General features: G+C 58.7%; 184 protein-coding genes and 1 pseudogene. 62 read left to right on the forward strand and 123 right to left on the reverse strand.

The features are described 5' to 3' along the window. Positions 1 to 70: 70 nt before the first annotated feature. The 7 genes from hyi (at position 71) to KUF73_RS11955 (ending at position 7815) form a co-directional block, all read left to right on the forward strand. Entirely contained in the window at positions 71 to 853 is a 783-nt protein-coding gene (hyi, locus tag KUF73_RS11925) for a hydroxypyruvate isomerase (RefSeq protein WP_218438248.1), read from the forward strand. A gap of 155 nt (positions 854 to 1008) precedes the next feature. Beyond that, positions 1009 to 1899: a 2-hydroxy-3-oxopropionate reductase gene (locus KUF73_RS11930; RefSeq protein ID WP_218438249.1), complete on the forward strand. Its 891-nt coding sequence runs from the start codon at positions 1009 to 1011 to the stop codon at positions 1897 to 1899. 148 nt (positions 1900 to 2047) lie between these two features. Then, positions 2048 to 3328, forward strand: coding sequence for a glycerate kinase (locus KUF73_RS11935; protein WP_218438250.1), 1281 nt, complete (start codon positions 2048 to 2050; stop codon positions 3326 to 3328). Continuing rightward, complete coding sequence (gene pyk, locus KUF73_RS11940; protein ID WP_218438251.1) at positions 3318 to 4733, forward strand: pyruvate kinase; 1416 nt, start codon at positions 3318 to 3320, stop codon at positions 4731 to 4733. Before KUF73_RS11935 ends, pyk begins: the two co-directional genes overlap by 11 nt. Positions 4734 to 4884: 151 nt before the next feature. Then, on the forward strand, positions 4885 to 5799 hold the full coding sequence (locus tag KUF73_RS11945) for an urea transporter (RefSeq protein ID WP_218438252.1): 915 nt from the start codon (positions 4885 to 4887) through the stop codon (positions 5797 to 5799). A 21-nt stretch (positions 5800 to 5820) separates the two neighbouring features. After that, on the forward strand, positions 5821 to 6645 hold the full coding sequence (locus KUF73_RS11950; protein WP_218438253.1) for an ion transporter: 825 nt from the start codon (positions 5821 to 5823) through the stop codon (positions 6643 to 6645). 174 nt (positions 6646 to 6819) lie between these two features. Continuing rightward, a complete protein-coding gene (locus tag KUF73_RS11955; protein ID WP_218438254.1) occupies positions 6820 to 7815 on the forward strand; it encodes a sulfate ABC transporter substrate-binding protein in 996 nt (331 codons plus the stop codon). A gap of 144 nt (positions 7816 to 7959) precedes the next feature. Here KUF73_RS11955 and KUF73_RS11960 read toward each other — a convergent pair whose 3' ends face one another. Beyond that, positions 7960 to 8403: a hypothetical protein gene (locus KUF73_RS11960; protein WP_218438255.1), complete on the reverse strand. Its 444-nt coding sequence runs from the start codon at positions 8401 to 8403 to the stop codon at positions 7960 to 7962. A gap of 252 nt (positions 8404 to 8655) precedes the next feature. Here KUF73_RS11960 and KUF73_RS11965 point away from each other — a divergent pair, with 252 nt between their 5' ends. After that, complete coding sequence (locus tag KUF73_RS11965) at positions 8656 to 9543, forward strand: LysR family transcriptional regulator (protein WP_218438256.1); 888 nt, start codon at positions 8656 to 8658, stop codon at positions 9541 to 9543. 7 nt (positions 9544 to 9550) lie between these two features. Here KUF73_RS11965 and KUF73_RS11970 read toward each other — a convergent pair whose 3' ends face one another. Continuing rightward, entirely contained in the window at positions 9551 to 10180 is a 630-nt protein-coding gene (locus KUF73_RS11970; protein WP_218438257.1) for a DUF5666 domain-containing protein, read from the reverse strand. A gap of 244 nt (positions 10181 to 10424) precedes the next feature. Here KUF73_RS11970 and KUF73_RS11975 point away from each other — a divergent pair, with 244 nt between their 5' ends. Then, a complete protein-coding gene (locus KUF73_RS11975; protein ID WP_218438258.1) occupies positions 10425 to 11630 on the forward strand; it encodes an MFS transporter in 1206 nt (401 codons plus the stop codon). Between the two features lie 63 nt (positions 11631 to 11693). Here KUF73_RS11975 and KUF73_RS11980 read toward each other — a convergent pair whose 3' ends face one another. Next, positions 11694 to 12080, reverse strand: coding sequence for a type II toxin-antitoxin system HicB family antitoxin (locus tag KUF73_RS11980; RefSeq protein ID WP_218438544.1), 387 nt, complete (start codon positions 12078 to 12080; stop codon positions 11694 to 11696). A gap of 94 nt (positions 12081 to 12174) precedes the next feature. Here KUF73_RS11980 and KUF73_RS11985 point away from each other — a divergent pair, with 94 nt between their 5' ends. Both KUF73_RS11985 and KUF73_RS11990 read left to right on the forward strand, forming a co-directional pair. Continuing rightward, positions 12175 to 12642, forward strand: a complete 468-nt coding sequence (locus tag KUF73_RS11985; protein WP_218438545.1) for a helix-turn-helix domain-containing protein — start codon at positions 12175 to 12177, stop codon at positions 12640 to 12642. Then, entirely contained in the window at positions 12639 to 13214 is a 576-nt protein-coding gene (locus KUF73_RS11990) for a PIN domain-containing protein (protein ID WP_218438259.1), read from the forward strand. The genes KUF73_RS11985 and KUF73_RS11990 overlap by 4 nt, the downstream gene beginning before the upstream one ends. 18 nt (positions 13215 to 13232) lie before the next feature. On the opposite strand, the gene phnP is transcribed toward KUF73_RS11990, so the two are convergent. The 14 genes from phnP to KUF73_RS12060 form a co-directional block, all read right to left on the reverse strand. Further along, positions 13233 to 13982, reverse strand: a complete 750-nt coding sequence (gene phnP / locus KUF73_RS11995; protein WP_218438260.1) for a phosphonate metabolism protein PhnP — start codon at positions 13980 to 13982, stop codon at positions 13233 to 13235. Continuing rightward, positions 13973 to 14542, reverse strand: a complete 570-nt coding sequence (phnN, locus tag KUF73_RS12000; protein ID WP_218438261.1) for a phosphonate metabolism protein/1,5-bisphosphokinase (PRPP-forming) PhnN — start codon at positions 14540 to 14542, stop codon at positions 13973 to 13975. Before phnN ends, phnP begins: the two co-directional genes overlap by 10 nt. After that, the gene (locus KUF73_RS12005) at positions 14542 to 15687 is read right to left on the reverse strand and encodes an alpha-D-ribose 1-methylphosphonate 5-triphosphate diphosphatase (protein WP_218438262.1); all 1146 of its coding nucleotides are present in this window, start codon (positions 15685 to 15687) and stop codon (positions 14542 to 14544) included. The genes phnN and KUF73_RS12005 overlap by 1 nt, the downstream gene beginning before the upstream one ends. Then, positions 15677 to 16396: a phosphonate C-P lyase system protein PhnL gene (gene phnL, locus KUF73_RS12010; RefSeq protein ID WP_218438546.1), complete on the reverse strand. Its 720-nt coding sequence runs from the start codon at positions 16394 to 16396 to the stop codon at positions 15677 to 15679. The genes KUF73_RS12005 and phnL overlap by 11 nt, the downstream gene beginning before the upstream one ends. Before the next feature lie 29 nt (positions 16397 to 16425). Continuing rightward, positions 16426 to 17232, reverse strand: a complete 807-nt coding sequence (phnK, locus tag KUF73_RS12015) for a phosphonate C-P lyase system protein PhnK (protein ID WP_218438263.1) — start codon at positions 17230 to 17232, stop codon at positions 16426 to 16428. After that, on the reverse strand, positions 17229 to 18095 hold the full coding sequence (locus KUF73_RS12020) for an alpha-D-ribose 1-methylphosphonate 5-phosphate C-P-lyase PhnJ (protein ID WP_218438547.1): 867 nt from the start codon (positions 18093 to 18095) through the stop codon (positions 17229 to 17231). The genes phnK and KUF73_RS12020 overlap by 4 nt, the downstream gene beginning before the upstream one ends. A 13-nt stretch (positions 18096 to 18108) precedes the next feature. Beyond that, a complete protein-coding gene (locus KUF73_RS12025) occupies positions 18109 to 19185 on the reverse strand; it encodes a carbon-phosphorus lyase complex subunit PhnI (protein ID WP_218438264.1) in 1077 nt (358 codons plus the stop codon). Then, positions 19185 to 19775, reverse strand: coding sequence for a phosphonate C-P lyase system protein PhnH (gene phnH, locus KUF73_RS12030; protein ID WP_218438265.1), 591 nt, complete (start codon positions 19773 to 19775; stop codon positions 19185 to 19187). The genes KUF73_RS12025 and phnH overlap by 1 nt, the downstream gene beginning before the upstream one ends. Further along, the gene (gene phnG, locus KUF73_RS12035) at positions 19775 to 20221 is read right to left on the reverse strand and encodes a phosphonate C-P lyase system protein PhnG (protein ID WP_218438266.1); all 447 of its coding nucleotides are present in this window, start codon (positions 20219 to 20221) and stop codon (positions 19775 to 19777) included. Before phnG ends, phnH begins: the two co-directional genes overlap by 1 nt. A gap of 14 nt (positions 20222 to 20235) precedes the next feature. Continuing rightward, a complete protein-coding gene (gene phnF / locus KUF73_RS12040) occupies positions 20236 to 20940 on the reverse strand; it encodes a phosphonate metabolism transcriptional regulator PhnF (protein WP_218438267.1) in 705 nt (234 codons plus the stop codon). A 37-nt stretch (positions 20941 to 20977) separates the two neighbouring features. Continuing rightward, entirely contained in the window at positions 20978 to 21760 is a 783-nt protein-coding gene (phnE, locus tag KUF73_RS12045) for a phosphonate ABC transporter, permease protein PhnE (protein WP_218438268.1), read from the reverse strand. 132 nt (positions 21761 to 21892) lie between these two features. Continuing rightward, the gene (gene phnD / locus KUF73_RS12050; protein ID WP_218438269.1) at positions 21893 to 22903 is read right to left on the reverse strand and encodes a phosphonate ABC transporter substrate-binding protein; all 1011 of its coding nucleotides are present in this window, start codon (positions 22901 to 22903) and stop codon (positions 21893 to 21895) included. 44 nt (positions 22904 to 22947) lie between these two features. After that, on the reverse strand, positions 22948 to 23781 hold the full coding sequence (gene phnC, locus KUF73_RS12055) for a phosphonate ABC transporter ATP-binding protein (protein ID WP_218438270.1): 834 nt from the start codon (positions 23779 to 23781) through the stop codon (positions 22948 to 22950). A gap of 263 nt (positions 23782 to 24044) precedes the next feature. Continuing rightward, positions 24045 to 24929 (reverse strand): LysR family transcriptional regulator, encoded by an 885-nt coding sequence (locus tag KUF73_RS12060; protein ID WP_256345608.1) that lies wholly within the window; start codon positions 24927 to 24929, stop codon positions 24045 to 24047. A gap of 161 nt (positions 24930 to 25090) precedes the next feature. Between KUF73_RS12060 and KUF73_RS12065 the strand changes: the two genes are divergently transcribed. Beyond that, a complete protein-coding gene (locus KUF73_RS12065; RefSeq protein ID WP_256345609.1) occupies positions 25091 to 26299 on the forward strand; it encodes an MFS transporter in 1209 nt (402 codons plus the stop codon). Positions 26300 to 26341: 42 nt separating this feature from the next. Here KUF73_RS12065 and KUF73_RS12070 read toward each other — a convergent pair whose 3' ends face one another. From KUF73_RS12070 to ccmA, 10 genes are all read right to left on the reverse strand, one after another. Continuing rightward, positions 26342 to 26749: a hypothetical protein gene (locus KUF73_RS12070; protein WP_218438273.1), complete on the reverse strand. Its 408-nt coding sequence runs from the start codon at positions 26747 to 26749 to the stop codon at positions 26342 to 26344. Between the two features lie 13 nt (positions 26750 to 26762). After that, positions 26763 to 27965: a c-type cytochrome biogenesis protein CcmI gene (ccmI, locus tag KUF73_RS12075; protein WP_218438274.1), complete on the reverse strand. Its 1203-nt coding sequence runs from the start codon at positions 27963 to 27965 to the stop codon at positions 26763 to 26765. Then, on the reverse strand, positions 27962 to 28432 hold the full coding sequence (locus KUF73_RS12080) for a cytochrome c-type biogenesis protein (RefSeq protein WP_218438275.1): 471 nt from the start codon (positions 28430 to 28432) through the stop codon (positions 27962 to 27964). The genes ccmI and KUF73_RS12080 overlap by 4 nt, the downstream gene beginning before the upstream one ends. Then, complete coding sequence (locus KUF73_RS12085) at positions 28429 to 28965, reverse strand: DsbE family thiol:disulfide interchange protein (RefSeq protein WP_218438276.1); 537 nt, start codon at positions 28963 to 28965, stop codon at positions 28429 to 28431. Before KUF73_RS12085 ends, KUF73_RS12080 begins: the two co-directional genes overlap by 4 nt. Then, positions 28962 to 30950 carry a heme lyase CcmF/NrfE family subunit gene (locus tag KUF73_RS12090; protein WP_218438277.1) on the reverse strand — a complete coding sequence of 663 codons (1989 nt, stop codon included), beginning with the start codon at positions 30948 to 30950 and terminating at the stop codon, positions 28962 to 28964. Before KUF73_RS12090 ends, KUF73_RS12085 begins: the two co-directional genes overlap by 4 nt. A gap of 3 nt (positions 30951 to 30953) precedes the next feature. After that, on the reverse strand, positions 30954 to 31409 hold the full coding sequence (gene ccmE / locus KUF73_RS12095; protein ID WP_218438278.1) for a cytochrome c maturation protein CcmE: 456 nt from the start codon (positions 31407 to 31409) through the stop codon (positions 30954 to 30956). Continuing rightward, positions 31406 to 31582 carry a heme exporter protein CcmD gene (gene ccmD / locus KUF73_RS12100; protein ID WP_007980758.1) on the reverse strand — a complete coding sequence of 59 codons (177 nt, stop codon included), beginning with the start codon at positions 31580 to 31582 and terminating at the stop codon, positions 31406 to 31408. Before ccmD ends, ccmE begins: the two co-directional genes overlap by 4 nt. Beyond that, a complete protein-coding gene (locus tag KUF73_RS12105; RefSeq protein ID WP_218438279.1) occupies positions 31579 to 32334 on the reverse strand; it encodes a heme ABC transporter permease in 756 nt (251 codons plus the stop codon). The genes ccmD and KUF73_RS12105 overlap by 4 nt, the downstream gene beginning before the upstream one ends. A gap of 95 nt (positions 32335 to 32429) precedes the next feature. After that, positions 32430 to 33098, reverse strand: coding sequence for a heme exporter protein CcmB (ccmB, locus tag KUF73_RS12110; protein WP_218438280.1), 669 nt, complete (start codon positions 33096 to 33098; stop codon positions 32430 to 32432). After that, positions 33095 to 33730, reverse strand: a complete 636-nt coding sequence (gene ccmA / locus KUF73_RS12115) for a cytochrome c biogenesis heme-transporting ATPase CcmA (RefSeq protein ID WP_218438281.1) — start codon at positions 33728 to 33730, stop codon at positions 33095 to 33097. The genes ccmB and ccmA overlap by 4 nt, the downstream gene beginning before the upstream one ends. Positions 33731 to 33930: 200 nt before the next feature. On the opposite strand from ccmA, the gene KUF73_RS12120 reads away from it, so the two are divergent. Beyond that, positions 33931 to 35505 carry a flagellar hook-length control protein FliK gene (locus tag KUF73_RS12120; protein WP_218438282.1) on the forward strand — a complete coding sequence of 525 codons (1575 nt, stop codon included), beginning with the start codon at positions 33931 to 33933 and terminating at the stop codon, positions 35503 to 35505. After that, the gene (locus KUF73_RS12125; RefSeq protein WP_218438283.1) at positions 35502 to 35831 is read left to right on the forward strand and encodes an EscU/YscU/HrcU family type III secretion system export apparatus switch protein; all 330 of its coding nucleotides are present in this window, start codon (positions 35502 to 35504) and stop codon (positions 35829 to 35831) included. Before KUF73_RS12120 ends, KUF73_RS12125 begins: the two co-directional genes overlap by 4 nt. Positions 35832 to 35963: 132 nt before the next feature. Here KUF73_RS12125 and KUF73_RS12130 read toward each other — a convergent pair whose 3' ends face one another. The 59 genes from KUF73_RS12130 to KUF73_RS12420 form a co-directional block, all read right to left on the reverse strand. After that, positions 35964 to 36458: a DUF6622 family protein gene (locus KUF73_RS12130; RefSeq protein ID WP_218438284.1), complete on the reverse strand. Its 495-nt coding sequence runs from the start codon at positions 36456 to 36458 to the stop codon at positions 35964 to 35966. A 236-nt stretch (positions 36459 to 36694) separates the two neighbouring features. After that, complete coding sequence (locus tag KUF73_RS12135) at positions 36695 to 37090, reverse strand: DUF2802 domain-containing protein (RefSeq protein WP_218438285.1); 396 nt, start codon at positions 37088 to 37090, stop codon at positions 36695 to 36697. Continuing rightward, entirely contained in the window at positions 37091 to 37576 is a 486-nt protein-coding gene (locus KUF73_RS12140; RefSeq protein WP_007980742.1) for a chemotaxis protein CheW, read from the reverse strand. It lies immediately after the preceding gene. A gap of 71 nt (positions 37577 to 37647) precedes the next feature. Beyond that, entirely contained in the window at positions 37648 to 38601 is a 954-nt protein-coding gene (locus KUF73_RS12145) for a CheW domain-containing protein (RefSeq protein WP_218438286.1), read from the reverse strand. A 123-nt stretch (positions 38602 to 38724) separates the two neighbouring features. Then, entirely contained in the window at positions 38725 to 39513 is a 789-nt protein-coding gene (locus KUF73_RS12150; protein ID WP_218438287.1) for a ParA family protein, read from the reverse strand. Between the two features lie 43 nt (positions 39514 to 39556). After that, a complete protein-coding gene (motD, locus tag KUF73_RS12155; RefSeq protein ID WP_218438288.1) occupies positions 39557 to 40447 on the reverse strand; it encodes a flagellar motor protein MotD in 891 nt (296 codons plus the stop codon). Between the two features lie 12 nt (positions 40448 to 40459). Beyond that, positions 40460 to 41200, reverse strand: a complete 741-nt coding sequence (locus tag KUF73_RS12160; RefSeq protein ID WP_218438289.1) for a flagellar motor protein — start codon at positions 41198 to 41200, stop codon at positions 40460 to 40462. After that, positions 41200 to 42330: a chemotaxis response regulator protein-glutamate methylesterase gene (locus KUF73_RS12165; RefSeq protein ID WP_218438290.1), complete on the reverse strand. Its 1131-nt coding sequence runs from the start codon at positions 42328 to 42330 to the stop codon at positions 41200 to 41202. Before KUF73_RS12165 ends, KUF73_RS12160 begins: the two co-directional genes overlap by 1 nt. 49 nt (positions 42331 to 42379) lie before the next feature. Next, positions 42380 to 44632 (reverse strand): chemotaxis protein CheA, encoded by a 2253-nt coding sequence (locus KUF73_RS12170; RefSeq protein ID WP_218438291.1) that lies wholly within the window; start codon positions 44630 to 44632, stop codon positions 42380 to 42382. 54 nt (positions 44633 to 44686) lie between these two features. Next, positions 44687 to 45475 carry a protein phosphatase CheZ gene (locus KUF73_RS12175; RefSeq protein ID WP_218438292.1) on the reverse strand — a complete coding sequence of 263 codons (789 nt, stop codon included), beginning with the start codon at positions 45473 to 45475 and terminating at the stop codon, positions 44687 to 44689. A gap of 19 nt (positions 45476 to 45494) precedes the next feature. Then, positions 45495 to 45866: a chemotaxis response regulator CheY gene (locus KUF73_RS12180; RefSeq protein WP_003183998.1), complete on the reverse strand. Its 372-nt coding sequence runs from the start codon at positions 45864 to 45866 to the stop codon at positions 45495 to 45497. Positions 45867 to 46032: 166 nt separating this feature from the next. Next, complete coding sequence (gene fliA, locus KUF73_RS12185; protein ID WP_095059035.1) at positions 46033 to 46773, reverse strand: RNA polymerase sigma factor FliA; 741 nt, start codon at positions 46771 to 46773, stop codon at positions 46033 to 46035. Beyond that, positions 46770 to 47600, reverse strand: a complete 831-nt coding sequence (gene fleN, locus KUF73_RS12190) for a flagellar synthesis regulator FleN (protein ID WP_008001746.1) — start codon at positions 47598 to 47600, stop codon at positions 46770 to 46772. Before fleN ends, fliA begins: the two co-directional genes overlap by 4 nt. A 116-nt stretch (positions 47601 to 47716) precedes the next feature. Continuing rightward, positions 47717 to 49051, reverse strand: coding sequence for a flagellar biosynthesis protein FlhF (gene flhF / locus KUF73_RS12195; RefSeq protein WP_218438293.1), 1335 nt, complete (start codon positions 49049 to 49051; stop codon positions 47717 to 47719). A gap of 11 nt (positions 49052 to 49062) precedes the next feature. Further along, the gene (flhA, locus tag KUF73_RS12200) at positions 49063 to 51192 is read right to left on the reverse strand and encodes a flagellar biosynthesis protein FlhA (RefSeq protein ID WP_218438294.1); all 2130 of its coding nucleotides are present in this window, start codon (positions 51190 to 51192) and stop codon (positions 49063 to 49065) included. Between the two features lie 207 nt (positions 51193 to 51399). Next, positions 51400 to 52539, reverse strand: coding sequence for a flagellar biosynthesis protein FlhB (flhB, locus tag KUF73_RS12205; RefSeq protein ID WP_218438295.1), 1140 nt, complete (start codon positions 52537 to 52539; stop codon positions 51400 to 51402). Positions 52540 to 52542: 3 nt separating this feature from the next. Further along, complete coding sequence (fliR, locus tag KUF73_RS12210) at positions 52543 to 53325, reverse strand: flagellar biosynthetic protein FliR (RefSeq protein ID WP_218438296.1); 783 nt, start codon at positions 53323 to 53325, stop codon at positions 52543 to 52545. 3 nt (positions 53326 to 53328) lie between these two features. Further along, positions 53329 to 53598, reverse strand: coding sequence for a flagellar biosynthesis protein FliQ (gene fliQ / locus KUF73_RS12215; protein WP_218438297.1), 270 nt, complete (start codon positions 53596 to 53598; stop codon positions 53329 to 53331). Continuing rightward, entirely contained in the window at positions 53595 to 54353 is a 759-nt protein-coding gene (fliP, locus tag KUF73_RS12220) for a flagellar type III secretion system pore protein FliP (protein WP_090324267.1), read from the reverse strand. Before fliP ends, fliQ begins: the two co-directional genes overlap by 4 nt. Beyond that, a complete protein-coding gene (fliO, locus tag KUF73_RS12225) occupies positions 54353 to 54814 on the reverse strand; it encodes a flagellar biosynthetic protein FliO (protein WP_218438298.1) in 462 nt (153 codons plus the stop codon). Before fliO ends, fliP begins: the two co-directional genes overlap by 1 nt. Further along, the gene (fliN, locus tag KUF73_RS12230; protein ID WP_218438299.1) at positions 54815 to 55273 is read right to left on the reverse strand and encodes a flagellar motor switch protein FliN; all 459 of its coding nucleotides are present in this window, start codon (positions 55271 to 55273) and stop codon (positions 54815 to 54817) included. Positions 55274 to 55337: 64 nt separating this feature from the next. After that, entirely contained in the window at positions 55338 to 56306 is a 969-nt protein-coding gene (gene fliM, locus KUF73_RS12235; RefSeq protein WP_218438300.1) for a flagellar motor switch protein FliM, read from the reverse strand. A gap of 9 nt (positions 56307 to 56315) precedes the next feature. After that, on the reverse strand, positions 56316 to 56819 hold the full coding sequence (gene fliL / locus KUF73_RS12240) for a flagellar basal body-associated protein FliL (RefSeq protein WP_218438301.1): 504 nt from the start codon (positions 56817 to 56819) through the stop codon (positions 56316 to 56318). A 179-nt stretch (positions 56820 to 56998) separates the two neighbouring features. After that, positions 56999 to 58357, reverse strand: coding sequence for a flagellar hook-length control protein FliK (locus KUF73_RS12245; protein WP_218438302.1), 1359 nt, complete (start codon positions 58355 to 58357; stop codon positions 56999 to 57001). A gap of 83 nt (positions 58358 to 58440) precedes the next feature. Then, positions 58441 to 58800: an Hpt domain-containing protein gene (locus tag KUF73_RS12250; protein WP_218438303.1), complete on the reverse strand. Its 360-nt coding sequence runs from the start codon at positions 58798 to 58800 to the stop codon at positions 58441 to 58443. Between the two features lie 30 nt (positions 58801 to 58830). After that, the gene (locus tag KUF73_RS12255; RefSeq protein WP_218438304.1) at positions 58831 to 60537 is read right to left on the reverse strand and encodes a fused response regulator/phosphatase; all 1707 of its coding nucleotides are present in this window, start codon (positions 60535 to 60537) and stop codon (positions 58831 to 58833) included. 5 nt (positions 60538 to 60542) lie between these two features. Further along, complete coding sequence (locus KUF73_RS12260) at positions 60543 to 60842, reverse strand: STAS domain-containing protein (RefSeq protein WP_218438305.1); 300 nt, start codon at positions 60840 to 60842, stop codon at positions 60543 to 60545. Between the two features lie 160 nt (positions 60843 to 61002). Then, a complete protein-coding gene (gene fliJ, locus KUF73_RS12265) occupies positions 61003 to 61452 on the reverse strand; it encodes a flagellar export protein FliJ (RefSeq protein ID WP_218438306.1) in 450 nt (149 codons plus the stop codon). A gap of 6 nt (positions 61453 to 61458) precedes the next feature. Then, the gene (gene fliI, locus KUF73_RS12270; RefSeq protein WP_218438307.1) at positions 61459 to 62817 is read right to left on the reverse strand and encodes a flagellar protein export ATPase FliI; all 1359 of its coding nucleotides are present in this window, start codon (positions 62815 to 62817) and stop codon (positions 61459 to 61461) included. Continuing rightward, positions 62807 to 63604, reverse strand: a complete 798-nt coding sequence (gene fliH, locus KUF73_RS12275; protein ID WP_218438308.1) for a flagellar assembly protein FliH — start codon at positions 63602 to 63604, stop codon at positions 62807 to 62809. The genes fliI and fliH overlap by 11 nt, the downstream gene beginning before the upstream one ends. Before the next feature lie 4 nt (positions 63605 to 63608). Beyond that, positions 63609 to 64628 (reverse strand): flagellar motor switch protein FliG, encoded by a 1020-nt coding sequence (fliG, locus tag KUF73_RS12280; protein WP_007983391.1) that lies wholly within the window; start codon positions 64626 to 64628, stop codon positions 63609 to 63611. Beyond that, positions 64621 to 66408 (reverse strand): flagellar basal-body MS-ring/collar protein FliF, encoded by a 1788-nt coding sequence (fliF, locus tag KUF73_RS12285; RefSeq protein WP_218438309.1) that lies wholly within the window; start codon positions 66406 to 66408, stop codon positions 64621 to 64623. The genes fliG and fliF overlap by 8 nt, the downstream gene beginning before the upstream one ends. Positions 66409 to 66423: 15 nt before the next feature. Then, entirely contained in the window at positions 66424 to 66753 is a 330-nt protein-coding gene (gene fliE / locus KUF73_RS12290; protein WP_218438310.1) for a flagellar hook-basal body complex protein FliE, read from the reverse strand. Between the two features lie 236 nt (positions 66754 to 66989). Next, a complete protein-coding gene (locus KUF73_RS12295) occupies positions 66990 to 68381 on the reverse strand; it encodes a sigma-54 dependent transcriptional regulator (RefSeq protein WP_218438311.1) in 1392 nt (463 codons plus the stop codon). Between the two features lie 5 nt (positions 68382 to 68386). Next, a complete protein-coding gene (locus tag KUF73_RS12300) occupies positions 68387 to 69580 on the reverse strand; it encodes a PAS domain-containing sensor histidine kinase (protein ID WP_218438548.1) in 1194 nt (397 codons plus the stop codon). 128 nt (positions 69581 to 69708) lie between these two features. Beyond that, positions 69709 to 71184 carry a sigma-54 dependent transcriptional regulator gene (locus tag KUF73_RS12305; protein ID WP_218438312.1) on the reverse strand — a complete coding sequence of 492 codons (1476 nt, stop codon included), beginning with the start codon at positions 71182 to 71184 and terminating at the stop codon, positions 69709 to 69711. A gap of 172 nt (positions 71185 to 71356) precedes the next feature. After that, positions 71357 to 71653 (reverse strand): flagellar protein FliT, encoded by a 297-nt coding sequence (locus KUF73_RS12310; protein ID WP_218438313.1) that lies wholly within the window; start codon positions 71651 to 71653, stop codon positions 71357 to 71359. Positions 71654 to 71663: 10 nt separating this feature from the next. Further along, positions 71664 to 72059 (reverse strand): flagellar export chaperone FliS, encoded by a 396-nt coding sequence (gene fliS, locus KUF73_RS12315; protein ID WP_218438314.1) that lies wholly within the window; start codon positions 72057 to 72059, stop codon positions 71664 to 71666. A gap of 129 nt (positions 72060 to 72188) precedes the next feature. Continuing rightward, positions 72189 to 73625 (reverse strand): flagellar filament capping protein FliD, encoded by a 1437-nt coding sequence (fliD, locus tag KUF73_RS12320; RefSeq protein ID WP_218438315.1) that lies wholly within the window; start codon positions 73623 to 73625, stop codon positions 72189 to 72191. Positions 73626 to 73708: 83 nt separating this feature from the next. Next, positions 73709 to 74062: a flagellar protein FlaG gene (locus KUF73_RS12325; protein WP_218438316.1), complete on the reverse strand. Its 354-nt coding sequence runs from the start codon at positions 74060 to 74062 to the stop codon at positions 73709 to 73711. A 72-nt stretch (positions 74063 to 74134) separates the two neighbouring features. Further along, a complete protein-coding gene (locus tag KUF73_RS12330; RefSeq protein WP_218438317.1) occupies positions 74135 to 74995 on the reverse strand; it encodes a flagellin domain-containing protein in 861 nt (286 codons plus the stop codon). 242 nt (positions 74996 to 75237) lie between these two features. Beyond that, positions 75238 to 75504 carry a hypothetical protein gene (locus KUF73_RS12335; RefSeq protein WP_218438318.1) on the reverse strand — a complete coding sequence of 89 codons (267 nt, stop codon included), beginning with the start codon at positions 75502 to 75504 and terminating at the stop codon, positions 75238 to 75240. Then, positions 75501 to 76790, reverse strand: a complete 1290-nt coding sequence (locus tag KUF73_RS12340) for a motility associated factor glycosyltransferase family protein (RefSeq protein ID WP_218438319.1) — start codon at positions 76788 to 76790, stop codon at positions 75501 to 75503. Before KUF73_RS12340 ends, KUF73_RS12335 begins: the two co-directional genes overlap by 4 nt. Positions 76791 to 76882: 92 nt before the next feature. Then, positions 76883 to 77809 (reverse strand): ketoacyl-ACP synthase III, encoded by a 927-nt coding sequence (locus tag KUF73_RS12345; protein WP_218438320.1) that lies wholly within the window; start codon positions 77807 to 77809, stop codon positions 76883 to 76885. A gap of 229 nt (positions 77810 to 78038) precedes the next feature. Continuing rightward, entirely contained in the window at positions 78039 to 79091 is a 1053-nt protein-coding gene (pseI, locus tag KUF73_RS12350; RefSeq protein ID WP_218438321.1) for a pseudaminic acid synthase, read from the reverse strand. After that, the gene (pseG, locus tag KUF73_RS12355; protein WP_218438322.1) at positions 79084 to 80589 is read right to left on the reverse strand and encodes a UDP-2,4-diacetamido-2,4,6-trideoxy-beta-L-altropyranose hydrolase; all 1506 of its coding nucleotides are present in this window, start codon (positions 80587 to 80589) and stop codon (positions 79084 to 79086) included. Before pseG ends, pseI begins: the two co-directional genes overlap by 8 nt. Next, a complete protein-coding gene (pseF, locus tag KUF73_RS12360; protein WP_218438323.1) occupies positions 80586 to 81296 on the reverse strand; it encodes a pseudaminic acid cytidylyltransferase in 711 nt (236 codons plus the stop codon). Before pseF ends, pseG begins: the two co-directional genes overlap by 4 nt. Next, positions 81293 to 81913: a pseudaminic acid biosynthesis-associated methylase gene (locus KUF73_RS12365; RefSeq protein ID WP_218438324.1), complete on the reverse strand. Its 621-nt coding sequence runs from the start codon at positions 81911 to 81913 to the stop codon at positions 81293 to 81295. Before KUF73_RS12365 ends, pseF begins: the two co-directional genes overlap by 4 nt. Further along, positions 81906 to 83111 (reverse strand): UDP-4-amino-4,6-dideoxy-N-acetyl-beta-L-altrosamine transaminase, encoded by a 1206-nt coding sequence (pseC, locus tag KUF73_RS12370; RefSeq protein WP_218438325.1) that lies wholly within the window; start codon positions 83109 to 83111, stop codon positions 81906 to 81908. Before pseC ends, KUF73_RS12365 begins: the two co-directional genes overlap by 8 nt. A 92-nt stretch (positions 83112 to 83203) precedes the next feature. Further along, on the reverse strand, positions 83204 to 86128 hold the full coding sequence (locus KUF73_RS12375; RefSeq protein ID WP_218438326.1) for a TIGR00180 family glycosyltransferase: 2925 nt from the start codon (positions 86126 to 86128) through the stop codon (positions 83204 to 83206). A 393-nt stretch (positions 86129 to 86521) separates the two neighbouring features. Further along, positions 86522 to 90115 (reverse strand): glycosyltransferase, encoded by a 3594-nt coding sequence (locus KUF73_RS12380; protein ID WP_218438327.1) that lies wholly within the window; start codon positions 90113 to 90115, stop codon positions 86522 to 86524. 114 nt (positions 90116 to 90229) lie between these two features. Next, a complete protein-coding gene (locus KUF73_RS12385) occupies positions 90230 to 91801 on the reverse strand; it encodes a flagellar hook-associated protein 3 (protein WP_218438328.1) in 1572 nt (523 codons plus the stop codon). A gap of 13 nt (positions 91802 to 91814) precedes the next feature. Further along, on the reverse strand, positions 91815 to 93860 hold the full coding sequence (gene flgK, locus KUF73_RS12390) for a flagellar hook-associated protein FlgK (RefSeq protein WP_218438329.1): 2046 nt from the start codon (positions 93858 to 93860) through the stop codon (positions 91815 to 91817). Positions 93861 to 93883: 23 nt separating this feature from the next. Further along, positions 93884 to 95176 (reverse strand): flagellar assembly peptidoglycan hydrolase FlgJ, encoded by a 1293-nt coding sequence (flgJ, locus tag KUF73_RS12395; RefSeq protein ID WP_218438330.1) that lies wholly within the window; start codon positions 95174 to 95176, stop codon positions 93884 to 93886. Positions 95177 to 95187: 11 nt separating this feature from the next. Further along, positions 95188 to 96297: a flagellar basal body P-ring protein FlgI gene (locus KUF73_RS12400; RefSeq protein ID WP_218438549.1), complete on the reverse strand. Its 1110-nt coding sequence runs from the start codon at positions 96295 to 96297 to the stop codon at positions 95188 to 95190. 18 nt (positions 96298 to 96315) lie between these two features. After that, entirely contained in the window at positions 96316 to 97011 is a 696-nt protein-coding gene (gene flgH / locus KUF73_RS12405) for a flagellar basal body L-ring protein FlgH (protein ID WP_218438331.1), read from the reverse strand. A 52-nt stretch (positions 97012 to 97063) separates the two neighbouring features. Then, entirely contained in the window at positions 97064 to 97849 is a 786-nt protein-coding gene (gene flgG, locus KUF73_RS12410) for a flagellar basal-body rod protein FlgG (RefSeq protein ID WP_007920118.1), read from the reverse strand. A 45-nt stretch (positions 97850 to 97894) separates the two neighbouring features. Further along, positions 97895 to 98635 carry a flagellar basal body rod protein FlgF gene (locus tag KUF73_RS12415; protein ID WP_218438332.1) on the reverse strand — a complete coding sequence of 247 codons (741 nt, stop codon included), beginning with the start codon at positions 98633 to 98635 and terminating at the stop codon, positions 97895 to 97897. Positions 98636 to 98899: 264 nt separating this feature from the next. After that, on the reverse strand, positions 98900 to 100459 hold the full coding sequence (locus KUF73_RS12420; RefSeq protein WP_218438333.1) for a sigma-54-dependent transcriptional regulator: 1560 nt from the start codon (positions 100457 to 100459) through the stop codon (positions 98900 to 98902). 368 nt (positions 100460 to 100827) lie between these two features. On the opposite strand from KUF73_RS12420, the gene phhA reads away from it, so the two are divergent. From phhA to KUF73_RS12445, 6 genes are all read left to right on the forward strand, one after another. Then, positions 100828 to 101619: a phenylalanine 4-monooxygenase gene (gene phhA, locus KUF73_RS12425; protein ID WP_218438334.1), complete on the forward strand. Its 792-nt coding sequence runs from the start codon at positions 100828 to 100830 to the stop codon at positions 101617 to 101619. A 104-nt stretch (positions 101620 to 101723) separates the two neighbouring features. Next, on the forward strand, positions 101724 to 102080 hold the full coding sequence (locus tag KUF73_RS12430) for a 4a-hydroxytetrahydrobiopterin dehydratase (protein WP_218438335.1): 357 nt from the start codon (positions 101724 to 101726) through the stop codon (positions 102078 to 102080). Then, entirely contained in the window at positions 102080 to 103273 is a 1194-nt protein-coding gene (locus KUF73_RS12435; protein WP_371135459.1) for an amino acid aminotransferase, read from the forward strand. Before KUF73_RS12430 ends, KUF73_RS12435 begins: the two co-directional genes overlap by 1 nt. Before the next feature lie 268 nt (positions 103274 to 103541). Further along, the gene (locus KUF73_RS31385; protein WP_256345623.1) at positions 103542 to 103673 is read left to right on the forward strand and encodes a hypothetical protein; all 132 of its coding nucleotides are present in this window, start codon (positions 103542 to 103544) and stop codon (positions 103671 to 103673) included. A 74-nt stretch (positions 103674 to 103747) separates the two neighbouring features. After that, positions 103748 to 103933 carry a hypothetical protein gene (locus KUF73_RS12440; RefSeq protein WP_218438336.1) on the forward strand — a complete coding sequence of 62 codons (186 nt, stop codon included), beginning with the start codon at positions 103748 to 103750 and terminating at the stop codon, positions 103931 to 103933. A 99-nt stretch (positions 103934 to 104032) separates the two neighbouring features. Next, positions 104033 to 105232, forward strand: coding sequence for an MFS transporter (locus KUF73_RS12445; RefSeq protein ID WP_218438337.1), 1200 nt, complete (start codon positions 104033 to 104035; stop codon positions 105230 to 105232). Here KUF73_RS12445 and arfB read toward each other — a convergent pair. The 9 genes from arfB to KUF73_RS12490 form a co-directional block, all read right to left on the reverse strand. Continuing rightward, positions 105229 to 105642 carry an alternative ribosome rescue aminoacyl-tRNA hydrolase ArfB gene (arfB, locus tag KUF73_RS12450; RefSeq protein WP_060541360.1) on the reverse strand — a complete coding sequence of 138 codons (414 nt, stop codon included), beginning with the start codon at positions 105640 to 105642 and terminating at the stop codon, positions 105229 to 105231. The genes KUF73_RS12445 and arfB overlap by 4 nt on opposite strands. 426 nt (positions 105643 to 106068) lie before the next feature. Further along, a complete protein-coding gene (locus tag KUF73_RS12455; RefSeq protein ID WP_256345625.1) occupies positions 106069 to 106764 on the reverse strand; it encodes a DUF4225 domain-containing protein in 696 nt (231 codons plus the stop codon). After that, positions 106757 to 107257 (reverse strand): Hcp family type VI secretion system effector, encoded by a 501-nt coding sequence (locus KUF73_RS12460; RefSeq protein WP_218438339.1) that lies wholly within the window; start codon positions 107255 to 107257, stop codon positions 106757 to 106759. Before KUF73_RS12460 ends, KUF73_RS12455 begins: the two co-directional genes overlap by 8 nt. Positions 107258 to 107492: 235 nt before the next feature. Then, positions 107493 to 108908 (reverse strand): amino acid permease, encoded by a 1416-nt coding sequence (locus KUF73_RS12465; protein ID WP_218438340.1) that lies wholly within the window; start codon positions 108906 to 108908, stop codon positions 107493 to 107495. 874 nt (positions 108909 to 109782) lie between these two features. Further along, positions 109783 to 111003, reverse strand: a complete 1221-nt coding sequence (gene rluB, locus KUF73_RS12470; RefSeq protein WP_218438341.1) for a 23S rRNA pseudouridine(2605) synthase RluB — start codon at positions 111001 to 111003, stop codon at positions 109783 to 109785. 264 nt (positions 111004 to 111267) lie between these two features. Beyond that, positions 111268 to 112245, reverse strand: coding sequence for an SMC-Scp complex subunit ScpB (scpB, locus tag KUF73_RS12475; RefSeq protein ID WP_218438342.1), 978 nt, complete (start codon positions 112243 to 112245; stop codon positions 111268 to 111270). An 11-nt stretch (positions 112246 to 112256) separates the two neighbouring features. Next, positions 112257 to 113015: a ScpA family protein gene (locus KUF73_RS12480; protein WP_218438551.1), complete on the reverse strand. Its 759-nt coding sequence runs from the start codon at positions 113013 to 113015 to the stop codon at positions 112257 to 112259. A gap of 60 nt (positions 113016 to 113075) precedes the next feature. Then, positions 113076 to 113705 (reverse strand): L-threonylcarbamoyladenylate synthase, encoded by a 630-nt coding sequence (locus tag KUF73_RS12485; protein WP_218438343.1) that lies wholly within the window; start codon positions 113703 to 113705, stop codon positions 113076 to 113078. Positions 113706 to 113718: 13 nt separating this feature from the next. Then, positions 113719 to 114582 carry a PHP domain-containing protein gene (locus tag KUF73_RS12490; RefSeq protein ID WP_218438344.1) on the reverse strand — a complete coding sequence of 288 codons (864 nt, stop codon included), beginning with the start codon at positions 114580 to 114582 and terminating at the stop codon, positions 113719 to 113721. 87 nt (positions 114583 to 114669) lie between these two features. Between KUF73_RS12490 and KUF73_RS12495 the strand changes: the two genes are divergently transcribed. The 6 genes from KUF73_RS12495 to KUF73_RS12520 all read left to right on the forward strand — a co-directional run bounded on the left by KUF73_RS12495 (position 114670) and on the right by KUF73_RS12520 (position 119015). Continuing rightward, positions 114670 to 115266 (forward strand): septation protein A, encoded by a 597-nt coding sequence (locus KUF73_RS12495; RefSeq protein WP_218438345.1) that lies wholly within the window; start codon positions 114670 to 114672, stop codon positions 115264 to 115266. A gap of 1 nt (position 115267) precedes the next feature. Further along, positions 115268 to 115567 (forward strand): YciI family protein, encoded by a 300-nt coding sequence (locus tag KUF73_RS12500; RefSeq protein WP_218438346.1) that lies wholly within the window; start codon positions 115268 to 115270, stop codon positions 115565 to 115567. Between the two features lie 121 nt (positions 115568 to 115688). Next, entirely contained in the window at positions 115689 to 116084 is a 396-nt protein-coding gene (locus KUF73_RS12505) for a translation initiation factor 2 (protein WP_218438347.1), read from the forward strand. Positions 116085 to 116091: 7 nt separating this feature from the next. Then, a complete protein-coding gene (locus KUF73_RS12510; protein WP_218438348.1) occupies positions 116092 to 116769 on the forward strand; it encodes a response regulator transcription factor in 678 nt (225 codons plus the stop codon). Positions 116770 to 117019: 250 nt separating this feature from the next. Next, positions 117020 to 117469, forward strand: a complete 450-nt coding sequence (locus KUF73_RS12515; protein ID WP_218438349.1) for a Spy/CpxP family protein refolding chaperone — start codon at positions 117020 to 117022, stop codon at positions 117467 to 117469. Positions 117470 to 117671: 202 nt separating this feature from the next. Continuing rightward, positions 117672 to 119015 carry a HAMP domain-containing sensor histidine kinase gene (locus tag KUF73_RS12520; RefSeq protein WP_218438350.1) on the forward strand — a complete coding sequence of 448 codons (1344 nt, stop codon included), beginning with the start codon at positions 117672 to 117674 and terminating at the stop codon, positions 119013 to 119015. A 106-nt stretch (positions 119016 to 119121) separates the two neighbouring features. Here the strand turns inward: KUF73_RS12520 and KUF73_RS12525 are convergent, their stop codons facing one another. After that, on the reverse strand, positions 119122 to 119682 hold the full coding sequence (locus KUF73_RS12525; protein ID WP_218438351.1) for an NAD(P)H nitroreductase: 561 nt from the start codon (positions 119680 to 119682) through the stop codon (positions 119122 to 119124). Positions 119683 to 119803: 121 nt separating this feature from the next. On the opposite strand from KUF73_RS12525, the gene KUF73_RS12530 reads away from it, so the two are divergent. Beyond that, complete coding sequence (locus KUF73_RS12530; RefSeq protein ID WP_218438352.1) at positions 119804 to 121258, forward strand: TrkH family potassium uptake protein; 1455 nt, start codon at positions 119804 to 119806, stop codon at positions 121256 to 121258. Here KUF73_RS12530 and KUF73_RS12535 read toward each other — a convergent pair. Continuing rightward, a complete protein-coding gene (locus KUF73_RS12535; RefSeq protein ID WP_218438353.1) occupies positions 121215 to 122276 on the reverse strand; it encodes an AraC family transcriptional regulator in 1062 nt (353 codons plus the stop codon). The two genes, KUF73_RS12530 and KUF73_RS12535, sit on opposite strands and share 44 nt — an antisense overlap. A gap of 160 nt (positions 122277 to 122436) precedes the next feature. Here KUF73_RS12535 and KUF73_RS12540 point away from each other — a divergent pair, with 160 nt between their 5' ends. Both KUF73_RS12540 and KUF73_RS12545 read left to right on the forward strand, forming a co-directional pair. Continuing rightward, on the forward strand, positions 122437 to 122748 hold the full coding sequence (locus tag KUF73_RS12540) for a DUF962 domain-containing protein (protein ID WP_218438354.1): 312 nt from the start codon (positions 122437 to 122439) through the stop codon (positions 122746 to 122748). A 27-nt stretch (positions 122749 to 122775) separates the two neighbouring features. Continuing rightward, a complete protein-coding gene (locus KUF73_RS12545) occupies positions 122776 to 123366 on the forward strand; it encodes an HD domain-containing protein (protein ID WP_218438355.1) in 591 nt (196 codons plus the stop codon). Between the two features lie 87 nt (positions 123367 to 123453). Here the strand turns inward: KUF73_RS12545 and KUF73_RS12550 are convergent, their stop codons facing one another. Further along, complete coding sequence (locus KUF73_RS12550) at positions 123454 to 124257, reverse strand: UDP-2,3-diacylglucosamine diphosphatase (protein ID WP_218438356.1); 804 nt, start codon at positions 124255 to 124257, stop codon at positions 123454 to 123456. 147 nt (positions 124258 to 124404) lie between these two features. Between KUF73_RS12550 and KUF73_RS12555 the strand changes: the two genes are divergently transcribed. Then, entirely contained in the window at positions 124405 to 125169 is a 765-nt protein-coding gene (locus KUF73_RS12555; RefSeq protein WP_218438357.1) for an AraC family transcriptional regulator, read from the forward strand. 150 nt (positions 125170 to 125319) lie between these two features. Further along, positions 125320 to 126213, forward strand: coding sequence for a DMT family transporter (locus tag KUF73_RS12560; RefSeq protein ID WP_218438358.1), 894 nt, complete (start codon positions 125320 to 125322; stop codon positions 126211 to 126213). On the opposite strand, the gene KUF73_RS12565 is transcribed toward KUF73_RS12560, so the two are convergent. From KUF73_RS12565 to recQ, 4 genes are all read right to left on the reverse strand, one after another. Then, a complete protein-coding gene (locus tag KUF73_RS12565) occupies positions 126207 to 126494 on the reverse strand; it encodes a SelT/SelW/SelH family protein (RefSeq protein ID WP_218438359.1) in 288 nt (95 codons plus the stop codon). The two genes, KUF73_RS12560 and KUF73_RS12565, sit on opposite strands and share 7 nt — an antisense overlap. 114 nt (positions 126495 to 126608) lie before the next feature. Beyond that, the gene (locus KUF73_RS12570; RefSeq protein ID WP_218438360.1) at positions 126609 to 128234 is read right to left on the reverse strand and encodes a FimV/HubP family polar landmark protein; all 1626 of its coding nucleotides are present in this window, start codon (positions 128232 to 128234) and stop codon (positions 126609 to 126611) included. A 127-nt stretch (positions 128235 to 128361) separates the two neighbouring features. Then, entirely contained in the window at positions 128362 to 128796 is a 435-nt protein-coding gene (locus KUF73_RS12575; RefSeq protein ID WP_218438361.1) for a MarR family transcriptional regulator, read from the reverse strand. 120 nt (positions 128797 to 128916) lie between these two features. Next, entirely contained in the window at positions 128917 to 131043 is a 2127-nt protein-coding gene (recQ, locus tag KUF73_RS12580; protein ID WP_218438362.1) for a DNA helicase RecQ, read from the reverse strand. Between the two features lie 399 nt (positions 131044 to 131442). Here recQ and KUF73_RS12585 point away from each other — a divergent pair, with 399 nt between their 5' ends. From KUF73_RS12585 to KUF73_RS12610, 6 genes are all read left to right on the forward strand, one after another. Next, positions 131443 to 132030 carry a YecA family protein gene (locus KUF73_RS12585; RefSeq protein ID WP_218438363.1) on the forward strand — a complete coding sequence of 196 codons (588 nt, stop codon included), beginning with the start codon at positions 131443 to 131445 and terminating at the stop codon, positions 132028 to 132030. A 10-nt stretch (positions 132031 to 132040) separates the two neighbouring features. Continuing rightward, entirely contained in the window at positions 132041 to 132436 is a 396-nt protein-coding gene (locus KUF73_RS12590) for a YbaN family protein (protein ID WP_218438364.1), read from the forward strand. A 159-nt stretch (positions 132437 to 132595) separates the two neighbouring features. After that, complete coding sequence (gene lapG / locus KUF73_RS12595; RefSeq protein WP_218438365.1) at positions 132596 to 133303, forward strand: cysteine protease LapG; 708 nt, start codon at positions 132596 to 132598, stop codon at positions 133301 to 133303. Between the two features lie 22 nt (positions 133304 to 133325). Next, positions 133326 to 135266 carry a cyclic di-GMP receptor LapD gene (lapD, locus tag KUF73_RS12600; RefSeq protein ID WP_218438366.1) on the forward strand — a complete coding sequence of 647 codons (1941 nt, stop codon included), beginning with the start codon at positions 133326 to 133328 and terminating at the stop codon, positions 135264 to 135266. Between the two features lie 156 nt (positions 135267 to 135422). Beyond that, complete coding sequence (locus KUF73_RS12605) at positions 135423 to 137066, forward strand: hypothetical protein (protein ID WP_218438367.1); 1644 nt, start codon at positions 135423 to 135425, stop codon at positions 137064 to 137066. A 139-nt stretch (positions 137067 to 137205) separates the two neighbouring features. Continuing rightward, positions 137206 to 138813 carry a hypothetical protein gene (locus KUF73_RS12610; protein ID WP_218438368.1) on the forward strand — a complete coding sequence of 536 codons (1608 nt, stop codon included), beginning with the start codon at positions 137206 to 137208 and terminating at the stop codon, positions 138811 to 138813. Positions 138814 to 138890: 77 nt separating this feature from the next. On the opposite strand, the gene KUF73_RS12615 is transcribed toward KUF73_RS12610, so the two are convergent. From KUF73_RS12615 to KUF73_RS12630, 4 genes are all read right to left on the reverse strand, one after another. Further along, on the reverse strand, positions 138891 to 140369 hold the full coding sequence (locus tag KUF73_RS12615; protein ID WP_218438369.1) for a hypothetical protein: 1479 nt from the start codon (positions 140367 to 140369) through the stop codon (positions 138891 to 138893). Between the two features lie 208 nt (positions 140370 to 140577). Then, a complete protein-coding gene (locus KUF73_RS12620) occupies positions 140578 to 142797 on the reverse strand; it encodes an autotransporter outer membrane beta-barrel domain-containing protein (protein ID WP_218438370.1) in 2220 nt (739 codons plus the stop codon). A gap of 231 nt (positions 142798 to 143028) precedes the next feature. Then, a complete protein-coding gene (locus tag KUF73_RS12625) occupies positions 143029 to 145059 on the reverse strand; it encodes a hypothetical protein (protein ID WP_218438371.1) in 2031 nt (676 codons plus the stop codon). A 441-nt stretch (positions 145060 to 145500) separates the two neighbouring features. After that, positions 145501 to 151185: a retention module-containing protein gene (locus KUF73_RS12630; RefSeq protein ID WP_218438372.1), complete on the reverse strand. Its 5685-nt coding sequence runs from the start codon at positions 151183 to 151185 to the stop codon at positions 145501 to 145503. Between the two features lie 591 nt (positions 151186 to 151776). Here KUF73_RS12630 and KUF73_RS12635 point away from each other — a divergent pair. The 3 genes from KUF73_RS12635 to KUF73_RS12645 all read left to right on the forward strand — a co-directional run bounded on the left by KUF73_RS12635 (position 151777) and on the right by KUF73_RS12645 (position 156807). Then, positions 151777 to 153141 (forward strand): TolC family outer membrane protein, encoded by a 1365-nt coding sequence (locus KUF73_RS12635; protein WP_218438373.1) that lies wholly within the window; start codon positions 151777 to 151779, stop codon positions 153139 to 153141. Positions 153142 to 153270: 129 nt separating this feature from the next. Then, the gene (locus KUF73_RS12640) at positions 153271 to 155430 is read left to right on the forward strand and encodes a type I secretion system permease/ATPase (protein WP_218438374.1); all 2160 of its coding nucleotides are present in this window, start codon (positions 153271 to 153273) and stop codon (positions 155428 to 155430) included. 9 nt (positions 155431 to 155439) lie between these two features. Next, a complete protein-coding gene (locus KUF73_RS12645; protein ID WP_218438375.1) occupies positions 155440 to 156807 on the forward strand; it encodes an HlyD family type I secretion periplasmic adaptor subunit in 1368 nt (455 codons plus the stop codon). 86 nt (positions 156808 to 156893) lie between these two features. On the opposite strand, the gene KUF73_RS12650 is transcribed toward KUF73_RS12645, so the two are convergent. Then, on the reverse strand, positions 156894 to 157487 hold the full coding sequence (locus KUF73_RS12650; protein ID WP_218438376.1) for a tRNA-uridine aminocarboxypropyltransferase: 594 nt from the start codon (positions 157485 to 157487) through the stop codon (positions 156894 to 156896). A 14-nt stretch (positions 157488 to 157501) separates the two neighbouring features. Further along, entirely contained in the window at positions 157502 to 158398 is an 897-nt protein-coding gene (locus KUF73_RS12655; protein ID WP_090324399.1) for a LysR family transcriptional regulator, read from the reverse strand. A gap of 340 nt (positions 158399 to 158738) precedes the next feature. Here KUF73_RS12655 and speB point away from each other — a divergent pair, with 340 nt between their 5' ends. The 6 genes from speB to KUF73_RS12685 all read left to right on the forward strand — a co-directional run bounded on the left by speB (position 158739) and on the right by KUF73_RS12685 (position 164400). Continuing rightward, positions 158739 to 159689, forward strand: a complete 951-nt coding sequence (speB, locus tag KUF73_RS12660; protein WP_218438377.1) for an agmatinase — start codon at positions 158739 to 158741, stop codon at positions 159687 to 159689. 9 nt (positions 159690 to 159698) lie between these two features. After that, positions 159699 to 160121, forward strand: a complete 423-nt coding sequence (locus KUF73_RS12665; RefSeq protein WP_218438378.1) for a nuclear transport factor 2 family protein — start codon at positions 159699 to 159701, stop codon at positions 160119 to 160121. 55 nt (positions 160122 to 160176) lie between these two features. Further along, positions 160177 to 161688 (forward strand): cytosine permease, encoded by a 1512-nt coding sequence (locus KUF73_RS12670; protein ID WP_218438379.1) that lies wholly within the window; start codon positions 160177 to 160179, stop codon positions 161686 to 161688. A gap of 201 nt (positions 161689 to 161889) precedes the next feature. Then, on the forward strand, positions 161890 to 163269 hold the full coding sequence (locus tag KUF73_RS12675) for a sodium:solute symporter (protein WP_218438380.1): 1380 nt from the start codon (positions 161890 to 161892) through the stop codon (positions 163267 to 163269). A gap of 84 nt (positions 163270 to 163353) precedes the next feature. Beyond that, complete coding sequence (locus KUF73_RS12680; RefSeq protein ID WP_218438381.1) at positions 163354 to 164079, forward strand: MBL fold metallo-hydrolase; 726 nt, start codon at positions 163354 to 163356, stop codon at positions 164077 to 164079. A gap of 69 nt (positions 164080 to 164148) precedes the next feature. Then, on the forward strand, positions 164149 to 164400 hold the full coding sequence (locus KUF73_RS12685; RefSeq protein ID WP_218438382.1) for an acyl carrier protein: 252 nt from the start codon (positions 164149 to 164151) through the stop codon (positions 164398 to 164400). Between the two features lie 144 nt (positions 164401 to 164544). Here KUF73_RS12685 and KUF73_RS31390 read toward each other — a convergent pair whose 3' ends face one another. Beyond that, the gene (locus tag KUF73_RS31390) at positions 164545 to 164673 is read right to left on the reverse strand and encodes a PA1414 family protein (RefSeq protein ID WP_007914492.1); all 129 of its coding nucleotides are present in this window, start codon (positions 164671 to 164673) and stop codon (positions 164545 to 164547) included. 139 nt (positions 164674 to 164812) lie between these two features. Continuing rightward, the gene (locus tag KUF73_RS12690; RefSeq protein WP_218438383.1) at positions 164813 to 165706 is read right to left on the reverse strand and encodes a LysR family transcriptional regulator; all 894 of its coding nucleotides are present in this window, start codon (positions 165704 to 165706) and stop codon (positions 164813 to 164815) included. A 103-nt stretch (positions 165707 to 165809) separates the two neighbouring features. Between KUF73_RS12690 and KUF73_RS12695 the strand changes: the two genes are divergently transcribed. After that, complete coding sequence (locus KUF73_RS12695; protein WP_218438384.1) at positions 165810 to 166991, forward strand: MFS transporter; 1182 nt, start codon at positions 165810 to 165812, stop codon at positions 166989 to 166991. Here KUF73_RS12695 and KUF73_RS12700 read toward each other — a convergent pair. After that, on the reverse strand, positions 166936 to 167868 hold the full coding sequence (locus KUF73_RS12700; RefSeq protein ID WP_218438385.1) for a DMT family transporter: 933 nt from the start codon (positions 167866 to 167868) through the stop codon (positions 166936 to 166938). The genes KUF73_RS12695 and KUF73_RS12700 overlap by 56 nt on opposite strands. 164 nt (positions 167869 to 168032) lie before the next feature. After that, a complete protein-coding gene (locus KUF73_RS12705) occupies positions 168033 to 168869 on the reverse strand; it encodes a S1 RNA-binding domain-containing protein (protein ID WP_218438386.1) in 837 nt (278 codons plus the stop codon). 345 nt (positions 168870 to 169214) lie between these two features. Between KUF73_RS12705 and KUF73_RS12710 the strand changes: the two genes are divergently transcribed. From KUF73_RS12710 to KUF73_RS12720, 3 genes are all read left to right on the forward strand, one after another. After that, positions 169215 to 169403: a hypothetical protein gene (locus tag KUF73_RS12710; protein ID WP_015096330.1), complete on the forward strand. Its 189-nt coding sequence runs from the start codon at positions 169215 to 169217 to the stop codon at positions 169401 to 169403. Positions 169404 to 169597: 194 nt separating this feature from the next. Beyond that, positions 169598 to 170320: a TorF family putative porin gene (locus KUF73_RS12715; protein ID WP_218438387.1), complete on the forward strand. Its 723-nt coding sequence runs from the start codon at positions 169598 to 169600 to the stop codon at positions 170318 to 170320. 77 nt (positions 170321 to 170397) lie between these two features. Next, entirely contained in the window at positions 170398 to 171264 is an 867-nt protein-coding gene (locus KUF73_RS12720; RefSeq protein ID WP_218438388.1) for a DUF6279 family lipoprotein, read from the forward strand. 77 nt (positions 171265 to 171341) lie between these two features. Here KUF73_RS12720 and KUF73_RS12725 read toward each other — a convergent pair whose 3' ends face one another. Next, positions 171342 to 171731 carry a transcriptional regulator gene (locus KUF73_RS12725; protein ID WP_218438389.1) on the reverse strand — a complete coding sequence of 130 codons (390 nt, stop codon included), beginning with the start codon at positions 171729 to 171731 and terminating at the stop codon, positions 171342 to 171344. Between the two features lie 201 nt (positions 171732 to 171932). Here KUF73_RS12725 and KUF73_RS12730 point away from each other — a divergent pair, with 201 nt between their 5' ends. Together KUF73_RS12730 and KUF73_RS12735 are read left to right on the forward strand one after the other, a co-directional pair. Then, positions 171933 to 172667 carry a thioredoxin family protein gene (locus KUF73_RS12730; RefSeq protein WP_218438390.1) on the forward strand — a complete coding sequence of 245 codons (735 nt, stop codon included), beginning with the start codon at positions 171933 to 171935 and terminating at the stop codon, positions 172665 to 172667. A 200-nt stretch (positions 172668 to 172867) separates the two neighbouring features. Further along, positions 172868 to 173143: a hypothetical protein gene (locus KUF73_RS12735; RefSeq protein ID WP_218438391.1), complete on the forward strand. Its 276-nt coding sequence runs from the start codon at positions 172868 to 172870 to the stop codon at positions 173141 to 173143. Between the two features lie 124 nt (positions 173144 to 173267). On the opposite strand, the gene KUF73_RS12740 is transcribed toward KUF73_RS12735, so the two are convergent. Continuing rightward, positions 173268 to 174608, reverse strand: a complete 1341-nt coding sequence (locus KUF73_RS12740) for a DEAD/DEAH box helicase (RefSeq protein ID WP_218438392.1) — start codon at positions 174606 to 174608, stop codon at positions 173268 to 173270. Positions 174609 to 174800: 192 nt separating this feature from the next. Between KUF73_RS12740 and KUF73_RS12745 the strand changes: the two genes are divergently transcribed. Then, complete coding sequence (locus tag KUF73_RS12745; RefSeq protein WP_218438393.1) at positions 174801 to 176099, forward strand: mechanosensitive ion channel family protein; 1299 nt, start codon at positions 174801 to 174803, stop codon at positions 176097 to 176099. Between the two features lie 70 nt (positions 176100 to 176169). Here the strand turns inward: KUF73_RS12745 and KUF73_RS12750 are convergent, their stop codons facing one another. The 3 genes and pseudogenes from KUF73_RS12750 to KUF73_RS12760 form a co-directional block, all read right to left on the reverse strand. Then, on the reverse strand, positions 176170 to 177036 hold the full coding sequence (locus KUF73_RS12750) for a carboxylate/amino acid/amine transporter (protein WP_218438394.1): 867 nt from the start codon (positions 177034 to 177036) through the stop codon (positions 176170 to 176172). A 110-nt stretch (positions 177037 to 177146) separates the two neighbouring features. Continuing rightward, the gene (locus KUF73_RS12755) at positions 177147 to 177317 is read right to left on the reverse strand and encodes a hypothetical protein (protein ID WP_218438395.1); all 171 of its coding nucleotides are present in this window, start codon (positions 177315 to 177317) and stop codon (positions 177147 to 177149) included. Continuing rightward, a pseudogene (locus KUF73_RS12760) lies at positions 177317 to 177532 on the reverse strand (transposase); the annotation flags it as partial. The gene KUF73_RS12755 and the pseudogene KUF73_RS12760, both read right to left, overlap by 1 nt. Positions 177533 to 177745: 213 nt before the next feature. Between KUF73_RS12760 and KUF73_RS12765 the strand changes: the two are divergent. Both KUF73_RS12765 and sfsA read left to right on the forward strand, forming a co-directional pair. Continuing rightward, positions 177746 to 178918, forward strand: a complete 1173-nt coding sequence (locus tag KUF73_RS12765; RefSeq protein WP_218438396.1) for a pyridoxal phosphate-dependent aminotransferase — start codon at positions 177746 to 177748, stop codon at positions 178916 to 178918. Beyond that, positions 178918 to 179631 carry a DNA/RNA nuclease SfsA gene (gene sfsA, locus KUF73_RS12770; RefSeq protein WP_218438397.1) on the forward strand — a complete coding sequence of 238 codons (714 nt, stop codon included), beginning with the start codon at positions 178918 to 178920 and terminating at the stop codon, positions 179629 to 179631. The genes KUF73_RS12765 and sfsA overlap by 1 nt, the downstream gene beginning before the upstream one ends. On the opposite strand, the gene KUF73_RS12775 is transcribed toward sfsA, so the two are convergent. From KUF73_RS12775 to KUF73_RS12795, 5 genes are all read right to left on the reverse strand, one after another. Continuing rightward, the gene (locus tag KUF73_RS12775) at positions 179628 to 179945 is read right to left on the reverse strand and encodes a Rieske 2Fe-2S domain-containing protein (protein WP_218438398.1); all 318 of its coding nucleotides are present in this window, start codon (positions 179943 to 179945) and stop codon (positions 179628 to 179630) included. The genes sfsA and KUF73_RS12775 overlap by 4 nt on opposite strands. Positions 179946 to 180308: 363 nt before the next feature. Further along, positions 180309 to 181118: a Crp/Fnr family transcriptional regulator gene (locus KUF73_RS12780; protein WP_218438399.1), complete on the reverse strand. Its 810-nt coding sequence runs from the start codon at positions 181116 to 181118 to the stop codon at positions 180309 to 180311. A gap of 16 nt (positions 181119 to 181134) precedes the next feature. Continuing rightward, positions 181135 to 181407, reverse strand: a complete 273-nt coding sequence (locus tag KUF73_RS12785) for a TfoX/Sxy family protein (RefSeq protein WP_007971093.1) — start codon at positions 181405 to 181407, stop codon at positions 181135 to 181137. A 296-nt stretch (positions 181408 to 181703) separates the two neighbouring features. Next, complete coding sequence (locus tag KUF73_RS12790; RefSeq protein WP_218438400.1) at positions 181704 to 182048, reverse strand: pentapeptide repeat-containing protein; 345 nt, start codon at positions 182046 to 182048, stop codon at positions 181704 to 181706. Between the two features lie 90 nt (positions 182049 to 182138). Further along, positions 182139 to 183695, reverse strand: a complete 1557-nt coding sequence (locus tag KUF73_RS12795; RefSeq protein WP_218438401.1) for a bifunctional aminoglycoside phosphotransferase/ATP-binding protein — start codon at positions 183693 to 183695, stop codon at positions 182139 to 182141. A 115-nt stretch (positions 183696 to 183810) separates the two neighbouring features. Here KUF73_RS12795 and mrcB point away from each other — a divergent pair, with 115 nt between their 5' ends. Genes mrcB through KUF73_RS12810 form a run of 3 tightly spaced genes read left to right on the forward strand, consistent with a single transcriptional unit; the run spans position 183811 to position 187221 of the window. Then, positions 183811 to 186135, forward strand: a complete 2325-nt coding sequence (mrcB, locus tag KUF73_RS12800; RefSeq protein WP_218438402.1) for a penicillin-binding protein 1B — start codon at positions 183811 to 183813, stop codon at positions 186133 to 186135. A 16-nt stretch (positions 186136 to 186151) separates the two neighbouring features. Beyond that, positions 186152 to 186886: a M48 family metallopeptidase gene (locus KUF73_RS12805; RefSeq protein WP_218438403.1), complete on the forward strand. Its 735-nt coding sequence runs from the start codon at positions 186152 to 186154 to the stop codon at positions 186884 to 186886. Next, positions 186886 to 187221 carry a YqcC family protein gene (locus KUF73_RS12810; protein ID WP_218438404.1) on the forward strand — a complete coding sequence of 112 codons (336 nt, stop codon included), beginning with the start codon at positions 186886 to 186888 and terminating at the stop codon, positions 187219 to 187221. Before KUF73_RS12805 ends, KUF73_RS12810 begins: the two co-directional genes overlap by 1 nt. Positions 187222 to 187339: 118 nt before the next feature. On the opposite strand, the gene KUF73_RS12815 is transcribed toward KUF73_RS12810, so the two are convergent. Continuing rightward, on the reverse strand, positions 187340 to 187759 hold the full coding sequence (locus KUF73_RS12815; RefSeq protein ID WP_218438405.1) for a DUF4124 domain-containing protein: 420 nt from the start codon (positions 187757 to 187759) through the stop codon (positions 187340 to 187342). Between the two features lie 400 nt (positions 187760 to 188159). On the opposite strand from KUF73_RS12815, the gene KUF73_RS12820 reads away from it, so the two are divergent. The 4 genes from KUF73_RS12820 to pssA all read left to right on the forward strand — a co-directional run bounded on the left by KUF73_RS12820 (position 188160) and on the right by pssA (position 192446). Next, positions 188160 to 189884, forward strand: a complete 1725-nt coding sequence (locus tag KUF73_RS12820) for an acetolactate synthase 3 large subunit (protein WP_218438406.1) — start codon at positions 188160 to 188162, stop codon at positions 189882 to 189884. Between the two features lie 2 nt (positions 189885 to 189886). Then, positions 189887 to 190378 (forward strand): acetolactate synthase small subunit, encoded by a 492-nt coding sequence (gene ilvN, locus KUF73_RS12825; RefSeq protein ID WP_003176102.1) that lies wholly within the window; start codon positions 189887 to 189889, stop codon positions 190376 to 190378. Between the two features lie 48 nt (positions 190379 to 190426). After that, on the forward strand, positions 190427 to 191443 hold the full coding sequence (gene ilvC, locus KUF73_RS12830) for a ketol-acid reductoisomerase (protein WP_007948647.1): 1017 nt from the start codon (positions 190427 to 190429) through the stop codon (positions 191441 to 191443). Positions 191444 to 191588: 145 nt separating this feature from the next. Further along, positions 191589 to 192446, forward strand: a complete 858-nt coding sequence (pssA, locus tag KUF73_RS12835; protein ID WP_218438407.1) for a CDP-diacylglycerol--serine O-phosphatidyltransferase — start codon at positions 191589 to 191591, stop codon at positions 192444 to 192446. Positions 192447 to 192500 lie beyond the last annotated feature (54 nt).

Consider the following 192500-nt stretch of genomic DNA (forward strand, 5'->3'; position numbering starts at 1 on the left):
GATCAAAAGATCGCAGCCTCCGGCAGCTCCTACAAAGGGCCATCATTTAAATTTGCAACGGGAGACCACCATGCCGCGTTTCGCAGCCAACCTGTCCATGCTGTTCACCGAACAGGACTTTCTCGCCCGTTTCGAAGCGGCCGCCAAGGCCGGCTTCAGTGGTGTCGAATACCTGTTCCCGTACGACTTCAGCTCGGCCGAAATCAAGGCCAAGCTCGATGCCAACGGTCTGACCCAAGTGCTGTTCAACCTGCCGGCCGGTGACTGGGCCAAGGGCGAGCGCGGTATCGCGTGCCTGCCGGACCGGGTTGAAGAGTTCCGCGCCGGGGTCGATCTGGCGATCGCTTACGCGCAAGTGCTGGGCAACACCCAGGTCAACTGCCTGGCTGGCATCCGCCCACAAGGCGTTGACGATGCCACCGTGGAAAAAACCTTCGTTGCCAACCTCAAGTACGCGGCCGACAAGCTGCAAGCGGCGGGCATCAAACTGGTGATGGAAGCGATCAACACCCGCGACATCCCGGGTTTCTACCTGAACAACACGGCGCAAGCCCTGTCGATTCGCGAACAGGTCGGCAGCGCCAACCTGTTCCTGCAATACGACATCTATCACATGCAAATCATGGAGGGCGACCTGGCCCGCACCATGACCGCGCACCTGGGCGAGATCAACCATATCCAGTTGGCCGACAACCCAGGGCGCAACGAACCAGGCACCGGTGAAATCAACTACCGCTTCCTGTTCGAACACCTGGACCGCATCGGTTATCAGGGTTGGGTCGGTTGCGAATACAAGCCGCTGACCACCACGGAAGCGGGCCTGGGCTGGTTGAAAACCCATAACGCGATCTAAACGAACACGGTCATCACTGCTCTGATCGAACACGATCATCAATGTAGGAGCTGCCGCAGGCTGCGATCTTTTGATCTTCGGCTTTTTTCAAGGTCAAAAGATCGCAGCTTGCGGCAGCTCCTACATGAGTCGTACAAATACAAGAGGATTTTCTCATGGCTAAAATCGGATTTATCGGCACCGGCATCATGGGCCACCCAATGGCGGCGAACCTGCAGAAAGCCGGTCACAGCCTGTTCCTGTCGGCGCACCACGACGCCGCGCCTGCCGATCTGGTCGCCGCTGGTGCCATTGCCCTGGCGAGCCCGAAAGAAGTCGCGCAAGAAGCCGAATTCATCATCGTCATGGTTCCGGATACCCCGCAGGTCGATGACGTACTGTTCCGCGCCGACGGTGTTGCCGCCGGTGTTGGCAAAGGCAAAGTGGTGATCGACATGAGCTCGATCTCGCCAACCGCCACCAAGGCCTTCGCCGCCAAAATCAATGAAAAAGGCGCGCAATACCTCGACGCACCGGTTTCCGGTGGTGAAGTCGGCGCCAAGGCAGCGACCCTGAGCATCATGGTCGGCGGCGATGCCGATGCCTTCGAACGTGCCCTGCCGCTGTTCCAGGCCATGGGCAAGAACATCACCCTGGTGGGTGGCAATGGCGACGGTCAAACCGCGAAAGTGGCGAACCAGATCATCGTGGCCCTGAATATCCAGGCCGTGGCCGAAGCCCTGTTGTTCGCTTCGAAAAACGGTGCCGATCCAGCCAAGGTCCGTGAAGCGCTGATGGGCGGTTTCGCGTCGTCGAAAATCCTCGAAGTGCACGGCGAGCGCATGATCAAAGGCACCTTCGATCCGGGCTTCCGTATCAGCCTGCACCAGAAGGACCTGAACCTGGCCCTGCAAGGCGCCAAGGAGCTGAACATCAACCTGCCGAACACCGCCAACACCCAGCAAGTGTTCAGCACCTGCGCGGCCATCGGTGGCAGCAACTGGGACCACTCGGCGCTGATCAAGGGCCTGGAACACATGGCGAACTTCTCGATTCGCGATAAATAACATTCGCCACAAAACCTGTAGGAGCGAGCCTGCTCGCGATGAAATCACCGCGGTGAACCTGATACACCGCGGTGCCTGAATCGCGAGCAGGCTCACTCCTACAGAGATCAGAATTGCCCTCCAATAACAAGAATTCCGGGAGCCCGCCATGTCGGTCGATCCGCAACAATTCCTGCGCGAGCTGTTCGCTACAGCCATCGACGCGGCCCATCCGCAGCAAGTCCTCGAAGCCCATTTGCCCAAAGACCGCAGCGGTCGGGTGATCGTCATTGGTGCCGGCAAAGCCGCAGCCGCCATGGCGCAAGTCGTCGAGCGTTGCTGGCAGGGTGAAGTGTCTGGTCTGGTGGTGACCCGCTACGGTCACGGCGCTCCGTGCGAAAAAATCGAAGTGGTCGAAGCCGCGCACCCGGTGCCCGATGCGGCCGGTCTGGCCGTGGCCAAACGCGTGCTGGAGCTGGTCAGCGACCTCAACGAAAGCGACCGCGTGATCTTCCTGCTCTCGGGCGGTGGTTCGGCGTTGCTCGCCCTGCCCGCTGCCGGCATCACCCTGGCCGACAAGCAGTCGATCAACAAAGCGCTGCTCAAATCCGGCGCCACCATCGGCGAGATGAACTGCGTGCGCAAGCACCTCTCGGCGATCAAGGGCGGCCGTCTCGGCAAAGCCTGCTGGCCCGCCACTGTTTATACCTACGCGATTTCAGATGTGCCGGGCGACCTTGCCACGGTGATCGCTTCCGGCCCCACCGTGGCCGACCCGAGCACCTCGGCCGAAGCGCTGGCGATCCTCAAGCGCTACAACATCGAGGTGCCGGCCTCCGTGCGCACCTGGCTGCAAAGCCCGGAATCGGAGACGGTCAAACCTGGCGATCCAAGCCTGGCCCGCAGTCATTTCCAGCTGATTGCCCGCCCGCAGCAATCGCTTGAAGCGGCCGCGGTGAAATGCCGTCAGGCCGGTTTCAGCCCGCTGATCCTCGGTGACCTGGAGGGCGAGTCCCGCGAGGTGGCCAAGGTTCACGCCGGCATCGCTCGTCAGGTCGTGCTGCACGGGCAACCGCTACCGTTGCCCTGCGTGATTCTCTCCGGCGGTGAAACCACCGTGACCGTACGCGGCAATGGTCGCGGCGGACGCAACGCCGAGTTCCTGCTAAGCCTGACCGACAGCCTCAAAGGCCTGCCCGGTATCTACGCGCTGGCCGGTGATACCGATGGCATCGACGGTTCCGAAGACAACGCCGGCGCGATCATGACCCCGGACAGCTACGCCCGCGCCGCCGCCCTCGGTTTAAGCGCGAGTGACGAACTGGACAACAACAATGGCTACGGCTATTTCGAGGCACTGGACGCACTGATCGTCACCGAGCCGACCCGCACCAACGTCAACGACTTCCGCGCCATTCTGATTCTCGAGAGCCCTAAACATGACGCCTGATAAAAAGGTCAAAATCCTCGCCACCCTCGGCCCGGCCACTGACGGGATCGACGACATCCGTGAGCTGGTGCAGGCCGGGGTCAATATCTTCCGCCTCAACTTCAGTCACGGCGATCACGCCGACCACGCCCAGCGCTATCAGTGGATCCGTGAAGTCGAGCGTCAGCTGAATTATCCGCTGGGTATTCTGATGGACCTGCAAGGTCCGAAACTGCGGGTCGGCAAGTTCGCCGAAGGCAAGGTGCAACTGGTGCGTGGGCAAGCCCTGCGCCTGGACCTCGACGCCACGCCAGGCGATGAACGCCGGGTCAACCTGCCCCACCCGGAAATCATCGCCGCGCTGGAGCCAGGCATGGACCTGCTGCTGGACGACGGCAAGCTGCGCCTGCGGGTGGTGACCAAATACGCCGACGCCATCGACACCACCGTGCTCAACGGCGGCGAACTGTCGGACCGAAAAGGCGTGAACGTGCCACAAGCGGTACTCGACCTGAGCCCGCTGACGGCCAAGGATCGCCGCGACCTGAGCTTCGGTCTGGAGCTGGGTGTGGACTGGGTGGCGCTGTCGTTTGTGCAGCGTCCGGATGACATCCGCGAAGCTCGCGCACTGATTGGCGACAAAGCCTTTCTGATGGCGAAAATCGAGAAGCCATCAGCGGTCACTCAACTGCGGGAAATCGCCGAATTGAGTGACGCGATCATGGTCGCCCGTGGCGATCTCGGCGTAGAAGTACCGGCCGAGAGCGTGCCGCAGATTCAGAAAAACATCATCAGCACCTGCCGCCAACTCGGTAAGCCGGTGGTGGTGGCGACGCAGATGCTGGAGTCGATGCGGTTCTCACCGGCCCCGACCCGCGCCGAAGTCACTGACGTCGCCAACGCCGTTGCCGAAGGTGCGGACGCGGTGATGCTGTCGGCTGAAACCGCGTCCGGTGAATACCCGCTGGAAGCCGTGCAGATGATGAGCAAGATCATCCGTCAGGTGGAAAACGGCCCGGATTACCAGACTCAACTCGACGTCAGCCGACCGAAAGCCGAAGCGACCGTGTCCGATGCGATCAGCTGCGCGATCCGTCGCATCAGCAACGTGCTGCCGGTGGCCGTGCTGGTGAACTACAGCGAATCAGGTACGTCGAGTCTGCGTGCGGCGCGGGAGCGACCAACAGTGCCGATCCTCAACCTGACGCCGAACCTGCAAACCGCCCGCCGCCTGACCGTGGCGTGGGGCGTGCATTCGGTGGTCAATGATCGGCTGCGTCAGGTTGATGAAGTGTGTTCGACGGCGCTGGAAATTGCCCAGGCCCAGGGCATGGCGCAGCGCGGCGATACGTTGTTGATCACGGCGGGTGTGCCGTTTGGGCAACCGGGGTCGACTAACTCTTTGCGTATCGAGACGTTGATCTAGAGCGCACATACCGGCCTCTTCGCCAGCAGGCTGGCTGGCTCCCACATTGGTTTTGTGTCGTTCACGGAATCAAGACTGAACAGAGATTCAGTGTGGGAGCCAGCCTGCTGGCGATGCAGGTGACTCGGTCCCACTGACTTTCAGAACTGCCATGCCTGCCAATCATTTCAACACCCACTGCCCCGATTGGGCTGAAGCCATGCTCAACGGCTTCAGTCAGATTTTCCTCCAGCGCAATCCGCTGTGCGGCTTGCTGTGCCTGTCCGCCATTTTATTCACCGCACCCGCCCTGCTCGGCGGTGCATTGCTCGGTGGCGTCGCCGGATTGCTCACCGCACAACGTCGCGGCTATGCCAAGGCCGATCGTCAGGCCGGGCTGTTCAGCTACAACGGAGTTTTGCTGGGTCTACTGCTGAGCCTTTACTTCCCTTGGTCGGCGATGCTGCCACCGCTGATTCTGGCCGCTGGCGGTCTGAGCGCGATGATCACTCAACAGTGGCTCAGACGCGTCCGCGTCAGCCAATACCTGCCTGCCTACACTGCGCCATTCGTGGTGCTGAGCTGGTTATTGCTGTGCTTCGCCACGCCTTCGACAAAGGCGCATTTGATCGAAATCAATACGCTGAACATGCTCGTCGCACCACTCAAAGGGATTGGTCAGGTGATGTTCCTCGGTCATCCGCTGGCCGGTGCGATGATTGCCGCAGGCTTGCTGATCGCTGATCGCCGCGCATTTTGCTGGGCGTTGTTGGCGTCTGTCGCGGGCATGGGCTGGAGTCTGCTCAACCACGACTTCTACACCGCACTGCTCGGCCTCGGTGGTTACAACGCCGTGCTCGCGGCCCTTGCCTTCAGCTCACAGCGCCAACAACCGTGGCGGCCCCTGGCAGGAATTGCATTGGCGCTGTTGCTCACGCCGATGTTTGCCGCTATGGGCCTGCCAACTCTGACCGCGCCGTTCATCCTCGCCTGTTGGCTGATCCACACGGCTGTTCAAGTGATCTTCAAAACCACAGGCGCCCATGCGCCTTGCGCTCCTGGGGAGAATCAACCTAGGCTGCGCTGATCATTGGTTCAGGCGTTTTCCATGGACAGCAGCAAAAACTGGCGTGAAGACCTTTACGTCATGGTTTTCCAGAGCGACACCAAGGCCGGACGTCGTTTCGACGGCATCTTGCTGTTGATCATCCTTGCCAGCATCGTGATTGTGATGCTCGATAGCATCGATGCCGTTCACCAGAACTATGCCAATGTGCTGGCGTACATCGAGTGGGGTTTCACGCTCATCTTCGCCATCGAATACGGCCTGCGCCTGTACTGTTCGCCCAAGCCACTACGCTACGCCGTCAGTTTTTACGGGCTGGTGGATTTACTGGCTATAGTGCCCGGCATCCTCGCGCTGTATTACGCCGATGCGCAGTACCTGCTGATTATCCGGATCATCCGGATGCTGCGGATTTTCCGCGTGCTCAAGCTCAGCCCTTACCTGAAACAAGCCAATTACCTGATGTCGGCGCTGCGTGGCAGCAAGCAAAAGATCGTCGTGTTCCTGGTCAGCGTCTGTACCCTGGTGACGGTGTTCGGCACGCTGATGTATGTAATCGAAGGTCCGGAACATGGCTTTACCAGCATTCCGAAAGGCATCTACTGGGCTATCGTGACCCTGACCACCGTAGGCTTCGGTGACATCGTGCCAAAGACGCCGCTGGGTCAGGTGATTTCGTCGCTGGTGATGATTACCGGTTACTCGATCATCGCCGTGCCGACCGGTATTTTCACCGCCGAACTGGCCAACGCCATGCGCGGCGAACAGCTGCAACATGACTGCCCGGTGTGCCGGAAAAACAGCCACGAACATGGCGCTGCATTCTGCTCCCGATGCGGCAATGCGCTGTTCAAGAAACTGGAATAAGCAAAGTACTTTTTAATCTTTAAAGGACTATGCAACCCCGGCTATAGTCGCTGGCTAACTAACAAATAACCCCTGTAGGAGCTGCCGCAGGCTGCGATCTTTTGATCTTGCTGTTAACAATCCAGATCAAAAGATCGCAGCCTGCGGCAGCTCCTACATTAAAAGGACTTCGCAGTGAAAAAACTCTTTGGCGCCTCACTTCTGGCCGCTGGCCTGGCACTGACCAGCATGGCTCAGGCCGCACCGACCCTGCTCAACGTTTCCTACGACGTGATGCGCGATTTCTACAAGGACTACAACACTGCGTTCCAGAAACACTGGCAAGCCGAGCACAACGAAAACATCACCCTGCAAATGTCCTTCGGCGGCTCCAGCAAACAGGCGCGCTCCGTCATCGATGGCCTGCCGGCTGACGTGATCACCATGAACATGGCCACCGACATCAACGCCCTGGCGGACAACGGCAAACTGGTCCCGGACAACTGGGTCACGCGCCTGCCGAACAACAGCGCGCCGTTCACTTCGGCCACCGTATTCATCGTTCGCAAAGGCAACCCGAAAGCCCTGAAAGACTGGCCGGACTTGCTCAAGGACGGCGTGCAAGTGATCGTGCCTAACCCGAAAACCTCGGGCAACGGCCGCTACACCTACCTGTCGGCCTGGGGCTATGTACTGAAAAACGGCGGCGACGAGAACAAAGCCAAAGCGTTCGTCGGCAAGCTGTTCAAGCAAGCGCCCGTGCTCGATACCGGTGGCCGTGCTGCCACCACCACTTTCATGACCAACCAGATCGGCGACGTGTTGGTGACCTTCGAAAACGAAGCGGAAATGATCGCCCGCGAGTTCGGCCGTGACCAGTTCGAAGTGATCTACCCAAGTGTCTCCGCCGAAGCTGAGCCGCCTGTATCGGTCGTCGACAAAACCGTCGACAAGAAAGGCACCCGCGCCGCCGCCGAGGAGTACTTGAAGTACCTTTGGTCACCGGAAGGCCAGGAAATTGCTGCCGCCAACTACCTGCGTCCACGTGACCCGGCCGTGCTGGCCAAGTACACCGATCGCTTCCCGAAAGTCGACTTCCTGTCGGTCGAGAAAACCTTCGGCGACTGGCGCACCGTGCAGAAAACCCACTTCAATGATGGCGGGATTTTCGACCAGATCTACGCCCAGTAAGATTTGAGCTTCAAATGAAAAGGCGACCTGCGAAGGTCGCCTTTTTTGTGGGCTATGTAGGAGCTGCCGAAGGCTGCGATCTTTTGATGTTGTTTTTAAGATCAAAGTCAAAGGATCGCAGCCTGCGGCCGCTCATACAGGGTTTTAGCTCAGGTTCCCGCAGAAGATAGCCTGGTGACCATCCGCCGGGCTTTCACGCACGACCAGCGCATAGCCGCCCGCTCGAAGCGTCTCGACGGCCACGGGTGCGCTTTTCCAGAAGTACTGGTGCGATGCTTGCGAGTAAAACCGTGCATTCGGGCCGTCGTTCATGTCATAGGCCGGCTTCGAACCCAGGTTCGCGCAGCTGCCCGGATAGATGTAGGCCATCAAACGACCCGGCAATGCGCTGCCCATGCTCTCGCCGCTGACCGCAAACCAGAACACTGTTGCATGACCATCGGGCATCATGATTGGCCGGGCGATATTCCCGGCATTGATGGAAGTAGCGTTCAAGGGAACGTGGGTGACCTGATTATCAGGCACTGTCGAACACCCGGAGATGCACCCGACCGCTACCACCAACGCTAGCGAAGATACGATTTTCATCGTGATACTCCCGCTTTGTAAGGACGCGTTGAAGTGATCCCCCTTGTAGATTCTAGTTGTCAGGGGAATGTGGGTATTTCTTCGGATGGTCGGTCAGCAAACGCAGCCTTGACACCAATCCCTGTGGGAGCGAGCTTGCTCGCGATGAGGCAATGACAGGCAACATCAATGTTGAATGTCAGGCCTCCATCGCGAGCAAGCTCGCTCCCACAGGGATTTCCAACAGTAATCAAAGCAATACAAGGATTTGGAATGGACCGCCTCGCCGCAATGGAAACCTTCGTCTATGTCGTGGAAACCGGTTCGTTTTCCGCTGCGGCCCGGCGCCTGAATGTCGGCCAGCCCGCCGTGTCGAAAACCATCGCTCAACTCGAAGCCCGGCTCGCGGTGCGCCTGTTGTTGCGCTCGACCCGCGGCCTCACCCCCACCGAAGCCGGACTGGCCTATTTCGAGCGAGCCAAGCGCACCCTCGAAGAAGCGGATGAAGCCGACAATGCCGCCCGTGGTGCCGCCAGCGGCCTGACCGGCAACCTGCGCATTTGCGCCGCCGTGACCTTCGGTCGACTGCACATCGTTCCGCACCTGGGGCCGTTTCTTGAACAGAACCCGGAGCTGAACATTGACCTGATGCTCGATGATCGCAACGTCAACCTGGTGGAGGAAGGCGTTGACGTCGCGCTGCGCTTGGGCATCTTGAGCGATTCCGGCCTGACTGCGCGCAAGATCGCCGAATGTCGACGCAAGGTGCTGGGCACGCCTGCGTACTTCGAAAAACACGGCGAACCCACTTGCCCCGCAGATCTGACGCACCACCAGGCAATCGTCTACAGCTTGAGCGGCGGCGCCCATTGGCAACTCAGCAACGCCGGCGAAGAACAGTCGGTCACCCTCAGTGGCCGCATTCGCGTCAATGCTGCCGAAGCGCTGCGCGAAGCGGTTCTGGCTCATCAGGGCCTGAGCATTGCATCGCAGTGGATGTTTGCACCTGAACTGGCCAGCGGTGCCGTCAGGGAAGTGATGGGCGATTGGACCTTGCCGAACCAGGGCCTGTGGGCGGTGTTTCCCACAGGCCGGATGGCCAGTGCCAAGGCACGGGCGTTTGTGACGTATGTTCAAGGGTTGTTCGACAAGGAACCCTGAACGCCTGTCACATCGGCGGTGTGACGCCATCCTTGCCCGCTGAGATCGATTGCGCCGTCAGCGTGCCGTCCGCACTTTGGGTGACGAAGGTCACGATCTTCACGCCGGCCTTGAGCAAACCGCGATCCCCCGGCATCAGGTTGACGATAGGCACGTCTTCCGGCACCAGAATCTTTTGCTGGCCGCCCTTGTAGTTGACGGTCAAGACCCGGCCATTGCTGACCACCAGATCGCCAACACTGCCGTTGGTCATGCTGCTGCCCTTGACCAGATCAAAGGGCCGATGACCGTCGCCGCTGCCAGCCAACTCCGGTGGAAAGACGTGGACTTCCAGCGCCTTCAGGCTGCCATCCTCTTGAGGAATAGCTGCCGAGCCGATGTAGCTCCCGGGTTTGATGTCTTCGATATTGGCCAAGGTGACGGCGCGGACCTTGGTGTCGTTGGTCAGTTTGATAACCACGTTGTCGCCGCCGTTGGTATGCACCTTCAGCTCGTCCGCATTGACCTCAGTGATCTCGCCACGCACGCCGATGCGCGTGCCCGGCGCATCTGCTGCCTGAACCAAACCTGTCGTAAACGAAGCAATCAAGGCGGCCGTGGAGACGCCGCGAATCAGGTGACGAAACATCGCATTCATGGAAGTGGCTTCCGTTAATGAACGTTAAGAAGATGGAGAGGCAAACATAAGCATGCTATCGAACAAGATGTAAGTGAATGTATCATCAGCCCTTCAAGTTTTGACGCCAGGTTCACGGGCCAGCGGCACATGACCACGTCACTCATTCCGCAACGGAATGATTGCTATCACTCCAATCTCACTTCCGCCGTTCCAGCCAGACCATTAGCCTGCGCGCATTCCCATTTGTTCAGCGAGACACGTTATGAACCCAGCGACCCAAGTGCCTCACGGCACCGCGACAATGACCAAAGGCATGGTGCTGCTGTTCGCCTTCTGCTGCGGTGCGATTGTGGCCAACATCTACTACGCGCAACCGATCATTGGCCTGATCGCGCCGGACATCGGCCTGACCAACACCATGGCCAGCCTGATCGTTTCGCTGACCCAGATCGGTTACGCGCTGGGCCTGTTCTTCCTGGTGCCGCTGGGTGATTTGCTGGAGAACCGCCGGTTGATGATCATCACCACCGTGGTGGCGATTGTCAGTCTCCTGGGCGCCGCGCTCACCGATCAGCCGAATGTGTTTTTGCTGATTTCGCTACTGGTGGGCTTCAGTTCGGTGTCGGTACAAATTCTGATTCCGCTGGCGGCGCACCTGGCGCCGGAAGAATCTCGCGGTCGGGTGGTCGGCGGGATCATGGGCGGTCTGTTGTTGGGGATTCTGCTGGCGCGGCCGGTGTCCAGCGTCGTTGCGGACCACTTCGGCTGGCGGGCAATGTTTGTCATCGCGGCGGTATTGATGGCGGCCATCAGCATCGTGTTGGCCCTGACCATTCCCAAGCGCCAGCCTGATCACAGTGCTTCGTATGGTCAACTGCTGGGCTCGCTGTGGACGTTGTTGCGCAAACAACCGGTATTGCGTCAGCGCGCGTTTTATCAGGGCTGCATGTTCGCCACGTTCAGCTTGTTCTGGACTGCGGTGCCGCTGGAACTGGCGCGCAATCATGGCTTGTCGCAATCGCAAATCGCGATTTTCGCACTGGTCGGGGCCATCGGTGCCATCGCTGCACCGATCGCCGGTCGACTGGCCGATGCGGGCCACACACGCATTGCTTCCTTGCTGGCCCTGCTGTTCGCCAGCCTGAGCTTTTTGCCGGCCTTCATCCATCCGGTCTACAGCGTCATCGGCCTTGCCGTAACCGGCGTGCTGCTCGACTTCTGCGTGCAGATGAACATGGTCCTTGGTCAACGCGCGGTCTACGCCCTCGACGCCAAAAGCCGCAGTCGCCTGAATGCGCTGTACATGACCAGCATCTTTATCGGTGGTGCGTTTGGTTCTTCGGTGGCCAGCCCGGTTTATGAACACGGCGGCTGGTTGTGGATCGTGGTGGTCGGCAGTGCGTTTCCGTTGTTGGCGTTACTGCGGTTTTTGAGTGTTTCGAAAGAACCGTCCCTGGCAACGGCTTAAGTCGCTGAAAGCTTCGCGGGCAAGCCTCACTCCTGCAAGAGCGTGGCTTGCTCACGGTACAACTCAATATCGAACCAGTTTTTCCATCGCCGCATCCGCCAGAAATGACGAGCGACTTTTTACATTGTGTTCTCGAACATAACGGTCGATTCGCTGGATCACATAGCCCGGTAGCGTCACGTTGACCTTTTCGGTCTTGTCCAGGTATGGCGAGATATCCAGCTCCAGCATCCCCCATCCCATGTCGGCAAACTCCGGGTTGCCACGATGCTCGGCTGCCGACGTCGGCATCGGAATCGGTGCCCCGTCCGCTGCAACTTCCTGAAGCAGGATGTGAGCAATCTCGACTGCCGCGTTATAGGCGTCTTCAAAAGTATCCCCGGCCGTTACAGCACCAGGAATATCGGGGATCTGAATACCGATGGCGGTGTAAATAACAAGTACCGCGATCTGGGGCTTGAATCGTCAATTTTTCGTTTATTGCGATTTTCGATTAATTCGAATAGCCTGCCGACATCGATTATTCCGAATATTGGGGTCCATCATGTCGACAGTCATTCATCCGCCGTTCAACCTGCCCGTGGAGCGCGAAGTAAAGGCTGCAATCGAGGGCCAGCGCGCCTTGGTTGCCTGGCTCGCTACCCAACTCGAAACTCAGCGCATCCAGATTTTCGACGATCAGAATGAAGCTCACAGTGTCGAACTGCCCACTTCGGCGCTGCGATTGCTCGTCGATATCCTCGCGGAGCTTGCTGCGGGCAACGCCGTGAAAGTGGTTCCGGTTCACGCTGAATTGACCACCCAGGAAGCAGCAGATCTGCTCAACGTCTCACGCCCGCATCTGATCAAACTGCTCGAAATTGGCGAGTTGTCCTACCACAAAACCGGCAAGCACCGACGTGTGCGTTTTGCCGATTTGATGGACTATAAAAACCGGCGCGACGCTGCCAGCGAGCAGGCAATGAGGCTTCTCGCCGAGCAGGCACAAGCGTTAAGGACAGGATACGAGTGAGGCACTCTTCTTTTACCGCTGTATATGACGCTTGCGTGCTTTACCCGGCGCCTTTGAGAGATTTTCTGATGTGGCTCGCACTCTCCGGTTGCTTTAGAGCGCGATGGACCCTGGAGATACACAACGAATGGAAACGTAATCTGCTGAAAAATCGCCCGGACCTGACCGCAGTACAGCTGGATCGCACATCCGATTTAATGGATCAGGCCATACCCGACGCATGTGTCACCGGCTACGAAGGCCTGATTCAAGGACTGAAACTGCCCGACCTTGATGACCGACATGTACTTGCTGCTGCGATCCGATGTAATGCCAGCGTCATCGTGACTTTCAATCAGAAGGACTTCCCCGATGCAGCATTGAACCCTTTCGGTATCGAGGTTCAGCACCCTGACGAATTCGTCGAAAATCTCTTTGGCCTGGATCAGGCGGCCGTAATCGCTGCAGCCCACCGTCAACGCAAACAGTTGAAGACACCCCCATTGGATGTCAGCACCTATCTCGATCTTTTGTTGCGCCTGGGATTGGTTCAGTCAGTTAGAGCACTGAACGGTTACCGAGCGATGCTTTAAATACAAACGGCGATGCCGCTACAACACACACCCATCAAAGCCGACACTGACATTGCCTGGTAACTCACCGCGATGCTCAATCAACCACGCATCGAACGTATGCCCGACATGGGTCAATACCGCCGATTCAGGCTGCAGCTCATCTATGCACTGCAAAGCCAGATTCAAGTCATTGTGGTTACGCGGCGCTTGAGGCTGCGGGGGGATTGAACAGTCGAGCACCAGCACGTCCAGCCGTTCACGCTGCAGCCACGCGGTGGTCGCCGGTGGCAGGCCGACGGTGTCGGTCAGATAGGCAATGCGCCGACCTTCGCCTTCAAGCAAGTAGCCGAGGGTTGGTTTGGAATGCAGCAATGGCAGCGCCGTCACGCTCAGCGTACCGAAGGACCGGGTTTCGAATGCTTCGAACGGTTGGCTGAAATCGAGAATGCCTGGATGCTTGTAAAGGTCGGCCAGGCCTTCCGGGTCCTCCGGGCCATGCACCGGAATCACCAGTCCCTGGCCCCAGCGCAGATGCAGCAAACCTTGAGCATGATCGGCGTGGTAATGGGTCTGGAAAATACCGTTGAAGCTGCGCGGCGGGAAGCGTTCGGTGAGGTCAGGCAGGCCGCTGTCGATCAACCAGCGCTGATCGCCACACTCGATCAGCGCACAGCACGGTTGTCGTCGCCAGCGTTCATCGATGCGTGCCCGGGTGCAGGCCGGGCATTCGCAGCCATAGACTGGCACCTGTCGCGCATCCCCCGTGCCCAGTAGCGTCAGGCGCATGCGGCAGACTCATCGATGCAGGCCAACAGGCGTTCGACCGTGCGTTCCAGCGGCCCGGAATTATCGAGCAAATGCACCGCCGGGTCGTTGTCGGCCAGCAAACCTTCACTGAAGCGCGCATTGCGCGCCAACCGCTGGTCGATCTCGGCCACCGATTCACGCCCACGCGCCAACAAGCGCTGGCGCAACACGGCTTGATCCACGGTCAGCAACAACACCAGCACGTCGGGATAGCGCTCGCGAGTGTCCTGCAGATGCCCACGAGAGCCGTTGACCAATACGTCGTCCCCCGCCGCTAGCCAATCATCAATCTCCCTTGGAATGCCATAGGCCAGGCCGTTGGCGTGCCAGCTCAGGGCAAACGCGCCCTGCGCCTCCATCTCGGCGAACTGCTCCGGGCTGACGCCTTGCGCCGCCTCCCCCACGGCTTCCGCCGAGCGGGTGATGACCCGCCGCACGATACGGCAGCCGCGTTCGGCCAACCGCGTTCGTGCAGCATCCAGCAGGCTGTCCTTGCCCGAACCTGAAGGTCCGATGAGATAGATCAACCTGCCCGTCATCAAAACACCCTCTTCGCTTGTCGCCAGACTTGTTGGACCACCGGCAGCCCGTCTTGACTGCGCGCTTGCACCAGATCCGCCCGCAGGCCCAGTGCAATTTCGCCGCGATCGGTCAACCCGGCTGCACTGGCCGGCGCCAGGCTGACCATACGCACCGCCTGAGCCAAATCGACCCGATCACTCTGCGTCGCCAGGGCAAACGCCGCTTGCAGCAGGCTCGCTGGATAGTAGTCGCTGGACAAGATATCCAGCAGCCCTTCTGCCGCCAGGTCAGCGGCCGCCACGTTACCCGAGTGCGAACCGCCGCGCACGATGTTCGGTGCCCCCATCAATACCTTCATGCCCTCTTGCCGGCAACCACGCGCCGCTTCGGCGGTGGTCGGGAACTCGGCGATGGTCATGCCGTAGCGCGCCGACTCCTCGACGTGGGCCAGGGTCGCGTCGTCATGGCTGGCCACTGACAGGCCACGGGCCAGGCAATGCTCGACAATCGCCGCGCGATAACGGTCGCTGTACTCGCGGGAGTTGGCCATCTGCAAGGTGATGAATTCGTCCATCTGCGTGGTGGTCAGGTGGTATTTGCCCATGTAGTACTCACGGTACTTGGACTCCAGCACGAATTGGCGCTGACCCGGCGAATGGTCCATCACCGACACCAGCTGCACCAGCGGATGCTCCACCAGATCACGAAACACGCTCAGGGTGTCCGGGTGGCACAACTCGCAGCGCAAGTGCAGGCGGTGCTCGGCGCGGGTCAGGCCCGCATCGGAGGCGCTGGAAATCGCTTCAAGCATCGCCGGCAACTTCTGCATGCGCTTGCCCTTGGGGTTCACATCGCCGATGGACACCGCGTCAAACACCGTGGTGATGCCGGCCGCGATGATCTGCGCATCGTGGCTGAGCACCGCCGAGCGCGACGGCCAGTCCACGCCGGGGCGCGGCGTCATGTGCTTTTCCAGGTTGTCGGTGTGCAATTCCACTAGGCCGGGCAGCAGATAATCGCCGTTGAGGTCCTGGGCCTGGGGCAAGCGGCTCGGGCCTTCGGCGACGTCGACGATCAAGCCGTCACGCAATACCACGGTGCCGTAGAACACCCGGTCAGCGGTGACCAATTGCGCATTGCTGAGGATCTGTTCAACGGACATTGGCGTATTCCTTGTCGTTCACGGCAGTCGGAGTCATGTCGAGATGACGATCGGCGATCGCCTCGCGGGCGACGCGGTCGTGAAAAATGCCGATCAATGCGGCACCGGCTTGCTTGGCTTCGTTCATCAGTTCCAGCACCACTTGGCGATTGTTTTCGTCCAGGGACGCCGTGGGCTCATCGAGTAACATCACCGGCCACGCCACCATGAAACCGCGAGCGATGTTGACTCGTTGCTGCTCGCCGCCAGAGAAGGTGCCGGGTGCCAGTTGCCACAGGCGTTGCGGAATATTCAGGCGGCTGAGCAACAACTCGGCACGGGATTGCGCCAGTTGTTTCGACCAGCCGCGGGCCAGTGCCGGCTCCATCACGACGTCCAGGCACGCCACGCGCGGGATCACCCGCAGAAACTGACTGACATAACCCAGGGTGCGCTGGCGCACCTGAAGAATGTCCCGTGGCTCGGCGCCCACCAGCTCCAGCCAATGCCCATCGTGCTGCACGCGGATGCTGCCGCCGGCCGGCAGATAGTTGCCATACAGCGTGCGCAACAAGGTGCTTTTACCGGCGCCGGACTGGCCATGCAGCACCAGGCATTCACCACTTGCCACCGTGAAATCCACCCCGCGCAGCACATTCAGGACCACGCCATGTTGTTGGTGCAGGGTGAAGGTTTTCGAGAGGTCACGGACCTCGATCAAGGTATTCATCGCCGGAATTTCCACAGTTGGACGGGCCGTCATGGCTGCAACACCGAAGACACCAGCAGTTGCGAATAAGGGTGCTGCGGGTCGTCGAGGATCTGATCGGTCAGGCCGGTTTCCACCACCCGCGAGCGGCGCATCACCATCAACCGATCCGCCAGCAAACGCGCCACCGCCAGGTCGTGGGTGACGATCACCACCGCCAGATCCAGCTCACGCACCAGACCGCGCAACAGGTCGAGCAAACGCGCCTGCACCGACACGTCGAGGCCGCCAGTGGGTTCGTCCATGAACACCAGGCGCGGGCTCGACACCAGATTGCGGGCGATTTGCAGGCGTTGCTGCATGCCGCCGGAGAACGTGCGTGGCAAGTCGTCGATGCGCTGCGGGTCGATTTCCACCTGGCTCAGCCAGTCGATGCCGGCACCGCGCAGTTGCTGATAATTGCGAACCCCTTGAGCCATCAGGCGCTCGCCGATGTTGGCGCCCGCCGACACGCCCATGCGCAAACCGTCACGCGGGTTCTGTTCGACGAAGCCCCATTCGGTGCGCAACAAGGTGCGGCGCTCGGCTTCGCTGGCGCTGTACAGGTCCAGCCATTGGCCCTGTTTGTCGCGGTAACCGATGCGTCCGTTTTGCGGCGGCAGGCGTCCGCTGAGCAGCGAGAGCAACGTGGATTTGCCCGAGCCGGATTCGCCGACGATCCCCAACACTTCGCCCGGGTACAGGTCGAAGCTGACGTCCTGGCAACCTTTTTCCGGGCCGTACAACAGCGAAAGATTGCGCACTTTCAGCAAGGGCTCAGTGGACACGGACAGTTGGTTTTTCAGCGCCTGGTTCATTGGCCCTGCTCCTGCTGGCTGACGCGCTGGGCGCAGTAATAGGTATCGGAACAGACGAAGCTCTGAGTGCCTGCGTCGTCGAGAATCAGCTCGTCGAGGAACGAATCATGGCTGCCGCAGATGGCACAGTTTTCGTCCCATTTCTGCGCTTCGAAGGGGTGATCCTCGAAGTCGAGGCTGGTGACTCGGGTGTACGGCGGCACCGCGTACAGGCGCTTTTCGCGACCGGCCCCGAACAACATCAGCGCCGGGCTCATGTCGAGTTTCGGGTTGTCGAATTTGGGGATCGGCGACGGGTCCATCACGTAGCGCTCGTCGACCATCACCGGGTAGGCGTAAGCCGTGGCGATGTGGCCGAAGGTGGCGATGTCCTCGTAGAGTTTCACGTGCATCACCCCGTAATCGTTGAGAGCGTGCATGGTCCGGGTCTCGGTTTCCGACGGCTCGATAAAACGCAGCGGCTCTGGAATCGGCACCTGATAGACCATGATCTGATCGGCGTGCAGCGGGGTTTCCGGGATGCGGTGGCGGGTCTGGATCACTGTCGCGTCCGGGGTGATTTCGGTGGTGGCGACGCCGGCGGTGCGGGCGAAAAAGCGGCGGATCGACACGGCGTTGGTGGTGTCGTCGGCGCCTTGGTCGATGACCTTGAGCACGTCGTCTTCGCCAAGAATCGCGGCGGTCAATTGCATGCCGCCGGTGCCCCAACCATATGGCAACGGCATCTCGCGGCCACCGAACGGCACTTGGTAACCAGGGATCGCCACGGCCTTGAGCAAGGCGCGGCGAATCATGCGTTTGGTCTGTTCGTCGAGGTAGGCAAAGTTGTATGCCTCATCGCGAACGGGCGCCCCGCCTTTCATGGGGTTGCTCAGGTCATTCATGGCTTTTCCCCTCGGCAGGCTTGCGCAGTTTGCGGATCAGTTCCAGTTCGGCCTGGAAGTCCACGTAGTGAGGTAACTTGAGGTGCGAGACAAAACCTGCGGCCTCGACGTTGTCGCAGTGCATCAGCACGAATTCTTCCTGCTGCGCCGGCGACTCGATCTCTTCGTTGAACTCCTTGGCGCGCAGTGCGCGGTCGACCAGCGCCATGCCCATCGCCTTGCGTTCGGCATGCCCGAAGGCCAGGCCGTAGCCGCGAGTGAACTGCGCCAATTCGGTGGCCGAGCCGACGAATTGGTTGACCATCTCGCACTCGGTGACTTCGATACTGCCCAGATTGATCGGGAAACCCAGCTCTTGAGGATCGATCCACACCTCGACTTCACCGATGCGTATTTCCCCGGCGAACGGGTGGTTACGGCCGTAACCGCGTTGGGTCGAATAACCCAGCGCCAGCAGAAAACCTTCATCGCCACGGGCCAAAGCCTGCAAACGTTCAGCGCGGCTGGCAGGCAATTCCAGCGGGTCGCGGGTGATGTCGGCCACGGTTTCGCTGTTGTCGGATTCGTTCTTGATCAAGCCTTCCTTGGCCAGTAGACCGAGGACTCGCGGGCAGGCTTCAAGGCTGGCGTTCGGCGTCGTTTTTGGCCCCGGATACTCGCCTTCGGCAAGCAGTGCAAAGTCGAGCAGACGGTGGGTGTAATCGAAGGTCGGCCCCAGCAGCTGCCCGCCGGGCACGTCCTTGAACGTCGCGGACAAGCGCCGGCTGAGCTGCATGTTCGACGTGTCGATCGGCAGGCTCGGGCTGAAGCGTGGCAACGTGGTGCGATAGGCGCGCAGCAGGAAGATCGCTTCCACCAGATCGCCCGCCGCTTGCTTGATCGCCAGTGCAGCGAGTTCTTCGTCGTACAGCGAGCCTTCGCTCATCACCCGCGCCACGGCGAGCGGCAGTTGCTGACGGATTTGCTCGACGCTCAACTCAGTGACAGAGGTATCGCCCCGGCGCTTTTTCGCCAGCAGACGGTGGGCATTGTCGATGGCCTGTTCGCCACCCTTGACGGCTACGTACATCAGGCACGCTCCTGTGTGATGCGAGTGCTGCGCGGCAGGCCGATCAGGTCATCACCGGCGGTAAAAAACATATCCAGGCCACGGGGAAATTCGTTGCGACGTTCGCGTTCAATCCAGAAGCCCTCCGCCAGTGGCAGGCGGACCCCGTGTTCGATTTCGATTCCCGGTCCACGCCAGGCCAGCCCTTCTCCGCCGTCCAGCAATGGCAGTTGTACGAGCAAGGTGCAGGACTGATCGGGATAGCGGTCATTGCCCACATCGAAGCCGCTCAGGTCGAGCAGATCCTCGGCGGCGAGCAAGGCGAAACGCGCGGCCTCTCGGTTTGCGGTAAGAGGGCAACCGCAATGGAACGCAAGGTTGGCGCGGATCAGCGGCGTGTCGAAGGACGGCGCCAACCACAGCGGCGTGTCGACATCCAGCAACGCCAGGCACAGCGCGTAAGTGGCCGGGGCCAACCCTTCGAGTCTCGGCGCGGCGTGCAGGGTCTGGATCAAACCTGGGCCGGCGAGTGCCTTGAGCGCCGCGCGAAAACCGCGCTGGGCATCCAGCACCGGGTCGGCGAAGGCCGGTTGCAACAACTGTGCGCTCATCAATTTTCTCCTCGTACGAGGGTGAAGAATTCAACTTTGGTGGCGGCCGTTTCCGCCTCTTTTTGCGCCCGGCGTTCGGCCTGCGCTGACGCCAGCGGCGTGATCATTTGCGCCAGCCAGTGCCGCTGTTGCGAGCCCTGCAAATGCGCATCGGCCAGAGCGGCCAGTTCGGCGTGAACCTTGTCGCGCCCCGCCAGGTAGCTGTAGCCGGTGCGACCATCGGCCAGGCGCACCACGCAGCGGGTCACGCTCATTTCGCCGACGTTGAACGGCGCGCCGTTGCCGCCCATGCGGCCACGGACCAGGGTCATGCCGATTTCCGGGGCGCGAATCAGTTGGTATTCGATGTCGCGCAGTGCGGCTTCATGGGGTTGAAGTTCGCTGCGACGGGCGAGGGCCAGCACGCCAATCCAGTGCTGCCGCGCGGTCTGAGAAGCAAGGTTCATCGGTGGGTTCTCCATCAGGTGACGATCTGGTACTGGAAGCGATCCGAACGGCTGGTGGACTGGGCCAGCTCCACCGCACGTCCGTCGCGATCGCGGGAAAGGGTGAACACACTCAGCGCCGGCAAATGCCGGGGCATCATCAGCAACGCGGCTTCTTCACGGTTGGGCAACCGGGCGCCGATCAGACTCAAGGTGCGGGTCAGCGGCAGGTCGCGTTCGCTCAGGTACTGGCGCAGGGAGCCGCCGTTGTAGTCCGCCAGCAACGGCGCGTGGCTGGCGCAGTAGCGATGGCGAATCAGGCTGACGGGTTGGTGATCGAGCTTGCGCAGGGTTTGCAATTCGATCATCGCCGCCATCTCGGCAATGCCAAGGTGCTGCGCTTCTCCGCGGCTGGCGTAGCAATAGCGGCGCTTGAGCAAGACGGCCTCGACACCCAACCCTTGCGCCGACAACGACTGGCTATAGGCGCTGTCTGCGGCCATCGGGTAGATCAGCGGCCGTTCCAGCACTTGGGTGCCTTTGCCCTGACGCCGCAGCAGGCTGCCTTCGAACACCAGCTCATCGATGGCGCGGCGCAAGGTATGGCGGTTGACGCCGAAGCGTTCGGCCAACTGCACCTCGCCTGGCAGAAAATCGCCGGCGCTGTAGTCGCTCAGCTCACGGCGCAGGATGTCGGCCAGCTCGCGGTACACCGGTTCATCTTGTCTAGACAACTGCATGCTTAAAAAAAAGCGCCCAAGGGCACCCCTCCGAAGATCAGATGAACTGCTTGCGCAGGCGTTGCGACAGGATGTCGATCAGGCTTACCACGACGATGATGACCAGCAGCACCGCGCAGGTTTGTACGAACTGAAAGGCGCGGATGTTCTCCCAGAGGATCACGCCGATGCCGCCAGCGCCGACCATGCCCACCACCGTCGCCGAGCGCACATTGGCCTCGAAGCGATACAGCGCGTACGACACCCACAGCGGCATCACTTGCGGGATCACGCCGTAGATCACTTCTTGCAAGGCACTGGCACCGGTGGCGCGAACGCCTTCAACCGGGCCCGGATCGATGGCCTCGACCGCTTCGGCGAACAGCTTGGCTAGCACACCGGTGGTGCTGATCCACAGCGCCAATACCCCGGCAAACGGACCCAACCCGACCGCCACCACGAACAACATGGCGAAGACCATTTCGTTGATCGAACGGAAGGCATCCATCACCCGGCGCAGCGGTTGGTGAATCCACCAGGGCGTGATGTTTTCCGAGCAGAGAATGCCCAGTGGCACCGAGCAGACAATCGCCAGCACCGTGCCCCAGAGGGCGATTTGTACGGTGACGATCATTTCCTTGAGGTACGCGCGCCATTCATGAAAGTCCGGCGGAAAGAAATCCGCGGCGAAGGTCGCCATGTTTCCCGAGTCGCGATACAACGCCATCGGGTTCATTTCGGCACCGTGCCAGGCCCAGGCCAGCAGGACCAGGAACAGGCCCCAACCGGCGTATCGCGGCCAGGTTTGTTTGCCGACGGCTTCAGCGTGAAGAGTGGTCATGAGTCTCCCTCAATGTAGGAGCGAGCTTGCTCGCGATGGTCGTTAACGATGACGCGGGCAACCTGGAGAAACGCGGTGCTCTTGAGTGCATCGCGAGCAAGCTCGCTCCTACAAAAAGCACCGCGCGGTGGATCAGCCGGCGTTGGCGGCTGTCTTGTTGGTTTTCTCAAGCAAAGTGATGCGCTCTTGCAGCTTGGCCAGTTCGGCATCGATCTCGGCCAGGCGCTTGGCTTTGCCTGCCGCTTCAAGCTGGATGTCGGCGTTGACGGTGGTGCGCTGCTTGAACAGCTCAAGCTGACGGATCGGCAGTAACTGGTCGTCGCTGGACTTCAAGAACTTGCCCAGTTGCATGCCCGCGAGCACGGCTTTCTCGGAGTCGGTGTCGCCATAGCTGAAGATGAAGTCGCGAATTTTTTGCTTCTCGCTGTCGCTCAGCGCCTTGCTCCATACCAGCGGGTCGGCGGGGATCAGCGGCGACTTCCAGATCACCTTGAGCATTGCAGCCTTGTCAGGCTGGGTGACTTCGAGGCGATCCCAGCTTTCGGTGTTGAAGGTCGCGACATCCAGTTGCCCCTTGGCCACGCTCAAGGCATTGACCTCGTGGCTGGAGTTGAGGGTGCGCTTGAACGCGGTGGCGGCGTCGACGTGGTTCTTGGCGAACACGTAGTAGCCCGGCACCAGATAACCCGAAGTGGAGTTCGGATCACCGTTGCCAAAGGTCAGGTTCTTGGCGTTTTTCAGCATGTCGTCGACGGAGTTGATCGGGCTGTCCTTGCGCACGATCAATACGCTCCAGTAGCCGGCAGCACCGCTGGCGGCAGCAGTCTGGGCAAAGATCTCGCCGTTGGAACGGTCCACGGCTTCGATGGCGGCCTTGTTGCCGAGCCAGGCAACGTCAACCTTGTTGAAGCGCATGCCCTGGATCAAACCGGCATAGTCAGAAGCGAAGGTGGCGTTGATCTTCAGGCCGGTTTTCTTCTGCATGTCATTCAGAAACGGCTGCCAGATGCTCTTGAGGTTCTGCGAGGACTCGGTGGACATGATGCCGAAGTTGATGGCTTTTTCTTCAGCCTGGGCGGTGCCCAGCACACAGCTGGCGAGCAGTGCTGCGCCAGCAAAAACGCGACCGATACGGTTCAACATGGAAAGGTTTCCTGAGGGTGAACGGTTGGGAAAACGGGAAGTGTTCACGCGCGCGCCAGTACCAGGCGGGGTGCGGGTTCGGCGGCGCGAATGTGGTCGGAACACATCAGGCTGGTGTCGATATCGGCACCGTACAAATCATTGAGAAATTGCCCGCTGAGTTCAGCGGCGCGGCCATCGAAATGGATGCGTCCGCCCTTGAGTGCCACGGCACGCGGGCAATAACGGGTGGCGTAATCCACTTGATGCAGGGTGACCACCACAGTCTTGCCATCGCGACGGTTGATGTCGGCGAGGATTTCCATGACCTTGCGCGCCGACTCCGGGTCGAGCGAGGCGATGGGCTCATCCGCCAGAATCACCTCGGCACGCTGGGTCAATGCCCGGGCGATCGCCACGCGCTGCTGCTGGCCGCCGGACAGGGTCGAGGCTCGTTGCGCTGCCAGATCGGCCAGGCCAACGCGGTCCAGGGACTCCATGGCGAACTGTTTTTCTTCGGCATTAAACAGGTTCAAGTTGCCACGCCAGCGCGGCATGCGCCCCAGGCAACCGAGCAGTACGTTGTCGAGTACGCTCAGGCGGTTGACCAGATTGAACTGCTGAAAGATGTAGCCGATGTCGGCACGCAGGCGCCGCACCTTGCCATTGAGCCGCCCGCTCGCCTGCACCTCTCGACCCAGCACTTTGACGCTGCCACCGTTGTTGCGATCGCAACAGGCCAGGCCCGCGAGGTGGCGCAGCAAGGTGGACTTACCGGAGCCGGAAGCGCCAATCAGCGCGACCATCTCACCGGCCGCGATGGTCAGCTCGAGGTCGACCAGTGCGGTTTTACGCGAAAAGGTCTTGTTCAGATGATCGACATGGATAGCTGCGTTCATGGGCTTCTCTGTCTGGTTGAACAGCCATCCATGGCCGTATTTGAGTTCAACCGACTTTAGGCACGGGCTGTGTCAGCCCTATGACTCGCACAAGTCGCTGCAATAACGATTTGATGAAGGATTTGTGAAAGGTTGGGAGCGTGTGAGGAGCAACAAGATCAAGATCAAAAGATCGCAGCCTGCGGCAGCTCCTACATGGATACGTATATCTCCTGTAGGAGCTGCCGCAGGCTGCGATCTTATGGATTTGAACGCTTGCGACGTTAAGTAGCCCGGGTTGCGCGAGCGCGCAGGCGCGGAGTTACGAAGTCGAAGAATGCACGAAGCTTCAAGGGCAGCGGTGTTTGCCCCTTGTGCACGAGGTTGATGGGCAATGGAGATGACTCAAAGGGTTCGAGCACTACCTGCAACGCATCGTCACGCAGGGCATCAGCGACCTGATAAGACAGGACGCGTATCACCCCGACGCCAAGCACCGCGGCACCGATAGCCGCCTCCGCTGTATTGACGGCAAGTCGTGAATGAACAGGCACCGACAGCTCTGATTTGCCCGCCCCGAAAACCCAGGCGCCCACGGAGGCAAGGACTTCGAAAGTGATGCAATTATGCTCGGCGAGATCCCGTGGCGTGGCCGGCACGCCACGGGTTGCCAGGTAGTCCGGGCTTGCACACACCACCCGACGCACTGTCCCGACTTGTGTAGCCATGAGTGAGCTATCGGGCAATTTGCCGATCCGCACCGCGACGTCACAGTGCTCCTCCATCAGATGCACCACACGATCAGTCAGCATCAGGTTGACTTCAATTTCGGGGTACTGCGCGAGAAATTCTGCAATGACCGGCACCAGGTGCAAGCGCCCGAAAACCACCGGCGCCGTGACCACCAGCTCGCCCTTGGGCGAGGCGTATTCACCGGTCGCCGCGCGCTCGGCCTCACCGATCTCTTCAAGAATGCGTCTGCACGCCGCCACATAAGAACTGCCAGCTTCCGTCAAAGACAGTTGGCGCGTGGTGCGGTGAAGCAGGCGCGTCTTCAGGTGCGATTCGAGCTCCGCAACTTTTCGGCTGACGGTGGCAAGCGGCATGCCGAGGCGACGCGCGGCGCCCGACAGACTGCCCGAATCAACCACCGCTACGAGGACAGACATGGATTCAAGACGGTTCATGGAACCCTATCAAATTATGGAAGGATGATTCCCAATCCTAGGGGATTATCCATATTTAAGCGATTGCGTAAGGTTGGGCACTCATCTCCCGCGCGCGATATCCCGTCGCACAGGCGGGAAAGGCAACCTTGATGGAGAGTGCCGTGAGCGCCCTGCCCTTAACTTCCGAAAGTACGACAGCACCCGCGTTAGCGTCTCGCGGCAAGATCATCATGATGGCGATCATCGCCGGCGCGGTGATCACCAACATCTACTGCACACAGCCCATCCTGCCCTTGATTGCGTCAGACCTGGGGCTCGACCTGACGACAGTCGATCTGGTGGCGGGCTCGGCATTGCTCGGTTTCGCCACCGGGCTGGCGCTGCTGCTGCCAATGGGCGACCGTTTTGATCGGCGCAAACTGGTGCTGGGTCAGATTGCCATGGCGCTGTGCTTCGCACTTGCGGCCGCTATCTCACCCGGCGTCGGCACGCTCATCGCCGCGTCCTTCGGCCTCGGGATCGTGAGCTGCGTGCCTCAACAACTGGTGCCATTCGCCGCCGTCATGTCCAAGCCCAGCGAACGTGGGCGAAACGTCGGCACGGTGGTCAGCGGCATCATGGTCGGCATCCTGCTCGGGCGCACGATTGCCGGTGTGGTCGGTGAAGCCTGGGGCTGGCGTGCGGTGTATGGGTTGGAAGCGGCATTTATGATTCCGGTGTGGATTGCGGCGGCTGCATTGCTGCCCAAAGGCGTGCCCAGCACCAACCTTTCCTACCCGCGCCTGCTTGCTTCACTGTGGCCGCTGATGCGGGACAATTCGGCGATTCGCCAGTCAATGATTGTCCAGGCGCTGTTGTGGGCCTGCTTCAACGCCTTTTGGGTCAACCTGGCGGCACTGCTGGCTAACGGTCCGTTTCAACTTGGCAGCGCCTGGGCGGGGGGCTTCGGCATCATCGGCGCGGCGGGTGCTCTGGCCGCGTCACTCGGCGGCCGAGCCACTGACCGGCTGGGCTCGCGCAGCGTGATTGGCGCCAGTATCGGTATCGTGACGCTGGCCTATCTGCTGCTTTCTGGCGCGCAGACCTCGCTGACGTTGCTGGTACTCGGCGTGATCGTGCTCGATATCGGCGTGCAGTCGGGCCTGGTGTCGAACCAGACTCGCGCCTTCGCCGTAGACCCCAAGGCACAGGGCCGCATCAACAGCCTCTACATGACGGCCACGTTCTTTGGTGGTGCGGTGGGCGCAGCGATCAGCGGCTGGCTGATGACCCGTTATGGCTGGTCCGGCATCGTGATCTTCGGCATTGCCCTGGGGCTGCTTGCTCTGGCAATCCACTGGATCGGGGCACCGCGCCGGGCGACGCGCTAATTACAGACAAGAAAAAGGCGACCTCGAAGGTCGCCTTTTTCATTACTGCCCGAATTGCCGCCCAAGACCGCCAGGCACGCCGTGGATATCTGTCTCTTCCCACGGCCCTTTCGGGCTGATCGAGCGGCTCCAGCCGTTGTCCCAGCGGTAGTAAGTGCGCTGGCGGTAGAAGGTGTTCGGTTGATCATCGAGCACATAGACACCCAGTTTCGGGTCCCAATGACTGTTGCCCCCCGGCGGCGGCGCGAAGCTGGCGGAAGTACGCGGCAACGGCTTGGCGGGTTTGGCGGGAATGGCAGGTTTGCCCGGTGCAGGCGACGTCGATGGCGTGGGGCTGGGCTGCGACGGCGGGATCGGTGGTGGCGTCTGCGGCTCGGGTGGCCGATGGACCGCACAAGCGCTCAGCCCTAAAACAACGCTGAGCAGGGTAATACGAGCGATGGCGGTCATGGTGCGTGTCCTGTTATTTGTCCGGGCTGTCGATGGTCAGTGTTTGCGGCGCGGTGGTGCTGCTGGCCAGAGGCTGGCTGCGACCGACCCACTCGCCCGCCGTCGGTTGACCGGCACGGGAGATGCGCGCAACCAGTTGGACTTCAGGGAAGTTCGACAGTTTCAACTGCGGCATCATTGCGTCGGCATCACCCAGTTCAACGGTCGCCGGCAAGTCTGCGACAGTCAGGCGTTTGGCCGCCAGCGGCGCAGGCGGGCCAGAGGTAGCACGGGCAAAAATGAACACGCTGTCGCCCGGCTGGACTTTGCCTTTCAGTTCGGCCGCCAGATCCACCTGGACCTTGAGCAGCGCCGCTGTCTTGGCCACCGGCGCCGGTGCGACTTTGCCGCCGCTGGCCACCAGTTTTTCGGTGGCGCGGGTAATGCCGCCCTGCAATGCGATACGGGATTTATCGTCCGGCGGCAGTTGCTCCAGCAGGCGATTCCAGTAATCGATGGCTTGTTGATAATGCTCGCTTTCGAAGGCCGCGATGCCCAGCAGGCCGAGGCTGGTGACTTCTTTCGGATCAGCCTTCAACGCTTCGTCAGTCAGCGCCTGAATCTTGTCCGACCACGTCTTGCCATCGGCGAAGTACTGGGCCTGGGCCCATTGGCCCAACAATTCAGGTTGACGACCGGCGAGGTTGACAGTGCGCTCGAAGATCTTCGCCGCATCGGCGGGACGATCCTGAGTCATGTAAGTGCGACCGAGGAAGTACAAGGCTTCAGCCGAATCCGGCTGCGCCGCGACTGCGCGCTCCAGGCGTCGGGTCATTTCCTCCATCGACTGCGGTGCCTGGGAGAATTCCCGGGCCAACTCGACTTTATCGCTGGCACCGAAATGCAGGTACAAGCCCAGGCCCAAAACCGGCACCAGAATCGCCGCCAGCAAAGGCGCCGGTTTGCCCAATCGAGACACCCGTGGTGCGGCAACGCCTTCGGTATCCGCGAGCAATTCACGGGCAGCTTCAGCGCGGCCGGCGTCCATTTGCGCGGCATCGAGAATGCCCTCTTCCTGCTGAACGTGCAGTTCAGCCACGCGCTCCTGATACAGCGCTACGTTCAGGGCAGTACGATCCTCTTCGAGCTGGGCGCGACGACTACGCAGAACGGGGATCAGCAGAAAACTCAGGGCCACCAGAAGCAGCAGACCTGCAGCGAGCCAGAAATCAATCATTCTTGGTTTTTATCCAACAGATGGTCGAGGCGCTCACGCTCCTCGGCAGAAAGCGAGTCCGGAGTTTCAGCGCGTTGCACGCGACGACGGCGGACAATCACCGCGATGATCACAAAACCGCCCAGCAGCAGGCCGGCGGGGCCGAACCAGAGCAGTGCAGTCTTGGCGTTCAGGGCCGGTTTGTAGCGGACGAAATCACCGTAGCGATCAACCATGAAGTCGATGATTTGCTGGTTGTCCTTGCCCTCGCCCAACATGCGAAAAATCTCTCTGCGCAGGTCGGCCGCAATCGGTGCGTTGGAGTCGGCGATATCCTGGTTCTGGCACTTGGGGCAGCGCAGCTCCTTGGTCAGCTCGCGGAAACGCTCACGGTCGCCTTCTTTGGCAAACTCATAGGTGTCGATTGCGGCGTGAGCCACACCCGCCATGCTCAGGCCCAAAACGACGGCAGCGATCCAGCGCTTCATGGCTTGGCCTCATCGACCAGCGCCTGATACTTGGCCGCCAGTTTTTCGTGCCAGACCTGCTCGTCGATCACGCCAACGAACTTGTCGCGGATGATGCCCTTGGCGTCGATGAAGAAGGTTTCCGGCGCGCCATACACGCCGAGGTTCAGGCCCAGGGTGCCGGCGTCGTCGCGGATGTCGAGTTGATAAGGGTTATGGAATTCCGTCAGCCACTTCAAGGCATCGGCGTTGATGTCCTTGTAGTTGATGCCGTAGATCAGCACGCCCTTCTCGGCCAGTTTGTTCAACACCGGGTGCTCGACCCGGCAGGAAATGCACCAGGTGCCCCAGACGTTGACCAGTGCCGGTTTGCCGAGAATGTCAGCACGGCTCAAGGTCTTTTCGCCCTGCACCGCAGGGAGTGAAAATTCCGGGAAAGGTTTGCCGATCATCGCCGACGGCAACTCGGCCGGGTCCAGGTACAGACCGCGATAAAGGAAAACAGCGACCACCAGAAAAATCGCCAGTGGCAGCAGCATCAACCAACGTCTCATGCAGTGGCTCCCGTCATGCCCAGTGCTTCACGCACGCGGCTTTTCACCTTGACCCGATAGCGACGATCCAGCGCCGCCAGCAACCCGCCGAGACCAGTAAGCAACCCACCGAACCAGATCCAGCGCACGAATGGTTTAACGTGAACGCGCACGGCCCAGGCGCCATCGCCCAGCGGTTCGCCCAGTGCGACGTAGAGATCACGGGTGAAACCGGCGTCGATCCCGGCTTCGGTCATCACCGAGTTTTGCACGGTATACAGACGTTTTTCAGGATGCAGCACGCTGACTTCTTTGCCATCGCGGATCACCCGGATGGTGCCCTTGTCGGACGTGAAGTTCGGGCCTTCGAAGTGCTTGGCACCTTCGAACACAAAGTGATAACCGGCCAGGTCCATGGACTCGCCCGGTGCCAGACGCAGGTCGCGCTCGGCACTGTTCTGGCTCGACAACACCACGCCGAGGGCACAGACCGCGATACCCAGGTGAGCAAGCTGCATGCCCCAATAGCTGCGAGTCAGGGCCGGCAGGCCTTTGATCAGGCCTTTGTGGCGAGTCTTGTCGCGGATATCCCTCACGCCGGCCAGCAATACCCAGGCCGCGAGCATGAAGGTTGCAATCACCGCCCAGTTGAAATCGCCGTAAGCGACGCCGGCCACAACGGCCAGCGCGGCGCTGCCGAGCAATACCGGGGTCAGCATGTTGAACAGCCATTTAACCGGCGTGTCTTTCCAGCGCACCAGCATGCCGACCGCCATCACCACCATCAGCAACGCCATCAACGGAATGAACAGCGCGTTGAAGTACGGTGGGCCGACCGACAGTTTGGCGCCGGTCATCGCGTCCAGAATCAGCGGGTACAAGGTGCCCAGCAGGATCATCGACGCCGCCACCACCAGCACCAGGTTGTTGCCCAGCAGCAAGGTTTCCCGGGACCAGAGGTTGAAGCCAACCTGGCTCTTCACCACCGGTGCGCGCAGGGCGAACAGCGTCAGTGAACCACCGACCACGAACAGCAGGAAAATCAGGATGAACACACCGCGTTCAGGGTCGGAGGCAAAGGCGTGCACCGACGTCAGCACGCCGGAACGCACGAGGAAAGTCCCGAGCAGGCTCAGCGAGAACGCGGCGATGGCCAGCAACACGGTCCAGCTCTTGAATACGCCACGTTTTTCCGTGACCGCCAACGAATGAATCAGCGCGGTACCCACCAGCCAAGGCATGAAGGAAGCGTTTTCCACCGGGTCCCAGAACCACCAGCCGCCCCAGCCGAGTTCGTAATAGGCCCACCACGAACCGAGGGTGATGCCGATACCGAGGAAAGCCCAGGCGACGATGGTCCATGGACGCGACCAGCGAGCCCACGCCGCGTCCAGGCGACCGCCCATCAACGCCGCGATGGCGAAGGCGAATGCCACCGAGAAGCCTACGTAACCCATGTACAGCATCGGTGGGTGAACGATCAGGCCAATGTCTTGCAGCAATGGATTGAGGTCAGCACCGTCGCTCGGGATCTGCGGCAGAATGCGCTTGAACGGGTTCGAGGTAAGGATCAGGAACAGCAGGAAACCGGTGCTGATCATGCCCATCACCGCCAGCACCCGCGCCAGCATCACTTGCGGCAACTGCCGGGAGAACACCGACACGGCGAAAGTCCAGCCACCGAGGATCAACGCCCACAGCAGCAACGAACCTTCGTGCGCGCCCCACACGGCGCTGAATTTGTAGTACCACGGCAAGGCGCTGTTGGAGTTGCTGGCGACATAGCCGACGGAAAAGTCATCCGTCATGAACGCATAGGTCAGGCAACCGAAAGCGAACACCAGGAAAGTGAATTGACCCCACGCGGCGGGCTGGGCCAGGCTCATCCATAAACGGTCGCCGCGCCAGGCACCGAGCAACGGCACCACGGCCTGAACCAGCGCGAAGCACAGCGCCAGGATCATGGCCAAATGGCCCAATTCAGGAATGAAAATGGTGGCAGTCATGGATCAACCCTCCTTCGCAGGTGTTGGAGCGGTTTGGCCACTGTCTTTGAGGGCCTTGGTCACTTCAGGCGGCATGTACTTTTCATCGTGCTTGGCCAGCACTTCATCGGCGACAACCACGCCCTCGGCGTTGATTTTGCCCAAGGCGACGATGCCCTGCCCTTCGCGGAACAAGTCCGGCAGGATGCCGCGGTAGGTGATGGTCACGGATTTGTTGAAGTCGGTGACCACGAATTTCACGTCCAGGGAATCGTTGGAACGTTGCAGCGATCCCTTCTCGACCATGCCACCCGCTCGAATGCGCGTGTCTTGCGGGGCTTCGCCATTGGCGATCTGGGTCGGGGTGTAAAACAGATTGATGTTTTGCTGCAGGGCGCTCAGGGCCAGGCCAACGGCAGCGCCGACCCCGACCAAAATCGCAAAAATGATGATAAGACGCTTTTTACGCAGCGGATTCACTTGCCGTTCTCCCGGCGCAAACGACGCGCCTCTTGTTGCAGATACCGCTTGCGGGCCAGAATCGGCGCCGCCACGTTGAGGGCCAGGACCGCCAGGCAAATGCCATAGGCTGACCAGACATACAGACCATGATGGCCCATGGCGATGAAGTCGCCGAATGAAGCAAAACTCATCGAACGGCCTCCAGGCTGTTTTCCACTTCGGCCTTGACCCAACTGGCCCGCGCCTCACGCTTGAGCACTTCAAGGCGCATGCGCAGCAGCAGCACCGCGCCGAAGAAACAATAGAAGCCCAGCGCCGTCAGCAGCAGTGGCAGCCACATCTCGGCGGGCATCGCCGGTTTTTCGGTGAGGGTGAAGGTCGCGCCCTGGTGCAAGGTGTTCCACCACTCCACCGAGTACTTGATGATCGGGATGTTGATCACGCCAACAATCGCCAGCACCGCGCAGGCCTTGGCCGCGCTGTCGCGATTGCTGATGGCGTTGCCCAGCGCAATGAGACCGAAGTACAGGAAAAGCAGGATCAACATAGACGTGAGTCGTGCGTCCCAGACCCACCACGAGCCCCAGGTCGGTTTACCCCAGATCGCGCCGGTGACCAGCGCAACCGCTGTCATCCAGGCACCAATGGGCGCCGCGCACTGCAGGGCGACGTCGGCCAGTTTCATCTTCCACACCAGACCCACCACGCCGCACACGGCCAGCATCACGTAGATGGACTGCGCCAGCATGGCGGCCGGAACATGGATATAAATGATGCGAAAGCTGTTGCCTTGCTGGTAATCCGGCGGCGCAAAGGCCAGGCCCCAAACTACGCCAACGCCGATCAGCAGCAACGCCGCGACGCTCAGCCATGGCAGTAGTTTGCCGCTGATGCCATAAAACCATTTGGGTGAGCCGAGCTTATGAAACCAGGTCCAGTTCATTACTGTTTCCATCACGGTTGCCACTCGTTGTCACGAGTAGCCAGGGTCTGCTTTTCTTTCAAAAAGAGTGGTTAAAATTTAACCAGACCTCATTATTATTCGCCGACGCTGATCTTCAGGCCAGCAGCTATTGCAAAAGGTGTCAGGGTTATCGCCAGGGCGGTCAGGCTACCAAGCCACAGCAGATACCCGGTCGCTGGCATGCCTTGTAATGCTGCCTGCAAGGCGCCACTGCCAAGAATCAACACCGGGATGTACAACGGCAGAATCAGCAATGCCAGTAACAGGCCACCGCGCTTCAAGCCGACAGTCAGGGCCGCGCCCACCGCACCGAGCAGGCTCAGCACCGGTGTACCCAGCAATAAAGAAAGCAGCAACACTGGCAGACAAGCGGCAGGCAAACCGAGCATCAACGCCAGCAAGGGTGCGAGCAAAACCAGTGCCAGGCCAGAGAACGCCCAGTGTGCCAGCACCTTGGCCAAAACCAGAAGAGCCAGGGGGTGCGACGAAAGGACCCACTGTTCCAGCGATCCGTCCTCGAAATCACTGCGGAAAAGCCCGTCCAGCGAGAGCAAAACCGATAAAAGGGCTGCCACCCAGACCAGTCCCGGAGACAAGGTTTGCAACAATTGAGACTCGGGGCCGACCGCCAACGGGAACAGTGAAACGACGATGGCAAAAAATACCAGCGGATTGGCCAGTTCCGCAGGACGGCGGAACAGCAGGCGGGCCTCGCGGGCGACCAACAGGCCGAAAACACTCATACGGCCCAGTTCCCCAGATCAATATTGCGATAACCGGCCGGCATCCGGCTCAGTGTGTGGTGAGTGGTTAGCACCACCATGCCGCCACGTTCACAGTGGGCGGCCAGATGTTCTTCCAGCTGCGCCACGCCTTGTTTGTCGAGAGCGGTGAACGGCTCATCGAGAATCCACAGCGGCGGGCTGTCCAGAAACAACCGCGCCAGTGCGACTCGCCGTTGCTGGCCAGCGGACAGGGTGTGACAGGGAACATCTTCGAAACCACGCAGTCCGACGGCTGCCAGTGCCTGCCAGATCGCCTCGTGCGTGGCCGGCTGATGCAGGGCGCAGAGCCAGCTCAAATTCTCTTCCGGCGTCAACAGGTCCTTGATGCCGGCGGCATGGCCGATCCACAGCAGGTTGCGCGCCAGCTCCGTACGCTGCTCGTTCAACGGTTGCCCATTGAGCAGAACCTGACCGGCGGTCGGCTGCATGAGCCCCGACAGCAGGCGTAACAAGCTGGTTTTGCCACTGCCATTGGGGCCGCTGATCTGTACCATTTCGCCACTGGCCAGTCTCAAATCGAGATTTTCGAAGAGCAGCCGGAGGTCTCGCTCACAAGCAAGGGCAACGGTTTGCAGGACAGGACTGGTCAAGGATTCGCGGGCCTTATACGGTTCAAGTCGGCTCTGGAGCGGCCGTTAAATAGAGATGCAGAATAGATGTATTGGCAGACTCAACGAGAGAGCTGCGTCAAATAATTGCAATGTTTCCGCCACTCTGTATACAACGCGGCGGCATTATACATGCCATCTCCTACTCTCAAGAGTGCATTTTCCCAAGGTTGTGACCGCGTATGACAGGCGAAATGAACATCCCCCCAGTGCCGCAGATCACGCCAGCGACATCGCGTCCGCTGGCGATCAGTGGTGAGCTGATCAAGCTGTTGACGCCGATGGAGGGCCTGATCACCGCTGGTCAGTCCGCAAAGGCTGAAGTGCTGTCGCTCAAGCAGGCGGATCAGACTTTTCAACTGTTGCTCAAAGTCACCCTCGACAGCGGCCGCCAGACCACCGTCCAGGCCACCAGCAATCAACCGTTGGCCCAAGGCACCAGCCTGCTGGTCACCCAGCCCTCGGCGAGCAACCTGGCAGTCACCGTGCAACAGGCCATTGCCTCCAGCGTCGCCACCCTCACCCGCCTCGACACCGCGCAATTGCCGATCGGCACCCTGTTGCAGGGCAAAGTGCTGACCTCCCAGGTGCTGCCGCAGGTGCCGGGCCAGCCAACGGTGTTCCGCTCGCTGGTGAGCCTGCTTAACACCGCCCTCAGCGGCAGCACCCTGAGCATCGACAGCCCGCAACCATTGCGCATCGGCACCTTGCTGAGCGCGCAAGTACAGGACACCCAGACGCTGAAGTTCGTGCCGCTGAGCAACCGTCAGGAACAGTTGGCCGTGACTCAACAACTGGCCGGCCAACAAAGCCGCCAGGGCTCGCTGGACGGTCTGCTGAAACTCCTGCAAGACCTGCCGGCTTCGGATCAGACTTCCGCCGATCTGCGTTCCATCGCCGACAAATTGCTCGCGGGCCTGCCCGACGTTCAACAACTGAGCACGGCAAAAGGCCTGGCCTTGGCGCTGGCCGGAAGCGGTGTTTTCCTCGAAACGAAACTGCTGACCGGACAGAACCCGACACTGACGCCTGATCTGAAAGGCAACCTGTTGAAGCTGATCGCGCAATTGACGCCGGGATTGCCAGCCAACACCAATCTCGGCGCAATCATCGCGGCCAATACCCTGGCCCAAGTGATGCCAAATTTCGTGCGTAATGCCCTTGGCATGCTCGGGCAAGTCAGTGCCAAATCGCCGCCAAGCAGCTTTCCGCTGCCCGAACGTCTGTTGCAAAGCGCAGAAGGTGAAGACGATCTCGAACACCTGCTGCGCCTGGCGGCGGCGGCGGTGTCACGTCTGCAAAGCCATCAGCTGTCGAGCCTGGAACAGACTGGTGTCACCAGCGACGGACGCCTGATGAGCACCTGGCAACTGGAAATCCCGATGCGCAACCTGCAGGACATCGTGCCGCTACAGGTCAAGTTCCAGCGCGAAGAAGCCCCTGAAAAAGAATCCCCACAGGAACGCCGCGATGAGCGCGAGCCCAAGCAACAATTATGGCGCGTCGAACTGGCGTTCGACATGGAGCCTTTAGGGCCGCTGCAAATCCAGGCGCAGTTGATCAAGAGCAGCCTGTCCAGTCAGCTGTGGGCCGAACGGCCGTACACCGCCAGCCTGATCGAAAGCAATCTGGCGGCATTACGCGAACGCTTGTTGGCATCCGGCCTGAACGTCAGCGATCTCGACTGCCACCTCGGCACGCCACCCCAAGGCACGCAAACCCGCCTCGAACAACGCTGGGTCGACGAAACCGCATGAAAAACCCCAATGCCCCGCGCCAGGCCATCGCCCTCAAATACGACGGCACCCACGCCCCAACCCTCACGGCCAAGGGCGACGAAGAACTGGCGGAAGAAATCCTGAGGATTGCCCGCGATTACGAAGTGCCGATCTACGAAAACGCCGAACTGGTGAAACTGCTGGCGCGGATGGAGCTGGGAGACAGCATTCCGGAAGAGTTGTACCGGACGATTGCCGAGATCATTGCGTTTGCGTGGAATTTGAAGGGCAAGTTTCCGGCGGGGCAGGATCCGAATGCGCCGCGGGTGGAGAAGGATGTGACTGAGCGTGGGGATGATTACTGAGGTTTTAAGGACGCCTTCGCGAGCAGGCTCGCTCCCACACTAGATTGGCGACGCGCCACCGATCCCTTGTAGGAGCGAGCCTGCTCGCGATTGCCGATTTCAGCCAAATCGCAAAAACCAGTTCTTGCGCAATTAGGCCAGCGTCTCGTAATCAGCCTTGAAAAAACGCAAAAGCCTGAGGCTGCGGCCGACAATCAAACCATTGATCAGACCCGCTCCCAATGCTGACCATGCCACCGCCAAAACTTCATCCGCCAGTTCCGGATGCATGGCCGCCTGGTACCCACTGTAGTAACGCCATGCAAAGAACCCCCAGTACACAACCAGCACCTTGACCGTGCCACCCAGCACCAGACGCTCACCATCACGCTCCACGCTTTGATACGAGTAAAAGCGCAACGCCAATATCCAACCCGCCAGCAACCCCAATGCATACACCGAAAGCGGAATTGCGGCACCTTGGGAGAAATTCAGAGAGACAAGGGAAATGGCGACAAAAATCAGCGGCGTGATTTGCAACGACCTCTTCGACTCATGACTCTTGAAGCAGGCACTGACGCCGTAATAAGTCAGGATAAAAAAGACCGCATAAACCCACAGCGGGGTACCACGCAAAATGTCGAACATAGGCCTCCTTGGCAGTGCATGTAGCCTAAACAGTCATTGTTGATCAGCGGCGATGAAGTTACCGAGGGCAGGATGATTACTGAAGTCTGGAGGACGCCTTCACGGGCAGCCCGCTCCCAGCCTGAAATCACTGTAGGAGCGAGCGTGCTCGCGATGAAGGCATGAGCAACGCGTTTATTCAGAAAGCCCGCGTTATCGTTGACGTCCATCGCGAGCAGGATCGCTCCTGCAAGTAACTAGCTGCTTTTATGCAATTTGCTCATCAACTCCGCCTCAGCCTGGGTCAAGCCACAGGACTGGGTCAGTTCGTCGACGCTCGCGCCCATGCCGACCAATCGTGCCGCCTGGGCGAACGACAGGCTGGAAGGATCGCGCTGTTCCACCTGAGCCAGTTTGTCAGGCAGAGGGGCGACGATCGCGCGCAGTTCGTGCAGGTCTTCACCCATGCGCACGTTGCCGTTCTGATAGTTGTCGACGCGCTTGGCCAGGTCCTTGATGCGCTGATCGCGCAGCGCATCACCCTGGGCCTGTTGCGCGGCGATAAGCTTTTGACCGCGAATGTACGCCAGAAACATTGCCAGCGTGCCTGCCCAAAACAGGAACAGGACAATGACCGCCACCTCAAGAATCAATCAGATACTCTCCAGTTCCGACCATTCTTCTTCGCTCATCATCTTGTCGAGTTCGACCAGGATCAGCAGTTCGTTGTTCTTGTTGCACACGCCTTGAATGAACTTGGCGGATTCTTCGTTACCGACGTTTGGCGCGGTTTCGATTTCCGACTGACGCAGGTAAACCACTTCGGCCACGCTGTCGACCATGATCCCGACCACTTGCTTGTCGGCTTCGATGATGACGATACGGGTGTTGTCGCTGATTTCGGCGTTCATCAGGCCGAAGCGCTGACGGGTGTCGATCACGGTGACCACGTTACCGCGCAGGTTGATGATGCCCAGCACGTAGCTCGGGGCACCCGGAACCGGGGCGATCTCGGTGTAACGCAGGACTTCCTGAACGCGCATCACGTTGATGCCGTAGGTTTCGTTGTCCAGCTTGAAGGTTACCCATTGCAGGATCGGATCTTCGGAACCCTTTGCCGCCGTCGCCTTATCATTCATACCCTGACCCCTCGAAAAACCGCCCTAGCGGTGTGTTCAGTGCGGCGGCAGTGACTGCCGTCACGTGTTTTTTATGTCTGTTTGTGGATCGGCTTGACGCTGCTCATGTGCTTTGCCCCACCGCTGGCGATCAACTCGGCCAACGCGGAAACGTCAAGCAACGCACACATATGTTCAATCACGGTGCCCGCCAGCCATGGCCGTTGACCACGGTGGCTGCGCCATTTGATTTCGTTCGGGTCCAGGCGCAGCGAGCGGCTGACCTGATGCACCGCCAGCCCCCACTCGTAGCCCTGAACGGAAATGACGTATTGCAGGCCTTGGCGGAAGTCATCGCGATAACGGTCGGGCATGACCCATCGCGCAGTGTCCAGCACCTTCAAGTTGCCGGCCTGGCTCGGCAGGATACCGAGGAACCATTCGGGCTGACCGAACAACGGCGTCAACTCGTGACCGGCCAACGGATAAATCGACCCCAGGCACACCAGTGGCACCGCCAGGGTCAACCCGGCGACATCGAACAACAGGCATTCGAACGGTTCGGCGGCCCATGTCGGACGCCCGTCGGTTTCCACCGGAGGTGGCGTGTTCGAGGGTGGCAGATGAACTTCGACGACCGGCGGTATCAGCGCTTGATGTACTTCGACAGTCGACGGCACCACGGCGTGTTGCAGTTCAACGGCGGGTGGCACCAACGCTTGAAGCAAGGGCGCGATGGTCGATACCGGCGCCAGAATCGGTGCAGGCGCTTCCATCACGGCGACCGGTGTTTTCTCAACGACAGGCGCTACCACAGGCGCGGCGATGGCGGCAGGTTGCTGCGCATCCCGGGCCTGCTCTTCGAGCACTGCTGCCTGGAACTCGTCCAGCGCGGCTTCTACTTCAATGATTTCGACAACTTCGACGACTTCAGCAAGCACTTGAACTTCAACCGGCAGTTCATCGGTCGCTTCCTGTAGCAGGTTGTCCAGATACGACTGAAGCGCCAATTGCGGACGCGAGGTGATCTTCAGCGGCCGGTTCATGTGCGCACCTCTGTAGGAGCTGCCGAAGGCTGCGATCTTTTGATCTTGATCTTTTCAAGTTCGCCACAAAGCAAGATCAAAAGATCGCGGCCTGCGGCAGCTCCTACAGGGATTGGGCTCATTTCACGCCACCTGCGGAACAAGTTGTGCCGCCAAAAGATGCTTGAGCAACGCGCGGTACGCAAGAACGCCACGGCTCTTGCCGTCGAATTGCGAAGGCGTCAGCCCTGCCCGGCTGGCATCGCGCAGACGCGTGTCCACCGGAATGTAGCCTTGCCAGATTTCTTCCGGAAATTTGTCGCGCAAGACGCGCAACGTGCCGAGGGATGCTTGCGTACGGCGGTCGAACAGGGTCGGCACGATGGTGAATGGCAAGGCCTGCTTGCGTGAGCGGTTGATCATCGCCAGGGTGTTGACCATGCGCTCCAGGCCTTTGACCGCCAGGTGTTCAGTCTGCACCGGGATCACCAGTTGTTGGCTCGCCGCCAAGGCATTGACCATCAGCACGCCGAGCAACGGCGGGCTGTCGATCACCGCGTAATCGAAGTCCTGCCACAGTTGCGCGAGGCTCTTGGCGATCACCAGGCCCAAACCACTCTGGCCCGGCGACTGGCGCTCAAGGGTCGCCAGCGCGGTACTCGACGGCAACAAGGAAATATGTTCGTGGCTGGTGGACAGCAGCAACTGACCGGGCAAGCCCTGAGGCACGCTGCCCTTGTGCAGGAACAGGTCGTAGTTGCTGTGTTCCAGGGTGTCCGGGTCGTAACCGAAATAGCTGGTCATGGAGCCGTGAGGGTCGAGATCGACCACGACCACGCGCTTGCCCGCCTCGGCCAGCAACCCGGCTAAAGCGATAGAGGAAGTGGTTTTACCGACACCACCCTTTTGATTGGCGACTGCCCAGACTCTCATTCGGATTGTTCCTCCCGACCGAATGGATCGGCCGAGAAATAGCTCAACGTGTTAATGCGGGTGACGGAGAATTGACGGCGCTCTCTCGTCCCGGCGACTTGACCGGGGTCGGTGCAGTTTGTGTGCCAGCACGCTTCAACGCGGCATCCGGTTTTGCATTGGCGGTGCCGGTTCCGGTAAGGCTGCGACGTACATCGAGATTGCGCGACACCACCAGCACCACGCGACGGTTACGCGCCCGGCCCTCGGCCGTGGCATTGTTGGCCACCGGCTGGAATTCGCCATAGCCCACCGACGCCAGACGACCGGGGTTCACACCCTGCATCGCCAGCATGCGCACGATGCTCGCCGAACGAGCCGAGGACAGCTCCCAATTGGTCGGATACTGCGAGGTGCGAATCGGCTGATCGTCGGTAAAACCTTCAACGTGAATCGGGTTGTCGAACGGCTTCAGAATCGTCGCGACCTTGTCGATGATGTTGAATGCGATGTCACTGGGCATAGCGTCGCCGCTGCCAAACAGCAGGCTGGAATTGAGTTCGATCTCGACCCACAACTCGTTGCCGCGCACGGTCATCTGATTGGAGCTGATCAGGTCGCCGAATGCCGCACTGATGTCATCGGCGATGCTTTTCAGCGGATCGCTCGTACCGGCAACACCGGCATCGACCTGGTCGCTGTCCTTGACCAGTGGCTTGGCCGGGGTCACGGTCTTCGGTCGCTCGTCGCCGATCGGAATCGGTTTCAGGGCACGATCGGTGTCGGTGAAAACCCCGATCAATGCCTCGGAAATGATCTTGTACTTGCCTTCGTTGATCGACGAGATCGAGTACATCACCACGAAAAAGGCGAACAGCAAGGTGATGAAGTCGGCATAGGAAACGAGCCAACGTTCATGGTTTACATGTTCTTCATGCTGCCGACGACGAGCCATGAGGTTATTCCCTTAATCCATGAAGCCCTGAAGCTTCAACTCAATGGAGCGAGGGTTTTCACCTTCGGCGATCGACAGAATGCCTTCCAACAACATTTCGCGATAACGCGACTGGCGCAATGCGACGGATTTGAGTTTGGCCGCAATCGGCAGCAGCACCAGGTTGGCACTGGCCACACCGTAGATGGTTGCAACGAACGCCACGGCGATGCCGCTACCCAGTTGAGATGGATCGCCCAGGTTGCCCATGACGTGAATCAGGCCCATCACCGCACCGATGATGCCGATGGTCGGCGCGTAACCACCCATGCTTTCGAAGACTTTGGCAGCTTCAATGTCGCGGCTTTCCTGCGTGTAAAAATCCACTTCCAGAATGCTGCGAATGGCTTCGGGTTCAGCACCGTCCACCAACAGTTGCAGGCCCTTGCGCGAGTAGCTGTCGGGCTCGGTGTCGGCCACCCCTTCCAGACCGAGCAAACCTTCCTTGCGTGCGGTCAGGCTCCAGTTCACGACGCGATCGATGCCGCCGGCCAGGTCGATGCGTGGCGGGAACAGGATCCACGCCAGAATCTGCATCGCGCGCTTGAACGCGCTCATCGGCGATTGCAGCAACGCCGCGCCGATGGTCCCGCCGAGCACGATCAATGCCGCCGGGCCGTTGGCCAGGGCACCGAGGTGACCACCTTCGAGGAAGTTGCCGCCGATGATGGCGACGAACGCCATGATGATCCCGATAAGGCTTAGAACGTCCATCAGATACACGCCTCGACCAGGTGCCGGCCAATATCGTCAAGCCCGTAGACCGCATCGGCGAGTTCGGCTTTGACGATGGCCATCGGCATGCCGTAGATCACGCAGCTCGCTTCATCCTGAGCCCAGATCGAACTGCCGCCCTGTTTGAGCAGGCGCGCGCCTTCGCGACCGTCCGCGCCCATGCCGGTCAATACAACCGCCAGAACTTTGTCACCGTAAGTCTTGGCCGCCGAACCGAACGTAATGTCCACGCACGGCTTGTAGTTCAAACGTTCGTCGCCCGGCAGGATTTTCACCGCGCCACGGCCGTCGATCATCATTTGCTTGCCACCCGGTGCCAGCAACGCCAGGCCTGGACGCAGGATGTCGCCATCCTCGGCTTCCTTGACGCTGATGCGGCAGAGTTTGTCCAGACGTTCGGCGAATGCCTTGGTAAAGGCTGCCGGCATGTGCTGAACCAGCACGATCGGCGCCGGGAAGTTGGCCGGCAACTGGGTCAGGACCCGCTGCAGGGCAACCGGGCCGCCAGTGGACGTGCCGATGGCCACCAATTTGTAGGCTTTGCGTTTCGGTGCCGGCGACGACGGTGCCGCCGCATGCGTACGCGTCGGCAGCGGAGCGGGTGCCGGACGCACAGGCGCGTTGCTTCCGTAACTGCCGAGGCTCGAAGGCGCTGGCGTCGGGGCAGGTGCAGCGACAGGGGTCGGGGCAGCATAGGTACTGACGCGACGATTACTGCGCGAGATGCTGAGAATCTTCTCGCACAGCAGTTGCTTGACCTTCTCGGGGTTGCGCGAGATGTCTTCGAAATTCTTCGGCAGGAAGTCCACCGCGCCGGCGTCCAGCGCATCCAGGGTTACCCGGGCGCCTTCGTGGGTCAGCGAGGAAAACATCAAGACCGGGGTCGGGCAGCGCTGCATGATGTGCCGCACCGCTGTGATGCCGTCCATCATTGGCATCTCGTAGTCCATGGTGATCACGTCTGGCTTGAGCGCCAGCGCCTGATCAATCGCCTCTTTTCCGTTGGTCGCCGTACCGACGACCTGGATATTCGAATCCGCTGAAAGAATTTCCGAGACGCGGCGGCGGAAAAACCCCGAATCGTCCACCACCAGGACTTTGACTGCCATAAACACTCCGTTAGACGGAGCGAGGCTCAGTCGCCCCGCTCCACCAGAATCAAATACGCCGCGTGGCGTAACGCTTGAGCATGCTCGGAACATCGAGAATCAGCGCGATGCGGCCGTCACCGGTAATGGTGGCGCCCGACATGCCCGGGGTTCCCTGAAGCATTTTGCCCAATGGCTTGATGACCACCTCTTCCTGGCCCACCAGTTGATCGACGACGAAGCCGATCCGCTGAGTGCCCACCGAAAGGATCACCACATGGCCTTCGCGCTGCTCTTCGTGAGCGGCGGAGCTGACCAGCCAGCGCTTGAGGTAGAACAATGGCAGCGCCTTGTCCCGCACGATCACCACTTCCTGGCCGTCTACCACGTTGGTGGTCGACAGATCGAGGTGGAAGATCTCGTTGACGTTCACCAGCGGGAACGCGAATGCCTGGTTGCCGAGCATGACCATCAGTGTCGGCATGATCGCCAGGGTCAACGGCACCTTGATGACGATCTTCGAACCCTGGCCTTTGGCCGAGTAGATGTTGATCGAACCGTTGAGCTGGGAAATCTTGGTTTTCACCACGTCCATGCCCACGCCACGACCCGATACGTCGGAGATCTCGGTCTTGGTCGAGAAGCCCGGAGCGAAAATCAGGTTGTAGCACTCGGTATCGCTCAGGCGATCGGCCGCGTCCTTGTCCATCACACCGCGTTTTACCGCGATGGAACGCAGGACGTTCGGGTCCATGCCTTTGCCGTCATCGGAGATCGACAGCAGGATGTGGTCGCCTTCCTGTTCCGCAGCCAGGATCACCTTGCCGCCGCGGGCCTTGCCCGACGCTTCGCGTTCTTCCGGCGACTCGATGCCGTGGTCGACCGCGTTGCGCACCAAGTGGACCAGCGGGTCGGCCAGGGCCTCGACGAGGTTCTTGTCGAGGTCGGTTTCTTCGCCGACCAGTTCCAGGTTGATCTCTTTCTTGAGCTGGCGAGCCAGGTCGCGAACCAGACGCGGGAAGCGCCCGAAGACTTTCTTGATCGGTTGCATCCGGGTCTTCATGACCGCGGTTTGCAGGTCGGCCGTGACCACGTCGAGGTTCGACACGGCTTTGGACATCGCCTCATCGGCGCTGTTGGCACCCAGGCGCACCAGACGGTTACGTACCAGAACCAACTCGCCGACCATGTTCATGATTTCGTCGAGGCGCGCGGTATCGACCCGCACGGTGGTTTCGGCTTCGCTGGCCGGTTTTTCCGCTGGTGGCGCAGCCGGTGCACGGGCGGGTGCCGGTGCAGCTGCGGCAGCTGGGGCCGGTGTTTGGGCTTTTGGTTCGGGTGCCTTGGCCACCGGTTTCGGTGCCGCAGCCTTGGCGACAGGCGCTGCAACCGAAGCGCTGGCACCGGTAGCGACGCCGACTTCAGTGAACTTGCCTTTGCCGTGCAATTCGTCGAGCAGCGATTCGAACTCGTGATCGCTGATCAGATCGCCACCGACCGCAGCAGCGGTTGGCGCCGCAGGCGTCGGCACCGAAGCAATGGCCGATTCCAGCGCATCGACAGCAAAGTTGCCCTTGCCGTGCAGCTGATCGAGCAAGGCTTCGAATTCGTCGTCGGTGATGTCGGAGCTGTCGCCTGCCGCTTTCGGGGCTGACGGCGCAGCGGGTGCAGCAGCTGCATCGACGGCGAACTGGCCTTTACCGTGCAATTGATCGAGCAACGACTCGAACTCGGCATCGGTGATTTCGTCACTGGCCGCGACATCGCTGGCCGGTGCCGGAGCAGCTGATGGCGCTTCGGCCTGAGCCTTCACGGCGTTCAGTGAGTCCAGCAGTTGTTCGAATTCGTTGTCGGTGATGTCGCCCGATTCGCTTTGCGTAACAGGCTCTTCGACGGCTTCAGCCACAGGCGCAGGAGCGGCCTCGTCAGCCGTTTGCGGCTCCGCCAGACGGGCCAGGGCAGCAAGTAATTCGGGTGTGGCAGCCGTGATTGGGCTGCGCTCGCGGACTTCGCTGAACATGCTGTTCACCGCGTCCAGTGCTTCGAGAACCACGTCCATCAGTTCCGAGTCAACGCGACGTTCGCCCTTGCGCAGGATGTCGAACACGTTCTCGGCGATGTGACAGCACTCCACCAGCTCGTTGAGCTGGAGGAAGCCGGCGCCCCCTTTTACAGTGTGAAAACCGCGAAAAATTGCATTGAGCAAATCCGCATCATCCGGTCGGCTTTCCAGCTCGACCAGTTGCTCGGACAGTTGCTCTAGAATCTCGCCGGCCTCAACCAGGAAATCCTGAAGGATCTCTTCATCGGCGCCGAAGCTCATTAATGGTGTGCTCCTACAGGTCTAAAAACCCAAAAAACCTAAAATTCAAAAACTCTAAAATCCCAGGCTGGATAACAAATCGTCCACATCGTCCTGACCGGACACAACGTCTTCTCTTTTATCGGCATGAATCTGCGGACCTTCACCCTGAGAGAGATGTTTTTGTGGATCTTTTTCTGCAAGCATCGCTTCACGGTCATGTTCGATGCCCGCAAAGCGGTCCACCTGACTGGCCATCAGCACAAGCTTGAGCAGGTTGCTTTCAACTTCGGTGACCAGTTGGGTCACGCGCTTGATCACTTGACCTGTGAGGTCCTGATAATCCTGGGCGAGCAGGATGTCGTTGAGGTTGCTCGACACGGCGCGCCCGTCTTCAGCACTGCGTGACAAGAACCCGTCGACTCGCCGCGCCAGCTCGCGGAACTCTTCAGCCCCGACTTCGCGGCGCATGAAACGTCCCCAGTCCGTGCTCAAGGCCTGGGCTTCATCGCTCAGGCGGTTGACCAGCGGCGTGGCGTTTTCCACCAGGTCCATGGTGCGGTTGGCCGCGGCCTCGGTCAGCTTGACCACATACCCCAGACGCTCGGTGGCATCGGTGATCTGTGACACTTCCTCGGCTTGCGGCATGTGCGGGTCAATCTGGAAATTGACGATCGCGCTGTGCAACTCGCGGGTGAGCTTGCCCACTTCCTGATACAGGCCGCGATCACGGGTCTGATTGAGCTCATGGATCAATTGCACAGCATCGCCAAACCTGCCTTTTTCAAGGCTTGCGACCAGTTCGACGGCGTGTTTCTTCAGGGTCGATTCAAAATCGCCCTGTGATGATTCGTTATGCCCCATAGCTCCCCCGTGGCGCAGTTCAACCGATGCGTTCGAAAATCTTCTCGATTTTTTCTTTCAACGCCTGGGCCGTGAAGGGTTTGACCACATAGCCGTTAACACCGGCCTGGGCCGCTTCGATGATCTGCTCGCGCTTGGCTTCAGCGGTCACCATCAGCACCGGCAGGTGCTTGAGTTTTTCATCGGCACGCACGTGGCGCAGCAGATCGATACCGGTCATGCCAGGCATGTTCCAGTCCGTTACCAGAAAGTCGATGCTCCCGCTGTTGAGAACCGGAATGGCTGTAGTGCCATCGTCGGCCTCGACCGTGTTGGTGAACCCAAGGTCACGCAACAGGTTTTTTATGATCCGCCGCATCGTTGAGAAGTCATCAACGATGAGGATTTTCATGTTCTTGTCCAATTCGACCTCCAAGCAGACTAAAACGCGCCCAGCACCTGGACGCGCCATTTCAATCAATCTGGCAAAGCACTCAATGACTGTCTGGAGTACAACGGATCGAAACCGGCGCGGTTCAACACCCCACCAGCCACGTCGCAGTGCCCCCACACTGCCTTCAACGCGCTCGCCACTCTCCCAAACGCCCCCGCAAACGGGCCGCGCACTGGCTGTGTAACTGGCTGACCCGAGATTCGCTAACCCCCAGGACCTCACCGATTTCCTTGAGATTCAACTCTTCGTCGTAGTACAGCGCCAACACCAGTCGCTCGCGCTCCGGCAAATTGGCAATCGCGTCCGCCAGCGCCGCCTGGAAGCGTTCATCTTCCAGATCGCGTGACGGCTCGAGATGAGCACTCGCGCCATCCTCGTGCAGCCCTTCATGTTCGCCGTCCTGCAACAGATCGTCGAAACTGAATAACCGGCTGCCCAGGGTGTCGTTCAAAATCCCGTAGTAATCGTCGAGACTCAATTGGAGTTCGGCCGCAACCTCGTGATCTTTAGCGTCACGGCCGGTTTTAGCTTCAATCGAGCGAATTGCGTCGCTGACCATCCGCGTATTGCGGTGGACCGAACGTGGTGCCCAGTCGCCCTTGCGGACTTCATCGAGCATGGCGCCACGGATACGGATGCCCGCGTACGTCTCGAAACTGGCGCCTTTGCTGGCGTCGTATTTGGTCGATACTTCCAGCAGGCCGATCATCCCGGCCTGGATCAGGTCTTCGACCTGGACACTGGCCGGCAGACGCGCCAGCAAGTGGTAGGCAATGCGCTTGACCAGTGGCGCGTAACGCTCGATCAACTCGTACTGCGCGTCACGTGCCGACTTCTTGTAAAGGTTGTAACCGCTTGCGCTCATAGCACAGGCCCTGCGGTTTGTTGCACGAGGCGCTCGACGAAAAACTCCAGGTGCCCACGCGGGTTGGCCGGCAACGGCCAGGTATCGACCTTTTGCGCGATGGCCTTGAACGCCAGCGAGCACTTGGAACGCGGGAACGCTTCGTAAACGGCACGCTGCTTCTGCACAGCCTTGCGCACGCTTTCGTCGTAAGGCACGGCGCCAACGTATTGCAAGGCGACATCGAGGAAGCGATCCGTAACCTTGGTCAGTTTGGCGAACAGGTTGCGGCCTTCTTGCGGGCTCTGCGCCATGTTGGCCAGGACGCGAAAACGGTTCATGCCGTAATCGCGGTTCAGCAGTTTGATCAATGCGTAGGCGTCGGTAATTGACGTCGGTTCATCGCAGACCACCAGCAACACTTCCTGGGCGGCGCGGACAAAACTGACTACCGAGTCACCGATACCCGCAGCGGTGTCGATCACCAGTACGTCGAGGTTGTCGCCGATGTCACTGAAGGCCTGGATCAAGCCGGCGTGTTGCGCCGGGCTCAAGTGAACCATGCTCTGGGTGCCGGATGCGGCCGGAACGATGCGGATGCCGCCAGGGCCTTGCAACAGCACGTCGCGCAACTCGCAGCGGCCTTCGATCACATCGGCCAGGGTACGTTTGGGTGTCAGACCCAGCAGAACGTCGACGTTCGCCAGTCCCAGATCGGCGTCAAGCAGCATGACGCGCCGGCCGAGCTCAGCCAAAGCCAGGGACAAGTTCACTGACACGTTAGTTTTCCCGACGCCACCTTTGCCGCCGGTCACCGCGATCACCTGTACGGGATGCATGCTGCCCATGTTATTTCTTTACCTTGTCTTGCATAGACGGAGGCCACATTACTGGCTGCGCGTTCACTAACGGAACAATGCATGGCAGACCATCGATGTAGGTACAAAAACTATTCATTGTTACCTCAGCCAACCTGCTTGGTCGGGCTGTGGTAGATGTCAGCGAACATGTCAGCCATGGCTTCTTCGCTGGGTTCTTCCTGCATTTGCACGCTAACGGCGCGACTGACCAATTGGTGACGACGCGGCAGATGCAAATCATCCGGAATCCGCGGGCCGTCGGTCAGATACGCCACCGGCAATTCATGACTGATCGCCAGGCTCAACACCTCGCCCAGACTTGCCGATTCATCCAGTTTAGTCAGGATGCAGCCAGCGAGCCCGCAGCGCTTGTAACTGTGATAAGCGGCCGTTAGAACCTGTTTCTGGCTGGTGGTTGCCAGGACCAGGTAATTTTTTGATTTGATGCCGCGACCGGCCAGGCTTTCAAGCTGCATGCGCAGCGCTGGATCGCTGGCCTGCAGGCCTGCGGTATCGATCAACACCACGCGTTTGCGCAGCAATGGATCCAGTGCCTGCACCAGCGATTGCCCCGGATCGACGTGGGTCACCGACACGTTGAGAATCCGACCGAGGGTCTTGAGTTGTTCCTGAGCCCCGATTCGAAAGCTGTCCATGCTCACCAACGCAATGTTCTGCGCGCCGTACTTGAGCACATAACGGGCAGCCAGTTTGGCCAGGGTGGTGGTCTTGCCCATGCCTGCAGGGCCGACCATGGCAATCACCCCGCCCTCTTCGAGCGGTTCAATTTCCGGTGTCGAGATCATCCGCGCCAGGTGCGCCAGCAACATGCGCCAGGCCTGACGAGGCTCTTCAATATCGGTAATCATTGCCAGCAGGTCGCGGGACAACGGGCCGGACAAGCCGATACGTTGCAGGCGCCGCCACAGGTTGGCCTGGGCCGGGCGGCTGCCTTGCAGCTGATTCCAGGCCAGGGAGCCGAGTTGTACTTCCATCAGCTCGCGCAGGCTGTTGAGCTCGAAACGCATCGAATCGAAAGCACGCGGATCAACGCCGCCAGAGGCGGGCGAAGGAGCCGGCGCGGCGCGGCGAGGCTCGGCATACGTCGGCTCGATCAGCGGCTCGGCGGCGGTCAGTGGCAGGCCGGCGAACAACTGGCGATTGGTCGACTTGTCGCCGTCGGTCTCGCCTTCGCCACGCAGGCTCAGTTCCGCCTGGGCGGTGACGATCCGCGACTGAGTCTTGCGCAGCTCGTCTTCAAGTTCCATGTTCGGAACCCGAGGGGCCAGCGCCGACAGCTTGTAATCCAGGGCAGCCGTCAGCTCGACACCACCGGCGATCCGGCGGTTGCCAATGATGGCGGCATCAGCGCCCAGCTCATCACGAACCAGTTTCATGGCCTGACGCATATCGGCGGCGAAAAAACGCTTAACTTGCATAAACCACTACCTCAGCCGTTGGGCCCTACTGTCGCAACGATGGTCACTTGCTTGTTGTCAGGGATTTCCTGGTAAGCCAACACATGCAAACCCGGGACTGCCAGTCGGCCAAATCGCGAAAGCATCGCGCGAACCGGACCGGCCACCAGCAGAATCACCGGTTGACCTTGCATCTCTTGACGCTGCGCCGCATCAATCAACGAGCGCTGCAGCTTCTCAGCCATGCTTGGCTCCAGCAGAACGCCCTCTTCCGAGCCTTGTCCTGCCTTCTGCAGACTATTGAGCAATATTTGTTCCAACCTTGGCTCCAGAGTGATAACTGGTAGCTCCGACTCAGTGCCTACAATGCTTTGCACGATTGCGCGGGATACGCCGACGCGCACAGCGGCCACCAAGGCGGCAGTATCTTGACTCTTGGCGGCATTGTTCGCGATGGCTTCGGCAATGCTGCGGATATCGCGCACCGGCACTTGCTCGGCCAACAGCGCCTGCAATACCTTGAGCAATTGCGACAGCGAAACCACGCCCGGCACCAGCTCTTCTGCCAGTTTTGGCGAGCTTTTGGCCAGCAACTGCATGAGCTGCTGCACTTCTTCGTGACCGATCAGCTCGCTCGAATGCTTATACAAAATCTGGTTCAAGTGCGTTGCCACTACTGTACTGGCATCGACCACAGTGTAACCAAGGGATTGCGCCTGGGCACGCTGGCTGATTTCAATCCAGACCGCCTCCAGGCCGAAAGCCGGATCTTTGGCGGTGATGCCGTTGAGCGAGCCGTAGACCTGCCCCGGGTTGATCGCCAGTTCGCGCTCCGGGTAAATCTCGGCTTCGGCCAGAATCACCCCCATCAGGGTCAAACGATAAGCACTTGGCGCCAAATCGAGGTTGTCACGAATGTGCACGGTCGGCATCAGGAAGCCGAGGTCCTGGGAGAGCTTCTTGCGCACACCCTTGATTCGAGCAAGCAGCTGACCACCCTGATTGCGGTCCACCAGCGGAATCAGGCGATAGCCCACTTCCAGGCCGATCATGTCGATGGGCGTCACGTCGTCCCAGCCAAGCTCCTTGGTTTCCTGCGCGCGGGCCGGCGAAGGCAGCAACTCTTGCTGCCGCTTGACCTCTTGCAGCGCGTGCACCTTGGCCACGCTCTGCTTCTTCCAGAACAGATAGGCACCGCCAGCCGCCAGGGCCGCCATGCTCAGAAAAGAGAAATGCGGCATGCGGGGCACCAGGCCCATGACCGCCATCAAGCCCGCAGCCACCGCCAACGCTTTGGGCGAGGCGAACATCTGGCGACTGATCTGTTTGCCCATGTCTTCCGAACCGGAAGCACGGGTCACCATGATCGCGGCCGCGGTGGACAGCAGCAGTGATGGCAATTGCGCCACCAAACCGTCACCAATGGTCAACAGCGCGTAAACCTTGCCGGCGTCGCCGAAGGTCATGCCGTGCTGGAAGATACCGACCGCCATGCCGCCGATCAGGTTGATAAACAAAATCAGCAGACCGGCGATGGCGTCACCGCGAACGAATTTGCTGGCACCGTCCATGGAGCCGTAGAACTCGGCCTCCTGCGCAACCTCCAGCCGGCGCAGCTTGGCCTGGTTCTGGTCGATCAGGCCGGCGTTGAGGTCGGCGTCGATGGCCATTTGTTTGCCAGGCATCGCATCGAGGGTGAAACGCGCACTCACCTCGGAAATCCGCCCGGCACCCTTGGTCACCACGACGAAGTTGATGATCATCAAAATCGCGAAAACCACGATACCGACCACGTAGTTACCGCCGATCACCACCTCACCGAAGGCCTGGATCACCTTGCCTGCGGCGGCGTGGCCGTCCTGACCGTGGAGCATAACCACTCGCGTGGAGGCCACGTTCAAGGCCAGTCGCAGCAACGTCGCCACCAGCAGAATGGTCGGGAATACCGCGAAATCCAGCGGCCGCAAGGCGTACACGCACACCAGCAACACGACAATCGACAGGGCGATGTTGAAGGTAAAAAACACGTCGAGCAGGAACGGCGGCACCGGCAACATCATCATCGCCAGCATGACCAGCAGCAACAGCGGCACGCCCAGATTGCCTCGACTGAGGTCTGCGATGTTGCTGCGGGCACTGTTGATTAACTGAGAGCGATCCACCGGTTTTCCCCGTTCCTTTAAAGCAAACTTTTGACGCCTGAAGCGGGCGCAGGGCGGCTACTGCAAGAAGCTTTCCAACTTTTGCCGAGGTAGGAAATAGACGGTTTTCAGAGGCCAAATCAAAAGATCGCAGCCTTCGGCAGCTCCTACAGGGAAACGCATTCCCAGGTAGGAGCTGCCGAAGGCTGCGATCTTTTGATTTTCAGATCAGGAATCGCGCCGCAGATCTGGCGGAATCGGCAAGTCATCCTTGAGCGGATCCGGGCGTTTGCCCTTGCCGGCGCGATATTGCCGGATCTGGTAGACGTAGGCCAATACCTGCGCCACCGCCAGATACAACCCACCCGGAATTTCCTGCTCAAGCTCGGTGGAATAGTAGATCGACCGCGCCAGCCCCGGAGATTCCAGCAGCAGAATCTCGTTGGCCGTGGCGATTTCGCGAATTTTCAGGGCCAGGAAGTCAGTGCCCTTGGCCAGCAGTACCGGCGCACTGCCTTTTTCCGGATCGTATTTGAGGGCCACGGCGTAGTGCGTCGGGTTGGTGATGACCACGTCGGCTTCGGGAATCGCCGCCATCATCCTCCGCTGGGACATTTCACGCTGCAACTGGCGAATCCGCTGTTTGACCTCTGGCCGTCCTTCCTGGTCTTTATGCTCGTCGCGCACTTCCTGCTTGGTCATCAGCATTTTCTTGTGGCTTTCCCACAGCTGCACCGGGACGTCCACCGCGGCGATGATGATCAGCCCGCACGCCATCCACAACGTGCTCCAGCCGACCACTTGCAGGCTGTGAATGATCGCCCGATCCAACGGCTCATGGGCGATACGCAGCAGGTCATCAATGTCCGAGGACAACACTGCCAGCGCCACGAACAGAATAATGATGAACTTGGCCAGAGCCTTGAGCAGCTCCACCAGCGCCTTGGTGGAAAACATGCGCTTGATGCCCGGAGCAGGATTCATGCGGCTGAATTTGGGCGCCATGGACCCGGCAGCAAACAGCCAGCCACCCAGTGAAATCGGGCCGATAATGGCGGCCAGCACCATTGCGACCATGAAGGGCTGGATCGACCACAGCGCTATTAGCCCTGAGTGCATCAGATAGGTGGCCATGGAGCGTTGATCCAGGATCACTTCCCGAGGCAACGAGAAGTTCAGGCGCATCAACTCCATCATGTCCCGGGCCATTGCTCCACCAAAGCTCAGTAGCGCGACGGAACCGACGAGCATGATTGCCAGGGTATTGAGTTCCTTGGAGCGGGTAATTTCACCCTTTTCACGGGCGTCACTTTTCTTCTTTGCCGTGGGGTCTTCTGTTTTGTCCTGACCGCTTTCACTCTCAGCCATGACTCAACGCGCCTGTACCAGTTCGCGTAAAAACTGCAGGGCCTCGGTGGCCAGCGGTTGATACTGATTGAGAATGTCCGCCAGCCCGACCCAGACGGTAAACAGCCCGAGCACGAGGATCAGCGGGAAACCGACAGAGAAGATGTTGAGCTGCGGTGCCGCCCGAGTCATTACGCCAAAGGCGATGTTAATCACCAGCAACGCCGTGATCGCCGGCAACACCAGCAATAACGCCGCGCCAAGCACCCAGCCCAGCTTGCCGGCCAGCTCCCAGAAATGATTGACCATGAACCCGCTACCCACCGGCAGCGTGGTGAAACTTTCGGTGAGCACTTCGAACACCACCAGATGGCCATTCATCGACAGGAACAACAGCGTCACCAACATGGTGAAAAACTGCCCGATCACGGCAACCGACACGCCGTTGGTGGGGTCGACCATGGAGGCGAAGCCCATGCCCATCTGAATGGCTACGATCTGCCCCGCTACGACGAACGCCTGGAAGAACAACTGCAACGAGAAGCCCATCACCGCGCCGACGAGGATCTGCTCGGCAATCAGCAGCAACCCGCTCAAATCCAGCGGGTTTACCGGCGGCATGGGCGGCAGGCCAGGGGCAATGACCACGGTAATCGCCAGAGCGAAATACAGCCGTATACGCTTGGGCACGAGGGTCGTGCCGAACACCGGCATGACCATCAACAGGGAGCCCACGCGAAACAGGGGCAACATGAATGTCGCCACCCAGGTGCTGATCTGCGTGTCGGTCAGCGCAAGCAGAGACATGGTTTAGCCGATGACCTGCGGAATGCTGCCGTACAACTGCAGGATGTAGTCCATGAAGGTCTGCACCAGCCATGGCCCGCCGACGATCAGCGTAACCAGCATCACCAACAGACGCGGCAAAAAGCTCAGGGTCTGTTCGTTGATCTGGGTGGCGGCCTGGAACATCGCTACCAGCAGGCCCACCAGCAGGCTCGGAATCACCAGCACGGAGACCATCATCGTGGTCAGCCATAGCGCTTCACGGAAGATGTCGACCGCTACTTCAGGCGTCATGGCGATACACCGCCGAAGCTGCTGGCCAGAGTGCCGATAATCAACGCCCAACCATCCACCAGCACGAACAGCATGATCTTGAATGGCAAGGAAATGATCAGAGGCGACAGCATCATCATCCCCATGGCCATCAGCACACTGGCCACGACCAGGTCGATGATCAGGAATGGAATGAAGATCATGAAACCGATCTGGAATGCGGTTTTAAGCTCCGAGGTCACGAACGCCGGCACCAGAATGGTTAAAGGCGCCTGATCCGGCGTGGCAATGTCGGTGCGCTTGGACAGGCGCATGAACAGCTCCAGATCACTGGTACGCGTCTGGGCGAGCATGAAGTCCTTGATCGGCACCTGCGCCTTGGCCACCGCATCCTGTGCGGTCAGCTTTTCCGCCAGATAGGGTTGCAAGGCATCCTGGTTAACCCGATCGAATACCGGTGCCATGATGAACAGGGTCAGAAACAGCGCCATACCCGTGAGAATCTGGTTCGACGGCGTCTGTTGCAGGCCCAGCGCCTGACGCAGGATCGAGAAGACGATGATGATCCGGGTAAAACTGGTCATCAGCATGACGAACGCCGGGATAAAACTCAGCGCAGTCATGATCAGCAGGATCTGCAGACTGACCGAGTATTCCTGGGCTCCCTGCGCATTGGTGCCCAAGGTGATCGCCGGGATCGACAACGGATCGGCGGCGAACGCCAGTGGCGCAGCCAGCATCAGGGCCAGCGTCAAGACGATGCGTAACGCACCCATTACTTCTTATCCTTCTGATCCTTGCCCATCAGCTCCATCAGGCGCCGGGCGAACTCGGGGGTCGCTTGCACAGCTGTGCTCGGCACTTGCACGGGCTCCTTGAGCACATGCAACGCCGTGATGCTGCCCGGGCTAAGACCGAGCAGAATCTGCTCGCTACCCACTTGCACAAGCATCAAGCGGTCACGTGGACCCAGCGCGCGGGAACCGATCAATTCGATCACTTGCCCCTTGCCGGCCGGCCCGGCCTGCTGGACCCGGCGCAACAGCCAGGCGAGGAAGAAAATCAGCCCCAGCACCAGCAGCAAGCCGAACACCAGTTGCGTCAATTGCCCGCCCACACCACTGCTGACCGCAGGCGCAGCGACGGCACCCGCAGCCGCCGCAACCGGCTCAGCGGCCAACACACTGAACGGCAACGCCAGCGCCAACCCAAGCAAAGAACCCGGAACCTTTTTCACTCAGCGCAGCTTCTTGATGCGTTCGCTTGGGCTGATCACGTCAGTCAGGCGGATGCCGAACTTCTCGTTGACCACTACCACTTCGCCGTGGGCGATGAGCGTGCCGTTGACCAGTACGTCCAGCGGCTCGCCGGCCAGGCGATCGAGCTCGATGACCGAACCCTGGTTGAGTTGCAGCAGGTTGCGGATGTTGATGTCGGTGCTGCCGACTTCCATGGAGATCGACACCGGGATATCGAGGATCACGTCCAGGTTCGGACCGTCAAGGCTCACCGGCTCGTTGTTTTTCGGCACGCTGCCGAACTCTTCCATTGGCATGCGGTTGGACGAAGAACTGGCTGAGTCGGCGGCCAGCAAGGCATCGATGTCGTCCTGCCCGGCGTCACCGGTTTCTTCCAGGGCCGCGGCCCATTCGTCAGCCAGCGCCTGGTCGTCCTGGGTATTCATGTCGTTAGCCATCATTTGTCCTCGGCGGGCAACTGTTCAATCAGAAGCAGTCAGTTAAATAGGGTTGGGGCACCGCTTAGCGGCGCTCGATCGGCTCGATCACCTGCAACGCGAGGTTGCCTTTGTGCGAACCCATCTTGACCTTGAAGGCCGGCACGCCGTTGGCGCGCATGATCATTTCTTCCGGCATGTCCACCGGGATCACATCCCCCGGCTGCATGTGCAGGATGTCGCGCAAGCGCAACTGGCGACGGGCAACCGTGGCACCGATTGGCACGTCCACATCGAGCACGTCCTGGCGCAGGGCGTTGACCCAGCGCTCGTCCTGATCGTCGAGGTCGGACTGGAAGCCGGCGTCGAGCATTTCGCGTACCGGCTCGATCATCGAGTACGGCATGGTCACGTGCAGGTCACCGCCACCGCCATCAAGTTCGATGTGGAACGTCGACACCACAATGGCTTCGCTCGGGCCGACAATGTTGGCCATGGCCGGGTTCACTTCCGAGTTGATGTACTCGAAGTTCACTTCCATGATCGCCTGCCAGGCTTCCTTCAGGTCGACGAAGGCCTGCTCCAGCACCATGCGCACCACACGCAGTTCGGTCGGGGTGAATTCACGCCCTTCGATCTTCGCGTGACGGCCATCGCCGCCGAAGAAGTTGTCCACCAGCTTGAACACCAGCTTTGCATCAAGGATGAACAGTGCTGTGCCGCGCAGCGGTTTGATCTTGACCAGGTTGAGGCTGGTCGGCACATACAGCGAGTGCACGTATTCGCCGAACTTCATCACCTGTACGCCACCGACCGCCACGTCTGCCGAGCGACGCAGCATGTTGAACATGCTGATGCGCGTGTAGCGGGCGAAACGCTCGTTGATCATCTCCAGGGTCGGCATGCGTCCACGGACGATGCGATCCTGGCTGGTCAGGTCGTAGCTTTTGACCGTGCCGGGTTCGGCAGCGGTATCGGTCTGTACCAGACCGTCGTCGACGCCATGCAACAGCGCATCGATCTCATCCTGGGACAGCAGGTCCTGCACGGCCATGTCGTGTTCCTACTGCAGTACGAAATTAGTGAAAAGCAACTGTTCGATCACCACTTTGCCGAGCTCTTTCTGCGCCACTTCCTGGACGCTGGCCGTGGCTTTCTGCCGCAACATTTCCTGGCCGACCGGCGACGCAAGCGTGGCGAAGTCCTGGCCGGAGAACAGCATGACCAGATTATTGCGAATGACCGGCATGTGAACCTTGAGCGCGTCCAGATCAGCCTGGTTACGACCGAGCATGGTGATGCTCACTTGCATGTAGCGCTGACGGCCGTTCTGGTTGTAGTTGGCTACAAACGCTGGCGCCATCGACTCGAAAATCGCCGGCTGCTTGCCGACCGGGGCGGTCTCGGCCGCAACAACCGGCTTGCTCTGGGCACTGTGCATGAAGTACCAGGTCGCCCCCACGGACAAACCGATTGCCAGCAGCGCAGCCAACACGATCACGATGATCAGCTTGAGTTTGCCTTTTGTTGCGGGGTCTTTTACTGATGCTGCTTCGCTCTTCGCCATGCCAATAATCCGTCACTATTCGAGTTTTCACAGTCGCACGGCAAGGCAAGAGCAAGTGTTATGCCATGTAGGAGCGAGCTTGCTCGCGAAAAACCGGAGAACGCTGCCGAGTACCAGGTTTGGCGCGTTATCGTTGGCGACCTTCGCGAGCAAGCTCGCTCCTACAAGGGGGGGCTGGATCAGGCGTAATAGTCGACGGCGCTGGAGCCAATCACGCTGGTAGCCGTTGCAGCTACTTCAGCAACGCTCGGGGCCACCTCGTCATTCATGGAATCAAGGCGACCGCCACTGGCATTGGTACGTCCGCCCTGCCCCTGCTGAGCCTGTTCCTGACCCTGCTGCGAGCCACGGGACTGGTCGGACACGTTGACATCAACCTGACCCATGCCCTGCTGCGCGAACATGTCGCGCAGGCGATGAACCTGCCCATCCAGCGCTTCACGAACAGCCGGGTGAGCACTCATGAACGTCACCTGGGTCTGCTGATCCGGCACCATGTTCACCCGAATATCGAGGCGCCCAAGTTCAGCCGGTTGCAACTGAATGTCGGCCGCCTTGAGATTGGCGCTGGACAGGTACATCACCCGATTCACCACTTCATCGGTCCAGCCACTCTGATGCATGGCGATTGGTTGATTAACCGGTAACGCATTCGCGGTTTTTGGTGTGGCCGCCTGCGTCAGTGCCGCCAGACGGCTGGCAAAATCGTCGACCCGGGTATCACTGCTGGCTGACTTGATGTCCTTGAGACCGTCGTCGATCAGACCACTGAACGCCTTGTCGCCATCCTTGCTGGTGCTGTCCTTGTCGGCCTGCACATCAAGCATGCTCGCCATGCCGGCGGCAAAGTTCTGCGCCGAGGTTGGCTCGCCATCAGTCTGATCCTGTGCGGAGGTCGGCGCGGCTTTTGGCTGTGCCTGGCTGGATGCGGAAACGTGCCCGCTCTGCTCCATGGCCATGCGTACAGCCGGCAGCGCGTCGAGCGGATCGGCTTCCGGATCAAAATCGGTATCGGTGCCGGAAGCCGCTGTGGTTGCCGCCGTAACCGCGGCAGCGACCGGCGCCTCAACCGATGGCTGCTCAGTTTCGGCCACCGGCGGCGTTACCGGAACTGGCGCAGTCACCACAGGCTGCACCACCTGCATCAACGCAGGATCGAGTGCCGGGTCAACAGGCACGGCATCGGCGACCGGAGGCTGCGCGGTATCCGACGCGTCGTCACTGGCAGCCTTGTCGTCGGTCTGCGCCGGTTTATCGGCGGGCAAGGTTTTGCCGCTATCGGCAACGACTGGTTCCGCGGCGGCAGATTTGTCGTCAGCCACCTCTTTTTTGTTGGTGCTGTCCGGGGTTTTATCACGTGCAGGCTTGACCACTCCGTCAGCAGCCGCACTGGGCTTGTTCTGGGCTTGCCTGGCGTAGACCTGAGCGAAGCTGGACGCCTTGTCCCCGGGCTCAGTAGCCGGCGCCGTGGAGTTGGCGGCAGCTTGAGTCTTGGCCTGCGCGGCGGCCTGAAGAAGTAAATTGGGGGTAACGGGCATGAAACGCTCTCCGCTGCACTGGGATCGTAGGTACAGTTGAGGGAGTTCACTGCAAGGGGCGCGCCAGTTTTTTCAGACCGGACTCAAAAACGCCGGGCGGTCGCCAGAGAACGCTCACGCTCTGTTTCATAGAGCGGCCGGACAAAGGCGAATTCTTCAGCAATTTTCCCGACGAGCACTTCAATGCCCTGAAGCTTTTTGTCGTTGGCTCGCTGTTCCAGTTCATGGCACAACTCGGCCAGGCGAACCGCGCCCATATTGCTGCTGCTGCCCTTGAAACTATGCGCAGCCTCAAGAATCTGTGCGGCGTCTGTTGCCCCGGTCAAGCGTTGCAACCGCTCTTCGGAATCGGCGAGGAAGGTATCCACCAATGTCGGATACTCGTCCTCCATGACCTCTTGCAACGCGCTCAGCACGTCAGGGTCCAAATGTATCTCAGCCACTTGCTCACTCCTTGATCAAGAATGCGTGGATTATGCCAGAGCCTCCCAGAAAAACTCCACGCAGGCACTTCGACCATCGTCGGACCAACTGGCATTACGCCCCAACTGACGGATCAGACTCACACCGCGTCCCGACAAACGGACAGGATCAACGGGACGTTCCATCACCCGCTCGACATCAAATCCCATGCCGCTGTCCTCGACGCGAATCGACAGACAGCCACCCTCGCCTTTCGGCGTGACCTGTAAATGCACCCGCACATAGCCGTCTTGCAGCTCGTCCAGGCGCGCATTGCGCTGTTGATAATAGCGAGTGAAACCCGAGGCATCGCGCTTGAGGCTTGAATCCAGACCGAGCACGCCATGCTCCAGCGCATTGGAGTACAGCTCGGCCAGCACACTGTATAGCGCCCCGCTCTGAGCCCGCAGCCCGTGAACTTCAAGCAGCAATTGCAACAGATACGGCAGCGGATTAAAGCGCTTGAGCGTAGCGGCGCGGAATTCGAAACTCACAGACCAGTCCAGCGGGCAGGACTGACCGCTGTCGGAATAGACCAGGGCTGGCGGACTCAGTTGCGCAGGCTCCAGCAGCGTGATTTCAACCATGCTGACGTCGTCACGCGCTTCACCGCGAAAATCGCGCAGTGCCTGCTCGATATCCTCGAACAACGCATCAGGCTCACGATTGGCCGCAAACACCTGCTGCAACCGCTGCACGCCAAACAACTGCTCGTTGGCATCGCAGGTATCAATGACCCCGTCGGACAGCAGAAAGACCCGATCACCGACGGCCATCGGAAACACTTCAGTGCGATCATCGAATGTTTGCGGGCTCAACACGCCAAGCGGCAAATGCCGGGCGGTCAGCGGCGTACGCTCACCACTGGCAATGCTGTGCAAGTAACCGTCCGGCATACCGCCGTTCCAGACCTCCACCGAGCGTCGCTGGAAACTCAGGCTAAGCAGCGTTGCACAGCAGAACATGTCCACCGGCAGGATGCGCTTGAGCTTGGCATTCATCTCGCGCAGGGTTTCTGCCAGACCATAGCCCTTGGCGGTCATGCCGTAAAAAACTTCGGCCAGGGGCATCGCGCCAACAGCGGCCGGCAGGCCGTGACCGGTGAAATCCCCGAGCAACACATGCATGTCACCGGCCGGGGTGAACGCGGCCAGCAATAAATCACCGTTGAACAGCGCGTAAGGCGATTGCAGGTAGCGAATATTGGGGGCATTCAGGCAGCCAGCGTGGGCCACCTTGTCGAACACCGCCTTCGCCACCCGCTGCTCATTGAGCAAATACTCGTGATGCCGGGCGATCTGGTCACGCTGCTGCAATACGGTCGCTTGCAACCGCCGCAAGCGGTCCATCGCCTTGATCTTGGCGGCAAGAATCACTTGGTTGTAGGGCTTCGCCAGAAAATCGTCGCCGCCAACTTCAAGGCATCGGGCCAGGGCTTCGCTTTCGGACAACGAGGTGAGGAAGATGATCGGCACCAGGGTTTCCCCAGCCAATTCCTTGATCTGCCGGGCCGCCTCGAAGCCGTCCATCACTGGCATCATCGCGTCCATCAACACTAACTGCGGCCGTTGCTGGCGAAACGCTTCGACCGCTTCAGCCCCATTGGCCGCCGTCAGCACTTCATGCCCCTGGCGACGGACAATACTCGACAACAGCATGCGATCGGCCGCGCTGTCTTCAGCGATCAGGATCGTCAGGGATTCGAGTGCAGGCTGCACGGCAATCAACTGATGTCGAACAGCTTGTCGAAGTTGGAGATGGCGAGGATTTTCCTCACGTCAGAGCTGCTGTTGACCACGCGGATATAGGCGTCTTCGCCGCCTGCGTGATCTCGCAACAGCAACAACATACCCAGAGCAGAGCTGTCGAGGTAGGTGGCTTCTCTGAGGTCGACCACGACCTCAGAGAGGTCCTTGTCTTCGTAAGATTCGCGAAATTCCTGATGCTTGGCGAAATCGAATCGTCCTTTGACCGATATCGTCAGCTTTTGCCCATCCGGGGAGACTTCTGTAATAACTGACATTTCATGGCTTCCTTGTCATAGGTGGACATGCTGGTACAAGGTTTAGCATTTGGTAGAGGTTGCGGCAAGATCAAAAGATCGCAGCCTGCGGCAGCGCCTGCAAGGGATCGCATTCTATGTAGGAGCTGCCGCAGGCTGCGATCTTTTATGCAAACAATGCTTAATACGCATCCTGACGCGGCAACCGTTGGGACAGTTCGTCCAGCAGCTTTTGCTCGCGCTTGTCTTCCAGCGCCCTCGCCTCATCGGCGTAGCGTTGAACCAGTTTGCGCAAACCTTCGACCCGGGCGAATGCCTGTTGCCAGGTTTCCCGGGCCTTGTTCAGATTGTTCTGGTGCCAGGCCAGGCTTTGCCGCTGCTGGTCGATGGCCGTGCCCAGTTGCGCAAGGAATCCCTGATAGCCCAACAGCCATTGGCCCGACACGCCGCTGCTGCCGCGCACGATCCATTGTTCCTGATAATCGAGACGGAAGGCCTCAAGGTCGGCGAGTTTGCTTTCCGCCAAACGTACCTGACCCTGGAAATGCCCCAGACGCTGGACCGCGGTTTTCTCGGCCTTCTCGGCCATTTCCACCACGGGGGCCAGGCGCCCTGCACGACTCTGGGCCATGGCCGGTTAGCCGCCCGCCGCGGGCGCGAAGATCGAGGCGAGATACGCTTCGCTTTCGCCCAGGCTGATACTGTCGTTGAGGCCCTGGCGCAGGTATTTGACCAGCTGCGGTTGCAGCGAAATGGCCAGGTCGGTCTCGCGATCACCGCCGGCGACGTAAGCGCCAACGCTGATCAAGTCGCGACTTTGTTGATAGCGCGACCACAACTGCTTGAAATACTGCGCGCGGACCATGTGCTCCGGCGACACCACCGCCGGCATGACCCGACTGATCGATGCCTCGATGTCGATGGCCGGGTAATGACCTTCTTCGGCCAACCGCCGCGACAGCACAATGTGCCCGTCGAGCACGCCCCGCGCCGCGTCGGCAATCGGATCTTGCTGGTCATCGCCTTCAGACAGCACAGTGTAGAAAGCGGTGATCGAACCGCCGCCCTTCTCGGCATTACCAGCGCGCTCCACCAGCTTCGGCAACTTGGCGAACACCGATGGCGGATAACCCTTGGTCGCCGGCGGCTCGCCGATGGCCAAGGCGATTTCCCGCTGGGCCTGGGCGAATCGGGTCAGGGAGTCCATCAACAGCAGGACGTTCTTGCCCTTGTCGCGAAAATATTCAGCAATGCGCGTGCAGTACATGGCCGCGCGAAGACGCATCAGCGGCGCATCGTCCGCAGGGGACGCCACCACCACTGAACGCTTGAGCCCTTCTTCACCGAGAATGTGCTCGATGAATTCCTTAACCTCGCGACCCCGCTCGCCGATCAGCCCGACGACGATGATGTCGGCCTCGGTGAAACGGGTCATCATGCCCAGCAGCACCGACTTACCCACACCGGTACCGGCGAACAGGCCGAGCCGCTGGCCGCGACCGACCGTCAACAGACCGTTGATGCTGCGAATGCCCACGTCCAGCGGTTCGCTGATCGGCTCACGCTTGAGTGGGTTTATGGTCGGGCCGTCCATCGGCACCCAGTCCTCGGCCTTCATCCCACCCTTGCCATCCAGCGCACGACCAGCACCGTCAAGCACCCGTCCGAGCATGCTCATGCCCATCGGCAACCGGCCGGTGTCCGCCAGGGGAACGACGCGAGCGCCTGGCGCAATGCCGGCAACGCTGCCAACTGGCATCAGAAAGACTTTGCTACCAGAGAAACCCATGACTTCAGCTTCGACCTGCACCGGGTGATAGCTGTCGTCGTTGATGACCATGCAACGACTGCCCATGGCGGCGCGCAACCCTTCGGCTTCAAGCGTCAGGCCGACCATGCGCAGCAAACGGCCCTCGAGAATCGGCGCGCCCTCCAGTTCCGTGGCCTCGGCGTAACTGCCCAGGCGCTTGGCGAAACTGGTGCGATCAAGGCGCATCGAGAGCGTCCGGTTCTGGCGCAATCGAAGGTTTGGCTTCGATCGGCAACTCAAGGCTCAGGTCCGGCGCGGACGGGTGCAAAGCCTGCTCGTGCAACTGATCGAACAACTTGTCCATCACTCGCGCGACACGGGTTTCGACGGTGGCGTCGATCCGGCTGTGTTCGGTTTCGACCCGGCAACCGCCAGGCAATAATGCCTCGTCCTCGACGATTCGCCAGGTTTCCTCATGGCGCTCGCGCAGGGCTTTGACCTGCTCGAAATCCTGCGGATTGATGTACAGCCGCACATTGCCCACGCCCAGCGGCAAAAGCTTGAGGGCTTCGCGCATGACGTGTTCGATCTGCGTCGAGTCGATGGCCAGTTCGCGCTGAATCACCTGCTTGGTGATGTGCTGAACCAGGTCGACCAAGGACTTTTCAATCTGCGTGTCCTGCTCGGCGATGGGCTCGAACAGGTGCGTCATCAACTGTTCCAGACCGGCGATCTTGGCCGTCAGCGCCACGTCGGCTTCCTGACGAACCTTGAGCGTGGTGCTATGGAAGCCTTCTCGCTCACCGGTGGCGAAGCCTTCGTTGTAGGCTTCCTGGCGAATGCTTTCCAGCTCTTCGAGGGTCAGCGGCTGGACTTCGTCCAGCGGCACTTCTTCCATTTCCGGCGGTTCGGGTTCCGGCTCCGGTTCTGGCTCGGGTGCAGGCGGATCGAAGCTGGGCAGCGCCCAGATATCGAAACCACTGACATCCCTGGCCCGGATCAGGTCAGTGGGCGACTCATCATTCTTGGCCATGGTGTTAAATCATTTCCTCGCCGCCCTTGCCGCCGAGAACGATTTCTCCGGCTTCGGCCATACGGCGCGCGATGGTGAGGATTTCTTTCTGCGCGGTTTCCACGTCGCTGACGCGTACCGGGCCTTTGGCTTCGAGGTCGTCGCGCAGCAGTTCGGCCGCACGCTTGGACATGTTCTTGAAGATTTTCTCTTTGACGCCTTCGTCCGAGCCTTTGAGGGCCAACACCAATACGTCGGAAGACACTTCGCGCAGCAGCGCCTGGATGCCGCGATCGTCGACATCGGCCAGGTTGTTGAACACGAACATGAGGTCTTCGATCTGACCGGACAGGTCTTCGTCGACTTCGCGGATCGAGTCCATGAGCTGACCTTCGATGGAGCTATCGAGGAAGTTCATGATGTCGGCGGCGCGCTTGATACCACCCAAGGTGGTGCGCGAAGCATTCGAGTTGCCGGAGAACTGCTTCTCGAGAATCTGGTTGAGTTCTTTCAGGGCCGCTGGCTGCACAGTGTTCAGCGAGGAAACCCGCAGGATGATGTCCAGTCGTACCTTGTGGTCAAAGTTACCGAGCACTTCACCGGCCTGGTCCGGATCGAGATACGCCACTACGATCGCCTGGATCTGCGGGTGCTCGTAACGGATCACGTCGGCGACGGCGCGCGGTTCCATCCACTTCAGGCTGTCGAGGCCACTGGTGTTGCCGCCCAGCAGGATGCGGTCGATCAGGCCGTTGGCCTTGTCTTCGCCCAGGGCCTGGGTGAGCATTTTGCGCACGTAGTCGTCGGAGCCGACGCCCAGGCTGGTCTGGTCGCCGACGATATCGACGAACTCACTCATCACCTGCTCGACCTGCTCGCGATGCACGTTACCCATTTGCGCCATGGCCACACCCACACGCTGGACCTCTTTGGGCCCCATGTGGCGCAGCACTTGTGCGGCGTCGGTAGACCCCAGGGACAGCAGCAGGATTGCAGCTTTGTCAACCTTGGACAGTTTGGCGGCAACGGCTCTGTTATCACTCATCTGCGTTAATCCACTCTTTCACGACCTGAGCCACACGACCCGGGTCTTCTGCCACCAGACTCTTGATTGCATTCAACTGAGCGTCATAGCCTTCGCTCGGGCTCGGCAGCAGGATGCTTTGGGGACCGCCGAGGCTCACGCGGTCGTTGGCCAGTTCGCCATCCAGGCCGCCCATGCCACCCAACTCGACGTCGCTGCCGATGCCGGCCAGCTGCTTGCCTTTGCCGCCACCGGTGATGTTGTTGAGCACCGGACGCAGCACACCGAACACCAGCACCAGGATGAACAAGACGCCCAGCACTTGCTTGACGATGTCCCAGAACCAAGGCTGGGAGTAGAACGGAATATCGGCGATCACTTCACCGCGCTCGGCGGAGAACGGCATGTTGATCACGCTGACGCTGTCACCGCGGCTGGCATCGAAACCGACCGCGTCCTGTACCAGACGAGTGAAGCGCGCCAATTCATCGGCGCTCCATGGCGCGCGGGTCATTTCACCGTTGGCCGCGTTGATCTTGACCTGGTCATCCACCACGACCGACACCGACAGGCGATTCAATCGGCCCTGCTGTTGCTTGGTGTGGCTGATGGAACGATCGAGTTCGAAGTTCTTGGTGGATTGTTGACGCTTGTCCGCCGGGTACGGCGCCAGCATCGGCTGACCGGTGGCCGGGTCCATGATTTGCTGACCGTTGGCGTCCAGCAATGGCTGGCCCGGCTGCACCATGCCGGCCGACGCAGTGGCGCCACCCGTGGTTTGCGGCGCGGACGCCGGCGAAGGTGGCTGGTTGCTCAGGGCACCCGGCACACCTTGCGGGCCATTGCTGGCGGTACGCTGTTCGTTGACTGACTGCTCGCTGCGCAACGCCGGTTGATCCGGGTTGAACTGCTCGGAGGTCGATTCGACGGCGCTGAAATCGACATCGGCCGAGACTTCGGCTTTGTAGCGATCGTTGCCCAGCACCGGTTGCAAAATGTTGTGCACGCGCTGGGTGAGCATGCTTTCCATGCGGCGGCTGTAATCGAATTGCTTGCCGGCCATGGTCAGTTCGGAGTTTTCCGCCTGATCGGAGAGCAGGTTGCCCTTCTGGTCGACGACGGTGATCTGCGATTTGCTGAGTTCAGGAACACTGGTGGCGACCAGGTTGATGATTGCCACGACCTGACCCGGCTCCAGCGAGCGACCGGAATAAAGCTCTACCAGAACCGATGCACTTGGTTTGCGCTCGTCGCGCACGAACACCGAACTCTTCGGAATCGCCAGGTGCACGCGGGCGCCCTTGACGTTGTTCAGCGCGGAGATGGTCCGAGCCAGTTCGCCTTCAAGGCCACGACGGTAGCGGGTTGCTTCCATGAACTGGCTGGTGCCCAGGCCTTGCTCTTTATCAAGGATTTCAAAACCGATGTTGCCATCGCTGGGAGTGACACCAGCAGCCGCGAGCTTCAGTCGCGCACGGGAAAGGTCATCGGCCTTGACCAGCAAGGCTCCGGAATTGGGTTCAACGGTATAAGGGATATCGGCGGAAGCCAGGGTATCCATCACCTGTTTGGCGTCCATACCGGCAAGGCTGCCGTACAGAGGCCGGTAGTCCGGCTGCTGGGACCACAACACCACGGCAAAACCAATCGCCACGCTCGCAGCCAGGCCGACCAGCAGGCCCACCTGACGCAACATGGTCATCTCGGAAAGGTTTTCCAGGAAGGACAAGCCGAACAGCGGCGGTTTGCCGTCTATCGGTGTGGCCTTGGCCGGAACATTATCGGCGACTGCTTCTGCCATGACTCAATCTCGTCCTTAAACCGGCATCTGCATGATGTCTTGGTAAGCCTGAACCAGCTTGTTACGCACTTGGGTCAATGCTTGAAAAGACACACTGGCCTTTTGCGAAGAAACCATCACGTCCGTCAGGTCGACGCCGCTCTTGCCAATCTCGAAGGCATTGGCCAACTGACTGGAAGCCTGCTGGGTGTCGTTCACTTTATTGACGGCCTGACCGAGCATGTCGGAAAAGCTGCTGCCACTCATTTCAGGGACTGCGGCAGTCGACTTCGACGCAGACATGGCATCCATTTGCATGGAGCGCATGTCCAGCATCAACCGATTGAATTCAATACCTTGGCTCATGATCTGCTCTCATTGACGACCCGCAATTTTTTGACACTCACTCGGCGGGTAGTGAGGTGTTAGCAACAAGGGTGCCAGCTCCGTGGCCAGCCCCGAACAAAAGCCCATCCATAGCGCTCATTTCAATCTGCAGGAGCGAGCTTGCTCGCGATGGTCAGTAACGATGACGCAGGTCTTCCGGTTAAGCACGGCGCGCCCAAGCCCATCGCGAGCAAGCTCGCTACTACAAACTGGCATCAGGTGGCGAACAGATAAGCTTCCACGTCCATTCCGGCATCACGCATCTGTGCCAGCTTGTAACGCAAGGTGCGCGGACTGATGCCCAGACGCTCGGCAGCCTCTTTGCGACGACCGCGTTCGGTGCGCAAAGTGTCGATGATCAACTGGAACTCGCGGCGACGCAGGTCATCACCCAGCGCCCCGCCAGACTCTGTTTCAACGTCTACCGCCCGGACAAACGTCGGCACTGGCGCCAGGGTCGGCAATGGTGCGCAGGCGACCGGCCCGGCCAGACAGAAATCCTGAGGCTGAATCAAGCCACCCTGCTGCAGGATCAGCGCGCGCTGAATGGCGTTGTCCAGCTCACGCACATTGCCGGGCCACGAGTAACCGATCAGGCAGGCCTGCGCCTCGGGCGACATGCGCGCGGCGGCGTGTTTCATTTTATTGACGTGCTTGGTCAGCAGACGCTCAGCCAGCGGCAAAATGTCGGCGGTGCGTTCGCGCAACGGACGCCAGGCCAGCGGAAACACCGACAGGCGATAGTAAAGGTCTTCGCGAAACCGCCCTGCCGCCACTTCCCCGGCCAAGTCACGGTTAGTAGTCGCGACGACGCGAATATCCAGCGTGATCGGCTTGCGCGCACCTACGCGCTCCACCTCGCGCTCTTGCAGCACACGCAGCAATTTGGCTTGAAGACCGAGGGGCATTTCGGAAATTTCGTCGAGCAAGATAGTGCCGCCATCGGCCTGTTCGAACTTGCCCGCCTGCGCCGCAATGGCACCGGTGAACGAGCCTTTTTCGTGGCCGAACAACGTCGCCTCCAGCATGTTGTCCGGGATCGCCGCGCAGTTGATCGCAATGAACGGCTGGCTGGCACGATGGGAGTGCCGGTGAATGTAGCGTGCCAATACTTCCTTGCCCGTCCCGGACTCACCGGAGATCAGCACGGTGGAGTCACTGCGGGCGACCCGCGCCGCCAGTTCGAGCAGTTGCGCGCTGGCCGGCTCGAACGCGACCGGTCCTTCACTCTCGGATGCGCCAAGTGTGCCCAGGGCATGGCGAGCGACCAGATCGAGCAAAGCCTTGGGCTCGAACGGCTTGACCAGATAATCCGCCGCCCCCTGACGCATCGCATCGACCGCCCGCTCCACCGCACCGTGCGCCGTCATCAGCAACACCGGCAATTGCGGTTGACGCGCCCGCAGCAGGCCAAGCAATTGATGACCGTCCATGCCCGGCATGTTGACGTCACTGAGCACCAGATTGAATGCCTCGGCGCTGACGACAGCCAGCGCCTCTTCTGCCGAAGCAACGGCCTTGTAATCGTGCCCGGCGAGCAACAGCGTGTCAGCCAGCGCTTCACGCAATGCGCGGTCATCCTCGACCAGTAAAACCTTGATGCTCATGACCTTCACTCCGCTCCCTGAGCGCTGCTGAACAACGGCAAAATCACCTGCGCGCACGTTCCGCGACCAAGCCGCGAGCGCAACTGCAGTTCACCCTGATGGGCTCGCGCAACCGCCTTGACCACGGTCAGCCCGAGTCCGGTTCCAGTGGATTTGGTGGTAAAAAAAGGCTCGCCCAAACGCGCCAGCACGGCACTCTCGATGCCACTGCCGCTGTCGCTTACACACAGGTGCAAGCTGTTTTCACGCGTATACAGATGGACCTTCAAGCGAACGTTCGCGCCGCTGGCCTGAACAGCGTTTTCGATAAGATTGAGAATGGCCCCGACCAGTGTGTCGCGACTGCACAGCAATTCGCCGGCATGACTGTCGCACTGCCAACGGATCGGCAAGTCCTGCACGTGGGTCAGCGCGGCCGCTTGCAATGACTGCATCAGTTGCTTGGGAGTTACGCGATCGGTCAACGGCAACTCGCCGCGCGCAAACACCAGCATGTCGCGCACCTGATGCTCCAGCTCATGCAGGCGCTCCTTGAGGCGCCCGGCGAAACGTTGCTGAGTTTCGACCGGCAACGCTTGCTCGGTCAAATGACTGGCGTAGAGCAACGCGGCAGACAGCGGCGTACGAATCTGATGAGCCAGGGACGCGACCATCCGGCCCAGGGACGACAGACGTTCATGACGGGCCAATTGATCTTGCAGATGACGGGTTTCAGTCAGGTCGGTGAGCAGCACCAGTTGCCCGGGCTCAGCGTCCAGCGATCGCGTGGCAATCGACAGACGCCGACCGTCCTTGAGGGAAACTTCATGACCGTCATCATCGCGAGGTGCAAAGCAGCGGGCAATGACCTGTCGCCACAGCTCGCCTTCAAGGGGCAGACCGAGCAACTCGCACGCCGCCGGGTTGGCTTCGCGCACGATGCCCTGGGCGTCGATAACGATGACGCCACCGGGCAACAGGTCGAGAAGATTTTGCAGACGGTTGGCCAGACGTTCTTTTTCCGCCAGTTCCTGCATGCGCTGGGCGCTGACGACCGCCAACTCGCCCTTAAGCTCGGTGACCCGGGCTTCGAGCATGCTGTACGAGTCGGTCAACTGGCTCGACATCTGGTTGAACAGGGCAAACGCCTGCTCCAGGCCAAGCCGGCTCGCCTGCTCTACGGACGACGGTTGCCCCAGGGAGTCAGGGACAGGAGACATCTGGGCGGCTTGGGGCATCGTGCTCTCTCGCTTGGCTGACCGTCAGTGAAACGGAACGTTGCGAGGGACTTAGCAATACCCGTGCCTAAAAAAAACTACCTATAAATGAAGGACTTGAAAAACAGGCGTCAATCATCCGCCTGTTCATCACCATCACGACGACTCATGCCGTACTTGCGCATCTTTTCCACCAGTGTGGTGCGACGGATACGCAGCCGCTCAGCAGCTCGCGCAACAATGCCATTGGCATCATCCAGCGCCTGCTGAATCAGCCCTTGCTCCAGACCACCGAGGTAGTCCTTCAGGTCCAGGCCTTCCGGCGGCAACATGGCATTGGCCGTGAAATCCGGGGTATGACCGTTAATGGCCACCCGCTCTTCAAGGTCACTGCGCAGGCTGTCGACCAATTGCTCGTCTTCGTCGTCGACGTAGCGGAATTTCTTCGGCAACTCGACCACGCCGATTACACCGTACGGGTGCATGATCGCCATGCGCTCGACCAGATTCGCCAGCTCGCGAACATTGCCCGGCCAGCCATGACGGCACAGCGACATAATGGCTGCGGAATTGAAACGGATCGAGCCACGCTTCTCGTGCTCCATGCGCGAGATCAACTCGTTCATCAGCAGCGGAATGTCTTCGACACGCTCGCGCAGCGGCGCCATCTCGATCGGGAACACATTCAGGCGGTAGTACAGGTCTTCGCGGAAGGTGCCGATCTCGATCATGCTCTCGAGATTTTTGTGGGTCGCGGCAATGATGCGCACATCAACGCTCTGGGTCTTGTTGCTGCCCACGCGCTCGAAGGTACGCTCCTGCAATACCCGCAACAGCTTGACCTGCATCGGCAACGGCATGTCGCCGATTTCGTCGAGGAACAGGGTGCCGCCATTGGCCAGTTCGAAACGGCCGGCACGGCTGGTGATAGCGCCGGTAAAGGCACCCTTCTCGTGGCCGAACAGTTCGCTTTCCAGCAGCTCTGCGGGAATCGCCCCGCAGTTGACTGGCACGAACGGCGCTTCACGGCGCTTGGAGTGGTAATGCAGGTTGCGCGCAACCACTTCCTTGCCGGTCCCGGACTCACCGAGGATCAGCACGCTGGCATCGGTGTCCGCGACTTGCTGCATCATCTGGCGGACGTGCTGAATCGCCCGGCTGGTGCCGACAAGACTGCGGAAAAGATTGGGTTCGCGATGACGGCCGCGCTCGCGGGCCTGGTCGTACATCTCGCGATAGACCTGGGCACGGTGCAGGGAGTCGAGCAGTTTGCTGTAGCTGGGCGGCATCTCGAGGGTCGAAAGCACTCGGCGACGCTGGTCTTCCGGCAGGTCAATGGAAGAATTATCGCCCATTAGCAAAACCGGAAGGAACTCATCCCAGGTGGAGAGTGTCTTTAACAGGCCCAAAAGTGCGCCAGGAGCATTGACCGTCCCGATGAGGACACAGATTACTTCACGACTAGATGCCAATGAACCGACAGCCTGCTGCCAGTCGTGGCTACCGCAGGGTAAATTTTCTTCACCGAGAAAATTTAAAATCACCGCCAAATCGCGGCGACGGACGCTATCGTCATCTATCAGCAGAATTTTGGTTTCACGCCACATGCAATAGCAACTTCCCTAGTCAACTCAATGCCCAAAATGCTGGGGCAAGCTAGACGCTTGCAGGCACGTTATGCCTGAAGACGACTGAAATCTGGAACCAGCCACTAGTTAAGTCAAAAAACCGTGCACAGTCAAATTTATGGCGCACATGTCTGGATTAACCGGGGATTAATTAACCAAACAGATGGTAAACCTTTGCCGCGTTTTGTGCTTGATGGATCTGCGACATCTCGTCGACTATCGCTTGTCTCTCACCCATCGCCACCTCAAGTAGCTGCTTGTAGACATACAGCAACTCCTCAAGATTGGTGCGAAGAACCGCCTCGTCCAGCGAAGCCTCACTCAAGACGTCTTCCATGCAGGAACGGCAATCCAGGTCCAATTGACCGATAGCCTCCCAGTTGCGCTCGGCCAGGGCATCGACCAGCGCTTCGCGAGTTTGTTCTATTCGCTGCAATACAAGACTCATGGTGATCTCCTTAGAACTGCGGACCTGGCGTAGCAATACCGTCCCAGCCTTCTTTCACCGTGCGCAGCAAGCCGGCAACCTCGTCGAGAATCTTCGGGTCGCTGCTGATGTTCGCTTCAGCGAGACGTTTCATCATGTAAATGTAAAGACGGTCGAGTTCGCCAACTGCATCGGCGCAGTTTTCAAGATCCAGGCCTTCACGCAAGCCACCGACGATGCCGATGGCCTTGCTGATTGAAACGCACTTGCCAGGAATATCCTTGCGCTGCATGGCACCTTTAGCCTGGGCAATACGATCCAGACCACCCTCCATGAGCATTTGCACCAAACGATGCGGACTCGCTTCGGACGTCTGGGCGTGTGCGCCCACTTTCTGATATTGCCGAAGGGCTAACATTGGATTCATGTTCTACCTCATTACCACAATGACTCGTATAACCAGTGTATCGTCTGCGAGCCAGGAAACTTTAGATCAAAAGACAAAAACCCGGCGCACGCCAGAATGCGTAGCCGGGTTTTTGTCGTTAGCCCATGACTAGCTGTTTGCTTTCTGCGCGTTCAGGGAAGTGAAGAACGAGGTGATGCTGCTCGCCGTCGCTTTCATTTGCCCGACCAGCAGGTCCATGGCGTTGTATTTAGCGGTCAATGTCGCAGTCATGTTAGTGACACGCAAGTTCAATGCGGTCTGCTGATCCGAGAGGTTCTTGCTCAAGTTCTGCAGATTGGAGTTGCGCTGATCAAGCAAACCGCCCGTCTGCACATAAGGCGTAATCGCCTTGCCCATGCGCGCCAGCAAACCATTGGTTGCATCAGTGCCATTGAACAACTGCTGCACCTGCCCACTCGTACCGCCGCTGGCCATCGTCTTGCCGAACGCAACGGTGTCAAACGCCAGATTGCCAGTGTTCCGGTCGGTCATCACACCCAGTTGGGACAGCACGGCTAATGGACCACCCGCTCCAGGAGCGGTCAGCACGCCCCGAATATCGGAAATCAACGCGCGTGGCATCGAGTCACCGGTAAACGCCGCTGAAACCGTGAGCTTGCCATCGGCATCCTGTGTCGCCTTTGACAGGGAATTGATGGTTTTCATGAGGGTGTTGTAGGAATCAACGAAGGACTGGATCGACGTTTGCAAACCGGTGGTATTGGTCGCAACGGTGACTGTGGCCGCAGCCGGCGGAGTACCAGGGCTCACAGAAACCAGGTTCAGGGTCAAACCACTCACTGCACCGGTAACCGTGTTGCTCTTGCTGGTGACTGCAAGACCATCAATCGTCAGTTTTGCATCCGTGGCAACCCCATTGACAGCCCCTGAACTGGAAGCCGAGGGGTTAGCACCCATCGGTTGAGTACCGTCGATTGCAAGGCCGGCAATGCCGCTGACCTTAAGGTCTGAACCCGAACCAGTATTTGTAGAGCTGATCACCAGACGCGACGCACCGCTGCTGTCGGTCACGATGTTGGCGGAAATACCGTTGCTCGCCTGCGCGGAGTTGATCGCATCCCGAGTGCTTTGCAAGGTCGCATTGGCTGGAATCGTGACATTGTAATCAGTGCCATTCTGACTGATTTTCAGAGTACCACTCGGAATGGCACTGGCAGCACCGCCGGCAAAAGAAGCACTGGCTACTTTCGAGCTTGTGGCCAGATTCTGCACGACAACACTGTAGGTACCGGCAACTGCGGTGTTATCCGAAGTCACACCGAGGATCGACGGAGTACCCGACGTTGCCGTAAAACCCGCAAACGCAGGATTAGTCTTGCTGCCCAGGTTGGTCAACGCCGTTTGAAAGGCCGTCAGCGCACTCTTCAATGAACCGACACCGGAAATCTTCAGCGTGTTGGTTTTAGTCTGGGTATCGATCTGCGTCTGTTTGGCCGACTTGTCGGCGTTGACCAGCGCCGTGACGATTGCACCGATGTCCAGGCCAGAACCCAGGCCAGAACCCGGTAAAATTGGACTTGCCATGTTGCGTCTCCCTTCAGGTTACTGCCAGTCTTTTGGCCTTTACCAGCTTCCAAAGAACGTACAAACACTATTCATGCCAGCTATCAGACTTTGGCATCGAACAATACGTGGCTCGCATTGCTCAGACTCTCTGCCAGCTTAAGAGCCTCTGCGGAGGGGATCTGTCGCACGACTTCGCCCGTTTCACTCGCAATCACCTTGACGATGACTTTTCCGGATTGCTCGTCTATCGAGAACTCCAGATTGCGCTTGATCGATTGCACAAACTTCTCGATCTGCTGCACTGCCTGCTTGAGCCTGGTGTCATCCGAGTCCCGGCTTTTTTCCGCCACCGCAGTCACACTGGCAGCTTTAGGCGCCTCTACCGGCTTATCCGAAACGACACTCGCCGGCTGGGAAGCCGGATAAGACACGCCAAGCTTTACGCTCATATCCATGCCCGTCACCTCTTAACGTAAAAAGCGAGAGAGCGTGACCAGCACACTCCCCCGCTTAAACTCATTCCGAAATTACTGAAGCAGTTTCAGTACAGCGGAAGGCAGTTGGTTGGCCTGAGCCAGAACCGAGGTAGAAGCCTGTTGCAGGGTTTGCTGCTTGGTCAGGTTAGCGGTTTCTGCGGCGAAGTCGGTGTCTTGTACACGACCTTGTGCTGCAGTGGTGTTTTCCACGATGTTCTGCAGGTTGGAGATGGTGCTGGTCAGACGGTTTTGCGAAGCACCCAGGTTTGCGCGGGTGGCGTTGATGCTCGCAATTGCAGCGTCGATCGCGGTGATCGCGTTGTCGATGTTCGCGGACAGAGTGGCGGAGGTAGCACCAGTCAGAACGATAGCACCTGCGCCACCGCTAGCTACCGACAGGCTGACGGCGTCGAACTTGGAGCTCAGTACCAGGTCGATGCGGTTGGCCGAGCCAGTGTTGGCGCCGACTTGCAGTTGCACGGTGCCAGCCGAACCATCCAGCAGGTTTTTGCCGTTCAGGTTGGTGGAAGCAGCGATACGGGTCAATTCGTCAGACATCTGACCGAATTCGGAGTTGGTAGCGGTCTGGTCAGCAGTACCGTTGGTGCCGTTACGTGCTTTAACAGCCAGTTCACGCATACGTTGCAGAATGTCGGTCGATGCTTGCAGAGCGCCTTCAGCGGTCTGGGCAACGGAGATACCGTCGTTGGCGTTCTGGATTGCCTGAGTACCACCACGGATCTGCGAAGTCATGCGAGTTGCGATCTGCAGGCCAGCGGCGTCGTCTTTGGCGCTGTTAATTTTCAGGCCGGAAGACAGGCGCTGCATCGAGGTCGAAAGCGCATCGGAAGCACGGTTCAGGTTTTTCTGAACGTTCAGCGACGTGGTGTTGGTGTTTACTGTTAAAGCCATGACGAATTCCTCGTTGGTTGGGTACTGCGGCTTCCGGCCCTGGCAACCGCCGGGTATGGCCTAGAGAACCTTCGTAATAGTTATCGTCGGGTTGGCAGGTTGCTTGAGGGTTTTTTAAAAAAAAATTGCCATCACCCTGCCACCCCCGAGAAAACAGGGGCTTAGCGCCCCTCAACCGCAAAAAAATGACGCCATAAAACCATCCACGACGCAAACCCGCGCGCCAGTGCGGCCGACCGACCTCAGGCCGGAACACTTTCCAGCAGTTCTACCAACTCGTACTCCAGGAAATCGGCAAGCCCCAACCAATCCTGGCGCTCCTGACAGGCCAGCATTTTGGTCAACACGCATGTCCACGCCTGTTGAACATCCTGAGAGGCGGACAACACCAACGTCTGCGCCTCATCGAACACATCGACCATGGTCAACGCAGCCTCGACATCACGCCCCAGTCGGAACAATCCGGCGCACTGACGGCATCCATTGATACATTTCAACCTGGCATTCATTGCACGAACTCCGTGTTGAACTGTGTCCCGGCAATCATCGCCCCCGCACGGCTGCTGTTTAAGAAACTCACTTGCGGGTGCCTGGCGATAAAACGTTCAAGTACACACAGGTAGCCGCGAAAATTCAGCTGTGTCCTGACTCGCTCACCCTGCCCATCCAATACCCAGTACCGTGCCTGGCTGACCGCTGGCCCAAGGTCGCCGTCATTCCAGCCGGTATGGGTCTTGTTCATCGGAAAGGCAAAATCAGCGCCGAACAACGTAATGCGCGCAGCACCCATTTTCACCGCCAGGTCCACCGCCGGGTGGATCACGCTGCCTCCCACATGCAATTGAGCCCTTGCGTGCTGCTGGCGCAATTGCGCGTAAATCGGGCTGGCGGAATAACTGCCATAACGCTTGCCCCTCCAGGCCCTCAACATCTGCGGATCGCTCAGGGGCATGTACACCAGCGGGATGTCGTCGGATTCTTCGAACGGTAAATGCAGAACACTGATGCGCTGGTCGATGCTCACCACCAGATCCGGTTTGATCCCGTTCTCGCGCAAGGGTCGATACGCCGTGTCGACGCAAATGAACAGGGGCCGTACGGCCTGCCCGCGTATCGCTGCCAACCGCTTGAAATGCCCTTCGAGACTCGGCCCGGTGCCGATCACGTAGATTTCCCGATCGGCACAGGTGCCAAACAATTGCGCCACATCGTCGTCGGCGAGTAACACCTCAAGGCAATCCTTCAAGCGTTGCTGAATGACCGGTGACTGCGGATCGAACTCGCGGTTGTTGAAGCTCAAATGCACTTCGCTGACCAGCCGATCACGAATTTTCGCATTGAAGTCATCCGCCAGCAGCAGCTCGGCCGGCAACGCAAAAAATGGCGTGAAAATGTCTGGCAGATCGCCGGCAAACAGAAGTTCCACACGCGCCGATTCAAGCCAATCCCGATGATCAAGCAGCTGCAGCACCAGCTTGAACAGCGCGCTATTGAGGACGTGTACATACAACGTCTCAAGCCCGGGGCGCTCCATTAAAACCCGAGGCAGATCCCCAAGGCCTGTGCCGTAGACGTGCAGCCGTGGTTTGTCGAGCGGCAGACTGGCCGCCTGCACCCTGGCTTCGCGAAGGCGATCATGTCGGCTGGTGAGCTGAATGCCGTCCACACTTAACGTCGAGTCTCGACCTTTCAGCAGCTCGACCTGGACCGCACCGTCTTGCGTCAACAATCGCGCATACAACGCCGGCCAGCGCCGCTGTATGACCTGAGCATTGTCTTCAAACCATTCGCTCATGCAGCCTCGCATTCCCTTCCAAGCAAAAAAGCGCTCAAGGTTAACCCTTGAGCGCTTTTTTTGTATCAGCCTTTTTATGAAAAGTCTTTCACTCAGGGACGATAAATAATTGCCGAGCCCCAGGATAGTCCTACACCGAAACCGCTTAGCGCAACGCGTTTCCAGCTGGAGTCGAGGGCGTGTTTTTCCAGCAGTAACGGAATGCTCGAAGACACGGTGTTGCCTGTCTCGACCATGTCCTTGATGAACTTCTCCGGCTCGCCTTCGAAGCGTCGTGCCACCGCATCGACAATCGCCGCACTGCCCTGGTGAATGCAGAAGGCATCGATGTCGTCGGATTTCAGTCCTGACTCGCCCAGCAGTTCGTGCAGATGCGCAGGAACCTTGAGCAAGGCAAAGTTGAATACCTGACGACCGTTCATGAAGAACACCCCGTCAGTCACCTTCAGGTGCGGTGCACCGGAACCATCGGTACCAAACTTGGCCTTGCCCAGCTCCCAGATCGGGTTTTCACCCATCCAGGTAGCGGTCGCCGCATCACCAAACAGCATGGTGGTGTTGCGATCTTCCGGGTCGACAATCTTCGAGTACGGATCGGCCGTGATCAACAGACCGTTCTTCAAACCGGCGGCTTCCATGAAGCCCTTGATCGCGTAAATGCCATAGACGTAGCCGGAACAGCCCAGGGAAATATCGAATGCCGCCACGGTAGTTGGCAGGCCCAGCTTGTCCTGAACGATTGCAGACGTGTGTGGCAGGCCTTCTTCGTCACCGTTCTGGGTGACGACGATCAGCGCATCGATGGATTCGCGTTTCAGATCAGGGTTACTGGCAAACAGCGCATTGGCCGCTTCAACGCACAGATCGGAAGTTTCCTGCTCGGCGTCTTTGCGCGGCAAGAAGGCCGAACCGATTTTGCCCAGGATGAATTCTTCATCCTTTTCGAATTTTGCACCTTGTGCGTAATTGTCCACGCCGGCTACAGGAACGTAGCTCGCAATGCTTTTTATGCCAATCATTACGGCTTCCCAATAATAAACAGCCCAATACCACCGCTCGCAAGGATTCGAGGGGCGCCGACAAACAGAGAAAAACGTCACCCCCGAGACGGCGACAACGGGAAGAATTAAGGGCTATCACTGAGTCAGACCGACCTCAGGCGCCACCTTCCCGGTTAATACAATACAGTGAAGATGCGCGTAATGACTCGCAGGTCACGCTATTTTGCCGAATCAGCCCCACGACCGGTTATTCGACCAATGACCAATCCATCGGCGTTCCACGCTTGATGGCCTGACGGGCGCGCCGACCGACAACGGCTTCTGCGTGTTTGGGGGCCAGTCCCAGGCCAGGACGAATAGCCCGCAGATTGGTGGCAGTGAACGCTTCGCCGGCAGCCATGTCCTGCGTGACATAGAGCGAGCGGCGGTACACCACAGACTTGCGCTCGGCCTCGGTTACGCCGTAATGCACCTGACCCATGGACTGCCAGGCCCGCTCCGTTTCGATTACCAGGCTGGCCATTTCCGCTGGTTCCAAAGAGAAACTGGCATCCACGCCGCCCGCTGAACGGTCGAGGGTGAAATGCTTTTCCACCACCGTGGCCCCCATTGCCACCGCCGCAACGGAAACCCCAACGCCCATGGAGTGATCGGACAGCCCAACTTCACAGCCGAACATTTCGCGCAAGTGTGGAATCGTCCGCACGTTGCTGTTGGCCGGCGTCGCCGGGTATGTGCTGGTGCACTTGAGCAACACCAGATCCTTGCAACCGGCCTCTCGGGCGGCGCGTACGGTTTCATCGAGTTCGGCGAGGCTGGCCATGCCAGTGGAGATGATCAGCGGTTTGCCCGTGGCGGCAACCCGGCGGATCAGCGGCAGGTCAGTGTTTTCGAAACTGGCGATCTTGTAGGCCGGCACATCGAGGCTTTCGAGGAAGTCCACCGCGGTCTCATCAAATGGCGTGGAAAACGCCAGCATCCCCAATTCTTTGGCACGGGCAAAAATCGGCGCGTGCCACTCCCAAGGCGTATGAGCCTTCTCATACAGCGCATACAACGAGGAGCCTGCCCAGAGGCTGTCCGGATCCTTGATGAAGAATTCACCTTCGGACAAATCCAGAGTCATTGTCTCGGCGGTATAGGTTTGCAGCTTCAAGGCATGAGCGCCGGCCTTGGCTGCGGCGTCGACGATCTGCAGCGCCACTTGCAGGGACTGATTATGGTTGCCACTCATCTCGGCAATGATGAACGGCGGCGCATCCGGCCCGATCCACCGATTGCCGATCTTGAAACTAGTCATGGAGCTGATCCTTCAATACACGTTCGAAATGGCAACTCGATTGAACATAGCCTGAGTCGCGGAACAATTTGAGCGACGCCTGATTGCCGGGCAGCACCCGCGCCTCGACAGCCGTCAGCTCAGGCCAGTAGCCGATTACGGCGTCCTCGCCACGGGCCAGCAGCGCCCTGCCCCAGCCCAGGCCGAAACGCCCCTCGAACAAATAGACCGATACTTCGGCCCGTGCTCCGTCGAGATCGTAGCGCAGCATCCCGACCGGGCCATCGACGAACTCGGCGATCAAGAGTAAACGCCGGGGATTGGTCAGGCTCGCGGCCAGCCAGGCCTGATGCGTTTCCCAGTCGATGCGTTCAGCGTTCGCCGACCAACGCCGCACCGTTTCGGCGTTACGCCCGTCGAACAACAAGCGTGAATCCTCGATCGTCGCCCGCCGCACCCTCAAACTCGACCCGGCCAGGGCCGCCGCAAATCGACGGGCTCCCAGACCATCCACCAGGCACCGCGACTGCTTGGCCAGGCTTCGACGCAAACTGACATTGCTCAGCAAAAAACCAGCGGCCTGGCGTAGACACTCAACATCCACCTCGTCGCTGGTCCCCAGGTACACATGCCCCCCGGCGGCGGCCAGGCGTTCGGCATTGGCTTGCTGATTCCCCGCCACCGCAATGCAGATCGTCGGCAACCCCAGCACGGCGCGCTCCCAGCTGGTTCCACCGCCAGCACCGATGAACAGGTCGGCCTGGGCCATCAAGGACGCGAAGTCGCTGACATAGGTTTGCAATCGCCACTGGGGACGTTGCGCCGCCATGACCTGCATCTGCGCCAGGGCCGGGTTGGCGGTGCCGGCGATAAAATCCACTTCCAGCTCGCTGAAATCCGCCAGCGCACGCATGGCCTTCCAGGTTTCGCCGGCGCTATCGAAGCCGCCGAAATTCACCAGCACCCGGCTCGGGCGAGTCCTTTGTGGCAAAGGAGCACGGCGAAACTCATCACGAATCAACGCATAGCGTGGACCGAACAACTGACGGCAGGGGTTCAAAGAGCGCTGTGCGTAGGCCGGATCGCCGGCGGTGAGATTCTGGTCGAACAGCACGTCCACCGCGTGTTTGCGATTGTTCAGGTCATCGATCGCGGCAATGTGCCGCGCCCATTGCCGGGCTGCAGTCTGCCAGCGGTGATCGAGACCGTAGTGGTCGACCACGATCCAGTCGAAGAGCGGCTCCAGCGCCAGGCCAACGTTCAGGGCTTCGATATCCGCCTGCCAAGGCAATAGCGCTTCGATCCCCAGTTGCGGATTTTCCCCGGCGTATTGGGCAGGTAGAACAACCGCACGAAAACCTTCGCCCTCCAGCCGCGCCAAGGAATTGCCAGGCAGCGCCCGACAGGCGAATACCACCTCGGCACCACTGTCGCGCAGCGCGTGGGCTAGCGTCAGGCAGCGCGCCACATGTCCGCTGCCAATGGCCGGCGACGCATCAGCACGAATCAATACCCTCATGAATCAAACTCTCCACCCGCTTTCAGCGCACTGTAGAGGTATTCGGCACGCCGCCAATCTTCTTCCGTATCGATGTCCTGAACCAGATGCCTGGGCAAGATCACCGGCAGGCTTTTTTCCGAATACAAGACGTCCCCCCGTTGCCACGCCGCGCTGCGCCCCCAGTAAAACTGCCCGGCGTCCTGAAAGGCTGGGGGCAGGTCCTGGGAGCGAGTCTGTCGATGCTCTGGATAGATGGGCAACAGCGCACCCTGTCCATCCAGCATCAAGGCACGCTGGATGGGAAAGCCGAACTCACAGACCGAAAAAGCAAAGGACTTCTCAGGGTTCTGCTCCAGCAACTCAAGACCCTGACACAAATACCGGGCTTGCAACAAAGGCGCAGTGGCATAGATACAACAGGCAAAATCGAACGACCGGCCCTGTCCCTTCAATGTTTCAACCGCATGGGCGATCACCGCCGCCGTCCCGGCGAAATCATCGGCCAGTGCCACCGGACGCATAAAAGGCACCTGCGCCCCATGGGCCAGGGCCAGCGTCGCGATCTCCTCATCATCGGTACTGACCACCACCTGCTGGAACAGCCCGGAGGCCAGGGCAACCCGTATTGAATGGACAATCATCGGCTCGCCATGGAACGGCTTGAGATTCTTGCGCGGGATCCGCTTGCTACCGCCCCGGGCCGGGATGATTGCGATCGTACTCAAGGACGTTTTTCCAACAGGAACCAGTTGATATCGTCAGTAGGGAACTGCGGATCGCGGTGATAGCTGAAGCCATAGTCCAGCAGTTGCAAATCGCTGTAACGGTCGAGCATTTCACCGGCGAAATCACGCTTGAACAGCTTGCCGCCGTTACCGCGATAGAGCACCTCGACCGGCACCGGGTTGTAATATTCGCAGATCAGGATATAGCGTCGACTCAGCTCATACAGTTGCGCGTAGGCCGCCGGCAGTAACTGCGGATCCAGGTGAATCAATACACCCTTGCTCAGAGTCAGCTGATAGGTGCGCTCTCGCGGATAGTCGAACAGGGAGCCGTGCCAGACATCAGCGATTTCCAGGGCCTGGGCTTGTGCTTGAGCACTGGCATTGATCTCGACACCCTGCAGGACACAATCGGGCAACAGTTGATGCAAGGCCTGCAGGTTGTTGCCGGTGTTGGTGCCCAACTCCAGCAGGCTCTCGATCCGCCCGGTACGGGCCAGGGCCTTGGCAAACAGCGCCAGGTTGGCCGCGATCAATGGCAGGCCCTGATTGCGGGCGACATACTGGTCGCCGAAGTCGCCACGCCAGAAGCGTTCTTGTTCGCTCAATTCACGCATGTCTTACCCTTGAGTCTTCCGAAGGCACCTGGCCGACAATCCGTCGTAACTGCGCCACCACATAGTCTTGCTGCTCTTCGCTCAGCCCCGGAAACAACGGCAAGCTGATCGCTTCGTGGAAGTAGCGCTCAGCCTCGGGAAAATCTCCGTCAGTGAACCCCTGCTCGCGATAATAAGGCTGAAGATGCACAGGGATGTAATGCAGGTTCACACCAATCCCCGCAGCTCTCAGCGCATCAAAAACCTCTCGCTGAGTCGCCTCGATCAGATCGAACTTAAAGCGCACCACGTAAAGGTGCCAGGCCGATTCTGCTCCCGGCTGGCCGAAAGGCACTGTCAGTGGCAACCCCGCCAGCAGGTGGTCGTAGCGTGCCGCCAGTTCACGTCGTCGGGCGATGAACTCATCGATCCGGGTCATCTGCGAAAGCCCGAGCGCCGCATGCAGATCGGTCATTCGATAATTAAACCCCAGCTCCAGTTGCTGGTAATACCAGAGCCCCTGGGCAGGCGCCGTCATTTGCGCCGGGTCGCCGGTGATGCCATGGCTGCGCAGGCGCCGCAGCCGCGCGGCGAGCTCCGGATCATTGGTCAGGACCATCCCGCCCTCGGCCGAGGTCACGATCTTGACCGGGTGGAAACTGAAGATCGTCATCGCCGCATAAGCGCCACAACCCACCGGCCGCCCCCGATAAGAGGCGCCTATCGCGTGGGCAGCGTCCTCGATCAAGGTGAAGCCGTACCGCTCGGAGAGCGCGGCAATGGCGTGCATATCGCAACTCTGGCCTGAAAAAGCCACCGCGATGACCACCTTCGGCAATTGCCCCACTCGCTCGGCGGCCTCCAGCTTTTGTGCCAGCAGCCCCGCGTCGAGGTTCAGGGTCATTGGATCGATGTCGACGAAATCCACTTCGGCGCCGCAGTAACGCCCGCAGTTAGCGGACGCCACGAAGGTATTGGGACTGGTCCAGAGACGATCACCCGCCCCCAGGCCCGCCGCCAGACAGGCAATGTGCAAGGCCGCCGTGGCATTGCAAACGGCGACCGCAAAGTCAGCCTGACAATGTTCGGCCACTGCGGTTTCAAAGCGCTCGATGGTCGGTCCCTGGGTCAACCAGGGAGACTTGAGCACCGTCACCACCGCGTCGATGTCCGCCTGATCGATGCTCTGGCAGCCATAGGGGATCTGATAAGGAATCATAAATGCGGCTCCGCGCGTGGACCCGCAAGCTGATCCACAGGCCTGGAGACAAGATTGAACATGCCGTGACTCCTTTTAGCGATCACCCAGACCTAAACCAGTAACTGCGCCCAATCCACACCGGACACCTCACCGAGCGTAAAAGCCTTGCCGGTCGATACAAGGTTCTTGTTGTACGCCTGGTCACTCTCGAACGCAGCGGCCCACTTCTCACGAAGCGCAGCAAGCGCTTGCGGCGCTTGCGACATTTCACCTGGATGAATGACCTGAACCAGCGGCGTCCATACAGTCAGGTAACCCGCCTGGCCGGCCTTGAGGCATAGATCGACGTCGCTCATCCCGTCGGCGAAGGACACGCCGTCCAGGCCGCCCAAGGCGTCGAACAACGCTTTACGCACCATCAGACACGCCTTCGATACAGCCGAATAGTTCTGCTCCAAAGCCAACCGGTGCATGTAGCCATTGGTGTCGTGTTTCTCGCCGACAAAGGCTGAGCCCACGACACCATTCATGCCAAGAATCAGGCCGGCCTGGGTGACCTTGCCATCACGGTCGATCAACTTGGGACCGACCACGCCGACTTCCGGGCGCTGTGCGTGATTGAGCAGCGACTCAAGCCAGTTTGGGTTGACCACTTCACTGTCGGCGGCCAACAACACCAGGTATTCGCCTCGCGCCTGCTGACTGGCAGCGTTGAACAACGCCGGAACACTCATCTGCTGATCGGTTCGCAGAATGCTGACTTTCGGATGCTGATAAATACCCAGCCAGTCGTTGACCTCGGCCGACTGATTCTGGTTAACCGCAATCACGACTTCGTACTGGGTGTAGCGGGAACGCAACAGGACACCTTGCAAGCACTGTTGCAAGGCGGACAGATCGTCCCCGGCCGGCACGATGATCGAAACCAGCGGACGCTCGCTATGGCGGTAATCGATCTGATAAGTGCCTGGCACCGTCGAAGTAATCTTGGCCTTGTAGCCACGATTGCCCAGGTGGCGCAGCAACGTCAGGCGCTCATCGGCGTTTTCTTCCAGCGTCGGCGCCTGGGTAATCAGCAGCGGTTCGTCCAGGTGCGCCAGCCCGTTGAGGCCGCCCTGCTCGATGATGCGCAGCAACAAGTCGAATTCCAGGGCCTTGCTGAAGTCCGCAGAATAACCGCCAGCTTCTACCAGCACCTCACGGCGTATCAGCCAATGGCGTGACATCATCGCCGGGAAACTTTGCAGCAGGTCAAGATTGAAGCCCGGTCGGAACACATCCACCAGCGAACCATTGGCCTGACGCTGGATTTCATCTGTCGCCACCGCACGACATTGCGGCGCCTCCAACAGTTCCAGGCTCGCACGCAGCAAGCCACCGGCGGTGAACTCGTCACCCGCTTCGGCCAGCAGCAGCCAATCGCAAGACGACTGACGAGTACTCTGATTCAGTTTGTCGACGTAATTCCCCTGGGTGACCCGGACAAAGTGCAGAGTGTTTTGCGCCGTCGTCGCCGCCAACGGTTCGCCGGTGGTGAAGACCACGATCTTGAACGCCTTGCAATGCCCCTCCAGAAGACTGTCGAGGGTCACCTGCAATTTGCCGACATCGTTCTCCAGGTCGAGGATCAGGATGCCGAACTGCGGGCCGCCGTGCTGGACCGCCAGATGCCGGGCGATGGCCTCTCGCTGCCCGGCGTCCGGCTCTCGCGCCTCCAGCCACTTGAGTAAACGCCCGGATAGCGTGGAATCGAATGTCTGGCGGATGAGCTGAGGCGGGAGCGTATCCAGGCGCTCGGCCCAGGCGACCATCTTTTGCGCCTCTTCTTCCTCACCAAGACCTTGCAACTGGCCCACCAGGCACTTGATCACGTGCCGGTTGAACATATTGAAATCGTGGGCACTCCACAGACGGTCGACGACACTCTCAGGCGTATCGTTGTTGCGTGCACGCATCAAGTCGTACTGATGGGTCCACACCCCTTCAAGCTGCTGTAGCTGAACACGTCCCGCTGGCATCGCATGGAGCAGAAACTCAATGTGGGTCAACTGATCGAAAAAGGTCTGGTTATAAAAGGGCATTTCGACGTACTGCTTGGGCGCGAAACGTCGCTCTGGCACTTTCAAGGCTCTGTTCCAGTGGGACTCGAAAATGATTTCGGCCGTCAGCGCCTTCCCCGTTCTCAGGCTGTCGGCCATCGCTTCGAAACACTGAAGCGCGAATTGTTTGCCCTGCTCCGGCTCCAGCTCAGCAATCTCGGTGGGCAGCGCCGCCAGGAACTCGGCAAAAGCCTCACGCTCAGCCACTGACTTGGCATCGGTGAAGGTGAGCGAGTGATACACATCGGTCTTGTGCTCCGACTGCATGTAGTTGATCTCACGCACCACGTACGGCATCGGCAGAATCCGTGCCTTGGCCCGGGCCAGCATGTAGTACGAGTGGCCGATTTCCTGCCACTCGAACTTCGCGTCATGGGGCATGGCCGCATACCAGTCGCGAAACAGCGAGGTACGGTGAACGGCATAGAAGGGCGGAATGAACTGGCCCATGAAGTCCAGCACACGGTCCTGGGCCCGCTCGGACGAATAGTCTTCGCAGACTTTCTTGTCGCGGCGGTAGTAGGTCACGCTACCCGCCAGCGCCAGGTACATCAGGCAGTAGCCATGGCACATGCCGTAGTCCTGGTTCGCCTCCAGAAACGCCACCGACTCTTTCAGTGACTCATGCACGAGGAAATCATCGTCCGCGGCAAACACGATATACGGTGTAGTGACCTGATCGATGCCGTAGACGACCTTGGCCTGGGCATCCCAGTAGCCAAACTGTGGCAGGTGCAGATAATCGACGTTCGGAAAAGCGTCGGCAACCCCCTCGCTTGCCTGGGTCGAGGAGTCCAACACAATGATCCGGCAAGGCAAGGGACTGTAGAACTGCAACGCCCTGCGCAAGAATGCGGGCCTGTTATGGGTGATCAACACCACCGTCAACTGCTCGTTCAGTGGTAAAGCGTGTTCAGAACCGTACTTGCCTTGCATAACGTGTCCCCAGAATCGGCGAATCGCCCGATGAACTTAACAATGATGTTTTTGCCACAACGGCGGCGTGGTGAAACTTGTCCCACCCAGTGACCATTGATGTGCCAGAGAATTGGCTCGGACCTGAAGTACAACGCTTCAAGCCAGGCGGGCAGCCTTCTGGCCGCGCCGAAAATGCACGATTTATGGCGATATTGGGGAGACCTGCAGGAAGCGCGCCACCTCGGATTGCCCGAAACGGTAAAGTCTGTCGTAGCTGCCGCCTGGCTGCTTAAGGCCGCCAGACGGTCACGGATAGCACGAACATACCTCGTTGAACGGTTGCGATGACGAACGCTTCGTCCGAGCCAGGTCCGGACCGATAGCAGCCTGGCGGCTAAAGGCGGTTTATTGTCAGTCCGCCAACCAGCCTTGCTCCCAGTACCGCAGGTTATCCCCGCGCAGCATGTAGTCGCGCAATACCGCCTCTCGCAACTCATCGCCCATGCGATAGCTGGCGTCTGGATCAGCCAGATGCATACGAATGGCTTGCAGCCACTCATCCGTGGAATTGGTTTTGACGCGAGTGCACGGCAAGTAGCCGCTATAAGCCTCCGTGTCGGTGCAGATCACCGGGTAGCCGCAAGCGCCGTATTCCAGCAAGCGCAGGTTGCTCTTGCAGTCGTTGAAGATATGGAACTCCAGTGGAGCCAGCGCCAGATCCAGATTCAGACTGGCCAGTTTGGCCGGGTACGCATCCAGCCCGATCACCCCATGGAACTCATGCATGTAGGGACGCAAATCATCCGGGCACATGCCGAAGAACACCCAGTCGACTTCATTGGCCAGCTCGCGAACCACGTCGGCGATCACCGCCAGATCGCCATGGTGACTGGTGCCGCCTCCCCAACCGACCCGAGGTTTTTTCGAAGTGCGGCGCTGACTGCGAAGGTTGGGCCACAGGTGCGCCGCCAACATATTCGGCACGACTCGAATATCGTGATGCATGTCCGACAACGCGTTGCCCAGCGGCGCGGTGGAAACCACCACGCGATCGCACATGCCGATTGCACGACGGACCAGTTTCTCCATCTCGTCTTTGCCCGGCATGTTGCGGATATGGGCATTGCGATGAGGCACCTTGATCACGTAGTCATCCAGTTCATAGATGCGTCGCGCGTTGGAGTATTTTTGCAGGCCAGGAATTTCGTTGATCGCCCCTTCGGAATACCGTCCCTGCAAGATGATCACGTCAGGTGAATGGCGCTCGACTTCAATGATGGTCGGCAGGTTGTAGTGAATGCGCCCGTGCGCCCTGCCTGCCGCCTCCAGCTCAATCAGCGGTTGAGTCACTCGATAATGACCAATAGCGGACGCATTGACCGGCAACGCGAGAACCTTCGGCAACTGAGCCTTGGAAAACGGGCTCCAACCGGATCGCAGACCCGGCTCAAGACTGAAGCTTGCCCCCCCCAGCCCGTGCAGCGCCAGGTTGGGATTGTAGGCTGGATCACGGGCAACGACCGGCAGCCAGCGCTTATAGAAAACCTCCTGTTCCTGATCGCTCCGGGCTTGATCACCTTCTTGCGTAGCCAAGACCGGTTGCGCCCCCAAAGCCAGTTGAGCGTATGGCGTCCAAACCACCAGGTAACCTTCCTCGCGGATGCGCAGGCACAGATCAATCTCGTTGAGGGAATGCGCCAGACCCTGCTCATCCAGACCGCCGACCGCATCAAAAACCGCCTTGCGCACCATCAGGCAATCACCGCCAACGGCACTGAAATCGTGAGCGACCTGCAACCGGTACATGTAACCCGCTGATTGCAGTGTCTCACCATAAAACGGCACCCCTGCCGGCCCTTGCAAACCCAGTATCAGGCCGGCATGCAGCACTCGACCATCCGGGTTAAAAAGCTTGGCCCCGACCACGCCGACTTCCGGACGCTGCGCGTGATTGAGCAACTCGCCAAGCCAGTCACCCTGTGTGATAACCGCGTAAGGATTGAGCATCAGGACATAGTCGCCAGCAGCCTGATTAACAGCGAAGTTGCGCACGGCCGCCGCAGCACCCTGCTGCCCGTAGCTCAGAACGCGAATCCGCTGGCTGTCCAATTGCGCCATGCCATCGAACCAGGTGCGCGCCTCGGCACCTTCACTGCCATTGTCCACCAGCAGCAACTCGTACTCGCCGTAGGCAGTCTTCTCCATCAGGCTCTCGACGCAACGCTGCAAGGCGCTGGTCTGGTCTTTACTGACAATGACTATCGACACCAGTGGGCGATCACCATGCAGGTAGTCAACACGATTGAGCAGGGTCGAGCTGCCAGGGCGAATCTCATGGGCGATACCCAGGCGTTGCAGATGCGCCTCGAGCAAAAGGGGGTTGGTGTCTTGCACTTGCGGCTGCGACAACCATTTGGCCAGATCCAGTGCCGACTCCAGCAGCACTTCGGCAATATGACCGACCACCTCAGTACCGTCATTTTCGACCATACGCCACAGCACATCGTGAGGTGCCAGTTCTGCGAACGCCGAATTGAAACCGCCCAGGGCCAGGAAACGTTCACGTTCAAACGCCAGTGCCCGCCCGACATAGGGGTAGCTGCGCATCAGATCCAGGTTGAAATCGGGCTTGAACACAGGTTCTGAGGATTCACCCTGACGCAGCCCACCTTCGTCGCTGTACAAGCAAGTAAGCGTGTGCGTGAGGGCAATTCGCTCCGCCATTACCAATAAGGCCGGCACCACCAAACGATCACCAGCCCGCAACAGATAGAACCAGTCGGCACCTCCCAGTTGCGGTAGCAACTCGTTGAGCTGCTGCTGCCAATCGTCTTGCAGCGGCAATCGGAAAACCCGTTCATCCAGCTCGGCTTGCGTGCAGGAACTCGACAGAACCAGTGTCAGCTCCGGCGCGTAATCCTGCGCAGCGAGCGACTGCAGAGTGACCTCCAGCGCCGAACGACTGCCGTTCTCATCGATGATCACCGGAACAATTTTCGGCACTTTTGGCCAAGCGGTCAGTGTGTCCGGCAGCAAGTCCCTCTGACCATCAGTCAGAACGCGGCATTTGAGCCACTCGGCGTAGAGATCGCTGAAGCTGACACTGGCAATACCCACATGCCAACCCTGGGTGGTCTGCTTTGTGCCCAGCGTCCGGCTCAACGGCAACTCTTCCCACACCCGAGGCGATTCCGCGACCCTGGTCAGCGGCAGATAGCGAACCCAGCCCTGAGCTGGCGCAGACTCGCCACTACGCGCCTTGAGCATCTGCGACAGCCATTCCCGCTCGGTTTGCGCCGCATCGATCATCGCCTGCTGACTGCTCAAGCGCTCCGGGTACAGGCGTTCGACGCCGAGCACATGATTGGACACCGCCAGATTTCCACGGCGCATCAGGCATACGTACAAGGCAAAATCGAGCGTCGCTACAAAGCAATGACCGGGCTGGGTCAATGCCGGGAACAGTTCGAGCAGATCCGCCCGGCGGAACAGGGCGTTGCTGAAGCCACCGAGGATATTGACCGGAAAGTTTTCGAAAATCGCCAGCAGGTCGTCGCCCTTGAACACTCCCCCTACCGGGGAAAGCGGGGTGTTTTCAAGGCGCGAAGGCAGCACCAGATCGTCGGCATCCCAGAACAGCCGCTGCGCCACCACCAGGTTGACGTCTGCACAATCAATAAGCACCTGTGCCTGGCGCTCGATGCAGGCGGAGAACAATTGATCATCATCACAAAGAAACTTGATGAACTCGCCTTGCGCCTGCTCCAGACAAGCTTGCAGATTGCCCACCAACCCCAGGGTTTGTGCATTGCGTACATAACGCACGCTGGCGCCCTGCTCGACCACAGAAGCGACGATGTCTTCGATCTCATGGCCGCGACTGTCATCGCAAACAATGATCTCCAGATTGCCATAGCTCTGACTGACAGCCGTGAATAGAGCACGACCAAAAAAGCGTGGATTGAAGGCGGGAATGACCAGGCTGACAAGCGGGAGTGAATTCACGGCGGGCTCACAGGCGGCGAGAGCCCGCCCCGAAAAACGAGCCCTCTGAAACCGCAAAAAAGACGATAAATACTGAGGGGCAAGGCAATCGGGCGCCTCAGCGCCCGATCACCGTCAGATCTTGTTGAACAGACCCAACTGACTAATTTTGCTGAACGCCAGTTGCGCAGCCTGCAACATCGTCTGCTGCAAGGTCAGGCGAGTCATGACTTCCGCTGGATCCGAATCGCGAATTGACGACTGGGAACTGGTGTTCGCCAGACTCAGGCTCTCGTTGGTCGCGCTCTGTTCATCCAGCGACTGACCGCGAGCACCAATCGAGGCGATGGCCGAGCCAATCTGGTTGGCAGCGCTGTCGATGTTACCCAGGCCAGCCTCCATGGCCCCCAGAAAATTCTGCTTGGCCACCGGATCGCCGTCGATCGGCGTATTCAGTGCGGTCACCATCTGGCCCAGGGTGTCGAGCACGTTCTGGGTTTGATGATTGTTCGACTGGATCACGAACTGGTCACCGGGTGCCGGGGCTCCACCGCCCAAGGCAAAGGTCACGCCCGCCGCGGTGGCGTTGCCAGCTGCCACGGTGCCCGACGATACCGGTTTACTGTCGGCGGTGATCGGAGCTGCGTACAGGTCGAAGTTGGTGGCGCTTGTGAACTTGAGGATTGCGCCGCCCGCCGGGAAGGCGTTGTTGTACGCCGTCTGGTTGGTCACGCTGGAGCCAGTGATGACCGCGGTCGACGTATTACCGGCGCTGCGCGAGGTATTGAAACTGTCCGGCGTGGCCGACAGCTGGAAGCTGTGACCGGCGATGACCGCATCCGGGTTGGTATCAGTGGATTTGAGGTTGATGTTCAGCTTCAGATCAACGCCGCGGAAACTCACCGTCTGGTTGGCACCGTTGGCGTTGCTGATGACACCGTTCTGGCTGGCTTCGGCCGTCACGTCGTTACCCAGTGCATCGGTAATCTTCAACTGGGTACTGCTCAGAAAGCTGACGGTGTATGGCTGGCCACCGGAGAACTTCGCGTTGTAGGTGGAGCTGGCACCCACCGTACCGTCAGACAGCACTACGCGACCATCATCCACCGCAGGAGCGGTCATGGCGGTCTGGGTGCGACTGGTATTGATGGTCTGCTGGAAAGCATCCCAACCGGTGGTGTTGGTAGCCACCGAGTTGGCGTCGCCGATGCCAAGGTTGATGCTGGTCTGGTCACCAATGTAGCTGAAGGTGCCGTCCGAGTTTTGCGAGTACGGCGCTGTATCGGTTTTCGAACCGGAGAACAGATAGTTGCCGTTCGAGTCCTTGGAGTTCATCAGGCCCAGTACTTGTTGCTGGATCTGGCCCAACTCCGACGCAAAGGCTTTGCGGTCTGCATCAGTAGCCGTGCCATTGCTGGCAGCCAGGGCGAGTTCCTTGGCGCGCTGCAGAGCCGTCCCGATGGAAGTCAGAGTCGTTTCCTGCAGGCTCAACGCACTCTTGGTGTTATCAATGTTGGTGCTGTACTGATCCAGCGCCGAACTTTGCTGACCCAGTTTAAGCAAACGCCCTGCACCGATCGGATCATCGGCGGCGGTGTTGATGCGCGTCAGGCTGCTGGCTTCGTTGCTGGTCGCGATTGCGTTGCTGTAGTTGCGCTGGTAGTTGGCAGCGGTGATTTCGTAATACTGGGCGGTGGAAATGCGCATGAATTACGACTCCTTAAAGACTGTTGATCAGCGTGCTGAAAATTTCCTGCGCAGCTTTGATGATCTGCGAAGAGGCGGTGTAGTACTGCTGGTACTTGACCAGGTTGCCGGTTTCTTCATCCAGGTCGACCCCGGAGACCGAATCACGGGCGCCTTTGGCGTTGGCCAGAATCGCCGTGGTGGCGTCGCTGTCTGACTTGCCCTGAGCGGCCTTGGTACCGACGTTGGTCACCAGCTTGCTGTAAGCATCGGTCAAACTGATGCCCTTGCTCGCACTGCCGGTGTCAACGGTCTGCTTGGTCTGCAGCGCCACAAGCGATTGAGCATTGCGGTTGTCCGAGGATGCAGCGCCGGTCAGGTTGATCGTGAAGCTTTCGCCGGTTGTCGGTGTGCCGCCGACCGTGGTCTGCACGGTGAACGTCTTCTGCACCGCCGGAGTCACGGTGGTGTCCATGATCGGAGCGCCAGTGCCGTCGACCATGCCTACCTTCAGGTTCAAGGTGTTGCTCTGGCCAGGAACAATGGTTCCCGTCCCGATCGAATTGCCTTTGGCATCGACCATGTTGTAGCTCTGGCTACCACCACTCGCGGCACCGAACACCAGTTTGACGGGTGTCGAATACTTGAGCGCAGTCTGCATTTCTGCCTGAGCCGCAGGATTGTAAATATCCAGGGTGCTGCTCAGCGTTGGCTGTGTGTAGGTGCCGGTGTTATTGGCACTGGTCACGCCGGTCAATGGTGCGGCGGCGGCGACTTTTTTCGGGTCGGTAAGGACAGCCTGGATGCTGCTCGCCGCGCCGCGCGTCGGGGTCACCTTGAACGAGTCACCGGCGCTCAGCGCACCGCCGTTGAGCGACAGACTGAAGCCGTCGATTACCGGAGGCGGCGTAGTCGTGGTGCTGAAAGCCCCCATGTCGGTGCCGTCGGAGCGCTTGACGGTGTAGTTGGTCGCGCTGGTGAACGTCACCTGGTAGTCACTGGTGGTCAGCTTGCCGGTGTCTTTGATGGTGACATCCAGGTTGCCGGAACCGGTGCTGTTGCCGGACTGGCCAATGCTGCGCTGACTGATCAGCGCGGCGCTGTTGATGTTGTTGAAAATCGCCGCACCGAAGTCACCGTTCTTGTCGATGCCTTGCGCCTGCTGACTGTTGATCTGGTCAGCGACTACCAGCGCCACACGCCCCAGCTCATTGAGCGACGGGTCGAGTACTTCCTTGCGGTAAGAGAGCAGGCCACCGATCGAGCCGCCGCTGACCACCGACGTGATGTCGATGGTGCTGGAGCCACGATTCATCTGCAGCGCCATGCGCGAAGGATCATCCTTGCTTGGCACGGTTTCCAGGGTGTTGGTGGTGTTGCCGATCACCAACGGTTGGCCGCTACCGACGTAGATGTCGTAGCTGTTGTCACGCTCGACAACCTGCGCACCGACCAGTTGGGAGAGTTGACGCACCGCTTCGTTGCGGCTGTCGAGCAAGTCGTTCGGCTGGCTGCTGCCGGTGGAGAGTTCGGAAATTTTCTGGTTGAGGCTGGCAATCGAAGTGGCGAGTTTGTTCACCTGCGACGCCATGTCCGACAGGCTGCCGTTGAGGTCGGTGTTCTGGTCGTTCAACTGCTTGGCAATGGTGTTGAAGCGACTGGCCAGGGCCTGCGCACCGGTCAGCACCGACTGGCGAGACGTGTCGTCGGTCGCTGATGTGGCGACACCTTGCATCGACGTGAAAAACTTCTGCAGCACGCCGGTCAAACCGGTATTGGTGTCAGAAAGCGTGGCGTCCAGCGGTGTGGCCTGAGCCTGATAGGCGGTTGCCTCGCTGTTGAGCGAAGTCGCCGTGCGCAATTGCGAATCGAGATAGGAGTTGTACACCCGACGCACATCGGCCAGCGTCGTGCCGGTACCGATGAACACATTGCCGTACTGAATAGAGCTTTTGGTGCCCTGCACGGTTTGCTGGCGCGAGTATCCAGCGGTGTCGACGTTGGCAATGTTGTTGCCGGTTGTCACCAACGAGGAATGGTTAGCAGCCAGACCCGACATCCCGATATTGAGCAAACTCATGGTTCAGACCTTATAGCTTGTGCCTATAAAGGCGTAGTGGAGGCGCCCGCCGCAGCGTAGTTCTGGTAACTCGTCATCTGCCTGGCTATCTGCGAAATCTTGCTTGCGTAGTCTGGGTCGGTTGCGTAACCGGCCTTTTGCAACTCGCGTACAAACTGTTCTGGGTTATCGGCCGACTTCACGACATCTTGATAGCGATTGTTGGTTTGCAGCAAAGTCACAAGGTCATGGAAGCTGTCCTTGTAGGAATCGTAGGAACGGAACTGCGCCGTCTCCCGGACCATCTCGCCATTCTTGAATTCGCTGGTGATCGCCCGCGCCGAATCGCCCTGCCAACTGCCGCCGGCCTTGATGCCGAACAGGTTGTGACTGCTGCTTCCGTCCTGTGCGCGCATGACCGATTTACCCCAGCCGGTTTCCAGTGCGGCCTGGGCCACCAGGTAACGCGGATCGACACCGATGCGCGCGGCGGCTTCCTTGGCCATCGGCAGCATGGTGTTGACGAACTCGTCGGCGGAACTGAACGCCTTTTTCGCCGGCGCCAACGGGATCTGCGCCATGGCACGGCCATAAATCTGCATGCCGGCGCCGGACGTCGTGTCCGTTTGCGCAGCGAGCCAGTCGCCGTTGTACAACGGCCCGGAACCGCTGCGGGTGCTCGGCGGCATCTGGATTTTGTTTTGCGCGGTAGTTGCGGTCGTCGCCGTGGTCGAGGCCGATGGCACCAGACCTGCCAGCAAACGGTCAGCCAGTTTGGGTGGCAACGCCAGGCGCCGCTGATTGATCAGCGCCATGTCATTGCGATGGGTGCCCTCGCCTGTCGGTGCCTTGACCGAACGCGAAGCCCACAACGGACGCTCGCCATTGACCCGCGACAGCGGCCCGTTGAGCGCAACCGTCCCGGCAGCCACCGGGGTTTGCACCGCCGCTTTCGCCGCTTCCTGCTTGGCCGCCGACGCAGCCGCTGCCTCACCCGGCGCCATCGGCTTGTTTTTTGACATCTGTCGCATCAGCACGTCGGCCAAACCGATACCACCACCTTCGCGGGACATGGAAACGGCCAACTGCTGGTCGTACATTTCCTGGTATTGCTTGGCTGCCGGCGTATTGAGCGGGTTGTCCTGACCCAGCGCTTCGGTGGCCGAGCGCATGGACTTGAGCATTTCACCGAGGAACAGCGACTCGAATTCCTGCGCAACCTTGCGCATGTTGCCGTCGCTGTTCTTGTCGCCAACCTTGAGCTGATTCAGTCGATTCAGGTCGGAGTAGGAGCCCGAATCGTTGCTGCTGACCAGACCGCTTTTGCGCATATCCATGAGCGCCGTCCTCAGATCACGATCAGGTCGGCTTGCAATGCGCCGGCCTGCTTCAGTGCTTCAAGGATTGCCATCAAGTCACCCGGTGCCGCGCCGACCTGGTTCACCGCACGCACGATTTCGTCGAGGGTGGTGCCTGGGCCGAACTTGAACATTGGCTTGGCTTCTTGCTGGGCGTTGATCTTCGAACGCGGCACAACCACCGTCTGACCATTGGAAAGAGGGCCTGGCTGGCTGACGATCGGATCTTCGGTGATGGTCACGGTGAGGCTGCCGTGGGTAACGGCGGCCGGGGAAACCTTGACGTTCTGCCCGATCACGATGGTGCCGGTACGCGAGTTGATGATGACTTTCGCCACCGCCTGGCCCGGATCGACTTCGAGGTTTTCGAGGATCGACAGGTAGTCGACGCGCTGGCTCGGATCGAGAGGCGCACTGACGCGAATTGAGCCGCCATCAATGGCCTGGGCCACGCCAGGGCCGAGCATGTCGTTGATCTTGTCGACGATGCGCTTGGCAGTGGTGAAGTCGGAACGGTTAAGGTTCAGCGTGAGGCTGTTGCCCTGGTTGAAACCGCTCGGCACCGAGCGCTCAACCGATGCACCGCCCGGAATACGACCGGCCGACGGAACGTTGACGGTGATCTTCGAACCGTCGCGACCTTCGGCATCGAAACCGCCGACCACCAGGTTGCCCTGAGCGACGGCATAGACGTTGCCGTCGATACCCTTGAGCGGTGTCAGCAGCAACGTACCGCCACGCAAGCTCTTGGAGTTACCGATGGACGAAACGGTGATATCGACCTGCTGCCCCGGCTTGGCGAACGCGGGCAGGTCGGCACTGATCGACACCGCCGCGACGTTCTTCAACTGCACGTTGCCCGAACCCGGCGGCACCTTGATGCCGAACTGCGAGAGCATGTTGTTGAAGGTCTGCAGGGTGAACGGCGTTTGCGTCGTCTGGTCGCCGGTGCCATTAAGCCCAACCACCAGGCCGTAACCGATCAATTGGTTGGAACGCACGCCGGAAATACTGGCGATGTCTTTCAGTCGCTCGGCTTGGGCGTTGAAGGCCGTCGACAACAAAACAGCGGCCACCATAAGGCTTTTGAGATTCAACATGCTCACCTGGAAAGCCACCTAGAAAGGGAACAGCGGGCTGAGGAAGAAACGGTCGAACCAGCCTGGCTGACTCGCATCGGCAAACGAACCGGTGCCCGAGTAGGTGATGCGCGCATCGGCGACACGGGTCGACGAAACGGTGTTGTCGGTCGCAATGTCATCGGCGCGAACCAACCCTGCAATCCGCACCAGCTCATCACCGGTGTTGAGGGTCATCCACTTCTCGCCACGCACCGCGATGATGCCGTTAGGCAATACATCGGCGACGGTCACGGTGATCGAACCGGTCAGGCTGTTGCCCTGCCCGGCCTTGCTGTCACCTTTGGTCGCACGATCGCCTTCATAGCTGGCGCTGAGACTCAGGTCGCCACTGCCGAACGGGTTGTTGGTGTTGGGTGTCGAGCCAAACAGCGACGTCAGGCCGATACCGGTCTTGCTGTTCTTGGCAATTTGCGAGTTGGCGTTTTTGCTGGCCTGGGTCTTCTCGTTCAGGGTGATGGTGATGATGTCACCGACCCGGAACGCCTTGCGGTCGCTGTAGAGATTCTGTTCGAAACCGGCCTGATAGATCGAGCCATTGTTCGCCGCAGCCGGCAACGGCGTGCGCGGCAACACCGGAGCGTAGTAGGGATCATTGGGTTTGGGTGTCGAAGGAACGCAGCCCGCGAGCACGGTGATCCCACTCAATGCCAGAACAGAAACGAAACGATTCATGACCCTACCTCACGGTGTTGCAGGCGACCTCATGGCCGCCTCATAGACTTGATTACAGATTCTGCGTTACGAACGAGAGCATCTGGTCGGCGGTGGAGATCACCTTGGAGTTCATCTCGTAAGCGCGTTGAGTGGTGATCATGTTGACCATCTCTTCAACGGTGCTGACGTTGGACGTTTCCAGGGTGTTCTGCAGCGTGGTACCGAAACCTGCCAGGCCAGGCGTGCCGACTTGCGGCGCACCACTGGCGGCGGTTTCCAGGAACAGGTTGTTACCCACGGCTTGCAGGCCGGCCGGGTTGATGAAGTCGGCGGTTTGCAGGTTGCCGATCACCTGGCTGGCCGCGTTGCCGGCAACGGTGATGGACACGGTGCCGTCGCGACCGACCGTGAAGGTCTGGGCGTCGTTGGGAATGACAATCGCCGGTTCCAGCGCAAAGCCGCTGGCGTTGACGATCTGGCCATTGGAGTCGAGGTGGAACGTACCGTCACGGGTGTAGGACGTGGTGCCGTCCGGTTGCAGGATCTGGAAGAAACCGCGACCGTCGATGGCCATGTCCAGTGGCTGCTCGGTGGTTTGCAGGCTGCCGGCGGTGAAGTTTTTCTGGGTGCCGACGATACGCACACCCGTACCCAATTGCAGGCCCGACGGCAGTTCGCTGTCCTGGGTCGACTGGGCGCCTGGCTGGCGTTTGATCTGGTAGAGCAAGTCCTGGAATTCGGCGCGGTCACGTTTGAAACCCGTGGTCGACACGTTGGCCAGGTTGTTGGAAATGGTGGTCAGGTTGGTGTCCTGGGCGGACAGACCGGTTTTGGCAACCCATAGAGCCGGAAGCATTCGATTCTCCTCGTGCGCCTGTTTTACGGCGCGACGTTCTGATAATTAGCTGATCTGCAAGACCCGAGCCATGGCCTGGTCATCGTCTTTGGCGGTGTTCATCATCTTGATATGCAGCTCGAACTGCTTGGACAAGGCCAGCACCGAGGTCATTTCTTCCACGGCATTGACGTTGCTCGCTTCGAGGAACCCGGACACCAGTTTGACGTCGGCATCGGCTTGCGCCGGCTTGCCGTCCTTGGTCTGGATCGATCCATCCAGGCCTTTGGTCATGTTCTTGATGTCCGGATTGACCAGCTTGATGCGATCGACTTCAGCCATCACGCGCGGACCTTCACCCATCGCACGAATGCTGATGGTGCCGTCTTCGCCGACTTCGATCTGCTGCTCGGGTGGCACGGCAATCGGGCCGCCATTGCCGATCACCGGCATGCCGTTGCCGGCCCGCAGCACGCCCAGGGCGTCCACGTTCAGACTGCCGGTGCGCACGTAACTTTCACCGCCATCAGGGTTCTGCACCGCCAGCCAGCCGCCACCCTGCACAGCAACATCGAGGTCGCGACCGGTTTCGATCAGGGCTCCCTGGGAGAAGTCGGTGGCCGGGCGTTCGGACATCGCAAACGCGCGCGCCGGAAAGCTGTCACCAAACACCGGCATCGAACGCGCCTGCTCCAGGTCTTTCTGGAAGCCGTTGGTAGAGATGTTCGCGAGGTTGTTGGCATGAGCCTTTTGCGCCAGTGCATTCTGGCTGGCGCCGGTCATTGCCACATAAAGGTACTTGTCCACAATCTTTCCTCTGCCTGCCGGACGTTTGCCGCCCGCTGCTGTACTGATGAGCCATAAGCAATTTGCAGACCAACTTGTTTTTTGCGGCGCGGGGCCCGGCAAATAAAGGACTTGGAGGATTCAGAGGGAATTCGAGGAATGTATCAAAGACGAAAAACCGGCGGTGTTATGCCGTTTCGCGGCAACAGATCAAAAGATCGCAGCCTGCGGCAGCGCCTGCATTGAACTCTGTAGGAGCTGCCGCAGGCTGCGATCTTTTGATCTTCAGCTTAGGTCCTTGCCAACCTCATACTCACGCAACTTATTGGCAATGGTCGTATGCGAAACCCCCAACCGCTTGCCCAGTTGCCGACTGCTCGGATGCTCGGAATACAAACGCTCCAGCACCGCTTTCTCGAATCGCCCGACAATCTCGTCCAGCCCACCCTCCAACGAAAAATCGCCAAGCGGCTGACGCACGCCGTAGTCCGGCAAACGAATATGCTCGGCCTTGACCGTGCCGCCCTCACACAGGGAAACCGCCTGGAACAGCACGTTTTCCAACTGCCGTACGTTGCCAGGCCAGTGGTAATGACTCAGCCGCTCCATGGCCGCCGGCGCGAGTTTCGGCAGCGGACAACCGATCTGCCGACTGGCCTGATCGAGGAAATGCTCCACCAGCGGCGTCAAACCGTCGAGGCATTCGCGCAGCGGCGGGATGTGCAGCGACAACACGTTCAAGCGGTGATACAGGTCCTGGCGAAACTCGCCGCGCGCGCACAACTCGGACAGGTCGACCTGCGTCGCGCAGATCACCCGCACATCGAGGTAAACCTCTTCATCACTGCCTACACGACGGAAGCAGCCGTCCTGCAGGAAGCGCAGCAATTTCACCTGCAAGCGCGGGCTCATTTCCCCGACGCCATCGAGAAACAGCGTACCGCCCGCCGTCAGCTCCAACAGGCCGAGCTTGCCTTCGGCTCGCGCCCCTTCGAAAGCGCCGGGACCGTAGCCGAACAGTTCGGTCTCGGCCATGGACTCCGGCAGGCCGGCGCAATTGAGCGCCATTAAGGGTGACTGCCCACGCGGACTGGCCAGGTGACAGGCTCGCGCCAACAACTCTTTTCCGGTCCCGGTTTCGCCTTCTATCAATAACGGCGCATCGAGCGGCGCCATGCGCCGGGCTTCACGCACCACGGCCGCCATCACTTTCGAACTCTGAAAGATGCTGTCGAAGCCGCGCAATTCCTGTTTGCGCACGTTATAGATGCGCTCGCCTACGCGGTCCGCGCGGTGCAGCGTCAGCACCGCGCCGGCCATGGCTTCGCTGTCGTCATGCTCCGATTGCAGCGGCGCAATGTCGGCCAGGAACACGTCGCCCTTGACCTTGACGCGCAGCCCATTGATCCGCGATTTATTGGCGCGCACCAGTTCCGGCAAATCGAAGTCTTCGGCATACCGCGACAACGGAATCCCCGGCACTTCATCGACGCGCACGCCCAGCAACTGCGCCGCCGCGCGGTTGGCCGCAACGATGGAACCACCCATGTCGATCGACAGCACCGGAAACTCCAGGGCGCCGAGCAAGGCATTGAGCTCCATGTGCCGACGCTCGCTGGGCATCAGCCCTACACGCTTGACGCCGAAGACCCCGGCAATCGACTCGAATTTCGGTCGCAGCGCCTGGAACTGAATGTTGATCAGATTCGGGCAGTGCAGGTAAATCGCGTTGCCATGCTCACCGCCCACCTCACCGCGAGCGACGTTGATGCCGTACTCCACCAACAAATTGAGAATGTCGCGCAGGATGCCGATGCGGTTCTGGCAGTGAACTTTGATACGCATGTAAAAGACCTGACAAACGATGATTGACCTGTGGGAGCCAGCCTGCTGGCGATGGCGTCGCATCAGGCCCTATTGATGTCGAAGACACACCGCTTTCGCCAGCAGGCGCTCCCACAGGGTTAACGCCCGATTTTTCTGATCAGGCACGCAGATAGTCGTCAAGATTATGTGACAGTCAAAGCGCTTTTCAAACCGTCAAATCTCAATAGCTGCGCGACACCGGCCAATTCGTAACGAATACTTTACGATTTTCGAGGATTTTTCCTATGCGAGGCACTTGCCTCCTGCTGCAATGCCGAAATCCTTGAGGTATTTCTAAGTCCATAGCTGGACATAACAAGAACGAATCCCCCTCTCAGGAGAGCAGCATGAAGCAGACGCAATACGTGGCTCGCGAGCCCGATGCGCAAGGTTTTATCGACTACACCGCCGAAGAGCACGCGGTGTGGAACACGCTGATCACTCGCCAACTGAAAGTGATCGAAGGGCGTGCGTGCCAGGAATACCTGGACGGTATCGAAAAACTCGGTCTGCCCCACGACCGCATTCCACAACTGGGCGAGATCAATAGGGTCCTCGGTGAAACCACCGGCTGGCAGGTCGCCCGGGTGCCCGCGCTGATCCCCTTCCAGACATTTTTCGAATTGCTCGCCAACAAGCAGTTTCCGGTGGCAACGTTTATTCGTACCCGCGAAGAGCTGGATTACTTGCAAGAGCCGGACATTTTCCACGAGATCTTCGGCCACTGTCCGCTGCTGACCAACCCCTGGTTCGCCGAATTCACCCACACCTACGGCAAACTTGGCCTACAGGCTTCCAAGGAAGAACGCGTCTACCTGGCGCGTCTGTACTGGATGACCATCGAGTTCGGCCTGGTGCAAACCCCGCAAGGCCGACGCATCTACGGTGGCGGCATTCTGTCCTCACCAAAAGAAACCGTTTACAGCCTGTCGGACGAACCTGAGCATCAGGCCTTCGACCCACTGGAATGCATGCGCACGCCGTACCGCATCGACATATTGCAGCCGCTGTACTTCGTCCTGCCGGACCTCAAGCGCCTGTTCGATCTCGCCCACGAAGACATCATGGGCATGGTCAAGCAAGGCATGCAGATGGGGTTGCACGCACCGAAATTTCCGCCGAAGCCAAAAGCGGCGTGATCCGCGACTTTTAAGATCAAGTGAGTCTGTCAGCAATCCACGCTTTGCTTTAGCGTGGTGACATTGACGACCGAATGCCAATAATTCGATTTCAGGAATCCATCATGTCCACATTGAACCAAGCCCACTGCGAAGCCTGCCAAGCCGGCGCCCCACAAGTCAGCGACGAAGAGTTGCCGACCCTGATCAAGCAGATCCCGGACTGGAACATCGAAGTACGCGACGGCATCATGCAGCTGGAAAAAATCTTCCTGTTCAAAAACTTCAAGCACGCCCTGGCGTTCACCAACGCCGTCGGTGAAATTTCCGAGGCCGAAGGTCACCACCCTGGCCTGCTGACCGAGTGGGGCTCGGTCACCGTGACCTGGTGGAGCCACTCGATCAAAGGCCTGCACCGCAACGACTTCATCATGGCTGCGCGCACTGACGAAGTGGCCAAGGACGCCGAGGGCCGCAAATAATGCACTTCGACGCCATCGGCCGGGTGCCCGGCGACCCGATCCTCGGTCTGATGGAGGCCTATGCGCAGGACCCTAACCCGCGCAAATTCGATCTCGGCGTGGGTGTCTATAAAGACGCCCAAGGCCTGACGTCGATTCCCCAGGCCGTAAAACTCGCCGAAGCGCGACTGGTGGATCGTCAGACCACCAAGACCTACATCGGTGGTCATGGTGATGCGGCCTTCGGCAAAGTCATCAGTGAACTGGTGCTCGGTGCCCAGTCAGAGCTGATCAGTGAAAAACGCGCCGGGGCCACCCAAACGCCGGGCGGCACTGGCGCGCTGCGCTTGAGCGCGGATTTCATCGCCCAATGCCTTCCGGGCCGTGGCGTATGGCTGAGCAACCCGACCTGGCCGATCCACGAAACCATTTTCGCGGCAGCCAAGGTCAAGGTCAGCCATTACCCTTATGTGGGCAGCGACAACCGTCTCGACGTCGATGCCATGCTCGCAGTACTCAGCGAAGCACCGAAGGGCGACGTGGTATTGCTGCACGCCTGCTGCCACAACCCGACCGGTTTCGATCTGACCCAAGACGACTGGCACCGAGTGCTGGACGTGGTGCGCAAGCGTGAACTGCTGCCGCTAATCGACTTCGCCTACCAGGGTTTCGGCGATGGCCTGGAGCAGGACGCCTGGTCTACCCGACTGTTCGCGACCGAGTTGCCGGAAGTGCTGATCACCAGTTCCTGCTCGAAGAACTTCGGTCTTTATCGCGACCGCACCGGTGCGCTGATTGTCTGCGCGAAAAACGCCGACAAACTGACGGATATCCGCAGCCAACTGGCCAACATCGCTCGTAATCTGTGGTCGACGCCACCCGATCATGGCGCTGCAGTGGTGGCGACCATTCTTGGCGATCCGGAACTGAAAAGTCTCTGGGCCGACGAAGTTGAAACCATGCGCTCGCGTATTGCCCAATTGCGCAGCGGCCTGGTGGAAGCACTTGAATCGCACGGTTTACGCGAGCGTTTTGCGCACATTGGTGTGCAGCGCGGGATGTTTTCCTACACCGGGTTGACGCCTGAACAAGTGAAAAACCTGCGGGACAATCACAGCGTGTACATGGTCAGCTCCGGCCGGGCCAACGTGGCCGGGATTGATGCCACGCGCCTGGATTTGCTGGCCGAGGCAATCGCCGAAGTCTGCAAGTAACCCCCTGCTGCCCTCCTCCCCTGCAGGAGCTGCCGAAGGCTGCGATTTTCTGATCTTGCTTATATAAATCAAAAGATCGCAGCCTCGTTTCACTCCACAGCTCCTACGGCGGGAGTCATCAACACCTAGATCTGTCTATACAACCCCATCCGTCGAAACAAATGGATATAAAAGTCTATTTGTCATTTCCCGTGCTGTATCCTGCCGAGGCTTTTTTAAAAGCGCGGATCTACCAGATCTATCAACAGACTTAGCGAGGAGCGCGACCATGCACGAGATTCCGAATCTCCCCTTCCCAAGCCTGCACGAACCTGAGCAGACGACCACGCAACAAGCCGGTGCCCAACAGCCCGAGCCGAAAGAAGCCACTGACAGTCGAAAGGCTGACAGCGAAGACTGAAACACCCGCCGTACAGACCGTGTGGAAAGCGCTAACATGCGCTTTCCACACCGCCTGAACAGTGAGCCTTCCCCATGACCGACGACTTTAGCGAAGCGCAGGCCAGCGTTCTGATCGGCACCGCCGAAAAAATGATCGAGATCTGGAATCGCCTCTCCCCCGAAAAACAAGCCACTTTGCTTGCCCGTTTCGGCAGTGAAGAAAATGCGCTGGCCGCCCTGGTCACCACGCAATTGGTGGCGCCTGCCAAACCCGACTGATCCCGTTCGGCAAATAGTTTTACTTTTTCACAACCCACGACCGCCCGCGCCGTTATCATAAGCAGCCTATCTATCCTGCTTTCCCGTGGACCTTTACCCATGTCTGAAAACCAGCGCCCCTTGGCGGTCACGCTGCAAGTTGTCTCCATCGTTTTATTTACCTTTATCGGCTACCTGAACATCGGGATTCCCCTCGCCGTACTGCCCGGTTACGTCCACAGCGACCTCGGCTTCGGCGCGGTGATCGCAGGTTTGGTCATCAGCGTGCAATACCTCGCCACCCTGCTCAGCCGTCCGTACGCCGGGAAAATCATCGATAACAAAGGCAGCAAACTGGCGGTGATGTACGGCCTCGCCGGTTGTGGCCTGAGCGGTGTGTTCATGCTGATTTCGGCCTGGACGCAAAGCCTGCCGATGGTGAGCCTGACCAGCTTGTTGATCGGTCGTCTGGTCCTCGGCAGCGCGGAAAGCCTGGTGGGCTCCGGTTCGATTGGCTGGGGCATCGGCCGGGTTGGTGCGGCCAACACCGCCAAGGTTATCTCCTGGAACGGCATTGCCAGTTACGGCGCGCTGGCGGTCGGGGCGCCGCTGGGCGTGCTGCTGGTCAATAAAATGGGTTTGTGGAGCATGGGGGTCAGCATTGTGTTGCTGGCCGTGTTTGGCCTGCTGCTGGCGTGGCCGAAAACCGCTGCACCGATTGTTGTCGGCGAGCGCTTGCCGTTCATGCACGTGCTCGGGCGGGTGCTGCCCCACGGTTGCGGCCTGGCATTGGGCTCCATCGGCTTCGGTACCATCGCCACCTTTATCACCCTGTATTACGCCACTCAGCATTGGGAAAACGCGGTGCTGTGCCTGAGTTTATTTGGTGCCAGTTTCATCGGCGCGCGGCTGCTGTTCGGCAACCTGATCAACCGCCTCGGCGGCTTTCGTGTGGCGATTGCCTGCCTGTCGGTGGAAGTTTTGGGCCTGTTGCTGCTGTGGCTGGCACCGGACGCGCATTGGGCGCTGGCGGGTGCGGCGCTGAGTGGTTTTGGCTTCTCACTGGTGTTTCCGGCACTGGGGGTTGAGGCAGTCAATCTGGTGCCCGCCTCCAGTCGTGGTGCGGCGGTGGGGGCTTACTCGTTGTTCATCGACTTGTCGCTGGGGATCACCGGGCCACTGGCCGGTGCAATTGCGGCGGGGTTTGGTTTCGCTTCAATCTTCCTGTTCGCCGCTCTCGCCGCGTTGAGCGGTTTGATGCTGAGCATTTACTTGTACCGGCAGGCACCGAAGCAACGCGAAGCACGGATGTCTAACTAGAAATCTACCTTGCCGCGTCCGGCCTTGATGTTGCCGCGCTTGCTCTTGGATTCGAGCCGACGAGTCTTCGAACCGAGGGTTGGTTTGGTCGGGCGGCGTTTCTTTTCGACCTTGGTGGCGCTGAGGATCAGCTCGGTCAAGCGCTCCAGCGCATCGGCCCGGTTCTGTTCCTGGGTCCGGTATTGCTGAGCCTTGATGATCAACACGCCTTCGCTGGTGATGCGACTGTCACGCAGCGCCAGCAGCCGCTCCTTGTAGAACTCGGGCAAGGACGAGGCCGGTATGTCGAAACGCAGGTGCACGGCACTGGAGACCTTGTTGACGTTCTGCCCACCGGCGCCCTGGGCACGAATGGCCGTCAATTCGATCTCGGCATCCGGCAGATGCACATTGTTGGAAATCACCAGCATGGAAAAGCGTCCGTATTCAGAGCGTGCAGGATACCGCGAATGTCGGTCTGAATTGCAGATGATCACCGAGACAGACGAGACTTTGAAAGCACTCAGACTTTTCTTACAGCGTCGTCGGATTTACAAAATGGAAGTTGCCTTGTCTCGAATGACGACACTAGTCTAAGGGTTCGCATCAACGGGTCAGGTTAGCTAATGAACTTTGAAAATATTCGCTATCACATAGCGGTAACGTTATTGGTTTTAGGTACCTGTGGATTACCTTCAGGTCTTGCTGTCTGGGGGATAACAAGTGTTGTCCACATTAGCGACAGATACCTAGATGCCGCTTACTTGATCACATACATAATTTTTGTTTTTCTTGGGTTGCGATTTTACATCCCCAGGATGCGCGGTAAGACATAAGAAAATTTAACGCGTCAAAGTCTATTTACCTCGAGGAGAAACACCTTTTTCAACTATTGAATTCAATGCAAGAAAGTCAACCAGCGCCTCAAAAGCCAACGCCAGCTTCCCCGACTGGTGATATGCCTGCTCATAATTAATTGGATCATGCCTGAATAACTCGAACACCCCAGGCCTCGGCACCTGCCTAAACACTCCGTAACTGGATAAAAACAAGTCCACAGAGTAATAAACGACATCCCCGCGCGTTTTATCCTTCAATGATGCTTGGTAAAGGTATCTAACAGGCCCAAGAACGCTGGGAGCACCAGGCCCATGATAAATATTCCCTAAGCCTTCATAAATATTATTCGCACCATGGCCGACCATTAGCCCACCAGGAACCAGAGCTAACCCTCCCGAGCCGCCAATGATCGAAACACCCGTCCTAATCTGCATTACTCCCGCCACTACGCCGATCCCGTTTTGCATGTAAAACTGAACCTTCGACGTCAGTTCCTCATACTCTAGACTTATCTCCTGAAGCCCTTGCCACGCACTTATAAGCCTTTCATCAACGGCCCGGACAACCTCATTGGCATAGGATGAAATAATCGAACTGAAGCGAAGTCTCGTAACCCCATCCAAAAAATGCGTCATGCCAATATTGCATCCAGCCGCCACCAGATCAGAAGCCGCTTTCGTCACATCATGAATATCACAAGAGTCCTCATTCACCCTCGTGCCCCCAGGAGCTATAAGCACTTGTAGCCCCCGGTATGTGTGCCCAAGCGATATCCCTATAACGTATGGACACCAACTCCTGCGGCTCTGCATCGTTCATGCGAATAGCGTGAGGAACTTGTTGGCTGATATGCGCAATACGCGCCCCTGTCAGGTGTATTGAATAATAACGCTCCACCCCTCCAGCCGAGGCGGTACGGTAGAGGTTGAGAATGCAGTCCACCTCCTCACGTTCATGCAATGCATTTGCCAGCAATGGTGATGATTTATCAATGCTCTTGGTAATCACAATCGGCAAGTGTTTACCACGACCACCCAAAATGCTGCCATCGCTACCCGTCACCATATCGTGCGAGTAAGCCAGCACCATGATTTCGTCCAAATGGCCGGTTTGGCATTTGTTACCGATAGAGCTATGGCCCGAGCAACCTGCGGAAATCAAACCTTGTCGTTTTCCGGTAATGCTCATGTAACTATGGCTCGCCATTAGCGCTGCTCCTTGTTGTATTTCGAGCGTCAGACTATGGCAAAAAAATATTAACCCGCGTGTAGTCCGTTTCTGATTCAACGAGAATTGGCTTGCGCTTTTAAAAGTTTCCGAAATGACTGTAGTGAATAGCGACTGCCCATGTAGGAACGAGATGTCAGCGCAACGAAAACACCGCCTATCAAGCACAAAAAACCCGGCGCATGGCCGGGTTTTTTGTTTCTGCGCTCAACGCCTACTTCGCGCTGGCAGCCTGCAATGCATGCTGCGCACTGCGCTTGTTCTTGATGCCGTAGCAGACCCACATGAACACGACCCACACCGGAATCGCGTACACCGAGATCTGGATCCCCGGAATCAACAGCATCACACACAGGATAAATGCCACGAACGCCAGGCAGATGTAGTTCCCGTACGGATACCACAGGGCCTTGAACAGCGGCGTCTGTTTGGTTTTGTTCATGTGCTGGCGGAATTTGAAGTGCGAGAAACTGATCATTGCCCAGTTGATCACCAGGGTCGCCACGACCAGCGACATCAGCAGTTCCAGCGCGTTTTGCGGGATCAGGTAGTTCAGCAGCACCGCGATCAGTGTCACGGCAGCCGAAGCCAGGATCGAACGCACCGGCACGCCACGCTTGTCGATCTTCGCCAGAGCCTTCGGTGCATCGCCCTGCTCGGCCATGCCCAGCAGCATGCGGCTGTTGCAGTAGGTGCCGCTGTTGTACACCGACAATGCCGCGGTCAGGACCACGAAGTTGAGGATGTGCGCGGCGGTGTTGCTGCCCAGCATCGAGAACACTTGCACGAACGGGCTACCGCTGTAGGAATCGCCGGAAGCGTTCAGGGTTGCCAGCAGGCTGTCCCATGGCGTCAGCGACAGCAGAATCACCAAGGCACCGATGTAGAAAATCAGAATCCGGTAGATCACCTGATTGATGGCTTTCGGGATCACGGTTTTCGGCTTGTCGGCTTCAGCGGCGGTGAAACCGAGCATTTCCAGGCCGCCGAAGGAGAACATGATGATCGCCATGGCCATCACCAGACCGCTGACTCCGTTCGGGAAGAAGCCGCCGTGGGACCACAGGTTGCTCACCGCCGCTTGCGGGCCGCCGTGACCGCTGACCAGCAGATAGCTGCCCAGGGCAATCATGCCGACGATTGCTACGACTTTAATGATCGCGAACCAGAACTCGGCCTCACCAAAGACTTTGACGTTGGCCAGGTTGATCGCGTTGATCAGTACGAAGAAGGCAGCCGCCGAGGCCCACGTCGGGATGTCCGGCGCCCAGTAGTGGATGTATTTGCCGACTGCGGTCAGCTCAGACATGCCCACTAATATGTACAGAATCCAACAGTTCCAGCCCGACAGGAAACCGGCGAAACCGCCCCAGTATTTGTGGGCGAAGTGGCTGAAGGAACCGGCCACCGGCTCTTCTACGATCATTTCGCCCAGTTGGCGCATGATCATGAAGGCAATGAAGCCGCAAATGGCATAGCCGAGGATCATCGACGGTCCGGCGGATTTCAGGACCCCGGCCGAGCCGAGGAACAAACCGGTACCAATCGCGCCACCGAGGGCAATCAATTGAATGTGGCGATTTTTCAGGCCGCGTTTCAGCTCGCCTGAATGCGAGTTTTGTCCACTCATGAAAAGGGTCTCACGCAAGGTTTGATGATGTTCAGTAGACGTTGCTGCTCAGCAAAGGCGTTAAGCGGCACCGATCAAACCCCAGCGCAGGCACCAGGAGTTCAGCGTATTTACAACGGTCATGCGTCACCTGTTTGTTTTTATCTGTGACGAAATCGAACCCGACACGCTCGTGACGCGGCGGAGTGAACAAGACGGGTAGCCTTGAGGTTTGCGCAGATGCGCAGGAGGTCACAGGTAAAACGCGGCGCATTGTACACCGCTAACCCCCTGCTGCCAGACCCGCTGGATCAGCGCGTCGGTTGCCGGGATTGCCTGTGTCCGCCGCGAACGATTCGGGCGGCTGCAAAAAGGGACTCAGACCTTTGCGGGTCATGGACGGGGACGGCGAAAAACTCGCCTTTTGCTGCGAGGTGAAAATGGATTGCGGCGTTCATTGCGCCTCCTTTTTGTTATGCACCTGCACGACAGGCATGGCGCGCATAACACCTTGCATGGGGCGGTGAAACAAGCGGGCTAGAGCGTGGGAAGAGTCCGCAACGGGAGTAAAACGGAAGAATTTTCTTACAGACTCCGGCAGATAGCGATTTCACGGCTCCGATCCGGGGATTTCGTCAGGCTTTCGTTACAGGGCGTAACGGTGGATTTCCAATTCGAGGTTAGCGGCATTGCCTCTGACGCCTTCGCGGGCAAGCCTCGCTCCTACAGTTTAGGTCGTGAGCACCCAGTTTAGGTCGTGAACACCGCATAACTTGTAGGAGCGAGGCTTGCCCGCGAAGAGGCCCTCAAAACACCTAAACAGTTAAGGCCGGACAAAAAAAACGCCAACCCGAAGGTTGGCGTTTTCACTTGCAGCCTGAAGCTTACCGCTGCTTCACTCCGGCTTGCGACGACCAAAACCTGGACGCTGACCGGAACCGGCCGGCCCACCACGACGCTTGCCTGAAGGCGCATCGTCGACCAGTTTGATGCCCGGACGCTTTTTCGGCGCAGGCTTGGCTGGACGATTGGTGTCGGACGGACGCTCTGCCACCGGCGTACCACGACTTTCGCCACGCTCAGTGCGACCGTTGGCCGGACGCGGCGTGCGTGGACCGCGCTCACCGTCCTGACGCGCAGCAGGCTTGCGACCTGGACGCTCGCCTTCGATCTGCGGCTCGCGATTTGCGCGCGGAGCGACAGGAGCGGCAGGACCGCCAGCGGCTGGACGCAGGGTCCGCACGCGCTCGGTCTTGCCCATTGGCCGCGACGACTTGCGCTGCATCCGATCGAGCTTGTCTTTGCTCTTGGCGTTCATTTGCGGCATGGCCACCGGGGTCAAGCCAACTTCAGCACTGAGAATGTCGACTTCGTACTGACTCATTTCGCGCCAGCGGCCCATCGGCAGGTCGGAGTTGAGGAACACCGGACCGAAACGCACGCGCTTCAGACGGCTCACTACCAGCCCCTGGGATTCCCACAGACGACGAACTTCGCGGTTACGACCTTCCATCACCACGCAGTGGTACCAGTGGTTGAAGCCTTCGCCACCTGGCGCTTGCTTGATGTCGGTGAACTTGGCCGGGCCGTCTTCGAGAACCACGCCCGCTTTCAGGCGCTCGATCATCTCGTCATCGACTTCGCCCCGTACACGCACGGCGTATTCGCGGTCCATCTCGTAGGACGGGTGCATCAGGCGGTTAGCCAGCTCACCGTCGGTGGTGAACATCAACAGACCGGTGGTGTTGATGTCGAGGCGACCGATGTTGATCCAGCGACCTTCCTTCGGGCGCGGCATCTTGTCGAAAACGGTCGGACGGCCTTCCGGATCAACACGGGTGCAGATTTCGCCATCGGGCTTGTTGTACATGATCACGCGGCGAACCGACTCGGCGGCCTCTTCGCGTTTGATCACCTTGCCATCGATGGTGATGGCGTCGTGCATGTCGACGCGCTGGCCAAGGGTGGCGTCTTTGCCGTTGACCTTGATGCGGCCGTGGCTGATCCAGGCTTCCACGTCACGGCGCGAGCCGACGCCGATACGGGCGAGGACTTTCTGCAGTTTTTCGCCTGCTGGGCCGATTTCCTGGTCGTCTTTCTGGTCGTTGATACTCATCTGGGCACCTCCCGGTGTGGTCTGTTCAGGCGTTGCCTGAAGCATTGAAATCTTTAACTTGGGCGAAGGGATCGCCGAAGGGCCGCGAATCATACGCTCATGAGGACGTTCGCGCATCAGAGACTAGCTGATCAGCGCAAGGTTATTGGCTTTTCCGCCGGCCGGTGGCCTGTAGGTCAAGATCAAAAGATCGCAGCCTTCAGCAGCTCCTACAGTGCAATTCCATGTAGGAGCTGCCGCAGGCTGCGATCTTTTGGTGGCACCTCAATCTTCGAATTCGCGGCGCTCGGCTTCGATTGCTTCGGCGAGGGCCAGTGCTTCGGCTTCTTCATCGCTGAGCTCTGGCTTGGGCTTTTCGAGCGCGGCAACGGCGGCCAGGAGTTTTTCACGGGCTTCGGCAACGCCGAGGATATCGTCTTCCTGCTCGACTTCGGGCTTGTCTTCGATTTCCCGCTCAGGCTCGATCAGCGGCTCTTCGATCTGCGGCTCAACGTCGGGCTGCTCCGAATCAAACTCAGTCACCGGGTCCTCACGAAACAAATCGTCGAAGTCGGTCTTGAGCCCTTCCTCCATGGTGTCCAGTTCCAGCAATAACGTATGGAAACTGGTTTCCTCCTTGGGCTCTTCCGGTTCGGCGCTGGCGTCGGCGAGCTCCTGAAGACTGGCTGGCACGGGCGCGTCGTCGAAATCGAGCACCGGATCAGGTTCCAGCTCGCGCAGTTCAGCCAGCGGCGGCAGGTCGTCGAGGTTTTTCAGGTTGAAGTGATCGAGAAACGCTTTGGTGGTGGCGAACATCGCCGGTTTGCCCGGCACGTCGCGGTAACCGACGATGCGAATCCACTCACGCTCCATCAGCGTTTTGACGATCTGACTGTTGACCGCCACACCCCGCACGTCCTCGATCTCGCCCCGGGTGATCGGCTGGCGATAGGCGATCAGGGCAATGGTTTCGAGCATGGCGCGGGAATAGCGCTGTGGGCGCTCTTCCCACAAACGACCGACCCACGGCGAAAATTTCTCGCGGATTTGCAGGCGATAGCCCGAAGCGACTTCCTTCAGCTCGAAAGCGCGGCCGTCGCAGGACTTGGCGAGAATTGTCAGCGCCTTCTTGAAAACCGGTGGCTCCGGCCGTTCGGCCTCTTCGAAGAGTTCAAACAGGCGTTCCAGGGACTGCGGTTTTCCCGAGGCCAACAGAAAGGCTTCGAGCAAAGGTGCCAGCTCGCGGGGTTCACTCAGGTTCATGATTCAACTCGTTATTCGGCTCGGGCTCGCACGTGGATCGCGGCGAACGGCTCATTCTGCACCAGCTCGACCAAGGACTCCTTGACCAGTTCAAGGATCGCCATGAAGGTCACTACCACCCCCAGGCGCCCTTCCTCGGCGGTGAACAGCTCGACAAAGGGCACAAAACCGCCGCCCTTGAGCCGTTCCAGTACATCGCTCATGCGTTCGCGGGTGGAAAGCGCCTCGCGACTGACCTGGTGACTTTCGAACATGTCGCCACGACGCAACACCTCGGCCATCGACAACAGCAATTCGGACAAACGCACATCCGGCAACAGCTTGCGCGCCCGGGCTTCCGGGGCGTCGAGCTTGGGCACGATTACATCGCGACCGACGCGGGTCAAACCATCGATGCCTTCAGCAGCCGCCTTGAAGCGCTCGTATTCCTGCAAGCGACGGATCAGTTCGGCGCGCGGGTCGTCTTCCTCGTCTTCGATGGTTTCGGCACGCGGCAACAACATCCGCGACTTGATCTCGGCCAGCATCGCGGCCATCACCAGGTACTCGGCGGCCAGCTCCAGGCGCACCGACTGCATCAACTCGACATAGCCCATGTACTGGCGGGTGATTTCCGCCACCGGGATGTCGAGGATGTTGATGTTCTGTTTGCGGATCAGATACAGCAGCAAATCGAGCGGGCCTTCGAAGGCCTCAAGAAAGACTTCGAGCGCATCCGGCGGAATGTACAGGTCCAGCGGCATTTCCAGGACCGCCTGGCCATAGACCATGGCGAAGGGCAGCTCTTGCTGGGCGCCGGCCTGACTGTCGACGGGTTCTACTGCGGACATCTAGGCCTCGGCCATGAACGGCGTTGGGTCGCCGCAACCAATGCGGATCACTTCCGGCTCACCGTCGGCGAGGTTGATCACGGTGGACGCCTTGATCCCGCCGAAACCGCCGTCGATGATCAAGTCGACCTGATGTTCAAGCAACTGGCGCATTTCGTAGGGATCGGACATCGGGTCGGTGTCGCCGGGCATGATCAAGGTCACGCTCATCAGCGGCTCACCGAGTTCCTCCAGCAGCGCCAGCGCGATTGGATGGCTAGGCACCCGCAGCCCGATGGTGCGTTTTTTCGGGTGCAATAACAGCCGCGGGACTTCACGGGTGGCATTGAGAATGAAGGTGTACGGCCCCGGCAGGTGAGCCTTGAGAATGCGGAAAGTACCGGTGTCGATCTTGGCGAACAGGCCGAGTTGCGACAGGTCACTGCATATCAGCGCGAAGTTGTGTTTTTCGTCCAGCTGACGCAGACGACGAACGCGCTCCACGGCAACCTTGTCGCCGATCTGGCAACCAATGGCGTAGGAGGAGTCTGTGGGATAAATCACCACCCCGCCGTTGCGGATGATCTCGACAGCCTGTTTGATCAGGCGCGCTTGCGGGTTTTCCGGATGAATCTGGAAAAATTGACTCACATTTTCTACCTGTTCAGACGGCGGCAATAATTGGGTCATGTTTGAATCGACACCACAGTGGTGGCAGATCCTCCGGGACCGGGCGGTATTCACCGATCTCGGACCAGCCTCCAGGGCCATGAAAATCACTGCCGGCGCTGACCAGCAGACCGAACTCGCGGGCCAGAATGGCCAGGCTGCCCACTTGATCAGCGGGCTGATAACCATTGACCACCTCGATCGCGTGGCCCCCTGCTTGAATATAGTCGGCAATCAGGCGGCGACGTTTGCTGCGAGTGAATTCGTAGTGCCAAGGGTGCGCCAGACTGACCCAGGCCTTGGCTGCGCGCAGGGTTTCGACAGTGTCTTCCAGGGTCGGCCAGTGTTGCTTGACGTCACCCAGCTTGCCGGCGCCCAGCCATTTGCGGAACGCTTCGGCGCGATCCTTGACGAAACCTTCGCGCACCATCCAGTCGGCAAAGTGCGGACGGGCCGGCGCGTTGCCGCTGTCACCGAGTTCCTGCTGCATTTCCCGGGCACCTTCCAGCGCCCCGGGCATGCCTTTGAGCGCCAGTTTGCGGCTGATTTCTTCAGAACGTAGCCAGCGGCCATCGTGCAATTTGGCGATTGCCTCGACCAACGGCGTAGCGTTGACATCGAAACCGTAGCCCAGCACATGAATGGTCGCCCCGCCCCAGGTGCAGGACAATTCGACGCCGTTAACCAACTGCATCCCCAGCGCATTCGCCGCGCTGCGGGCCTCGTCGAGGCCTTCAAGGGTGTCGTGATCGGTCAAGGCCAGGACTCGCACGCCTTTCTCGAACGCACGCGCAACCAGTACCGCAGGCGCCAAGGCGCCATCGGAGGCCGTGCTATGGCAGTGCAAATCAACATTCACGGGGCTTTGTAACCTCAAATCAGCTGGCGCTATCGCGCGCCCATATGTTTGTTATTATGCCGCCACATCCTGCTTCTGGCTGCCACTGTGAAACAATTCATCGATTTCATCCCGCTCCTGCTGTTTTTCATCGTCTTCAAAATCGATCCACGGGTCATCGACATTGCCGGCCATGAGGTCACTGTAGGCGGTATTTACAGCGCCACCGCAATGCTGATCATCAGTTCCCTGGTGGTTTACGGCACGCTGTTCATAAAGCAGCGCAAGCTGGAGAAGAGCCAGTGGCTGACCCTGATCGCCTGCCTGGTCTTCGGCAGCCTGACCCTGGCCTTCCACAGCGAAACCTTTCTGAAATGGAAAGCTCCGGTGGTCAACTGGCTGTTCGCGCTGGCGTTCATTGGCAGCCATTTCATCGGTGACAGCCTGTTGATCAAACGCATCATGGGCCACGCGCTGACCTTGCCGGAGCCGGTGTGGACGCGCCTGAACATCGCCTGGATCGTGTTTTTCCTGTTTTGCGGCGCGGCCAATTTGTTTGTCGCGTTCACTTTCCAGAGCTACTGGGTCGACTTCAAGGTCTTCGGCAGCCTGGGCATGACTTTGCTGTTCCTGGTCGGCCAGGGCATCTACTTGTCCCGCCACCTGCATGACGCCGATACCACAACGCCGAAAACCGAGGACTGACATGCTTTACGCAATCATTGCCACAGACGTCGCCAACTCCCTGGAAGCCCGCCTGGCCGCACGGCCTGCACACCTTGAGCGCCTGCAAGTGCTCAAAGGTGAAGGTCGCATCGTTTTGGCCGGTCCGCACCCGGCGGTCGACAGCAATGATCCGGGCGCAGCCGGTTTCACCGGCAGCCTGATCGTCGCCGAATTCGACTCCTTGAGCGCCGCCCAGGCCTGGGCCGATGCTGATCCGTATATCGCCGCAGGCGTCTACGTCAACGTTTCGGTCAAGCCGTTCAAGCAAGTCCTGCCGTAATTTCTTCCCGCAATTCCCTGCGCGGTGAACCTTATTGGTTCATCGCGCTCTCAATCGCTCATTATTCTCGTTTGCCCGCCGATAACCTGCCCAATAATTCGATGGGAATTCAGGAGTCGCGATGCGCAAAGGTCCGTTGTGTCTGATGTTGGTGACGTTGTCGATCGTGGCGCCTGCCCACGGTGAAGAAACGACGCCACTGTCCTTGAGCGCCGGCAGCCAGATCACTGAGCTGCAACAACGCTTGAAAGAAAGCGAACGGCAACGAGAAGAACTGGGCAAACAATTGCAGAATGCCGATGGCGAACGCGAGAGCGCCCAGCTGGCCCGGTTGCGCCAGGAGAACCAACGCCTGAAGTTGCAACTCAAAGAGGTACAGGCCGGCAGTTCGATACCGCGTTTGCTGACCGATCAGCAGCAGTGGTTCGTCATTGGCGCCGGAGTTGCGCTATTGGCCCTGCTCTGCGGTATCTTCGCCAGTGGTGCAAGTCGAAAACGTCGACAATGGCTAAATTGAGTGAGTCATGAGCGAGCTGTTACTAATTGATGATGACCAGGAGCTGTGCGAGCTCCTGAGCAGTTGGCTGAGCCAGGAAGGTTTTCAGGTCCGCGCCTGTCACGACGGCCAAAGCGCTCGTCGTGCGCTGGCGGAAACTTCGCCAGCGGCCGTGGTATTGGATGTGATGCTGCCGGATGGCAGCGGCCTGGAACTGCTCAAGCAGTTGCGCAGCGATCACCCCGATTTGCCGGTTGTGATGCTCTCGGCCCGTGGCGAACCGCTGGACCGTATCCTTGGCCTGGAACTCGGCGCCGATGACTACCTGGCCAAACCCTGTGACCCGCGGGAACTGACAGCCCGCCTGCGCGCGGTATTGCGTCGCAGCCATCCGGCGGCAGTGTCTAGCCAAGTGGAACTGGGCGATCTGTGTTTCAGCCCGGTGCGCGGCGTGGTCAGCATTGATGAGCAGGAATTTACCCTCACGGTTTCCGAAAGCCGTCTGCTGGAAGCCTTGCTCAAGCAACCTGGCGAACCGCTGGACAAACAGGAACTGGCGCAAATCGCCCTCGGCCGCAAGCTGACCCTGTATGACCGCAGCCTGGACATGCACGTCAGCAACCTGCGCAAGAAGATCGGTCCGCATCCGGACGGTCGCCCGCGCATCGTCGCCCTGCGTAGCCGCGGTTACTACTACAGCCTCTGAAACCCGACCAATGCCTGCTGACTGCACCCTGTTCATGTAGGAGCTGCCGCAGGCTGCGATCTTTTGACCTTGTTTTTAAAGATCAAGATCAAAAGATCGCAGCCTGCGGCAACTCCTGCAGGGTTGTGTGTAAGGACGGCGCAAAACTGTCTTTACCCAAGCTTTACCCTCCGCTGACCGCCGCTGACCTTGATCTCCGTAATCTGCACACATCCGGAACGTACCGGGAATGAGACAAAGGAGATTCACCATGCGCAAGACTCTTATCGCTCTGATGTTCGCTGCCGCTCTGCCGACCGTTGCCATGGCCATGCCTGAAGGCACCGGCCCTATGGGTGGCCCGATGGACGGTTCGCGCCACGGCGGTCAGATGCACGGCATGCACGGTAAAGGCCCATACAGCCAACTGGACCTGAGCCGCGAACAGCGCGATCAGATCCGCAAGATCATGGGCGAGCAGATGCATGATCGTCAGCAATTGGTCGACAAGTACCTGGAGAAACTCTCGCCAGCCGACCAGAAAGCCATGAAAGACGAAATGACCGCCAAGCATCAGAAAGCGGAAGCCGACGTACGCGCCGTGCTGAAACCGGATCAACAGAAGAAATTCGACGAGATCCAGAAGAAACAAGCTGAGCGCCGCGCCGAATGGGCCGAGTTCAAGGCCTGGAAAGCGCAACAACCGCAAAAAGCGCAATAATGCGCTAACCCGGACCCAACGGCTGAACACCGTTGGGTCTATTGCCATTCAATCTAATGTAGGAGCGAGCTTGCTCGCGGTGGACGTCAACGATAACGCGCGGCATCTGACTGCACGTGTCGTTCATCCGTTTTTCGTCGGAACGCCGCCCGGAGCAAGCTCGCGCCTACATCTGGATTTTGTGATTGTTTGAGGATTTTCTGTGCGCTCATTGTTCTGGCGGATTCTGGCCAGTTTCTGGCTGGCCATCGCTCTGGTTGCAGGGCTCTCCATTTTGCTCGGGCACATGCTCAACCAGGATGCGTGGATTCTCAGTCGTCATCCGGGCCTCAACACGCTGGCCGAAGAGTGGACTCAAACCTACGAAACCCAAGGTGAAGAAGCCGCTCAGGACATCCTTGAACAGCGCAAACGTCAATATCACATCGACGTTCAGGTACTCAACGAAAGCGGCGATCCGGTGGTACGCGGCACCTTCCCAAAACGCGCTGCTGCCTTCGAAGCACGCCAGAACAACGACGACCGCCGCCTGCCATGGCGTCGTCTGACCGCTGAATACACCAGTGAAAAAACCGGCGACACCTACCTGCTGATTTATCGGATTCCGCACCCGGAACTGGACTCATGGCATCGCGAAAGCTTGCTCTGGCCATTGAGTGCGCTGGGTATCGCGCTGGTGGTGCTGACACTTTTCAGTTTGTTAGTGACCCTTTCCATCACCCGGCCGCTCAGCCGTTTGCGCGGCGCGGTGCATGATCTGGGGCAAACCACTTACCAGCAGAACAGCCTGGTCAAACTGGCGAATCGCCGCGATGAGTTCGGGGTGCTGGCCAACGACTTCAACCGCATGGGTGCGCGCCTGCAAAGCCTGATCGGCAGCCAACGGCAATTGCTGCGAGACGTGTCCCACGAATTGCGCTCGCCCCTCGCCCGGCTGCGTATTGCACTGGCATTGGCCGAACGGGCCACCCCGGAAGAACGGGAAAAACTCTGGCCGCGCCTGACTCGCGAATGCGACCGGCTCGAAGCGTTGATCAGTGAAATCCTGGTGTTGGCGCGGGTCGATGCCGACAACGCCAGCGCTGAAGAGGTCGACCTCAATGCCCTGCTGACGACACTGCAACGGGATGCGCAATTGGGCTCACCCGAGCAAAGCGTGCGCCTTGAGACCGAGCCGCAACTGAACCTCAAAGGCTGGCCGACCATGATCGAACGCGCCGTCGACAATCTGCTGCGCAACGCCCAGCGTTTTAATCCGGTGGGCGGGCAACCGATTGAAATGCTGGCGCTGCGGCAAGGTGAACGGATTGTGGTTACCGTTCGCGACCATGGGCCGGGAGTCGGTGATGAGCATTTGAGTCAGCTCGGGGAGCCGTTTTACCGGGCGCCGGGGCAGACCGCCGCCGGACACGGTCTGGGATTGGCCATTGCTCGGCGAGCGGCGGAGCGGCACGGCGGGAGTCTGGTGCTGGCCAATCACCCGGAGGGCGGATTTATTGCCAGCCTGGAATTGCCGTTGGTGCCGGGGGCTGTTGTTCAGCCCTAAAAGTGGTGGTGTGATGCAAAAAGATCGCAGCCTCGTTGCACTCGACAGCTCCTACAGGGTTTGTGTGACCTTGTAGGAGCTGCCGCAGGCTGCGATCTTTTGATCTTCAGGCTTTCCAGGCGCTTACAAACTCGGTCAAATCGACCTTCTCCGCCACACGCGGCTCCTTCTGCGGTGTGCCGAGATAAAGAAACGCGATCACCTCCTCCCCTTCAGCCAAGCCCAAACCCTTGGCCACATGCGCCGAGTAGGCCAGATCACCGGTGCGCCAGACTGCGCCAATGCCTTGCGCATAGGCCGCCAGCAAAATCCCGTGGGCCGCGCAGCCGGCCGCCAGCAATTGCTCGGATTTCGGATATTTGACGTGATCCTGCAACCGCGCAATTACCACAACCACTAGCGGTGCCCGCAATGGGCCGTTGCGCGCCTTGTCGATAGCCGCCTCGGTGACTTCGCTATCCTGCAGTTTTGCCGCTTCGGCCAGCAACTCGCCCATTTGCTCACGTGCCGCGCCTTCGACGGTCAAGAAGCGCCAAGGCTGCAAATGGCCGTGGTCCGGTGCGCGCATCGCGGCGGCAAACAGCACATCACGCTGCTCTTGAGTCGGGGCCGGCTCGACCAGGCGCGGGACGGAAACACGGTTGAGCAAAACGTCGAGAGCCTGCATCGGCCACCTCCTGAAAAAATTGTGCGGCTATTCTAGCGGTATCCACCTCAGGAGTGCCGGTTTACATGGCACCCCCCGCAGGTAGAATGGCGGCCTTCCCACATTCAGCCGAGCGGACCTCATGGCGTTGCCGACCTTACGGATCATTGGTTTCATCATCGGCATCTTCCTGATAACCCTGGCCATCGCCATGGTCGTGCCCATGGCCACGCTGGTAATCTTCGACCGCACCAGCGATCTGCCGTCGTTTCTCTGGGCCAGCATGATCACCTTTGTCGCCGGCCTGGCCCTGGTTATTCCGGGGCGCCCCGAGCACATACACCTGCGGCCACGGGACATGTACCTGCTGACTGTCAGCAGCTGGCTGGTGGTGTGCATCTTCGCCGCACTGCCGTTTCTGTTGACCCAGCACATCAGCTACACCGACTCGTTCTTCGAAAGCATGTCCGGCATTACCGCCACCGGCTCGACCGTGCTCAACGGCCTGGACACCATGTCCCCCGGCATCCTGATGTGGCGCTCGCTGCTGCACTGGATCGGCGGCATCGGTTTTATCGGTATGGCGGTTGCGATTCTGCCACTGCTGCGCATCGGTGGCATGCGGCTGTTTCAGACCGAGTCGTCAGACCGTTCCGAAAAAGTCATGCCCCGTTCGCACATGGTTGCGCGTTTGATTGTGGCGGCCTACGTCGGCATTACCATTCTCGGCAGCCTGGCGTTCTGGTGGGCCGGGATGAACCTGTTCGATGCCATCAACCATGCGATGTCAGCGATTTCCACCGGCGGTTTCTCCACCTCCGACGAGTCTCTGGCCCACTGGAAACAACCGGCGGTGCACTGGGTGGCGGTGGTGGTCATGATTCTCGGCAGCCTGCCGTTCACCCTGTATGTGGCAACCTTGCGCGGTAACCGTCGGGCGCTGATCAAGGATCAGCAGGTTCAAGGCTTGCTCGGCATGTTGCTGGTGACCTGGCTGGTGCTCGGCACCTGGTACTGGTGGACCACTGACCTGCATTGGCTGGATGCGCTGCGGCATGTGGCGCTGAACGTGACGTCGGTGGTGACGACTACAGGTTTCGCGCTGGGGGACTACAGCCTGTGGGGCAATTTCTCACTGATGCTGTTTTTCTATCTGGGTTTTGTCGGCGGTTGTTCCGGTTCTACCGCTGGCGGGATCAAGATTTTCCGTTTTCAGGTCGCCTATATCCTGCTCAAGGCCAACCTCAATCAACTGATTCACCCGCGCGCGGTGATCAAGCAGAAGTACAACGGTCACCGGCTCGATGAAGAAATTGTTCGTTCGATCCTGACCTTTTCCTTCTTCTTCGCCATCACCATCTGCGTGATCGCACTGTTGCTGTCGCTGCTCGGCGTTGACTGGATGACTGCCCTTACCGGCGCGGCCAGCACCGTGTCCGGCGTCGGCCCGGGCCTGGGTGAAACCATTGGCCCGTCCGGCAATTTCGCCTCGCTGCCGGACGCCGCCAAGTGGATTCTCTCGTTCGGCATGCTCCTGGGCCGACTGGAGATCATTACGGTGTTTGTGCTGTGTATTCCGGCGTTCTGGCGTCACTGACCGGCGCAGGTACTTGCATCAGCCGCACCCGGTATTCGCCGGGGGTGGTGTCGAACCAGCGGCGGAAGGCGCGGAAGAAGTTGCTCGGATCAGCGAACCCCAGCAGGTAGGCAATTTCCAGCAGGGTCATGGTCGGTTGCGCCAGATACTGTTCGGCCAGTTCACGGCGGGTGTCGTCGAGCAATGTCTGAAAACTCGTGCCCTCTTCCTGCAAACGGCGCTGCAAAGTGCGTTGCGACAGGTGCAGCGTCTGCGCCACGGCATCGCGCTTGGGTTCGCCCTGGGGCAACAAACGGCACAACACCTGCCGTGCCTTATGGGTCACCCGACTCTCGGAAAACCGCGCCAGGTACTCGCCGGCAAACCGGTCATGCAGCAGCGCCATGGCTTCATTGGCCGTCGGCAGCGGCGCTTCCATGTCCGCTCGTTCGAAAATCAACGCATCGTAAGCCGCGTTGAACACCAGCGGTGCGTGGAAAGCTTGTTTATAGGGTTCGAGATTGGCCGGCTGATCACCCTGCACCAGCACTTTGCGCGGATGCAGCGTGCGCCCGGTCAGCCATCCGCACAGTGCGAGCGCACAGGCCAGCGAGGCTTCGGCGCTCTGGCGGGTCGGCGGCAAATGGTCGCCATGCACCGTCAGAATGAGTGCATAACCTTCATCCAGGAGTCGAAAACTCAGGTCGGCACTTTCGGCGATGATGCGCTGATAGCGCACCAGGCGCTTGAAGCCTTCGGCCAGCGTCTGGCTGGACATCAAGGCGTAGCCAGTCACATGAAACTGCGCTGGCCGCACCACCTTGCCCATGTTCAGGCCGATTGCCGGGTTGCCGGACAGCTCAACCGCACGCTGCCAGAGTCGTGTCATGGAATCTTGCGGGAAGCGGGCATCCGGATCATCCAGTGCCGCGTAGTCGAGCCCTAGCTGTTTGAACAGAACCCGGCAATCCAGGCCGTCCATTTCCAGTGCTTTGACAATCCCCATCGCCCAGCTTGCAGAAGTCGTTCGTTCGCTCATGTCGGGTTCTTACATGATGAGCCGCATGTTACGGCCAATTTCCGAAGGATACTAAAGTGGCGCCTATTGTCACTGGCTGATGCCATTGATCACTCTAGACTTAAATAAGCTACCCGCCGAACAACTTGCAATCAGAACAATAACCACAGAGATCGCAGTCGTGGAAAACATCAAGCGTTTCAACAGCTTCGCTGAGTTTTACCCGTATTACCTCAGCGAACACAGCAACAGCACTTGCCGACGAATGCACTTCATCGGCACGACACTGGTCATTTTCATTTTGGCGCTGACCATCGGTCGGGGTGCCTGGATGCTGCTGTGGGCCTTGCCGCTGGCGGGATACAGCTTCGCCTGGATCGGGCATTTCTTCTTCGAAAAAAATCGTCCGGCAACCTTCCAGCATCCGTTCTACAGCCTGCTCGGCGATTTCGTCATGTATCGGGACATGATTCTGGGACGCGTAGCGTTCTAGAGCCCATCAGTCACAAGAGGATTGCCGATGAATGCCAACGCCCGTTTCACCCACATGAAGGATGGCACGCAGGAAGACTGGGCAATCATTGCCGCCGACTTCAGTGCCTACGCCCGACAATTGCCGACACGGATTGTGGCGCACCTGAAGTTACTGGAGGGTGATTTTGGCGGGTTTCCGGTGGATCGCCTGACCCATTCCCTGCAAACCGCCACCCGCGCCTGGCGCGATGGCCGCGATGAAGAGTACGTGGTCTGCGCCCTGCTCCACGACATCGGCGACACTCTCGGCTCTTACAATCACCCGGACATTGCGGCGGCGATCCTCAAGCCGTTCGTCAGCGCCGAGAATTTATGGATGGTGGAGAAACACGGGATATTCCAGGGCTACTATTTCTTTCATCACCTGGGCATGGACCGGCACTTGCGTGAGCAATTCAGCGACCATCCGCAGTACAAGGCGACCATCGAGTTCTGCGCCAGGTACGATGCGGCGGCGTTTGATCCGGCGTATGACACCCTGCCGCTGAGCTTCTTCGAGCCGATGATGGAACGGTTGTTTGCGCAACCGAAGAACTCGATTTACAAGGCGGCGATGGAAGAACATTTACCTGCCTAAGATCAAAAGATCGCAGCCTTCGGCAGCTCAGAGGAACGAGTGTCCATGTAGGAACTGCCGAAGGCTGCGATCTTTTGACTTTGCTTTTCACGCCAACTCCGCAACCTTCGCCATCTCCCGCGCCTGTGCATCCGCCAATCGATACAACTCGATCGTGCCATCCCAATGCTCGATCAGCGCCGTGCACGACTCCACCCAATCCCCACAATTGAGGTAATCCACCTCACCCACCTTGCGAATCTCGGCATGGTGAATGTGCCCGCAGACCACGCCATGCAATTCGCGTTTGACGCATTCATGGGCGATGGCTTCTTCGAAGTCGCTAATGAAGCTGACCGCGGTTTTCACCTTGTGCTTGAGGTAGGCCGACAGCGACCAGTAGCCGTAGCCATAACGGGCGCGCCAATGGTTCAGCCAGCGGTTGAGGGTCAGGGTGAATTCGTAGGCTGAGTCGCCGAGAAACGCCAGCCAGCGGTGGTAGCGGGTAATCACGTCGAACTGATCGCCGTGAATCACCAGCAGATGGCGACCATCGGCGGTCACGTGCACGGCTTCGTCGACTAACTGGATATTGCCCAGAATCAGCTTCGAATAGCGGCGCAGGAATTCGTCGTGGTTGCCGGTGACGTAGATCACCTCGGTGCCGCGCTTGCTCATGGTCAACAGGCGCCGGATCACATTGGTGTGAGCCTGCGGCCAGTACATGCCACCGCGCAGTTTCCAGCCGTCGATGATGTCGCCGACCAGATAGATTTTGTCCGCGTGGTAACCCTTGAGGAATTGCGACAGGTGCTCGGCCTGGCAATCACGCGTGCCCAGATGCACGTCGGATATCCATAGGGTCCGCACACGTTGCTTACGGCTGGGTTTGGCGAGCTCGGCGCTGGTCATGGGCAACCCTCAGGACTGGTTTCGGCAAGCTTGCGCCGGTCGGGTTAATGGCCTATGACAGCGGCAAGTCAGTCCTGTGACAACGCGCGCCAGTCACCTCGGTGTAAACTGCCGGCCTAACTCATCAAACCTGCAACGAGACCCGCGATGAGACCGATCCTTACCCTTCGCCAATACAGCCACGACCTGATCGTCCACAGCCACGAGCACGCGCAGTTGGTGTTTGGGCTGTCCGGTGCGCTGGATTTCGAAGTCGACGGGCATGGCAGTCAGGTGGTGCAGCAGAGTTTCGTGGTGGTGCCGTCGGGTTTTCATCATGCGTGCGGCAGCGCCAATGGCAGCCGTTGCCTGGTGCTGGATGTGCCCAGCGATCAATGGGTTTCCCAGTCCCTGGGCGATCACGCCGATGCCAGCCGGCGCTTGCTCGACAACGCTGGCCGGATGTCACTGGATGCCGGGCAAAACCAATTGGTCCATTGGCTGGCCAACAGCCCGGTCGATGACCCGGTGATAGCGCAACAAGGCGCAGTGCTGTTGCTGGCCAGCCTGAACAACGCCAGACCCGACAGCATCGGCGGTCGGCGCCTGCCATATGCCGCGCTGAACGCGCACATTGATCAATATGCCGCTTACCCCCTGCAAGTCGCCGACCTGGCCCGCGTGGCCGGTCTCTCCAATGCTCGTTTGCATGCGCGGTTCGTGACCGAATGCGGGCAGACGCCGATGGATTACATTCGCAGCCGACGCCTGCACAAAGCCGTGACCTTGCTGCGCGAATCGACATTGCCCATTGGCGAGATCGCCTGCCGAGTCGGCTACAGCTCCCAGAGTGCCTTTGCTGCCGCGATGCTGCGCGAGTTCGGCGCTTCACCGGGAAAATTGCGGCGCGAGGCTGGCGACAAAAGACGATAGTTTGCCGACAGACACGCCTGGCTTCCCACGATTCAATGTAAGAGCTGCCGAAGGCTGCGATCTTTTGACTTTTTAAAGACAAGATCAAAAGATCGCAGCCTGCGGCAGCGCCTACATAAGGCCGCGTTCATTTGTATAACAAGGATTGCCATGACTCCCCGTACCGCCCTTGGCGCCCTGCATATCGGCGCATTGATGTTCGGCCTGACCGGTGTGTTCGGCAAACTCGCCGCAGCGTCCCCGGCGATCATCGTTTTCGGCCGTGCGGCGTTTGCGGTGTTGGCGCTGGCGTTCTTCGCACGCTTCGCCAGCAACACTCGCTGGCAAAAACTCGAAGCCGTGGACTGGCGTCGTCTGTTGCTCAGCGGCTTGCTGCTGGCCGGGCACTGGGTAAGCTTCTTTATTGCAGTGAAGGTCGCTGGCGTGGCGATCGCAACGTTGGGTTTTGCCAGCTTCCCGGCCTTTACCGTGATTCTCGAAGGGCTGATTTTCCGCGAGCGAATTCGCGCCAACGAAATCGTGTTGGTGGCGCTAGTCAGTGTTGGCCTGGTGCTGGTCACGCCTGATTTCGACCTGGCCAGCGGCGCGACCACTGGCCTGCTCTGGGCGGTCGGGTCCGGTTTGCTGTTCTCGTTGCTGTCGCTGACCAACCGCGTCAGTTCCGGACGAATCCCTCCGGTTCAGGCGGCACTGTGTCAAAACGTGGTGGTCGCCCTGTGCCTGCTGCCGGTGGCGGCACCGCAATTGAGCGACGTGCGTGCCATCGACTGGCTGTGGATCGGCTTGCTTGGGGTGTTCTGCACCGGCGTTGCCCATAGCCTGTTTGTCGCCAGCCTGGCCGTGATCAAGGCTCGCACCGCCGCTGTGGTTTTCGCACTGGAGCCGGTTTACGGCATTACCGTGGCGTGGCTGTTGTTCGATGAAAATCCGACCCTGCGCATGCTACTTGGCGGCGCGTTAATCATCGTCGCGATTGTGGTGTCCAGTCGGCTCGCCAGCAGTTCAGGCAAGAAAGCCGTTGCCGCCGAGGCCGCGTCTCACTGAGTTCGGTCGTTGTGACCCAGGTCGCGGTCCGGATCAATCTGATCCCGGACCCGTTGTTTCAGAACCTTGGCCTCGGGAAAACCGCTATCAGCCTTGCGCTCCCAGATCTGCACGTCGTCACAGAAAATGTGAAAGACGCCACCCGTGCCGGGCACCAGGGACACTTTGCCCAAGTCATCACCGAAGGTGCTGAGCAGTTCCTGAGCCAGCCAGGCAGCACGCAAGAGCCACTGGCATTGGGTGCAATAGGTGATGATGATTTCGGGTTTGCTTGCGGTCATGGTGGGCACTTCTCTTGAACCAATGGGCGTCGTCATCATAAGCAAAGATCGCAGCCTCCTACAGGTGTACGTCAATCCATGTAGGAGCTGCCGAAGGCTGCGATCTTTTGATCTTCAACGAATACCGGCCAACAAATTGCGGGCCGTCTGCCTGAGCGGTTCATCAGCGTTTTTGAGCAACTCGTTGAGCAGTTCGATGGCGCTGTCCAGGTCACCATCATTGATGCAGGCCTGGGCTTTTTCCAGCTTGCCGGCATTGTTCGGTTCGGCTCGCTCCAGCTTCAGCGGTTCAAGCGCCAGCAATGGGACAGGCTCTGCGAACTCGTCGAGAAAGCTGTCATCGAGGGATGGCGAGACGGGTTCGACCTCCCATTCAATGTCGGACTCGGACAGCGCCGTGGTCGAAGGGATTTCCAACGGCCCCAAGTCCCAACTGGCATCCATCGACAGATCATCCAGGTTCAACTGGAACTCATCCCCGGCTGTCAGAACGGGAATCGCGGTTACAGCGACTGGCTTGAGCGCGTTCATAACGGGATAACTGGCGCGGATATCGCGCAGCTTTTGTGTGTCGAACCCGGCGTTGAGCAGACTGGTTTCATGCGTGGCATACGCCGCCACATCACCCTGGCGCCCAAGAACCTCCAGCAGCTTTACAGCAAGCTCCTTGCGCTGCGGTTCTTTAACCATCGCCTCTCGCAACAGGCCAATCGCTTCGCTAAACCGCCCATAAGTCAGGTAGACGTCGACCCCTTCAAGCACATCGCTTGCAGGCGTTTCGTCACGTTCTGCGGGCGTTGGTTGCAGTGCGGGCGTCGGCATCAGCGGTTGCGCCGGGCTCGGTGCTGGTTGATAGTCTGTCGCGGGCTCTGGCGACGCCACGACTTGGTGTCGACGCCGAACAAACCACCCCAGCAGCAACAATGCCAGCAAGGTCATCAACCCAACAATCAACAGCCAGTTCGTTTCAGGTTCTGAGGCCACGACGGGCGCTGGCGCGATCACTGGCGGCTCGGACGGTTTCGCGGCAGCCTGCTGGACTTCCGCCAATTGAGTCTGCAGCTCGCTCACTTGTTTTTTATCAGCGGCGATCTGTTCGTCCTGTGCCTGAAGCTTAGCGTTGAGCTCATCAATGGTCGATTGCAATTGCTGGTTCGCCAGCACGCTGGCGGCCAGTTGCTCGGCAAGGGGATCACTCGCTGGAGCGGTCGCAGGCTTGGGTTCCTTACGCGTTGGAACTGGCGCGACGGCGGGCTGGACACTCGGAAATGCGGAAGAGGGTCGACTGGCCAATGGTTCGTCATTCGCTGGCACAATCCCCGGAGAACCCGGCGGATCGATCAGCACCGTGTACTCACGCAGCAATCGGCCATTGGGCTGATTGAGTTGCACGAGGAAATTCAGGAACGGTTCATTGACCGGTTTATTAGACGTCACCTGGATCACGCTGCGGTTGCCCCGCAGGATGGGCGTGAATCTCAAGTCATTGAGGAAGAACACCCGCTCGACGCCAGCGCGGCTGAACTCGTCCGCCGTTGCCAGGTTGACCGACAGCTCGCCCTCCTCCAGGCCCGCTGCATCCACCAGCGCAATGTCGGCGCGCAGTGGCTGATCCAGCGCAGAATGCACGGTGATCTCACCCAGGCCCAGCGCCGATGCCAGCGCCGAGTAGGTGACAGCAGCACCGACCAGCAATAACCTGGCACAACACCGTACAACGACTAGCCGACTTTCAAGCATGAGCATCCCTTAGGTAACCAGAACCAATCTGCGCGTATTCGCACATCCGGTACGAACACGATATTGCGCAGTAGTTCTTATAGTCTGCTCAACGCGGTATCTCAAAAGTCTGGCGCGGGGTTATGCCTCAAGATTTTTCAAGGTTGCCCAGAATGTGCCCGTGCACCCGCATGCAAACCTTCAAATCCGCCTCATCGACGCCTTGGAATAGCTCGTGGCGCAGTTGAGTGGCAATGGTTTCAATTTGTTCGATCAGGGGACGCGCCGGGGCGCAGAGCACAATTTTCTTCGCCCGACGGTCTTCCAGCACTGCCTGACGTTGCACCAGGCCCTGGCCTTCCAGGCTGTCGAGCAGGCGGGCCAGTGTCGGCCCTTCAACACCGACGCTTTGCGCCAGTTCACGTTGGGTCGGAGCTTCTTCGAAACGCGCCAGGTGCAGAAGCACCAACCAGCGTGCCTGGGACAATCCCAGACCTGCCAAACGGCGGTCCAGCTCGGCACGCCAGCCGCGCGACATCTGGGCCAGTTGCATGCCAAAGCGGTGTTGATCGGTTAACGGCATAAAACACTCATGGTTAGACTGAAAATATAGAAATACTAATTATTAGTCAGCTAAGCATGAGCCTTGCTTTGAGGCAAGGCTTGATCTGTAGTGAATCGTTACATCAACGAAACGGATTTTTCACATTTCAAATTCGGACTGAAGAGCGGCCCGAACACAGTACAAAACCCCTTCCGGCACCCGCCCGGCAAACAATTCGGAAATCTCCGACACCGGGGGTAACTCGCCTTCGCCGTCGAGGAATGCATCCTGGACTTCGCCCATCAGGTCTTCTGGCAGATCCAATGCCTGCTCCAGCGACAACTGCTGCTTGCCAATCGCTTCGGCGAGCATGGTGTAGACGTTCTTTTCCGAGCATTGCAACTGGCCGGCGATCTGCAACGGCGTCATGCCGGCGCGTGCCAGAGTGATCAGTTCGTGGCGCACGTCGGCCACCGGTTTCGGCGCCTCCACCTGGCCGCCGAGCACTTCGAGGAAGGCCTCGCCGTAACGCTCCAGTTTGCGTGCGCCGACGCCACTCACCGTGGCCATTTCCGCCAACGAGGTCGGCTGGCTGCGGAGCATTTCCAGCAGGGTCGAGTCGGGGAAGATGACGTACGGCGGCACGCCATGTTCCTCGGCCAGCTTGCGCCGCAGCGCGCGCAAGGCTTCCCACTGTTCGCGCTCTTCGCCACGCACCAATTGGCTCGCCTGGCTCTTGCTGCTTTTCGCCGTGGTTTGCGCCTTGAGGTCGCGGCGCAGTTCGAGGGTCACTTCACCCTTGAGCAGCGGCCGGCACGTGTCGCTCAGGCGCAGGCCGCCGTAGCCTTCATGATCGACATCGGCCAGACCACGGGCAACCAGCTGTCGGAACAACGAACGCCATTCGCCCTCGGCCATGGCCTTGCCGACGCCAAACACCGACAGGTGCTGGTGACCGAAACTGCGGACCTTTTCGTTGTCCTTGCCCAACAACACATCCACCAGATGCCCGACGCCATAGCGCTGGCCGGTGCGGTAGATGGCCGAGAGTGCCTGACGCGCGGGCTCGGTGGCATCCCAGGTTTGCACGCCGTCGACGCAGTTGTCGCAATGCCCGCACGGCTCGGGCATATCCTCATCGAAGTAGGCCAGCAGGGTTTGGCGGCGGCAGCGGGTTTCTTCGCACAGCGAGAGCATGGCGTCGAGCTTGTGCTGCTCCAGACGCTTATGGCGCTCGTCACCTTCGGAGTTCTGCAGCATCTGTTTGAGCATCACCACGTCTTGCAGGCCGTAGGCCATCCAGGCATCCGCCGGCAGGCCGTCACGGCCGCCGCGCCCGGTTTCCTGGTAATAGGCTTCCAGGGATTTCGGCAGGTCGAGATGCGCAACGAACCGCACGTTGGGCTTGTCGATGCCCATGCCGAACGCCACCGTGGCGACCATGATCAGACCTTCCTCGTTGAGGAAGCGCTTTTGGTGATGAGCCCGCGTGTCGTTGGGCAAACCGGCGTGGTACGGCAGTGCCGGGAAGCCTTGTTCACTGAGGAACACCGCCACTTCGTCGACCTTTTTGCGCGACAGGCAATAGACGATGCCTGCGTCGCTGCGGCGCTCGGCGAGGAACGCCAGCAACTGCTTGCGCGGCTGTTCCTTGGGCACGATGCGATAAAAAATGTTCGGGCGGTCGAAGCTCGACAGGAAACGCTCGGCATTCTGCAAATGCAGACGAGTGACGATTTCTTCCCGGGTACGTTTGTCCGCGGTGGCCGTCAGGGCGATGCGCGGCACATCGGGGAACATTTCCGCCAACTGGCCCAGCTGCAGGTATTCCGGGCGGAAGTCGTGACCCCATTGCGACACGCAGTGCGCTTCGTCGATGGCGAACAGGGCGATGTTCAAGCCTTGCAGGAAGGACAGCATGCGCGGCTGGACCAGCCGCTCGGGGGCGAGGTAAAGCATTTTCACTTCACCGCGCTTGATGCGGGCGGCCAGGTCTCGCTGTTGCTCGGCGCTGAGGGTGGAGTTCAACGCGGCGGCAGCCACGCCCAGCTCTTCGAGAGTCGCGACCTGATCGTCCATCAAGGCGATCAGCGGCGACACCACCACGGCCAGACCGTCGCGCAAGAGTGCCGGGACCTGGAAGCACAAGGATTTGCCGCCGCCGGTAGGCATCAGGACCAGGGCATCGCCGCCGCTGGCCACGCGCTCAATGATTGCACCCTGACGGCCACGAAAACTGTCGTAGCCGAAGATGTCCTTGAGGACGCGTTGAGCCTGTTCGAGCATAAAAACTCCAAAAATCACCGAAACATCCCCGCAAGGCTGGTTCAGGATCCGCAACGCTGCACCGACAAATCGTAAGGGCGCGTTGCATGACACTTAACATTCCAGCCGTGACAGCAGCAGGGCATCACAAAACGCGCGAGTATACCCGAGCACCGTCCGGCAAAGGGCACCACTGATAAGACAGGAATCGACGATCCCCTGTAGGAGAGCCGAAGGCTGCGATCTTTTGATTTTGTTTTTAAAGGCAAAGTCAAAAGATCCCAGCCTTCGGCAGCTCCAACAGGAGACGCGGTGCAGTGAAGGTAGATACGCGGTGGGCAAATATGCCGCGCGGCTGGCCTGAGCGCTCAAGAAGGCCTAGAATTCCCGCATCTGTTAATTCCCCAAGGTAGCCCTTTAATGTCCTTCGCTGAGCAACTAACCCGCCTGCAAGTCTTCCTCGACGCCGACGAACTGCATGACGAGGCGCTGGACTACGTGGCCGCCCACGGCTACCTCACCGCGCTGTCGATCTGTTCCGAAGTGGTTCCTGATCGTGAGTGGATTGATGCCCTCTTCGCCGAAGAGCCGCATTACGCCGACGACACCGAGCGTGAAGCGATCGAATCCACGCTGCTGGCCCTCAAGGCCCACATCGCCCGTCAACTGGCCTCCGATGAAGAGTTCGAGTTGCCTTGCGACCTGGACCTGGGCGAAGAGCCGGATGATTCCGATCTGCGCGGCTGGTGCATCGGTTTCATGGAAGGCGTGTTCCTGCGCGAAGAAGCCTGGTTCGAAACCGCCGAAGACGAAGTCAGCGAAATGCTGCTGCCGATCATGGTCGGTTCGGGCCTGTTCGACGAGCAGCCGGAGTTCTCCGACATCGCCGCCGACGCCAACCTGATGGACGACATGATCGTGCAGATCCCGGAAGCCCTGACTGCGCTGTACCTGCTGTGCAACGCGCCAGACGAAAAACCGGCGATCCTCAAGCCACGTCACCACTAAGGTTTTGCCTATGGACAACCCCATAGGCAACCGCTCCCTGATGTTGCGCTACGTGCTGCTGGCCATCGGCTGGCTGAGCGTAGCGTTGGGGGTGATCGGGATTTTCCTGCCGGTGTTGCCCACCACACCTTTCCTGCTGCTGGCGGCCGCTTGTTTCGCCCGCAGTTCGCCGCGTTTTTATCAATGGCTGGTGGAACATCCACGGCTCGGACCCTGGATTCGCGACTACCTCGACGGCAACGGCATTCCACTCAAGGGCAAGGTCTACGCCATTAGCCTGATGTGGGCGAGCATTCTGTTCTCCTGCTATCTGGTGCCCCTGCCTTGGGCACGCGGGTTCATGCTGACCAGCGCGGTGTTGGTGACGATCTACATCCTTCGGCAGAAAACCCTGCACAAGTCCTGAACTTAAAAGATCGCAGCCTTCGGCAACTCCTACAGTGCGTAGGCAACCTATGTAGGAACTGCCGAAGGCTGCGATCTTTTGCATGACAGGCCGACGACCTGCCGCGCCGTATCTGATTCACCACCTAGACTTCAAATCTCTGCACCCGAGCAGCCGGACATGCCTCGCAGCCTGCGTAGTCCAGGAGGGTCAACGCTCCGATTTCGGTTCGGCGGATGGCTGTTGCTGGCCGCTTTGCTGCTGACCGGACTCAGCAGTGTCTGGGCCAACTGGGATTTTTCGCAAATACTGCAAACCGTCGAAACGCGCTATGGCACCCTCGGCCCGGCACGGGGCCGTGTCGAGGCCTGGAGTCAGTTGTTGCAAGGCGAGCGTGATGCACCTGAGCCCGAGCAATTGAATGCGGTCAATCGCTTCTTCAATCAGCAATTGAGCTTTCAAGACGATACTCGCATCTGGCATCAGACCGATTACTGGGCCACGCCGGTCGAGTCCTTGATCAAGGGCGCTGCCGACTGTGAGGACTACGCACTGGCGAAATATTTCAGTCTGCGCCAGCTCGGGATTCCCAGCGAAAAGCTGCGCATTACCTACGTCAAGGCACTGACCCAGAACCAGGCGCACATGGTGCTGACCTTCTACAGCAGCCCCACGGCCGACCCATTGGTGCTGGATAACCTGATCGGTGACATCCGCCCCGCGTCCCAACGCAAAGACTTGTTGCCGGTGTACGCCTTCAACGCCGAAGGGCTGTACCTGCCGGGCGTCAATGGCGGCAACCGCAGCAGCGATTCGAAAAAACTGTCGCGCTGGCAGGACGTGCTGAAAAAGATGCAGGCCGAAGGGTTCACCGTGGGTCACGGCTGACGACCATGGCAAGGAGCGTTCCATGAAACTGCGCAACCAATTGTTTCTCGCCATTTGCCTGTTCCTCCTGGTGGCGTTCAGCGGCAGTTTTTTTGTCAGTCTGGAAAGCTCTCGCGAACAGACACTCGGCCAGCTTCGCTCCCATGCCCAGGACGCGGCCACCGCGTTGGGTTTGTCGCTGACAGCGCAAATCAATGACCCGGCGATGATGGAGTTGATGGTCAGTTCGATTTTCGACAGTGGCTATTTCAGCAGCATCCGCATCATCGACGTCAAGGATCAGCAGGTGCTGGTAGAGCGTCGCGCAACAGGGCGAATCGACGGTGTGCCTACCTGGTTTGTCAGCCTGGTCAATTTGCGTCATGAAGGCGGCGACGCACTGGTCATGCGCGGCTGGGAGCAAGCCGCGCGGGTCGAAGTACTGAGCAATCCGCAGTTCGCCCTGGCCAAACTCTGGGACAGCACCCTCGGCAGCCTGCTCTGGCTGCTGGTGTGTGGACTGCTTAGCGCGGTGTTCGGTGGCTGGCTGTTGCGTCGGCAATTTCGCCCGCTCGACACCTTGGTCAAACAGGCCGAAGCCATCAGCAAACGCGAGTTCCTGAGCCTGCCGAAACTGCCACGCACCCCGGAATTGAAACGCGTGGTGCTGGCAATGAACCAGATGGTCGAGAAACTGAAAGCGTTGTTCGCCGAAGAGGTCGAGCGCAGTGAGAAGCTGCGCAACGACGCCTACCAGGACAGCCTGACCGGGCTGGCCAACCGCCGTTTGCTGGATGAGCAACTGGCTGACCATTTGCTGGTGGACGAGCAAAACTGCGAAGGCCATTTGCTGATGTTACAGATCAACGACCTGGCCGGGCTCAACCAACGCCTTGGCGGGCAACGTACGGATGCGTTGATCAGTGCGGTAGGCGAACTGCTCAAGCGTCTGACCCAACTGCCAGAGCGACGCACCTGGCTGGCGGCACGTAATCGCGGTGGCGAATTCAGCCTGCTGACGCCGGGCCTTGACGCCGAGGACGCGGCGCGTCTGGCCGCCGAGATCAGCGCCACCCTGGAAAACCTGCGCCAGACCGGCGCGAGCGATTGCATGCCGGTCGCCCATTTGGGCGTCGTCGCCTACCATCCCGGCGAACCGGTCAGCGACGTGCTGCTGCGCCTGGATCACGCGCTGACCCAAGCCCGACAACGCCCTGAACAACCCTGGCTGCTACTGAGCCAAAACGAGGCAGCACCGAATCAGCATCAACACGATTGGCACAACTGGATCGACGACGCCCTGACCCAAGGCAAACTGTTGCTGTACTTTCAGCCAGTGGTGCAGTGTGCCGACACCAGCCAAGTGCTGCATCACAAAGTCCTCGCACGCCTGCTCGACCCGCAGGGTGAGGCAATTGCCGCCGCACACTTCCTGCCGTGGATCGAACGCCTGGGATGGTCAGCACGGTTCGACCTGGCGATGCTCGAAGCCACCCTCGAATACCTCGCCGCCAATCGTTGGCCCCTGGCGCTGAGTGTGTCCGGCAGCACCCTGCGCGATAAGGCGCAACTGCAATTGATCCTCGAAACGCTTGAATCATTGCCGGAACTGGCACCGTTGCTGACCCTGGAAATCGATGAACGACAATTACCGCCAGCGGACGAACTCCAGCGTCTGAGCCATAGCCTGCTCAAAACCGGTTACCGCATCGGCCTCCAGCACTTTGGCGGCAGCTTCAGCCAGATCGGCAACCTCACACAACTGGGTCTGGCCTACTTGAAAATAGATGGTGCATATATTCGGCGAATTGATGAACTGCGGGATAAACGGTTGTTTATCGAGGCGATTTTCAGGGCCACCAATAGTATTGATTTGCCGTTAATTGCCGAAATGGTCGAGTCCCAAGGGGAGTTGGATACGATTAAGGAACTGGGCGTGTTTGGGTTGATGGGACGTTTGATCGGGCCGCCGGAGCCGATGTGATTTCTTTTGTCAGGTGCGTTGATTCCTGTAAGCCCATCCGCTGATCGGAAACCATCGCCAACCTGTTATTTCTGTCAGTAGCAAGGCAGTTTGTCCAAGGTGTCCAATGGAGAGGTTCCCACTTCTCTGTTGAAACTCGCCCCAGGAGTTGACGCCATGAACGCTGAGCAAACCTCGAACGATACTGACGAAAACAACCCGAGCACGGCATTCCCCACACCGTACGTCGCCGAAGCACCGAAACATATGTTGTTTTTATCAGAACAAGGTTCGCTTGGTGCCACGATCAAGGTTGAGCCTTGGGATGGAATCACACCAGGACAACGATTCTGGCTGAAAATAACAGGAAATAATGTCACGGGTAATACGACGAGCCTTTCAATTTGCTCCGGAGAACCACTGACTTCAACTGAGGTTACCGATGGACTCTCCATAAAAATCACCGAACAGCAACTTGATTATTTTTCAGAGCACTTCTACATCTACTTTAAAGTGACGTTCAACGGAAGCGACAATGAAAATAACGCAACACTATTTCCACTAGGAAGAACTTATCTCACAAAAAAAATATTTGACTATACAAACTTCACCAGCGGCCTTAATCACTGGGAGAAAGGCGCAGATGTAGTCAGCGAAGAATTGTATCGCATAGAAGTCGATTCCGACTTGGTATTAAGATACGACCGTGCCAAAGCCACAATTACAACTGAAAAGACAATTCTGTATAAAAACTTTACCGGACTACTTCCCAATCGAAAATATTATCTTTACATCTGCATGAAAAATTTTCATTTGGCTGGGGGACTCGCTGTAAACACTGACAGCCAAGCAAGCGAATATTACTCTCTAGCCGCCCCATATTGGTTCCCCTTAAAGTACCCAGTCAGTATAAAATCGGCGAATACTCAAATTCGCTTGTCTCCACAGGCTCGAGATGAGTATGAATATGTTTATGACATGGACGATATCATTCTGGTCATGGAGGATTTGCCAATCCCTACTATTAGCCATGTCCAAACCAATTTACTATTCCTTAATACCATAGGCGCTGAAGGCCTTCTGTACCGGATCGCACCTTGGGGAGCGCTACCCGGACAGAAAGTGTGGTTGACTGCGTATCACGACAAGGTCAGCTACCCTTTACTTGTCAGTCATTCATTGACTGAAGATGAAGCCCGCGAGGGGATTTCGGTCGTACTGCACCCAAAAGATTTACTATCACTTTCAAATTACACTCCGTTAACTTTCATCCTTGACATCACTCGTGATGGAAGCGTTGCGGAAAACGACGCCACAAAATTCAAAGTACTGGAGCCAAAACTCATAACTGACTTTATCAGCAGATCCACATTTAGTGCGGACAATTGGGACAGGTGGGATAAATCAAGCGACCCGATTTTTAATATAAACATTAAAACCGAAGGCTCTCACGATTTCGTGCGCACTACAGAGTCCGCGGCACATGGTGACACCATAATTCTAAACAAAACATTTTCCGGTTTAGCCACTGGTTCCTTATATAAGCTTATAGTGCCTATGCGCAGAGTAGACCTGAATAGTCACGCACCCAGTTTTTCAATTCAACTGAGCACTGCTGAATCAAAAGAGGTATTTACGCTAACAAGCATGGAATGGTCCGATTTCGCCTATTCACTTTACGTCCCCCAAGCCAGCATTCGATTCGACATCATTAGCCTTGACACTCCCTCCGGAGGCAGCGCTTATGACATCGATGATATATGTTTGATCAAAGTCGACCTAAAAACTGAGAGTGACAGTGACAGTGCGCCCGGACAATAGGCGTCAGTTGCGTTCCTCTTACCGCTGATCGAAAGACTCGTGGATCTGTTATTTCTGACAGTAGCAACGGCGTTCACCTCGGGTGTCCAATGGAAAGGCCCTATCTTTCCGTTTAAGTTCAGCCATTGGAGTTGACGCCATGAACGACGAGTACACATCAGGTGATAACAGCGAATCTTTGCCGTTTTCGGCCTTACCTCAACCACATATCATGGAGGCCCCCAGAAGTTTGTTATGTCTCTCAAAACTGGATTCGCGTGGAGCCACATTGACCGTTGCGCCTTGGGCAGAAATCGCGCCAGGACAACGGTTTTGGCTAAACTTAACAGGAGCATCCGAGAACGGCGTATCAATTCTTTCGATATATTCAGCCGAACCTTTGACCCCAGACGAAGCTATAAACGGCCTATCCAGAAACATTACTCAGCAGCAGTTAGAGCACTTTGCTCATTCCTCGGTGATCAGTATTGGTTTTAAAGTGTCACTTAATGGCAGTCAACGTGAAGAAGAGGCAACAAAATTTCCACCAAACTCAATCAGCCTGATTAAAAAATTTTTCGACCAAACAAACTTTACCGGCAGCCTGAACGACTGGAGTTTTGGTACAGATGTAACCGCCCAGGAGTTAACTTTTCAGCATAATGAATCAAACGATGTACTGAGGTATGACCGAACCGAAGCCAATTCAAAAATCGAAAAGACAATTCTTTATAAAGATTTTTCCGCACTTCTGCCCCGTCTGGCTTACACAATTTACATATGCAACAAGAGAGTTCTTGGTGCTGGGGCCCTGGGCGTGAGCACGGGCGACGGCCCCATAAAATATATGGCGGCGAACACCGGATTCTGGTGGGCATCTGCGTACATTGCGAGCATTGCATCAACCAACACTCAAATCCGCATTTCCATACCTAAAGAAGAGCATAATCTGTTTACGTTTGACATGGACGACATCACCTTGATCATGGAGGAGCTGCCCATACCGACTATTAGTCATATCCAGACTAATCTGCTTTTTCTAAATACTATCGGGTCGGAAGGAATCAAGTTCAGCGTAGAATCCTGGGGCGCTTCACCAGGGCAAAAAGTTTGGTTGACCGCTAATCACGATCATCTCGATTATCCGTTACTGTCGGGCCACTCATTAACCGCTGAGGAAGCCCGTGATGGTCTTTCCGCGACACTGGATCCGGACGTCCTTAAATCGCTCGCTAACCACAGTCCATTAAGCTTCACTCTTGATATCACGCGTGACGGAAGCGTAGCAGTGAACGATGCCACGAAATTCAAAATACTGGCACCGAAACTTATTACTGACTTTGTCAGCAGAACCACATTTAGCGCCAACAACTGGGACAAATGGGTAGCAAACCCGTTTGGCCCTGGAAACTCCACAAGCATTATTAACGAGGACAATCATTACTTTGCCCGCACTACCGTATCGACTGCACATGGCGACAGTACGATTTTATATAAACACTTCGCTGGATTATCAATCGGCGCCTTATACAAACTTGTCGTCCCCATGCGCAGAGTTGATCTAAAAAGTCACGCGCCTAATTTTTCCATTCAATTAAGCACCGGGGAATCGAAAGAGACATTCACATTAACAAGCATGGAGTGGACCGATTTCTCCTATTCACTCTATGTCCCGCAGACGAACATTCGATTCCAAATCATCAACCTCGCCAACCCTTTTGAAGGCAATATTTATGACATTGATGACATTTGCTTGATCAAAGTTTAACCACCATCACTTACGCGGACTACCTGCCTGTGCAACTCACAGGCAGGTAAAAACACTACAAACACCAACTCATTCAATTAAATCAGCACATCAACCAACGTCACTGGCGAGCGCTCGGCATTAGGGTTCTGGTCATCATAAATTTCGTAATAAACCCGTATCGCAGGGTGATTTCCCGTATCCCGCACAATAATCCAGGGCACCTTTATTTTGATGTCGCCCCCAGGAGGTTCCTCCCCCGATACGATGTAAGGCCTGACGGCTGTTCTCATCCAATAGACCCGAATTTTTTCGCCTTTTTTTGCTGGCTGGTAGAGTTCCAGGGTAATGTTTGCATCCTGCTCGTAGTCGTCGACGATCAACTTGTTCTCAAGTTCTGAAACAGCTCCGCATACCAGGACTTTGGGCAGATTGGGGTTGAGCGGGTCGGGTTCATCGGGATTTTCCGGGCCGATTTTCGATAAGTTGAACCTTACAGGCGGCGCGTTTTCAGCCAGAAAGGAAAGCGATCGACGCATCAATTTATAACTGACGTTCAGATCCTGTTCGCCTCCTGTTATGAAGTCATACTGATTTTTGAGTGCTAACCATGGCACATCGATAGCCACTGGGAATGCCGGTTGGGAGCCGAGGTAATGCGGTTCAAGTTCGGTCGTCCCGACGGTCACAATCACTCGATCCTCGGGCAACGAGTTGTCGAGTTTATGTATTCTGACCTGCACGGGGTAAATGGCATCTCGACGATCAATCACGCCATCGATGTCTGCCAGCGGCACTGTCGGAGCAGGTAATGGCACTGGAGACGGCAAGGGTTTCAGGGCGGCTTCTACGGGTTGCCGCGTCGACTCGCCACTCGGATTACCCGCACGGTCCATCACAACATAGGTCACGTGGCGCAACCCTTCGCCCATGTTGCGGATCAGGTCACCGGTCAATGTCAGCACCACTGGCTGGGTGTAATTGGCGCTGGTCAGCGGTTCGCTGTTGATTTGCTGTGAAGCCCCATCGAGCGGATCCTCCCACTTTCCTATAATGACGTCTCCCGGCGACTGGGTGGCGTAAGTCGGGACCGTGGTTTCAACCTGGTCGTCATGGGTTTCCAGATAGTGGGTTGTGACACCTGCTTCGATGACCTCTGCTGGAAAGATCAATTTATTACCGACAAGGTTAAGCACCGGCGCTTTGGAATCGATGGTGAGCGTGAGCACCTCCGACTCCACCGTTTGACCGGTATATATCGTTACCGTGTATTGAACCGTGTGTTCGCCATCGTCCAGGTACCTGATTGGCACCATGATGAAGAGATCGGAAGCGGGGACCGGTGCGGTCCAGGATTTAGAACCGATGGGTGTGCTGGCGCCATCCCAATGGAGCACCACTTTCTCCAACTCTTCGGGTGACGGATTGGAAATGGGCCACATATCAAACTCAATCTTGAGCTCCTTGCCCAAGGCACTACTGGGTAACAGTCCTGTTTGCCCGCCATTGATGTCATCAAGGATGTCGTCATTAAAAGGTTTCGGGAGCAGAGCGAATTCGTCAAAAGGCTGGGACACAGCAACCACCTCCAGCAATCAAGGGCAAAATCAGCAACTTGCCTGCGCTCACCCGAATGTAGGAAGTGTCCATTTACGCTCAGTTTTTGACGTTCGTATACTGTCATAAATAACAGGTTGACCAGACCAAAAAACGTACAAGCACCCGGTGCCTGTACGTTTTTCATTTGTGCCAATACTGAAGCGAACAGGTACTGCTATCGCTGCTTTACCAGTTGTAACGAACGCCGATGTTAGCGCCCCAGGGTTGTTCGATCTTGTCACCATTGCTGTAGTCGAAATCAGCGTGCACTGAGACCTTATCGGTCAATGTCATGGCGACACCCAGCCCCAATTCACCTCGGGAACCCGATAGATCATTGTTGAACCGGTTGTTGTTGACCTGAACTTCGTTGTTGTTGGCGAACTCATGAACATAGGCCGCACGAAAATAAGGCTGCAGCTGCTTGCCATCATCCAGCAAAAAATTTCGCCCGACCGTTGCGCCCAGCTTGCCGAGCAAGGATCGGGTACGATCACCGTCCGCTGAAAGACCGTTGTCCAGGTCATAATCCTGACCCTGAACGATCAGGCCTGCCAGTTGGGCGAATGGTTCAACAAAGTATTCATTGTCCAGTTTGATGTGGCGGCCAAACTCCAGCGACGCACCGACACCGTTGTTGTTGTAGCTACCCTTGGTTTGTTTGCCGTCACTCAGCAGCACCTTTGACTCGTTCTTGAAGCGGTTGAACTTAAGCACACCATCAAAATAGTAGCCTTTGTCATCCAGCCACGTGGTGTAGGCACCCAGATAGTAGCTGTCGACGTTGCCGGTCGAGCCATGACTCAGGTCGAGGTCGGACTTGCTGTAACCACCCAGCAAACCCACCAGCCAATGGCCGCTGCCGACTGGCAATGGCGCATCGGCACCAAACGAAAAGCCCTGCTGGGTTTGCTGATAACCCACGCCGGAGCTGGCACTGACATCGAACTTGTTGCCATACGCTCGAATCCAGCCACCCGCCTTGCCTTCGTCCATGCGCACTTCACCCATGCGCGTGCGCAAAGTGCTCAGTTCGCCATACCAGATGGTAGGTGCGGTGTTGAACAACGCCAAAATCGACTGTGTGCCCGGGCTGATGACGCGTGAAGCCGTATTCAGGACCCAGTCGTTGTTGCCTTGCTTGATCAAGTCGTAGGAAAAAGCACCCAGCTCAACCGGGCCATTGAGCAACGAGAAGGTGGCGTCGCCACTGGCAATGTGGACGACAGGGATAGTGTCGAGACCGACAGGGTCGGCACCACTGCTGCTCATTGCCACCGTGTGGCTGCCGGTGGCGGTACCAATAACGTTGAGGGTGTCGACCTGGCCGGTGGCGAAATTCACATCCATGATAAAAGTGCCGTTACCGGACAGATTTCCTACGTTGAGCTTGTAGAAGTCAGTCGGGCTGCCGAACTGGATCTTGCCGCCAGCCATTGACAGGTTGGCAACGTCACCATCGCCGACCATTATCCATGTCGCATTACTGTTCACGGACAGGCGGCTGACATTCTCCAGGCGACCGGTCAATGTCGAGGCGTTCTGCAGCGTGACATTGGCTGTATTACCGGCCTGCACCACGATATCGCCCACCAGATGGGTGTTACTGTCGCTGACGTTGACATTGACTAAAGCATTGCCGCCCCTGACGTCCAGCAGGGTGCCGTTCCCGCCCCTGAGGGTTGAGCCGTTGCTTACATTGATATCGGCCTGCGGTGCGTCGGTACCGATGCCTTGAATGACAATCGCTGATCCGTTCAACCCCACGACATGAGTGTTATCAAGGTTCAGCGTGCTACCGCGGGGTTGAGTGGGATCGTCGCGTACCATAATACCGTTCTGACCACCCACAACAGTGCTGCCAGCAGTCGCCGACAAGGTACTGTCGAACATCACCAGACCAACACCATTGGCATCGGTGCCTTGCACTGTGCTGTTGCGCAGATTGAGGGTGCTGCCGTTACCGACCAGCGCGCCCCGTGCACCACCGCGGATAATGCTGTTGTTTTCGACTGTGGCCTCTGAGCCGGCACCACTTGGTGTGGCGCCCAGGCTTATCGCGGTCGTGGTGCCGTTGATAACGCTGTTATTGATGACGCCCTTACTGTCAACCAGCGTTAAACCAACGTTCGTGCCGGTGGCTGTGACGACACTGCCGTTGAGATTGACAGTAGAGCCCGAAGCAGCACTGATTTGCTCGGTGGAAGCGGACGTTGCGTTCAAGGTGGCCGAATTGAACAGTGAGTAGCTGTTAAGTGGCGTCGCCGCGTTGATATCTTCGATGCGGTTATCCACCGGGATGTTTGCGGCCAAGGCTTGTTGGGCGAGTAAAAGCAGCGGTGCCACACTGATGAACTTCAGCGTGATCGTGATGGGATTGAGGCTCAATGCGTTCGGGATCGACATAGTGAAAAACACCCTTGAACTGAAAATCAGGTTTCAAATTCGGCGGATATCGCACGGAAAAATCGCACAGGGAAATCGGCCAAGACTGACAAAGGCGGGGAGAATATCGGGGTGATTGGGTAAGGTATGTAGGACTTATCTGAAGGCAACCATGGACAAGCCAGGCGCGCAGAAACACCCAGAGGCTTACGCCTCTGAGTGCTTTCTGTCAGTTTCATCTTCAGTTTCACCTCAGGGTATCGGACAAGCGCCGCTACCATCAAACATGGCAATCCAAGACTTTGCCTCCAGAGATGTGATGGGGCCTGTTTCACCAACCATCTCGAAAGAGTATGTCACCACGGCATTGGCCTCTCTTTCGTCTGCCGGGTCGTAAGTTGGTGCAATGTGCGTGCTGTAGGGCTCAATCCGCCATTCGAACCCCGTAGCAGGGAACCCCGCGTCTCCCAACGTAATTGTCTCTGTCTTGATTGCCGACGAGATCGGCGTCGTTCCGAAGCGTCCCGAGTAGGGGGTCCAACGCAACGTAACTTCACCGTCGATAATGTCATACGAGGACAGATCCGGAACTGTGACTACAAGAGCATGGTCCGGCCCATCCAGATGATCACATATGAGAAATCGCGCTGGCGGATCTGTATCGAGCGCCTTGAATTTTGGAGCTACAGGGTTCACCGAAATGGCGTCGACAACGACAGTAGTGACCTTCGACTTCTGTCTGTTGGCAACGGGGACGTTGGGCCCACCAATAGTGTAATGAACGGGTATCCGACCCTTTCCGGCGGCGAAAATGTAAGACCATGGAATGAAGACAAAGACTTCCGCACCGGCCGATTCCGTTGTTATCGTGAATGTCGCTTCTGTTACCAGCTCACCGTTCCAGAAGAACTCGATCGTTTCACCCGCTGTAACAGGGGTATAGAGGTTAAAAGTGAATGTGGCGCTCTCCCCTTCATCATCTCTTACCAACTCATCGTCCCCACCGACACCCGACTTACCGGTCACTACCCCTTCCAACAAGGCAGGGTTTGGCGAGTCAGGCCAATCCGGGTCGGGGTCCGGACGAGGAGGCCCAATGAGCGAAAAATTGGTTTTGAAAATGTCTGCACTCGGGCCAAACACCACTTCGCCACGCTTGACGCTGTAGCCGACCACAACATCTTTCTCACCGGCAGAGACATTCCCATACTCGGCCTTCATGGTGCTGGCGGGAACATCAATCAGAATAAGAATGGGCTGCTCGGTGCCAACCCTGTAGGGCTCCAGCGGGACACCGCCCCAGGAGGCATGAACCATATCTCCCGCTTTCCACCCGTCATACCTGTCGATTTCTACCAACACCGGCCCGGCGGCAGTTTCCTGATCGATCACCGCACCATCGGCCGCGACAGGCACCTTGGGTTTCTGCAAATTAGTCGGCAGAGCCCCCAACGTCACGTCGAGCTTGGTGTACCCCGATAAATTGCTGCGATTCTTATGACTGTCGAACAGCACATAGATGATGTAAAACTCGCCATCTCCGTTTGCAATGATGTAGTCCCTTGGAAAAGGTACTTTGCGGTCAGCACCAATTGTTATCGGGCCGGAAACGGGAGGAAGTGTTGCGGGATCTTCCGGCAAAGGCGCTTTGGCATACCAGTACACGACTGTGTCACCGGGGGCCTGGTCCCCGCCTACATAAACCGGAATGGTGCCGGATATTGCACCGACATTGGCGTCGGTTATCCATTTGTCCGCAACCGCGAACTCCATGGGCGGCGGTTCGGGTGGGGACGTATGTTCGTACGGTTTGGTGATATCACTGATTAGCGCGACCGGACTGCTTTCATCTGGTTGCCCTGTATAGATTATCAACTTGTATTTGAAAGACCACGGGCCCTCAGGTAGCAATGCGCTTAACGGGACAATGAAGTCGCCCGTATAACTCGCTGCAAAGCCCCCCGTGAATATTAATGGACCTAGAACGCTGACGAAGTCGGCCTCATCAGGTGTGTGCCCGGGAGCCATGAACAACTCCAGCGTATCTTCATCGGGAGGAAAGGTGCCATCGCCGGGATACTCGGCATAGTTATCCCATAACGGAATGTTCAACTTCATCCCGAACTGCTTGATCTTGGGACCGTCCAGACGACCTTCAGCATCGAGAACAGCATCAATGACCGAGGGTTTGAGGACCAGCAGTTCCTGCGCACGTTGAATCCGCACCCTTCGATATTCTTCCCGCGCCAGCGCTGACTGACGGTTTTTATCCACGGCTGTCATGTCTGTTGCTCTCCATCACGGATCAGTTTTTGCCATGAGTACTGCGATGGCCACGAGAGGCTGTGGCGGCAGGCATGAGCACTGCCGGGGCGGGATCAACGCACCGTCCGGAAGGCGCATTGCCGCTGGAGCCATGTCCGGATTAAGCACCTTTTGCGCAGGACGCGTAACTGTCAAAGTTGACAGGTCGCTCGGGTTTATTTTCGAAATGCCAGGCAGCCGACTAATGCGCAAACGAGCGCAGTTCAACCACACGTATCGTGTAGGAGCTGTCGAGTGAAACGAGGCTGCGATCTTTTGATTTTGCTTTTTAAAGACAAGATCAACAGATCGCGGCCTCGTTTCACTCGACAGCTCCTACAGAGCGTTCAGATTACGGGCGATAAAAAACCCGCCATTCCTTCCATAGGGATGGCGGGTTTTTGCGTCTCAGTTTTCAGGTCAGACGGTATCCACCTTCAACGAATGATCATTAAGCATCCCGTTAATAATCGTCGCCGTATCCGCCCCGGTAATCACCCCACCTGCCCCCGGCGTTACGCCGTAATGACTGGCCAGGTTCACACCCGCCAGATCGATCGTCTGATTCGGTGCCGCGCCGGCCATGGCGCTGACGTCGATGCTGGTGACCAGTGAATCACCGCTGCCGGTGACTTTGAAGTGCAGGTAGTCATCCAGTGATGCTGCGGTGCTGTTTTCTCCTTGCAGCAGTTGCGACAGGTCGAGCTTGTCGGTGCCTGGCGTGAAGTCGGTGACCACATCGTGGCCGCTGTTGCCCTTGAGCCACTGGAAGGTGTCGGCGCCGCTGCCGCCGGTAAGGGTGTTGTTGCCCAGGCCGCCGATCAGGAAATCGTCGCCGCCCCCGCCGTTGAGCACGTCGTTGCCCAGGCCGCCGTTGATCACGTTGCTGTTGTTGTCGCCGGTCAGGGTGTCGTTGTAATTCGAACCGGTGAGGTTTTCGATTCCGGTCAGGGTATCGGTGCCGGCGCCGAGGGTGTTTTGCGCGCCGAGCAGGCTCAGGTTGACCGTGACCCCGGCCGTGGCATGGGCATAGCTGGCGGTGTCGTTGCCGATGCCGCCGTCGAGCAGGTCGTTACCTGGACCGCTGTAGAGCAAGTCGTTGCCGGCGCCACCGTGCAGTTCGTTATTGCCGGAACCTGCGGTGAGGATGTCATTGCCGTCGCCGGCATTGAGGATGTTGTTGCCCTCGCCCGCCACCAGCGTGTCGTTTCCGACTGAGCCAGTAAGCGTGTGACTGTCCTGATAGCTGATGGTCACGTTGGCACTGTCGCTGCCACCATGGCTGTCGCTGGCGGTGTAGGTGCCGTGATAGTCCGGAGCGATGTCGTGGGCCCCGGCGTAGTTGAGGGTCATCGTCAGCTGGTAGTTTTCTGCCGCTGTGGGGTTGGCGCCACTGGTGTTGCTGATATTGGTGATGTGGATCTGATAGGTCCCATCCGACCCGGCGATGAGGGTTTGCCCGTCCGCGAGGTTGATCCACGATCCGCCGTTGACCGAGTACTCCATGGTGACGTGACCGGCCGCCAGGTTGTGATCCAGGTTGAGGGTTTCACCCTGTTTCAGGTTGACGGTGATGCGGTCTTCATCGTTAGCGTTGGTGTTGTCGACCTTGCCGAGGTAACCGCTGACCACCAGCACCGCGGTCATGGTCGCGGCGTTGGCAGAAAACGAGTTGCGCACGTTGACCAGCGTCTGGTTAGCGGCAAGCTGGGCGCTGGTGCCGGAGAAGTTGATTGCACCGGTGCCGGAGAAGTCCGCCGCCTTGGAGATCCACCCGGTGTTGAAAGTTGTCGGCGATGCCTTGAGCGGATCGCCATTGGCGTCGGTGTCGTTGGCCAGCAGCAATTCGCCCGGCACCGTCACGCTGCCCGACAGCACGTTGGTGATGACGTGGTCATCGACCGCCACCGGTGGCGCATTCGGAATGACTTTGACCACCAGATTCGAACTGGCCAGATCGCCGTCGTTATCGCTGACGGTGAACCCGATGTTTTCGGTGATCACCACGGCTGTGGCTTTCTGCGACACGTAGTTATATTCGCCGGTATCAAGGTTCACCACCAGGGTGCCCTTGTTGTCAGTGGCGATACTCAGGGTGTTATTGACCGTGTTGAAGGTGCCGTGATTGGCGCCGCCGCTGAAACTCAGCGAACCCTGGCCTTTCGGGTCATAGGTGTAAGTGGTGCCGTCGACGGTGAGGGTTTTGATGAAGCCGCCGTCAGCGCCGAATGTACCGCCCTCGCCCAGTAACGAGCCGGTCACCGGTGCGCCGATCACAGTGCCGGACAGCACCGAGTTCAGCTGATTGAGATCGGTGACCACCACCGCATTGGTGTTGGTATGGGTGCTGCCGTCATGAGCCAACGGATCGAGGTTGGCGTTGCTCACGCCGCTGCCCAGGCCGATCGCGTAGTTCTTGATCCCGTTGGCATCGAGAAACGCTTTCAACGCGATCTCGTCCGAGGTGCCGATGCCCTGGCCGCTGGTGGGTTTGCCGTCGGAGAAGAAGTAGCCGACGTTCTGCGCCCCGTCGAGTTTACCCGAGGTGTTGAACGCTGTTTGCAGGGTCGCCACAGCCGCGTCGTAGTTGGTGCCGCCGCCCGCGCTGAGGCCGGCGATCAGCGATTTGGCAGTGGCCACATCGACCCACACCGAAGTCTTGTCGGTGGCGCTACTGCTAAAGGTCACGAGCTGTACTTTGACATCACCGAGGTTGTCGTACTTGTCCAGCAAGGCGCTGATCGCTTCCTTGGCCAACTCCAGCCGTGACACACCCGGCGCACCCGGTGCACCCGACACACCGGAGGCGTCGGCCATACTGCCGGAGATGTCGAGCACGATCAGCACGTTGGAGTCGACCTCCACCGCCGTCACCGAACGCTCCGATGCCACGGCTTTGGGTACGTCATCGACGATGTTGACCACGATGGTGCTGGTGGTGCTGTTGCCCAAGGCATCGGTGGCTTTGTAGGTGAAGCTTTCGTGCAGGGAATTGGCACCGTCGTTAGCGCCCGGCGTGGTGCTGGCGGGCGACGTCAGGGTGTAGGTGTACGTGCCGTTGGGRTTGAGCWGGATCWSSCCGAARSTRCCSKKSGCGCTGCCRACCAGKGYRTARGTGATCGCGCCGGTGGCKCCGGTCACCGAGCCGACCARSGTGCCGCTGGCCGTTTCGCCGGTATTGCCCGGKTCGCTGCCGGWGGTGTAGCCAGCCGTCAGATCCTGACCATCCTTGATCGAGTCGAGGGCTTTTTCGTAGACGGTCACGTCGTTGTCGCTGACCGCTTTGATGCARCTGTTGTTGACGTCGATRGTGATGGTGGTGGTGCTTTCGTCGCCATCGCCGTCGCGCAAGGTGTAGGTGAASGTGTCCGTCGCACCCGGGCCGTTCACGGCGTTCGGGTTGCTGTGGTATTCGGCGTTGCCGTGGGCRTCSAGSGTCAGGTAGCCGTAGGTGCCGTTGATCTGGCTGTTGAGCCCACCGATCACCGGGGTCGAGGTGTCAGAGCCGGCGCGCACGCCGACCACGCCGCCGCCCACGTCCGGGCCATCAGCGCCGCCGACGTCATTCACCAATACGTTGCCGGTGACCACGCCGCCCTCGGCGACCGAGGCCGTGTCGGCGTTGGCTTTCGGCACGTCGTCGACGATGTTCACCACGATGGTGCTGGTGACCACGTTTCCGAGGGAATCGGTGGCGTGGTAGGTGAAGGTTTCGGTGACGGTGTTGGCACCATCGTTCGCATGCGGCGTGGTGCTGGCCGGGTTAGTCAGGGTGTAGGTGTACGTGCCGTTGGCATTGAGCTGGATCACGCCGAAACTGCCCTGGGCGCTGCCGACCAGTGCATAAGTGATCGCGCCGGTGGCGCCGGTCACCGAGCCAACCAAGGTGCCGCTGGCCGTTTCGCCGGTATTGCCCGGTTCGCTGCCGGAGGTGTAGCCAGCCGTCAGGTCCTGACCATCCTTGATCGAGTCGAGGGCTTTTTCGTAGACGGTCACGTCGTTGTCGCTGACCGCTTTGATGCAACTGTTGTTGACGTCGATGGTGATSGTSGTGGTGCTTWCGTCRCCRTCGSMRTCRCGSAARGTGTAGGTGAAGGTGTCGSTGGCACCGGGGCCGTTCACCGCGTTCGGGTTGCTGTGGTATTCGGCGTTGCCGTGGGCATCCAGCGTCAGGTAGCCGTAGGTGCCGTTGATCTGGGTGTTCAAACCGCCAATCACCGGAGACGACGTGTCGGAGCCGGCACGCACGCCGACCACGCCAGCACCAGGCGCCGCGCCATCAGCGCCACCGACGTCGTTCCACAACACGTTGCCAGTGACCACGCCCCCCTCGGCGACCGAAGCCGAGTCGGGGTGAGCGGTCGGCACGTCATCGACGATGTTGACGTTGATTTGCCCGCTGGCCGTGCTGCCGTCGGCGTCGGTGGCGACGACGTGGAAGTTCTCGGTGACGCTGTTCGCGCCGTCAGCGTTGGGGTGATGCGGGTCAGTGAAATTCAGGGTGTAGCTGTAGCTCACTACGCCAGTGGCCGGGTCGTATCCGGTGATTGTCAGCGTGCTGCCCAACGCCGTGGTGCCCGATTGCGGGAACCCGACCGCAACGCCATTGCTGATAATCGTGACACCTTCCACCGTCAGGGTTTGCAGGCCATCCGGCGCATTCACGGTGAACGTGCCGCTCTGGGTCAGCGCCGGGGCATCCGGGTCGCTGCCGTAGGTGAGGTTTTTTTCGTAGACGGTCAGCTCACCACCTTCGACGTTCAGGCCACCAATCGTGACCGGGTCGTCGTTGTTGTGAATCTGCAAAACGAGGTTGGCGGTGCTGGTATCACCGTCGGCGTCCTTGAGTGTGTAGGTGAAGGTTTCGGTGCCGTTGCCGCCGCCGTGCAGGGCTTTGAAATCGGCGTCACTGGTGTTGAGGGTGTAGGTGTAGGTGCCGTTTGCGTTCAACACCAGCGTGCCGTAAGTCCCGGTGAAAGTGCCACCGACCACGGGGCCACTTTCCGGTCCGGTTGGAATGCGGTCGGCACCTTGAACGTCGTTGGTCAGGACGCTGCCGTTCAGGGTCAGCTGGGTTTCCGATGCCGTGCCGGCGTTGCTGTCGTCGACGGCTTTGGGCGCATCGTCGGTGATGTTGACGTCCAGCGAACCCGTGGCACTGTCGCCGTTGCTGTCGCCTGCCACTACAGTGAAATGTTCGCTGAGGTGGGTGCCGTCACCCGTCGAATGGTTTTCGCTGCCATTGAGGGTGTAGCTGTAACTCACCACGCCAGTGGCCGGGTTGTAACCGGTGATGGTCAGGGTGCTGCCCAACGGTGTGGTGATCGACTGCGGAAAACCGGCGGCCACGCCGCCGCTGATCACGTTGATCCCACCGACGTTCAGACTGCTCAGCCCATCGGGCGCGGTGACGGTGAACGTGCCGCTCTGGGTCAACGCAGCCGTATTTTTTGCCGAACCGTCGGCAAGATTGGCTTCGTTGACGGTCAGTTCGCCGCCCTCGACTGACAAGCCGTTCAGTGTGACCGGATTGTTGACGGGGGGAGTGATCACCGGCGCCGGAGTACCCGGGGTGCCGTCGCCGTTGTTGATATCGGCGTTGTGCCGCACTTCGGGAAATTCAGGAATGCCATTGAAGCCAGCGGTGGGGAAGCCGACGGTCGGCGCGACTCGCCCCGCCACTTCTTCGAGCATGACAAAACTGTGGCCGCCGCCCAGCGTATCGCCACCAGGCCCGGTCGAACCTGGACCTGCTGCCGTGGCTTCAGCGGTTTGCGTCGGGTCGTCACCGGCAGCAATGGCTTTCTGCAGTTGCTCGACATCGGTCAGTTGCGCCTGACTTGGCGTCACCGACTCAGTGGTGTCCACCACATGGGGCGAATGATCCGCCAGCAGTTGAGACGTCATTTGCAGGCTGCTGCCCCGTCCGAGGGTCAGTTCCTGTCCGTTTTGCAAATGCACTGCCACCGCGCCTTCGGCACCGGTATTCAGTTGATCGCCGGCAAACAACCGGTCCCCCTCGACCAGCGCGCGACGTGTGCCGTCGCTCGCCACCGCGAACACCTGACCGATGACCTTACTGACAATACCGATGAGCGTAGCCATGTGCATTTCCTCCGCTGCCAACCGCTGTCGGCACCCTGTTTGATGCGGAGAACATGCTCAATGGCTCAGGCGGGTTGCCTGGCGGATCGTCTACCGGTCAGCGTCATTGAGTACGCCGCTGCCCTGGCGAAAATCCCGCCCAACGTGATGCTCACGGACTTCGTTTGCGGCTTGAGATAAACCCCTTTGCAATCAATGGCATCGGGGTTCCCTTCCGAAAAAACTTGCCCTGCGAGCAATGCGTAACGGTCCTGAATCACTCTAGTGACAAAAAACCGTCACCCCAGTCCGTTTCGCGTCCCTCCCCTCCAGCACTTCTCCGCCCTGTTTCGATAAGTGGATTTGAACTTTTCCTTTGGCCCCGATGAGCGCCCTAAAGCTCATAAATCAAGGGCTTTCGAGTTGAACAATGTGCTGGATTTAGCAGAGCGCATAAGTTTTTTTTGGCATATGCGTTATGAGAAATAGTTCTTAGCTTCTCTCTAGAATGTTCTTAGCTCTGTTGTTAAAAGCATGAAACGGTTTACCTATAAATGTCGTCAAATAATTGGCGACTGATAAAGAACCATCAGGAATCAGGGAGATGTACCCATGCGCCTCTTAACCCCCCTCTGCAGCGCAGTTCTGCTGGCCATGGCCTGCACTTCTCAAGCTCATGCCATGTCGTTGACCGAGGCGATCCAGAGCACCATCGCTACCCATCCGGAGCTGGCGTCGCGGGTGGACAGCCGTCTGTCGGCTGATGAAGACGTAAAGGTCGCCAAGGGGGGCTTTTATCCATCGGTTGACCTGAATGCCGCGTACGGGCGCGGGTACAGCGATAACACCAATACCCGGGCGCTGACCCCGAACGGGCACAACACCGAAACCCTGAACTACACCCAATCGGAACTGCGTCTGCGGCAGATGCTTTTCGACGGGTTCAATACCGCCAACGAAGTCGAGCGCACCAAAGGCGTGGTCAACTCCCGGGCCTATTACGCTCAGGGCACCGCCCAGGACCTGGCCCTGCGCACCATCGAGGTCTACCTCGAAGTGCTCAAGCGCCGCGAACTGGTGACACTCGCCAAGAACAACCTGCAAGCGCACTTGCGGGTCAACGATCAGATTGGCTTGCGCACCCAGCGCGGCATTGGCAGCAATGCTGATGCGGATCAGTCCACCGCTCGCCGGGCACTGGCCGAGAACAACCTCGATACGGCGGAAGTCGATCTGGCCGATGCCGAGTCGAATTTCGCTGTCGTCGTCGGGCGCCTGCCCGATGAGCTAGAAACACCGCCATCGACCCGTGGCGAATTGCCGGCCACGCTGCTGGAAGCCCAGCAAAGCATGGTCGAAAACAACCCGTACCTGAAATCCGCGCAGGCTGACGTGCAATCGGCCGAAAGCCAGTACGAAGTCGCCAAGTCACCGTTCTACCCGCGTTTCGACGCTGAAGCCGCCGTGGGGGCGAACAACAACATCCAGGGCGATGAAGGCCATGACAACGAATGGCGAGTCGGCGTAGTGATGAATTACAACCTGTTCCGCGGCGGCAGCGACAAGGCCCGCCTGGCTTCCGACGCGCACAAGATCAATCAGGCGATGGACATCCGCAACAACGCCCTGCGTCAGCTCAACGAGAACATTCACCTGGCCTGGAACGCCATGGTCAACGCCAAGAAACAAACCCCGACCGCCCGTGAATACGCCGACACCAGCAAACGCGTGCGTGTGGCCTATCAGGATCAGTTCGGCCTCGGCCAACGCACCCTGCTCGACCTGCTCGACAGCGAAAACGAACTCTACAACGCCAACCGCCGCTACACCGAAGTGCGCTACACCGAAGAGTTTTCGATGTACCGTGTCCTGGCGAACATGGGCCAGTTGTTGAGTAAACAACGGGTGGTGCTGCCCGCCGACGCGGTTGCCCAGACCGAGGTGAAAAACGAAGCTCGCCTGCCTGAACTCAAATGAAGTCACCTGTAGGAGCTGCCGAAGGCTGCGATCTTTTGATTTTGAACAAACAAGATCAAAAGATCGCAGCCTTCGGCAACTCCTACAGTGCGATTTACAGGTATTCATGCAATTACCGGAGCGACTAATTTGACCAGCATGGAAACCGCCAACACCGGTGTCGATCCGCGCTTGAGCTTCGATGACCCGCTTCTGGACGGTCTGTTGATTCTCTGCAAACTTCATGGCGCGACGGTCAGTCGTGCCAGCCTGAGTGCCGGGCTGCCAATGGCACACCAACGTCTTAGCCTGGACCTGCTGCCTCGTGCAGCGGCCCGGGCCGGTTTGCAGGCACGTTTGCTGCGCCGCGACCTCAAAGACATCTCCCCGCTCAACCTGCCCGTGCTGCTGCTGCTCGACAACGGCCGCACGGCGGTTTTGCGTCGTTATGGCGACGACGGCCAGGTGCTGATTCTGCCCAGCGAAGCCGACGGCGGCGAACAGTGGATCAGCCCTGAAGAACTCGCCGAACACTACAGCGGCCAGGCGTTGTTCGCCCGACCACGGCATGAACTCGAAGACCTGCGCTCACCGCTGGTGCCCCGTGTACAGGCGTGGTTTCGTGACACCCTGAAGCTGTCGAAATGGCTGTACAGCGATGCCATTCTTGCGAGTTTCCTGATCAACCTGCTGGGCCTGATGGTGCCGCTGTTCGTGATGCAGACCTACGACCGCGTGGTGCCGAACCAGGCCACGTCGACCCTGTGGGTGCTGTCCATCGGCTTGCTGATCGGCACCGGTTTCGAACTGGTTTTACGCGTGGTGCGCGCGCACCTGCTGGACACCGCCGGGAAGAAAACCGATGTGATTCTGTCAGCGACCCTGTTCGAACGCATCACTGGCATGTCGATGAAAGCGCGGCCGGCCACCATCGGCGGTTTTGCCCAGAGCATTCATGACTTTCAAGGGCTACGGGAATTTCTGACCGCCGTGACCCTCACCAGCCTGATCGACCTGCCATTCGTGCTGCTAATGCTGCTAGTGATCGGCTTGCTCGGTGGCTGGCTGGTGGTGATTCCGGTGCTGGCGTTTCCGATCACGATCATTTTCGCCATGGTGATTCAGGTGCGCCTGCGCGACACCGTGCAGAAGAGTCTCAGCCTCGGTGCCGAACGCCAGGCGCTGCTGATCGAAACCCTCGGCGGCCTGGAAACCCTCAAGGCCTGCAGCGCCGAAAGTGAGCGCCAACACAAATGGGAAACCACCCATGGCGCCCTCACCCGCCTCGACAGCCATGCGCGCAATCTCTCGGCGCTGGCCACCAACGGCACGTTATTCATCCAGCAGTTTTCCGGCATGGCGACCATCGTTGCCGGGGTCTATAGCATCATCGCCGGCAACCTGAGCGTCGGCGCGCTGGTAGCCAGTTATATGCTCGGCAGCCGCGTACTCGCACCGCTGGGGCAAATTGCCGGGTTGATCACCCGCTACCAGCAAGCGCAACTGACCATGAAAAGCACCGACGCTTTGATGGCGCTGCCACAGGAACGCGACGCCAGACAACGGCCGCTGGAGCGCACGCAACTGCAAGGCGCGCTGGATGTCGTCGGCGTGACTTTCCACTACAACGGCCAGAACGCGCCGGCGCTGGCCAATGTCAGCTTCAGCGTGAAACCCGGCGAGCGGATCGGCGTCATCGGTCGCAGCGGTTCAGGCAAAAGTACCCTGGCGCGACTGGTGATGGGTTTCTATGAACCGGAAGAAGGTCAATTGCTGCTGGATGGCCTGGACCTGCGGCAACTCGACGTCGCCGACCTGCGCCACCAGATCGGTTACGTCGCTCACGACTTGCCGCTGCTGGCCGGCAGCCTGCGGGACAACCTGACCCTCGGTGCACGATATATCAGCGACTCGCGCATGCTCGAAGTGGCCGAACTCACTGGCGTTACCGAGCTGGCCCGTCAGCATCCGCAAGGCTTCGACCGGCCCGTAGGTGAACGCGGGCAGTTGCTGTCCGGCGGCCAACGCCAGGCCGTGTTGCTGGCCCGGGCATTGTTGCTCGACCCGCCGATCTTGCTGCTCGACGAACCCACTAGCGCCATGGACAACAGCAGTGAAGACGTTCTGCGGCAAAAACTCCACGGCTGGGTCCAGGGCAAAACCGTGCTGCTGGTGACCCACCGGACGTCGATGCTCAGCCTGGTGGATCGGTTGGTTGTACTGGATAACGGACGGATCGTCGCCGACGGGCCGAAAGAAGCGGTCATCGATGCACTGCGCAAGGGCCGTGTCGGCTCTGCGGCCGTCTAGGAGTCGCCTATGTCTGCTTCACAACCCGCTACACCCAAAGGACGCGGCTACTTCGACAGTTTCGGAAAAAGCGCCGAAGCCGAATTCATGCCGGAAACCGCCGGCGCATCGTTGCAGGATTCGCCGCGCTGGTCGCGGATCACCGTGTGGCTGGCGGCGGCGCTGCTGATCAGCGCGCTGGTCTGGGCCAAGTTTGCCGTGCTGCAGGAAGTCACCATGGGCGAAGGCAAGGCGATTCCGTCAAGCAAGGTCCAGGTGATCCAGAACCTTGAGGGCGGGATCGTCACCGAAATCTTTGTGCGCGAAGGGCAAATGGTGAACAAGGGCGACACCCTGCTGCGCCTGGATGACACGCGCTACCTGTCAAATAAGGGCGAAAGCGAAGCTGATCGTTACGCATTGACCGCGCAGGTCGAGCGGCTGTCGGCGGAAGCTGAAGGCCGACCGTTCAAGCTGTCGGACGAAGTGATCGCCAAGGCGCCGCAAGTGGCCGAAGACGAACGCTCTCTGTACGACCAACGGCAACGTCGACTGGCCAGCGAACAACGCACGCTGTCGGAACAACTTCGGCAAAAAACCCAGGAACTGGCGGAATTCCGCTCGAAACAGGGGCAATACAGCTCCAGCCTGGCGCTGCTGCAACAAGAGATGAACATGTCCACGCCGCTGGTGGGCACCGGCGCGGTATCGCCGGTGGAAATCCTGCGACTCAAGCGCAGCGCCGTGGAAATCCGTGGCTCGCTGAACGCCACCACTCTGGCGATTCCTCGGGCTGAATCGGCGATCAACGAGATCAAAAGCAAGATCGACGAGTCCGAACAAACCTTCCGTTCGGAAGCGGCGAAGGACCTCAATGAGAAACGCACCGACCTGTCAAAAATCACCGCATCGAGTATCGCTATCGACGACCGCGTAACCCGCACCACGGTGGTCTCGCCGGTTCACGGGATTATCAAAACGCTGAAGGTCAACACTATTGGTGGTGTGGTTCAGCCGGGCAATGACATGGTCGAAATCGTACCCATCGAAGACAACCTGCTGATCGAAGCCAAGGTCCGGCCACAAGACGTAGCGTTTTTGCATCCGGGCCAGAAAGCCATGGTCAAGTTCAGTGCCTACGACTACACGATCTACGGTGGTTTGAGCGCCAAGCTGGAATTGATCGGTGCCGACACCATCACTGATGACAAGGGCAACAGCTTTTATCTGATTCAGGTGCGCACCGATAAAAATCACCTGGGCGGCGATGTAAACCCGCTGCTGATCATTCCGGGGATGGTGGCGACGGTGGATATCATCACTGGCGAGAAGAGCGTATTGGATTATCTGTTGAAGCCGGTACTCAAGGCGCGGACTGAGGCCATGCGCGAAAGATAAGATCAAAAGATCGCAGCCTTCGGCAGCGCCTACAGGGTGAACGCAATACCCTGTAGGAGCTGCCGAAGGCTGCGATCTTTTGCTTTTTACTCACCATGATTCCGCTGAAAAACGGCCTCCCCCATCGCCGCTATCTGCCCCTCGATCAACGCATCGAACGGTTTCAACAAAGGCTCGAATGACGCCGGTGCTTCAAGTGTTTGCAGCGCCTGAACAATGGCTTCAACCGTCGATAAAGCCCCAGGCCCCGGTGCCTTGCGCAACCGATAACGCGACACCCCCCCCTCGGCCAGCGTCACCCTCGGCAACGCCGCCAACAGCGGGTTGAGGTGCAGCATTTTGCGCGCCTTGCGCCAAGTGCCGTCGGGCACCACCAGCAACAACGGTTTATCCGCGACGCCATACGCCTGCAACGGCCGCGCGTCTTCAGCCGGAAACAACAACCGCGCCTGATACCCCGGTTGGTTCAACAGCGCCGCCAAATCCTCGAACACCTCGCCGACAATCAGTTGGGCATTGTTCAAACCCAAGGCCGCCAACCGCGCCGTGTTCAGCGCATGGTTCACTTCACTCGGATGCTGCAGCAGCAACACCCGGGTGCGGCTGTCGAGGCTCGGAATCAAAGGGCAAAGGCAATGGCTTTGGGGACGCGAACAGCGAGGACATTGAATTCGGGACATCGCTTGGTTTTCCTTTAAGCGGCCTGATTGAGCTGGGCTTTGAGCAGGTCGCGAAAGGTCTGGATCAGCGGTTCGCGGCTGCGACCACGGCGCACGATCATCGAAAACGGCGCCTGATAACCGAACGTCGCCGGCAGCAGCACGCGCAAGTCGCCCTTGTCAGCCCAGGCCTGGGCATAGTGTTCCGGCAAATAGCCGATGTAGGCGCCGGACAGCACCAGAATCAGCTGCGCTTCCATACTTTCCACGGTTGCGGCGCTGTGCTTGAAACCGTGACGCGCCAGCTCGGCTTGGCTCCAGTAGCCACGACCGACCATGCGCTGCTGGGTGATGACCTGCTCGGGGATGCGCCGCTCGTTGAACAATGGATGACGGGTGCTGCAATACAACCAGTGCTGTTCGCGGTAGAGCGGCATGTACACCAGGCCACTCATACGCGTGGAGAACGCGCCGATGGCCAGGTCGAGACGGTTGTCCTGCACGCCCAGTTGCAATTCGTAAGGGCTCATTACCGACAAATGCAAATGCACCGCCGGGTGTTCCTGGCTGTAGGCACCGATGGCTTCAGCGAACGGCAAAGCCTTGTCGCTGACCGTGGAGTCAATCACCCCCAGGTTCAGCGTGCCGCGCAGTTCGCCCTTGAGCGCGGCGGCGTACTGCTCGAAGCCTTCAAGTTCGCCCAAAAGACGCAGGGTTTCCTGATGGAACAATTCACCCTTGCTGGTCAGACTGAAACCACCGCGCCCCCGATGGCACAGCACCAGGCCAAGGGCGGCTTCGAGCTGGCTCATATAAGTGCTGATGGCCGACGTCGAGAGATTGAGCTCCTGCTGGGCGTTGGCGAATCCCTGATGACGCACCACGCTGACGAAGATGCGCAATAGTTTCAGGTCGGGTAAAGCGTTGGCCATGGGTACTCCAAACACCGGTCGAGTTTCAGCTATATCCGCGCTCCACTGTAGGAGCTGCCGAAGGCTGCGATCTTTTGATCTTGATTTTTTACACCCATTAAGCCGCCGAAAATCAAAAGATCGCAGCCTTCGGCAGCTCCTACAGGGTTAGCCTTGCTTTTCGCAGGCACACATCCTATCGCCAACTATTACCATTAGTTTAGAAAAATCTGAACTAAGTATTTGCGCGTAGCGATTCTTCCCGGTCACTACATTTCGCAGAATCGCCGCACAACGGTGCCCGTACCTTCCGTGAACGGCGCAACCCTATAAATAAAACAACGACGATGAGGCCCTACCCGTGGACAAGATTCTTCACCAACCACTGGGCGGCAACGAAATGCCGCGCTTCGGCGGCATCGCCACCATGATGCGACTCCCCCATTTGAATACCGCTGCCGGCCTGGACGCTGCCTTCGTAGGCGTGCCACTGGACATCGGTACTTCGCTGCGCCCTGGCACCCGTTTCGGACCTCGCGAAATCCGCGCTGAATCGGTGATGATTCGCCCATACAACATGGCCACCGGTGCTGCGCCGTTCGACTCGCTGTCGGTAGCCGACATCGGCGACATCGCAATCAACACCTTCAACCTGCTGGATGCCGTACGGATCATCGAAGAATCCTACGACAACATCCTCGAACACGATGTGATCCCCCTGACCCTGGGTGGCGACCACACCATCACCCTGCCGATCCTGCGTGCCATCCATAAGAAGCACGGCAAGGTTGGCCTGGTGCACATCGACGCTCACGCTGACGTGAACGATCACATGTTCGGCGAGAAAATCGCCCACGGCACCACCTTCCGTCGCGCCGTCGAAGAAGGCCTGCTGGACCCGGACCGCGTTGTGCAAATCGGCCTGCGTGCCCAGGGTTACACCGCTGACGACTTCAACTGGAGCCGTAACCAGGGTTTCCGTGTGGTTCAGGCCGAAGAGTGCTGGCACAAATCCCTGGCGCCACTGATGGCTGAAGTGCGCGAGAAAGTCGGTAATGGTCCGGTTTACCTGAGCTTCGACATCGACGGCATCGATCCGGCCTGGGCGCCTGGCACTGGCACCCCGGAAATCGGCGGCCTGACGACCATTCAGGCGATTGAAATCGTTCGTGGCTGCCAAGGCCTCGACCTGGTCGGTTGCGATCTGGTAGAAGTCTCGCCCGCTTATGACACCACCGGTAATACCTCGCTGCTGGCCGCCAACCTGCTGTACGAAATGCTCTGCGTACTGCCTGGCGTAGTCCACCGCTGAGGATTGGCCATGAATGAACGTGATCAGGTTTTGAAAGCCGCCGCCGATCTGGTGTCCGCCTTCGCCCGTAATGATCGCGAAGCCTACTTCGGCGCGTTCAGCGCCGATGCCAGCTTCGTTTTCTACACCCTCGACCACCCCCTGCTGTCGCGCGATGCCTATCAGGCGTTGTGGGATAGCTGGCGTGCCGAGGATGGCTTCGAAGTGCTTTCGTGCACGTCGAGCAACGCTTTCGTCAGCCTGCAAGGTGATGTGGCGATTTTCATCCATGACGTCGCCACCGAGCTGCGCATGCAAGGGGAGCAACACTTCAGCCAGGAGCGCGAGACGATTGTTTTCAAGAAACAAGCGTCTGGCCAAGAACAACAAGGCCTATGGCTGGCCTGCCACGAACATTTGTCCGCAATGCCGGAAGGGCTGCCAACCCCTTAGCCAAACAGGCGAACGCTCACACACGATGAGCGCGCCTTTATGATCGGAGCAGATCATGAATAACAACAACAACGACCAAAGCCTTACGCAAATTGAAACCTACGGGGTCGAACAGATCCCGGACAGCGAACGCACCGCAAATCCGACGGACTTGTTCCGGATGATCTTCGGTGGTTCCAACACCTTTGCTACCGCCGTGCTCGGCAGTTTCCCGGTACTGTTCGGCCTGTCTTTCCAGGCTGGCGTCTGGGCGATTGTGCTGGGCGTATTGCTGGGTTCGCTGATCCTCGCACCAATGGGCCTGTTCGGCCCGATCAACGGTACCAACAACGCCGTGTCTTCCGGCGCACACTTTGGCGTGCACGGACGCGTCGTCGGTTCGTTCCTGTCGCTGTTGACCGCCATCGCCTTCTTCTCGCTCTCGGTGTGGAGTTCGGGTGATGCGCTGATCGGTGGCGCCAAACGCCTGATCGGCCTGCCGGAAACCGACCTGACCCTGGGCCTGGCCTACGGAATGTTCGCGATCCTGGTGCTGACCGTGTGCATCTACGGCTTCCGCTTCTTGTTGTGGGTCAACAAGATCGCGGTGTGGAGTGCCAGCCTGTTGTTCCTGCTGGGCGCCTTTGCCTTCGCCGGTCCTTTCGACGTGAATTACCCCGGCACCGTCAACATGGGTCAGCCAGGTTTCTGGGCCGCCTTCATCGGTGCAGCCCTGGTGGCCATGAGCAACCCGATTTCCTTCGGTGCGTTCCTCGGCGACTGGTCGCGCTACATTCCGCGTGAAACGTCCAAGCGCCGGATCATGGCAGCGGTAGTGATTTCGCAGATTGCGACGTTCATTCCGTTCCTGTTCGGCCTCGCCACCGCCACCATCGTGGCAATCAAGGCACCGGACTACATCGCGGCCAACAACTACGTCGGCGGTCTGTTGGCGGTTTCGCCGAGCTGGTTCTTCCTGCCGGTGTGCCTGATTGCGGTGATCGGCGGCATGTCCACCGGCACCACTTCGCTCTACGGCACCGGGCTGGACATGTCCAGCGTGTTTCCGCGGGTACTGTCTCGGGTCAAGGCGACGCTGCTGATCGGTGTGATGTCGATTGCCTTCATCTTCATCGGTCGCTTCGCAGCGAACCTGGTGCAGAGCGTGTCGACCTTCGCCGTGCTGATCATCACCTGCACCACTCCATGGATGGTGATCATGATCATCGGCCTGTTGGTGCGTCGCGGCTTCTACTGCCCGGATGACTTGCAAGTGTTCACCCGTGGCGAAAAAGGTGGCCGCTACTGGTTTACCCACGGCTGGAACTGGCGTGGCCTGGGTGCCTGGATCCCGAGCGCGGCCGTTGGCCTGTGCTTCGTGAACCTCCCAGGGCAGTTTGTCGGTCCACTGGGCGAAATGGCTGGCGGTATCGACATCAGCTTGCCGGTGACCCTGGGCCTGGCCTCGGTGGTGTACCTGGCGCTGCTGAGTCTGTTCCCGGAAACAACTGCGGTGTTCGGCCCGAATGATCCACGCAGCAAGAGCACGGACCCGCTCGTAAAACCGGCGATGCAACCCATCGCCTGATTAAACGCATTACCTGTGGTTGATGCACCACCTGTAGGAACTGACGAGTGCAACGAGGCTGCGGTCTTTTGATATTGATTTCAAAATGAGAGATCAAAAGATCGCAGCCTCGTTGCACTCGTCAGCTCCTACATGGATGGGCACATCCACAGGGATTGATTTTCAGCCTCACATAAAAAAGACAATCGGAGACACGCCATCATGGCATTGGATTTATTCGTCGTACTCATCTACGCCGCCGCGATGCTGCTACTCGGCTACTACGGCATGCGCAAGGCCAAGACCAACGAAGACTTTTTGGTCGCCGGTCGTAACCTCGGCCCGAGCTTGTACATGGGCACCATGGCGGCCACCGTCCTCGGCGGCGCGTCCACCGTGGGCACCGTGCGTCTGGGCTACGTGCATGGCATCTCCGGTTTCTGGCTGTGTGCCGCACTGGGTTGCGGCATCGTGGCGCTGAACCTGTTCCTCGCCAAACCGTTGCTGAAACTGAAGATCTACACCGTTACCCAGGTGCTCGAAAAGCGCTACAACCCGATGGCCCGCTCCGCGAGCGCGGTGATCATGCTGGCGTACGCCTTGATGATCGGCGTGGTCTCGATCCTGGCGATCGGCACCGTACTGCAAGTACTGTTCGGCCTGCCGTTCTGGATTTCGGTACTGCTCGGCGGTGGCGTAGTTGTGATCTACTCGGCCATCGGCGGCATGTGGTCCCTGACCCTGACCGACATCGTCCAGTTCGTGATCAAGACCGTGGGCCTGATGTTCATCCTGCTGCCAATCTGCCTGTACCGCGTCGGTGGTTGGGATGAGTTGGTGGTGAAACTGCCGGCGAGCGCTTTCAGCCTCACCACCATCGGTTGGGACACCATCATCACCTACTTCATGATCTACTTTTTCGGCATCCTGATCGGTCAGGACATCTGGCAACGGGTGTTCACCGTCAAGAGCGCTAAAGTGGCTCAAGTCGCCGGTACCGCTGCCGGTATCTACTGCATCGTCTACGGTCTGGCCTGCGCCTTGATCGGCATGGCTGCACACGTACTGATCCCGGATCTGGACAACGTCAACAACGCTTTCGCCGCCATCGTCAAGCTGTCCCTGCCGGACGGTATCCGTGGCCTGGTAATCGCTGCTGCACTGGCCGCCATGATGTCCACCGCCAGCGCCGGCCTGCTGGCCGCTGCCACCACCCTGACCGAAGACCTGCTGCCGAAACTGCGCGGCGGCAAACAATCGAGCCTGGGTCTGAACCGCTTGGTCACCCTGCTGACGGGTATCGTGGTGCTGGGTATCGCTCTGGTCGTGAACGACGTGATCAGCGCGCTGACCCTGGCCTACAACCTGCTGGTGGGTGGCATGCTGATCCCGTTGATCGGTGCGATTTTCTGGAAACGCGCGACCACCTCCGGTGCCATCGCCAGCATGGGCATGGGCTTTGCCACTGCCTTGCTGTTCATGTTCAAGGACGGTCTGGACGCAAATACCCCGATCTACTACAGCCTCGGCGTAGGTCTGGTGAGCTTCGTGCTGGTCAGCCTGATGTCCCGTCGCCCTGCTGTGGTCGCGAGCGCCATCTAAGCTGAAAAGAATGGATTAACTTTTTCTTCGACGAGTGTGGCGTCGGTTGCCACACTCGTTTTTTTTCGTCTGGAGAAAACCCTTATGAAGATTGTTTCTCGCGACCAGTGGTTCGAAGTCAAACAGCTCAGCGACGGCATCCGCCTGATTCACGAGCCGTACATTCGTCCGTTCTATCGCTGCAATTTCTGGCATGTCCAGGGTCGCGACAAGGACCTGTTGCTGGACAGCGGTTCGGGGCTGGTCAGCCTGCGCGAGCAATTGCCGTGGATCACCGAACGACCATTGGTCGCCGTGGCCAGTCACTGCCATTTCGATCACATCGCCGGCCATCACGAATTTGCCGAACGCTTGGTGCACCCGGCCGAGGCTGACATCCTCGCTGCACCGGACGGTGAGAATGACCTGAGTAAAGCGTTTGTCGGCGACGACATGTTCGAGGCGCACCCCGATTGTCCGTTGTGTTATGCCGAATATCGGGTCAAAGCCGCGCCGGCCACGGGCATGATCGAGGAAGGCGACGTGCTGGACCTGGGTAATCGGGTATTGCACGTGCTGCACACTCCGGGGCACTCGCCAGGTGGTATCAGCCTGTACGAAGCGGCGACCGAGACTTTGTTCAGCGGCGACATCATCTACGACGGACCGTTGATCGAAGACGCCTACCACTCCAATCTCGATGACTACGCGCGCAGCCTGCAGCGCTTGCATGCACTGCCGATCCGCACCGTGCATGGCGGGCACTTCGGCAGTTTCTCCGGGGAGCATTTGCGCAACATGATTGACGAGTGGCAGCGCCGGCACGACTGAAGCCTGCTGTACTCACCTTCAGGAAATACACCGCAGGGACAACAACAAAAACGCCCTCGAAGAACCGTCATGAAAAAAGCTGCCGTTCGTGCCGCCGTGCATCGTTTCATCAGCCGTCTGCTGGAGGGTCAGGATGACTTCGACGACAACGCCAGCCTGGCGCAGTTAGGATTGGATAAAGCGGATATCGAAGAACTGATCTTCCATCTGGAAGATGAATTTGGCTTGACGGCGTTTACTGCCGAGGAGGACCAGATGCTCAAGACAGCCAGGACGGCGAATGACTTGAGCCGGTTTTTGTTTCAGATTGGTAGGCACTGACGGCAAGGATCGCAGCCTGCTGCCGACCCTGTACGCGTACCCGTAGGAGCGAGCTTGCTCGCGAAAAATCTCCACGCGCCGCGTGCTTCCAGACAGCCAACGTTATCGTTAACGCCCATCGCGAGCGGGCTCGCTCCCACAGGATTACCGGCGACGCTGCTGGCGTCGGCGTTGTTCGTCGTCAGTACGAATTGGCACAGGTTGCAGAGGCGGTTCGATCAGACCGAGTGCGACACCCAGGTCATGCAGCCAGTTTTGGATTTTCTCTTTCATGATGCCCCCTTCAGGGTAGTGCCGAGCGGCCGGAATTCTGTAGCCCCTTCGCACTGATAATAGTCTGAAGTGCTGCGCAATGCTCACCCAAAGTGGCAATGATCTGTTACTGAATCCATCACAATTGACCGGCATTAAATCATGCAATCGCACGCGCCTGAATTTGCGCCGACGGAAAGACCGCCTGTTGCTGCTCGATCCACGCATTCAGATTGGCGCCGACCATCCCCTTGCGCCACATCAGCCAAGTGGTAGCGGTGGCAAACGGTTCGGCCAGCGGATGGACCGCCACACTTTCACGGCCCGGCAGACTGGCAAGCATCGATTCGGACATCAGCGCCACCCCGGAACCGGCGATCACACAGGCCAACATCCCGGGATAAGACTCAATTTCAATCGCTCGGCCCATCGCCGCTTTATCGTGGGAAAACCAGGACTCCAGGCGCATTCGGTAAGAACAACCTTGGCGAAAGGTGAAGACTGAACGCCCTTCCACATCCCGCGCACTTTTAACCGGTGGATGATCGGCTTCGCTGATCAGCACCAGCCGTTCTTCGCACAACAGCACACCATCAAGCCCCGCCAGTTCCGGCGGACCGTCCACCAGCGCTGCATCGAGCCGGCCAGTGAGCAAGCCTTCGAGCAATTCGCCACTGGGCCCGGACTGCACTTGCAGGTTCACCGCCGGGTAGGTTCGGTGATAGCGCGCCAACAGCGGCGGCAAATGAATCGCAGCGGTGCTGTACATCGTGCCGAGCACGAAGTCACCGGCCGGTTGCCCACCCTGCACGGCGGCGTGGGCTTCGTCGTGCAAGGCGAACAGCTTGGCGGTGTAGTCCAGCAAGACTTTTCCCGCAGGTGACAGTTGCAAACGCTGACGCTCACGCAGGAACAGTTCTACACCGAGCTGTTCTTCCAGTTGCTTGAGCCGGGTCGACAGGTTGGACGGCACCCGATGCAGGCGTTCAGCCGCACGGGTGATGGATTCTTCCTCTGCTACAGCCTGGAAGATCCGCAATTGGCTGAACTCCACGACATTCTCCAAACAAGAACAAGTTACTCACTATTATTCATTTTTAAAGAAAGTCAATCTGCCCTAGCTTAACGGTCATGGATTCGCCACCGGAACGCTGACCATGTCTCCCTTGATTCGCTTGATCGCCTGTTTTGTCGCGCTAATGATGGCCATGGGCATCGGCCGTTTCGCCCTGACGCCGCAACTGCCGCATTTGCTCAGTGAAGGCCAGATCGACCTGACTGCCGCCGGGCTGATTGCTGCCGCTAACTATCTTGGTTATTTCGTGGGCGCCGTGGACGCGATGTTCTCCCGTCGTCCGGCGCAAGTCCGTCGCCGTCTGCTGGGTGGTTTGTGGCTCTGCGTGCTGCTGACCCTGGCCTCGTTCTGGGCCAACGGATTCTGGGCGCACCTGATACTGCGCTTCGGCACTGGCGTGGCCAGCGCCTGGGTGTTGGTGATGATCACTGCATTGAGCCAGCCGCTGGCCGCTGCCGCCGGTCGCCCTCGGTTGGGTGCCTTGGTATTTGCCGGACCGGGTTTGGGGATTTTTCTGACAGGATTGTTGGCATTAGGCTCCAACCTGCTCGGCCAGACCTCCGCCACGTTGTGGTTGGTATATGCCGCCGTTGCCCTGGTGATGTTGCTGGCGATTCTGCCTTTTCTGCCGCAACCGAGCGCGATGGTGCCTGCTGTTGCGAACGTCGTCAGCTCGCACAACCAAGGCATCGGCCGTTTAGGCGTGGTCTATGGATTGTACGGTTTGGGCTACATCATCCCGGCCACTTTCCTGTCGCAAATGGCCAGTGCGCAGTTCGATGGTCAGTGGCAGGCCGACCTGTTCTGGCCGTGCTTCGGATTGGCGGCAGCGATTGGCGTGGTTCTGGTGAGCCTGCGTCGGCAAAGTGCCAACGCTACCCGTCACTGGCTGATCGCGACCCTGTGGATGCAAGCCGTCGGGGTCTTCGCATGCTTGTTGGGCAACGGGCCTGGCCTCGCTCTGCTGGTGATTTTGTGTGGCACGCCATTCCTGGCGTGCATGCAACTGGTGATGCAACGTTCCCGGGAGCTGGCGTCTCATAACACCCAACGCAACGCCGGCTTGCTGACCGCTTGCTTTGCCGTGGGCCAACTCAGCGGGCCATTGCTGGCGGCGTTGAGCAGCCACTTCAGTGGTGGCCTGCAACCTGCGCTGCTGATTGCCGGCAGTGGTTTGCTGCTGGCGGGTGGATTGCTATTCAGTCCGGTCAGTGCTGCCCAAGCGCTTTGCGCAAACGGCGGCGCACCCACTGTTCAGCGCTGACAAACGTGATGCCCAGCAGTACCAGCACTGCGCCGACGACAAAGTTGAGGCTGAGTTTTTCCCCCAGCAACACCACGCCGAACGTGACGCCGAACAACGGCGTCATGAACGAAAAAACCGCCAGGTTCGCTGCCATATAACGGCGCAATAGCCAGAACCAGATCAAGTAGCTGAAGAACGACACCACCACGCCTTGAAACAGCACACTGGCCACCGACACGGTGGTCAGGCTGACGTGAGTGATCTGGCCGCTGACAAGCGCGATCAACAACAGGCCGACAAAACCGACGATCAATTGATAGAACAGGGTCAGGGTCACTGGCGCTTCCGACAACCGCGAAGCACGCACCACCACGGTGGTCGCACCCCAGGCGGCTCCGGCCAGCACGCCCAGCGCATCGCCCATCAACATGCGGTGATCGAGGTTGTCCCAGGACACGCCGCCGGCAAATGCGATCGCGATCCCGATGAAGGCGAGAATAATCCCCAACCATTGAACAGGCCGTAAACGCTCACTGGGCAACAGCCAATGCACGCCCAGCGCGGTAAAAATCGGTGCGGTATAGAGAAACACCGACATGTGCGCAGCGGTGGTCAGTTGCAGGCCTTCGGAAATGAAGAAGAACTCCAGCCCAAACAGGGCGCCGGCCAACAGCCCGCCGCGCCAAGTGTTGCCGACCTGATCCCAACCGCCCTTCCAGCAGATCAATAATCCTACGAGCAACGCGGACATGCCCGAACGCCCCGCCGCCTGCATGACCGGCGCGATATCAGGTGCGGCCCACTTGATCATTACCTGCTGAACGCCCCAAACCAGGCACAACCCCAGCATCACTTGCAGGGCAAAACCATCGGCGCTACGCCGGGTGGCGATCACCGTAGTACCTCGACAACAAAGAACATGGCAGTCACTCAAAAAAAATCCCCTGTATGAGCTGTCGAGTGAAACGAGGCTGCGATCTCTTGATCTTGCTTATAAAAAACAAAGTCAAAAGATCGCAGCCTCGTTTCACTCGACAGCGCCTACAGGGCTTCCGGGGTTCAGCTTAGATCGATGCGATCGGCGTGAATGACAATCTGGCCGTTCTTGTATAGCGCACCAATGGCCTTTTTAAAGTTGCCCTTGCTGACGCCGAACATACTGCTGATCAGTGTCGGATCGCTCTTGTCGCTGATCGGCAAGGTGCCGTTGTTCTCGCGCAACTTGGCGAGGATCTTCGAGTTCAGGCTGCTGGCCGCTTCCTGGCCAACCGGTTGCAGGCTCAGGCTGATCTTGCCGTCGGCGCGAACTTCCTTAATGAAGCCCTTCTCTTCTTTACCGGCGCGCATGAACTTGAAGATTTCGTTCTTGTGGATCAGGCCCCAGTGCTTGTTGTTGATGATTGCCTTAAAACCCATGTCGGTGGCTTCGGCTACCAGCAAGTCAACTTCCTGGCCAGCGGTGTAATTGGCCGGGGTCTTGTCCAGATAGCGATCCAGACGCGCTGTTGCGGTGATGCGGCGGGTGTGCTTGTCGAGATAGACGTGCACCACGACGTATTCGCCAGCGGTCATCTGACGTTTTTCTTCGGAGTACGGCAGCAACAGATCTTTCGGTAATCCCCAATCCAGGAACACGCCAATGCTGTTGACTTCAACAACTTTCAAACTGGCGAACTCGCCCACCTGAACTTTCGGTTTTTCAGTTGTTGCGATGAGTTTGTCATCGCTGTCCAGATAAATAAAAACGTTGAGCCAGTCTTCATCTTCGCTGGGAATATCCTTTGGAATATAACGATTAGGCAGAAGAATCTCGCCCTCCGCGCCACCGTCCAGATATAAACCGAAGTTAGTGTGTTTAACCACTTGCAAACTGTTGTAACGCCCGACTAAAGCCATGTTCAATACCCTCATTGCGTGGGCGCATTCTACCCGGTTTTACCGGCCGCGTTCGGCGGCTGGCGTGAAGGCGCAAGAAAATCCTCTGAAGGCCTTCATTTTCCTGGGCTTGCCGGATCGCGTGGCCACTCGTCCGACAGGCCCAGTGATTCATGTCGCAACCACAGACGCGAAAACCGTAATTTAGCCACCCCTGTTCTTAGTTAAAACAGCAGCTTAGAGAAATATTCAAATTAATAACCAGCGATAATCGAGCGTTCTCCGCTGTCCTTCGAGGGATATTTGCCAAGCAAATATTCGGTGTTTCCTGTACGATGCCTGGCCAAGTTAAATTTCTACAGGTTAATGGCCGCCATGCGCGTAAAAGCATCCACCAGCAAAGCAAAGCCAGCTCCAGCCGTCGAAACCAGCGAATCGATCAACAGCCAGATTGCTGCGTTCCTCAAGTCCGGCGGTGAAATCCAGCAAATTGCCAAAGGCGTCAGCGGCCAGACATTCGGCCCGTCCAAGCAGATCACCTTGGGCAAAAAGTAACACCCTCCGCGTCACCTGGTCCGTAAGCGCTTTGAGCTTCGAAGCGCTTGGACTGGAACCCTCGAAAACCAATCATTTTTAAAAAATCGACGAACGGCCCTCGAAGCCAGTCATTCGCCGGTATCCTTGCACGCGTCTAGATCAAGCGTTCCAGCAGACTCTTCAACCTGCACTCGCTGTTCATGGAGTGACGCATGCGCAAACCCTCCTGCTTATTGTTACTGCTCGGCAGCCTCCTGCCGTATTCATTGGCGCACGCGCAAATTTTCCAGCGCGAGTTGGGTGCTTTCGACCTCAAACTTGGCACCAGCCCCAGTCGCAGCATGGCGCAAGGGCTGGTCAAGCCCTCTGCCGTCGGTTCGTTCCATGGCGGTCTGGACCTGACTCACGACAGCGGCTTCTACGTTGGCCAATGGGCGCCGAGCATGGGCATCAGCCCCGGCAAAAATCTCGAAATCGATTCCTACGCGGGTTTTAAACAACCCTTCGACCAAACCCTTGGCTACGAAGTGGGCATCATCCACTACAGCTATCCCGAAGTGGACACCCTCGACAGTCAGGAATTGTTCGGTGGCCTGACCTTGCTCGGCAGCCGTTTCGGTGCCGCGATCAGCAACGATCCGGACAAACAGAACAGCACCGTGTTCGCCGACCTGGGCGGTAATCAGCCATTCGGCATCGGGATCAGCCTGAAATACACCACCCACCAACTCAACACACCGGTCGCGGTGGACGGTGGCTATGTAGGCAGTTTTACCGATTGGTCAGTGAAATTGTCCCGACCATTTATGGGCATCGATCTCGATTTGATCTACAGCGATTCCAGCCTCAGTGGCAGCTATTGCTCGGCCTATTCTGGACACAACAGCCAATGCGATGGGCTGGTCACGCTCAAGGCCGAACGCAGCTTCTATTGATCGGCTGAACTGCCGGGCTCATCCTGCGTTCACATGAGAATCAGACCCCGAAGCCAGGCTTACGCAAGGATTCGCCCATGTCTCGCTGGTTAAGACACATCGCTTTTGTGCTTACCGTCACCCTCGCCCTCTGCGGTTGCAGCCGAATGGGCCTTGCCTACCGCAACCTCGACGTGATCATTCCGTGGACGCTCAGCGATTACCTGGACATGAACGGCGAGCAAAAAGGCTGGCTCAACGAACGCCTGAAGGAGCACCTGAGCTGGCATTGCACCACGCAAATGCCGGGTTACCTCGACTGGCTCGACCGCCTGCAGACCATGGTCGCGACCAATCAGGTCACCGATGCCGCACTGCAGGCCCGGACCGTGGAAGCCAAACAGGCCATCGCCGAAACCGCTCGGGAAATCACCCCCTCGGCGATCGAGTTGTTACAAGGACTGGATGACAAGCAAGTCGCAGAGATGAACGAGGCTTTCGCCAAGGACCAGCGCAAACGCCAGGAGGAATACCTCAAACCGCCCCTCGATCAGCAAATAAAGGAACGCGCTGAGCGCATGGAAAAACGACTGGATGACTGGTTAGGACCACTCAGCCCAACCCAGCGACAACGGGTCATGACCTGGTCGAAAACCTTGGGCGACCAAAATACTCAATGGATCGCCAATCGCGACCATTGGCAAAAGCAGTTCAGTGCGGCGGTTGCACAACGCCAAAGCCCAGAATTCCCACAACGAATCGAGACGCTTCTGGTGAATCGCGAGAGTTTGTGGACACCGCAATACCGCCAGGCCTTCGCCAATACCGAAGCCCAGGCGCGCTCATTGTTCGTAGACTTGATGGCTGAGAGTACGCCGGCTCAGCGGCAGCGGTTGCTGAAAAAAATCGAGGGTGTGAGGAAGGACTTCGGTGATTTGAAGTGTTTGAAGGTGGTAAAGCAGTAAAGGAAGATCAAAAGATCGCAGCCTTCGGCACCTCCTACATGGGAATGCGTACCCGCCGCAGGCTGCGATCTTTTGCTTCAGGCAATCTGCGCCTTCGAAGCCAGCTCATCAAACGTCATCTCGTCCAACGCATCTTGCTGCTCATCCAGCACCTGGCGTGGGTGGTCGTTGCCCGGAATGCTGCTGTCGATCAGGCTTAACAACCTTGAACCACGCATCGTCAAAATGTAGTTCGATCCGGTGCCACCCTGCTCTTCTGGCCTAGGCTCGATATAACCGCGCTCAAGCAGCAACTTTTCATACTCGCCGGCCACCGCTTTCAGATGGTCGAGGTTTTCAGTCTGCTCGCCTTCAGAGGCCTTTTCTGCCGCGTATTGCTCGGCATAAGGTCGTGGCGTGAAGCTGGCTTCACCGTGCTGCACTTCATGCAGCAAGCGTTCAATCAAATCCCAGTTATAAGTCGTCATCCTGATTCAACCTCCGGTGCCCGAGAGTAAGAGGGCCTTCTTAGGTTGTGACCGACTGGCTCGGCAGCCGTTCAGCTTAGGTTTCTGTCACTACCGACCGGTGGTCTGTCGAATTCCCGGCAGGTCAAGCGACTAGGTTGGGTAAGAGGTTTAACCCGCAGCGCGGATCAACTTTCGCCACAGCATGCAGGAGAAATCACCATGAACATCCAGAATCATCCCGTCGTGTCCCGGGAAGAATGGCTCGCCGCGCGCAAGCAACACTTGGCCCGCGAAAAGGCTTTCACCAAGGAACGGGACAAACTCAGCGCCGAACGCCGCGCCCTGCCCTGGGTGAAAATCGACAAGGACTACCACTTCCAGGGACCAGATGGCGAACTGAAGCTCGCCGACCTGTTCGGCAACCACAGCCAATTGGTCATCTACCACTTCATGTTCGCCGAAGGCTGGGATGAAGGCTGCCCCGGTTGCTCGTTCCTCTCCGACCACATCGACGGTGCCAACCAACATTTGGCTCACCATGACATTGCTGTGGTGGCGGTTTCCCACGCACCGTTCGCCGAGTTCCAGGCATTCAAACGACGCATGGGCTGGAAATTCGACTGGGTATCGTCAGCCGGTTGCGATTTCAATTATGACTTTGGGGTGACGGCCCGGGCCGAAGACGTTGCTGCTGGCAAGGCTACGTACAACTACGAAAAAACTGACGGCGCCGAAGAAGAACTCCCCGGCCTCAGTGTGTTTTATCGCAATGACGCCGGTGAGATTTTCCACACTTACTCGACGTACGCACGCGGCCTGGACATGTTGGTGGGTGCTTACAACTACCTCGACCTGACGCCCAAGGGCCGCAATGAAGAGGAAATCATGGAGTGGGTGAAACATCACGACCGATACGAGGAAGAGGCAAAACCCAGCTGCTGTCATGGGGGATAGGCACAATTTTCTTCAACACCCCTCATCCCCTGTAGGAGCAGCCTGCTCGCGATGATGCCGGCACATTCAACATAGCGTTGGCCGCTGAATCGCCATCGCGAGCAAGCTCGCTCCTACAGGAATTGGCGCACCTCTGAACTTTTCACCTTATCCAACCCTCAACCAGATAACCCGCCTTAACCGGAACTGAGGCCTACTCCATGAAAATCCTGCTGAAACTCACCCTCGCCGCCACCTTCGCTTGCGCCCTGCCTGTTTGGGCCTGTACGCCTGAGGAAGCCACCGCCAAGCGTGAACAACTGGCTCAGGAAGTCACCAAAATCACGCAACAGAATCCGGCCAAAGCCAGAGAAATCAATGACGAGTTGCAGAAGATGGACCTGGGGACTGCCGCCAAGGATTTGCCGGACAAGTGCCAGTTGATTGATCAGCGTTTGAAAGAGTTGGAGTCGGCGGGGAAAAAAGCTGAGGGCTAATGTAAAAGATCAAAAGATCAAAAGATCGTCCGAACGCGGCCCGAGCCTTCGGCAGCTCCAACATGGATTGCGCGCACAAAAAAACCCGGACACTGTCCGGGTTTTTTATGGTCGCTACGGCGCTTTATTCAGCAGCCGGCGCTTCCGGCTTACGGCGCTTGAGCGGTGCCATGCCGTCCTTGCTGACCAAAGAGTCGCTCTTCGGCCGGTTGGCGCTCTTGCGCTTGGTCGGGGTCTTGGCGGCGGTTTTTTTCTTGTCACCCTTGGCGTCGGTCTTTTTCTTCTTCACGCCGACAGCTTTGCCCGAGGCCTTGACCTTTTTCGGTCCGCCGTAGGTACCTTTGACTTCCTTGATGGTGCGGCGCTCGAAAGTCTGCTTGAGGTAGCGTTCGATGCTCGACATCAGGTTCCAGTCGCCGTGGCAGATCAGCGAGATCGCCAGGCCATCGTTGCCGGCGCGGCCGGTACGACCGATACGGTGCACGTATTCGTCGCCGCTTCGTGGCATGTCGAAGTTGATCACCATGTCCAGGCCTTCCACGTCGAGGCCGCGAGCAGCAACGTCGGTAGCGACCAGGATCTTCACCCCACCTTGCTTCAGGCGGTCGATGGCCAGCTTGCGGTCCTTCTGGTCTTTCTCACCGTGCAAGACAAACGCCTTGTACTCCTGCGCCACCAGGCGACCGTAGATGCGGTCGGCCATGGCCCGGGTGTTAGTGAAGACGATGGCCTTCTGGTAGGTCTCGTTGGCCAGCAGCCAATTGAGGATCTGCTCTTTGTGCACGTTGTGGTCAGCAGTAATGATCTGCTGACGAGTGGTCGAGTTCAGATCGCTGACGTTGTTGACCTGCAGGTGCTCAGGGTTGTTCAGGACCTTGGCGACCATCTCGCGCAGGGTTGAACCGCCAGTGGTAGCGGAGAACAGCATGGTCTGCTGGCGGTTGGTGCATTCCTCGACCAGGCGCTGTACGTCTTCGGCAAAACCCATGTCGAGCATGCGGTCGGCTTCGTCGAGTACCAGCACTTCGACTTCTTTCAGGTCGAGGTTGCCGGCGTTCAGTTGCTCGATCATCCGGCCCGGTGTGCCGATCAGGATGTCCGGCACCTTGCGCAGCATGGCAGCCTGGACCTTGAAGTCTTCACCACCCGTGATCAGGCCAGACTTGATGAAAGTGAACTGCGCGAAGCGTTCAACTTCTTTCAAGGTCTGCTGGGCCAGTTCGCGAGTCGGCAGCAGGATCAGGGTCTTGATGCTGACGCGGATCTTGGCCGGGCCGATCAGGCGGTTGAGGATCGGCAAAACGAATGCAGCGGTTTTGCCGCTACCGGTTTGCGCTGTCACCCGCAGGTCACGCCCTTGGAGCGCCAGCGGAATAGCCGCTGCTTGCACAGGCGTTGGCTCGACAAATTTAAGCTCGGCCACGGCTTTGAGCAGGCGTTCGTGCAGGGCGAATTGGGAAAACACGGGTGCTACCTCGAAGAAATGCAAAAAATCAGCTGCATAGGGTAACGGTTTCGAGCGCGTAGGCCGAGTTTCTTTATGCAAACGACAGTAAACAGTGGCTTTTTTGTTGCCTGATTTGTCCCCGACGGTAATACAAAGCGTCTTAAATGCTCTAATCGCCACTCGCGCCTTATAGAAGAATCGTTTTTGCCCATGGATATGAAACAGCTCTGGCTCGATGCCCAAGACCTTTGGGGCGCTCTTGATCAACACCCGCTCCTGCATTCCAGCCTGGCGCTGATGGTTTTGCTGGTGATTGCGCTGACCCTCGGACGAGCGGCGCGTTATCTGATCCTGCATGCCGTCAAATTGCTCGGCCGCCAACCGGCGTTGTATTGGCTAAACGACTTGCGTCAAAACAAGGTGTTCCAGCGCCTGGCGCAGATGACGCCTTCATTGGTGATCCAGTTCGGCCTGCACCTGGTGCCGGAACTGAGCAAAACGGCAATGGTGTTCCTCGGCAACGTCGCCCTGGCGTTCACCATTCTATTCCTGCTGCTGTCCATCACTGCCCTGCTCAATGCCTTGCTGGACATCTATGCCCGCACCGAACACGCCCGAACGCGCTCGATCAAAGGCTATGTGCAACTGGCAAAAATGGTTTTGTACGTGTTTGGCGCGATCATCATCGTCGCCACACTGATCGACCGTTCACCGCTGTTGTTGCTGTCGGGCCTGGGCGCGATGTCGGCGGTGATTCTGTTGGTCTACAAGGACACCCTGCTGTCGTTCGTTGCCAGCGTGCAGTTGACCAGCAACGACATGCTGCGGGTTGGTGACTGGATCGAAATGCCGCAAGTCGGTGCCGATGGCGACGTGGTGGACATCACGCTGCACACCGTCAAGGTGCAGAATTTCGATAAGACGATCGTGTCGATTCCGACCTGGCGCCTGATGTCCGAGTCGTTCAAAAACTGGCGTGGCATGCAGCAATCCGGGGGGCGGCGGATCAAGCGCAGCCTGTTTATCGACGCCAGCGGTGTGCGCTTCATCCGCGATGACGAAGAGCTGAAACTGACCCAGGTGCATCTGCTGACCGACTACATGAGCCGCAAGAAGGCCGAACTCAAGGCGTGGAACGAAGCTCAGGGCAGCGTCGCGGCGATGTCGGCCAACCGCCGTAGGATGACCAATATCGGGACCTTTCGAGCCTATGCCTTGGCGTATCTGAAGAGCCATCCGGACATCCAGCCGAACATGACCTGCATGGTTCGACAGATGCAAACCACGGCTCAAGGGATTCCGCTGGAAATCTACTGTTTCACCCGCACCACGGTGTGGGCCGATTACGAGCGGATTCAGGGGGATATTTTCGACTACTTGCTGGCGGTATTGCCGGAGTTTGGCTTGAGCCTTTATCAGCAGCCGAGCGGGGCGGATTTGCGGGCTGGGTTGTTGCCCGCAATGCTGGGGGCGAGCCACATCCCAGAGGCCGAAAAACACATCATGTAGGAGCTGCCGAAGGCTGCGATCTTTTGCCTTTAAGAGTTCAAGATCAAAAAATCGCAGTTTGCGCCAGCTCCTACATTGGTTTGGCGTGTGGCCTGATACCCAATCGGCTTACCCAAACCGCCGCCAGAATCACCGAGCCACCCAAGAACAGCCGCCCCAGCTCTTCATGCTGGTTCCAGATCAGCAAATTGATCAGCAACCCCACTGGCACATGCAGGTTGTTCATCACCGCCAGCGTCCCGCCACTCACCAGGCAAGCCCCCTTGTTCCACCAGTACAACCCGAGCGCGGTCGAGACCAGACCGAGGAAGACCAGCACGCCCCACTGCAGGGGGGCTTCGGGCAAGAAATTCTGTTTTCCGAACAGCAAGAATGCCGGCAATGCCACTGCCAACGCGCCGAGGTAGAAATAGCCGAATCGCCGATAGTGCGGCAGTTCGCTCGGATGGCGAGCCACGAGGTGTTTATAGAGTACTTGCCCGGCTGCATAGGTGAAATTGGCCAGTTGCAGCAGCAGGAAACCCATGAAGAAGTCCGGGTTGATCCGGTCGTAGCGAATCACCGCTGCCCCCGCCACCGCCACCAGTGCCGCGACCAGTGCCCATGGGTTGAAGCGACGGTTCAGCGCGTCTTCAATCAGGGTCACGTGCAGCGGTGTAAGGATGGTAAACAGCAGCACTTCCGGCACGGTCAACACCCGAAAACTCAGATACAGGCAGACGTAAGTCACACCAAACTGCAACGCACCGATCAACAACATGCCGCGCATGAATGCCGGTTCTACCGAGCGCCAGCGCGTCAGCGGAATAAACACCAGTCCCGCCAGTAGCACACGCACCAGCACCGCGAAATAACTGTCGACGTGACCGGCCAGGTATTCGCCGATCAAACTGAAGGAAAACGCCTGGATCAGCGTGACAAAAAGTAGATAGCCCATGCTCGCCTCGTTTTGAATGGCGGCGACGATAGCGGGTTTTGCCGTTGATCGCGAACAGTCAAACAATACAAAACCCTTGTGGGAACAGGCTTGCTCGCGAATACGGACTGTCAGTCGCCATCGATGGCGAATGACACATGCCCCCTGTAGGAGCCGAGCTTGCTCGCGATGGCGGTGTGTCCATCAACAATGATGTCGGCTGATACACCGCCATCGCGAGCAAACTCGGCTCCTACAGATTCATGCGAATCCAGCAAATCGCAGGCAAAAAAAAGGTTCATCACGGATTGCCGGGAAAGACGCTCTTGATCTTCATGAAAAAGAATTCGCTATCCCGGTAACCGTACGCCATCCGCTTGATGACCTTTATTCGATTGTTTATTCCTTCCAACTGACCGGTGTGCATCGGCCAGCGAACCCGACTCACGATGCCCCGCCAGTAAGCCTTTAGCCGTTTGGCAAACTGGATCAGAGCAGGTATTTCGCTTTCATGAGCRTCTCGTGGGCTCGGAGATGTGTATAAGAGACAGGAGTGGCAAAGCGCCGTCTGGTGGCTCTGGAGCGCTGCTCAATTATTGATTTTAGTCAAACCTTGGGTACTCGCCTGAGTCGTTTTCGGTCTGGGTTATAACGCCTCTGACCGCTTTAGCTTCTCGCTCGTTCCTGAGCTTGGGTAGAATTGATTCTTTTCCCCGTTGAAGGAAGGCCAATGGCTCAGTCCTACAGTGCTCGCAGTCGCGCGATCGAACCTTTCCATGTCATGGCGTTGCTGGCGCGGGCCAATGAATTGCAGGCGGCCGGCCACGACGTGATCCACCTGGAAATCGGCGAGCCGGACTTTACCACCGCCGAACCGATCATCCGGGCCGGCCAGGCCGCACTGACAGCAGGGAAAACCCGTTATACCGCCGCGCGCGGTATTCCAGAACTGCGTGAGGCCATTTCAGGCTTTTATCAGCAACGTTATGGTTTGAACATTGACCCACAGCGCATCCTCATCACGCCGGGCGGTTCTGGCGCGTTGCTGCTTGCCAGCGCTTTGCTGGTGGATCCGGGCAAGCACTGGCTGCTGGCGGATCCGGGTTATCCGTGCAACCGGCATTTTCTGCGTCTGGTGGAAGGGGCCGCGCAGCTTGTGCCTGTCGGTCCGGACGTACGGTATCAACTGACGCCTGATCTGGTTGAGCGTCATTGGGATCACGACAGTGTTGGCGCGCTGGTGGCGTCCCCCGCCAACCCGACCGGGACAATTCTGACCCGCGACGAACTGGCGGGGTTGTCTACCGCAATCAAGCAGCGCCACGGCCATTTGGTGGTGGACGAGATCTATCATGGCCTGACCTATGGCACTGATGCCGCCAGCGTGCTGGAAGTCGATGACAGCGCCTTTGTGCTGAACAGTTTTTCCAAATATTTCGGCATGACCGGCTGGCGACTCGGCTGGCTGGTAGCGCCCGATGCAGCGGTTGGTGATCTGGAAAAACTCGCGCAGAACCTCTACATCAGTGCGCCGAGCATGGCCCAGCATGCTGCCCTGGCATGCTTCGAGCCAGATACGATCGCCATTCTGGAGGAGCGCCGCGCCGAATTCGGTCGGCGGCGGGATTTCCTTTTGCCCGCCCTGCGCGAATTGGGCTTTGGGATCGCCGTGGAGCCTGAAGGGGCGTTTTACTTGTATGCGGATATCAGCAGTTTCGGCGGTGATGCCTTCGCGTTCTGCCGACATTTCCTCGAAACCGAGCACGTTGCGATTACTCCAGGGCTGGATTTCGGGCGCTATCAGGCTGGGCATCATGTTCGGTTTGCCTATACCCAGAGCCTCGAACGCCTTCAGGAAGCGGTAGAGCGAATCGGTCGCGGTCTACGGAGTTGGCAAGGCTGATGCGTTTTCATCCCCCACTGGAAGAAGGTCGCCTGATTCGTCGTTACAAGCGTTTTCTCGCCGATATCGAAACCGTTAGCGGCGAGTTACTCACCATTCATTGCCCCAATACCGGCTCGATGCTCAATTGCCAGGTGGAAGGCGGCCAGGTCTGGTTCAGTCGCTCCAATGACCCCAAGCGTAAGTTGCCAGGCACTTGGGAAATTGGCGAAACCCCGCACGGACGGCAGTTTTGTGTGAATACCGGCCGGGCCAACGGTTTGATCGAAGAAGCACTACTTGCCGGATTCATCACCGAGCTGAACGGTTTCACTGGGCTGAAACGCGAAGTCGCTTACGGCCAGGAAAACAGCCGCGTCGATTTTCGCCTCGATTACCCCGATGGCCCGGCTTATGTTGAGGTCAAAAGTGTCACTTTGGGGTTCGAAGGTTCATCGGTCGCAGCGTTTCCCGATGCCGTGACGCAGCGGGGGGCCAAGCATTTGCGTGAACTGGCCCATTTGGCTCGGGACGGAATCCGTGCAGTGCAGTTGTACTGCGTGAACTTGACGGGTATCGACGCCGTACGGCCTGCCGAAGAAATTGATTCGGCCTATGCCGAGGCGTTGCGCGAAGCGGTGGCGTGCGGCGTCGAAGTGCTGGCCTACGGCGTGCGCCTGAGCCATGAAGAGATGGTGGTGGATCGTCGGCTGGGCGTGTTGCTCGGCAACTAAATACGGACCCAGATTCCTTGTGCGTCCTCGCGACAATCAATGCGGGTCAGCGATTGGCCTGCACATGGGCCGGCTACGCATTCACCATCCTCGATGAGAAACAGGGCACCGTGAGTGGCGCACTGGATGAGGCTGTTGCTAGGGTCGAGAAACTGGTCAGGGGTCCATTCCAGCCCGACGCCACGGTGCGGGCAGCGATTGACATAAACGTACACCAGCCCGTCTCGGCGCACGGCAAACAACTTTTGCCCATTGACCTCAAATCCGCGGCTGCTGGCGTCGGCCAGCTCAATGCCGGCACACAGAAATTTCATGGTTATCCTCAGGTCACACGGCTCGTGAGCACAGGCGCGCGAGCTTGGTGTTCATGCGCATGCAGTGATCAAACGGCGGAGATGCCGATTGAGTACGGCTGCAGGATGCCTAGGATACGTGACCTGTTTAATCGCCGCCCGGTCGACTTTTCAGCGGGCAAAAAAAGACCCGGCAAGAGCCGGGTCAAATAACCGTGATTAGCCTGATGAGGAGATAATCTGAGAGTCCGAACCAAGGGCTTTTCAGAAAATCCACTAGTCTCGCGACCAGTTGTGATAATCATAGCGATTCTCATTACCAAGTCAACAGATGATTTTTGATTTGTTGGGGTCGTGTCGCTCTCCCACTGCAAGTCCTTGTAATCATTGAGGCTTGCTTGTCGTTTTCAGTGCGCTCAGTTGGATGATTTGCTTGTTCAGTAGGTCGATGCGCCTGGCCATGCTCTCGATCAAGCTGCTGGCGATCTTTGGATTACTTTGGGCCAGGCCCAGAAACTGATCCTTGGGAATGCGCATGATGGTGCTTGGCTCGCGAGTGATGACGCTGGCGTTGCGTTTCTCACCGGTGAACACGGCCATGGCGCCGAAGATTTCGTCCTTGGGTACATCGCCGACTTTCAGTCCGTCGACAAACGCTTCGGCGTGACCATCGATAATGACAAAGACATGGTCCGCTTCATCGCCTTGCTGGATGAGCACTTCGCCACTGGCGACGCGCTGGAAGCCGTTGGTGCTTCGAAACTCCGGTTGCTTGAGGCGCGCCACGGCGTCGGACAGCAAGGCGGTCTGGCCTGCCATGTATTGCAGGAACAACTCCGAACGCTGCGGGTTGGCGTAGATATGTTGGAAAACCGCAGATCGCAGGTAGGGTATCAACGCCAGCGGGTTGTCACTGCGCAAGCGGCAACGCGGCAATTCCATGTCCTGGCGCAACCCGATCAGATCGCCTTCGTGCAGATAAAACAGGGCACGATTCTCGATGCATCCATGCAGCAGCCCATTTTCCAGGATGAACAGTTGATCGTCGGGTAATGCGGCGGTGAGGTCGTCGACGGCGGAGAACTCGATGGATGGGCCGCAAGGTGCCAAACCCTCCAGCAGCCTGCCAGGAATATTTTGCAGTCTATTGATCAGTGCGTCGGCGTAGGCCGGTTGTTCCCCAAGTAAATACATGGCGAGCGGTACTCGTTCAATTCTTGTGGCGTGACGAGATAGCTTCCAGCTGTTTGTTCAGGGCTTCCTTGCGTTCGGCGGGAATGTCATTCCAGTGCACATCCATCAGAGCGCCTTCGATTGCATACAACAACACCTTGGACGCCCGAAACCCGCGCGTACGCACGGCCCGATAAGCGTCCACCGCCCCCAGGCGACGCAAGTCCGAAGCGCTGTGGATGCCCACGGCATGCAGCCACTGCGCTGACGTCTTGCCAAGATTTTTCAGGTGTTGCAGTTCATCATTCATCAAGCCTCCTTGCGATGGCCGAATGGTGCGTGGGCAAGCTTCTGAGGAGTGTAGCCATCAGTAGGAAAAGCGTGATTGTTTGGTCGTTTTGGACGCAAAAGCTTCTAAGAAGCAGATGTCTGGAGAGAAGGGAAATATCTGCGAGCGCAGTAGAGGAAGGCAACGCAATCACTGTGGGAGCGAGCTTGCTCGCGAAGACGTAGTGTCAATCGACATCAATGTTGAATGTCACACGACCTTCGCGAGCAAGCTCGCTCCCACAGGGATTGCGTCGTAACCGGGAAGTGTTGCGGATTTTAGCGGGTGCGATAACGCAGGCGTGTACCGAAATTCATCGACATCAGAATTTCGTCAGCGCTCAGTTCTACAGGAAAGTAGGCGCCGGAGATCTGCGCGTGGGCCAGACTCGCGCCTTCGAGCGAGGCGTTACGAAAGTCGATGCCACGTAAATCGGCGGAGCGGAAATAAGCATCGCTGAAGTCGACACCATCAGCATTCAACTCACGAAGATCCAGGCCGCGAAAGTCGCCACCGACCATGTCGATAGGTCCGTCCTTGGGGCGTTCTTTGTTGAAACCTGTGATGTCGTCTTTGTGCAATAAGGCATAAAGCGGCGTATCGAGAAGTTTCGGCTGGTTCATGTCACATCACCTGTTGGTTTTATGACGCCAGTATAGTGCCACTATTTGACAGCCGTGAAGCCGGCGAAGGCTTCACGACTGAAATACTTTTTACAGTCCTGGCAGGCGTTGACGAATCTGCGCGACAACGGTGTCGAGGGTTCCGCTTTCATTGGTCTGGACGCGTTTGCTGCACAGAATTTCCGCGGGTGTCAGGGCTTCACGACTGGCTTGCTGGGCTTCGATAACCGCCAGGGTGGCGTCGGATGGATCGTTTTTGTCTGCTTGACGCAAGGCCAGCCAGCTTTCGATCACAGCCTGCGGTGCGTTGCAATCGAGGATCAGGAAGGGCGTGCCGGTCGCTTCGGCAATTTTTGCCGCGCTATCACGCTGGTCGCGTTTGAGGTAAGTGGCATCAATCACTACCGGGAACCCTGCATGCAGGATCACGGCAGCAACCTCATGCAGGCGATCGTAGGTCGCGGAACTGGCATCGGCACTATATATACCGGCCTGCACGTCGTTCTGAACGGTTTGCTCGCCGAACAGGCGTTTGCGTTCCACATCGGAGCGCAGTCGAATGGCCCCCAACGCTTCCACCAGGCGCATTGCTACGTGGCTTTTGCCAACGGCGGAAACACCGTGGGTGATAGCCATGAAGCGCGAAGGAATGGTGCTGTAGCTTTCCGCCAGGTTGGCGTAAGTCCGGTACTGGCGCAGGGAGGTTGCGCGCTGCACCGGATTGGCGTCGGCCGGCATGGTGAACAAGGTGACTTTGGCGCGAACCAGGGCGCGGTAGGCTTTATAGAAGTTCAGCAGTTCCAGGCCCTGGTAATCGCCGGTCAGCTCCAGGTATTGGCTGATGAAGCGGCGTGCCAGGGACTTCAGGCCACGGTCTTCCAGGTCCATCGCCAGGAACGCGGTGTCGGCATATACATCAGTGAAGCGGAAGGGTTCGTTGAATTCGATGCAGTCGAAGATCACGACATTGCCGTCGATCAGCGTGATGTTGCCCAAATGGATGTCGCCGTGGCATTCGCGGATGAAACCGTCAGCCTTGCGCTGCATTAATAGTGGCTTGAGGCGCTCAAAGCTGCTCTCGGCCCAGGCTTGCAGAGCGTCCAGTTGCAGCAGGTCGGCCTTGTCGCTGAGGAACGGGCGGATTTGATCGAAATTTTGCAGCACGGGAGCCATGACGCTGTCCGGCGTGCCGGCTTCATGTTCGGCCGAGACTTTCGGTGCGTTGAGGTGGAACCGGGCGATTTGTTCTGCCATCGCGTCGACGTGGGCGGTGGTCAATTCGCCATTGGCTTGCAGCGTGCTGAGCAACTGGCTTTGTGGGAACTGACGCATCTTCAGGGCGTATTCGACAACCGGGCCATCGCCACCAAATTGTGGGGCTTCGGCACTGCCGGTAATTGGCAACACTTCGAGGTAAAGATCCTGGGTCAGGCGCTGATTCAGGCGCAGCTCTTCGCCGGTGAAATGCTCGCGAGCCTCAAGGCTGGTGAAGTCGAGGAAGCCGAAGTTCACCGGCTTCTTCACTTTATAAGCGTAGGGGCCGGTCAGCAGCACCCAGGAAATATGGGTTTCGATGAGCTGGAAAGCCTCTACTGGATGCGGATAGAGGGCCGGGTTTTGCAGGGCGGCGATCAGGGACTGGCTCACAGGCGATCCTTCAGAGTCTGGAAAAATTCAGGCCGCCATTATGGCGGCTAGCCAGCCTAACGCAAACTCGGCGGGCTCCTGTTGAGTATGAATAAAGTGCGTATAATCCGCCGCCATGACTCGTACCCGATCTCCCCGTACCCCAAAAAAACCACCCTCCAAAGGCTTGCGGCCTTGGCTGGGCTGGGCCCTTAAACTCAGCCTCGTCGGCCTTGTGGTGCTGGCAGGGTTCGCGGTTTACCTCGATGCCATCGTGCAGGAGAAGTTCTCCGGCAAGCGCTGGACCATTCCGGCCAAGGTTTACGCGCGTCCGCTCGAGCTGTTCGTCGGACAAAAGCTCAGCCGGGATGACTTTCTGACCGAGCTGGATGCCTTGGGTTATCGCCGTGAAGGCGTGGCCAACGGTCCGGGCGCGGCGTCGGTCAACGGCAATACCGTTGATCTGAATACCCGCGGCTTCCAGTTCTATGAAGGGATGGAACAGGCTCAGCCGGTGCGCGTGCGGTTCTCCGGTGACTACGTCGCGGAACTGTCGGCGACCAATGGTACGAAACTGTCGGTGGTGCGTCTGGAACCGCTGCTGATCGGTGGCCTTTACCCGAAAAACCTCGAAGACCGGATTCTGATCAAGATCGATCAGGTGCCGCCGTATTTGCTCGATACCTTGGTGGCCGTCGAGGATCGCGATTTTTATCATCACTTTGGCGTCTCGCCGAAGTCGATTGCTCGGGCAATCTGGGTCAACGGCTCGTCGGGCCGGATGCGTCAGGGTGGCAGTACGCTGACTCAGCAGTTGGTCAAAAACTTCTACCTGACCAACGAGCGCAGCCTGAGCCGCAAGCTGACCGAAGCGATGATGGCGCTGCTGCTTGAACTGCATTACGACAAGCGTGAAATCCTTGAGGCGTACCTCAACGAGGTGTTTATCGGTCAGGACGGTCAGCGTGCGGTGCACGGTTTCGGTCTGGCCAGCCAGTTCTTCTTCAGTCAACCGCTGTCCGAGCTGAAGCTGCATCAAGTCGCGCTGTTGGTGGGTATGGTCAAAGGGCCGTCCTCCTATAACCCGCGCCGTTACCCAGAGCGTGCTCTGGAGCGACGTAACCTGGTGCTTGATGTGTTGCAAGAACAGGGCGTTGCCACGGCTGAACAGGTCGAAGCCGCGAAGAAAATGCCATTGGGCGTGACCAAGCGCGGCAGTCTGGCGGACAGCTCGTTCCCTGGTTTCCTCGATCTGGTCAAGCGTCAACTGCGCGAAGACTATCGCGACGAAGACCTGACCGAAGAAGGCCTGCGCATCTTCACCAGCTTCGACCCTATCCTGCAGATGAAGGCCGAAGCGTCAGTCAACGACACCTTCAAGCGTCTGTCTGGACGCAAAGGCTCCGATGACGTTGAAGCGGCCATGGTCGTAACCAACCCGGAAACCGGTGAAGTGCAGGCCATGATTGGTAGCCGCCAGGCCAGTTTTGCCGGTTTCAACCGTGCGCTGGATGCTGTGCGACCGATCGGTTCGTTGATCAAGCCGGCGGTTTATCTGACAGCGCTTGAGAAGCCAAGCCAGTACACATTGACCAGTTGGCTGTCAGACGAATCCTTCTCGGTCAAGGGTGCTGACGGTCAGGTCTGGAAACCACAGAACTATGATCGTCGCTCCCATGGCACGGTCTTCCTTTATCAGGGGTTGGCGCATTCCTACAACCTGTCGACCGCACGCCTCGGCTTGGCGGTGGGCGTACCGAATGTGCTGAAGACGCTGGGGCGTTTGGGTGTCAGCCGCGAGTTCCCGGCATTCCCGTCGATGCTGCTGGGTGCGGGTGGCATGACCCCGATTGAAGTCGCAACCATGTACCAGACACTCGCCAATGGTGGTTTCAACACGCCGATGCGCGGGATTCGCAGCGTGCTGACGGCCGAAGGCGAACCGCTCAAGCGTTATCCTTTCCAGATTCAGCAGCGTTTCGACCCTGCGTCTATTTATCTGATCCAGAGCGCCATGCAGCGAGTCATGCGTGAAGGCACCGGCAGCTCGGTTTATAACGTGCTACCGAAAACCTTGACCCTGGCCGGCAAAACCGGCACCAGTAACGACTCTCGGGACAGCTGGTTCGCCGGTTTCAGCCAGGATTTGCTAGCGGTGGTTTGGCTGGGGCGCGATGACAACGGCAAGACACCGTTCACGGGCGCTACCGGTGCCTTGCAGGTCTGGACAAGCTTCATGCGTAAGGCTGACCCGCTACCGCTGGACATGCCGCAGCCGGATAACATCGTTCAGGCCTGGGTCGATTCGCGCACCGGACAAGGCTCTGATGCCAACTGCCCAGGTGCGGTGCAGATGCCGTATATTCGCGGCAGCGAACCGCCTCCCGGCGCCGCTTGTGGTGGCGAAAGCCCTGCTTCCGGCGAAACGGTGATGGATTGGGTCAAAGGCTGGATGAATTAAGCAAAGAGGGTTTCAAGTGAACAAGTGGTTGATTCCAGTGATTACCGCCGTGGCGTTGCTCAGCGGTTGTTCCACCGTACAGCGCGGTTCGATTCCGGTTGTGGATTCCGGCACCGGCGTGTCGAACAGTGAACGGGTTTCGGCGAATGGCGGTTTCCGTCAGACGACGGTAAAGCGTCCTGCACAAGCCCAGGCGCAGGAAATTCCGCAAGGTGATTCCGGTGTAGTCGTGATGGTGCCAGGGGGTGGCGCAACAACGTCGACGCCGATCAGCACTACACCGATTACTCCTGGCCCGATCACGCCGGGGCCGATTGATACCGCTCCGGTTCAGTCCGCGCCGATCGATCAGGGCAGCTACAGCATGCCGTCGACGCCGAGCGGGATTCCGTCGGCCAGCGCCGGCGGCCTGTCCGCCGACGAGCAACTGGACGGCCCGGTACTGGCTCTGTTGACCACTGCTCAGCAGCAACAGTCCAGTGGCGATCTCAACGGCGCCTCTTCCAGCCTTGAGCGCGCGCAACGTGTTGCGCCGCGGGAGCCGCAAGTGCTTTATCGCCTGGCGCAAGTGCGCATGGCTCAAGGCGATGCGCCGCAAGCCGAGCAATTCGCTCGCCGTGGCCTGACCTTCGCCAACGGTCGTCCGGCACTTCAGGCCAGTCTGTGGGAATTGATCGCTCAGGCGCGTGAGAAGCAGGGTGATTCTGCCGGCGCGGCACTCGCGCGTCAGAAGGCCAAGGTAACGTCGTGATGGACCCACGTTTTTCGAAGATCGCCGATCAATTGCTACTGATCGAGCGTGAATTGCGGATCCAGGGTTGGTGGGACGATGTCACGCCAAGCGCTGAAGCGCTTTCGAGTGTCGAACCCTTTTCCGTCGATACGCTGGATTTCGAGCAATGGCTGCAATGGATCTTCCTGCCTCGCATGAAAGCGATTCTGGAGCAGGATCTGCCGTTACCCAATGCCTCGGGAATTCAGGAGATGGCCGAAATGGTCTTCGCCGGCCGTAATGTTCAGGGCAAGGATCGACAGTTGCAGGTACTGCTCAAAGATTTCGACTTACTGATCACCGCCGCCCGCTGAGCCCAATCTTTTGCAGGAGCTGTTGTAGGAGCTGTCGAGTGAAACGAGGCTGCGATCTTTTGATTTTGTTCTTTATAAAGATCGCAGCCTCGTTTCACTCGACAGCTCCTACAGGTGTTTACTGGCAATTATCCGCGATCTGTTTCTGCGTTTCGCTGATGCGCTCTTGCCGTTGAGTGTCATCCAGGCGACGCATTTCTCCGTCCACTTCCTCTCTTAGCCGCGGGTTGTTCTGTAACTGCGCCAGATTCGTTCGTGCCTGTTCACAAAACACTTTCAATTGTTCTTGCTGCTCGGCGACCTGCTTTTTGACAGTGTTGTCGATGGTCTGTTGATCACCAATCGTGCGGCCGCTCGTGGGTGTGGCCGGTTTGGCAGGTGGGGAGGGCGTCACGATGGTGTTGGCTTGCTGGCCTGGCGGCGGCTGTGCATCGAAATGGGTAACGCCTTGGGCATCGACCCATTTGTAAATTTGAGCAGCCATGCTCAAGGGACTCAGACCAAGCAGCAGTCCGGCGGTCAGGAAAAACGTTCGCATGCCATTTCCTTGTCTCTGGTTGCGCAATTGAAGCTAACACACATGCACTTTCGCGGTTTTTTCTTGCTTTCTCATGTGCTTAGTTCAATAAAGCACATAGACGACTTGACTTGCAGGGGACGAAACAGAAGAATCCAAAGTCCGCTGTAGAGGGACTGCCAGAAGCAGGCCCACTCGGCAGATCATGAGGCGCACACCCGCGCCGACCTGTTACACCCGCAACGCGTTACCTCGCGCTGGGTGGGAAAGCCCCGCAACACTTGGGACGATCCCAATACTTGCTCAGTCAGTGCTGACGTAGTCGGCGACCACCGTCGCTCATGCTCTGCTGAGAAGTAAACCTATTAAGACCCGTCCCATTTTTCGTGGGCGGTATTCTGGCGTTTTAGAGGTGGACAACGTGGAGCTTTTATCTGGCGGTGAAATGATCGTCCGCTTTTTGCGTGACGAAGGCGTCAAGTATATCTATGGGTACCCGGGCGGTGCCGCACTGCATATCTACGATGCGCTGTTTAAAGAGCCGACTGTTCAACATATTCTTGTCCGTCATGAGCAGGCAGCCACTCACATGGCTGACGGCTACGCGCGTGCCACCGGCAAGGCCGGTGTCGTACTGGTGACCTCCGGTCCCGGCGCGACCAACGTCATTACCGGTATCGCCACGGCGTACATGGACTCGATCCCGATGGTGGTCCTGACCGCTCAGGTGCCTAGCACCATGGTCGGTACCGATGCCTTCCAGGAAACCGACATGATCGGTATCTCCCGGCCGATCGTGAAACACAGCTTCATGATCAAGCATCCGTCGGAAATCCCGGAAGTCATGAAGAAGGCGTTCTACCTGGCGCAATCCGGTCGTCCTGGCCCGGTCGTGGTCGACATCCCGAAAGACATGACCAACCCGGCCGAGAAGTTCGAATACATCTTCCCGAAAAAAGCCAAGCTGCGCTCCTACAGCCCGGCGGTTCGTGGTCATTCCGGCCAGATCCGCAAAGCCGTGGAAATGCTGTTGGCGGCCAAACGGCCGATCATCTATGCCGGCGGCGGCGTCATCATGGGTAACGGCTCCGCGCCGTTGACCGAACTGGCTCAACTGCTGAATGCGCCAGTGACTAATACCCTGATGGGCCTTGGCGCTTATCCGGGTAACGACCGCCAGTTCCTCGGCATGCTCGGTATGCACGGCAGCTACACCGCCAACCTGGCGATGCACCATGCTGATGTGATCCTCGCTGTCGGCGCGCGTTTCGATGATCGTGTGATCAACGGCCCGGCAAAGTTTTGCCCGAATGCCAAGATCATTCATATCGACATCGACCCGGCTTCGATCTCCAAAACCATCAAGGCTGACGTTCCTATCGTAGGTCCGGTGGAAAGCGTATTGACCGAAATGGTCGCTACCTTCAAGGAAATCGGCGAGACCCCCAACAAGGAAGCGGTCGCTACCTGGTGGAAGCAAGTTGAAGAGTGGCGTGGTGATCGCGACATGTTCCCTTACAACAAGGGTGACGGCAGCATCATCAAACCGCAGACCGTTATCGAGACACTCAGCGAAGTGACTCATGGCGATGCGTATGTGTCCTCCGACGTCGGCCAACATCAGATGTATGCGGCGCAGTACTACCGCTTCAATAAGCCGAATCGCTGGATCAACTCCGGTGGCTTGGGCACGATGGGCTTCGGCTTGCCTGCGGCGATGGGCGTGAAGCTGAACTTCCCGGAAGCCGATGTCGCCTGTGTGACGGGTGAAGGCAGTATCCAGATGAACATCCAGGAGCTGTCGACCTGCCTGCAGCATGGCTTGCCGCTGAAGATCATCCTGCTCAACAACGGCGTGCTCGGCATGGTCCGTCAATGGCAGGACATGAGCTACGGCGCACGTCATTCGCATTCCTACATGGAATCGTTGCCCGACTTCGTCAAATTGGCCGAAGCCTACGGTCATGTCGGCATGCGCATCACCGACTTGAAGGATTTGAAGCCGATGATGGAGGAAGCGTTCGCCATGAAGGATCGCCTGGTGTTCCTTGATATCAAGGTCGATGCCAACGAGCACGTTTACCCGATGCAGATCAAAGACGGCTCCATGCGCGATATGTGGCTGAGCAAGACGGAGCGTACTTAATCATGCGGCACATTATTTCCTTGCTTCTGGAAAACGAACCCGGCGCTTTGTCCCGTGTAGTCGGCCTGTTCTCGCAGCGCAACTACAACATCGAAAGCCTGACCGTGGCGCCAACCGAAGACCCGACTCTGTCGCGTCTGACGCTGACCACCGTGGGTCACGATGAGGTCATCGAGCAGATCACCAAGAACCTGAACAAGCTGATCGAAGTGGTCAAATTGGTCGACCTGTCGGAAAGTGCTCACATCGAGCGTGAACTGATGCTGGTCAAGGTCAAGGCTACCGGCGCCCAGCGCGCCGAGATCAAACGCACCACCGATATTTACCGTGGACAGATCGTCGATGTCAGCGCCAGCGTGTATACCGTTCAATTGACCGGTACCAGCGACAAGCTCGACAGCTTCATTCAGTCCATCGGCACTGCGTCGATTCTGGAAACCGTCCGTAGCGGCGTGACCGGCATTGCTCGCGGCGACAAAGTACTCAGCATCTAAACCAAATTAGCGAATGGCCTGAACGGCCTGGATATATAGGGGAATTTCATGAAAGTTTATTACGAAAAAGACTGCGACCTGTCGATCATCCAGGGCAAGAAAGTTGCCATCATCGGTTACGGTTCCCAAGGCCACGCTCAAGCGTGCAACCTGAAAGACTCCGGCGTTGACGTTACCGTTGGCCTGCGTAAAGGTTCGGCCACTGTTGCCAAGGCCGAAGCTCACGGCTTGAAAGTGACCGACGTTGCTTCCGCTGTTGCAGCTGCCGACCTGGTCATGATTCTGACCCCGGACGAGTTCCAGTCCGCTCTGTACAAAAACGAAATCGAACCGAACATCAAGAAAGGCGCCACCCTGGCCTTCTCCCACGGTTTCGCGATCCACTACAACCAGGTTGTGCCGCGCGCTGACCTCGACGTGATCATGATCGCGCCGAAGGCTCCAGGCCACACCGTGCGTTCCGAGTTCGTGAAAGGCGGCGGTATCCCTGACCTGATCGCTATCTACCAGGACGCGTCGGGCAACGCTAAAAACGTTGCACTGTCCTACGCTGCTGGCGTTGGTGGCGGTCGTACCGGCATCATCGAAACCACCTTCAAGGACGAGACTGAAACCGACCTGTTCGGCGAACAAGCCGTTCTGTGCGGCGGTACCGTTGAACTGGTTAAAGCCGGTTTCGAAACTCTGGTTGAAGCTGGCTACGCGCCGGAAATGGCCTACTTCGAATGCCTGCACGAACTGAAGCTGATCGTTGACCTCATGTACGAAGGCGGTATCGCCAACATGAACTACTCGATCTCCAACAACGCCGAGTACGGCGAGTACGTTACGGGCCCGGAAGTTATCAACGCCGAGTCCCGTCAGGCCATGCGCAACGCCCTGAAACGTATTCAAGATGGCGAATACGCCAAGATGTTCATCAGTGAAGGCGCTACCGGCTATCCTTCGATGACCGCCAAGCGTCGTAACAACGCCGCTCACGGTATCGAAATCATCGGCGAGCAACTGCGCTCCATGATGCCGTGGATCGGTGCCAACAAGATCGTCGACAAAGCCAAAAACTAAGTCACGCACTTGTACGAAAAACGCGGCCTAGGCCGCGTTTTTTCGTTTGGCTGGCCGGTTCTGGTATAAAGCTGCATCGTTTGCGAAGCGAACCGTTGTCGCAGGCATCTGTCGAAACTTTCCACCCCGTTGCAAGGTATTGTCCATGAGCGAACGTCCCGAAGAGCCAAACAAGGCCTCTGACGCCGAAAGCCTGCTGCCCATCGATGAACATGTCGAAGAAGGGCATGATGCTGACGGCCGTAAAGTCCGGCATCGTGGTATCTATCTTCTGCCGAACCTGTTCACCACTGCGAACCTGTTCGCAGGGTTCTACTCCATCATCAACTCCATGAGTGCGCAGAGTGCCTTGAGTGCGGGTGATTCGATCGGGGCGAGCAAGTATTTTGCGTTCGCTGCCATCGCGATCTTTGTTGCCATGGTGCTCGACGGCCTCGACGGCCGTGTTGCCCGCATGACTAATACCCAGAGTGCCTTCGGTGCCGAGTACGACTCGCTGTCGGACATGGTTGCCTTCGGTGTGGCACCTGCATTGTTGGCATTCGGTTGGGCCTTGGGCGACATGGGCAAGGTTGGCTGGATGGTCGCCTTCATCTATGTGGCAGGTGCGGCGCTTCGTCTGGCGCGCTTCAATACCCAGGTCGGCACCGCCGACAAGCGTTACTTCATCGGTCTGGCCAGCCCGGCAGCTGCGGGTGTTGTAGCGGGGATCGTCTGGGCGTTCAGTGACTACGGCATCCAGGGTTCCAAGATGTCCTTCCTGGTTGCACTGATGGTCGCTGCGGCCGGCATGTTGATGGTCAGCAACATCAAGTACAACAGCTTCAAAGAGCTGGATCTGAAAGGGCGTGTGCCTTTCGTGGCGATCCTTGCCGTGGTGTTGGTGTTCGCCGTAGTGTTCAGTGATCCACCGCGTATTCTGCTGCTGGTTTTCCTTGCCTACGCAGCGTCTGGTCCGGTGCAATACTTGTTACATCTTCGTCGGCGCAAAACCGTCGAGTGATGTAATTTCCCTCATACTCCGCAGTCTGTTGGTGCATCTGTTCTCCAATGCTGC

The organism is Pseudomonas sp. PD9R (assembly GCF_019200975.1).
Taxonomy (GTDB): Bacteria; Pseudomonadota; Gammaproteobacteria; order Pseudomonadales; family Pseudomonadaceae; genus Aquipseudomonas.

Excerpts from the sequence above, each read along its gene's own strand:
- fliF (WP_218438309.1), bottom strand. The coding sequence starts at position 66,408 with ATGGCAGAAGCAGTCGCCGATAATGTTCCGGCCAAGGCCACACCGATA.
- KUF73_RS12575 (WP_218438361.1), bottom strand. The coding sequence starts at position 128,796 with ATGCCGTTAACCGATCAACACCGCTTTGGCATGCAACTGGCCCAGATG.
- phnK (WP_218438263.1), bottom strand. The coding sequence starts at position 17,232 with ATGAACCAGGCGCTGAAAAACCAACTGTCCGTGTCCACTGAGCCCTTG.
- KUF73_RS12810 (WP_218438404.1), top strand. The coding sequence starts at position 186,886 with ATGGACCCACGTTTTTCGAAGATCGCCGATCAATTGCTACTGATCGAG.
- KUF73_RS12725 (WP_218438389.1), bottom strand. The coding sequence starts at position 171,731 with ATGACGACTTATAACTGGGATTTGATTGAACGCTTGCTGCATGAAGTG.
- phnG (WP_218438266.1), bottom strand. The coding sequence starts at position 20,221 with ATGAACCTTGCTTCTCAGACCGCGCGGCAGCACTGGATTGGCGTGCTG.
- KUF73_RS12120 (WP_218438282.1), top strand. The coding sequence starts at position 33,931 with ATGACAGGCGAAATGAACATCCCCCCAGTGCCGCAGATCACGCCAGCG.
- lapG (WP_218438365.1), top strand. The coding sequence starts at position 132,596 with ATGCCTCGCAGCCTGCGTAGTCCAGGAGGGTCAACGCTCCGATTTCGG.
- KUF73_RS12635 (WP_218438373.1), top strand. The coding sequence starts at position 151,777 with ATGCGCCTCTTAACCCCCCTCTGCAGCGCAGTTCTGCTGGCCATGGCC.
- ccmD (WP_007980758.1), bottom strand. The coding sequence starts at position 31,582 with ATGAGTTTTGCTTCATTCGGCGACTTCATCGCCATGGGCCATCATGGT.
- KUF73_RS12125 (WP_218438283.1), top strand. The coding sequence starts at position 35,502 with ATGAAAAACCCCAATGCCCCGCGCCAGGCCATCGCCCTCAAATACGAC.
- KUF73_RS12555 (WP_218438357.1), top strand. The coding sequence starts at position 124,405 with ATGAGACCGATCCTTACCCTTCGCCAATACAGCCACGACCTGATCGTC.
- fliQ (WP_218438297.1), bottom strand. The coding sequence starts at position 53,598 with ATGACGCCTGAAGTAGCGGTCGACATCTTCCGTGAAGCGCTATGGCTG.
- ccmI (WP_218438274.1), bottom strand. The coding sequence starts at position 27,965 with ATGATTGATTTCTGGCTCGCTGCAGGTCTGCTGCTTCTGGTGGCCCTG.
- flgG (WP_007920118.1), bottom strand. The coding sequence starts at position 97,849 with ATGCTTCCGGCTCTATGGGTTGCCAAAACCGGTCTGTCCGCCCAGGAC.
- flgH (WP_218438331.1), bottom strand. The coding sequence starts at position 97,011 with ATGAATCGTTTCGTTTCTGTTCTGGCATTGAGTGGGATCACCGTGCTC.
- KUF73_RS11935 (WP_218438250.1), top strand. The coding sequence starts at position 2,048 with ATGTCGGTCGATCCGCAACAATTCCTGCGCGAGCTGTTCGCTACAGCC.
- KUF73_RS12310 (WP_218438313.1), bottom strand. The coding sequence starts at position 71,653 with ATGAGTCTTGTATTGCAGCGAATAGAACAAACTCGCGAAGCGCTGGTC.
- KUF73_RS12650 (WP_218438376.1), bottom strand. The coding sequence starts at position 157,487 with ATGTCCCGAATTCAATGTCCTCGCTGTTCGCGTCCCCAAAGCCATTGC.
- fliM (WP_218438300.1), bottom strand. The coding sequence starts at position 56,306 with ATGGCCGTGCAGGACCTGCTGTCCCAGGATGAGATCGATGCGCTGTTG.
- KUF73_RS12535 (WP_218438353.1), bottom strand. The coding sequence starts at position 122,276 with ATGAGCGAACGAACGACTTCTGCAAGCTGGGCGATGGGGATTGTCAAA.
- KUF73_RS12505 (WP_218438347.1), top strand. The coding sequence starts at position 115,689 with ATGCGCAAAGGTCCGTTGTGTCTGATGTTGGTGACGTTGTCGATCGTG.
- KUF73_RS12345 (WP_218438320.1), bottom strand. The coding sequence starts at position 77,809 with ATGATTGGCATAAAAAGCATTGCGAGCTACGTTCCTGTAGCCGGCGTG.
- KUF73_RS12655 (WP_090324399.1), bottom strand. The coding sequence starts at position 158,398 with ATGGCCAACGCTTTACCCGACCTGAAACTATTGCGCATCTTCGTCAGC.
- KUF73_RS12755 (WP_218438395.1), bottom strand. The coding sequence starts at position 177,317 with ATGAACCTTTTTTTTGCCTGCGATTTGCTGGATTCGCATGAATCTGTA.
- hyi (WP_218438248.1), top strand. The coding sequence starts at position 71 with ATGCCGCGTTTCGCAGCCAACCTGTCCATGCTGTTCACCGAACAGGAC.
- KUF73_RS12780 (WP_218438399.1), bottom strand. The coding sequence starts at position 181,118 with ATGTATTTACTTGGGGAACAACCGGCCTACGCCGACGCACTGATCAAT.
- KUF73_RS12260 (WP_218438305.1), bottom strand. The coding sequence starts at position 60,842 with ATGTCAGTTATTACAGAAGTCTCCCCGGATGGGCAAAAGCTGACGATA.
- KUF73_RS12735 (WP_218438391.1), top strand. The coding sequence starts at position 172,868 with ATGAAAATCCTGCTGAAACTCACCCTCGCCGCCACCTTCGCTTGCGCC.
- KUF73_RS12670 (WP_218438379.1), top strand. The coding sequence starts at position 160,177 with ATGAATAACAACAACAACGACCAAAGCCTTACGCAAATTGAAACCTAC.
- fliE (WP_218438310.1), bottom strand. The coding sequence starts at position 66,753 with ATGAGCCAAGGTATTGAATTCAATCGGTTGATGCTGGACATGCGCTCC.
- pssA (WP_218438407.1), top strand. The coding sequence starts at position 191,589 with ATGAGCGAACGTCCCGAAGAGCCAAACAAGGCCTCTGACGCCGAAAGC.
- arfB (WP_060541360.1), bottom strand. The coding sequence starts at position 105,642 with ATGCTGGTGATTTCCAACAATGTGCATCTGCCGGATGCCGAGATCGAA.
- KUF73_RS12765 (WP_218438396.1), top strand. The coding sequence starts at position 177,746 with ATGGCTCAGTCCTACAGTGCTCGCAGTCGCGCGATCGAACCTTTCCAT.
- KUF73_RS12610 (WP_218438368.1), top strand. The coding sequence starts at position 137,206 with ATGAACGACGAGTACACATCAGGTGATAACAGCGAATCTTTGCCGTTT.
- ccmB (WP_218438280.1), bottom strand. The coding sequence starts at position 33,098 with ATGAGTGTTTTCGGCCTGTTGGTCGCCCGCGAGGCCCGCCTGCTGTTC.
- KUF73_RS11965 (WP_218438256.1), top strand. The coding sequence starts at position 8,656 with ATGGACCGCCTCGCCGCAATGGAAACCTTCGTCTATGTCGTGGAAACC.
- KUF73_RS12715 (WP_218438387.1), top strand. The coding sequence starts at position 169,598 with ATGCGCAAACCCTCCTGCTTATTGTTACTGCTCGGCAGCCTCCTGCCG.
- mrcB (WP_218438402.1), top strand. The coding sequence starts at position 183,811 with ATGACTCGTACCCGATCTCCCCGTACCCCAAAAAAACCACCCTCCAAA.
- KUF73_RS12020 (WP_218438547.1), bottom strand. The coding sequence starts at position 18,095 with ATGAAAGGCGGGGCGCCCGTTCGCGATGAGGCATACAACTTTGCCTAC.
- fliP (WP_090324267.1), bottom strand. The coding sequence starts at position 54,353 with ATGGGTGCGTTACGCATCGTCTTGACGCTGGCCCTGATGCTGGCTGCG.
- KUF73_RS12705 (WP_218438386.1), bottom strand. The coding sequence starts at position 168,869 with ATGGCTTTAGTCGGGCGTTACAACAGTTTGCAAGTGGTTAAACACACT.
- KUF73_RS12750 (WP_218438394.1), bottom strand. The coding sequence starts at position 177,036 with ATGGGCTATCTACTTTTTGTCACGCTGATCCAGGCGTTTTCCTTCAGT.
- KUF73_RS12570 (WP_218438360.1), bottom strand. The coding sequence starts at position 128,234 with ATGCTTGAAAGTCGGCTAGTCGTTGTACGGTGTTGTGCCAGGTTATTG.
- KUF73_RS12585 (WP_218438363.1), top strand. The coding sequence starts at position 131,443 with ATGTCCTTCGCTGAGCAACTAACCCGCCTGCAAGTCTTCCTCGACGCC.
- KUF73_RS12420 (WP_218438333.1), bottom strand. The coding sequence starts at position 100,459 with ATGCGTATCAAAGTTCACTGCCAGAACCGCATCGGCATCCTGCGCGAC.
- KUF73_RS12720 (WP_218438388.1), top strand. The coding sequence starts at position 170,398 with ATGTCTCGCTGGTTAAGACACATCGCTTTTGTGCTTACCGTCACCCTC.
- KUF73_RS12305 (WP_218438312.1), bottom strand. The coding sequence starts at position 71,184 with ATGTGGCGTGAAACCAAAATTCTGCTGATAGATGACGATAGCGTCCGT.
- KUF73_RS12160 (WP_218438289.1), bottom strand. The coding sequence starts at position 41,200 with ATGGACGTTCTAAGCCTTATCGGGATCATCATGGCGTTCGTCGCCATC.
- phnC (WP_218438270.1), bottom strand. The coding sequence starts at position 23,781 with ATGAACGCAGCTATCCATGTCGATCATCTGAACAAGACCTTTTCGCGT.
- KUF73_RS12815 (WP_218438405.1), bottom strand. The coding sequence starts at position 187,759 with ATGCGAACGTTTTTCCTGACCGCCGGACTGCTGCTTGGTCTGAGTCCC.
- recQ (WP_218438362.1), bottom strand. The coding sequence starts at position 131,043 with ATGCTCGAACAGGCTCAACGCGTCCTCAAGGACATCTTCGGCTACGAC.
- KUF73_RS12510 (WP_218438348.1), top strand. The coding sequence starts at position 116,092 with ATGAGCGAGCTGTTACTAATTGATGATGACCAGGAGCTGTGCGAGCTC.
- KUF73_RS12500 (WP_218438346.1), top strand. The coding sequence starts at position 115,268 with ATGCTTTACGCAATCATTGCCACAGACGTCGCCAACTCCCTGGAAGCC.
- KUF73_RS12695 (WP_218438384.1), top strand. The coding sequence starts at position 165,810 with ATGTCTCCCTTGATTCGCTTGATCGCCTGTTTTGTCGCGCTAATGATG.
- KUF73_RS31385 (WP_256345623.1), top strand. The coding sequence starts at position 103,542 with ATGCACGAGATTCCGAATCTCCCCTTCCCAAGCCTGCACGAACCTGAG.
- KUF73_RS12325 (WP_218438316.1), bottom strand. The coding sequence starts at position 74,062 with ATGGATATGAGCGTAAAGCTTGGCGTGTCTTATCCGGCTTCCCAGCCG.
- KUF73_RS12005 (WP_218438262.1), bottom strand. The coding sequence starts at position 15,687 with ATGTCCGTTGAACAGATCCTCAGCAATGCGCAATTGGTCACCGCTGAC.
- KUF73_RS12465 (WP_218438340.1), bottom strand. The coding sequence starts at position 108,908 with ATGAGTGGACAAAACTCGCATTCAGGCGAGCTGAAACGCGGCCTGAAA.
- KUF73_RS12730 (WP_218438390.1), top strand. The coding sequence starts at position 171,933 with ATGAACATCCAGAATCATCCCGTCGTGTCCCGGGAAGAATGGCTCGCC.
- KUF73_RS12170 (WP_218438291.1), bottom strand. The coding sequence starts at position 44,632 with ATGAGCTTCGGCGCCGATGAAGAGATCCTTCAGGATTTCCTGGTTGAG.
- KUF73_RS11975 (WP_218438258.1), top strand. The coding sequence starts at position 10,425 with ATGAACCCAGCGACCCAAGTGCCTCACGGCACCGCGACAATGACCAAA.
- flgJ (WP_218438330.1), bottom strand. The coding sequence starts at position 95,176 with ATGGATATGCGCAAAAGCGGTCTGGTCAGCAGCAACGATTCGGGCTCC.
- fliR (WP_218438296.1), bottom strand. The coding sequence starts at position 53,325 with ATGTCTCTGCTTGCGCTGACCGACACGCAGATCAGCACCTGGGTGGCG.
- KUF73_RS12435 (WP_371135459.1), top strand. The coding sequence starts at position 102,080 with ATGCACTTCGACGCCATCGGCCGGGTGCCCGGCGACCCGATCCTCGGT.
- KUF73_RS12550 (WP_218438356.1), bottom strand. The coding sequence starts at position 124,257 with ATGACCAGCGCCGAGCTCGCCAAACCCAGCCGTAAGCAACGTGTGCGG.
- fliJ (WP_218438306.1), bottom strand. The coding sequence starts at position 61,452 with ATGGCCCAGAGTCGTGCAGGGCGCCTGGCCCCCGTGGTGGAAATGGCC.
- flhF (WP_218438293.1), bottom strand. The coding sequence starts at position 49,051 with ATGCAAGTTAAGCGTTTTTTCGCCGCCGATATGCGTCAGGCCATGAAA.
- KUF73_RS12790 (WP_218438400.1), bottom strand. The coding sequence starts at position 182,048 with ATGAACCAGCCGAAACTTCTCGATACGCCGCTTTATGCCTTATTGCAC.
- KUF73_RS12440 (WP_218438336.1), top strand. The coding sequence starts at position 103,748 with ATGACCGACGACTTTAGCGAAGCGCAGGCCAGCGTTCTGATCGGCACC.
- fleN (WP_008001746.1), bottom strand. The coding sequence starts at position 47,600 with ATGGGCAGCATGCATCCCGTACAGGTGATCGCGGTGACCGGCGGCAAA.
- KUF73_RS12180 (WP_003183998.1), bottom strand. The coding sequence starts at position 45,866 with ATGAAAATCCTCATCGTTGATGACTTCTCAACGATGCGGCGGATCATA.
- KUF73_RS11970 (WP_218438257.1), bottom strand. The coding sequence starts at position 10,180 with ATGAATGCGATGTTTCGTCACCTGATTCGCGGCGTCTCCACGGCCGCC.
- KUF73_RS12070 (WP_218438273.1), bottom strand. The coding sequence starts at position 26,749 with ATGACCGCCATCGCTCGTATTACCCTGCTCAGCGTTGTTTTAGGGCTG.
- KUF73_RS12385 (WP_218438328.1), bottom strand. The coding sequence starts at position 91,801 with ATGCGCATTTCCACCGCCCAGTATTACGAAATCACCGCTGCCAACTAC.
- pseI (WP_218438321.1), bottom strand. The coding sequence starts at position 79,091 with ATGACTAGTTTCAAGATCGGCAATCGGTGGATCGGGCCGGATGCGCCG.
- KUF73_RS12335 (WP_218438318.1), bottom strand. The coding sequence starts at position 75,504 with ATGAATGCCAGGTTGAAATGTATCAATGGATGCCGTCAGTGCGCCGGA.
- KUF73_RS12515 (WP_218438349.1), top strand. The coding sequence starts at position 117,020 with ATGCGCAAGACTCTTATCGCTCTGATGTTCGCTGCCGCTCTGCCGACC.
- ilvN (WP_003176102.1), top strand. The coding sequence starts at position 189,887 with ATGCGGCACATTATTTCCTTGCTTCTGGAAAACGAACCCGGCGCTTTG.
- KUF73_RS11985 (WP_218438545.1), top strand. The coding sequence starts at position 12,175 with ATGTCGACAGTCATTCATCCGCCGTTCAACCTGCCCGTGGAGCGCGAA.
- KUF73_RS12710 (WP_015096330.1), top strand. The coding sequence starts at position 169,215 with ATGGCCGCCATGCGCGTAAAAGCATCCACCAGCAAAGCAAAGCCAGCT.
- KUF73_RS12105 (WP_218438279.1), bottom strand. The coding sequence starts at position 32,334 with ATGAACTGGACCTGGTTTCATAAGCTCGGCTCACCCAAATGGTTTTAT.
- KUF73_RS12175 (WP_218438292.1), bottom strand. The coding sequence starts at position 45,475 with ATGGGGCATAACGAATCATCACAGGGCGATTTTGAATCGACCCTGAAG.
- KUF73_RS12145 (WP_218438286.1), bottom strand. The coding sequence starts at position 38,601 with ATGAACCGGCCGCTGAAGATCACCTCGCGTCCGCAATTGGCGCTTCAG.
- KUF73_RS12025 (WP_218438264.1), bottom strand. The coding sequence starts at position 19,185 with ATGTACGTAGCCGTCAAGGGTGGCGAACAGGCCATCGACAATGCCCAC.
- KUF73_RS12300 (WP_218438548.1), bottom strand. The coding sequence starts at position 69,580 with ATGTCTCCTGTCCCTGACTCCCTGGGGCAACCGTCGTCCGTAGAGCAG.
- KUF73_RS12140 (WP_007980742.1), bottom strand. The coding sequence starts at position 37,576 with ATGAATGATAAGGCGACGGCGGCAAAGGGTTCCGAAGATCCGATCCTG.
- phnH (WP_218438265.1), bottom strand. The coding sequence starts at position 19,775 with ATGAGCGCACAGTTGTTGCAACCGGCCTTCGCCGACCCGGTGCTGGAT.
- KUF73_RS12530 (WP_218438352.1), top strand. The coding sequence starts at position 119,804 with ATGGCGTTGCCGACCTTACGGATCATTGGTTTCATCATCGGCATCTTC.
- KUF73_RS12330 (WP_218438317.1), bottom strand. The coding sequence starts at position 74,995 with ATGGCTTTAACAGTAAACACCAACACCACGTCGCTGAACGTTCAGAAA.
- KUF73_RS12785 (WP_007971093.1), bottom strand. The coding sequence starts at position 181,407 with ATGAATGATGAACTGCAACACCTGAAAAATCTTGGCAAGACGTCAGCG.
- pseC (WP_218438325.1), bottom strand. The coding sequence starts at position 83,111 with ATGATTCCTTATCAGATCCCCTATGGCTGCCAGAGCATCGATCAGGCG.
- phnP (WP_218438260.1), bottom strand. The coding sequence starts at position 13,982 with ATGCGCCTGACGCTACTGGGCACGGGGGATGCGCGACAGGTGCCAGTC.
- KUF73_RS12080 (WP_218438275.1), bottom strand. The coding sequence starts at position 28,432 with ATGAAGCGCTGGATCGCTGCCGTCGTTTTGGGCCTGAGCATGGCGGGT.
- KUF73_RS12085 (WP_218438276.1), bottom strand. The coding sequence starts at position 28,965 with ATGAGACGTTGGTTGATGCTGCTGCCACTGGCGATTTTTCTGGTGGTC.
- fliI (WP_218438307.1), bottom strand. The coding sequence starts at position 62,817 with ATGCGCCTTGATCGCACCAGTTTCGCCAAGCGCCTGGGCAGTTACGCC.
- flhB (WP_218438295.1), bottom strand. The coding sequence starts at position 52,539 with ATGGCTGAGAGTGAAAGCGGTCAGGACAAAACAGAAGACCCCACGGCA.
- KUF73_RS12365 (WP_218438324.1), bottom strand. The coding sequence starts at position 81,913 with ATGCGTGAATTGAGCGAACAAGAACGCTTCTGGCGTGGCGACTTCGGC.
- KUF73_RS12525 (WP_218438351.1), bottom strand. The coding sequence starts at position 119,682 with ATGCAGGCTCTCGACGTTTTGCTCAACCGTGTTTCCGTCCCGCGCCTG.
- KUF73_RS12565 (WP_218438359.1), bottom strand. The coding sequence starts at position 126,494 with ATGACCGCAAGCAAACCCGAAATCATCATCACCTATTGCACCCAATGC.
- KUF73_RS12545 (WP_218438355.1), top strand. The coding sequence starts at position 122,776 with ATGAATGCCAACGCCCGTTTCACCCACATGAAGGATGGCACGCAGGAA.
- phnE (WP_218438268.1), bottom strand. The coding sequence starts at position 21,760 with ATGACCACTCTTCACGCTGAAGCCGTCGGCAAACAAACCTGGCCGCGA.
- KUF73_RS12620 (WP_218438370.1), bottom strand. The coding sequence starts at position 142,797 with ATGTCGATCCCGAACGCATTGAGCCTCAATCCCATCACGATCACGCTG.
- KUF73_RS12165 (WP_218438290.1), bottom strand. The coding sequence starts at position 42,330 with ATGGCAGTCAAAGTCCTGGTGGTGGACGATTCGGGGTTTTTCCGCCGC.
- KUF73_RS12685 (WP_218438382.1), top strand. The coding sequence starts at position 164,149 with ATGAAAAAAGCTGCCGTTCGTGCCGCCGTGCATCGTTTCATCAGCCGT.
- fliN (WP_218438299.1), bottom strand. The coding sequence starts at position 55,273 with ATGGCTAACGACATGAATACCCAGGACGACCAGGCGCTGGCTGACGAA.
- KUF73_RS12460 (WP_218438339.1), bottom strand. The coding sequence starts at position 107,257 with ATGGCGAGCCATAGTTACATGAGCATTACCGGAAAACGACAAGGTTTG.
- flgK (WP_218438329.1), bottom strand. The coding sequence starts at position 93,860 with ATGAGTTTGCTCAATATCGGGATGTCGGGTCTGGCTGCTAACCATTCC.
- KUF73_RS12590 (WP_218438364.1), top strand. The coding sequence starts at position 132,041 with ATGGACAACCCCATAGGCAACCGCTCCCTGATGTTGCGCTACGTGCTG.
- pseG (WP_218438322.1), bottom strand. The coding sequence starts at position 80,589 with ATGAGGGTATTGATTCGTGCTGATGCGTCGCCGGCCATTGGCAGCGGA.
- KUF73_RS11960 (WP_218438255.1), bottom strand. The coding sequence starts at position 8,403 with ATGAAAATCGTATCTTCGCTAGCGTTGGTGGTAGCGGTCGGGTGCATC.
- fliH (WP_218438308.1), bottom strand. The coding sequence starts at position 63,604 with ATGGCCAAGAATGATGAGTCGCCCACTGACCTGATCCGGGCCAGGGAT.
- scpB (WP_218438342.1), bottom strand. The coding sequence starts at position 112,245 with ATGAACCTGAGTGAACCCCGCGAGCTGGCACCTTTGCTCGAAGCCTTT.
- KUF73_RS31390 (WP_007914492.1), bottom strand. The coding sequence starts at position 164,673 with ATGAAAGAGAAAATCCAAAACTGGCTGCATGACCTGGGTGTCGCACTC.
- KUF73_RS12090 (WP_218438277.1), bottom strand. The coding sequence starts at position 30,950 with ATGACTGCCACCATTTTCATTCCTGAATTGGGCCATTTGGCCATGATC.
- KUF73_RS11945 (WP_218438252.1), top strand. The coding sequence starts at position 4,885 with ATGCCTGCCAATCATTTCAACACCCACTGCCCCGATTGGGCTGAAGCC.
- fliL (WP_218438301.1), bottom strand. The coding sequence starts at position 56,819 with ATGGCGAAGAGCGAAGCAGCATCAGTAAAAGACCCCGCAACAAAAGGC.
- phnL (WP_218438546.1), bottom strand. The coding sequence starts at position 16,396 with ATGAATACCTTGATCGAGGTCCGTGACCTCTCGAAAACCTTCACCCTG.
- rluB (WP_218438341.1), bottom strand. The coding sequence starts at position 111,003 with ATGAGTATCAACGACCAGAAAGACGACCAGGAAATCGGCCCAGCAGGC.
- lapD (WP_218438366.1), top strand. The coding sequence starts at position 133,326 with ATGAAACTGCGCAACCAATTGTTTCTCGCCATTTGCCTGTTCCTCCTG.
- phhA (WP_218438334.1), top strand. The coding sequence starts at position 100,828 with ATGAAGCAGACGCAATACGTGGCTCGCGAGCCCGATGCGCAAGGTTTT.
- ilvC (WP_007948647.1), top strand. The coding sequence starts at position 190,427 with ATGAAAGTTTATTACGAAAAAGACTGCGACCTGTCGATCATCCAGGGC.
- KUF73_RS12060 (WP_256345608.1), bottom strand. The coding sequence starts at position 24,929 with ATGTCTGTCCTCGTAGCGGTGGTTGATTCGGGCAGTCTGTCGGGCGCC.
- KUF73_RS12375 (WP_218438326.1), bottom strand. The coding sequence starts at position 86,128 with ATGCAAGGCAAGTACGGTTCTGAACACGCTTTACCACTGAACGAGCAG.
- KUF73_RS12665 (WP_218438378.1), top strand. The coding sequence starts at position 159,699 with ATGAATGAACGTGATCAGGTTTTGAAAGCCGCCGCCGATCTGGTGTCC.
- KUF73_RS12295 (WP_218438311.1), bottom strand. The coding sequence starts at position 68,381 with ATGAGCATCAAGGTTTTACTGGTCGAGGATGACCGCGCATTGCGTGAA.
- KUF73_RS12560 (WP_218438358.1), top strand. The coding sequence starts at position 125,320 with ATGACTCCCCGTACCGCCCTTGGCGCCCTGCATATCGGCGCATTGATG.
- fliD (WP_218438315.1), bottom strand. The coding sequence starts at position 73,625 with ATGGCAAGTCCAATTTTACCGGGTTCTGGCCTGGGTTCTGGCCTGGAC.
- KUF73_RS12745 (WP_218438393.1), top strand. The coding sequence starts at position 174,801 with ATGGATATGAAACAGCTCTGGCTCGATGCCCAAGACCTTTGGGGCGCT.
- KUF73_RS12245 (WP_218438302.1), bottom strand. The coding sequence starts at position 58,357 with ATGCCCGTTACCCCCAATTTACTTCTTCAGGCCGCCGCGCAGGCCAAG.
- KUF73_RS12775 (WP_218438398.1), bottom strand. The coding sequence starts at position 179,945 with ATGAAATTTCTGTGTGCCGGCATTGAGCTGGCCGACGCCAGCAGCCGC.
- KUF73_RS12130 (WP_218438284.1), bottom strand. The coding sequence starts at position 36,458 with ATGTTCGACATTTTGCGTGGTACCCCGCTGTGGGTTTATGCGGTCTTT.
- KUF73_RS11950 (WP_218438253.1), top strand. The coding sequence starts at position 5,821 with ATGGACAGCAGCAAAAACTGGCGTGAAGACCTTTACGTCATGGTTTTC.
- pyk (WP_218438251.1), top strand. The coding sequence starts at position 3,318 with ATGACGCCTGATAAAAAGGTCAAAATCCTCGCCACCCTCGGCCCGGCC.
- KUF73_RS12645 (WP_218438375.1), top strand. The coding sequence starts at position 155,440 with ATGTCTGCTTCACAACCCGCTACACCCAAAGGACGCGGCTACTTCGAC.
- fliG (WP_007983391.1), bottom strand. The coding sequence starts at position 64,628 with ATGAGTGATAACAGAGCCGTTGCCGCCAAACTGTCCAAGGTTGACAAA.
- KUF73_RS12340 (WP_218438319.1), bottom strand. The coding sequence starts at position 76,790 with ATGAGCGAATGGTTTGAAGACAATGCTCAGGTCATACAGCGGCGCTGG.
- KUF73_RS12675 (WP_218438380.1), top strand. The coding sequence starts at position 161,890 with ATGGCATTGGATTTATTCGTCGTACTCATCTACGCCGCCGCGATGCTG.
- KUF73_RS12400 (WP_218438549.1), bottom strand. The coding sequence starts at position 96,297 with ATGTTGAATCTCAAAAGCCTTATGGTGGCCGCTGTTTTGTTGTCGACG.
- KUF73_RS12605 (WP_218438367.1), top strand. The coding sequence starts at position 135,423 with ATGAACGCTGAGCAAACCTCGAACGATACTGACGAAAACAACCCGAGC.
- phnD (WP_218438269.1), bottom strand. The coding sequence starts at position 22,903 with ATGTTGAACCGTATCGGTCGCGTTTTTGCTGGCGCAGCACTGCTCGCC.
- KUF73_RS11930 (WP_218438249.1), top strand. The coding sequence starts at position 1,009 with ATGGCTAAAATCGGATTTATCGGCACCGGCATCATGGGCCACCCAATG.
- sfsA (WP_218438397.1), top strand. The coding sequence starts at position 178,918 with ATGCGTTTTCATCCCCCACTGGAAGAAGGTCGCCTGATTCGTCGTTAC.
- KUF73_RS12445 (WP_218438337.1), top strand. The coding sequence starts at position 104,033 with ATGTCTGAAAACCAGCGCCCCTTGGCGGTCACGCTGCAAGTTGTCTCC.
- KUF73_RS12150 (WP_218438287.1), bottom strand. The coding sequence starts at position 39,513 with ATGAGAGTCTGGGCAGTCGCCAATCAAAAGGGTGGTGTCGGTAAAACC.
- phnN (WP_218438261.1), bottom strand. The coding sequence starts at position 14,542 with ATGACGGGCAGGTTGATCTATCTCATCGGACCTTCAGGTTCGGGCAAG.
- KUF73_RS12430 (WP_218438335.1), top strand. The coding sequence starts at position 101,724 with ATGTCCACATTGAACCAAGCCCACTGCGAAGCCTGCCAAGCCGGCGCC.
- KUF73_RS12480 (WP_218438551.1), bottom strand. The coding sequence starts at position 113,015 with ATGGTCTATGGCCAGGCGGTCCTGGAAATGCCGCTGGACCTGTACATT.
- phnF (WP_218438267.1), bottom strand. The coding sequence starts at position 20,940 with ATGCAGTTGTCTAGACAAGATGAACCGGTGTACCGCGAGCTGGCCGAC.
- fliA (WP_095059035.1), bottom strand. The coding sequence starts at position 46,773 with ATGAGCGCAAGCGGTTACAACCTTTACAAGAAGTCGGCACGTGACGCG.
- KUF73_RS12625 (WP_218438371.1), bottom strand. The coding sequence starts at position 145,059 with ATGACAGCCGTGGATAAAAACCGTCAGTCAGCGCTGGCGCGGGAAGAA.
- fliS (WP_218438314.1), bottom strand. The coding sequence starts at position 72,059 with ATGAATCCAATGTTAGCCCTTCGGCAATATCAGAAAGTGGGCGCACAC.
- KUF73_RS12680 (WP_218438381.1), top strand. The coding sequence starts at position 163,354 with ATGAAGATTGTTTCTCGCGACCAGTGGTTCGAAGTCAAACAGCTCAGC.
- motD (WP_218438288.1), bottom strand. The coding sequence starts at position 40,447 with ATGGCTCGTCGTCGGCAGCATGAAGAACATGTAAACCATGAACGTTGG.